General features: G+C 47.9%; 209 protein-coding genes, 1 tRNA gene, 1 pseudogene and 1 riboswitch (1 of these 212 only partly in view). Of the genes and pseudogenes, 46 read left to right on the forward strand and 165 right to left on the reverse strand.

Annotation, left to right across the window (positions count from 1 at the left end):
* Nucleotides 1-411 precede the first annotated feature (411 nt).
* Nucleotides 412-485, reverse strand: a tRNA-Arg gene (locus tag AB3N00_RS22860).
* 281 nt (nucleotides 486-766) lie between these two features.
* Between AB3N00_RS22860 and AB3N00_RS22865 the strand changes: the two genes are divergently transcribed.
* Complete coding sequence (locus tag AB3N00_RS22865; protein WP_413036654.1) at nucleotides 767-1,060, forward strand: DUF4870 domain-containing protein; 294 nt, start codon at nucleotides 767-769, stop codon at nucleotides 1,058-1,060.
* Nucleotides 1,061-1,132: 72 nt separating this feature from the next.
* Here the strand turns inward: AB3N00_RS22865 and AB3N00_RS22870 are convergent, their stop codons facing one another.
* From AB3N00_RS22870 to AB3N00_RS22880, 3 genes are all read right to left on the reverse strand, one after another.
* A complete protein-coding gene (locus tag AB3N00_RS22870; protein ID WP_281366003.1) occupies nucleotides 1,133-1,261 on the reverse strand; it encodes a hypothetical protein in 129 nt (42 codons plus the stop codon).
* A gap of 72 nt (nucleotides 1,262-1,333) precedes the next feature.
* Entirely contained in the window at nucleotides 1,334-1,687 is a 354-nt protein-coding gene (locus tag AB3N00_RS22875; protein WP_175394416.1) for a hypothetical protein, read from the reverse strand.
* A gap of 20 nt (nucleotides 1,688-1,707) precedes the next feature.
* A complete protein-coding gene (locus AB3N00_RS22880; protein ID WP_413036655.1) occupies nucleotides 1,708-2,007 on the reverse strand; it encodes a hypothetical protein in 300 nt (99 codons plus the stop codon).
* 192 nt (nucleotides 2,008-2,199) lie between these two features.
* Here AB3N00_RS22880 and asnB point away from each other — a divergent pair, with 192 nt between their 5' ends.
* The gene (gene asnB / locus AB3N00_RS22885; RefSeq protein WP_413036656.1) at nucleotides 2,200-4,044 is read left to right on the forward strand and encodes an asparagine synthase (glutamine-hydrolyzing); all 1,845 of its coding nucleotides are present in this window, start codon (nucleotides 2,200-2,202) and stop codon (nucleotides 4,042-4,044) included.
* A 168-nt stretch (nucleotides 4,045-4,212) separates the two neighbouring features.
* Here the strand turns inward: asnB and AB3N00_RS22890 are convergent, their stop codons facing one another.
* The 8 genes from AB3N00_RS22890 to AB3N00_RS22925 form a co-directional block, all read right to left on the reverse strand.
* Nucleotides 4,213-5,082, reverse strand: coding sequence for an STM4011 family radical SAM protein (locus AB3N00_RS22890; protein WP_413036657.1), 870 nt, complete (start codon nucleotides 5,080-5,082; stop codon nucleotides 4,213-4,215).
* Entirely contained in the window at nucleotides 5,079-6,473 is a 1,395-nt protein-coding gene (locus tag AB3N00_RS22895; protein ID WP_413036658.1) for an STM4012 family radical SAM protein, read from the reverse strand. The genes AB3N00_RS22890 and AB3N00_RS22895 overlap by 4 nt, the downstream gene beginning before the upstream one ends.
* A gap of 51 nt (nucleotides 6,474-6,524) precedes the next feature.
* Nucleotides 6,525-7,310, reverse strand: coding sequence for an STM4013/SEN3800 family hydrolase (locus tag AB3N00_RS22900; RefSeq protein WP_413036659.1), 786 nt, complete (start codon nucleotides 7,308-7,310; stop codon nucleotides 6,525-6,527).
* Nucleotides 7,303-8,592, reverse strand: coding sequence for an STM4014 family protein (locus AB3N00_RS22905; protein WP_413036660.1), 1,290 nt, complete (start codon nucleotides 8,590-8,592; stop codon nucleotides 7,303-7,305). Before AB3N00_RS22905 ends, AB3N00_RS22900 begins: the two co-directional genes overlap by 8 nt.
* A gap of 3 nt (nucleotides 8,593-8,595) precedes the next feature.
* Nucleotides 8,596-9,438 carry an STM4015 family protein gene (locus tag AB3N00_RS22910; RefSeq protein ID WP_413036661.1) on the reverse strand — a complete coding sequence of 281 codons (843 nt, stop codon included), beginning with the start codon at nucleotides 9,436-9,438 and terminating at the stop codon, nucleotides 8,596-8,598.
* 356 nt (nucleotides 9,439-9,794) lie between these two features.
* Nucleotides 9,795-10,418, reverse strand: coding sequence for an XTP/dITP diphosphatase (locus AB3N00_RS22915; RefSeq protein WP_413036662.1), 624 nt, complete (start codon nucleotides 10,416-10,418; stop codon nucleotides 9,795-9,797).
* A 1-nt stretch (nucleotide 10,419) separates the two neighbouring features.
* Nucleotides 10,420-11,178 carry a ribonuclease PH gene (gene rph, locus AB3N00_RS22920; RefSeq protein ID WP_095293274.1) on the reverse strand — a complete coding sequence of 253 codons (759 nt, stop codon included), beginning with the start codon at nucleotides 11,176-11,178 and terminating at the stop codon, nucleotides 10,420-10,422.
* A gap of 171 nt (nucleotides 11,179-11,349) precedes the next feature.
* Nucleotides 11,350-12,405 carry a GerMN domain-containing protein gene (locus AB3N00_RS22925; RefSeq protein ID WP_413036663.1) on the reverse strand — a complete coding sequence of 352 codons (1,056 nt, stop codon included), beginning with the start codon at nucleotides 12,403-12,405 and terminating at the stop codon, nucleotides 11,350-11,352.
* A 227-nt stretch (nucleotides 12,406-12,632) separates the two neighbouring features.
* Here AB3N00_RS22925 and AB3N00_RS22930 point away from each other — a divergent pair, with 227 nt between their 5' ends.
* Nucleotides 12,633-13,199 (forward strand): phosphatidylglycerophosphatase A, encoded by a 567-nt coding sequence (locus tag AB3N00_RS22930; protein WP_175394425.1) that lies wholly within the window; start codon nucleotides 12,633-12,635, stop codon nucleotides 13,197-13,199.
* Nucleotides 13,200-13,305: 106 nt separating this feature from the next.
* Here the strand turns inward: AB3N00_RS22930 and AB3N00_RS22935 are convergent, their stop codons facing one another.
* The 5 genes from AB3N00_RS22935 to AB3N00_RS22955 all read right to left on the reverse strand — a co-directional run bounded on the left by AB3N00_RS22935 (nucleotide 13,306) and on the right by AB3N00_RS22955 (nucleotide 17,339).
* Complete coding sequence (locus AB3N00_RS22935) at nucleotides 13,306-13,959, reverse strand: ferric reductase-like transmembrane domain-containing protein (RefSeq protein ID WP_413036664.1); 654 nt, start codon at nucleotides 13,957-13,959, stop codon at nucleotides 13,306-13,308.
* A gap of 34 nt (nucleotides 13,960-13,993) precedes the next feature.
* On the reverse strand, nucleotides 13,994-15,049 hold the full coding sequence (locus AB3N00_RS22940) for an FAD:protein FMN transferase (protein WP_413036665.1): 1,056 nt from the start codon (nucleotides 15,047-15,049) through the stop codon (nucleotides 13,994-13,996).
* Nucleotides 15,046-15,381, reverse strand: coding sequence for a hypothetical protein (locus AB3N00_RS22945; RefSeq protein WP_413036666.1), 336 nt, complete (start codon nucleotides 15,379-15,381; stop codon nucleotides 15,046-15,048). The genes AB3N00_RS22940 and AB3N00_RS22945 overlap by 4 nt, the downstream gene beginning before the upstream one ends.
* 202 nt (nucleotides 15,382-15,583) lie before the next feature.
* Nucleotides 15,584-16,573, reverse strand: a complete 990-nt coding sequence (locus AB3N00_RS22950) for an MBL fold metallo-hydrolase (RefSeq protein WP_413036667.1) — start codon at nucleotides 16,571-16,573, stop codon at nucleotides 15,584-15,586.
* A gap of 22 nt (nucleotides 16,574-16,595) precedes the next feature.
* Entirely contained in the window at nucleotides 16,596-17,339 is a 744-nt protein-coding gene (locus AB3N00_RS22955) for a class I SAM-dependent methyltransferase (RefSeq protein WP_413036668.1), read from the reverse strand.
* A 325-nt stretch (nucleotides 17,340-17,664) separates the two neighbouring features.
* Between AB3N00_RS22955 and AB3N00_RS22960 the strand changes: the two genes are divergently transcribed.
* Nucleotides 17,665-18,540, forward strand: a complete 876-nt coding sequence (locus AB3N00_RS22960) for a DUF72 domain-containing protein (RefSeq protein WP_413036669.1) — start codon at nucleotides 17,665-17,667, stop codon at nucleotides 18,538-18,540.
* Nucleotides 18,541-18,670: 130 nt separating this feature from the next.
* Here AB3N00_RS22960 and AB3N00_RS22965 read toward each other — a convergent pair whose 3' ends face one another.
* From AB3N00_RS22965 to AB3N00_RS23020, 12 genes are all read right to left on the reverse strand, one after another.
* Entirely contained in the window at nucleotides 18,671-18,928 is a 258-nt protein-coding gene (locus tag AB3N00_RS22965) for a hypothetical protein (RefSeq protein WP_413036670.1), read from the reverse strand.
* Nucleotides 18,929-18,945: 17 nt separating this feature from the next.
* Nucleotides 18,946-19,377 carry a hypothetical protein gene (locus AB3N00_RS22970; RefSeq protein WP_413036671.1) on the reverse strand — a complete coding sequence of 144 codons (432 nt, stop codon included), beginning with the start codon at nucleotides 19,375-19,377 and terminating at the stop codon, nucleotides 18,946-18,948.
* A 282-nt stretch (nucleotides 19,378-19,659) separates the two neighbouring features.
* Nucleotides 19,660-19,935: a hypothetical protein gene (locus tag AB3N00_RS22975; RefSeq protein ID WP_413036672.1), complete on the reverse strand. Its 276-nt coding sequence runs from the start codon at nucleotides 19,933-19,935 to the stop codon at nucleotides 19,660-19,662.
* Between the two features lie 247 nt (nucleotides 19,936-20,182).
* On the reverse strand, nucleotides 20,183-22,363 hold the full coding sequence (locus AB3N00_RS22980; protein ID WP_413036673.1) for a glycoside hydrolase family 88/105 protein: 2,181 nt from the start codon (nucleotides 22,361-22,363) through the stop codon (nucleotides 20,183-20,185).
* Between the two features lie 56 nt (nucleotides 22,364-22,419).
* Nucleotides 22,420-23,241: a polysaccharide deacetylase family protein gene (locus AB3N00_RS22985; protein WP_413036674.1), complete on the reverse strand. Its 822-nt coding sequence runs from the start codon at nucleotides 23,239-23,241 to the stop codon at nucleotides 22,420-22,422.
* A gap of 87 nt (nucleotides 23,242-23,328) precedes the next feature.
* Nucleotides 23,329-24,615, reverse strand: coding sequence for a Gfo/Idh/MocA family protein (locus AB3N00_RS22990; RefSeq protein ID WP_413036675.1), 1,287 nt, complete (start codon nucleotides 24,613-24,615; stop codon nucleotides 23,329-23,331).
* 15 nt (nucleotides 24,616-24,630) lie between these two features.
* On the reverse strand, nucleotides 24,631-26,253 hold the full coding sequence (locus AB3N00_RS22995) for a glycoside hydrolase 43 family protein (protein ID WP_413036676.1): 1,623 nt from the start codon (nucleotides 26,251-26,253) through the stop codon (nucleotides 24,631-24,633).
* Nucleotides 26,254-26,264: 11 nt separating this feature from the next.
* Complete coding sequence (locus AB3N00_RS23000) at nucleotides 26,265-29,615, reverse strand: glycosyl hydrolase (protein ID WP_413036677.1); 3,351 nt, start codon at nucleotides 29,613-29,615, stop codon at nucleotides 26,265-26,267.
* 329 nt (nucleotides 29,616-29,944) lie between these two features.
* Nucleotides 29,945-31,456: an extracellular solute-binding protein gene (locus AB3N00_RS23005; protein ID WP_413036678.1), complete on the reverse strand. Its 1,512-nt coding sequence runs from the start codon at nucleotides 31,454-31,456 to the stop codon at nucleotides 29,945-29,947.
* 18 nt (nucleotides 31,457-31,474) lie between these two features.
* Nucleotides 31,475-32,362: a carbohydrate ABC transporter permease gene (locus AB3N00_RS23010; RefSeq protein ID WP_095293262.1), complete on the reverse strand. Its 888-nt coding sequence runs from the start codon at nucleotides 32,360-32,362 to the stop codon at nucleotides 31,475-31,477.
* 47 nt (nucleotides 32,363-32,409) lie between these two features.
* Entirely contained in the window at nucleotides 32,410-33,339 is a 930-nt protein-coding gene (locus tag AB3N00_RS23015) for an ABC transporter permease (RefSeq protein WP_413036875.1), read from the reverse strand.
* A gap of 330 nt (nucleotides 33,340-33,669) precedes the next feature.
* Nucleotides 33,670-36,072, reverse strand: a complete 2,403-nt coding sequence (locus tag AB3N00_RS23020; protein WP_413036679.1) for an AraC family transcriptional regulator — start codon at nucleotides 36,070-36,072, stop codon at nucleotides 33,670-33,672.
* Between the two features lie 230 nt (nucleotides 36,073-36,302).
* On the opposite strand from AB3N00_RS23020, the gene AB3N00_RS23025 reads away from it, so the two are divergent.
* Nucleotides 36,303-37,658, forward strand: a complete 1,356-nt coding sequence (locus AB3N00_RS23025; protein WP_175394442.1) for a dipeptidase — start codon at nucleotides 36,303-36,305, stop codon at nucleotides 37,656-37,658.
* A gap of 601 nt (nucleotides 37,659-38,259) precedes the next feature.
* On the opposite strand, the gene AB3N00_RS23030 is transcribed toward AB3N00_RS23025, so the two are convergent.
* From AB3N00_RS23030 to AB3N00_RS23045, 4 genes are all read right to left on the reverse strand, one after another.
* A complete protein-coding gene (locus AB3N00_RS23030) occupies nucleotides 38,260-38,631 on the reverse strand; it encodes a hypothetical protein (RefSeq protein WP_413036680.1) in 372 nt (123 codons plus the stop codon).
* 108 nt (nucleotides 38,632-38,739) lie between these two features.
* Entirely contained in the window at nucleotides 38,740-39,954 is a 1,215-nt protein-coding gene (gene nagA, locus AB3N00_RS23035; RefSeq protein ID WP_413036681.1) for an N-acetylglucosamine-6-phosphate deacetylase, read from the reverse strand.
* A complete protein-coding gene (nagB, locus tag AB3N00_RS23040) occupies nucleotides 39,951-40,679 on the reverse strand; it encodes a glucosamine-6-phosphate deaminase (protein WP_413036682.1) in 729 nt (242 codons plus the stop codon). The genes nagA and nagB overlap by 4 nt, the downstream gene beginning before the upstream one ends.
* Nucleotides 40,680-40,682: 3 nt before the next feature.
* Nucleotides 40,683-41,546: a MurR/RpiR family transcriptional regulator gene (locus AB3N00_RS23045; RefSeq protein WP_413036683.1), complete on the reverse strand. Its 864-nt coding sequence runs from the start codon at nucleotides 41,544-41,546 to the stop codon at nucleotides 40,683-40,685.
* A 950-nt stretch (nucleotides 41,547-42,496) separates the two neighbouring features.
* Between AB3N00_RS23045 and AB3N00_RS23050 the strand changes: the two genes are divergently transcribed.
* Entirely contained in the window at nucleotides 42,497-42,757 is a 261-nt protein-coding gene (locus AB3N00_RS23050; RefSeq protein ID WP_413036684.1) for a hypothetical protein, read from the forward strand.
* The gene (locus AB3N00_RS23055) at nucleotides 42,754-43,143 is read left to right on the forward strand and encodes a retropepsin-like aspartic protease (protein WP_413036685.1); all 390 of its coding nucleotides are present in this window, start codon (nucleotides 42,754-42,756) and stop codon (nucleotides 43,141-43,143) included. The genes AB3N00_RS23050 and AB3N00_RS23055 overlap by 4 nt, the downstream gene beginning before the upstream one ends.
* Before the next feature lie 192 nt (nucleotides 43,144-43,335).
* Here the strand turns inward: AB3N00_RS23055 and AB3N00_RS23060 are convergent, their stop codons facing one another.
* From AB3N00_RS23060 to AB3N00_RS23085, 6 genes are all read right to left on the reverse strand, one after another.
* Entirely contained in the window at nucleotides 43,336-43,560 is a 225-nt protein-coding gene (locus tag AB3N00_RS23060) for a helix-turn-helix domain-containing protein (RefSeq protein WP_017692532.1), read from the reverse strand.
* 256 nt (nucleotides 43,561-43,816) lie between these two features.
* On the reverse strand, nucleotides 43,817-44,836 hold the full coding sequence (locus tag AB3N00_RS23065; RefSeq protein WP_413036686.1) for a YhcN/YlaJ family sporulation lipoprotein: 1,020 nt from the start codon (nucleotides 44,834-44,836) through the stop codon (nucleotides 43,817-43,819).
* 184 nt (nucleotides 44,837-45,020) lie between these two features.
* Complete coding sequence (locus AB3N00_RS23070; protein WP_413036687.1) at nucleotides 45,021-46,025, reverse strand: DUF4340 domain-containing protein; 1,005 nt, start codon at nucleotides 46,023-46,025, stop codon at nucleotides 45,021-45,023.
* Nucleotides 46,022-47,416, reverse strand: a complete 1,395-nt coding sequence (locus AB3N00_RS23075) for a GldG family protein (RefSeq protein WP_413036688.1) — start codon at nucleotides 47,414-47,416, stop codon at nucleotides 46,022-46,024. Before AB3N00_RS23075 ends, AB3N00_RS23070 begins: the two co-directional genes overlap by 4 nt.
* A gap of 4 nt (nucleotides 47,417-47,420) precedes the next feature.
* Complete coding sequence (locus AB3N00_RS23080; protein WP_413036689.1) at nucleotides 47,421-48,137, reverse strand: ABC transporter permease subunit; 717 nt, start codon at nucleotides 48,135-48,137, stop codon at nucleotides 47,421-47,423.
* Nucleotides 48,134-49,162, reverse strand: coding sequence for an ABC transporter ATP-binding protein (locus AB3N00_RS23085; protein WP_413036876.1), 1,029 nt, complete (start codon nucleotides 49,160-49,162; stop codon nucleotides 48,134-48,136). Before AB3N00_RS23085 ends, AB3N00_RS23080 begins: the two co-directional genes overlap by 4 nt.
* A 360-nt stretch (nucleotides 49,163-49,522) precedes the next feature.
* Here AB3N00_RS23085 and AB3N00_RS23090 point away from each other — a divergent pair, with 360 nt between their 5' ends.
* Nucleotides 49,523-50,596, forward strand: coding sequence for a glycosyltransferase family 4 protein (locus AB3N00_RS23090; protein WP_413036690.1), 1,074 nt, complete (start codon nucleotides 49,523-49,525; stop codon nucleotides 50,594-50,596).
* A gap of 68 nt (nucleotides 50,597-50,664) precedes the next feature.
* Here AB3N00_RS23090 and AB3N00_RS23095 read toward each other — a convergent pair whose 3' ends face one another.
* Complete coding sequence (locus tag AB3N00_RS23095) at nucleotides 50,665-51,024, reverse strand: hypothetical protein (RefSeq protein ID WP_413036691.1); 360 nt, start codon at nucleotides 51,022-51,024, stop codon at nucleotides 50,665-50,667.
* Between the two features lie 179 nt (nucleotides 51,025-51,203).
* Here AB3N00_RS23095 and AB3N00_RS23100 point away from each other — a divergent pair, with 179 nt between their 5' ends.
* Together AB3N00_RS23100 and AB3N00_RS23105 are read left to right on the forward strand one after the other, a co-directional pair.
* Nucleotides 51,204-52,442: a glycosyltransferase family 4 protein gene (locus tag AB3N00_RS23100; RefSeq protein WP_413036692.1), complete on the forward strand. Its 1,239-nt coding sequence runs from the start codon at nucleotides 51,204-51,206 to the stop codon at nucleotides 52,440-52,442.
* Nucleotides 52,439-52,609, forward strand: coding sequence for a hypothetical protein (locus AB3N00_RS23105; protein WP_413036693.1), 171 nt, complete (start codon nucleotides 52,439-52,441; stop codon nucleotides 52,607-52,609). The genes AB3N00_RS23100 and AB3N00_RS23105 overlap by 4 nt, the downstream gene beginning before the upstream one ends.
* A 230-nt stretch (nucleotides 52,610-52,839) precedes the next feature.
* Here the strand turns inward: AB3N00_RS23105 and AB3N00_RS23110 are convergent, their stop codons facing one another.
* The 20 genes from AB3N00_RS23110 to modA all read right to left on the reverse strand — a co-directional run bounded on the left by AB3N00_RS23110 (nucleotide 52,840) and on the right by modA (nucleotide 69,382).
* Nucleotides 52,840-53,556, reverse strand: a complete 717-nt coding sequence (locus AB3N00_RS23110; RefSeq protein ID WP_413036694.1) for a glycosyltransferase — start codon at nucleotides 53,554-53,556, stop codon at nucleotides 52,840-52,842.
* Nucleotides 53,557-53,719: 163 nt separating this feature from the next.
* Complete coding sequence (locus AB3N00_RS23115) at nucleotides 53,720-54,436, reverse strand: glycosyltransferase (RefSeq protein ID WP_413036695.1); 717 nt, start codon at nucleotides 54,434-54,436, stop codon at nucleotides 53,720-53,722.
* A complete protein-coding gene (locus AB3N00_RS23120) occupies nucleotides 54,433-55,374 on the reverse strand; it encodes an NAD-dependent epimerase/dehydratase family protein (protein WP_413036696.1) in 942 nt (313 codons plus the stop codon). The genes AB3N00_RS23115 and AB3N00_RS23120 overlap by 4 nt, the downstream gene beginning before the upstream one ends.
* On the reverse strand, nucleotides 55,356-56,183 hold the full coding sequence (locus AB3N00_RS23125) for a dTDP-4-dehydrorhamnose reductase family protein (protein ID WP_413036697.1): 828 nt from the start codon (nucleotides 56,181-56,183) through the stop codon (nucleotides 55,356-55,358). Before AB3N00_RS23125 ends, AB3N00_RS23120 begins: the two co-directional genes overlap by 19 nt.
* Nucleotides 56,180-57,166 carry a polysaccharide biosynthesis protein gene (locus tag AB3N00_RS23130; RefSeq protein WP_413036698.1) on the reverse strand — a complete coding sequence of 329 codons (987 nt, stop codon included), beginning with the start codon at nucleotides 57,164-57,166 and terminating at the stop codon, nucleotides 56,180-56,182. The genes AB3N00_RS23125 and AB3N00_RS23130 overlap by 4 nt, the downstream gene beginning before the upstream one ends.
* Complete coding sequence (wecB, locus tag AB3N00_RS23135; RefSeq protein ID WP_413036699.1) at nucleotides 57,159-58,250, reverse strand: non-hydrolyzing UDP-N-acetylglucosamine 2-epimerase; 1,092 nt, start codon at nucleotides 58,248-58,250, stop codon at nucleotides 57,159-57,161. Before wecB ends, AB3N00_RS23130 begins: the two co-directional genes overlap by 8 nt.
* 14 nt (nucleotides 58,251-58,264) lie before the next feature.
* A complete protein-coding gene (locus AB3N00_RS23140) occupies nucleotides 58,265-59,860 on the reverse strand; it encodes a glycosyltransferase family 4 protein (RefSeq protein ID WP_413036700.1) in 1,596 nt (531 codons plus the stop codon).
* A gap of 19 nt (nucleotides 59,861-59,879) precedes the next feature.
* Entirely contained in the window at nucleotides 59,880-61,019 is a 1,140-nt protein-coding gene (locus AB3N00_RS23145; protein ID WP_413036701.1) for a glycosyltransferase, read from the reverse strand.
* 50 nt (nucleotides 61,020-61,069) lie between these two features.
* Nucleotides 61,070-62,164, reverse strand: coding sequence for a glycosyltransferase (locus AB3N00_RS23150; RefSeq protein ID WP_413036702.1), 1,095 nt, complete (start codon nucleotides 62,162-62,164; stop codon nucleotides 61,070-61,072).
* A gap of 255 nt (nucleotides 62,165-62,419) precedes the next feature.
* A complete protein-coding gene (locus AB3N00_RS23155) occupies nucleotides 62,420-62,761 on the reverse strand; it encodes a hypothetical protein (protein WP_413036703.1) in 342 nt (113 codons plus the stop codon).
* Between the two features lies 1 nt (nucleotide 62,762).
* Entirely contained in the window at nucleotides 62,763-63,062 is a 300-nt protein-coding gene (locus tag AB3N00_RS23160) for a hypothetical protein (RefSeq protein WP_413036704.1), read from the reverse strand.
* Nucleotides 63,059-63,397: a restriction endonuclease subunit S gene (locus AB3N00_RS23165; RefSeq protein ID WP_413036705.1), complete on the reverse strand. Its 339-nt coding sequence runs from the start codon at nucleotides 63,395-63,397 to the stop codon at nucleotides 63,059-63,061. The genes AB3N00_RS23160 and AB3N00_RS23165 overlap by 4 nt, the downstream gene beginning before the upstream one ends.
* Before the next feature lie 23 nt (nucleotides 63,398-63,420).
* Nucleotides 63,421-63,708 (reverse strand): nucleoside-diphosphate sugar epimerase, encoded by a 288-nt coding sequence (locus AB3N00_RS23170; protein WP_175394977.1) that lies wholly within the window; start codon nucleotides 63,706-63,708, stop codon nucleotides 63,421-63,423.
* A 121-nt stretch (nucleotides 63,709-63,829) separates the two neighbouring features.
* A complete protein-coding gene (locus AB3N00_RS23175; protein WP_413036706.1) occupies nucleotides 63,830-64,582 on the reverse strand; it encodes an amino acid ABC transporter ATP-binding protein in 753 nt (250 codons plus the stop codon).
* The gene (locus tag AB3N00_RS23180; protein WP_413036707.1) at nucleotides 64,579-65,289 is read right to left on the reverse strand and encodes an amino acid ABC transporter permease; all 711 of its coding nucleotides are present in this window, start codon (nucleotides 65,287-65,289) and stop codon (nucleotides 64,579-64,581) included. Before AB3N00_RS23180 ends, AB3N00_RS23175 begins: the two co-directional genes overlap by 4 nt.
* A gap of 4 nt (nucleotides 65,290-65,293) precedes the next feature.
* On the reverse strand, nucleotides 65,294-66,037 hold the full coding sequence (locus AB3N00_RS23185) for an amino acid ABC transporter permease (protein ID WP_413036708.1): 744 nt from the start codon (nucleotides 66,035-66,037) through the stop codon (nucleotides 65,294-65,296).
* 24 nt (nucleotides 66,038-66,061) lie between these two features.
* On the reverse strand, nucleotides 66,062-66,901 hold the full coding sequence (locus AB3N00_RS23190; protein ID WP_413036709.1) for a transporter substrate-binding domain-containing protein: 840 nt from the start codon (nucleotides 66,899-66,901) through the stop codon (nucleotides 66,062-66,064).
* Nucleotides 66,902-67,174: 273 nt separating this feature from the next.
* Nucleotides 67,175-67,507 (reverse strand): hypothetical protein, encoded by a 333-nt coding sequence (locus tag AB3N00_RS23195; protein ID WP_413036710.1) that lies wholly within the window; start codon nucleotides 67,505-67,507, stop codon nucleotides 67,175-67,177.
* A 322-nt stretch (nucleotides 67,508-67,829) separates the two neighbouring features.
* Nucleotides 67,830-68,513 (reverse strand): molybdate ABC transporter permease subunit, encoded by a 684-nt coding sequence (modB, locus tag AB3N00_RS23200; protein WP_413036711.1) that lies wholly within the window; start codon nucleotides 68,511-68,513, stop codon nucleotides 67,830-67,832.
* A complete protein-coding gene (gene modA / locus AB3N00_RS23205) occupies nucleotides 68,510-69,382 on the reverse strand; it encodes a molybdate ABC transporter substrate-binding protein (RefSeq protein WP_413036712.1) in 873 nt (290 codons plus the stop codon). Before modA ends, modB begins: the two co-directional genes overlap by 4 nt.
* 227 nt (nucleotides 69,383-69,609) lie before the next feature.
* Here modA and AB3N00_RS23210 point away from each other — a divergent pair, with 227 nt between their 5' ends.
* Both AB3N00_RS23210 and AB3N00_RS23215 read left to right on the forward strand, forming a co-directional pair.
* A complete protein-coding gene (locus tag AB3N00_RS23210) occupies nucleotides 69,610-70,671 on the forward strand; it encodes a substrate-binding domain-containing protein (protein ID WP_413036713.1) in 1,062 nt (353 codons plus the stop codon).
* A gap of 507 nt (nucleotides 70,672-71,178) precedes the next feature.
* On the forward strand, nucleotides 71,179-72,825 hold the full coding sequence (locus AB3N00_RS23215; protein WP_413036714.1) for an RNA polymerase sigma factor: 1,647 nt from the start codon (nucleotides 71,179-71,181) through the stop codon (nucleotides 72,823-72,825).
* A gap of 382 nt (nucleotides 72,826-73,207) precedes the next feature.
* Here the strand turns inward: AB3N00_RS23215 and AB3N00_RS23220 are convergent, their stop codons facing one another.
* From AB3N00_RS23220 to AB3N00_RS23235, 4 genes are all read right to left on the reverse strand, one after another.
* Nucleotides 73,208-73,858, reverse strand: coding sequence for a hypothetical protein (locus AB3N00_RS23220; RefSeq protein WP_413036715.1), 651 nt, complete (start codon nucleotides 73,856-73,858; stop codon nucleotides 73,208-73,210).
* A gap of 503 nt (nucleotides 73,859-74,361) precedes the next feature.
* On the reverse strand, nucleotides 74,362-74,958 hold the full coding sequence (locus AB3N00_RS23225; protein ID WP_413036877.1) for a hypothetical protein: 597 nt from the start codon (nucleotides 74,956-74,958) through the stop codon (nucleotides 74,362-74,364).
* A gap of 184 nt (nucleotides 74,959-75,142) precedes the next feature.
* Complete coding sequence (locus tag AB3N00_RS23230) at nucleotides 75,143-75,352, reverse strand: hypothetical protein (RefSeq protein WP_413036716.1); 210 nt, start codon at nucleotides 75,350-75,352, stop codon at nucleotides 75,143-75,145.
* Nucleotides 75,349-75,552 carry a helix-turn-helix transcriptional regulator gene (locus AB3N00_RS23235; protein ID WP_413036717.1) on the reverse strand — a complete coding sequence of 68 codons (204 nt, stop codon included), beginning with the start codon at nucleotides 75,550-75,552 and terminating at the stop codon, nucleotides 75,349-75,351. Before AB3N00_RS23235 ends, AB3N00_RS23230 begins: the two co-directional genes overlap by 4 nt.
* Nucleotides 75,553-75,686: 134 nt before the next feature.
* Between AB3N00_RS23235 and AB3N00_RS23240 the strand changes: the two genes are divergently transcribed.
* Complete coding sequence (locus AB3N00_RS23240) at nucleotides 75,687-75,836, forward strand: hypothetical protein (protein ID WP_413036718.1); 150 nt, start codon at nucleotides 75,687-75,689, stop codon at nucleotides 75,834-75,836.
* Between the two features lie 37 nt (nucleotides 75,837-75,873).
* A complete protein-coding gene (locus AB3N00_RS23245) occupies nucleotides 75,874-76,299 on the forward strand; it encodes a hypothetical protein (protein ID WP_413036719.1) in 426 nt (141 codons plus the stop codon).
* 497 nt (nucleotides 76,300-76,796) lie between these two features.
* Here AB3N00_RS23245 and AB3N00_RS23250 read toward each other — a convergent pair whose 3' ends face one another.
* Nucleotides 76,797-78,164: an ABC transporter substrate-binding protein gene (locus AB3N00_RS23250; protein WP_413036720.1), complete on the reverse strand. Its 1,368-nt coding sequence runs from the start codon at nucleotides 78,162-78,164 to the stop codon at nucleotides 76,797-76,799.
* 205 nt (nucleotides 78,165-78,369) lie between these two features.
* Here AB3N00_RS23250 and AB3N00_RS23255 point away from each other — a divergent pair, with 205 nt between their 5' ends.
* From AB3N00_RS23255 to AB3N00_RS23275, 5 genes are all read left to right on the forward strand, one after another.
* Entirely contained in the window at nucleotides 78,370-79,083 is a 714-nt protein-coding gene (locus AB3N00_RS23255; protein ID WP_413036721.1) for a response regulator transcription factor, read from the forward strand.
* A 1-nt stretch (nucleotide 79,084) separates the two neighbouring features.
* Nucleotides 79,085-81,034: an ATP-binding protein gene (locus tag AB3N00_RS23260; protein WP_413036722.1), complete on the forward strand. Its 1,950-nt coding sequence runs from the start codon at nucleotides 79,085-79,087 to the stop codon at nucleotides 81,032-81,034.
* Entirely contained in the window at nucleotides 81,031-81,612 is a 582-nt protein-coding gene (locus tag AB3N00_RS23265) for an FMN-dependent NADH-azoreductase (RefSeq protein WP_413036723.1), read from the forward strand. Before AB3N00_RS23260 ends, AB3N00_RS23265 begins: the two co-directional genes overlap by 4 nt.
* A 339-nt stretch (nucleotides 81,613-81,951) precedes the next feature.
* Nucleotides 81,952-82,194 (forward strand): (4Fe-4S)-binding protein, encoded by a 243-nt coding sequence (locus AB3N00_RS23270; RefSeq protein WP_413036724.1) that lies wholly within the window; start codon nucleotides 81,952-81,954, stop codon nucleotides 82,192-82,194.
* A gap of 2 nt (nucleotides 82,195-82,196) precedes the next feature.
* On the forward strand, nucleotides 82,197-82,478 hold the full coding sequence (locus AB3N00_RS23275) for a GNAT family N-acetyltransferase (RefSeq protein ID WP_413036725.1): 282 nt from the start codon (nucleotides 82,197-82,199) through the stop codon (nucleotides 82,476-82,478).
* A 233-nt stretch (nucleotides 82,479-82,711) separates the two neighbouring features.
* Here AB3N00_RS23275 and AB3N00_RS23280 read toward each other — a convergent pair whose 3' ends face one another.
* The 7 genes from AB3N00_RS23280 to AB3N00_RS23310 all read right to left on the reverse strand — a co-directional run bounded on the left by AB3N00_RS23280 (nucleotide 82,712) and on the right by AB3N00_RS23310 (nucleotide 88,836).
* Complete coding sequence (locus AB3N00_RS23280; RefSeq protein ID WP_413036726.1) at nucleotides 82,712-83,215, reverse strand: DUF3600 domain-containing protein; 504 nt, start codon at nucleotides 83,213-83,215, stop codon at nucleotides 82,712-82,714.
* On the reverse strand, nucleotides 83,205-83,771 hold the full coding sequence (locus tag AB3N00_RS23285; protein ID WP_413036727.1) for a sigma-70 family RNA polymerase sigma factor: 567 nt from the start codon (nucleotides 83,769-83,771) through the stop codon (nucleotides 83,205-83,207). The genes AB3N00_RS23280 and AB3N00_RS23285 overlap by 11 nt, the downstream gene beginning before the upstream one ends.
* 391 nt (nucleotides 83,772-84,162) lie before the next feature.
* The gene (locus tag AB3N00_RS23290; RefSeq protein WP_413036728.1) at nucleotides 84,163-84,861 is read right to left on the reverse strand and encodes an ABC transporter permease; all 699 of its coding nucleotides are present in this window, start codon (nucleotides 84,859-84,861) and stop codon (nucleotides 84,163-84,165) included.
* A gap of 7 nt (nucleotides 84,862-84,868) precedes the next feature.
* The gene (locus tag AB3N00_RS23295; protein WP_413036729.1) at nucleotides 84,869-85,783 is read right to left on the reverse strand and encodes an ABC transporter ATP-binding protein; all 915 of its coding nucleotides are present in this window, start codon (nucleotides 85,781-85,783) and stop codon (nucleotides 84,869-84,871) included.
* Between the two features lie 179 nt (nucleotides 85,784-85,962).
* Nucleotides 85,963-86,901 carry a sensor histidine kinase gene (locus AB3N00_RS23300; RefSeq protein ID WP_413036730.1) on the reverse strand — a complete coding sequence of 313 codons (939 nt, stop codon included), beginning with the start codon at nucleotides 86,899-86,901 and terminating at the stop codon, nucleotides 85,963-85,965.
* A gap of 3 nt (nucleotides 86,902-86,904) precedes the next feature.
* Nucleotides 86,905-87,603 (reverse strand): response regulator transcription factor, encoded by a 699-nt coding sequence (locus AB3N00_RS23305; protein WP_413036731.1) that lies wholly within the window; start codon nucleotides 87,601-87,603, stop codon nucleotides 86,905-86,907.
* A gap of 591 nt (nucleotides 87,604-88,194) precedes the next feature.
* Nucleotides 88,195-88,836 carry a TetR/AcrR family transcriptional regulator gene (locus AB3N00_RS23310; RefSeq protein WP_413036732.1) on the reverse strand — a complete coding sequence of 214 codons (642 nt, stop codon included), beginning with the start codon at nucleotides 88,834-88,836 and terminating at the stop codon, nucleotides 88,195-88,197.
* A 230-nt stretch (nucleotides 88,837-89,066) separates the two neighbouring features.
* Between AB3N00_RS23310 and AB3N00_RS23315 the strand changes: the two genes are divergently transcribed.
* Entirely contained in the window at nucleotides 89,067-89,954 is an 888-nt protein-coding gene (locus AB3N00_RS23315; protein ID WP_413036733.1) for an NAD(P)H-binding protein, read from the forward strand.
* A gap of 359 nt (nucleotides 89,955-90,313) precedes the next feature.
* Here AB3N00_RS23315 and AB3N00_RS23320 read toward each other — a convergent pair whose 3' ends face one another.
* From AB3N00_RS23320 to AB3N00_RS23350, 7 genes are all read right to left on the reverse strand, one after another.
* On the reverse strand, nucleotides 90,314-91,330 hold the full coding sequence (locus AB3N00_RS23320; protein WP_413036734.1) for a zinc-dependent alcohol dehydrogenase family protein: 1,017 nt from the start codon (nucleotides 91,328-91,330) through the stop codon (nucleotides 90,314-90,316).
* 222 nt (nucleotides 91,331-91,552) lie between these two features.
* Entirely contained in the window at nucleotides 91,553-91,852 is a 300-nt protein-coding gene (locus AB3N00_RS23325) for an ArsR/SmtB family transcription factor (RefSeq protein WP_413036735.1), read from the reverse strand.
* A 169-nt stretch (nucleotides 91,853-92,021) separates the two neighbouring features.
* Nucleotides 92,022-92,981, reverse strand: coding sequence for an NAD(P)H-dependent flavin oxidoreductase (locus AB3N00_RS23330; protein ID WP_413036736.1), 960 nt, complete (start codon nucleotides 92,979-92,981; stop codon nucleotides 92,022-92,024).
* Between the two features lie 37 nt (nucleotides 92,982-93,018).
* Nucleotides 93,019-94,146, reverse strand: coding sequence for an NtaA/DmoA family FMN-dependent monooxygenase (locus tag AB3N00_RS23335; RefSeq protein ID WP_413036737.1), 1,128 nt, complete (start codon nucleotides 94,144-94,146; stop codon nucleotides 93,019-93,021).
* A 26-nt stretch (nucleotides 94,147-94,172) separates the two neighbouring features.
* Nucleotides 94,173-95,207 carry an LLM class flavin-dependent oxidoreductase gene (locus tag AB3N00_RS23340; protein ID WP_413036738.1) on the reverse strand — a complete coding sequence of 345 codons (1,035 nt, stop codon included), beginning with the start codon at nucleotides 95,205-95,207 and terminating at the stop codon, nucleotides 94,173-94,175.
* A 2,000-nt stretch (nucleotides 95,208-97,207) separates the two neighbouring features.
* A complete protein-coding gene (locus AB3N00_RS23345; protein ID WP_413036739.1) occupies nucleotides 97,208-97,720 on the reverse strand; it encodes an AAA family ATPase in 513 nt (170 codons plus the stop codon).
* Nucleotides 97,721-97,866: 146 nt separating this feature from the next.
* Nucleotides 97,867-98,316, reverse strand: coding sequence for a MerR family transcriptional regulator (locus AB3N00_RS23350; RefSeq protein ID WP_413036740.1), 450 nt, complete (start codon nucleotides 98,314-98,316; stop codon nucleotides 97,867-97,869).
* Nucleotides 98,317-98,489: 173 nt separating this feature from the next.
* Here AB3N00_RS23350 and AB3N00_RS23355 point away from each other — a divergent pair, with 173 nt between their 5' ends.
* Entirely contained in the window at nucleotides 98,490-99,341 is an 852-nt protein-coding gene (locus AB3N00_RS23355) for an aldo/keto reductase (protein ID WP_216535601.1), read from the forward strand.
* Between the two features lie 25 nt (nucleotides 99,342-99,366).
* On the forward strand, nucleotides 99,367-99,810 hold the full coding sequence (locus AB3N00_RS23360; protein ID WP_413036741.1) for an SDR family NAD(P)-dependent oxidoreductase: 444 nt from the start codon (nucleotides 99,367-99,369) through the stop codon (nucleotides 99,808-99,810).
* A gap of 274 nt (nucleotides 99,811-100,084) precedes the next feature.
* Here the strand turns inward: AB3N00_RS23360 and AB3N00_RS23365 are convergent, their stop codons facing one another.
* The 6 genes and pseudogenes from AB3N00_RS23365 to AB3N00_RS23390 form a co-directional block, all read right to left on the reverse strand.
* Nucleotides 100,085-100,693: a hypothetical protein gene (locus AB3N00_RS23365; protein WP_413036742.1), complete on the reverse strand. Its 609-nt coding sequence runs from the start codon at nucleotides 100,691-100,693 to the stop codon at nucleotides 100,085-100,087.
* Between the two features lie 216 nt (nucleotides 100,694-100,909).
* Nucleotides 100,910-101,839 carry a copper amine oxidase N-terminal domain-containing protein gene (locus tag AB3N00_RS23370; protein WP_413036743.1) on the reverse strand — a complete coding sequence of 310 codons (930 nt, stop codon included), beginning with the start codon at nucleotides 101,837-101,839 and terminating at the stop codon, nucleotides 100,910-100,912.
* 287 nt (nucleotides 101,840-102,126) lie between these two features.
* Complete coding sequence (locus AB3N00_RS23375) at nucleotides 102,127-102,474, reverse strand: winged helix-turn-helix transcriptional regulator (protein ID WP_413036744.1); 348 nt, start codon at nucleotides 102,472-102,474, stop codon at nucleotides 102,127-102,129.
* A 160-nt stretch (nucleotides 102,475-102,634) separates the two neighbouring features.
* Nucleotides 102,635-103,381: an SDR family NAD(P)-dependent oxidoreductase gene (locus AB3N00_RS23380; protein ID WP_413036745.1), complete on the reverse strand. Its 747-nt coding sequence runs from the start codon at nucleotides 103,379-103,381 to the stop codon at nucleotides 102,635-102,637.
* A 174-nt stretch (nucleotides 103,382-103,555) separates the two neighbouring features.
* Nucleotides 103,556-103,762, reverse strand: a pseudogene (locus AB3N00_RS23385) (HAD hydrolase-like protein); the annotation flags it as partial.
* Nucleotides 103,763-103,800: 38 nt separating this feature from the next.
* Entirely contained in the window at nucleotides 103,801-104,223 is a 423-nt protein-coding gene (locus AB3N00_RS23390) for a hypothetical protein (protein ID WP_413036746.1), read from the reverse strand.
* Between the two features lie 490 nt (nucleotides 104,224-104,713).
* Between AB3N00_RS23390 and AB3N00_RS23395 the strand changes: the two genes are divergently transcribed.
* Entirely contained in the window at nucleotides 104,714-105,118 is a 405-nt protein-coding gene (locus AB3N00_RS23395) for a VOC family protein (protein ID WP_413036747.1), read from the forward strand.
* 212 nt (nucleotides 105,119-105,330) lie between these two features.
* Here the strand turns inward: AB3N00_RS23395 and AB3N00_RS23400 are convergent, their stop codons facing one another.
* The 31 genes from AB3N00_RS23400 to AB3N00_RS23550 all read right to left on the reverse strand — a co-directional run bounded on the left by AB3N00_RS23400 (nucleotide 105,331) and on the right by AB3N00_RS23550 (nucleotide 142,330).
* Complete coding sequence (locus AB3N00_RS23400; RefSeq protein ID WP_413036748.1) at nucleotides 105,331-105,753, reverse strand: hypothetical protein; 423 nt, start codon at nucleotides 105,751-105,753, stop codon at nucleotides 105,331-105,333.
* A 311-nt stretch (nucleotides 105,754-106,064) separates the two neighbouring features.
* Complete coding sequence (locus AB3N00_RS23405) at nucleotides 106,065-106,358, reverse strand: DUF3024 domain-containing protein (RefSeq protein ID WP_413036749.1); 294 nt, start codon at nucleotides 106,356-106,358, stop codon at nucleotides 106,065-106,067.
* A gap of 79 nt (nucleotides 106,359-106,437) precedes the next feature.
* On the reverse strand, nucleotides 106,438-106,707 hold the full coding sequence (gene rpsN / locus AB3N00_RS23410) for a 30S ribosomal protein S14 (RefSeq protein WP_063566651.1): 270 nt from the start codon (nucleotides 106,705-106,707) through the stop codon (nucleotides 106,438-106,440).
* A gap of 48 nt (nucleotides 106,708-106,755) precedes the next feature.
* On the reverse strand, nucleotides 106,756-107,952 hold the full coding sequence (locus AB3N00_RS23415) for a GTP-binding protein (protein WP_413036750.1): 1,197 nt from the start codon (nucleotides 107,950-107,952) through the stop codon (nucleotides 106,756-106,758).
* 280 nt (nucleotides 107,953-108,232) lie between these two features.
* The gene (gene cntE, locus AB3N00_RS23420; RefSeq protein WP_413036751.1) at nucleotides 108,233-109,459 is read right to left on the reverse strand and encodes a staphylopine family metallophore export MFS transporter CntE; all 1,227 of its coding nucleotides are present in this window, start codon (nucleotides 109,457-109,459) and stop codon (nucleotides 108,233-108,235) included.
* 216 nt (nucleotides 109,460-109,675) lie between these two features.
* Nucleotides 109,676-110,872, reverse strand: coding sequence for a staphylopine family metallophore export MFS transporter CntE (cntE, locus tag AB3N00_RS23425; RefSeq protein WP_413036752.1), 1,197 nt, complete (start codon nucleotides 110,870-110,872; stop codon nucleotides 109,676-109,678).
* Nucleotides 110,873-110,885: 13 nt separating this feature from the next.
* Nucleotides 110,886-111,638, reverse strand: a complete 753-nt coding sequence (locus AB3N00_RS23430; protein WP_413036753.1) for an ABC transporter ATP-binding protein — start codon at nucleotides 111,636-111,638, stop codon at nucleotides 110,886-110,888.
* Nucleotides 111,625-112,449, reverse strand: a complete 825-nt coding sequence (gene cntD, locus AB3N00_RS23435) for a staphylopine uptake ABC transporter ATP-binding protein CntD (protein WP_413036754.1) — start codon at nucleotides 112,447-112,449, stop codon at nucleotides 111,625-111,627. Before cntD ends, AB3N00_RS23430 begins: the two co-directional genes overlap by 14 nt.
* Entirely contained in the window at nucleotides 112,430-113,326 is an 897-nt protein-coding gene (cntC, locus tag AB3N00_RS23440; protein WP_413036755.1) for a staphylopine uptake ABC transporter permease subunit CntC, read from the reverse strand. The genes cntD and cntC overlap by 20 nt, the downstream gene beginning before the upstream one ends.
* A complete protein-coding gene (gene opp1B / locus AB3N00_RS23445) occupies nucleotides 113,326-114,258 on the reverse strand; it encodes a nickel/cobalt ABC transporter permease (RefSeq protein WP_413036756.1) in 933 nt (310 codons plus the stop codon). The genes cntC and opp1B overlap by 1 nt, the downstream gene beginning before the upstream one ends.
* Before the next feature lie 34 nt (nucleotides 114,259-114,292).
* On the reverse strand, nucleotides 114,293-115,879 hold the full coding sequence (gene cntA / locus AB3N00_RS23450) for a staphylopine-dependent metal ABC transporter substrate-binding lipoprotein (protein WP_413036878.1): 1,587 nt from the start codon (nucleotides 115,877-115,879) through the stop codon (nucleotides 114,293-114,295).
* Nucleotides 115,880-115,908: 29 nt separating this feature from the next.
* Entirely contained in the window at nucleotides 115,909-117,222 is a 1,314-nt protein-coding gene (locus tag AB3N00_RS23455) for an opine metallophore biosynthesis dehydrogenase (RefSeq protein ID WP_413036757.1), read from the reverse strand.
* A gap of 17 nt (nucleotides 117,223-117,239) precedes the next feature.
* Nucleotides 117,240-118,046, reverse strand: a complete 807-nt coding sequence (locus AB3N00_RS23460; protein WP_413036758.1) for a nicotianamine synthase family protein — start codon at nucleotides 118,044-118,046, stop codon at nucleotides 117,240-117,242.
* Nucleotides 118,009-118,908, reverse strand: a complete 900-nt coding sequence (locus AB3N00_RS23465) for a diaminopimelate epimerase (protein ID WP_413036759.1) — start codon at nucleotides 118,906-118,908, stop codon at nucleotides 118,009-118,011. Before AB3N00_RS23465 ends, AB3N00_RS23460 begins: the two co-directional genes overlap by 38 nt.
* Nucleotides 118,909-119,200: 292 nt before the next feature.
* The gene (locus tag AB3N00_RS23470) at nucleotides 119,201-120,361 is read right to left on the reverse strand and encodes an amidohydrolase (RefSeq protein WP_413036879.1); all 1,161 of its coding nucleotides are present in this window, start codon (nucleotides 120,359-120,361) and stop codon (nucleotides 119,201-119,203) included.
* A 127-nt stretch (nucleotides 120,362-120,488) separates the two neighbouring features.
* Complete coding sequence (locus AB3N00_RS23475; protein ID WP_413036760.1) at nucleotides 120,489-121,550, reverse strand: LLM class flavin-dependent oxidoreductase; 1,062 nt, start codon at nucleotides 121,548-121,550, stop codon at nucleotides 120,489-120,491.
* A gap of 56 nt (nucleotides 121,551-121,606) precedes the next feature.
* Complete coding sequence (locus AB3N00_RS23480; RefSeq protein WP_175395055.1) at nucleotides 121,607-122,479, reverse strand: LysR family transcriptional regulator; 873 nt, start codon at nucleotides 122,477-122,479, stop codon at nucleotides 121,607-121,609.
* 69 nt (nucleotides 122,480-122,548) lie between these two features.
* Nucleotides 122,549-123,097: an NADPH-dependent FMN reductase gene (gene ssuE / locus AB3N00_RS23485; RefSeq protein ID WP_413036761.1), complete on the reverse strand. Its 549-nt coding sequence runs from the start codon at nucleotides 123,095-123,097 to the stop codon at nucleotides 122,549-122,551.
* A 25-nt stretch (nucleotides 123,098-123,122) separates the two neighbouring features.
* Nucleotides 123,123-124,040 (reverse strand): ABC transporter permease, encoded by a 918-nt coding sequence (locus tag AB3N00_RS23490; RefSeq protein WP_413036762.1) that lies wholly within the window; start codon nucleotides 124,038-124,040, stop codon nucleotides 123,123-123,125.
* 47 nt (nucleotides 124,041-124,087) lie between these two features.
* Nucleotides 124,088-125,020, reverse strand: a complete 933-nt coding sequence (locus AB3N00_RS23495; RefSeq protein WP_413036763.1) for an ABC transporter permease — start codon at nucleotides 125,018-125,020, stop codon at nucleotides 124,088-124,090.
* A 42-nt stretch (nucleotides 125,021-125,062) separates the two neighbouring features.
* Complete coding sequence (locus tag AB3N00_RS23500; RefSeq protein WP_413036764.1) at nucleotides 125,063-126,703, reverse strand: ABC transporter substrate-binding protein; 1,641 nt, start codon at nucleotides 126,701-126,703, stop codon at nucleotides 125,063-125,065.
* Between the two features lie 134 nt (nucleotides 126,704-126,837).
* On the reverse strand, nucleotides 126,838-128,175 hold the full coding sequence (locus AB3N00_RS23505; protein WP_413036765.1) for an LLM class flavin-dependent oxidoreductase: 1,338 nt from the start codon (nucleotides 128,173-128,175) through the stop codon (nucleotides 126,838-126,840).
* A gap of 295 nt (nucleotides 128,176-128,470) precedes the next feature.
* On the reverse strand, nucleotides 128,471-128,749 hold the full coding sequence (locus tag AB3N00_RS23510) for a glutaredoxin family protein (RefSeq protein ID WP_175395061.1): 279 nt from the start codon (nucleotides 128,747-128,749) through the stop codon (nucleotides 128,471-128,473).
* Between the two features lie 196 nt (nucleotides 128,750-128,945).
* On the reverse strand, nucleotides 128,946-129,890 hold the full coding sequence (locus tag AB3N00_RS23515) for an aminoglycoside phosphotransferase family protein (protein ID WP_413036766.1): 945 nt from the start codon (nucleotides 129,888-129,890) through the stop codon (nucleotides 128,946-128,948).
* A 199-nt stretch (nucleotides 129,891-130,089) separates the two neighbouring features.
* On the reverse strand, nucleotides 130,090-131,643 hold the full coding sequence (locus AB3N00_RS23520; protein WP_413036767.1) for a glycosyltransferase family 2 protein: 1,554 nt from the start codon (nucleotides 131,641-131,643) through the stop codon (nucleotides 130,090-130,092).
* A gap of 61 nt (nucleotides 131,644-131,704) precedes the next feature.
* Nucleotides 131,705-132,370 (reverse strand): GT-D fold domain-containing glycosyltransferase, encoded by a 666-nt coding sequence (locus AB3N00_RS23525; RefSeq protein WP_413036768.1) that lies wholly within the window; start codon nucleotides 132,368-132,370, stop codon nucleotides 131,705-131,707.
* Nucleotides 132,371-133,178: 808 nt separating this feature from the next.
* Nucleotides 133,179-133,910: a sugar phosphate nucleotidyltransferase gene (locus AB3N00_RS23530; RefSeq protein WP_413036769.1), complete on the reverse strand. Its 732-nt coding sequence runs from the start codon at nucleotides 133,908-133,910 to the stop codon at nucleotides 133,179-133,181.
* Nucleotides 133,907-134,680, reverse strand: coding sequence for a glycosyltransferase family 2 protein (locus AB3N00_RS23535; RefSeq protein WP_413036770.1), 774 nt, complete (start codon nucleotides 134,678-134,680; stop codon nucleotides 133,907-133,909). Before AB3N00_RS23535 ends, AB3N00_RS23530 begins: the two co-directional genes overlap by 4 nt.
* Nucleotides 134,677-135,726 carry a glycosyltransferase family A protein gene (locus tag AB3N00_RS23540; RefSeq protein ID WP_413036771.1) on the reverse strand — a complete coding sequence of 350 codons (1,050 nt, stop codon included), beginning with the start codon at nucleotides 135,724-135,726 and terminating at the stop codon, nucleotides 134,677-134,679. The genes AB3N00_RS23535 and AB3N00_RS23540 overlap by 4 nt, the downstream gene beginning before the upstream one ends.
* 165 nt (nucleotides 135,727-135,891) lie before the next feature.
* Entirely contained in the window at nucleotides 135,892-136,788 is an 897-nt protein-coding gene (locus AB3N00_RS23545; RefSeq protein ID WP_413036772.1) for a glycosyltransferase family 2 protein, read from the reverse strand.
* 316 nt (nucleotides 136,789-137,104) lie between these two features.
* Complete coding sequence (locus AB3N00_RS23550; RefSeq protein ID WP_413036773.1) at nucleotides 137,105-142,330, reverse strand: WIAG-tail domain; 5,226 nt, start codon at nucleotides 142,328-142,330, stop codon at nucleotides 137,105-137,107.
* Nucleotides 142,331-142,765: 435 nt separating this feature from the next.
* Here AB3N00_RS23550 and AB3N00_RS23555 point away from each other — a divergent pair, with 435 nt between their 5' ends.
* On the forward strand, nucleotides 142,766-143,896 hold the full coding sequence (locus AB3N00_RS23555) for a YheC/YheD family protein (protein ID WP_413036774.1): 1,131 nt from the start codon (nucleotides 142,766-142,768) through the stop codon (nucleotides 143,894-143,896).
* Nucleotides 143,897-143,981: 85 nt separating this feature from the next.
* Nucleotides 143,982-144,773: an archaetidylserine decarboxylase gene (gene asd / locus AB3N00_RS23560; protein WP_413036775.1), complete on the forward strand. Its 792-nt coding sequence runs from the start codon at nucleotides 143,982-143,984 to the stop codon at nucleotides 144,771-144,773.
* Between the two features lie 395 nt (nucleotides 144,774-145,168).
* Here the strand turns inward: asd and AB3N00_RS23565 are convergent, their stop codons facing one another.
* On the reverse strand, nucleotides 145,169-145,954 hold the full coding sequence (locus AB3N00_RS23565) for a helix-turn-helix domain-containing protein (protein ID WP_413036776.1): 786 nt from the start codon (nucleotides 145,952-145,954) through the stop codon (nucleotides 145,169-145,171).
* A 208-nt stretch (nucleotides 145,955-146,162) separates the two neighbouring features.
* Nucleotides 146,163-147,614 carry a PLP-dependent aminotransferase family protein gene (locus AB3N00_RS23570; protein ID WP_413036777.1) on the reverse strand — a complete coding sequence of 484 codons (1,452 nt, stop codon included), beginning with the start codon at nucleotides 147,612-147,614 and terminating at the stop codon, nucleotides 146,163-146,165.
* 212 nt (nucleotides 147,615-147,826) lie between these two features.
* Between AB3N00_RS23570 and AB3N00_RS23575 the strand changes: the two genes are divergently transcribed.
* The 3 genes from AB3N00_RS23575 to AB3N00_RS23585 all read left to right on the forward strand — a co-directional run bounded on the left by AB3N00_RS23575 (nucleotide 147,827) and on the right by AB3N00_RS23585 (nucleotide 150,317).
* Complete coding sequence (locus tag AB3N00_RS23575) at nucleotides 147,827-148,444, forward strand: pyridoxamine 5'-phosphate oxidase family protein (RefSeq protein WP_413036778.1); 618 nt, start codon at nucleotides 147,827-147,829, stop codon at nucleotides 148,442-148,444.
* 177 nt (nucleotides 148,445-148,621) lie between these two features.
* Nucleotides 148,622-149,920 (forward strand): aminotransferase class I/II-fold pyridoxal phosphate-dependent enzyme, encoded by a 1,299-nt coding sequence (locus AB3N00_RS23580; protein ID WP_413036880.1) that lies wholly within the window; start codon nucleotides 148,622-148,624, stop codon nucleotides 149,918-149,920.
* 271 nt (nucleotides 149,921-150,191) lie between these two features.
* Nucleotides 150,192-150,317, forward strand: a complete 126-nt coding sequence (locus AB3N00_RS23585) for a YjcZ family sporulation protein (RefSeq protein WP_212677025.1) — start codon at nucleotides 150,192-150,194, stop codon at nucleotides 150,315-150,317.
* Between the two features lie 169 nt (nucleotides 150,318-150,486).
* On the opposite strand, the gene AB3N00_RS23590 is transcribed toward AB3N00_RS23585, so the two are convergent.
* From AB3N00_RS23590 to AB3N00_RS23610, 5 genes are all read right to left on the reverse strand, one after another.
* The gene (locus AB3N00_RS23590) at nucleotides 150,487-151,704 is read right to left on the reverse strand and encodes an ABC transporter permease (protein WP_413036779.1); all 1,218 of its coding nucleotides are present in this window, start codon (nucleotides 151,702-151,704) and stop codon (nucleotides 150,487-150,489) included.
* A gap of 2 nt (nucleotides 151,705-151,706) precedes the next feature.
* The gene (locus AB3N00_RS23595) at nucleotides 151,707-152,459 is read right to left on the reverse strand and encodes an ABC transporter ATP-binding protein (protein ID WP_413036780.1); all 753 of its coding nucleotides are present in this window, start codon (nucleotides 152,457-152,459) and stop codon (nucleotides 151,707-151,709) included.
* A gap of 27 nt (nucleotides 152,460-152,486) precedes the next feature.
* A complete protein-coding gene (locus AB3N00_RS23600) occupies nucleotides 152,487-153,860 on the reverse strand; it encodes a DEAD/DEAH box helicase (RefSeq protein ID WP_413036781.1) in 1,374 nt (457 codons plus the stop codon).
* A 212-nt stretch (nucleotides 153,861-154,072) separates the two neighbouring features.
* A complete protein-coding gene (locus AB3N00_RS23605; RefSeq protein WP_413036782.1) occupies nucleotides 154,073-154,846 on the reverse strand; it encodes an SDR family NAD(P)-dependent oxidoreductase in 774 nt (257 codons plus the stop codon).
* 54 nt (nucleotides 154,847-154,900) lie between these two features.
* A complete protein-coding gene (locus AB3N00_RS23610; protein ID WP_095292039.1) occupies nucleotides 154,901-155,359 on the reverse strand; it encodes a chemotaxis protein CheX in 459 nt (152 codons plus the stop codon).
* Nucleotides 155,360-155,818: 459 nt separating this feature from the next.
* On the opposite strand from AB3N00_RS23610, the gene AB3N00_RS23615 reads away from it, so the two are divergent.
* Nucleotides 155,819-156,721 carry a LysR family transcriptional regulator gene (locus tag AB3N00_RS23615; RefSeq protein ID WP_413036783.1) on the forward strand — a complete coding sequence of 301 codons (903 nt, stop codon included), beginning with the start codon at nucleotides 155,819-155,821 and terminating at the stop codon, nucleotides 156,719-156,721.
* 32 nt (nucleotides 156,722-156,753) lie between these two features.
* Complete coding sequence (locus AB3N00_RS23620) at nucleotides 156,754-157,563, forward strand: histidinol-phosphatase (RefSeq protein WP_413036784.1); 810 nt, start codon at nucleotides 156,754-156,756, stop codon at nucleotides 157,561-157,563.
* A 263-nt stretch (nucleotides 157,564-157,826) separates the two neighbouring features.
* On the opposite strand, the gene AB3N00_RS23625 is transcribed toward AB3N00_RS23620, so the two are convergent.
* The 6 genes from AB3N00_RS23625 to AB3N00_RS23650 form a co-directional block, all read right to left on the reverse strand.
* Nucleotides 157,827-158,438 carry a GNAT family N-acetyltransferase gene (locus tag AB3N00_RS23625; RefSeq protein ID WP_413036785.1) on the reverse strand — a complete coding sequence of 204 codons (612 nt, stop codon included), beginning with the start codon at nucleotides 158,436-158,438 and terminating at the stop codon, nucleotides 157,827-157,829.
* A gap of 131 nt (nucleotides 158,439-158,569) precedes the next feature.
* The gene (locus AB3N00_RS23630) at nucleotides 158,570-159,316 is read right to left on the reverse strand and encodes a metallophosphoesterase family protein (protein ID WP_413036786.1); all 747 of its coding nucleotides are present in this window, start codon (nucleotides 159,314-159,316) and stop codon (nucleotides 158,570-158,572) included.
* A 46-nt stretch (nucleotides 159,317-159,362) separates the two neighbouring features.
* Nucleotides 159,363-160,310 carry a metallophosphoesterase gene (locus tag AB3N00_RS23635; RefSeq protein ID WP_413036787.1) on the reverse strand — a complete coding sequence of 316 codons (948 nt, stop codon included), beginning with the start codon at nucleotides 160,308-160,310 and terminating at the stop codon, nucleotides 159,363-159,365.
* Between the two features lie 174 nt (nucleotides 160,311-160,484).
* Complete coding sequence (sdhB, locus tag AB3N00_RS23640; protein WP_413036788.1) at nucleotides 160,485-161,249, reverse strand: succinate dehydrogenase iron-sulfur subunit; 765 nt, start codon at nucleotides 161,247-161,249, stop codon at nucleotides 160,485-160,487.
* A gap of 456 nt (nucleotides 161,250-161,705) precedes the next feature.
* The gene (sdhA, locus tag AB3N00_RS23645; protein WP_413036789.1) at nucleotides 161,706-163,448 is read right to left on the reverse strand and encodes a succinate dehydrogenase flavoprotein subunit; all 1,743 of its coding nucleotides are present in this window, start codon (nucleotides 163,446-163,448) and stop codon (nucleotides 161,706-161,708) included.
* A 41-nt stretch (nucleotides 163,449-163,489) separates the two neighbouring features.
* Entirely contained in the window at nucleotides 163,490-164,158 is a 669-nt protein-coding gene (locus AB3N00_RS23650; RefSeq protein ID WP_413036790.1) for a succinate dehydrogenase cytochrome b558 subunit, read from the reverse strand.
* Between the two features lie 294 nt (nucleotides 164,159-164,452).
* Here AB3N00_RS23650 and AB3N00_RS23655 point away from each other — a divergent pair, with 294 nt between their 5' ends.
* The gene (locus AB3N00_RS23655; protein ID WP_413036791.1) at nucleotides 164,453-165,376 is read left to right on the forward strand and encodes a LysR substrate-binding domain-containing protein; all 924 of its coding nucleotides are present in this window, start codon (nucleotides 164,453-164,455) and stop codon (nucleotides 165,374-165,376) included.
* A 65-nt stretch (nucleotides 165,377-165,441) separates the two neighbouring features.
* Here the strand turns inward: AB3N00_RS23655 and AB3N00_RS23660 are convergent, their stop codons facing one another.
* Both AB3N00_RS23660 and AB3N00_RS23665 read right to left on the reverse strand, forming a co-directional pair.
* Nucleotides 165,442-166,113, reverse strand: coding sequence for a potassium channel family protein (locus tag AB3N00_RS23660; RefSeq protein ID WP_413036792.1), 672 nt, complete (start codon nucleotides 166,111-166,113; stop codon nucleotides 165,442-165,444).
* 16 nt (nucleotides 166,114-166,129) lie between these two features.
* Nucleotides 166,130-167,449, reverse strand: coding sequence for a TrkH family potassium uptake protein (locus AB3N00_RS23665; protein ID WP_413036881.1), 1,320 nt, complete (start codon nucleotides 167,447-167,449; stop codon nucleotides 166,130-166,132).
* A gap of 484 nt (nucleotides 167,450-167,933) precedes the next feature.
* Between AB3N00_RS23665 and AB3N00_RS23670 the strand changes: the two genes are divergently transcribed.
* The gene (locus tag AB3N00_RS23670; RefSeq protein WP_413036793.1) at nucleotides 167,934-169,631 is read left to right on the forward strand and encodes a CPBP family intramembrane glutamic endopeptidase; all 1,698 of its coding nucleotides are present in this window, start codon (nucleotides 167,934-167,936) and stop codon (nucleotides 169,629-169,631) included.
* On the opposite strand, the gene uvrC is transcribed toward AB3N00_RS23670, so the two are convergent.
* Together uvrC and trxA are read right to left on the reverse strand one after the other, a co-directional pair.
* Entirely contained in the window at nucleotides 169,600-171,696 is a 2,097-nt protein-coding gene (gene uvrC / locus AB3N00_RS23675) for an excinuclease ABC subunit UvrC (protein ID WP_413036794.1), read from the reverse strand. The two genes, AB3N00_RS23670 and uvrC, sit on opposite strands and share 32 nt — an antisense overlap.
* Nucleotides 171,697-171,977: 281 nt before the next feature.
* Nucleotides 171,978-172,295: a thioredoxin gene (gene trxA, locus AB3N00_RS23680; RefSeq protein WP_095292059.1), complete on the reverse strand. Its 318-nt coding sequence runs from the start codon at nucleotides 172,293-172,295 to the stop codon at nucleotides 171,978-171,980.
* A gap of 266 nt (nucleotides 172,296-172,561) precedes the next feature.
* On the opposite strand from trxA, the gene AB3N00_RS23685 reads away from it, so the two are divergent.
* Nucleotides 172,562-172,717 carry a YqzM family protein gene (locus AB3N00_RS23685; protein WP_175399258.1) on the forward strand — a complete coding sequence of 52 codons (156 nt, stop codon included), beginning with the start codon at nucleotides 172,562-172,564 and terminating at the stop codon, nucleotides 172,715-172,717.
* Between the two features lie 92 nt (nucleotides 172,718-172,809).
* Here the strand turns inward: AB3N00_RS23685 and dnaI are convergent, their stop codons facing one another.
* The 11 genes from dnaI to AB3N00_RS23740 form a co-directional block, all read right to left on the reverse strand.
* Nucleotides 172,810-173,760, reverse strand: coding sequence for a primosomal protein DnaI (gene dnaI, locus AB3N00_RS23690; protein WP_175399257.1), 951 nt, complete (start codon nucleotides 173,758-173,760; stop codon nucleotides 172,810-172,812).
* 230 nt (nucleotides 173,761-173,990) lie between these two features.
* On the reverse strand, nucleotides 173,991-176,801 hold the full coding sequence (locus AB3N00_RS23695; RefSeq protein WP_413036795.1) for an alpha-mannosidase: 2,811 nt from the start codon (nucleotides 176,799-176,801) through the stop codon (nucleotides 173,991-173,993).
* A gap of 4 nt (nucleotides 176,802-176,805) precedes the next feature.
* Nucleotides 176,806-179,979, reverse strand: coding sequence for a beta-galactosidase (locus AB3N00_RS23700; RefSeq protein WP_413036796.1), 3,174 nt, complete (start codon nucleotides 179,977-179,979; stop codon nucleotides 176,806-176,808).
* A complete protein-coding gene (locus tag AB3N00_RS23705) occupies nucleotides 179,976-181,295 on the reverse strand; it encodes a glycoside hydrolase family 125 protein (RefSeq protein ID WP_413036797.1) in 1,320 nt (439 codons plus the stop codon). The genes AB3N00_RS23700 and AB3N00_RS23705 overlap by 4 nt, the downstream gene beginning before the upstream one ends.
* A gap of 261 nt (nucleotides 181,296-181,556) precedes the next feature.
* Nucleotides 181,557-184,697, reverse strand: coding sequence for an alpha-mannosidase (locus tag AB3N00_RS23710; protein WP_413036798.1), 3,141 nt, complete (start codon nucleotides 184,695-184,697; stop codon nucleotides 181,557-181,559).
* 4 nt (nucleotides 184,698-184,701) lie between these two features.
* Nucleotides 184,702-187,053, reverse strand: a complete 2,352-nt coding sequence (locus AB3N00_RS23715; RefSeq protein ID WP_413036799.1) for a glycoside hydrolase family 3 N-terminal domain-containing protein — start codon at nucleotides 187,051-187,053, stop codon at nucleotides 184,702-184,704.
* A gap of 33 nt (nucleotides 187,054-187,086) precedes the next feature.
* Nucleotides 187,087-187,941: a carbohydrate ABC transporter permease gene (locus AB3N00_RS23720; protein ID WP_217506623.1), complete on the reverse strand. Its 855-nt coding sequence runs from the start codon at nucleotides 187,939-187,941 to the stop codon at nucleotides 187,087-187,089.
* A gap of 83 nt (nucleotides 187,942-188,024) precedes the next feature.
* On the reverse strand, nucleotides 188,025-188,954 hold the full coding sequence (locus AB3N00_RS23725) for an ABC transporter permease (protein ID WP_413036800.1): 930 nt from the start codon (nucleotides 188,952-188,954) through the stop codon (nucleotides 188,025-188,027).
* Nucleotides 188,955-189,031: 77 nt separating this feature from the next.
* Nucleotides 189,032-190,504, reverse strand: coding sequence for an ABC transporter substrate-binding protein (locus AB3N00_RS23730; protein WP_413036801.1), 1,473 nt, complete (start codon nucleotides 190,502-190,504; stop codon nucleotides 189,032-189,034).
* Nucleotides 190,505-190,787: 283 nt separating this feature from the next.
* Nucleotides 190,788-192,302, reverse strand: a complete 1,515-nt coding sequence (locus AB3N00_RS23735) for a response regulator (protein WP_413036802.1) — start codon at nucleotides 192,300-192,302, stop codon at nucleotides 190,788-190,790.
* Nucleotide 192,303: 1 nt separating this feature from the next.
* Nucleotides 192,304-194,133, reverse strand: coding sequence for a sensor histidine kinase (locus AB3N00_RS23740; protein WP_413036803.1), 1,830 nt, complete (start codon nucleotides 194,131-194,133; stop codon nucleotides 192,304-192,306).
* A 211-nt stretch (nucleotides 194,134-194,344) separates the two neighbouring features.
* Here AB3N00_RS23740 and AB3N00_RS23745 point away from each other — a divergent pair, with 211 nt between their 5' ends.
* Nucleotides 194,345-197,101, forward strand: coding sequence for an endo-beta-N-acetylglucosaminidase (locus AB3N00_RS23745; protein ID WP_413036804.1), 2,757 nt, complete (start codon nucleotides 194,345-194,347; stop codon nucleotides 197,099-197,101).
* A gap of 79 nt (nucleotides 197,102-197,180) precedes the next feature.
* On the opposite strand, the gene AB3N00_RS23750 is transcribed toward AB3N00_RS23745, so the two are convergent.
* Nucleotides 197,181-198,716, reverse strand: coding sequence for a helicase DnaB (locus AB3N00_RS23750; protein WP_413036805.1), 1,536 nt, complete (start codon nucleotides 198,714-198,716; stop codon nucleotides 197,181-197,183).
* Between the two features lie 362 nt (nucleotides 198,717-199,078).
* Nucleotides 199,079-199,372: a YuiB family protein gene (locus tag AB3N00_RS23755; protein WP_413036806.1), complete on the reverse strand. Its 294-nt coding sequence runs from the start codon at nucleotides 199,370-199,372 to the stop codon at nucleotides 199,079-199,081.
* A gap of 256 nt (nucleotides 199,373-199,628) precedes the next feature.
* Between AB3N00_RS23755 and hemQ the strand changes: the two genes are divergently transcribed.
* Complete coding sequence (hemQ, locus tag AB3N00_RS23760; RefSeq protein WP_413036807.1) at nucleotides 199,629-200,375, forward strand: hydrogen peroxide-dependent heme synthase; 747 nt, start codon at nucleotides 199,629-199,631, stop codon at nucleotides 200,373-200,375.
* Between the two features lie 95 nt (nucleotides 200,376-200,470).
* Here the strand turns inward: hemQ and AB3N00_RS23765 are convergent, their stop codons facing one another.
* Nucleotides 200,471-200,725, reverse strand: a complete 255-nt coding sequence (locus tag AB3N00_RS23765; RefSeq protein WP_175399243.1) for a hypothetical protein — start codon at nucleotides 200,723-200,725, stop codon at nucleotides 200,471-200,473.
* Nucleotides 200,722-201,915: an NAD(P)/FAD-dependent oxidoreductase gene (locus AB3N00_RS23770; protein ID WP_175399242.1), complete on the reverse strand. Its 1,194-nt coding sequence runs from the start codon at nucleotides 201,913-201,915 to the stop codon at nucleotides 200,722-200,724. The genes AB3N00_RS23765 and AB3N00_RS23770 overlap by 4 nt, the downstream gene beginning before the upstream one ends.
* Nucleotides 201,916-202,468: 553 nt before the next feature.
* Between AB3N00_RS23770 and AB3N00_RS23775 the strand changes: the two genes are divergently transcribed.
* Together AB3N00_RS23775 and AB3N00_RS23780 are read left to right on the forward strand one after the other, a co-directional pair.
* Nucleotides 202,469-203,443, forward strand: coding sequence for an NAD(P)/FAD-dependent oxidoreductase (locus tag AB3N00_RS23775; protein ID WP_413036882.1), 975 nt, complete (start codon nucleotides 202,469-202,471; stop codon nucleotides 203,441-203,443).
* Between the two features lie 74 nt (nucleotides 203,444-203,517).
* Nucleotides 203,518-203,775 (forward strand): hypothetical protein, encoded by a 258-nt coding sequence (locus AB3N00_RS23780; protein ID WP_413036808.1) that lies wholly within the window; start codon nucleotides 203,518-203,520, stop codon nucleotides 203,773-203,775.
* A gap of 21 nt (nucleotides 203,776-203,796) precedes the next feature.
* Here AB3N00_RS23780 and AB3N00_RS23785 read toward each other — a convergent pair whose 3' ends face one another.
* Together AB3N00_RS23785 and AB3N00_RS23790 are read right to left on the reverse strand one after the other, a co-directional pair.
* Nucleotides 203,797-203,940, reverse strand: a complete 144-nt coding sequence (locus tag AB3N00_RS23785; protein WP_017692430.1) for a sporulation histidine kinase inhibitor Sda — start codon at nucleotides 203,938-203,940, stop codon at nucleotides 203,797-203,799.
* Nucleotides 203,941-204,293: 353 nt separating this feature from the next.
* Nucleotides 204,294-204,953 (reverse strand): YheC/YheD family protein, encoded by a 660-nt coding sequence (locus AB3N00_RS23790; protein WP_413036809.1) that lies wholly within the window; start codon nucleotides 204,951-204,953, stop codon nucleotides 204,294-204,296.
* A 237-nt stretch (nucleotides 204,954-205,190) separates the two neighbouring features.
* On the opposite strand from AB3N00_RS23790, the gene AB3N00_RS23795 reads away from it, so the two are divergent.
* Together AB3N00_RS23795 and AB3N00_RS23800 are read left to right on the forward strand one after the other, a co-directional pair.
* The gene (locus AB3N00_RS23795; RefSeq protein ID WP_095292088.1) at nucleotides 205,191-205,445 is read left to right on the forward strand and encodes a hypothetical protein; all 255 of its coding nucleotides are present in this window, start codon (nucleotides 205,191-205,193) and stop codon (nucleotides 205,443-205,445) included.
* 25 nt (nucleotides 205,446-205,470) lie between these two features.
* Complete coding sequence (locus AB3N00_RS23800; RefSeq protein ID WP_413036810.1) at nucleotides 205,471-206,997, forward strand: Ppx/GppA family phosphatase; 1,527 nt, start codon at nucleotides 205,471-205,473, stop codon at nucleotides 206,995-206,997.
* Here AB3N00_RS23800 and ppk1 read toward each other — a convergent pair.
* Nucleotides 206,957-209,038 (reverse strand): polyphosphate kinase 1, encoded by a 2,082-nt coding sequence (gene ppk1, locus AB3N00_RS23805; RefSeq protein ID WP_413036811.1) that lies wholly within the window; start codon nucleotides 209,036-209,038, stop codon nucleotides 206,957-206,959. The two genes, AB3N00_RS23800 and ppk1, sit on opposite strands and share 41 nt — an antisense overlap.
* A gap of 248 nt (nucleotides 209,039-209,286) precedes the next feature.
* On the opposite strand from ppk1, the gene AB3N00_RS23810 reads away from it, so the two are divergent.
* From AB3N00_RS23810 to AB3N00_RS23820, 3 genes are all read left to right on the forward strand, one after another.
* Entirely contained in the window at nucleotides 209,287-209,514 is a 228-nt protein-coding gene (locus tag AB3N00_RS23810) for a hypothetical protein (protein ID WP_095292093.1), read from the forward strand.
* Nucleotides 209,515-209,862: 348 nt separating this feature from the next.
* On the forward strand, nucleotides 209,863-210,912 hold the full coding sequence (locus tag AB3N00_RS23815) for an arabinogalactan endo-beta-1,4-galactanase (RefSeq protein WP_413036812.1): 1,050 nt from the start codon (nucleotides 209,863-209,865) through the stop codon (nucleotides 210,910-210,912).
* 365 nt (nucleotides 210,913-211,277) lie between these two features.
* Nucleotides 211,278-211,763, forward strand: a complete 486-nt coding sequence (locus AB3N00_RS23820; protein ID WP_413036813.1) for a hypothetical protein — start codon at nucleotides 211,278-211,280, stop codon at nucleotides 211,761-211,763.
* A gap of 92 nt (nucleotides 211,764-211,855) precedes the next feature.
* On the opposite strand, the gene AB3N00_RS23825 is transcribed toward AB3N00_RS23820, so the two are convergent.
* The 5 genes from AB3N00_RS23825 to AB3N00_RS23845 form a co-directional block, all read right to left on the reverse strand.
* Nucleotides 211,856-213,133: an MFS transporter gene (locus tag AB3N00_RS23825; RefSeq protein ID WP_413036814.1), complete on the reverse strand. Its 1,278-nt coding sequence runs from the start codon at nucleotides 213,131-213,133 to the stop codon at nucleotides 211,856-211,858.
* A gap of 328 nt (nucleotides 213,134-213,461) precedes the next feature.
* A complete protein-coding gene (gene rarD, locus AB3N00_RS23830) occupies nucleotides 213,462-214,340 on the reverse strand; it encodes an EamA family transporter RarD (RefSeq protein WP_413036883.1) in 879 nt (292 codons plus the stop codon).
* Nucleotides 214,341-214,484: 144 nt separating this feature from the next.
* Nucleotides 214,485-215,126, reverse strand: a complete 642-nt coding sequence (locus AB3N00_RS23835) for an NAD(P)-dependent oxidoreductase (protein WP_413036815.1) — start codon at nucleotides 215,124-215,126, stop codon at nucleotides 214,485-214,487.
* Nucleotides 215,127-215,351: 225 nt separating this feature from the next.
* Nucleotides 215,352-216,347 carry a Gfo/Idh/MocA family protein gene (locus tag AB3N00_RS23840; protein ID WP_413036816.1) on the reverse strand — a complete coding sequence of 332 codons (996 nt, stop codon included), beginning with the start codon at nucleotides 216,345-216,347 and terminating at the stop codon, nucleotides 215,352-215,354.
* Nucleotides 216,344-217,384, reverse strand: a complete 1,041-nt coding sequence (locus AB3N00_RS23845; protein ID WP_413036817.1) for a Gfo/Idh/MocA family protein — start codon at nucleotides 217,382-217,384, stop codon at nucleotides 216,344-216,346. The genes AB3N00_RS23840 and AB3N00_RS23845 overlap by 4 nt, the downstream gene beginning before the upstream one ends.
* 282 nt (nucleotides 217,385-217,666) lie before the next feature.
* On the opposite strand from AB3N00_RS23845, the gene AB3N00_RS23850 reads away from it, so the two are divergent.
* Entirely contained in the window at nucleotides 217,667-219,961 is a 2,295-nt protein-coding gene (locus AB3N00_RS23850; protein ID WP_413036818.1) for a helix-turn-helix domain-containing protein, read from the forward strand.
* 199 nt (nucleotides 219,962-220,160) lie between these two features.
* On the opposite strand, the gene AB3N00_RS23855 is transcribed toward AB3N00_RS23850, so the two are convergent.
* Together AB3N00_RS23855 and AB3N00_RS23860 are read right to left on the reverse strand one after the other, a co-directional pair.
* Nucleotides 220,161-221,276, reverse strand: coding sequence for an acyltransferase family protein (locus AB3N00_RS23855; RefSeq protein ID WP_413036819.1), 1,116 nt, complete (start codon nucleotides 221,274-221,276; stop codon nucleotides 220,161-220,163).
* A gap of 232 nt (nucleotides 221,277-221,508) precedes the next feature.
* A complete protein-coding gene (locus AB3N00_RS23860; RefSeq protein ID WP_095361260.1) occupies nucleotides 221,509-221,865 on the reverse strand; it encodes a HesB/IscA family protein in 357 nt (118 codons plus the stop codon).
* Between the two features lie 476 nt (nucleotides 221,866-222,341).
* Between AB3N00_RS23860 and mqnE the strand changes: the two genes are divergently transcribed.
* Entirely contained in the window at nucleotides 222,342-223,448 is a 1,107-nt protein-coding gene (gene mqnE / locus AB3N00_RS23865) for an aminofutalosine synthase MqnE (RefSeq protein ID WP_413036820.1), read from the forward strand.
* A 215-nt stretch (nucleotides 223,449-223,663) separates the two neighbouring features.
* Nucleotides 223,664-224,725 (forward strand): NAD(P)/FAD-dependent oxidoreductase, encoded by a 1,062-nt coding sequence (locus AB3N00_RS23870; RefSeq protein WP_413036821.1) that lies wholly within the window; start codon nucleotides 223,664-223,666, stop codon nucleotides 224,723-224,725.
* Here AB3N00_RS23870 and AB3N00_RS23875 read toward each other — a convergent pair.
* A complete protein-coding gene (locus AB3N00_RS23875; RefSeq protein ID WP_413036822.1) occupies nucleotides 224,722-224,976 on the reverse strand; it encodes a YuzB family protein in 255 nt (84 codons plus the stop codon). The two genes, AB3N00_RS23870 and AB3N00_RS23875, sit on opposite strands and share 4 nt — an antisense overlap.
* 80 nt (nucleotides 224,977-225,056) lie before the next feature.
* On the opposite strand from AB3N00_RS23875, the gene AB3N00_RS23880 reads away from it, so the two are divergent.
* Nucleotides 225,057-225,302 (forward strand): NifU family protein, encoded by a 246-nt coding sequence (locus tag AB3N00_RS23880; protein WP_062324083.1) that lies wholly within the window; start codon nucleotides 225,057-225,059, stop codon nucleotides 225,300-225,302.
* Between the two features lie 77 nt (nucleotides 225,303-225,379).
* Here the strand turns inward: AB3N00_RS23880 and AB3N00_RS23885 are convergent, their stop codons facing one another.
* The 6 genes from AB3N00_RS23885 to AB3N00_RS23910 form a co-directional block, all read right to left on the reverse strand.
* A complete protein-coding gene (locus AB3N00_RS23885) occupies nucleotides 225,380-226,162 on the reverse strand; it encodes an SDR family oxidoreductase (protein WP_413036823.1) in 783 nt (260 codons plus the stop codon).
* Between the two features lie 294 nt (nucleotides 226,163-226,456).
* Complete coding sequence (locus AB3N00_RS23890; protein ID WP_413036824.1) at nucleotides 226,457-227,293, reverse strand: MetQ/NlpA family ABC transporter substrate-binding protein; 837 nt, start codon at nucleotides 227,291-227,293, stop codon at nucleotides 226,457-226,459.
* A gap of 81 nt (nucleotides 227,294-227,374) precedes the next feature.
* Nucleotides 227,375-228,034 carry a methionine ABC transporter permease gene (locus AB3N00_RS23895; RefSeq protein ID WP_413036825.1) on the reverse strand — a complete coding sequence of 220 codons (660 nt, stop codon included), beginning with the start codon at nucleotides 228,032-228,034 and terminating at the stop codon, nucleotides 227,375-227,377.
* Nucleotide 228,035: 1 nt separating this feature from the next.
* The gene (locus tag AB3N00_RS23900) at nucleotides 228,036-229,070 is read right to left on the reverse strand and encodes a methionine ABC transporter ATP-binding protein (protein WP_413036826.1); all 1,035 of its coding nucleotides are present in this window, start codon (nucleotides 229,068-229,070) and stop codon (nucleotides 228,036-228,038) included.
* A 126-nt stretch (nucleotides 229,071-229,196) separates the two neighbouring features.
* Nucleotides 229,197-229,338: riboswitch (SAM riboswitch) on the reverse strand.
* Between the two features lie 128 nt (nucleotides 229,339-229,466).
* Entirely contained in the window at nucleotides 229,467-230,195 is a 729-nt protein-coding gene (locus tag AB3N00_RS23905; RefSeq protein WP_413036827.1) for a Cthe_2314 family HEPN domain-containing protein, read from the reverse strand.
* A 205-nt stretch (nucleotides 230,196-230,400) separates the two neighbouring features.
* On the reverse strand, nucleotides 230,401-230,686 hold the 3' end of the coding sequence (locus AB3N00_RS23910) for a COX15/CtaA family protein (protein WP_413036828.1). Its footprint extends 638 nt past the window's final position; 286 of the gene's 924 nt are visible here — the last part of the coding sequence; its start codon lies beyond the right edge, outside the window; the stop codon is at nucleotides 230,401-230,403.

Consider the following 230,686-nt stretch of genomic DNA (forward strand, 5'->3'; position numbering starts at 1 on the left):
AGCTTCTTTTGAACGTCCCAGGAGGGATACTCTCCTTGCAGTCGAGACTGCGATGTAGTGCTAACGAAGACAATGCTCCGACGAACCTGTTGGGGTTCTCATCCCCTGAACGTAAAAAAAAGCTTCCCAAAGGAAGCTTCTTTTGAACGTCCCAGGAGGGATACTCTCCTTGCAGTCGAGACTGCGACGTAGTGCTAACGAAGACAATGCTCCGACGAACCTGTTGGGGTTCTCATCCCCTGAACGTAAAAGAAGCTTCCCAAAGGAAGCTTCTTTTGAACGTCCCAGGAGGGATACTCTCCTTGCAGTCGAGACTGCGATGTAGTGCTAACGAAGACAATGCTTCGACGAACCTTTGGGGTTCTCATCCCCTGAACGTAAAGAAGCTTCCCAAAGGAAGCTTCTTTTGAACGTCCCAGGAGGGATTCGAACCCCCGACCGACGGCTTAGAAGGCCGTTGCTCTATCCTGCTGAGCTACTGAGACAAATATGTATAAATAAAAATTTGGCGCGATTTCTATTATACTCTGTTTTCTATATTTTTCAATACTTTTATAAAAAAATTAATAAATTGCATCCTGTTTCAATCTTTTACGTATTATTTTCATACGCTAGTCAACTATGGAATATGATCATGATTAGCAGGCAATATTGATGATGCCGGGTCCTAACGACTAAGAATGAAGCCAGAATATTCATTGTCATCTTGGCTGGGTAATCTTTTGCATACATAACTATTAATGATTCAATAAAGGAGAGAATTGTTATGAGACAGCTTTTATCCGCCTTATCCTATTTCAGTATTTTCTTCGCTCCTTTTCTGTTTCCGATCATTGTCTGGATCGTCGCACGAGACGCCTATATTGAGGGACATGCCAAACGAGCCTTGTTTTCACACGTTTTCCCGTTTCTTGCCGCCATTCCTCTGTTTTATTTCTTTATAACCGCCCAGAGCCTGGGCAGCGCCATCGGTTTTGTTATCCTGTTCTTTGTTATTTATGGATTAAGCTTTATATACAATGTGGTCAAAGGGATTCAAGTGCTTCGTGAATATGCGTAACTTCTTACACACTTTAAAAGTTTATATGCAAAAACCCGCCGTTCCTAAAAACGGCGGGTTTTTCATTCCGGGTTACTTGTTTCCCCGACGCCATGGATTTCTCTGCGTAGGACGCTTGCCGTTGATGGCAAGCATTTCCCCGGCAAACTCGGTATGATGCGCGTAAAGGTTTCCTTTGTTTTTCTTGAACTTGGAAGCCATTGCTATCACCTCCCCGGAACTTATATGTAGTATGCTCCGGGTTAACTCCGTTATCCATGCTGGAATTGATTATTAAGCCTGGCCAATTAAGTATCGTTGAAGGGTAGGACCGAGCAGACCAAACGCAAACAACTCACTTTGGAATCGTGCTTTGTCTTCTCCTGCTGTTACACCTTCACTGTTCTCAAATGCCGTTTCAGTTGCATCTTCAAAGGCCGTATGCATATTGTTGTTATACCAGTCCAGAACGGCATCCGAATGGTTACGTACAATGCGGACCACTTCCATACTTCCAGGCTGAGTTGCCGCTACATATACTAATAAAGAAGGATCTCCTGCATTCGCGGGCTGTACCTCCACTTCAGCACAAGACAATCCATCCACCTCGGTTAATCTGCGGATCTTGGCATCCTGAATTGCATACATTGTTATCGCTCCTTATCATGTCATGTACTTTGTTCAATCTCTTGTCTTGTCTCAGACGTTCCCAAACGATAAATTTCGTGATACACCTGCTGTAAGACAGCTTCATAGGCTCGGTTCACAGATTCTTCCGGTGTATCCGGCCACGGGAATACCATTCCTGGAAAAGCCTCTTCCTCTTTTTCCTGCATCAGATTAAGGAGCCCCAGTAAATGTTCCACTTCCTGAGGTGTCGCCTGAATGACCCATTCATACGCAGCTGCGTGCTGATCCTGCAAAACGGAACGCCCACCCACAGAGACATAATAGGTTGTTTTGTCCACTATCCATTCTCTCCTTCACAGGCATGCTGAGGCCGTTGTCCCTAGATATAGTTTCCGAAGAGGACAGACATTTTATGCCTGCTTTCGGCATATATTTGTTACGACTTCTGACGAAAATGACAACATTTGCTGGCTCCATGCCATGCAACACCACTCGGGATCAACGACTCGACTAAGAAAGGATGAACAACCATGTGCGGTATAACCGGCTTCATACAATGGAATCGGGATTTGACCCAGGAATCGGAGCTGCTGGTCCGTATGACGGACAGTTTGTCGAACCGGGGGCCCGACGCTTCAGGTACATGGATCTCCAATCCTTGTGCATTTGGACATCGCCGGCTCAGCGTAATGGACCCGGAGAATGGCGCTCAACCCATGCATGCGTTACAGGGAGACACCTCCTATACCGTCGTGTATAACGGAGAACTATACAATGCACCCGAATTGAAAAAAGAGCTGCTGCAGCGGGGGCACCATTTCCGTACACAATGTGATACGGAAGTTTTACTGGCCTCTTATATCGAATGGGGACCGGCGTGTGTAGACCGTTTTAATGGTATTTTTGCTTTTGCCATCTGGGACGGGGGACGTGAACAGGTCTTTATGGCACGTGACCGCCTTGGCGTCAAACCTTTATTTTATAGCAACGCCAAAGACGCTCTCGTATTTGGCTCGGAGCCCAAATCCCTTTTGCTGCACCCGGATGTAGAGGCTGCTGTTGGTCCTGAGGGCCTGGCAGAAGTGTTTATCGTAGGTCCGGCCAGAACGCCTGGACACGGAGTCTATTCTTCATTAAATGAGCTCAAACCGGCACATGCCCTTATCTTTAACCGGAGCGGCATTCGAACCTATGCGTACTGGAAGCTGGAAAGTCAGCCTCATGAGCATGACCTGGATGAGACAGCTGCCGAAGTTCGGCGTTTGTTGCAGGATACTCTTGAACGCCAGCTGGCGTCAGATGTTCCGGTCTGTTCCCTCCTATCAGGCGGGCTCGACTCCAGTGCCTTGTCCGCGCTGGCGGTAGACTATTACAACCGTACGGGTCAGGGCCACGTCAGTACGTATTCCGTCGATTATGTTGATAATGCGAAGCATTTCCAGGCTCATTCGTTCCAGCCGGGTGCTGATGGCCCCTGGATCCAACGTATGGTGGATGAGCTCAAGACCGACCATCACTGGATTGAGATCGAGAATGGTGAACTGGTTCATGCCTTGAATCAGGCGATGATTGTACGGGATTTACCAGGTATGGCAGATGTCGATTCCTCTCTCTACCTGTTCTGTAAAGAAATCAAAAAAGGGGCAACCGTCGCCATCTCGGGAGAGGCAGCAGATGAAGTATTTGGAGGATATCCCTGGTTCCACCGGGATGAAATGCTTAATTCCGGAACATTCCCCTGGTCGGTAGCGCCTGACATGCGCGCAGGGCTGTTAGCGCCGGATGTTCGGGAGTGGATCAGGCCGCTGGACTATCTTGCCGACCGGTACTCAGATGCTGTGGCAGAGACTCCTTTACTGGATGGGGAAACCGGAAAAGCAGCACAAATGCGTGTCATGTCTTACCTGAACATCACCCGGTTTATGCCTACTTTGCTGGATCGCAAGGACCGGATGAGTATGGGTGCAGGGCTTGAGGTTCGAGTACCTTACTGTGATCATCGGCTGATCCAATATGTGTTTAACATTCCCTGGGAAATGAAAATAACGGGCGGCCGTGAGAAGGGCATCTTGCGAAAAGCGTTGGAGGGTGTGCTGCCTGACGATGTCTTATATCGCAAAAAAAGTCCGTATCCCAAAACACATAATCCGCAGTATTTGGCTGCTGTTAAGCAGCAGGTATTAGAAATTCTCGATGATGCGACTTCACCGATCCTGCCCCTGATCGACAAGGATCAGATTCGCAAACTGGCTTCTTCACCTGATGCTTCCTCCAATCTTCCCTGGTTCGGGCAGCTCATGTCTGGGCCACAGCTATTCGCTTATTTGACACAAATTAACTCTTGGTTACGCACATACAAGGTTGCCATTCGTTAAAACAACGTTTTCCATTTCGATTCGACTAAAGGGGTGCCCGGTGAACAGCATTTTTATGCATTCACCGGGCACCCCTTTAAATATAAATACAGATAATCCCCATTCAATTCCATCATCATGTTCACATTATAACAACCCGCATTTAATTTCTTCGCCCTACCGAAAAGATTATCGATTCAGTACAACCGATTGAGGATTCCGTTCAAGCAAGCCATTGCCATAAATTTCTCTAAACGGAGAGTCCAGCATATGCACGTATCCGATGTAGCAGCCGCACTTTTTCATCCTGCAGGGCCGATCAGCGGATAACTTCTCCAGACCATCACGGTACAAGTGGCCAATGATCCGGCGATCCTTGTAACACCTTTTTACATGCCCCGACCCCTGCACATAAAATACTTCCGAGCCGGCCACACAGCCTTTGCCATAACTCTCGTAATCCTGCAGATTGCCTTCAAACAGCGGGTCGATTGATCGCAAATACTCAACCTCTTCTGTCGTGTAATACTTGGGTTTATCCTTGAATGCATTAATCCACATGTACACATCGTCTGGCAAAGCCTTTCTCATGGATTGGATTGCAGGGAACGCACTACGCAGTCCAACTGTGCCCACACTGAAATTAAGACCCATTGCACGTAAAGTAAGGCACTGCTTCACGAAAGAGGATTCTTTGGTCTCACGAGGGTGATATGTTGCCCAGAAGGCGGCTGTTCCGGAATTTAGTTCACGAGCCCAATCCAGCTTCACGGACAAGTTGGTCTGCACAGCGACCTTATTTACATGAGGCATGTGTGACAGTTCAACCATGGCTTCCCTGTACCATCGCCGGACCAGAGCCTCTCCATACGGATTGAAGAAAATGGACAAGTGATGTCCAGCGGTTTCCTGTGCCTTCACCCAATTCACAAATTGACGCAATTGTTGTTCATCTGTTTCCAGCGTCTCCTTGGAATCCACGGTCTTGCTAAACGGACAATAGGGACAGTCGTAATTGCAGGACGACAGCTTTCCCCGATAATACAAGGTTGCTCTCATGAGAACACAAACCCTTCCATTTGTTCACGAATCTCGGCGGATATCAACCAATCACCTATCGCATCAGAGTATCCCAGCCCCTCTTCGGTCAAACGCAGAATCTGGCGTCCATCCTTCTGCTCGATCAGTGCCATTCCCTCTGTCAGCAGTTCTGAGAGCCAAACGTAATCTGACATAACCTCACTTCCGAATCGCTGAAGATAATCTGCTAAAGTCAAGCCTTCCCGATGCAGCAGTGCCTTTAAAATAAATCTGCGTTTTTGTTCTTCTCTGCTCAGTACAATGCCGTAGTCAGCCACATCATACCGCTCGGTTGCCACATAATCCGCGATAATGCTCTGAGTAGCTTTATAGCTCACTCCGTATTTTGAAGCATAGTGCACTTCGCTGGTGTACGAACGGGCACCGCATCCAAGGCCAACCATGCCTTCTTCCTGACAGCTGTAGGGGAGAAGCTCTTTGCTTGCCGGAGAAGATGACTCCCTCGCAAATCTGCGCATGGAATACTGAACATAGCCATGACTTTTTAGCGTATCGCGTGCGGCAGTGTAGAGCTGCATGCGGATATCCGGCCCCTGACGCTGAATGTCTTCCGGCTTCACGATCGTATTCTCACGGGTATAGAGCGGATAAATGAAAATTTCCCCGGGTTCATAAGATAGAGCACGCTCGAGCGAATACAACCACGATTCCACCGTTTGTCCCGGCAAACCGTAGATTAAATCCAGGTTCAACAAAGGAAAGGTGTATCGGGTCAGCTTCTCAAGTGCGCGCTCCACTTCCTGTGGTTTCTGCGGGCGGTAAATCGCTGCAGCTTCCGCTTCAATAAAGCTCTGAATCCCCATGCTGACACGGTCCACGCTGCGTTCCTTCAACAACGCAAGCTTGGCTTCGGTCACCGTATCGGGTGATGTCTCCACCGAAATGGAAGCGTGTGTGGGATCAAGTCCCATGACATTTTCCGCAATGTCAAACAACCGATTCAACTGTATTTCATTCAGCAATGTTGGTGTCCCGCCACCTATAGCAAACTTGGAGTATGGTCTGCGCGAGGTAATGGGTGCCCACTGCTTCGCCTGACGTTCCAGTGCATCCACATAACGTTCATGCGTATCGTCACGCCTGTCCGGCAAAGTGAACAGATTACAGAATCCGCAGCGGGCAGCGCAAAACGGTATATGCATATATAAAAAATACGTATCCGTGTTCTCCCGTTCCCACAATGGCCCCAGGGGCAGCGGAGGATCCAGTTCCCGATACGCCGTCTTATGAGGATAAGAGTATAGATAAGAGCGATAGGGTGACGACAGTACTTCTCTCAGACCTGTAATCGTATTGGTTCCGGACGCTGCGGAATGACCTGTTGTTGTGTTTTGAGATTGATTATCCATCGGTTTCCTCCCTGTCTCCGGTTGTTGTCGTTAAAATAAAACCACTTCTGTCTATAAAACAAATTCACGATAAGGCACATTCCAGACGACTTCATGCGCCAGCCTGTGCCCCTGATACCCATCTTCGCCATAAGCCGTTCCATGATCGGAGAATGCAAGGCAGAACGTTGGCCGCGAACGCTGCCGCATCGCATCAAATAATGGTCCCAGGGCCTGATCCACATACCGAAGCGCAGCCCGCTGAGTCTGGACGGAGTCCTCTCCTGCCCCTTCCACGAAATAACGATTGGGACCATGGATGGCAGACACATTCAAAAAAAGAAATATCTTCTCATCCTGTGGTATCTGATCAAGCAGCTTCAATGCATGCTGGACCTGATGCTCTGTCGAGCGAGGATTCGTTACCCCGAAGTTCATTCGCCAATAACTCTGCTGAAAGTAACCAGGCAGCACTTTTGCGAGCGGATTTTTTTTCGTGAAAAATATGACCCCACCAATACAGATCGTACGATATCCTTCCTCCGCCAGACCGGATACGATATCCGGTGTATCAAACAGCCAGGTATGCGGATGAGTCTTCAATCCGGTATTTCGTGAATGAAACAGTCGGACATGAGAGGCTTTGTCTGTATTCGCAGGCGTAGGCATGAACCCGCCAAAAAAGGCATGATGTGCCGCATATGTAAAACTTCCTGGTGTATGGCGTTTCTCCCAGGAGCCCGATCCACACAGATTGGGACAATTCGGTTCCTCCAGCTTCGCTGCGTCATACCTTAACGTATCCAAGGTAATCATCAACAGATCATGAGAGCCCACAATGGTGTTCATATCAGGCATGTTCGTAAGGCTCCTTTTGCAAAATATCCATCTCCCATTCATATGTTCCAAGTCCGTCGTGCTGTACGTGGTACAACAGATCGCCGAACGGATTTACATCCAGAACATAGGCATGCGGTTTGTCCCCTCCACTGAGCATTACATCAATACCGGCAGACCATGAGTTGGGAAAAGCAGCCATAGCTCTTAGGGCAGCGGTCTGAACCAGTCCCAGCTTTTGCTCATCCAGCCCTGCTTCTACAGGCAGCATTCGCTCATTGCGTAGATGCAGATTGGTTATGGGTGTATGACTTAACCGCATAATCGCATGACCTGCATGTCCACCAGCTACAAGTTGACGTATATCAAATACGCGCGAACCATGGGAAGCTTTGACCATCCAGCGTTCAATCTGAGCACCTTCAGCACATAACCAGTCGAGCAGAGGCTCAATTTCTTCCCTGCGGGTATACCTCTGCATGCGGCCTTCATTATAGAAAACAGGCTTGCCCTCAATATGTTCCATTCCCACTGTGGTTAGAGCAATCTCCGCGCCCGTTCTCGGGTTGAACTGATAAGCAACGACACCTGATGCCGCTGAGCCACACGCAAGCTTAACAAACACTCTGTGCATGCCTGCGGCCTGAATGGCAGCGCGCAGTTCCGAATAACTCAATATCTGTCCTGATGATTGCAGGACAGGAGGGACATCCACACCATGGGCGGATAGATGCTGCTGGCACTTTCTTTTGTCAAACATGATGGCAATATCTTCGGGATCGTTCAGAAACCTGGCAGAAGGCCAGAATTCATTCACTTCTCGTCCGATTCGCCCCAGACATGTTCTCCAGCCATTAAACCACTGGGCAGGTGCATAGATGCGCCCCCAATCCTGCTGCAGATCAAGCGCCTGCTTGGCAGGAATCCGCTCTTTTCTGCCTAAATCAATGGATGGCTCGTATCCTTCTGCACCAAGCCATAGCAATCCACGCTCCACATCCCACTGCTCTCCTGGGGCATCAATTCGAACCAGGGGTGCTTCTTGCGGTGGCGGTGCATCCCCGGCTGTAAACCTTTTTTTGATTACTTCTGCCAGGGTTCCACCCTGTCTCCAGGTCTTGAGCAAGTCGGCATAGGGAAGCACCACAGCAGGCTTCAAGCCACATCGCTGCCTTGCCTGCTGCAGTCCGTTGGTTCTGCGGTTATCCGGGTTTCCAATCAACCAAAACGGTCGCTCCCCGTCCATGCCATTGACTTGAGTTTGCTGTCTGTGAACCATCTTGTCCGTAATAATGTGCGGCATTCCTTATTCCGTTAGTGACGGATAACGCCAGTCATCTTCGTCACTCTCTTGCTGATCACTGACATCCACAGAAATGCCTGAGCGTTTCCAGCGAATAAGCATTTCGTCCGTCATGTAGTGGTAGCTGAGATCAAGATGCTTCAATTTTTTGATCTTGTCGCTGGCGAGCAATGCCTCAGCCCCTTCATCCGACAATGTTCCCTGGGAAAGATCCAGTACTTCCAGCTGATCCACGATGGGAGCCTGCGCCACAGCTTTGGCAATTTCATCTTGAATTTCACTGTCTTTCAGGCCAAGATACACAAGTTTAGGGAAGCGTCCCTGTTCCAGCAAAGGAAGCACATCTTCGAGTGAACCGTCAAAGCCATAATCTTCCACACCCAGATATAGTTCAAGCTTGCGCAGTTCAGGCAATTGAGCATCGCTAATCGAAGCTAATACTTCTTGCGGCAGTCCGCCGCAGATAATAACCAGCTCTTCAAGCTTGGCATGCTGCAGAGGTTCGAGGACCAATCCACTGCTTCCTTTAACCGAAAATGACTTCAATTCAGGAAAAGCGTTCAATAGTAGCGTCAGATCGGTCTGAACAATCCAGGATACCTCACACTCTTCAAAACCCATATCTCCAATAAACAGCTTTTTCAACGAAGGGAAGCTTGGTGCCAGCTCAATGAGAGTGCCCATAAAATCGTCCGGCGAATTTTCATAAGCTTGTCCCCAGTCTCCAATGATCAGACTCTCCAGTGAACCTGCCTCTGGTTTGGCTGCCAATTCCTTGATTAAATTCTCCATACGGATATCGTTTTCATAGTCATCGTAAGACACCGTAAGTTTCACTTCCTGCATGCGTTAATCCCCTCCGCTTGAGTTCATTCTAGATTCGTTACCTTGAATGTTAACCCATACGGCACAAGGCTTGCAACTTCTTCCAACTCCGGTCCCAAGTTGATTCTCAAACGCGCAATCATAATATATGGCCACCTAGGATTAGGAACATATGTTCTAATTTAAGTTAGTAAAAAACGGGATAGCTGGTAGGTCTATCGATGGATTTGTATCCCACTCAGTCGCTATTATTCTTTTCGAAAATAAAAAAAGCGTTAATAGAAGGAGAGCATTCCGCAGAATGGCGTTTTCCTTCCATTAACACTTTAATTTTTATGCTGCAATATCCGATTCAAGACGCTCCTGTTAACTACGCTTCATCCTTCAAGTTTGGACACAAGCGCCCGCAGTGCATGACCACGATGACTAATCGCCTGCTTTTGCTCCAGCGTAAGCTCGGCCATCGTCATCTCGTATTCAGGCACATAGAAAAGAGGATCATATCCAAAACCGCCACCACCAGCAGCCTCGCTTGTAATCCAGCCTTCCGCTGTACCTTCCGCTTCAAACTTGTCCCCCGATACCGGGTCATACAGGACCAATGCACACACAAAACGTGCCGGACTGAGCAATGGCTGTTCGGTATCCTCACCGGATTTTATGGATTCCAGCGATTGAAGCAGCTTGGCATTATTCAGGGCATCCGTTGCTCCTTCGCCAGCATATCTTGCCGAGTATACACCCGGCTCTCCATCCAGCAAGTCCACACAAAGTCCGGAATCATCGGCCAGTACTGGAAGACCAAGCGCATCCCCTACGGCTTTGGCTTTCTTCCATGCATTCTCGGCAAAGGTTACTCCATCCTCCACGACATCCGGCAGTTCGGGATAGTCAAACATGCTTTTGACCTCTTTGCCAAGTGGGGCAAATGCATGGGCAAACTCCCTTACTTTCCCCTGATTCCGGGTTGCAACAATGATGATTGGGCTATCCAGACGCATCTTAGGCTTCTCCTAATCCACTAGCGCCGATCTTGAGCGCAATTGGACCGAGCACTTCTTTTTGCCGCTCGATCATTTCCAGGATTCCCTGTTCACCCAGCTCCAGCATGGCATTCAGCTCACGGCGGTCAAACGGGGCTTCTTCCCCTGTTCCCTGCAGTTCCACATATTTTCCGCCACCCGTCATCACCAGGTTCATGTCCACCTTGGCTTTGGAATCCTCATCATAGTTGAGATCCAGAACAGGCTGTTCTCCAACTACACCAACACTTACAGCTGCAATAAAATCCGTGATGGGGAATGTTTGCAGGCGATGCTGCTGGGCAATTTTGTTCACAGCCAGCGCCAGCGCCACAAACGAACCGGTAATGGACGTTGTACGTGTGCCTCCGTCCGCCTGAATAACATCACAATCCAGGGTAATGGTCCGCTCGCCAAGTGCCTGCAAGTTAACAACAGAGCGCAATGCACGGCCGATCAGACGCTGAATTTCCATGGTACGTCCAGTCAATTTCCCGCGATTGGCTTCGCGCTGATTACGGGTATGGGTTGCACGGGGCAGCATGGAGTATTCAGCGGTAACCCAGCCTTTTCCCTGACCTTTCATGAAGGGAGGAACACGTTCCTCTACCGTTGCTGTACAAATAACCTTCGTATCTCCGACTTCAATCAGTACAGAACCTTCGGCGTATTTATTTGTGTTAATTGTTAAATTCATCGGCCGCAGCTGTTCGCTGGTTCGTCCGTTAGATCTCATCATTTCTGCCTCCTACGACTTAAGCATCCTGTAATTGTCGAACTGATTCACACTTACTAATCCCTTCTATTTTACCAAAGAGTCACCTTAAAAGCATCTATCCGCCAAAGAGTGCTGTTGCAAGCATTTATCCACCAAGGACTTCTGTTAACATTCCCCGGCGTTGTCTGGATCTTAAATTGGAATTTCGTTGATATATTCAGGTTTGGAGACCGGCGCACTATAGTCCCGGTTATCATCACCCATCACCGTTTTTTGACCGTTCCACTCGATTTGGACTTTGGCATCCTTACTTGCCGTGTTCTCCGTGGTAGTCAAGACGACCGATTGCAGCAGCTCACTTGGCACGACATCTCCTTCAACGAACATATCGTCTTTGAGTGCGACCGTAACCGTTCCATCCTCAGCCGTTTTGACGGATTGCAGTTCCGTTCCACCTGTCATGACCTCTTCCAGCTCGCCGCCCTTGGCTGGCCCCTTAATCAGCTCGTTCAGCGCCGCCTGCACCCGATCCGTACCTGGTGTGACCAGACGTGTAACCGGAACGTAATATTGAATGCCTGCTGGTGAAGCTGCCGAGAAATACACGGTTACCGGACTGCTGTTGGTCGTGAATGTATCCCCCAAATCCAGATTGATGCCTACCGCCCGGTTCAGCGGTTCAGGCAGCGGTGTACTGTTGATCGGCATTTGTGTCAGCTTTTTGCCATCTACCCAGATCTGCACGTTCTCTACATCCGGTGTGCCTGTCAATGTCCATGTTACAGCTTCCAGCATTTTGCGCTCATCCTTGGCATCGTATTTGGCAAAATTACCGGAGAACTCTACAACAGCCAGTTTGTCATCCGAATGAACAGTTACATTCTGCACCACGGTGCCTTGCGGGAGAACGCCCTGGAATCCTTCCGGCAGCATACCTGAATACGCGCCACCCGTTACGAGGGTATCCAGTGCGGTCTTCGGACTGCTAACGTCCGACCCGGCTGGAAGTGTCAATGATACCGGAGCAAGCAACCCCTGCTGATCCTGCAAATAAACCGTCGTGAGTGGAAGCGTTGCGAGTGTCCCATTGCCTTCGGCTGCCTGAATCATGGCTGCTTCCTGGATGGGCGGCGGCGGATCAATCGCCTCGGATGACTGTGCATTAAACATGCCGCAGCCGGACAGTACCATAGGAATGCTCAGCAGCGCAGCTGCCGATGCCGTACGCATATATCGGATCTTACTCATGATTACGTTCCCCCTCATCATTTTTACAGTTTGTACTACCATGTATACGAGCCTTCGTCCAAAAAATAACTACTTTTTAAACAGGCTCCTGGTGTACCAAGCCGAAAACTGCTCTTGTTTCCGCCTTGAAACTAACTCAAAACAATATTGAAAGAAACGCAAAACGGTTAATTACGTATTAGGAAGCAAGAGTAGGGACATTGCTAACTTCAGAGGAGGAATCGCCCATGGAACATCCTGAGCAAGAAAAAATCCCTTACAGCCTGAACAGCCGCAAAGTAGCGGACGCAACAAGGGAATGGCTGCACAAGCGGGGCGTCACGATCCCTGAGATCGCAGAATTGGTCATGTTATTGCAGAAAAAATACTATCCGGATCTTACGATGGAAGAATGTATCGATAACGTGGAGAAGGTTCTCCGCAAACGCGAGGTGCAGAACGCTGTTCTGACAGGCATTCAGCTGGATCTGCTGGCAGAGCAGGGTCAGCTCATTTCGCCTTTGCAGGAGATGATTGAGAATGATGAAGGGCTGTATGGCGTGGATGAGATTCTCGCATTCTCCATCGTCAATGTATACGGCAGCATCGGATTCACGAATTACGGTTATGTAGACAAGCTTAAACCCGGTGTACTTGAGCGGCTGAATGATAAAAGCCTGGGACCTGTACATACGTTTCTGGACGATATCGTCGGGGCCATCGCATCAGCAGCAAGCAGCCGGATCGCGCACCGCAAACAGTCCGAGCTTGAAGAAGCATTGGGCGAGAAACCGGTCAGTGATGACGTCGTTTAACCCACGTCTGGCATTCAGAAATGAGACTTGTCTGTAAAGACAGCTCATAGAAAAGAAGCGGCCAATAGGCCGCTTCTTATTCGTATATCTCAGGTATACGTTACGACTATTTCAAACGCTCCTGTCTCCCCGCTCCAGCGAGTCCATATGCTTCGCCCCACGTCCGTTCCACGGTTGGCTTAGACTGTGAACGATTGTGCCCAATCGTGATTTGCGGTCCTTTGCGCTCACGCAGCAGCCCTCGCAGCACCGTTATGCTAAGGATGGACAATCCCGTGAACACGTACATTAGACGCATCAGCACATTCTCCGAATCGGAGCCGGTAATTATGCCGTGCACCAGCAAACCGATGAACGCTGGATAAGACAGCATGTGGAACACAAACCACCATTTGCGCCCCAATTTATTACGCAGATCACTGGACAGCAGCACGATCAGCAAACCGTAAAAGGATAAGGTCCCCAGGCCGCTGCCAACCGGATGCACTGAAGCGGTAAAGGGAATAAGCATTTCACTCCAGGTAAATGGACTGTAATGATCGATGTACAGAGTTAACGCATGTAAGATACCAAGTCCAAAGGCGAGCCAGGTTGTTCGGGTATGCCACTGGTACATGGCTGCTTTGGACTTACCTTTGGCGGCAGGCATCCCCTGTGCAATCCCCAGAAATACCCCCGTAAAGAGCAGCAGATAAGCGGCTATTCCGCTAATACGAATGATATCCCATGTCGGCAAATAATCTACAATCCATTGTGCCATAACCGGCTCCCCCATATCTGATAGACTTGTCGTTTCAGAAGTTTGCATTATAAATAAAGCTAAAGCAATGATCCGGTTCAAAGCCAGGCCACCGCTGCTTGAGTGTATCCATGTCCCCACGGAACCAGAGCTTTCCTTCCCGCGTCATCCATAACACATCATGCCGATCGTAATGCCGATTCAACCAGCCAATCGCTTCAGCACTTCCCAGGATACAGACGGTCTTCGCAATAATCTCACATTGCGAGACATGCTGCCCCACAGCGGTACACTGCACAACATCTGTGTCAGCCGGCTCCATGGTCCTCGGGTCAATCAAGTGGTGGCAGAGACGGCCGTCAGCCTGCTGCCATTGTCTGTGGGCAATGCCTGAAGTCGCCGCAGCACCAGATTCTAACTGAATGCTCCCTGTTAAATTCCGTTTTTCCAACAAAGGATCCTTTACGTAGATCGTCCATGTAGAAGAGGGAGGCGTACCCCACACTTGAATATCGCCTCCTGCATTAATCATGCCTGCAGGAACATGAAGTGTGCGCTCCAACCAATCAGCAATACGCTCGGTTGCCCAGCCTTTCACAATGCCGCCCAGATCCAGTTCCAGCCCCAAATCCATCTGAACCATCCGGCTGCCCTCTCGATGAATCCATCCAGGACAAGTATAATCGCGGTCCTCTCCGAAGATCGGCGAGGCAAGTGAGGTTGGAGTGTAGAGCAGGGATTGTGTTGTGCCTGACTTACCCTGCCCGATCTGTTCGAAGCTGACATCGTATCCCCGTTCCCGAAGTGCTCTTGAAATCCCGGGTTGAAAAATTCCTTCCGTCTGACCTATATATCCATATGCCAAATTTAATACCTCATCCATGGCAGCGGAGACAGACATCCAACCCGCCTTTCGATTCAGGCGATTCAACTCGCTATCAGGTATAAAACGACTGAAACGCTGCTCCTGTGTTTCAAACCAATTCTTCACGAGTGCAGCCGCGTGCTCCGCTTCCTCACGTCCGGCTGTTACCAGCTGAACTTCCACCTCCGTGTTCATTGCACGAAACCTGAACCTGATCGGACGCGTGGTCTCTTCTGCGCGGCTCATGATACACCTGTGCGTGACTGGTAACTGTCTCTGCTGGTTCCCGAATCAGTTTCCTGTTCAGGCTGCCCAATGTCTCTGCCATAGAGTCTGCTCTGGTTGTTCTGCTCCTCTTCCTGATTCGGGGACAAGCTCCCTGTCCATTCATCCATTACATCATCCCGGTTATCCATCTGACTGACAGGTTGACCATCGGTATCTGTCCCACTCGTTGCTGCATAAGCGACATCAAAGGCATCAGAGGTTCTTACATATTGAAAGAGTGCAGCCACAGTTAATGTTGCAATCGCTGAGGCTTGCCATTTTCTCCATTGATTTCGTTTTGTTCTGTTCATCGCGCTTCCCTGCTTTCTCTGGCGAAGTTGATGAACTTATCTTATGGGCCTTGGATTAAAAGCAGATGAAGGAAGCGTTAAGAAAGGCTAAAGCTTTCCATTTTTCAGATTATATTAGATGAAAAAGACCCTGAACAGGAGCTATATCTCCCTATTTCAGAGCCTTATTAACCGTTTTATTTTATGACGTCCTCATGCTAATTCAGTTATGCTTGTTGAAAACAAATGATCCATCTGCTTTCTGTTCCTGCACAATACGTTCTCGCCTGATTAACTCCTGAAGATGCGCCAATGTTTCACTCATGGCAAAGCGCAGCTGATGTATACCCAATCGATCACCAAACAAGGAAACACAAACGTCATATCCGTTCGCTTGATGTTCGTAAATATGCTCGGCCATCTTTTGAAGCCGCTCTTCATGGTGAGCCAGCAAATGAGACGTTCGTTCACTGAAATGGCCAAACGGATTCCGATGCCCCGGATAGGCCGTCTCGACATCCAGCGTACCAAGACGGTGCAACCCCTCTAGATAAGAAAACAATGGCTGAGCATCACTTTCAGGCTGCAAACTGATATTGGGCGAAATCTGCGGCAGAACCGCATCGCCGCATATTATTTCTCTGGATTCGGGCGCATAAAAGGATAGATGCCCCGGGGCATGTCCACCTGTCTCGATGGCTACCCATCTCTTGCCGCCCATATCCAGCCAATCCCCGTCCTCAATAAACGTCACGTCCGGCAGCGGGGTAATCTGCGAGACAAATCCCTCCAGATGTTCACGGATCTGTACGGTTTTATCTTCAGGCATCCCATGATGAAGATAGAATTCAGGCAGCATGGTATTAATGGTCGCGTCCGGGCCCCACATGTAGTCTGCCTCTTGGCGCGACCTCGCAGACATGCGCACAGGTGCACCCGACTTCTGCTGCATCCAGCCCGACAAACCGAGATGATCGGGATGATGATGAGTCAATACAATTTGACGGATATCCTGAAAAGACAAGCCGAGACTTGTCAGAGCTTCCTGCCATTCCTGTTCCGTTCCTGAGTTACGCGGTCCAGGGTCAACCACCGTTATCATTCCATCCGGTTCATAGAGCACATAACTGTTCACCCAGCGCAGCGGGAAAGACATCGTGATCTGGAGCCGATGCATGCCCTCCGGCATGGGGATTGCTTCCGTTCGTTTCATTTTCTTCTCCTCCATGCTCTTCTCACTCTGCAGGCCGATGCCCAACAAAAATCATGCGCGAGGAATCCTGCTCGTCGTATTTCTCTTCATCATAACCTCCATGAACCTGATCTACCACAAGCCCTGCCTCCTGCAGCAGATCACTCAATTGTTCACGGGTATATAGTTTGACACGCTCCTGATAAATTCGGGGTTTATCACTGGAATCAGCATCGGTAATGTGAATTTCTTTCTGCACAAACCCGTCCTCGATCTTGCGAAACTCTTCAATATGCTGTCCTTCTGCGTCACGCTTGGAATGAGGGACCAGATGGCGGGTCACATAAGCCGTGTTCATAAAATCTATGATGTAGCTGCCGCCCGGCTTCAGCATGTGACGAATGACACGCAGCACCTTGAGCTGTTCCCCATCCTCACGAAAATAACCAAATGATGTGAACAGGTTGACTACAGCGTCAAATCCGCCTTTGAGCGGCAGATCGCGCATGTCGGCGTGAACCCACTCCACACGATTCCCGGTGTCCATTTGGCGCGCTTCACGCAGAAGCACATCGGACAGATCAATTCCAGTCACCCGGAAACCTGCGTCAGCTAGTGCCAAGGAATGGCGACCCATGCCGCAGCATAGATCCAGGACTCGTGCCTTTGGCCCGAGTTTTAACCAATTAATCATTTTATGTACTTCCTCATATGCACCTTGCACATCCCGGTGCTTGTATACGAGAAGATAGTCTTCTCCAAAACTTTCTTCATACCATTCCGTCATACGTATCGCCCTCCACATGTCAATGGCCCAACGCTCTGCATCCCATTTTTCGTAAAGGCCTGATCATACCCCTAAGCTTTTAGTCATTGTATCGCCTTTGTAGTTCAAACTCAAAGATTCCGCGGTTTCTATTCATTGAACGACCTGAAATCACCCTATATAATGTTAAACATAGTCACACGGTCGCAAACCGGTTAACTATATGTAAGCCAAACTAGTGATTTACACTGTACCACTGCGATTGCATATCAATGAATCATAATATACTCACATCTGGTCGTAATCATTATAAGCGGAGACACAACAACAGCAGGAGGTGTTATTCATGATCCGGATTGGACTCACGGGATGGGGAGATCATGAAGATCTGTATCCCCATCGCACCAAAGCGAAAGACAAGCTTCATCTGTATGGACAATATTTCTCAACCGTGGAAGTCGACAGTTCCTTCTATGCCGTTCAGCCCCGGGACCGGATGGCACGCTGGGCAGCTGAAACGCCGGATGACTTTTCGTTTATTGTCAAAGCCTATCAGGGAATGACCGGACACCTTCGGGGCAAACCCTATTTCACCAGTACCTCGGACATGTACAAGGCTTTTCGGGAGTCACTGGAACCCGTGATGGAAGCCGGTAAAATGCAAGCTGCGCTGTTTCAATATCCACCGTGGTTTGATTGCAATCGCGATAACGTCAATGAACTGCGTGAAGTGAGATTGCGAATGGAAGGCATCCCGTGTGCTCTCGAGTTTCGTCATCGCAGCTGGTATGAGGATGGCATGCGTGAGCGTACGCTCGCTTTTCTGCGGGAACAGGGCTGGATTCACAGTGTCTGTGACGAGCCGCAGGCTGGCTCAGGCTCCATCCCGATTGTGCCGCAGGCGACGGATCCGGAGATGACGCTCGTGCGAATGCACGGACGCAATGTGTCTGGTTGGCACCAGAACGGTGCACCCAATTGGCGGGAGACCCGTTATTTGTATCGATACAATAAGGAAGAGCTGCAGGAATGGAAAAATTACCTGGAACAGCTGCACGAGCAGAGCAAGGATGTGCATGTGATTTTCAACAACAACTCGGGTGGCGATGCGGCAGCCAATGCGCAGATGATGATGGAGCTGCTGGATATTCCTGTAAAGCCATTCCCTGATCGTACAGCAGATGAGGAAGAGGATGGGCCTGAGCAATTGGAGCTATTTTAAAATTATTGGCATGAGATGAACGAGAAGGATGGGAGGTGAGGACTTTAAGCATAGATTCATAGATGTAGCTTAGGATCGTATGTTAGGTATCTAACTAAAGGTTTATGTCATACAAGGTCACTTACCTTATTTAATTTAGAGTACTAAGATCGCTCTTTTCTAAAATATAGGTTCTTACTACATTATTTCCATCGAAAACATAAATCCTTTCACAACTATTACATCTCCAAACATCATAATGAGGGAACGGTATAGAAATTGGATCAATTAAGTCGCCTTGATTAATAATGTCGTCCCATTCCTTATCTGTGTATACTGTCAACTCAACGTCATTCGGGGCTTTTGAATTTGATAGCGTTACACCACATTTGCATTGAAATCTAGCCATATATCATTCCTCCTGCTTTAAACATGTTCTTCGTAAGAAATGTACTCAAGTAATCGGCCAAATACGGGTACTAATTTAGTCATATACCAATTTATATCCGTTATTTTGTTGTAACTTTCTACATCAAGGACTTTTCGCTTGATATCAGGACTCATTATTATGGTACCGTTCTCTCTAATTAAAAATGTGCCCCCTATACTAGTATCTTTCCAGGTCATTGCCACCCCAATTAATTCTCCTTGGTTATCCTTTATAGCTAATATCTTATATAACTCTTCTACAGGAATACATTCGTGCTGCCAATCAAAGTCATCCACGTCCCCAACTGGTAGAAAAGTTACTTTTCCATGATCGTTATAAGACCAACCGAATTCTTCTAGTTTGCGAAGAATAGTCATTCTTGAGATTGGCTTTGATAAGGTTATCTCAATAGATGCTGAAACGGACATGCATACTCCCCTTCCAGATGCTAATTTAAATTTTCTTGAAACCAAATCAATCTTTATATTTTTCTGGTAAATACTTTTTATTGATGACCGTTTTAATTACATCCTTTAAATCATCATAATAAGAAACTAATTCAACTCGGTTTTCGCATCCGGTAAGCTCGTAAAGTTGTTCCTCAGAACTATCTCTTCCTGTTTCAATACCTCCCTGTTAACACCCCACATAATCACAGAATATCGCCCATACCACAAAGAATCATTAAAAGCACCAATCAATAATACATGCTAATCGTTCAAATAAATTTTTTTTAGATCATGATGCAACTGACTGATTAGTTGATCTTCACCTAATGAAATAGGATATATATCACCATCCTCAAACATATTCTTTACTGCCTCATCATAACTACTTGCAAATTCAATGACATAAGAATTTAGACCTTTAACAAAGGTTATTTTGTAATAAATACCATCACGTAATAACAATGGGGTGCCACTTACATAAACCTTCTCAAAATTCAACTCTTGAATTAGAGACTCAATCTTCTCCTTTAGTTCCATAAATTCACCCTTAAAATTGATTATTCAACCTTGCACCAACATTTCCAAGCCTAAGGCACAAGCTTCAATCCACTTGTTGCTCTTCCAATTAGATATATTTTATAACTTAATATCGAAAGTCTCTCAATGTGTTTTAAATATTTTTACTCAGTTGATTTTTTTTTATTAAAGAAAAGAAAAGACTATCTCAGGCAAGCTCCCCTAAAATAGTCCGCTATCACTTTATATGATGATTTGGATGATTCCTTCAGGCTTCCTGCATCGTATCTTCTTCTTCAGCAACATTCATCTGGCTCAGCTGCTGGTTCATCTTATGCGCTTCAATACCTGCCAACAGCACAATTCCAATGCCATGGGTATCGTTCAGAATCCATCCCAAATCGTCCCGATAATAGAGTGCAGTAAAGGAGTAACCTGACCCGCGGCATACGCCATATACATTGCCTTTGTAGTCAATGGACAGACGGGTCATGCCCTCCCATCCTTTGCGAACAGCTTCCAGATATGGCGCAGACGTCTCGAGCCAGCCCTCCCGAATTCCCCGTGCATAGGCGTAGATGAACATCGACGTGCACGACGTTTCCTCATACGAATCCGGGCGATTCAGCACCTGATGCCACAGCCCATTTTCACCTTGCAGCGCCAAATACCCCTGACATAGCTCCCGGTAGAAACTCAGCAGTTCCGACCGCCGGGCATGATCCTCCGGCAAAATGCTTAACAATTCGGTTAGTGAAAAAAGGACCCAGCCGTTTCCCCGCCCCCATGGAATGCCTGTCGCCCGGCCACGGACAAAATCATATACATGGGACATGATCTGGTGCTCAGGAATGTAGAGATATTTACGGAACAGCAGAAACTGGTTGACCGCATCATCCCAATACGCCGTGTTACCCGTTAATTGACCGTAACGCATCAGGAATGGTGTGCTCATGTACAGATCATCACACCACATCGTTTCATGACGCATCTCCCCGCTGCCACGAACACGATAAAATGCACCATCCTCCAGACGTTCCTGCTCATCCGTGATGTAACCGGCAATGCGATCCGCCGTATCTCTGCCCCCGCGAATGTCACCCAGTTCCATCGCAGCCAGCAATGTCGATCCGAACGAACCGCAATCGTCCAAACTGTCAATTGCCGACAATTGGTTGTTAATCCCCGCTGCGCCGTATGTTTTCCGATCCCATAGACCATAACGGTCGAACGAAGTGCTCAGGCCGATATGATCCCGGACATACTGGACAACATCGTCACGACCCAGCTCCTGTCCAATACGTAGAAGTCCAAGCAGGGTAACCCCTAACGGGTAATTCCATTTTCCGTAATGTGTATTTTCCAGATAAGGACGAACGCTGGTCTCTGGCTGATCGACATTCCAGTAAACGCCTTTCGAGCCATCATCAAAAACAGTATCCGTCACAACAATATCCGTAGGTGCCGGCGCAGAGCCTGGTGCAAATCTTCCGGTATACAGCCATACGTCCGAACTGCCGGCAACGGGATGTGGAGGTCTTAACCTCCAGCCTTCTGATCCGGAGGCCTTCGCAGAATCCAGCGTAAATCCCCAGCGACTCTCCCCACCCTTGATTTCACCTCGCGCAACCAGATCAGAAGAACCATAACGGCGTGGCAGTTCCACGCGGAAATCTCCACTTTTGCCAGCAGAGTACACTTCCTTACCGTCTACATACAAAGACAGAGCCCCCGCATGCTGCCCATCCAAAACCACAGGAGACGATCCCGGCAATGTTACATCCAGCTTGGTCCACGCGTAAGATACAGCTGCTTGGTCTGTACCATAGATTCTGGCGAAAGAACCTGCGTCCTGCTCTTCTTCTGTCCATTCTCTGCGAGGATACCAGGAAAGTCCTGTTTCTTCTTCGGTCATCCTGTCACGGGGAAGTGAAGTTACAGGTTCATCGAGTGGCTCCGAGTACAGCCAGCCTTCCTGACCTTGCCGATCCACACCCGGGGTGAGGAAGTGGAGAGGGAAGTTTTTGAAGGAAGCGGTACCATAAATGCCGCCGAACCCAACCTCTGTTTTTACAAAGCAAAGCAAAACATCATTCCAGCCGTACTTTACGGAAATGGGGATCTGGGTTCTTCGCTCGGGAAATAACTCCTGCAGCAGCTCGGATTTAAAAATCTCTTCCCCGTTCACATAGATCGTCACCGGACTGTAGCAGTTCAGGCTTGTATTCAACGCAGCCTCCTGCTGGCTCCATAATTTACCCCATACGTATACGTACTGCCCTGCACGTGCCTCAGGCCACTTGTCGTCCAGATTCAGATCGTAACGATAATCCCCAAGACGGCGGAACCCGCCCCGGTGGTATGCTCTGAACAAAAATGAATGTTTCGGATGATCGCCAATATATCGCTGGGCAACCGTAGTCAAAATATCCGGAATTGATTGATACACCTTGCCTGCAATCGCCTCGTTTTCATGAAAATAACGAATGATTGTCAGCTCCCTTCCTATACCTTGATTGGTTCGGATAATCGCAATGATTCTCCGGCTCTCACTTCAACCACCTGCTGATCTGCCGTGAACCAAACGGATCTGGCTGACGGATTATGGATGATGGACCGATCTGCAGAACATTCCAGTCGTTTGACCGCTTTCCAATAGGCAATGACTTCGATATTTGTCGCGTACCATATGTCGTCCCTGCCGCCAATCTGTTCACCAAATCGTTCAATGATGTCCCAGTTGTCGTTATCATTGAACTCATAACTGTGTCCCCATACATAGAGCAGGAGCGGCGTACCTGTTTTGGAATGCTGGATAAAACGCTCGGCATGCGCCGCCAGATCGTTCTTATGATGACAGGTCGGATGCCATTCGAGCGGACGCTCAGGCAGCGTATATCTGCCGTGGGATTCAACTGTTCGGGCATAGTCCAGGCCTAGCCACTCCAGTTTGGTGCTAAGTGAACGATCGTACCCTCCATTGGGATAAGCCATTCCCCTCACCGGATAACCGACAAGTTGCTCCAGTGCTCGGCGATCTTCCATAATTTCTTCGTTTAACAGCTCATCTGGCACATAGGGCAATGTAGGATGAGTAACTGTGTGCACAGCCACCTCATGCCCAGCGTACAGTTCAGCCACTTCCTCCCGCTCAATTCGCCCAGGTTTCCCGAGTGTACCAGAGTTTAGATTAAATGTACCTCGCAGTCCGTAACGATTAAAAAGTTCGACCAGCCTGCGGTCATGGATCACACCGTCGTCATAACTGAGCGTCAGTGCCTTCATCACGCCGCCAGGATATCGATCAAACTGAAGGCGATTCCCCATTTTGTACCTCCTCCTCACATTGTTCTTCCACCGTTTTCCTGTCACTTCTTTATTGGGTATATGAAAAGTTCGACTATTTATATAAAACTAAAACTTTACCAAATCTTCGATTCGGACAGGCAGTCCGGTTTTAATCGCCCGGTTGGCGGCAATCCCCGTTAGAATGGAACGCGCTCCATCCACATGGTTCGCTGCACGATTGAATTGGTCAGGAACCGGATCACCGAAGATGTCATTCAGCAGCACCGGATCTCCTCCACCATGACCGCCTTCGCCCTCTTCTACCTCGACCTCGTAAGGTGCGTCGAACATGGGATATACGGTAATGCTGCGGCCTTTGAGTGCCCCTTCTTTGGCCCGGTCTCCTCCGGCGTTCACGTAGGATTGCTCCACAATATTCATCTCAATCCGGCCCTTGCTGCCGTTAAAGGCGATACGGTATCCTTCCCACGGCATGTACGCGTTGAGCGAATACGTGAGGACAGCCTTGTTTTTGTAACGCACCAGTACACCGAGCGTATCTTCGATGCTGATTCCGTCACCAAACACGTTCTGGTCCCGCTGGTAACCATCCTCGTGCTCTGCATCCAGATACATGGCCTTCAATTGCTCGTTCTGATCCAGATGCAGTGCAAAATGATCGTTCTCCGCCTGCGGGTTTCCCGTAGCGCGTGCATAGTTGTGTTTCTCCCCACGCCGCTCTGCATTCTCTCTGCCGTAGAACAGCAAGTCACCGTAAGCAAACACACTTTCCGGCTGTGAACCAATCCAGAAATTGACCAGATCGAAGTGGTGGGTCGATTTGTGCACGAGCAGACCGCCGCTATTCCGTTTGTCCCGATGCCATCTGCGGAAATAATCCGCACCGTGTCGCGTATTGAGCAGCCATTCAAAGTGCACGGAGTGAATATCGCCGATCACGCCGTTCATGATCAATTCACGTGCTTTCGTGTGATGAGGAGCATACCGATAGTTGAAGGTCACGCGCACATCTCGCCCTGTACGTTTAACCGTGTCCAGAATCTCCTGGCATTTCTCCTCGTCTACCGTCATGGGTTTCTCTGTAATGACATTACAGCCAAGCTCCATTGCCTTGATAATATAATGATGATGCGTGCGGTCGACGGAGGTGACAATGACGGTATCCGGTTTGTGTTCAGCAATCATCTCATCGAAACGATCAGCCGTGTACGTTGGAAGTTCATGATAACCGCAATCCTGCGTTAATACCTTGTTGGCGTAATCCATGCGGGTTTGATTGGTGTCACAGAGGGCAAGCAGTTCGGAACGATCCTTGTATTCCTTCGCCAGTGCTGTATAGAAAAATCCTGCCCGTCCGCCTGTCCCTACAAGTACATACGTTTTTTTGCTCATATCCTGTCTCTCCTTTTATCGAAGATGATTGATTTCCTTCACATCAAAATATCGAAAAACACCCTGACCCCCACTATTCGCAGATCGTGTGTTCACAGCAAAAACGCCCATCTTCGCTCCCACCCAAAGTGCAGTTGTCGCGGTAAATAGTGACCCAATCGGCTGGAAGTCTGCACCGTCTTCACTCCAGCTAAACTGGCAGCGGGCAGGTTCCTCCAACGTAAGACGGAGATGAATGGTCCAACCGGTTTCCTGTGAACCATGGTCACTCCAATCCAAACCGGTTTCTTCCCATTCATCCGCATGCACATGGTTGTCTGGCTGCTTGGCTCCGCGGCTCAGGGACAACCTGGCAGCTCCAGATTCAGTCTGAGTCAGACATAAACACGCATATTCATCACCAAATACGAGAAGCCCCGCTTGATCACCCTCCTGCTTCGGCAAGAACGTCAGCTTGGTTGTCGCTTCAAAGGCAGAAGCGGGAAATTTCTGCATAAGCAGCTGCGGAACACCGAACAGGGATTGTATGCCTTCCGGGTAAGGGTGCATATGTAATACAAGTCCCTTGTCCGGAGCGACTTCAGCCCATTCGGGACGAGAGTTTGCCTGCCATTGCCATTGAATCCCCAGGCGCTCCATTTGGAAATCATCTGAGACATCTGGCACCGTAACAGGGTAGGTTGCACCTACATCCGGTTTCGTGTACACGTCAACAGGCTCACCGGTCCCATTTCCTTCACGGTCTATGCCAATGACAGGCCATCCGTCTTCGTTCCAGCTCATCGGCTGCAAATGAACAATTCGGCCATAAGCGTCCCGATCCTGAAAATGAATAAACCATGACTCTCCCGATTCCAGTTCCACGTATCCTCCCTGGTGAGGGCCATTAACGGTGGAAGCCCCCTGATGCATCACAATCCGGTCCTCATAAGGTCCAAACACCTGCTTCGAACGCAAAACAGTCTGCCATCCTGGCTTTACGCCCCCCGCAGGAGCAAAAATGTAATAGTACCCTTCCCGCTTATAAAACTTCGGACCCTCAATCGTGGGGTGATGTGCTGTACCGTCAAAAACAATCTGGCCTTCATCGAGCAGCCTGCTTCCATCCGGAGCCATGCGGCATACTTTTATTTTGCTTTTTATGCCGGAACGGCTGTGAGCAAAGGCATGAACCAAATAGGCTTGACCGTCATCATCCCAGAACGGACAGGGATCAATCCAACCCTTTACCTCATGAACCAGATGGAGAGGGGACCATTCACCCTCGGGATGATCAGCCGTTGTCATGAAGATGCCTTCATCCGGTGTGCTGAAGAATATCCAGTACTTCCCGTCATGGTATCGGATACTTGGTGCCCATACGCCCTTGCCATGAAGCGGCACATCATATCCAGGGAGATCCAGACGTTCAATCGCATATCGTACAAGTTTCCAGTTCACCAAATCTTTCGAATGCAGGATTGGCAGCCCCGGTATATGGGAGAAGCTCGAAGCCGTCATATAAAAGTCATCACCGACGCGAATGACGTCAGGGTCTGAATAATCCGCATGCAGAATGGGGTTGCGATACGTTCCATCTCCCTGATCCGCGACCCAGATGGGAGTCTTTCTTTCCTGTCCTGATTGGGTTGTTCTCATATGCTCCTCCTTCAAATTCGTTCTTCAACGGGACCAAGACCGATCTCATGCAAACTGTGGCTATCTGAATCAAAATAGGTACCTTCCAGCAGACCAATTAACGTATTGGTGATACGCACTTCAATCTCATTGTCCCCTGGACGAAGCCAGGAAGTTTCTCCGCTCCAGCGATAAGGAGACCAGCATCGCACGCCAAGGCTATGCCCGTTGACCAGAACCTCCGTCACATCCTGAACCCGCCATCCACTGAATTCGAGCTCAAAGGCATCGGTATCGGCATTGGGCTGATCCAGCCAAAAGCTGCGTTTATAGCTCATGTCTCCTGCAAAATACGGATACAGTGGTTGAGGCTCTGGTTCGATCCGTACAGCTGTACCTGATTCATGCACCAACGAGACCATGCCTTCATGATGAAACTCCACGCCAAACCGTCCCTGCAAATACAACGGATCTAGGATACCTTCCTCATCCTTCGTGACCTGTACCATAATCGATATTTCATTCAATCCCGTCTGCAGCAGCTCCGTGATATCACAGCCAATGTTGGTGTAATCCGTAATCTCAATGGGTTTGAATCGATCTGCCCCAATAGGCTCGCCGTTGATCTCCATGGTCCAGGTCCCGGCAATAGCTGCCCGGTCCATAAATATCATACAAACGGGCAATGCTGTCCTCAGCTCAAAAGTAGTCGTATACCGGCATTGAATGGGATAGGCAATAACTGCTTTTTTCGGGGTACCAAATACCTGGTTGAACCGAAGAGGCAGGTGATGCTGCTTCGACAATTCAGCTGCCTGATCGATAAAGGGTTTGACGGCTGCATGCTTGCTTTCGAAAATGACACCATTGTCATTCATTGCCGTGAGATGGAACTGTCCAATCCGAAGTGTGTTAGGCTGAACGGTTTCCAGCCGCCATGGCCCTTCCGTAGGCAGTATAATGAGGTCTGATGGTTTCTCCGCAGCAGCTGATGTCGATCGTTCAGCCACTCCGGCCTTACCAACCGTACCGGAAAGGGCTCCAGAGGTCTCTACCGCCTGTAAAGTCAGCCGCACAGCATGGGCTTCATATCCGGCAAACCCGAGTGAGATGCACCATTCTCCACCGCTGCTGGTCAGCGGCAAAACTTCCCGCTCTCCTGTCTCCAGGTTAAGCCGCTCTGCCAGCAGTCGTTGTTCCGCTGAGAGATCTGTACCCGTCCACAACCGCTTGGCAATGACTTTTAATTGGCCCTCCAGCTGCCGGTCCTCCTGATTGGATAGGAATACCATATATTCCCCATCCGACAACTGACGGGTTTGCATCAGCAAGGATGCACTCTCTTCTTCCATGATCCAGCAGATGGGCTCCGGCAGCACCTGATCCAGCAGCAGTGAGATCAATTCAAGTGATGAATCATCCCCGCGACCGGTACCAACCGGAAGAAAGTAGGCCTCTCCCTCCCCTTGCTGCCATATCAACTCACTGCTGGCTTGTTGTCTCGTTTCGCCAGCATGGCCCCAGTACTCTTCCTCTGGCTTCTCACCCGCACCGAAGAACTGTGCTGCTTCATCTCCTTCCGGACTTCCCTCCTGAATGGAAATGTGCGGAGGCATGCCTACTGAAATGACCGTCCCTCCTTGTTCAACAAACCGTTTAACCTGCTTCCAGGCAGCAGCCTCCAGGTTCAGCATCGGCGGAAGGATGAGCACCTCGTATCTGGCAACACCAATTTGAATGGTTCCATCGGCGAGTACGGACTCAGCCAGCAGTTCAGGATCAAGATGGTCGAAGTCACGTCTGTTTTCGAGCAGGTGCACACCGATTCGCATCCAGTCGTTCGTAAGCCTCTCCAGTCTCGCCCGCTCCGCTGCATCCTCACCGCTGTATTCAAACCCATGCAGCGGATTGCCCATCAAGCTCCAGAATGTGGTCGTCGGATCAAGTACGGCAATCCGGATATCAGCTGTCCCTGTGCTCATCAGATAACTTATTCGCCCCGTATAATCGCCAAGCTGGCGGAAATGCTTCCAATACGGATTCTGGAGAAACTGGGAGGGAGGTGCATCATGCTTCGTTAACCCGCCAATCGTATAGAAAAAAGCATGAAAATTATAAAAGTTCGTTCCCATGGCTGCCATGCGGTCAATCATCCATTTGGCATCCTGCAGCGTCATCGACCAACCGACACTATGAAAACACTCAATCAGATTACGGCTTCGTCCCAGCTGTCTGGCGAGAGAACTGACCATTTTGGGATTATCACGCATTCGTTTGCCGTACCGTTCCAGAATCCAGGACAAGGGACGCCCGATCTTCTCGTGTGCAGAGTCTCCGCCAGGCATATGGCTGAACAACTGGGTTGTCATCCGTACGCCAGGGACCTCTGCGGCATACTGAATCCCTGCACCCTCGCACCAGTCATGAACCTGTTTATGATACGACTCCCTCAGAAGCAGATGCAGCGATTGGTAGTAGTCATACCGAATCCGGGCCGAGTCCGGCACATCACCATATAAAAGGGCCGGCAGCGAATCAATAAGACTATATCCGCAGCGTTCGCGGAAATATGCCGGCAGCTGAGGAGACCAGGGAATACGTCCGAGCGGCGCAATTTCATCAGAAAACATCCCTTTGATAACGCTGTCAAAATGAGTTCCAACAGCCTCCGCATATCGGTCATGTGTCAGTTCAATAAAACGGCTCATCGCTTCCCTGTGGCATGGGTCAACAAAATTGCCGTAATATTTGAAATCTCTCATTTCCTCTTCCTGGAACAGAATAATATCCCAATCCCCTGCAGGGGCATCCCATACCAGGCGAAAAGCTGTCCGATATGTAAAAAAGCGCTTGCGATTATACGAGGTCAGACCTGTCTCCTGATATACCTGATCCGTCTGGATATTGCCGATTTTATGGCGCAAATCGATAGACTCCTCCCATAATCGCTTACCCTCTGCGTCTCTCGGAATGGCTTTGGCCACCAAAATTCGTCCCCAAGGCAGCTCATGTTCCACAACTTCTCCGCCTTGAACATGAATCTGCTGATGTACAAGCTGGCGCTGCTTGGCTTCAGGGAAATCAAGCGTGACCTCCCCTCCTGCCATGCCGCTAGGATATGGGTATTCGTCATAAAGCCATACTTGCATGCCGCAGGCCTCGGCTGCTTCCACCGCAATCCGTACCTTGTCAAACCATGCGTCAGACAGATAGGGAATCTGCAGCCCCTGACGCGGACAGATGAAAAAACCGCCTACGCCCTGTGCTGCCATTTCATTCACTTGCCGTTTGATCTGACCTTCTTCCATATCCCCATTCCAAAACCAGAAGGGATGAATCCGGTACTGCGCCGCGGGATTAACAAATGCCTCCCCGTTCCACATGTCGCTTTCCTCCCTGTAAAATAGAGTCCTCATCCACTACCAATATGGTTCATTTGTGTTTAATTGGGTTTGTTTGGCTATGATTATACCTCAAAAAGGGGTGTTAGGGAGCCTTGAATTACAAAATGTTTTATAAAATTGATATACATGGAAATGCCCGGCAGCAACTGTTGTACTTTAAGCACGGCTGCCGGGCGCTAGCATTTGTTCTACATCAGCATCTTGGATAATTCGCTTCTACTCGCACCAGGGTACAATATCGACGAACAGAAGCCTTTCGAGCTATAGATTGGAGATTGGAAATCGCTTATTGGATGGATGCAGAATGCTTACTTCAGTGCAGCGTACAGTTCATTTACTTCTTTCACATAGTCATTCCCGCCGCTGCTCTTCCACAGTGCTACCGCATCCTGAAATCCTTTCTCATCAATCTGTCCCACAATGAATTTGATACGGGCATCGTTAATGATGTTGTCCAGCTGCGGTCCTTTCTGTGCATAAACGTCGGAAATCAGCGGCTCACCCGGATTGGGAACAACAATTTCCTCGTTGGCCTTCTGAATTTCGGCCACCTTCTCACGAACCGGTGTCGGCTGAATGCGGAAGGCACGGTCTTCAGGAAGAAACATCAACATTTGGTTTAATCCTTGCAGATCACGCAGAGCAAGCTTGTCGGTGGTCGGAACGACATACTCCCCTTTTTTCTCATACTGCTTGCCTTCAAGGCCATTGGACAGCAGCGCTTGCAGTTCCGGTTCGTTCAATTGATCCAGGAAGCTGAGTACCTTTTTCAGGTCTTCTTCCGTTTTCACACCACTCTTGGAGACGGCTATCATGCCGGAGTAGCCTGAGGTTGGCATGTCACGCAGTCCCTTTGGTCCTTCCATCGCCTGAAGCACATCAACTCGCCCGGTTGCCGATGGGTCTTTCTCCAATATTTTCTGGTCCATCCGCTGTGCGTTATCCGCTACATCGATCATGACACCCGCTTGCCCGTTGACAAACGGATCAGGCAATTTGGTCGCATCCATCACGGCAAAGTCCTTGTTCACCAACCCTTCGCTGTAGATCTGACGGAAAAACTTCAGTGCTTCCATATACTCTGGAGTTTCGTGAGCCGGAATCAAATTGCCGCTGCCATCATCCCCCCATTTGTTGGGTGCGCCAAACCAGATTTGCATATTGTCCCAAGGTCCGTTAAATTTGCTCGCAACCAAACCGTACGTATCGTCCTTGCCGTTGCCGTCCGGATCATCTGTAGTGAACGCCTTCAACACATGATAAAATTCTTCAAGATTTTTGGGTTCTTCCATACCCAGATTTTCCAGCCAATCCTTCCGGATCGTGACCCCGTTACGTCCCAGCGGCCTTCCCCGATAGATACCGTAGGTTTTGCCATCAATAGAAGCATTGTTCGTAATAATTTCATTCATCTGGCTTAAATTTGGATAGTCTTTCAGATAAGGTCCCAGTTCCCAGAAAGCCCCGGTACGTGCAGCGTTAATAAAGCTTGGAGACTTGCCTAGCACGACCATCACATCCGGAAGTTTGCCTGAAGCCAGGGTGATATTGAATTTGTCCTCGTACGAGCTGCTCGGCACCCACTGCAGATTCACATCCACTTTGGTTAATTCCTCAAGCTTCTGAATGACAGGACTGTTTTCAGGCGGATTTTCGGCTTCAAAGTTTGGCAGCATTATTGTTATCTGATCGGTTCCTCCTGCAGCCGCTTCGCCCGTATCGTTGGTTTTCTTCGTGGAGCAAGCTCCCAGAACCGTGCTCAGTAACAATGTTGCAGAAAGTAGAAGTGCTGTTTTTTTGATTCCCGCTTTTTGTCCCATACGTTCTCCCCCTTGGCTTTAGCCTTTGATTGAACCTAACATGACACCTTTGGCAAAATGCTTTTGCAAAAACGGATACACCAGCAAAATCGGAATGGTACCTACAACGATGACTGCCATTTTAATGGACTGTTCCGGTGGCTGTACAAAATTCGGGTCCATATTGGCCATATCTCCAACGCTTGCCTGCGAGAGCAGAACAATCTGTCTCAGCATGACCTGCAGCGGCCATTTGTCACTGTCGGAAATGTACAGGAGTGCCGAGAAAAAGTTATTCCAATGCCCTACGGCATAAAATAACGCAAACGTGGCAATCACCGGTTTGGATAATGGCAGGACAATTCGCCAGAGTACCCCGAGATCCGAGCAGCCGTCGATGCGGGCCGCTTCCTCCAGCCCGGGCGGCATTTGCTGAAAAAAGTTTTTGACAACAATTAAATTAAATGCGCTGATTGCGCCAGGAAGCATAAGGGCCCAATATGAATCGAGCAGTCCAAGTCCGCGAATGACGAGATACGTCGGGATCATTCCACCACCGAACAGCATGGAGAAGATCACCATGTTCATCATGACGTTACGGCCCCAGAAATCGCTTCTGGATAACGGATAAGCCATCGTCAGCGTGAAGAACAGATTGACCAGCGTTCCCGCTACCGTCACAAAAACGGAAACGCCGATGCTGCGAAAGATCGTAGACGAAGAAAAAATATACTCATATGCGCTGAAGGAGAAGACTTTTGGAATGAGAAAGAAACTGCGTTCCGTAATCTCGGCTTCGGTCGCGAAAGAATTCCCTATAATATACAGGAAAGGAAGGACAGTCAGTATGCCCAGAATACCCAGCATGACGTAGTTGAAAATATCAAATACTTTGCCGGCAGGGCTGTTGTATAGACGGCTGTTCATGGGCGCTCCTCCTTATGAATGGATATAAAGTTTCTGGAAAGTCGCTTTTAATAAATCCCGGGATGACCAAATTTTTTGGCAAGTTTATTGCTGCCGAGCACCAGAATGATACCTACAACCGATTTGAATAATCCTACCGCGGTGCTGTAGCTGAATGCTCCTTGCGTAATCCCCACCGTATAGACATACGTATCGAATACGTCTGCCACATCCCGGTTGAGGGAGTTGGTCATCAGATAGATCTGTTCAAACCCCGTATCCAAAAAGTTCCCCAGTCTGAGAATAAGCAGGATAACAATGGTTGTGCGAATCGCAGGCAGCGTAATGTGCCACATCTGGCGCAATCGTCCCGCACCATCCACAATGGAAGCTTCATACTGCTCCGTATCCACACCTGCGAGGGCCGCCAGGAAAATGATCGTTCCCCACCCCATCTCTTTCCACATCATCTGAATGATAATGAGCGGACGGAACGAACCCGGACTGGATAATACATCAATGGGTTTGCCTGTAATCCAGGCGATCAGGTCATACAGCACCCCGCCCTGAGGGGTCAGGAACACGTAAGTGATACTGGCGATAATAACCATCGATACAAAATGGGGTACATAGACCAGCGTCTGAATCGTTCTTTTGAAAAGTGCGACCCTGATTTCATTCAATAATAAGGCGATAATAATCGGAGCCGGGAAAAAGAAAATTAGATCATACACCGCCAGGACCAGCGTATTACGAAGCAATCGAAAGAAATCCGGATTGGAGAAGAAGGTTGTAAAGTTCTCCATGCCCACCCATTCACTGTTCCGAATGCCGAGAAAAGGCTGATAGTCCTGAAAAGCAATGACGATTCCCCACATGGGCAAATATTTAAAGATAACAAAGTACAGAAAACCGGGAAGCACAAGCACATACAGCCATTTGTTTCGTTTAATCTGCCTCTTCCAGTTGGACTCCCGCTTCATCGGCATGGTAGCCATTTCCGCCTGAGCTGCAGCAGCGGTATTCCCATTCCATTTGGTCTTCCCGTTCATAATCTCTCCCCTCTCCCATTTATGTAAGCGTTACCAATTAACTTGATATTCAGACTATACAGCCACCCTGTTTCCGGCAACCTTCATTTTTTGCTGATGTGCAGAAGGAGGCTAGGAATCCCGCTGTGACGCCATTTCCGCTTTGATTTGGACATATTACAGAAGACGGTATTGCACATTTTTGCAGCTTTATCCTTCTTTGTTTTTCGTCATTCACACAGAAAACCGGAATCCAATGGAGCGGATCCCGGTGAAATAGTAAGGGTGTGAACGCGGTTATTTTCCAAACCACTGATCCCGATACTGGCTTGGCGTTACACCCTCCTGTTTTTTGAAGATTCGATTAAAATAGCTGTGCTGATAGCCAACGGCAGCTGCGATGTCATTGATTTTCATCGTTGTCTCACGCAGCAGCTGCTTGGCTGCCTCCATCCTTACCTTGGTCAAATAATCAATAAAGTTCATGCCAGATACCTGTTTAAAAGCTTTGCTGAGTGCATAAGGTGTCATCTGTTCCGCATCTGCGCACCCCTCAAGGGAAATTTCGCTTCTATAGTGTTCATCCATATACAACATCGTGCGTTCCACGATCTGCTTCAGCGGTTCCTGGGATCGCATTTCGATCTCCTGCACGTAAGGCAGCAGCACCTCAACCATCATCCACTGCTTCATCTGTGCAGGTTCCCGGATCGCAGACAACCGCTCGTACATATTGCAGCCCCCAAACAGCTTGTAGGGCGTTACGCCCGTCTGCAGCATCATATGCTGCACACTTCCCAGCAATTGAAGCATCATCTGCTGCACCTGGAACTCGGTACTGCCCGTCCGGGTAACCTCGCTCATAAATTGGTCCATCACCCGTTCAGCTTCCTCTGGCTTGCCCAGCCTGATCGCCTGAATCAACTCGCGTTCCAGACCCAGTGGATAAGCAGCTTCTTCCGCTCTCCGGAAACATTGCTCATCTTCCAGATCGAGAATCTGACTTCCTTCCTCTATGCTGCGATAAGCAACCGCCTGTTCCATTTCTACAAAGATGCCAGGCAATTCATGCAGGGAATCAGCCGGACGACTGATCATGATCGTGACATTCATTTTGAGTGTTCGCCCAATAACCTCTACCAGCTCCTCTCCCCAGAGCAATGCCTGTGGCTTCAGCTGTTCATCCTTCGGTGCAATAACAAGCATGGCTGAAGAGAGGTCATGAAAGTTCATGATACTAACCTGGCCAAAATAACTTTCAGCGACTTCCTCGATAATGTTCACTGCTGCAAAAGTCACCAGCCCGGTATCCTGGCTTCCAAACCGGCCCTGCAGCCGGGCGTAGCCCGTAAAGTACATCTGCAGCAGCAGAAATTGCTGCCCCTCCAGTTCGAATCCCAGATTTTTCATTCGCTTCTGAAGATCTTGCTCGTTGTAGGGATATAAATGACCTTGAACCAGCTGCAGCACAAAGCTGTCACGCAAATGCGGGAGCTGCTCCTGCAATTGGCGGTGTGCAGTGAGACTCTGGGAAGTGAGCTCATTCCACTGCTGCTCCAGCAGCTGGAATTCGTCCAGCTTCGGATTGGTCTGCGCTTCATTTTTGCCTGGTGTCAGAAGATGCAGCATTCTCGCGACCGGAGAGTAGATGCGGCGTGAAGCAAGCCAGGATAACATGAGTCCAAGCAAAAGGCTGCCTGCGCTTGCAATTACGATGATTTTGGATACCAGTTTCACTGGTGATGTGACGGATGTTAATGGTGCAGCCGAGACATAGGTCCACTCCGAATCAATTCGGCCCAATGAACCGTACGATACGGAGTATGTCTGATCCTCATATTTGAACAAAAAGGACGTGCTGTTCTCATGAAGTGCAACCTCTTCCTTGAGCTGCTGTTCAAAAGCAGCATTCTGCTGACTCCCGCCCGGATTACCGGTGACCAGTGTATTTCCTTCCTGATCCATGAGAAAGGTTAATCCTTCATCATATGGAGTAAGCGTTTTCAACAGGCTGGCGACTTTCTCATTGTCCAAGGTAATGATCAGAGCACCGAAAGGATTATTGTTTTCGCCAGGGATCTTATGTACTAGAACCAGCGCGTTGCTTGCATCGGTATGCAGCAGACTGTTCTCTGTGGAAGCTGCAGGTCCACTACTTATGCTGGATACCCAGTCTGTCCAATACACGTGATTACCCATCGATAGATAACGGTCATACGCTTGTATTTTTGCATTATCTTTTAACTCATTATATTCCCGGTTAAACAGGATCGGTTTCGGTTCCTGCAAATACAGCTGCGCAGACTTGATCAGGGGATGCGACCCTTCCAACACATATAGTGTGGTTACGATCTCCTGCGTTTCATTAAAATAATATACAAAGTCCAGCGTTCGCAGAGCATTGCCAAACCTCGGTTCAAAAGCCCAATGCGACAAGGTCATCTCCAGATAGGCCAGTTGGTCGTCCACATTGCGTGCCCGGTTCTCGATCTGGTTCTGATGCATGCGATTGAATTCATTTTCCATCCTGCCAACGACCAGTTGGTACATCACAATACCTGTAATCAGTCCGGGAATGCTGGCAATAAGCAAAATAATAATCAGACTGTTCCGGTAAAAACGCCCCTTATGACGTCCAGGCGTGAACCCGGGCAAACGCATAAGCCGATCCGTAGACCTTTCTCTTTTAGCCGTTTCCATCATCGCTCACCTGCCTGCTTGCATGTAGTCTGACTGTCATGGGACTCCCTCAACTCCCCTGCTGATTGGTTTTCATGAGAAAATATGGATGAAATCCGTTTCCTGTATTATACGCTCAATTTCCGGTGGAATGAAACGGTACGCAGCCGATCATTTTTTAACCAATGTTTTATTAAGATGGCAAAATGGATTACAATAGGATAAAGCAAAACATGAAGGAGGACTTTTTAATGAAAGAACAGACTTATTTTCAGGAACATAGAGAAAAACATCTGGCAGAATTGAACGAATGGTTGTCCATTCCAAGTATTTCGGCCATTTCGGCTCATAAAGAGGATATCAACCGTGCAGCTCAGTGGGCGGCGGATGCATTGACCCGTGCAGGCATGGAAAATGTAGAGGTTATTCAAACGGCTGGACATCCGATCGTCTATGCAGACCACCTGCATGCCCCAGGCAAACCAACAGCCCTGATCTATGGGCACTATGACGTACAGCCTGTCGATCCGCTTAACCTGTGGGATACGCCTCCATTCGAACCTACGGTTCGTGACGGAAAACTGTTTGCACGCGGTGCGACGGATGACAAAGGACAGATTTTTTTACATATCAAGGCGGTTGAAGCACTGCTCGCCGAAAACAAGGAACTTCCGATTAACGTGAAGTTCTGTATCGAAGGTGAAGAAGAAATCTCCAGTCCGAACTTACCCATCTATTTGAATGACAATACAGACAAGCTGCGTGCAGACATGGTATTGATTTCAGACACTTCCCTGCTCGAAAAAGGAAAACCGGCGATCTCCACAGGTCTGCGCGGCCTTTGCTCGCTCGAAGTGGATCTGAACACAGCCAACACGGACCTGCACTCGGGTTCTTTTGGCGGTGGTGTACCGAACGCACTGCATGCACTCGTTTCCCTGCTTGCTTCGCTGCATGATGAGCAAGGCCGCGTGAGCGTGGATGGTTTCTATGATGGCGTTCTGCCGCTGTCTGCTGAGATGAGAGAAGAGTTCGTGAAACAGGGATTCAATGAAGAACAGCTTCGCCAGGATCTCGGACTGGAGCAATTGTACGGCGAAGAAGGCTACTCGTTCGTGGAACGTGTTGGCGCCCGTCCTACACTCGAGCTGAATGGCGTATGGGGCGGCTTCCAGGGTGAAGGCACCAAAACCGTCATTCCGAAAGAAGCGCATGCCAAAATTACGTGCCGTCTTGTTGCTGATCAGGATCCACAGCAGGTGCTGGACCGCATCGAAGCTCACCTGCGTGCCCATGTTCAGCCAGGTGCAACACTGCATGTCAAACAAATCGAGAAAGCTTTTGCGTTCAATACGGATCCTACCGATCCGATCCTGCAAAAAGCGGCTGATGCATATGAGCAAGTGTATGGTGTTCGTGCCCTCTTTACCAAAGACGGCGGTTCCATTCCGATTGTAGAGAAGCTGTCCCGCGTACTCGGTGTGCCTGCCGTTATGATGGGCTTTGGTTTGCCGGATGAGAACCTGCACGCACCGAATGAGCACTTCAACCTGGAGAACTTTGATAAAGGGTTGTTGACGATTGTTCAGTTTATGAAGAGCTTGTAAAGTTGAAAGCTCATGTGAAAAATAAGTGCTGGGCAGTATGCTGAAGTGGCCGTTTCGGTTCCGAATCGTTCTTTCGATCGCTGTTATCCCCGGATTTCTTTGATTCCCTTTTTTCAAAGGGAGAAATCCCGGTGATAAACGCGAACGCTCCGCTTCTACAGAATCGATTTCGTTCCCTTCACTACTTTTGCAGCATTTCCCAAACTGATTTTACGATTGAGGCTATCTTTACATGTGGATAAAGTTTAAGTGCAATTAAAAAGAGTGTCCCGTTATGTTTATGACGGGACACTCTTTTTGTTGTTCGTTAGAGCTGTTGTAGTTGTGCATCGGCTCGTTATATTGTTTAACGAACTGAGCACGTTCTATTAGGTTAAATTACCATAGGGCAGGCGGTTTAATGAATCAGAGACGCGTTATTCCTCGCTGTGGAAGTATTTGGGATGAGCAAACATTGCATTAACGTGACTGAAGTTAACTTTTGCATTCTGCTTGCATCCTGACTATAGGGTGGCATGGATTCGTTCGGATGCATTAGGACTGGTGAAATACCAAAAGAGAGACTTCCCCCTTCGGGTAAATCTCTCTTTGTTTCAATCTCTTATGTTCTAAATGTCGTAAATCTCAGCATGTGCACAAGCTGCGTCAGATGCTTGATTTCCTGCTGGACTTTGGTGGTATCCGTACCCGCCATCGCCTGATTGGCACGCAGCGTTCTGCGGGTATTGAGCATGCCATCGATCAATTTCATGACGGTGTTGCGTCCACGATGATCGACAATCATATACTTTTTGCGTGCATCCAGCTCTACCCATACGATATTGTTGAATGAGGTAAACAGGTGTCTGCGGTACTGCTCCATATCGGTTTCATTGTAGTGCTCGCCATAAAAGGCGTAATAGCCGTGCACGTGCAGTTTTTCCGCCAGCTCTGTGAGGAAAGGATCGAATTCGAGCATAGCGTTACGTTCCATGTTTCACGCCTCCGTATGCGTGATCCGCAGATCCCGTCTTTTTTGAGACTATTTTAACATATTACTCACACAATTGCTTCTCAGGGGGAACCTTTCCCATCCGCTGGCTTAACCGCAGATCTGTCTGCCCTTCACCCATACACCCTCAATATTCAATTCCTCGTTCAGCAAAACAATATCTGCCTGTTTTCCTTGAACCAAGGAACCCGTACGATGATTGATCCCAAGCAGTCGCGCCGGCGTGAGACTGGCTGCGCGGGATGCAGCATTCAGGCTCATGCCCACCTCCTGTACCAAATAGCGGAAACCACGAATCATCGTCAGTGTGCTTCCGGCCAGTGCGCCTCCGTCCTTCAATCTGGCTACGCCTTCCTTCACAATCACGGGCAGGTCGCCGATTTTGTATTCTCCGTCCTCCAGCCCGGCAGCAGACATCGCATCTGTAATCAGTACGATCTGATCGGCAGACTGTTTGAGCTGGGCCAGGATCGAGATTGCCGCAGGGTGCACATGAATGCCATCTGCAATGACTTCAGCGCTAATTCGCGGATCACTCAGCACCGCTCCCGCAGCTCCGGGATTGCGATGATGCAGCGGAGTCATCGCATTGTACGTATGTACCGCATGATGCAGCCCGGCTTCAACCGCCCGCTCTACCTCTTCGTAAGTTGCATCCGTGTGACCGAGCGCTGCCGTAATCCGCTGCTGCCGCAGCCATGCAATGACTTCAAGTGCCCCTTCACGCTCCGGTGCCAGCGTCACTTGACGGATCAAGCCGGGATATTGTTTTTCCCATGCTTCCAGCCATGATACATTGGGCAGTACAATATGTTCCGGATTCTGCGCACCAGGCCATTTCGGACTGAAAAAAGGACCTTCCAGATGCACGCCTTCCAGCTGGGCGTATGGCATCGGCTCGGAACGATACCGATCCACTTCAGCCAGCACCTGATCCAATCTGTCCTTTGGAGCGGTCATGGACGTTGCAAGCATGGCGGTTGTTCCCTGCGTGCTGTGGAATGAAGTAATCTTGTCCAGCACTTCCTTATTCGCATCCATGAAGTCCTCTCCATTGCCGCCATGGACATGGATATCAATGAATCCGGGGACAATAACGCCCCCATCCGGTACAGGCAAGGATACCGCCTCACGATGAATCGATGCCGGCAGCCCTTCCGGTGAGCCGGCGTACACAATTTTTCCTTCGGTCCAGGCGAGCAGGCCGTCCTGCGCCAGACCGTCAGGCAGTACCATTTTACCGCGAAGAAGATAAATGGGGCTGCCGCTCTCTTTTCCCAAATGGGCTTTACTTGACTCGTTCATTTTACTAACCTCCCTGCGGCACGATCCAGCAGAACAACTACGTTCGGATGGCATTGCAGCAAAGAAGCCGGGCATTGGGTTGTAATGGGCCCCATAAAGGCTTCGCGAATAATTTCTGCCTTTTCCTCGCCACGTGCGATCAGCAGAATTTGTTTGGCCTTCAGAATCGTACCTACGCCCATCGTGATTGCCTGAGCAGGAACTTCATCGATACTTTCAAAAAAACGGGCGTTCGCCTTGCGTGTCTCTTCTTTGAGATCCACCACATGGGTGCGTCCCGTCAATTCGTTCCCCGGCTCGTTGAAGCCAATGTGACCATTATGTCCGATACCCAGCAGCTGAAGGTCTACAGGCCCACGATCATCCAGCCGCTGTTCATACATGGCACATTCCTGGTCCAGATCGGATGCCTGCCCATTCGGCACATGGGTTTTGGCCAGATCGATATCAATATGATGGAACAACTGCTCATTCATGAAGCTGCGATAACTCTCCTGATGCTCCACCGGAAGCCCGACATACTCATCCAGATTGAAGGAAGAAGCCTGTGCGAAACTCACCAGCCCCTTCTGATACAAGTTAATGAGCTGTTTATAAATGCCTACCGGAGAACTTCCCGTAGCGAGTCCCAGCACGGCCCTTGGTTTCGTTTGCAGCAAGCTGGCAATCAAGCCGGCACCTGTAACATTCAGATCTTCTTCATTTTCAAAAATACGTATGTTCATCTCTCAAGCACCTCCATTATGTTGAACTCGATAGGATTGTACATTGTGATACGATTGTTCCAACTTGGGAATAAAAAGGTCGAAATCAGCACTCACCATGCCTGTGAACAAAATATCAATGACATGCAGCAGCGCGATGCGGGAAGCCATATCTCCCCGTCTCATGCCTTCTTCAAGCGAAGACGTGAACAGCGGAATATCGGATACTGCCGCAAGTTTGTTGTTACCATAAGAAGTAAGCGAGATCGTGGCGGCTCCCGCCTGTTTGGCACAATGCAAGGCATCGATGGTCTCCGGTGTTTCCCCCGAGTAAGATACCGCCATGGCCACATCCCCCTCACTCAGTGAGGAAGCCGAAGTAATCTGCATATGTGAATCCGAGAAGGCGGTACAGCTTTTGCCGATTCGCACAAGTTTTTGGTAGAAATCCTGTGTAACAATCGACGAAGTGGCGACACCGTACAGGTCAATGCGGCGGGCGTGGCATAATAACCGAACCGCATGTTCCAATCTGCCCAAATCCAACAATCGGGTGGTATCCGCAATGGAGGCAAGATGGTTGGCTTCTATAGCCTCCACAATCTTGGACAAAGGGTTACCTGCCACGATATCCTGATAGGCTGTTTTGTCGGTTGAATGAGACAGCTCTGCGGCAAGCTTCATTTTGAAATCAGGGAAACCCTTGAAGTGGAATGATTTGCAGAAGCGGGTGACTGTAGCCGGACTGGTACCACTCTGTTGTGCGAGATAATTAATGGTCCAGCCCGGTATATCAGACGGGGATTGCAAAATGACCTCTGCAATTCGCCTTTCCTGCGATGGAAGTCCATCCAGCTCCTGCTGTAACGCATGTATGATGGCTGCCATGAGTTATCTCCTCTGAAAATAATTTTTATATTTTTATATAAATAAGAGAAAATTATTTTTATGATTTTATTTTAATCAAGCTCAATCTGCAAATCAAGAGGTTTATGCCATTATTGAAAAGAGAATTTGCTGTGAAGCTCCTTGAAGCTGACAAGACGTAAGGCTTATAGTTAATATGAAGGCAGATTATGAATCAGTGAAGGAGCACCTCCAAGTGAATCAACGACAACGTCAAAAGATCATCCCTTCCACCTGGGTCATGTGGAGGCCGGGACTATTATGCCCTGTATGCAATTGACTGGAAACGTGGCGGAAGATTAAGCTGGGAAGGCTGGGACCGCCTCGAAGATTTGCTGCAGTATCACATTCCGGTCAAGCGAAAAGCGGGAAGTCGAAAAACCGTTTCTCAACCAGCCGCCAAAATTGCCAAAAAAGCACTCTGCCTGCATCTGGATGAAACCGGGTACGAAGAATTGGAGCAGCTCTTTTATCAACCTTTTTCGAAGAGAAAATGGAGATCATTTATTTTGAAAGGATCACTTGATGTAGGAAGTTCGTTTCTTTTCAGGATATAAAAAAGCCTTCCCCTTATTCTTGTTCAAGAATAGAGAAAGACTTTGGAGTGAATTCAATTCAATTCCTTTAACTTAATCATATAAATTCAGGCTCAACTCATCTCAAAGGTTTGAAGTTCACAAGAAAAATACTTTAAATGTATTACACCTCAGATTAGTCCAAATAAAACTGTTCATCAGATATCCCAGTTTATCTTCTACAAGTGATTTTACAAAGTTTTCTTCTTAGAATCTCCTCTCGAGTTACTAAAAGAAGTAATTAACTATTTCCATTCATAAAACTCTAAATTGAACCATTACGCACCGTGCTCACTTCCTTCATCCTTGAGTAACTATGCTATAATAAAAATACTACATCCAAGCGAGGTGAAGCCGATGAAATGGGGAGAGATCACTGAATTGCATCCAGGTCGTTTTGTAGTGGTTGAAGCAATCAAGGCAAGCTCCAGCAACCGTATACGTCAGTTAGAGGATATGGCGGTGATTCAAGATTACGATAATCCGCAAGAAGCATGGAGTGGCTATAAAGAGTTGCACAAGCTCCACCCGACACGTGAGTTGTATGTATTCCATACGAGCAGAAGCGACGTTGAAGTTGTAGAGGAATTTTTCTCAGGAGTACGGCAGCGTACATGAAAATACAACTTCAGCATGGTTTACCTATCGTTTCCTTAACCTTGACCAAAAAGGATCAAACCATTGTATTACACAACGTTCTATTTGATACAGGCTGTGCGGCAACCGTTTTTGATACCGATAAACTCGCTGAATTAGGTATCCACATTGATTTTATAAATGGAAGAGCAAAGCGAATGTATGGAGTGGGGGGAACGAGCGAAATTTGCTATGAACAACGGATTCCCGACCTTAGCATTGAGCATGTTGCTTTGACAGATTTCCCAATTCAACTTGGTTCAATTCAAGAACCTTATGGCTTTGACGGTATTGTTGGCATTGATTTTATGATTAGAGCCTCCTGTAAAGTCGATTTTGAATTAATGGATATTCAATTCTCAACATAAGCCAAGTGATAACTTTTGGATGGTTGTCATTATATGGCTTATTTTTGTATAGCCAGCTCTCTATCCCGGAACAGTCGATCATCCTATTTGAATAAGCTATAGTCCAATAGCATAAAAGCCTTGCCCCATTCTTCATGATAAAGAATAGAGAAAGGCTTTCATGCTGCTTCAACTTCCTAACTGTTATTCGCGTCAGATCTTCAGTTCTCCGAGCTTAATCAGCTCTACAACTGCTTGCGAACGACCCTTAACATTGAGTTTCTGCATCACATTCGAAATATGGTTACGCACCGTTTTCTCGCTGATGAATAACTGCCCTGCGATGTCACGCGTCGTTTTGTCCTGAACCAGCAATTCGAATACTTCGCGTTCACGGTGGGTCAACAAAAATTTGCTTTTATGATCGATACCCTTCAATGTTCACCCCTCCTTGCTCGGGTTGTGTTGGTGTAACAAGGTTAAGGGGATACAGTCAACTCATCTTATGTCAGGTCAAGGGCGATGGTTCAGTTTTATGAAAAAAATGGGCAGTCATTTTGTTCGTTATAGGTAAAGGAAGAGCAGTATAGAGTTATGTAACCTGTGCATGTTGCAGAGTTCAGTTTATGAAACAAAACATGCCTCTGCCACTGATGTTCCCATCCGCGCAAAGGCACATTTGTTCAGCTATCTTCTACCGACCATTATTAGGATTCATGATGCCATCATTATTATTGTTGCGGTTCATCATGCCATCACCGAGAATACCGTCACGGCGCTGATCCATCGCATTGGTTGGGAAAATGCGCTCAACCATCGACTGGAACGTATCAATCATGCCGCTAACCGGCTTTCCGTTCCGAATATCGTCGGCATATGTCTGCACATGATCAACGAAATCCGGATTGGCGGATACATAGACATTCTCCACATTCGGAGCAAACTGCTTGATTTTTGCAGCAACTTTGCCTTTGATCTCTTCGGACGTGTTGTCATCCGAGTTGTCCTGGCGCTGCCCTGCGTTCTGTCCCTCACTCTGCATACCATAGCGGCCATCACTCATCGTGCGGTCTCTGCCCGTATTCGTCAACCCGCGCATCATGCCGATTGTTCCGGTACCCATGGTTCCATAAATGCTGCGGTCGTTCCCCATATGACTGCGGTCCGTAGCCGAACCTGTGTTCAACCCGGGAGCGATACCACTAGTCGTGTAGGGAGACATGGTTCCATCGCCTGCATGTACACGCATACCACCCATATCCTGGTTCATGCTCTCACTGCGCATGGTTCCGCTTGCGCGATTACGTATCGTACCGTTCATGGTGCTGTTCTGGTTACCTCTACCGTTCCCATTAGCTTGACTGTCCATCTTGCCATTGTGACCGTCTGTCAGGCGGACAGCAACATAAGCGTTACGGTCTGTTAACAGGACATTGGCCGACTTGATTTCTTTCATTTCGGTAATTCGCTTCGCCAGTTCATCACTGGATTTCAGGTCAGTGACATTGTGCATACGATAACTTTTGGCACGAATTCCATCCATTCCATTGGTCTCCACACCATAACGATTGAGCCCTCTAACTTCCTGGCCCGCATTATTGGTTTGCAAATTGTTGTTATCCCGGCCATCACCACAACCTGTTAATCCGGCCATTACAAAAATCGCTGTAGACAACGATAAGCTGATTGCTTTCGCCTTTTTGGCTGCTGGCATGTCTCATCCTCCAATGTGTATGGTTTAGGTCACAACGTTAGGATGCGCTTCTGGTTTCCCCGATATGCTGAAAGGATTTGGTACCCGAGCCTGCAAAAATCAACAGAAAAAAGCGATGCTTGCACTATACGTGCTGCACCGCTTTCTATAAACTTTTCCGTACTATCTATCCGGATTCCCGTTCCTACTCGGCAGATGACGTGGAATCTTCGCCTGTGGCTTCCGTTGATGTATCTGACGCCTTCAGCGTATCAGGGAAGTTCTCCGCATCCTGCAGAGTATCTGCCTGAAGGGCGTATGCCCACTGACCGTCTGGTGTGATCACATAGATCAGATCCGGTTCGGATGGAAGGGTAAGCCCCCGATAAACGTCTGTTACGGTCTCTCCATTTACAGTCTGCTCCACAGAAAGTGTAAACCGTGGCACTGTATCTTTCAGTTCAGAAGCTTTACGGACATCGTCCGCAGTGGACAGGTTTTTAATTTTGCCAATAAGAGATACAGCATCTGTGGATTCAATCGGTTCACCATTCAGCGTCCATGTCCGCTCGGTGGCACCGTCCTCCGCAGCCGACTTCAGCATCCAGGTTGCTGCTTCGCCTTCCCATTCCAGGGAGGTGACATTCGTTTCATCGAGATTAAATGGGGTCGTATCCAGCAGATCACGTCGTGTCAGCTCCATATTGCCAATCGTTTCCGACTGAACAGCAACGACAGGACCGGAATCTACCTGCACATAACGTGCGTCATCTGCAGGCAGTTGCCCACCGATTGTCAATGTGATGTCACGGCTATCCTTCAGTTTGATATCCAGACGCGTTGCATTCGAACCCAGGCCATACTTCTCGAGATCAGTCGGTGTCTCTTCCACAACCAGTTCCTGATCCGCACCGCTTAGCGCTTCAAGCCAGCTGCTGATCGTATAACCGTTAAGCGGGTATGCCTTGGGTTCCACCATGCTCCACACGCCATCTTTCAATTCCAACGCTGATGAAGAGGGAGAAGCCTCTGCTTCCGTCGTGTCTGTACTCGGTTCATGGATGATAATGGACTGTACGTCATCAGACTGAATGCCGAGCAACTTGACATTCTCTGCTTCCTCTTCGCGAAAATAATTCTGATTGGCCGCATAAACCCAGCCCACAATCAGTACCAATACGACCAAGACTGTCGGGACCCATTTTTTCATACGCGTCTGCGCCTCCACCATAAGAATACACCTATGATAACAAAGATGAGTGGGAAACCCACAATGGCTACGAAGAAAATCGTTCTGGCCTGCTTACCATCCAGGTAGGCAACTTCATAACCAGCCTGCACACGTGGACGAATCGTCACTCCGTCCTCTTTTTCACTTAAATAGTTGACGGTATTCAAAATAAAGTCACGGTTCCCGCCATTGCCAATCTCCGAATCCTGCATGAAAATGGATGACCCCAAAATCACGGCTTTGGGTTTGCCATCGGTCGTATCCGCTGCATACCCCAGTTCAACAGGACCCTGAATATCCTGATCCGGATCATTTGCAGTTTCATTTTGCAGCAAACCTTCAATATTCGTCTCGCCATAACTATCATTCGAAGAATGAATCAAAGGGGACAGGGTATACTTTTCCTGCTCCTTGCTTGTCAGGGCAATGGATAGGGATAACATCGGATATAGTTTGCTATCCGACAGTTTGTCTGTAATTGCATGCGTACCGTACTCCGGCACGACCCATAACGGTCCCATCGTGCTGGCTTGCTGGTTGTCCACCATAACGGCATGTTCATCCACAATGCCATAATCAGCCATAAGGGTGTCAATGTTTTTCCAGCTGGATTTCATATCCTCCACAAAACCAAGGGACATCATGAGTTTGCCCCCATTGCTCAAATAGGTTCGAATCGCTTTTAATTCAGCATCACTGATGTCACGCTGCGGTCCGATGATGGCAAGTATATCTGCATCTTCAGGAACTACTCCTGCCTGACTCAGCTGCAGCTCTTCTGTTGTGATATTGTTCTGTTCCAGGGACGATCGCAGTGTGGTCAGCTGATCCAGACCAAGTTCCTCATGCCCTGTCAGGAACACCATTTTCTTCATTTCGGTGGAGGACAAATTCATCAATGCCTGTGTTAACTTTTCCTCCCCTGTAAACTGGTATGACCCATCACTTCCATCCCCAACTGCTGTGAACAGACTGGCAATATCAACGACTTTGTACTGATCTCCCTGTTCCAGGACGATCGAACTGCCTGTGATGCCATACTTCGAAGCAAGCGTCGGTTCTTGGGTAAGATTAAATTGTTCCATCTTCAGCTTGCTGTTCCGCTTGGTATACTCCTGAACCATGTCAGTCACTTCGCGATTCAAGACGGTATTATTCGCATTTTCAACCGTTAATACCTTAATGCTGACATCATCCTTTACATTCTTGATCGCGGTGAGAGACTGGTCCGATAAGGTGTATTGTTTGTTTGATGTCAGATCCAGCTGGAATCCGCCAAGTGAATTCAGAAACAGCGTAAGCAAAATAAATATGCCGATGACCGCTACAGACAACACTGTACTGTTGGTATGACTTAACCATTTTTTCATCTTCTCACCTCCACCGCTTCCGTTCCACGATTTGAATGCTGAGTAGCAGGAATACACCTGACAGCGTTACATAATACAAGATATCCGGACCACTGAGCACCCCCTTCGTGAAGCTGTCAAACCGGTTCGTCAGTGCAAATGGATCAAGCCATTGCTGTAAAGCGGATCCGGTATTGCCTGCAAATGAATCAAGCATCCACAATACGAGCAAAATAATAAAACCGGCTACCGCAGATACCATCTGATGCTGGGATAACGTTGATGCAAACAATCCAATTGCCATCATGCTTCCGCCTAAGAAAAAGAGCCCCAGCGCCGACAGCCATACAGAGACCAAGTCCAAATCTCCAAAGAATGACATGATGAACGGATAGACCAGACTGCACAAGATCAGCACCAGCAGAATGGCCAGCGAAGCCAGATACTTACCAAATATCACTTCCGTCACCCGAGCCGGCGAGGTCAGCAGCAGTTCATCCGTTCCCTGCCTGAACTCCTCTGCAACCAGTCTCATGGTCAATAAAGGCACCACAAACAGTAACATGGATAAGGTATCACCCAGAACCAGACGATAATCCACGATACTTGGCTGGTAATACACGAAACTGGAGTAGAATAATAAACTTGTCATCAATACATAAACCGCGAAGGCAAAATACGACGTTGGTGACAGAAAATACGCCTGAAGTTCCTTGTTGCAAATCGCCATCATTCGTCTCATTTGGATTCCTCCTCTGTGGGGGAAACCGCCGGTTCTTCCTTCATGTCATTTACATCGGATGACTCAGCATCTGTTTCCGTTGTAGTCAGTTTCAGGAAGATCTGCTCCAGACTGAGATTTTCCTTTCTCATCTCCAGAATGGGCAATCCGGCTCCTGACAATAGGTAAAACAGCTCTTCCCGGAAATCGTCTGGCGATTCACCGGTAAGCAGCATTCTGACCGTTTCTTGCTGCTCTGTGCTGCGATTTCCGTCCGATGGTTCAATGACTTCACTCCGCACCTTCTCCCAAGGTGCCAGCAAGTTATGTAATTGCTGCTCTGTTGCCTTAACTTCAATGGATACCTTAAACTGGTCACCCATTGATGAACCGAAGTGTTGTGGTGAACCGTCGAGTACAAGTTGTCCCTGATTAATGATCAACATGCGATTACATAGCGTGCTTACTTCAGGCAAAATATGTGTGCTTAGCAGCACCGTGTGATTTTGGCCGAGCTCCCGGATCAAATCACGAATCTCAATAATCTGGTTTGGGTCCAGTCCTGATGTGGGTTCATCAAGTACGAGCAAATCTGGCTTGTGAATGATGGCTCCTGCCAGTCCAAGACGCTGTTTATATCCCTTGGATAATCCGCGCACCAATTGTTTCTCCCGTCCCTGAAGGCCCAGCCTGCTTACCATCTCACTGACCCGCAGTTTGATTTCACGTGCCGGGACATCTCTCAGATTCGCGACAAATTTCAGATAGGACTGCACCGTCATGTCCGGATATAGGGGCGGGGTCTCCGGAAGGTAACCGATCTTGGAACGAACAGTCCGGCCTTGATCATGCACCGATTGGCCATCCACCACGATCGAGCCGGCGGTGGGCTGCAGGTAGCCGGTGATCATGCGCATTGTTGTTGTTTTACCGGCACCATTGGGTCCCAGAAAACCAACAATCTCACCGCGCTCCATTGTGAAATCCAGTTGATGTACGCCGCGCCGTCCATCATACACTTTGCTGACCTGTTTCACTTCGAGCACATTATTCATCCTTTCCCGTTAAAATACCCGTGTGCCATCAAGCGATTCAGATGGTCAACACGGGAAGCTCCTTGTATCTTACGGGTTGTATTCTAAACCCAGCTTAATGACACTTAAAAAAAAGATTAAAAATTTGTGTCTAAAATGTGAACAAATTAGGTTTCACCCACACCCTGTGCATTGGGGCAACGTACCATACAATACAGGAGTCAGCATTTTGCATAATTCGATTCCACTCGCTCCAGGGTACAATATATAGACCATTTCGATCTATATATTGAAGATTGGAAGTCGCTTATTGGATTTATACAAAATGCTCAGGAGTATGAGTTCCTGCACAAAAGTCAGAGGGTGAACCGTGTGAAAGTATTATTCACGTTTTTTGTACCAAGTGGTGGCGTGGATACCTTGAACCGATTGCGGACAGCCGTTCTGCAACGTCATGGAATCGAAGCGCATGTATTATATCTCTACACAGGCTCGGGATTGCAGAACAACAGCGGCACTCCGGTCTTCACCGCATCCAGTGATGAGGAGATACGTTTTTTGGTTCACAGTCAGCGTTATGACGCCATCATTGTGACCTCGGACATTAGCATGCCTGGAAGATTGAGAGGACTCGGATATACAGGACGAATTATATTTGAAGCCCAAGGTCTCGGAACGCGGGATCAGGCTCTGGAAACGATACAGATGGCGATCCCCTACCTTCAGGCCCACTGCGATGCTGCTGTTCTGCCTCCTACCGATCACTTGCTCGATATGTTTATTCATATCTGTCCTTGGCTGCACCGGTTTGTTATCCCCAATATGCTGGACACCGATACGTTTGCTCCAGTCTCCGTGGATGCACCACCCTATCCGGTTCTGGCTTGGGTTGGACGGTTGGAACACAACAAAAATTGGCGAGAATACTTGAGCATATCCAGTGAAATCATCAAAAAAATTCCTGAAGCCAGACTGTGGCTGTTTCACGATCCCAGCTTGGCCAATCCCGAAGATGAAGTGATGTTCCGCCACTTTCTGGCTGAATACGGACTGGAAGATCGCATTGGCATTTTCATCAATGTTCCTCACTCCCAGATGCCTGCATTCTACTCCATGATTGCGGCTTCCGGAGGAATCATGCTCTCCACATCCCTTCTTGAGGGCTTTGGTTATGCAGTTGCAGAAGCCATCAGTTGTGGTTGCCCGGTACTCAGCACTGATTCGGATGGAGTACGTTCTTTTATCACACATAACAAGACCGGAAAATTCTATCCTCTGGGCGACGTCAATGCAGCAGCAACTGAAGCGGTCGAACTCATGCGTAACCAAAAGTTGCGTCAATATATCCGTACACAGGGCAGAGAGCACATGACCGTCTCGTTCTCACCAGACCGGTATGCCACATCCTTCCGGGAAATGATGACAGCCCTGCGCATCTTCTCATGAGTACCGCAAAAAGGCAGTTCAGGAACCCTTTCTGAACTGCCTTAGGTTGGTTTAAATATTTAATTTTTCTAGTCTGCCAACTTAATCATCTGATGCTCGGAGAGCACGCCAAGCGTTTGTCCATCAGCGCTTCTGCAGTACACCCGCACCGCCAGATGATAGGGTCTGCTTTTATTGCTGATGATTCGCAGTTCCCACATGCTGGATGAAACATTCAGGTTATGAATGATGTGGTTACGGCTGCTGCCGGTCGACTCTGCTCCAATATGAAAGATATGTCGATACAACTCTCCACACGTTGGACTGATCCCGCCGACATATACGTCCGCCCCGTCGTCCCCTACGAATGCAATTTCCACATCTACGTACTTAATCGGAACAGCAGTTTGAAGCATGCCCTCATGTACTTCCATTACATATGCACCCACATTGCGCCTCCTTCTGCTTTGTACGACCTGTATGTATTTTATGCAGTCGCTCATCCTATGCCAGTTGCATTCACCCATTTTTGACAGATGTACCTCCCTGCCCGGCCTTCAGCACAGCTTCTTTCATAGAATACAAGGATAGCAGAACCGCCTGTGCAGGCCGTGACAAGGAGGTACTTATGAAAGTTCTGCTCGTTACCTACTGGGAGCTTACACATATGGGAGGCATATGGACCTATGTAAAACAGCTCGCTGACAAGTTGATGGCACTTGGCGTCGAGGTCGATATTATGGGTACGAACGGCGCGAAAAATGAAGTCTATATCCGCAACCTGAATCGGACATTTTCCAAGGATAACGTTTGGCCCATGCTCCAAGCCAAGCTCAATCCAACCGTTCTGCCACAATTCACAGCCGACTCTCTTCTGGCGTACTACGAACTGAACCGATATGCATTTGAAATGGCTGCTGCCTATCTCGGTGTAGATCAATACGATATCATTCACGCACAAGACCCTGTTGCAGCTGTGGCGATGAAGCGGATTCTGAAGAATAACACCCCCATGGTAACTAGTTATCACGGGGCACTTGCACGCGAAGCCTTTTACGATGCACAAAATACCAACCCGCAGCTCACACTCCCGGCATATTTACAATCCAAACGAGGGCGTTATTTCCTCTCATTGGAGCAACGGAGCGCTGCACAATCCGAGCTGATTCTGGTCTCCAGCCACTGGATCAAGAGTACACTGACATCCCTGCAGGTTCCGGAAGAGAAATTCCGCCTTATTCCTTATGCTGTCGACCTTCCTGCCTACCGCGCCCAGGCAGCGGTCCGGTTCCGCCAGCGCCCGCCGGCAAACAAAAAAGTCATTGCCTTCACAGGCCGGCTGGAGTTCATCAAAGGCGTTCATGTACTGATTAAGGCTCTGGCCAGCCTGAAGCAGATGCGCTCCGATTGGGTCTGCTGGATTGCGGGAGAGGGGAATCTGATGGATGATCTGCGTTCCCAGGCCAATGATCTTGGCATCGGAGACGACATTGTATTTTGGGGCAAATTGGACAACATCCCTTCGTTCCTGCGCCGTGCCGACATTTATGTTCAGCCCAGCCTGCAGGATACGCAGCCCTTCTCGGTAACGGAAGCCCAGCTCGCCGGACTTCCTGTCATTGTAAGTGGCACGGCAGGCATGCCAGAGATGGTCGAGCCCGCACATACCGGCTGGGTTGTTCCGCCTCAGGATGCTGATTCCCTGAGCGCACTCTTGGGCGCCCTTTTGCAGGACGATGCCACCCGTAAACGGGTAGGTGCACAGGCCAAGGCTTGGGCGGAGCAGCATCGCTCCCTTGAGGAGATGGGCATGCGCACGTTACAGGTTTACCAAGAAGCAATTCAAAAAGGAGGTCATCGGCTATGACACTGCTGGTACCGAGTGATCTATACAATGGGTGGTTCTCCGTCCCTGTCTCGACGGCACATATTGAAGTGGACTACGCGACCATGAATGGATTAGTACAGAAGCTGCCCCAAGAGTACACTTTGCCTGACCCGGAAGCCCTGGCTATTATGAACTCCAATGATTGATGTATGTTTGGAATACACATGACATGTAGAGGGCTGAACTGGACTTACTTGTTACAATAATACGGATCATCCTGGCCCTCTTGGTACAAGAGGGTTATTTCCATTGGAGATGAAATTTAAAAATGAAAAAAGAACATGCCAACTGACCCCATAACACGGGATGACCAGATAGCATGCTCTCTGTTCTACTCTTTTTCAAGACGAAGTCGTTCGTTTCACCGTTCCAACTCTTACTGCCAATAACCGCCGACCTGAAGCAGATTAAGCAGGATCGGCCGATGTTTGGCCTGAACCAGTTCCATTTCCGCTTTCAGTGCCTCAAAGTGTCTTTTCGTTCCCATCGAATCATGAACCCGATAACACATCAGAGGCTCATTGAAATAGAACAGTTCATAGACCGGAAACAGTCTTAGCCACATTTCATAGTCATGCGTATAACGGAACTCGGTGTCAAACATGCCGAACTTATGAAATGCATCCATCTCCAGCATCACGGTGCAGCCGTTAATGGGACAACCTTCCATCAGCACCTGCAGCATCTCCAGACGGCTGCCTACTTCCGGCTGCACCGTATCCATCCATTCACTGTTTGCATTCACATAGTGGTAAGCTCCATGACAGAACGATGCCTTTACGTTGAGCATAAATTTCAGTTGTTTTTCCACACGGTCCAGCAGCATCACATCATCGGAGCTGAGCCAGACAAAATAGTCACCCGACGCCCGCTTGATTCCTTCATTCAACGCTGTAGCCGTTCCACCATTCTCTTTCCGAATATATGTGATGCGCTCCATAAACGGCTCCAGCTTCTCCACATGCTGCGTAGAGCCGTCATCTACCACGATGACCTCGATATGAGGATACGTCTGGTTCAAAGCACTGTGAACAGCCTGCTCAATATAAGCACAATTGTAAAACGGAATGACAATTGAAACTTTCGGCTCCATCCGGGCCTCCCCTTTCTCCGCCTGTCTCTGCGAAAAACTGCTCCCCTTATCATATGAGGACACGGCCTTCAGTTCGCGGGCATATGTGATAGAAAATAAATACAGAGGGCATTATGGGCATTTTACATCCCATAACCCCCTCCGTCAGAATTACTCCATCTCTTCATCCACCCATAGCTGCAATTCGCTGCAGCAAAGGTTCCCGATATCTGGACCACACCATGGAGGCCTCCTTGCCGATGGTCTCTGCATGACGCACCGACCCCATCCCGCCGTGCCAACGGTATGCCGTAAGAGGTTCATTCAGGTATGGAAAGCGATGCCCATTCAGCAGAATTCGCAGCCAGAGATCCAGATCATGAGTATAAGGCAGCAGCTCATCAAAGAGACCTACCGCACCAAACAAATCCTTGCGGATCATGACGGTACAACCATTGACGGGATTGCCATTCACGAAGCGGCGCAGCCATTCGATCTCTGACATCGGTTCTGCGCCACCATGCAGCTTGGTAACCGCGGAATGTTCATTAATGTAATGAAAGTTGGTATGTGAAGCAAGCACATTTTCCCGCTGCATGAACTCCACCTGATAACGAATTTTATCCGGATAGAGGAAATCATCCGAGCTAAGCCAGACCACGTAATCTCCGGACGCATGACGGATACCGTGATTAAGAGCTGAGGCTGTTCCGCCATTGCTTTTGCCAAGAACATAGATTTGGGGCAGGTATGGCTGGAGAAGCTCCGCATGCCTAGTGGAGCCATCGTCCACCACAATGATTTCTACGTTGGTGTACGTCTGGTTGATCGCGCTTTGGATCGCCTGCGGCACGTAAGGACAATTGTAGAATGGAATGACAACCGACACTTTGGGATTCATTCTGCCCTTCCTCCTTGCTGCCTGCGTACATCGCTCAGAATGTCCTGGAGGGATTGAGCAAACGGAATCTGGGGCTTCCATCCCAGCTTGCGCAGCAGCGATAACTCCTCCTCCTTGCCAGCCCCGTCCGGACCCGAAGAGGCACCGTCCCAGCGGACAGGTACTACCGCCTCCGTCATGGAGAGCAATGTATCGGCGATTTCACCCAAACTGCGCTCCGTCCCGGAAACAACCGGATAGACAGTCCCGGTGGCTCCATGTACAAGAAGCGTGGCATAGGCCCTGACTGCATCCCGTACATCCAGAAAATCTCGTGTATTATCCCGCCCGGATAGGCGAAAAGCTTCACGCTTGCCCTCCTGCTCACAGGCGACGATGTGCCGTGCAAGCAGGGAACAGATGCCTGTGGATGGGCCAGCACCGATCAGATTCCCCGGCTCAGCCAGCATGATCTGCTGACCAAACAGGGACATCCAGGACAAGGACACCATCTCCTCCAGCGCTTTGCTGAGACTATAAGGGTGCGGCGGCTCCGGGTTTCGGCCCGGTTCAGCCGTGTATTTCAAGCGGGAACCTACAATGACGGTCCGTGCGGACGGACAGCTCCGGAGAGCATCCAGCAAATACAGCACAGCCATCACATTGGTCTCCAGTACAAGCAGCGGATCCGACCAGGAGTCCGGGACCGAATTTTTGCCTGCGAGGTGCAGCACGTAATCCGGCTGCACCTCGTCAATCAGTTGACGTACTTGCTGTTTATCGTTAAGGTCACAGACGTGTACGGCAACGCCTTCGCCAAACGAATGAACACCTGCTCGCCGCACCACGGCTGCAGCCTTGGCACCGACGCTCTTAAAATATGACACAGCGTGCCGTCCGGTAAAACCGGAGGCACCCGTAATTAGCACTTTCTTGTCAATCAGCTCTGCTCCATCCATAATGCCAGCTCCTTCAGCATCGTAGAATAATCCGGAAGGTCTGTCTTCACATCCTCACGTGTGGAAACGAGGGTACGATCCTGCACAAGACTGTCATCAGGCACAATATTCACATCCTGCTTGTTCCAGGTCTGCTGGAAAAGAAGCAGCAGATCGTGTTTGCTGACAGGTGCCGGATGTGCCAGATGAATCAGGCCACTGACGGGTGACGCCAGATAATGATCCACCCATTTTGCCAGTTCAAGTGTAGTCACTCCATTCCAGAAAACACGTGTATACCCGCCCACTTCACCCGTGCGGGACATAAACCAGTTCATCAGACCAATGCCGCCCTTCCGGATTTCCGGTCCAATAATGGAGGTTCGGATCGTCAGGTGTCCCGGGTCATGAACTTCGCCCAGTGCCTTGGTAATGGCATAAGCAGATGTGCCATCCGTGACATCGTTCTCCGTATACGAACCACGGTCCCCGCTGAACACACAGTCCGTGCTGATATGAATCAGTCGGGCACCAATCGTATCGGCCACCCTCCGCAAACGATGCGGAAGGAAGCCGTTAATGTGATACGCGGTAATTTTATCTTCATCTGCGAAGCTGTTCAGCACACCAACCGCGTTAACGATAACATCCGGGTGCACAGCTTCCACCAGACGATCCACCATATAACTGTCGTTCACATCCAGCAGCAGCCCATTCGGGTCGGACACGTCCCGGGTGGTATAGAAGACACTGTGCACGCCTTGACGGCGGAAATAGTCGACCATAACATGGCCGGCCATTCCGTTTCCCCCAAGTATCAGGAGCTTCATGACAGAAATCCTCCGCGTTTCAAAATGTCGCGAATCTCCTCTTTCGTCATCAACTGATGTTCGGAACTGAAGCTGCTAAAAGACACTGGAGGGCAGTTGGTGTAATGTTCACGCAGTCCCGGTATGCCCAGTGTAGGGAGAATGACAAGGTACTGTTCGTCGTAAACAACGGTTGTCATGCTTTCGAATTCACTCATCAGAATTTCATGAATTTTCTCACCTGGTCGAATGCCGCGCTCCACAATGGCCACATTATCCACACCGGAATCTTCAATCAGCACTTCCGCAAGGTCCACAATTTTGCACGTAGGCATCGTCATGACAAAAATCTCACCGCCTACACTCTCCACGGAAGCCTTGAACAGCAACGTGATCGCATCTTTCAGTGTGAGGAAGAAACGGGTCATGTTCATGTCCGTGATGGACACTTGACCTTTCTGGCGGATCTGGTTTTTGAAGAGGTGCACAACACTTCCGTTGGTTCCGAGCACATTTCCACCGCGCACCGTTACAAACCGGGTGTTGCTGTGCAGCAGATTCGCATATACAATCAATTTCTCGCCGATCGCCTTGGTCATGCCATAGAAGTTCGATGGGTTGGCCGCTTTGTCGGTCGAGATATAAATGACTTTTTCAACCTGGTTTTCAATAGCAGCCTCAATCACGTTCTGGGTTCCAATCACGTTGGTTTTGAGCGCTTCGTAAGGCTGATCTTCACATACCGGTACGTGTTTGAGCGCCGCCAGATGGAAGACATAGTCCACTTGCTGGCAAGCAGCCGTTAATGCTTCCTTATCGCGAATATCACCAATGCGGAAATGAAGACGAGGGTCCTCGAACTCGCGGCTCATGGCCACCTGGCTTGATTCATTGCGGGAGTAAACGATAATTTCCTTCGGCTGCTGAGGCAGCAGTTGAGCCACAAGTTCGTACCCCCATGATCCAGTACCGCCTGTCACGAGAATGCGTTTATTTTCAAACATGTATTTTCCCTCCAAGCAGAAATTTGACCACTTTACTGGATACATCCGTTGCTTTGTAACCCTGCGGGCACTCCCAGTCATTTGCCATCTCTGTCATGACCTTCACACATCCCGCAATGCGGGCTGCGTCCAAACCGGAGACTACGTTGCTGCCGCAGTCCACCGTTTCCGGACGTTCGGTTGTTCGCCGCATGGTTACTGTAGGCACACCCATGATGCAGCATTCTTCCTGAACGGTACCGCTGTCCGTAAGGGCACAGCGTGCATGACGTTCCAGCATGACAAAATCGAAAAATCCGAACGGCTCATGGAATTCTACCAGCGGATTCATCTCCAACTGCAAATGCTCTGCGATCCGGATGGCTGTGCGGGGGTGAATGCTGCAGATCACCCGCAGGCCATGCTCCTCCGCAACCTGGTTCAGACCTTTCATAATCTCCATCAGATGAGGTGGATGATCCACATTTTCTGCCCGGTGGGCTGTGACCAAAAAGTACTGCCCGGACTTCAGCTTCAGCTTTTTCAGGATTTTGCTGGCATTCACCTGTGCGTCATAATGGCGCATCACTTCATAGATGGGATTACCCGTCAGTACAATTCGCCGGGTGGGCACACCTTCACTGACCAGATGCTTTTTGCTCTGTTCGGTGTATGGCATGTTAATGGTCGATATGGCATCGATGACCTTGCGATTTTTCTCTTCAGGTACATCCAGATCGAAGCATCGATTGCCTGCTTCCATATGAACGACGGGAATGCCCATGCGTTCAGCCAGCACAGCACACAGTGCGCTGTTGGTGTCACCGAGCAGCAGCACTTTATCCGGCTTTTCCTGAAGCAGCAGGTCTTCCATCTGTGTGAACATGGAGGATAACTGGCGGCCCAGCGTGGCCGCTCCGTCCTGAAGGACGTAGTCTGGCGCACGCAGGCCCATTTCCTTGAAAAACTGACCGCTGAGACTTTCCGTGAAGTTCTGTCCTGTGTGCACAAGAATATGCTTGGACGCGTACTGGTCCAGCTTGGAAATGATCAGGCTGAGCCGAATAATCTCCGGTCTCGTGCCCAGCACCGTCATGATCTTCATCGTAATCCCTGCCTTCATCGTGTATTGGAACCTTTCCGGCGCGCCCGGCGCCTTGACTTGGCAGGCGTACGTTTGCGAGCCGTTGGTTTCGCCCTGTACAGATGCTTTCTCTTTTTATGAGTCGCCTTCCGGATCCGCTTTTTTGCTCTTGTTTTCCGTTTGCCAATCCGGCTGGCCGTATGCTTTTGAACCACATCAGCGGGTACAGGATCGCCTATGGCAAGCGGCGGAAGTGGAGAGATCGGTAATGCCTGAATCACGGACAGGGGGAACAAAAGTGCTCTGACTGCCCCTGGATTCAAAGCAAGGACGGTGCGCAATCCACCTTCTCCCCAGGTGTACACCGGGCCATTCGGTGCCTGAATGTAAGGGAACCAACCGGGGAACCGCAGTAACCACTGTGTCACCATCGTATGCATGCCGGCCCTGTAGGTTTCGATTCCATACAAGCGTTCCGCTTCTGCCCGCCCCCGCCAGGCGATATCGGACGCCAGCTCCGAGTCGTTCAGCAATGTTGTCGCCAAGGCGGCAAGTGCATTGCTGTCCCCCGGTGGAGCGAGAAATCCGCCGCTGCCTACCGTTTCGAGCAATTCCGACAACCCACCCTGGGCAAAGGCAATAACCGGTTTGGCAAAATAAATGCCTTCCAGCGCGGTCATGCCAAAGCCTTCTTTCACCATGCTTGGAATAACCACCATATCCATTGCCGTATACGCAAGAGATACATTTTCTTCAAAAGTCGTAAAGGTGAATCTGCGGGAATATCCTGACTTTTTCACTCGTGCCACGCATTCGTCATAGTACTTTTTATCTGCTGGCGCACCAATGATCCAAAACCTGGCTCGCGAATGGGTTTCACACAGCTGCAGAGCCATGTCAACAAAAGGCTTGAGCCCTTTGGCATCATATATAAAAGAAGAGATATAGCCGATACAGACATGCGAGGACCTGAAGCCGAGCTCCTTGCGCTTGCGTTCACGCAAATGCAACCAGCGGTCCGGGGCAGGCAGTGACGGATCCCAGGTTGGAGGGAGAACCGTCAGCTTCCCGGTCATGCCCGCATGTTTGAAAGGTGCAACAGCGGTTTCGGATATGCCGATAATCCAGTCCGAATACCGGTTTATCATCTGTACAGCCTCGTCGGTATGATCATTGATTTGGATAATCTCCGTAATCTTCCAGATCACCGGAATCTGCAGAGATTTGGCTGCAACAGCAGGCATCACATTCACACAGGTATTGGTTAATACCAGCGCAGGCGAGGTTTCCCTGATCAGGGAAACCACATCCTGGTAGGCCGGTGTGTGGCGAAGCAGTTCCGCATCATTTGCAATGCCCTGGTAGGGTGTGTACACACCGTGAAGCATCGGCAGAGAGCATATTTTGACCTGTATGCCGAATCTCCGCGCAAGTCCGGCCAGCTTGCCTTCCTGCGGGGCAACAAGCACGCAGTCGAAGATTGAGCCCATTTCCCTCATAAAATGGAGCAGAAGTTTCTCCGCTCCCGTTATACTTCGGGTGTTGCACACATGGGAAAACAACATCAGTTTCGGTTTAGTCGCCATGGCTGCACGGACCGCTGCATGAACATCATGCAGGGCTCTGTGCACACCTCCTCCCGACCGGAAATTAAGGGAATATAATCGTCAGCAATTCGTTAATTCTTCTGCCATACGTGTGATCCTTCAGCGTCCGTTCCAGTCCGCGAAGGGCTATTTCACGGCGCTCCTTCTCGTGGGTAAGGTAATATTCAACTTTATCGAGCAGCTCTTGGGGAGAGGAATATGTTTCGATCTCCACACCCGGCTTATAGAACCGTGCCAGGTCATCACGCGCATCGGTCAGCTGTAATGTTGCGGAAGCCGAGATTTCAAATGTTCTTGGATTCGGGGAAGCTGGTGGTATTTTGAGATGGTTGTTATTGACGGAATCGTCTTCGTGGGAACGGTGCAGGTTAATGACAATTTTGGTGCCGTTATATACATCATTGGTTTCCTGCGGACTCATCCAGCGTCCATGTTCAATCTTCTCGCCATAGGCTTCATGGTCTGGCAGACGGTCCCACCAGATGCCATTAAATACGGTATTGTGTGACATGATCTGAGCCATGATTGGATTGAAAAAGTATACCCGGTTCCAATAAGCCGATCCGATAAAACTGACGTCCCGGTGCAGCGGGGATGGAGTCGTAATGGGAAAGTAGTGATTGGTGAAAGCTGCAAACGGCAGGTAGTGTACGGACGCACAGCCGCTCTGACGGTACAGTTCCACACAGTTTAGCTCGAGCGTGAAGATATGATCAAAATGGTGAACGCGCTCCATCGTCATATCCGTGTAGTACGGATCATCCGTCAGCCAGATTGCGGTCGGAATGCCTGCCTGGCGAATCGCATCAATATGCTCAAGCGGAATATCCATGCCATCTAGTACCAGAACCAGATCGGGCCGATTTTGCAGCGCAATTTCAGAAACCGGCTGCCTCGGATCGGACAATGTTACCTGAGCAACCATGCCCTGCAGGGTCGCCATAATTGCTTCATCCAGCGGGGAATAAGGAAACCCTTTACCCGAAGAGACGTACAGGACATGGAGCTGCCGAAAAGGCAAAGGTTCCTGTGCACAATTGACAATATAGTTGGCACGCCCGCGCAGATATCCTTCTTCCTTGCCTGCATCATAACCGGCATGCTGCCCGTTTCTGCGGGCCTGATCAGCCAGGCTGAGCACTGGCGCATGAAAATTCCTCTTTTTACGGTGTTTGATAGACATACCGCCACTCCTCTTGTTTAGGATAAAGTTCGCTGTATTACGGGTTGGCTCTATACATGTTCCAGCAGCTGGGCGATCCGGCGGGTAAACGTATGCTGGTTCAGCGTAGTCAGCAGCCCCCGCCAGGCCATGGCTTGCCGTTCTTCCTCGTGCTGCAGGTAATACTTGATTTTGCGCTCCAATTCGGCTGCTGTCGTAAACGTCTCAATGTCATAACCAGGCTGGTAAAAGCGGGGCAAGTCATCACGCGCATCTGTAATCTGCATGGTGCCACAAGCGCTAATCTCATACGTTCTTGGATTAATGGACCGACCTTCCAAGTGATGCGTATTGCGATTATCCTCACCATTCTCGCAGGTTCGATGAATATTAATGACAATCTTGGCTCCATTGTAATAATCAACGGTCGTACTTGGATCAATCCATCCCTCATGGATAAACGGACCGAGTACATCCGATCGTGTCAGCCGCTGCCACTGCCCACCGGCAATGAATACTTTTTTGTTCGCCAGAAAAGGGGCCAGCTCATCGAACAAGGCGATCCGGTTCCAGAAGCCCGTGCCGATAAAACAAATATCATACTGATGCTGCGGAGCAATGCGACGTGGCTGGAACATGCCAGGATTCACGGCGAGTGGCATATAGATGACCCTGCTCGCTCCATTCCCCTCATAAAACGGCACCGCCGCTTCTTCATGAGTGAATACCAGATCATAATGCTTGCAAATGGTCGCCGTATCTTCTGTAAAATACGGATCGTCCACAAACCACACCGCTGTCCGCATACCGAGTGCCCGTATCCCGTTCACCTGCTCCAGGTGATCTGCAGGAAAAACATGCAATCCGTTCATGACCAGCACGATATCCGGTCTGTGCTGGCTCGCATCCTGCAGCATGGTTGCCGGCGATCCAACAACACATTCGCGTACAGATTGCTGCAGTGCTATGATGACACCTTCATCGATGGCATCAAACCCTTGCGGAATATACAATACTTTCATATCCCGCACGGTCGGCTCAAACATCTGCACTCGCTCCATCATGGCCTGACAGCCGCCGAATCTGCGGCCTTCAGCATATCCGCTGCGGTAGGCTATCTTTGCTTCCGAGAGCGGTCGGTGTCGTTTTTTTGCCACATCCTTCACCCTGTCTTCCTTTCAGGAGATTCCATTCAGATTCTCCCCGAGATTGGTCTTCCCTCTAAAGGATATGCCCCGGGGTCAGATGCATCATGGACGGGTGTCCTGCAAGGCGCAAAATTGGCGTCTGCCCTCCACATCGGCCTGCACGGGCATGTCCGCTTCTGTGGCCAAACAAATAACCCGGAGGGAAATGTCCCCCCGGGCGTCCTATGTGCTGGATCCGCTTCTATTGGTTTACTGAGATGCAGTTCTATTCGGTTACTGTGCCTTGTACGCCAGCTGATGTCCGTCCTCGAATCCCTTGGCGAAACCCGCGTTGAATCCCTCGTTGTACGCCTCGTTGTATCCCTGACTGTACGCGTTGTCCGGGTTCGGATCGGTAGGGGTAGCCGGGACGACTGGTTGTACGGGCTTCGGACTCCGGTGCCGTCGTACCGTACGTTTCTTTTTTTTGAGCCACGCACTACGTCCTTTAAGCGTGCGTTTGTGCAGGACACGTTTGCCCTTAAGGGCACGCAGCTTTCTGATTTTGCGCAGACGTGCACCACGGGCAAGCAAAGCTCTTTTGGTTCTAAGCCGCAATTTCTTCTTTCTTAACATATCAACATTCCTCCTGTATGTCCCGAACGATACGTATCGCATATTCGGGGTCTTTGAGCCACGGCAAGCCAGGCTCCCCATGCTGGATTCGCGCCAGCCTGATACCCGTAACCATACGGGACATTTCTTCCTGATACCGACTCAGCAGACGAATGTTCTCGGCCAGATTGCGGGCAGATACTTCCGAATGAGCGGTTACACTGGCTACACTGTCCAGAATACGAGCCAGTGCCTTCTGGCTGTGTGCAATGGACTCAATGAGGGCCAGTTTAACTTCCTGCTCACGCTGCAGCAGACTCATTTTCCCAAATCTCCAAGATCCATGCCGCCAAACATGTCTCCGTCCATCCCGCCTTCTTCAGCACGGTTATCCACCATCACAGCTTTCAAATTGTTGCAGAGTCCTGTTTCCATCCTGGTTAACCCTTCCAGCATTTCGACCAGCTGATCATGCATTTTCAGCGGCTCTGACACCTGATCACCATGGGTTAGAAATGCATCACCGTTCAGATGATTCAGCGCCCAATTCCGAACTTTCTCGGCCTCAACCGCTTTGGCCTCCAAAATCAGCGCAATGTTCCACTGCATTTTGGCTGCAGCATCCAGCATCAAAATGAGACTTTGTTCTCTGCTCATGTCTTTTCACCCGCCTTCCGGGCTTATTCTTCCTCTTGACCCGCCATCTCCCGCATGACCTGAGTCAGCGTTTCGGCAACAGCTTCTTCCAGATCTGCAAGTCCCCCCAAGTAGGAGATAATGCTTTTGTTGATTTGTCCAGAGCTATCCAGCAGACCGTCAACGCCATCCAGCTCCGGTTCGATGTCCGGCAAATGATTAATAATGTCAGACATCCGCACAGCGATCTGGCGTTTGGCATCCAATACTCGCGCGAGCTGCTGGTGTGAGTGTGCAATATGTGTGAGTATTTCATCAACTTTGCTCTGCATGGTCCTCCTCCTTACCGTCACGGCCTGCTTCACCCATAGAAAAACCCGGCCTATCAGCATTTGCCTGCTACAGCATATGCCGGGCCGGGATCGTCAGTTACTCCAGCTTGCGCCTATATCGTCAAATGACATAACTCCAGTCGGAGGAGTATCGGCTCAGGAATTGGCGGGTTCGTTCCTGCTTGGGCCTCAAAAATATTTCCTCCGGTGTACCCTGCTCCACCACATGGCCCCCTTCCATGAAAACAACCCGATTCGCCACTTCACGTGCAAAACCCATTTCATGGGTAACGACGATCATGGTGATCCCCTCCTGGGCGATCGAGCGTATGACTGACAAGACCTCACCGACCAGCTCCGGATCCAATGCGGAGGTTGGTTCATCGAACAGAATGACTTCGGGATTCAGAGCCAGCGCACGGGCAATCCCGACACGCTGCTGCTGTCCTCCAGACAGCATACTGGGATACTCATTGATTTTGTCCAAAAGTCCTACTTGTTCAAGCACACGCAGGGCACGTGCACGGGCGTCCGCTTTGGACATCTTCTGCGCTACGATCAGTCCTTCCGTGACGTTATCCAGAACCGTTTTGTGTTTGAACAGATTATAATGCTGGAAAACCATGGCCGTTTTCCGTCTGATCTGCACCATATCATGTTTACGCGCATGTTTGCAGTCCACGCCCAGATCGCTGATCTGTACCTTGCCTTCATCTGCGCGTTCCAGAAAGTTTACGCAGCGCAGCAATGTCGTTTTGCCAGATCCGCTGGGACCAAGAATGGCGACGACATCCCCCTGCTCCACGGTCAGATCAATGCCCTTCAATACTTCCTGCTTGCCAAATGATTTGTGTATATTGCTCAGTGTAATCATGAAACCCCTCCTTTGCTATAGATGGCAACCCGGCGTTCCAGCAGAGCAGTGATCCGTTCCGCGATGACAGTGAGCCCCCAGTAGATGACGGCTGCTGCAATGAAGGCCTCCAAGAACTTCAGACTGACGGATGCAACGACATCTGCCTTGCCGAGAATGTCCATCTGTGAAACCGTGAAGGCGAGGGTTGATCCATGCAGAAACCCGACAAACATGCTGCACAGATTGGGCAGTACAGCACCGATGGCCTGAGGGAGAATGATGCGCCGCAACGCCTGTGAAGTGCTCATGCCAACAGCGTGTGCAGCCTCCATCTGTCCACGATCCACAGCGAGGATACCCGAACGGATAATCTCGGACATATACGCTCCGGCCGTCAGCGAGAAGGCAATCAACACAAACACCAGAATGGGGATGGAGGCGGATTGAAAGGCCCACCCGTACCGGGCAGCCAGTTTGTCAATAATCATCGGTATGCCGTAATAGATCAGAAACAAATGCATTAACATCGGCGTCCCCCGCAGAAAGGACACGTAGAAGGCTGCCACAGGGTGAATCCAGCCAACCTGATAGATTCGAATCAACGCAGTGGCAAGACCAATTCCGAAACCTGCAATCAAAGGGACAATCGTTATGACCAGCGTCAGCGGCAGTGCCTTCAGAATTTGAAAAAAAGACGTATAAATAAACTGGAGATCAATGGACATATGCTCACCCCGCTATTCGTTTCAGGCGTTTAGCTCTGACCGCTGGCTTGTGCGCCGTTCTCTTGCGTTCATGACGCTGCAGTCTGTGCTCAGCAAGAGCAAAGACTTTTTCAAGTACAATGACAATGACATAATAAACAACCGACAAGCTGATATACACCTCAAGCGCATGTGACGTAGCCGAGATCAGCGTCTGCCCTCTGCCCACCATATCCATGACACCGATGGAAAAAGCGAGTGATGTGTCCTTGAGCGAACCGATCAGTGTATTCGCCATATTGGGAAAAGCCACGATGAGCGCCTGAGGGACAACGATCCGCCGGAAAGACTGGAACGTGGTCATGCCTGCTGCATAAGCAGCTTCGGTCTGGCCCTTATCGACACTGCGAACAGCTCCCCGAAATATCTCTGCAAAGGAGGCAGCATCACTCAGTGCATAGGTCACGATGACAAACAGCAGCGGGTCGGTTCTGGACAGGTCAATGCCCACTGGCTTGAGCAATTCGGGTAGACCGTAATAGACCAGAAACAGCTTGATGAGAATCGGTGTGCCTCGCATGAAAGATACATACAGGGTAGCGAGCTGACTCAGAACCGGAATCCGGTAGAGCCTGGGAACCGCCAGCAGCACACCACCCACCAGTCCAAGCACAATGGACCCGCCCAGTACAATCAGCGTTATATGCAGATACCGTAGCAGTTCCGGGATGAAGTCCAGAACCAAGGATAGATCAAATGATTTTCCCATTACCGCTTGCACACCTTTCTCAGGCTACTCTTCAACCGTATAATCCGCTCCAAGCCACTCTGTACTCAGTTTGCTTAATGTTCCGTCTTCCTTGATGGATTTGAGTGCTTCATCCACTTTGGTTTTGAGCTCCTGCTCGTCCTTGTTGAGGATGAAGTACACTTTGGAGTTGGAAAGGGCCTCTCCTACCGTTTTCAATTGGGCATCAACTACCTTGTTTTGATAATCGATCGCAAATTGTGTACTGATAGTAGCATCCACCCGGCCGGTTTTGATCTGGGTATTCGTATCTTCCCCTGCTCCGGAATAGACAATTTCAATCTCGCCTCCATTCGCTGCATTCCATTTCTCAGCGAGTACAGCCGCATTGCTCGTAGCACCCACAATCAGTTTTTTCCCTTTGAGATCTTCGATGGAATTCACATCCTGGTTCTTCTCACTTACGACCACTTTATTGGGGAAAATATTATAGGCTTCATCATTAAACAGGAACTTGGCCTGTCTCTCTTCATTGACTTCCATCTGGTGAGCGATCAGATCAATTTTTTTCGTCTCCAGACTTAACAGCAGGTTTTTGAACTCCATTGTACTGAATTCAAACTCATACTCGGGCAGCCGTTTATCAATCTCGCGAATCAATTCAACATCGTATCCTGTCAACTTGCCATTCTCATCAATAAAGCAGACATTCGGAAATTGTGTACCTGTACCCACGATAATTTTCTTCACTTTATCTTGACCGGATGCAGATATGGTATCTGCTTCATTTGAAGCATTGCCTGTGCTGCATCCTGCCAGCACCGCCAACATGGTCACGAACAGCAAAGCTGTCCGGAATGGATGAATCCCCCGCTTTTTAGCCATTCCCGATCTCCTCCACAGGCTGTTACAGCCGATATGATGTGTACTCCCATGCCTCCGAATTTTAACTAACCATTCTTACTTGTATAGTCGGAATTAGGTTGAACACAGAATATCACCGCGGGTCATCCTGAGGCAATATGAAGCCTAATAGGACATCCTGATATCGTTATAGAACTTCTCTATGCTGACACTTTCCCCTCAATCCATTTAATCAAAAAAAGCCTCTCCCAACCGGTCTGGCGGAGAAAAGGCTTTTTCCATTCATGATGTTATCTATCTGCGACTGGCCCATTTAATTTTACGTGCGACTTCCAGCCGCTGGGATTGCAGGAGGCCAATTCGTTTTTCAAATTTGTCGCGTTCATCTTGGGTGTGTGCTGCATGCAGCTGGTTGCATAGCCCCGTCAATTTGCTGTTGATATAATCCAGCCGTGTCCACAATTCCTCTTCTGGTGATCCTTGCTGCTCCGCCGTCGGCTGAAATATCTTGAGCTGATGGATAAGGGACTGCTGCCATTCCTGATCCTGAATTTGGATGGCAAAATGCAAAAGATCCAGATAATCGTCGATTTGCAACGATACGCCGCAATCAGGTTTAGTATTCATAGTCGTCTCTCTCCTTATTTCAGTGCTTGGCTGGAATCAGTTACTTCTATTTTACAGGAAAAGGGCTACTTTAGGCGAGGGTTGAAAGTACGAAATTTGGATTTTTTTTTTGGTTTTTTTATGCATCGGAGTTTTCAATACACCTATAGACAGATTGGATTGGCGTTATATATTCCTGGAAGCCTTATTATGATAAAATGACTCCACAAATTGATGATTCCACACGAAATAACTGGCCGTTGTAACATAAAACCCGCTTCAAGGAACATCCTTTGGGCGGGTTATCGTCGTTCCGTTTTCTCCGTATCAGCCTTGCATATGTTCAGGCTTTGTCATGGTGTGGCTGTCTCGTTAAAAGCAGCATAATAAAGGATATGATAATGATCGAACCGGTCCAAGCCCAGGCCATGGTCTGATTGCCGGAATCCACTGCAACATAGATTGCAGTAGGTACAGTTTGGGTTTTACCAGGAATATTTCCTGCGATCATAAGCGTGGCTCCGAATTCCCCAAGTGCACGAGCGAATCCCAATATGAAAGCAGTCATTAACGCACGTCCGGCAAGCGGCAGCGAAATGTAGCGAAACACCTGCCACTCATTCGCCCCCATCGATCGGCCCGCATCCTCCAGGTCCCCATCAATACCGCTGAAACCGGATTTCATGGTCTGATATACCAACGGGAAAGCAACGACCACCGAAGCAATCACTGCAGCCCACCAGGAGAAGATGACCGGCGCCGAAAAAACGGCTTCAATCCATTGTCCCAAGACACTTTTGCGCCCCAGCAAAACGAGTAACAGAAAGCCGACTACCGTGGGTGGAAGTACGAGCGGTAGCATAAATGCGGTTTCCAGAACAACTTTGCCCCGAAATGAGCGGCGTGACATCTTCCAGGCCACAGCGATGCCGAGTACGGCTGCAACTACGCTGGACAACAAAGCTACCTGAAGGGACAGGCGCACAGGTGACCAGAATGCCGTCCAGTCGATCTCATGCACATTCATTCCGGAACAGAGAATCCGTATTTCGCAAATACATCCAGCACTTCAGGCGTTTGCAAATACGTGTAAAATTGTTCTGCTTCTGTCCGGTGTTTCGTTTCTTCAATAATACCTACCGGATAATTAGCGGGTGTATAACTGTTCTTGTCCACCTCAAATGCGATGTTCACCTGATCCGAGGTCAATGCATCCGTTTTGTACACAAATCCGGCATCTGCATTACCCGTCTCCACATACTGCAGAACCTGTCTGACATCCTTGCCCTGCACCAGCTTGCTTTCGAGCTGATCCCACAGGCTCGCATTCGTCAGTGCTTCCTTCGCGTAGGTCCCTGCGGGAACACTTTCCGGAATCCCGATCGCTACGGTTTTGATCGAATCAGCCGTCAGATCCTTCTCGTTGGATACTGTATTTTTACGATCTGCCGGAACAATCGCGACGAGTGAGTTTTGCAGCAAATTCTTCTGGTCAGCAGGTGCAATCAAGTTCTCGTCCACCAGGGCATTCATATTTTTCGTTGCCGCTGATACAAAAATATCGGCAGGTGCCCCCTGTTCAATCTGCTGTTGCAACGCCCCCGATGCCCCGAAATTAAAGTTGAGTTCAATATAAGGATGGGCCAGCTCATAGTTGGTCTCGATTTCTTTCATCGCATCGGTCAAACTGGCTGCAGCTGAGATTGTTAACTCTACCGTTTCCTGCGGCTTGGTATTCTCTGCCGAAGAACCCTCTCCTGATGTCGCTGGAGTTGAAGACACGGGCTCAACTGCCGTAGATGAATCCGCGCTATCCGTGTCAGCACCACACCCTGCTAATACAAGTGCCAGTCCGAGGGACATGCTTCCCAGTATGTATCCTATTCCTTTTCTCATTTCTGCTCCTCCAGATCTTCCAACATGTTATGTTTGGTTATAACTAGTTATAATTAATTATATTTCATTATACATAAGATCGATTAAATAGGAAGGTCTAGTTTATACTGTCCTGCAGTTAATGGTATAGTACAAGAGACTGCACCATCCCATTCAACAAATGATGAATGATGTTGATGAACGAAAACATATATGCTTTTTGCCATCCTGAAGGAGGATCTTCACATATGACAGAGGAGCAATCCTATACCACTGAAGAAATATCCAAGCTGCTCAAAATTTCCAAACTGACCGTGTATGATCTGATCAAAAAGGGAGACCTCGTCGCTTACCGCGTCGGCAAACAAATGAGAATTGATGCCACCGATCTGGAAGCGTACAAACGGCGTTCCAAGCAGCTGCAATCCCCAGGGGGCCAGCGATCCGCTCTAAGCCATCCCTCAGGAGCCGTATCTGTAACCGAAACCCGTGAATCAGGTGATGCTGCAGCTGCACATTTATCTGACAAATCGGCCCCTTTATCCAGACCGGCATCCGAAGCTTCCCACGTTGTACCAGGGGATTCTCCTATAGCCCCTGCGGCTCGACATGTGGTCATTACCGGTCAGGATGTGAGTCTGGATATTCTGATGCGCCATATGGAGAAGCAAACACGGCACATTCGCCCACTTCGCTCTTTCATGGGAAGCCTGGACGGACTAATCTCGATGTACCGCGGTGAGTCCGACCTGGTCAGCACTCATCTGCTCGATGGTGACACGGGCGAATATAATCTGCCCTACATCCGCAAAATTCTGATTGGCTGGTCCTATGTCGTCGTGAACCTGCTGTCAAGGCCGGCCGGGCTGTATGTAGGGCGCGGCAACCCACGCGGCTTACAAGGCTGGGCAGACCTGAATCAGCCTGATCTCCGCTTGGCTAACCGCGAGAAAGGTTCCGGAGCTCGTGTATTGCTTGATGAGCAGCTTCGCCTGCACGGCATCCCTTCTTCCCGTCTTGTCGGGTATAACGTGGAGGAAACCAGTCATATGGGTGTGGCCGCCAAGGTCAGTTCCGGTGAGGCTGATGTGGGAATTGGCATTGAAAAGGCTGCTCGTCTGGTCGGCCAGGTTGATTTCATTCCACTGACTCAGGAACGCTATGATCTGGTTATGTTGAAAAAGCCGGGGAATGAAGCGTGGACCGACTCGGTACTGCGCATCCTTCAGTCTCCGGAATTCAGACAGGAGCTGCAATCATTCGAAGGTTATGATGTATCCCGTACAGGCGAAATTTTGTACGAAGTATAATATGACCTAATCTATACGTTTGCCAAATACACACTTATGCTTCCAGTACGTCAACATGCACGGCCCGTTAATAAACAAAAGCAGCTGATCACGTGATCAGCTGCTTTCTTGGTTTAATTTAGCTATCGTTTCCCGTTAGTTTAATGAACCTCTATTATGCATTTGAATAATTAATCGAGACCACGCCTGGTTAACTACGGAACGAAAGAGCACACCAAGTACCCGTAGAAGAACTTCGGCTCGTGCTCCTAGTTTGTATCCTCCCATAGTTGAACGGAAAAGAAGTATCTTTATATACTAAAAGTGAGTAATCTTCATCTTGTTTAACAAAAAGTTCATAACGTCTCTTCAACCATTTAAATGACCTATTCATGAAGTTTGTAATTACATATGTATAAGTGATTCAGTAGGACGTCCAAATTTTTTTTAAAAATAATCCCAACCTTTATTTCGCCTGGCACACTATATAATTGTCAGGAATTACAGATGCAAATATGGAGGCAAAAGATGGATTCAACTGGTAAAAACGGAAAAGAAGCAGCGGAAGCGATTCGGAGCTATGTCAAACCGATTTTTGGTTTTGCGTTAAACCGGGTCAAGCAGCGGGCCGAGGCGGAGGATCTGGCTCAGGAGATTATGCTGCAGTTGTTGAAATCCTTCTCCGGGGTGCGGGACATTAGAAGCCTTGACGCTTACGTCTGGACGGTTGCCCGATACACTTGGGTAAATTGGTTGAATAAGCGTGCGCACGCTCCCCAAGTGATCGAAATCAACGGCATGTCCGAACTGTCTGCTTCCCCTTCCCGGGAGCCGCTTGACCGGCTGCTGGTAACCGAAGCTTACCACGAGCTCCGCCGAGAAGTCGCGTTTCTGTCCGACATCCATCGCCGAATCGTGGTCATGCATTACTACGACGAGCTTAAAATCGGCGATATCGCGATTGCTCTGAACATTCCTGTAGGCACGGTGAAGTGGCATTTGAGCGAGGCTAAAAAGAAGTTACGGAAAGGGATGAAACGTATGCGTACAACAGGAACTTTAAGTGTCAATCCGGTCAGCATGGGGGAAATGGGCCATTCCGGTTCGGCCGGCAGACTGGGCGAAACCAACGATTTTCTTGGACGCGCCTTGGCACAAAATATCGTTTACGCGGCTTATCACAAGGCGCGTACCGTACATCAAATCGCGGAGGAGCTCGGAATGCCGCCGTCTTTGCTGGAAGGCGAAGTCCGGCACCTGGCCGATTACAATTTTCTCATCCAAACCTCTCCCGGCAAATATCAAAGCAATACCATCGTCTGGGACCTCTTCGATTTGGCCGTAGCCGGTCATCAATTCTGGCAAGATTGTGCCGCCGAAGTGGCCGATGTTCATTTTGACGCGTTAATGGAAGTTCGCCGGCAAGTCGAGGATAGCGGAGTGTACGTTCCGGACGGCGACTATAACTTCCTGCTCTGGACCTTGCTGCCCAAGAACGTCGAGGAGCAATCTTGGCGGAGCATGCCTGCGGGCGAAAACTTCGATGCGGTCGCACCAATACGAAAGGACGGAGGTCAGTATATTGCCTATGCGGCGTTAAACCGGAGCCACAATGCCGATCCGGGTTTTGATTTGAGTAGTTACGTCACCTTCGGTCCGTCGCTCCGCTACGTCGAAGACACTCCCTTATACTTGTGGCAATTCAATACTTACTGGAGCGATCGCCAGATGGATTGGCGTTTCCTGGAATACCGGAATGTCGAGATTTGTCATGCGTTCCAACAAGGGGAACTGCCCAACAACGAAGAGAACGCCGAGCAATATTCGTTCCTGCTGGAGAAGGGGTACATCCGCAAGACGGAGGAGGGGTACAAGTTCAATGCGGTTTGGATCGACTCTCCGCAAACGTTGGATCGGTTGAACAAGGCAATGCCGGATTTGTCCGCTCTGTATGCGCCTGCTGTCGGCAAGCTCTACGACAAAATGCTCAACCTGTTCCTGCAAAATCAGCCGAAGCATTTGGAGCCGCAGCTTGCTTACATGGTGAGAGGCAACACCGGCGGAGGCCGGCTGGTCGCTTATATTTTGAAGCATTTGATCGATAACGGAAAGTTGAAACCGCCGTTGCCGCACCAGCAGAAGACGATTTCAACCTGGATGGGGCCGGTCAAGTAAATCGGTTCGGAAATGTATACGAAGAATGGCCGTTCCCGGGCGGTGGCCATTTTTACACAAAACTCTGTCTTTCCACTCTGTCTGTCCAACGAAGAGATTAGGACATCGCTATTTCACCAAAGCCCCCTCCTGAACGTATGAAAATGATTAAAAACTACCCATGACGCATGTGCGTCATGGGTAGTTTTTAATCGCAATCGTATCTGCCGGATTTCTCCTTTACCTTACGATTTTTAATCTTTCTTGTCCGCAACCAACCGTGAGAGGCCAGATGCTCCACTACTCAGCAGATCTATTCAGCAAATCTGCCCGTTAGTTGAGTAAAAGCAGCCAATCACAATGATAAGCTGCTTTCTTGTTGTTATTGAGCTAACGTTTCCCGTTAGCTTAAAGACTCCGAAATCGAAATTAGCGAATCACGGTCGCTATGCTCGGCCACTACCTCATACTGTAATGCCTTACCCTTAGTTGATCCTACTTCCGCCCAAATCAATCTCTGTAATTCATTATTTCTAATGTAAACTGCTTCGTTGGAACGAATTGTTAAGTTCTCAATCGTGTGTTTTTCTAGATCAGGTACATGAATACGACTTTTTGTAGTTCCAAATATCCGGAATTCAAATTCGGTTTCTTCTTTACGATATAGCAGACTTACACCAACGAGCGTATCATTCGGTATAAGATCTCGAACAACGTCTTTGCCGGTTCTTGAACTCTCAATAGCCATTTCATCGATTTCTTCCTGTGTCAAATTATCAAATCCATAGTAAACCTGAATATCCATAACTTCAGCATCAGCAGGAAATACCGCCTCCCATGATGAGGTTTTTGCCTTTAACTCCTCAATTCCTCCAGTCCACTTCACTGCTCCGTAATTTGTTTGCTGACTGATTTTTTTATCAGCAGCAAGATATATCCCTTTTCCCATACCAGGTTTTAATTGGCGAATAACGATATCGATAGTGTTTTCTTCTTGAGGTGAATCAATATTTAAAATCGCTAACACTTCTCCCTTTTGATTTCTCATTTCCAAAGTTTACACTCTCCTTCTAAGGTAGGAAGCATGTAGCCGGTCGAAATGATCGGCTGCCAGCTAATTGCATTATTCGATTTACGTTTCCCGTTAGCGTAACGGCGTATAAAGCGTAATATAATTTAGATACACGTCTAACGATACATTTGTACATACCACATTTTGAACCCATGCCGTTCATAAAAATCGATCCAATCCAAATTCGATGAACCTACAAGTGCGTGAGTTACACCGTGTTACTTGTAGCTCAATACATTCAATAAAGTTGTTCCACGTTATTTCTCTAAATTCCACTAAATTTCACCATCCACTTGCCTTTCTGTCCTATAGTCTACAGAAATCGAATAATAATAAAAACCTGACAATGTATAGTGATTTTTGTATATTTTCATTAAATTAACCTGCCCGTTAGTTGAACAAAAGCAGCCGATCACGTTGATCAGCTGCCTCCTTTGATTTATTGAGCTATAGTTTCCCGTTAGCTTAATCGATGCTCGTTGAAGCTATTCCAGTTTAAAAACAATCTTTGTTCCCGTCTCTTTGTCACTGAATGGCTTACTATATTCTATGAACGTTAATTCAAGTCCTGAAGTTTTATCGGGTAGTGGCGGAGATATTACATAATTGGTTGAAGCATGACCTGCGTGGCTGCCGCCATGAATCATGCGGCAATCATATTGTTCTCCAATTTGCAATTCAAAATGGCTGAGAGGCTTAGTGATGGAGGATACCTCTGACACATTCACATCCCAATCGATACTAAAAGTCACTACACTTGCGTTACTGTACTGCCTAATTGAGTTTATAGTATAAAAAAAGCTCCCTACTTCGACTGACTTTAGAACAGGTATATGTTTTCTAAAGTTTGATGGTTCAATTATTGGCTTATAATACTCTTCACTTCTAAAAGTTCCGAAAACAGCTTTCAGAAAGTCCTCGTAAAGTTCAAAAGTTTCAGCCCATTCAGAGATATATTCCAATGGCGGGAAACCAGGATTGTTGTGTGAAAGCTGCTTCCGAAGTTTCAACATCTCACAAATTTGCTCGTCAATTTTAGAAATCTGTTCGTCATAGTGCTCCGTTGGGCGTTCAAAAGGCATTCGTTTCAACTTTGATCTCCCCTTTACCTTGCTTTGTTATCGACTTCTCTCTCAGAGGTTATTCTCCACCTTCACTAAACTATCCTGCCCGTTAGTTGAACAAAAGCAGCCGATCACGTTGGTCAGCTGCTTTGTTGGTTTTATTGAGCATCGTTTCCCGCTAGTTTAACAATGGTTCACTCTTTTATTTCATTCTCCTTTTGTAGAAGACTCTTGACCAAAAGAAAATTGCATTTCCTATCAGCAAAATAGTAAACTCCCAGCCCGTTTTACCTTTCGAGATATAATTGATTGCTGACCAAAGCAACAACGCTAAAGTAAAAAATATGTAAGTGTTTTTAGCAGATTTATCATTTTGAAATTGTTCCATTTCATCAGCTCTTTGCAATTTCATTTTGAGTCCTCCTCGTAAGTAAATAATTGGTCAACGGTAATATCTAGTTGCAACGATAATTTGAATGCTAAGGTCAACGTGGGGTCATATTTATCATTTTCTATAGCATTAATAGTTTGTCTTGTAACCCCACATCTAATTGCAAGGTCTTCTTGAGATAGCTTCATCCTTTTTCTAATATCCCTAATCTTATTCTTCAAACGGTATCACCCACATTATAATGTAAAAATCTTTTTACATTTTTAAATAGAGCTTACTAAACTATCCTGCCCGTTAGTTAAATTAAAAGCAGCCCATCGAGTTGATCCGCTGGCTTTCTTTGTATTATTGATTTATGACCCGTCTCGTAGTCGATGGCAGCAAACAGCTTGGCTCCTTTATGCTCGCCATGAGTCGGGATTTTGCGTTTTTGTCCTTTCGGAAACCAGTTGCACTGCAAAGCCAAATAGAGGCCTTTACCATTTTAGTGAATATACTGTTTTAAAGTAGGAAATAATTGTTGGTATAGAAAGGGTGGGGATATGTTGAAAAAAATATATTTAATAGCCTTTGCAGTGACTATTATTTCAGGAGTGGCATTAATACCGAATTCAAAAGCAGACACTTATTCAGAAATGGAAACCGTAAATAAGACAGATGAAAATCCTGTTAACACTAATTTTTCAACAAATAACGTGAAATCCGAAGAATCAGTAAAAAACGTAGAATCCGTAGAATCAAAAATCGCAAAAGGGTATTATAGTCAACTATATACACCTCATGGCATGTTCGTGCGAGCAGATGAACAAAGTATCTTTAAGGAATCGGAGATAGCAAGAAATTTAGATCAAGTCGGACCTGATACGAATCAATTAATTTTTGAAGGCGAATTTTTTTTAAAAGTAGATGAAGAAGAATTTCTTAAAAATTATCCCAATTCGTTGCTCTTAAATAAAACCTTAAATTGATGAAAACCCGACTGATACTGATGTTCCATCGAGTTCATCAAATCTCACTTCATAAAGAAGGAGCCATTGTTTTCGACAATGGCTCCTCCTTTTTTTGATTTGGAATTAGCGTGACTCCAATGAATGTTTCGACTTTCCGGCCCTGTTGTTCCCAGATATTCACGGTAGAAATCCGGTGACAAAGGCGAACGCGATCACTCCTACGGTTCCAAACTTCTCCTCGGTCTCTCTCCCCTTAGATATTCTCAAGTTCAATCTATATAGATTTAAAAGCTCCGTTTCAGTCACATCCATATCTATTTTCTTACGTTAACCTGCCCGTTAGTTGAACAAAGCAGCCGATCAATGTGATCAGCTGCTTTCTTGGTATTATTGAGCTATCGTTCCCCGTTAGTTTAATGGATCAAATTTGTGGCTTTTATGCTACCTACCACTTAATCCATTAATCTCCCTTTACTTCCCCACTCTTTTCACACTCTCTAATAATTCTAAATATTCTATTTCTTTGACGCCTGAGCCTTTTTCAATTTATCCGCAACAGCTTGAGTGCTGGATTGAATAGCAGCAGTTGCTTTGTCTAATGTTTTCTTCCCGTTTACTACCTGTGTCAGTTCTTTAAGTAGAATCGAACGAAATCTTAATTCAAAATTTGGTGATTTGTTCATGAGAGCATAACTTGTTATCGATGAATCCAGATTAGGTTTTAATTTATAGAACGCATCCAACTTGTAACCAGAGTACTCCTTAACCATGCGAGATAGAGGAGCACCGATACTATTATTCGAGTTATTGGGCTTATAGTATTCGGCAGCGTAGTCATCTCCATTGAAATATTTGATGAAATCCCAAGCGGCATCAACATGAGCTGCGTCTGCTGGAATTGCGAATATCTCATTAATGAAAAAGTTCCCTGTTGACTCTCGATCCTTAGCCGCAGGGCCGGCAGCAATACCAAGCGTGAAAGGTTTATAATTCTTCACACCACTTTTTGCTGCTTGTAAGGACTGAAGCTGACTAATCGAGGCTACTTTCATAGCGGATCGTCCCATAATGAACGAGCTGCTTTCCAAGTAACTTTTGCCCGACAGACTGATCCATTCGTCAAGTACCCCGGACTTCGTCGCCTCGCTCGCCAGACGATAGGCATTTTTCCACGCAGTTGTATTCGCAGTAGCCTTTAGCGTATTTGGATCCATGTACGTTAACCCTTCTGTTCTGGCGATATCCATGACCAAATTGCTGGATCCAAAGGAGCTTAGGCCCCAAATTCGCGAGTTCTTATCTCCTTTAGTAGGGAATTTCTTAGCAAGATTCAATATCTCTTCCCACGTCATTCCATCACTTGGTACTTTAACATTGTACTTTTTAAATAAATCAGCATTATACAGAAGAGCGTACGAATCCGTTTTTGGGCTTAACCCATAAAGTTTGCCACCGCCTTGATCCTTCAATTCATCAAGCAAGCCAGGGTATAACGTTGTCGTGTCATATGCATCTCGCTTAATTAACGGTTCTAAATCAACCAGCTTTTTATTTTTAGACAGTTGTTGGTAATGGTACGGGGGCAGCATAACCAGATCCGGCGAATACTTTTGGATAGCCCCATTGTAATCCCTAATCGCTTCCATACCTGAAGGTGCAACGACTTCGATATTTGTATTCGGGTACTTCTTACTAAACAAATCTCCATACGTCCTGTTGAAATCGTCTTCGTTCCAGTACAATACTTTTAAAGTCCGTTTCGCATCTGCCTCGCTGTCCGCATTTGCGGAAACTTGTTTACCTGGACTAAGAACTGCTGAAATTCCAATTAACATAACACTAAGGCTAACAAGCATGGCCTTCTGTAATACATTGTGCTTCAAAAATAAAACCTCCACCCATTTGTTGTTCAAACGATTATTCGCTTGTGTTGAACTAAGTATAGAAGAGAAAGCTTATCATCTAACTACCGAACTTCTTATCATTTCCTTAAATAATGCTGACGTTATTCAATGCATGAGAAATATCGCTTATAATTATCATGCTGCTCTTCAATGTAAGAAAGATATAGGAATTAAGGGAGGATCTATGGCAGAAAGCACGATTTTGATGGTGGATGATGAAGCGGAAATCATCCAATTAATGAGTATTTATTTTAATAACGAAGGCTACAAGCTCCTGCAAGCGTCGAATGGCCTGGAAGCGCTGAAGGTTCTACAGTCCCAACCAATCGATTTAATTGTACTTGATCTAATGATGCCCAAGATGGACGGGTTGCAAGCATGTATGAAAATACGAGAAACGAATTCTATACCCATCATCATGCTCTCAGCTAAAGGCCAGGATATCGATAAAATATCAGGCCTCAGTATTGGCGCCGACGACTACGTAACCAAACCATTCAACCCGCTCGAGCTGATCGCACGCATTAAGTCACAGCTTCGAAGAATGAATCAATTCAACGCCGTCGCGGCTAACGCGAACGAAATACATATCGAAAACGTTGTCATTAATATTGCGTCCCATACAGTAACGGTCGATCAGCAGGAAATCAAATTGACTCCCCGCCAGTTCGCACTTCTTCACATGCTGGCAGTTAATAGAGGGACGGTGCTGAGTATGGATCGCATCTACGAAGAGGTCTGGAACGAGCCCTTTATGGAGTCAAAAAATAGCGTCATGGTACATATCCGAAAGCTCCGCGAAAAGATAGAATCTAACCCGCGCGAACCGCGGATCATCAAAACCGTATGGGGGATTGGATACAAAATCGAAAGCGATTTAAAAGCAAGGAGTGAGTAGGATGCAACCACAGTGGCTGTATACGATTCGTTGGAGATTAATGCTGATCATGGTTGCAAGCCTGGCGTTAACAGGCGCAGCTATTTTTTTGGGGTATGTCATGGCGGGAGCACTGCAAAAAATCGAATACGTGGCTGCCCCGATCAATTGGATCATTGAGCATGCCGGGTCTATTCGCGCGATGATCATAACCGGTTTTGTTCTGTTTCCCGTCACTTTCTTCGTTGCCAGTCTCCGTTTGGTTCGGGATTTGCGCGCGATCAACGCAGGGTTGCAGGAAATATCGGCAGGTCGGTTCGGACATGTGGTAACGGTCAAGGGCAAGGATGAGTTAAGCGTAATCGCAGAGAGCATGAATCAATTGAGCAGCGAATGGGATCATTATCTGACGGAAATTACATGTGGTTTGGAGGAGATTGCGAGCGGCCAGTTCGACCATCAAATTCCGGAAATTGCTGATAATAAATTGGGCGAGGTCGCGCTCAGCATTAACCAGATGAGTATGCAGTTGAAGCATTCCATTGCGGAGGAACGCAAGGCGGAAAAGACCAAAAACGATTTGATTACAGGTGTATCGCATGACCTGCGTACTCCACTGACCTCGATTCTCGGATTTCTCGAAGTGATCGAGAAGGATCGGTATCAGGATGAAGTGGAGATGCGTTATTTCGTCAACATCGCGTATGAGAAATCTTTGTCGCTCCGGCGATTAATCGACGAACTGTTCGAATATACGCGCATCAACAACGGTCTGCCTCTGGAACTGAGCGAGCTCGATATCGCCGGGTTAATCGGTCAGCTTGCCGAGGAATTCGTGCCGATCACGGAGAACGCAGGTATGGAAATCAGACTGAATATACAAGAAGGAGAATTCAAAACCCAAGCGGATGGAGGATTGTTGGTACGGGCGTATGAAAATATCATCGCGAATGCCATCCAGTACGGGCGGACAGGCAAATATATCGATATTGATATCGCACAGGATAAAGATATGCTGGTTGTACGGATCCAAAATTATGGCCCTCCCATTCCGGAACGGGATCTTCCTTTTATATTCGACCGTTTTTACCGGGTAGAGAACTCAAGGTCGAAACAGACCGGGGGCACTGGTCTCGGTCTGGCCATCACGAAAAGTATTATCGAGGTACACGGAGGGGGCATCACCGCGCACAGCAGCAAAAAGGCAACCTGGTTTGAGACACGGTTATCGATATTCGGACCCACTCAGACGCAAGTGGCTGCTACGAAAGAAGTTCATAACGAAATCAAGCGGATACCGACCGTGCTCCCGGAACAAGGCCTTGCACCGAAACAAAGAACATCTCCTTGGCTTCGACGCCTGTCTCACTCCAGGATAGCTGCTGTACCAATGATCTTGTTGCTCGTCTGCGCGGTGGTACTATTCAGCGTTAAGAATTCATTTACCTCCAATCTCGTGGTAAAGCTGCCTTCCATCTTCTCTGAAAATGACGATCCAACGCTGATACCAACAAGCGGAAATAACGAGATGACTTTAATCACCGGTAAAACAGACAAAGGCTATACACTGCTCATTCATAAATATCTTTTCGACGGCCAGAGCCTAATTATCCAATACTCTATGAAACATACTAACCAAATATCGGAGTCACAGTGGGCGAAACAATCGGTCAAGCCAACTTTTATGTTGGACCCTTCAACGATAAAGGCGGCTCCCGGCATCGCCACGGATCCAGGTGTAGTGTTGGCCAAAAACGGCACCATCAATTATTATTTTATCAAGACCTTGCCACCTCCAGATCAGTTCCTGTTGAAAGTCAACGTAAACCAGTTAGTCCTGTCCGATGACCCGGCTCAGCAGGATCTGCTCACCGGAGACTGGAGCTTCGAAATTCCTGTGAAGAAAAATTATGAACGAAAAGCCGACGGTCAAAGCGCACCCTTGTTGGATGATACGGTTCTCCAAGAATGACATTAAACTATACTGCCCAATCGTATGATGAGATCAACCATTTCTTTCTGGTTGATCCTTTTTGCATTAACTTTAGGGTTGCCGGTCACATGATTGAGGCTGGTGGGAACATCGATCCTTTCGATCAATTGACGGATGGTGAGAAATCAAAAGTAGCTCGTCATGAAGCGATTATTGACCAATTTGTGGCTGCCGATAAGTATGTGTACGTCTCACCTATGTGGAATTTCTCGATCCCACCGGTTCTGAAAGCATACACGGATGCAACTTCAATTCCAGGTAAGACTTTCAAATATACGAAGAATGGCCCTGTGGGTCTGTTATCCGGCAAAAAAGCATTACACATTCAAGCTTCCGGATCCGTTTATTCGGAAGATCCGCTTGCTCCGATTGAAATGGGATACAGCTATCTGAGTAAGATATTACATTTCTATGGAATTCAATCTGTTGAAACAATTTTTGTGGAAGGAACGGCATCATTAGCAAGCTGCCAAACGTTTCTAATCGTTCATTGCATCTTCAATGAAGTCAGATCCATTGTCAAAACACTTCCGGGTGCAGTTGTCGATAATGATTAACATATTTAATAGGTTTCTGCGTGTTAATTGAACAAAAGCAGCCGATCACAATGATCGGCTGCCTTCTTGTTTTATATTAAGCTAATAGATTACATTTCTGCTGTAATGCGAACTACCACTTATTCCATTAATCTCCCTTTACTTCATTATCGTTAGAAATTAGTTCATCACGTTGACTTACCAACGATTCCTCTTTATAATTCGGACATCGAGAGCCAAGACGATCCCCAATTGTCGAATGTAAAGAAAAGCATTCAAAAAGCGGACAACGTATTGATTGACACCCAAAATGGATCTTGGTATTTAAACAAACTCAAACGTGAAAGATGTGAAGAAGTTATGAGTAAGCAGAAAGTATACTACGGTAAAGATATCGAGGTCATGTTTAATTCGGAGGTATGCATTCATTCCGGTATTTGCGTAAAAGGTCTCCCTGATGTTTTTGATTTAAGCAAGCGTCCTTGGGTTAATCCCGATGCTGATACTACGGAAGCAATTGCCCGGCATATTGACACATGTCCAAGCGGAGCACTGACGTATAGACGTCTGGACGGTGAATACTTAACAGAGAAAGAGGGATAAACATGCATATTGCAGAACATGATACCGACAATAAAAGATTTCTCATTCGAGATAACAGCGGCATTGCTGCGGTGATGACCTATGTAATCTCAAGCCCGGAGCTTTACATAATTGATCACACCTTTGTCGAAAATGCTTACCGAGGACAAGGGCTTGGCGATAAACTTATCCAAGCTATGGTGGAATACACGCGGGAAAACAATATTAAGATTTTACCCTTATGCCCGTTTGCCAAGGGACGATTCGAACGTATCTCCGAATACGCGGATGTTCTCCATAAGTAATCACTAATAATATAATTTGGACAATAATAAAGAGAGAGCCTGAAAGCACGAGATTTCCTCGTCCTCCTCAGGCTCTTCTTATGTCTGTAAACCAATCCTGTATTGTCGGAAGAGAATACAGGTTTAGACTGGCCTGCTTTCATTGAGCTATCGTTACCCGTTAGTTCCATACGCATATACTGTGTAAAAAATCGGGCCCCAATCCACATCGGACGGATCCCCGCTTCATTTTATTACTCCTTGGCAGTACCGTTAATCTTCTCAAAGTACGGGGTCAACTTAAAGCCGAGTTGCTCAAACTGCTGCTGCTCTTCTTTGGTCAAATTCTCCTCATGACTGACCCCATTTTCATCTGTGATCTTCAGCTTTAATTGCATCAGCTGCTTTGTCAGTTCCATATATTCCTTGAACTCGTCCTCTGTGAGCTTGCCTTTTGCTGCCTGGAGCATCCCTTCAATCTCTTGATAGTCTTCTTGTGTACCACCGTGCTGTTCAATAATCGAAGAAGAACCAAAAATATCATCGGCCAGATAGGAAGCAGCAAATGCGGCAGACGGAATTAGGATGGCTACTGCGGCAATACCTGCGAGCATGCGTTTTTTCATAGGAGATCTCCCTCTCTTCTCATTAACATAGTGTTGGTAGGACTGCCTGACACGTCCATACAACTCGGGTGGACAGTGCATCGAATCGGCCACCTGACGAAGCTCTTCACGTAACTCCTTGTCAATGGACATAAGCGTCTCCTCCCGTCATTTCGAATCGTTTGCGGAGTTCTTTCCGCGCCAGATGATGCCTGGATTTAACTGTGCCAACGGGGATCTGCAGCATGTCTGCAATTTCTTCCAGGGTATAGTCGTGAAAATAGTGGAGTATGACAACTACACGAAGTTTGTACGATAACTGGTGGACAAGGCTGAAGAGCTCATGCTGCATTTCGGACTGCAGAACAGCTTTGTCTGTCCAGTCGAACGGTTGTTCACAAGTCATCTGGCGATTTCGTTCAAAGAGACGAATTCGCCGCCAGGTCTTTCTTTTCCAATCCTGGACAAGACGGATAGTGATCCCGTGCAACCAAAACCGGAACGGCCGGTTCGTATCGTATTTGTGATACGACCGCCACATGTGCATGTAAACTTCATTTACGATTTCCTCAATGTCCTGTTTGTTGTTGACAAGAAATGCAACCGTCCGGTAGACGTCTTGGTGAGTCGCCTGATAGACAAGCTGAAATGCCGACTCATCGCCAATTGCTGCTTTTTCAAGCCATTGGATTAACTCTTTATCATTCATGGGGGCCCCTCCTGAACGTGTTACAATTCTTAATTCGCTCCCGTGGGGAAAAAGGTTCAGTATAAGTAATAACTTTTTTTGTTAAGTAGTCCTTTGGATTAGCCTTTCTGTGTCAATATTATTCCCTGCAAATGTGTATATGGAGGAAACCATCGACAAGGATGTATATGTAGAAAATGTTCTTTAACAAAAAAACAGTCGATCTCTAGTGACCAACTGCCTCTCTACCTTTATTGATCTAACGTTTTTCGATCCCACTGCTCCGAAACGCCGCATAAGTCTGTGAGTCAATAGCAGGGTTCCGTACCAGCCTTTTCTCTATAACTCAATGTATCTCCATTAGGCAGCAAAACAGTTTTAACTTCAATCGTCATCACGCCACATTCTTTCATTACAAATCCCCAAGTTTATTTACGAACTTTACGGATAAAATAACGCTTGCCACACCCAATACACTGAAAATGACATATAGAAAGTCCGGACTCAAAGTAATCCGCAGCAGCCCGAGAAAATTAGGAAACTGCATCAGGAAAACGGCACAAATGACTGTCGGGATGACCGCCCTCTTCCAAATTCCGAACAAAAATAACGGAATTAATGAGGCAAGCGCGGCGGCGATGGAGTGTATAATCATTCGGATCGCATAGTTCGTCAGGTCAGCTGCCGTTGGCGTTCCCGGAATAACATTCATAGCCTGGTTGAGCGCAAAGGTCACAATACCGCTAAGTCCAAAGGACACCAGCGTACCGATGAAAACCGCCAACACAATAAACAGCACCTTGGCCATAACAAGTCTTTTTCGGCTGAGTGGATATCCGAATGAAAGAGCTATCGTCTTATTCTTGTATTCTTCAATAAATACATGATTGATCAGGGACGCTCCGAACAAAATAAACCCCATCTGAATGGCTATCATCAGGTCCAGAGCCGCAGCATAACTCTCTCCAAAACGAACGTTTGGCATATCGGCAAAAACAACCTTGAGAAAAAATACCGGCAATAACATGAGTATAAGCCAGTACGTAATCGCTTCACCAATCACTTTCTTACGCTCCAGCTTCCTCCATTCCAGCTCGATTAATTTCAGCATATCGGATTCATTCCTTTCCCTGAATTTGATGATAGAAATAGTCTTCCAATGTACTGTTAACTTTTTGGATCTCCTCGATTTCAATCTCATGCGCAATCAGCAGCTTTGTAATTTGACTGGTCGATACGTCCGTATCATACACTCGGATTCGCTGATCTTGGACGATTTTGATATTGGATATTCGAAGCTCATGCTCAAGTAAAAAGGCGGATTTCTGCACATTCGAGGTCAAAAGTTCAATATAGCCGGTACGCTGCCTTCGAATATCGGATAATGTGACTTCGTCGACCAATTGACCGCGTTGAATAACGCCGATTCTATCGGCCACCTGCTCAATTTCCCCTAGGATATGGCTGGACAGGACAAACGTAATCCCATATTCCTGGTTCAGCGTTCGGATCAAATCCCTCATGTTTTTAATGCCGATCGGGTCCAGCCCGTTCGTGGGTTCATCCAGCACGATCAATTCCGGCCTGGTGATGGCGGCCCTGGCAATGCCAAGACGCTGCTTCATGCCAAGCGAGAAATCCTTCACTTTTTTATCTTCGATCCCTTCCAATTGGACCAGATCCAAGGCTTGACGTATAGCTCTCTTATCGTAATAACCCAAGTATTCGCAATGAATTTGTAGATTCTCCATGGCCGTCATGTGCTCAAAAAATATTGGATATTCAATAATGCTCCCGACCCTCTTGAGGCCCTCTTTCGAGGTTTCTGAAAATTTCTTACCAAACAGCATAATCGCACCGGATGTCGGAAGAATGAGTCCCGTCAGCATTTTCATGATGGTTGTTTTACCTGCGCCATTAGGACCCAACAGACCATAAATCTCGCCCTTTCTTACATTTAGATTGACACGTGATACAATGGATTTCCCTTTTACGGTTTTGCTCAGATCCGTAGTTTGAATAATGAAATTCATGAGGACCACCACCTGTGTTCACAATTTGATTTCATTTGTTATTTATCTCCATCTTAGACCAGAGAATGGACTTATTCCTTTCCCGTTTCTTACATGTTTCTTAAGAATGAATTGAAAAGAGGGCGGCTGAAATAAAAAAGAGACGTTGAACAAAAGAACAACATCTCTTGGATGAATCGCTAGAAGGTTAATTGCTTGAATTTGCAAGTGAAAATGGTCTTTTGGTACGGCTCCGAGCTGCTTAGACTAATCCATCCGTTCATTTCTTCCGTTAGGCGCTTGGAAATACTGAGTCCCAGGCCGCTTCCCTGAAATTGCGGATTCCGTGCATCGTCCAAGGTATAGAGTCTTTCGAATACACGTTCCTGATGAATCTCTGCAATCCCTTTGCCCCGGTCCCACACGTCTACGGCCACGTACTCCCCTTCTTCACGAACCGTCAACCCGAACACACCGCCGTCGCTTCCATACCGAATGGAATTTGATATTAGATTGCTCAATATTCGATGCAGCGCATCCTTGTTACCATGAAAATAAAAGGGCAGCTCCGGAATGTCTATCTCGACCCGAAGGTTTCTGGAGACCAGCAGGTCGTAAAACTCAAGAACGCTGTTCCGGCAAACCTCGCTCAATGATATTTTGCTAAGCGGGATATCATAATCCTCCGACTCGATTTTGACAAGATCGAAAAATTGGTTAAGCAAGGTGATCAGACTGTTTACTTTTGTATTCAACCGTTGAATGACTTGCTCTTCTTCTTGCGCGGTTAACGCACTTTTATCATTCAGTTTTTCCGTGTACCCGAGAATGACCGTTAGCGGCGTCTTCAAATCATGAGACATGTTCGAGATCATTTTCTTTTGGCTGTCCTTCGTTCTTGCATAGTCCGCAAATACCTTCTGTTTGTTATCCAGCAGACGGTTAATTTGTGTGAGCAGCTGCCTAACGGCATGGTCGCCTGTGGGTACTAACACTTTCTCGGCCGTATCCTGGTCCAAAATATCGGATATTTTATTCGTAATCTCCAGGATGCTTAGATTTCGCTTCTTTTCTCTATAAAATAGCACTCCAATAATTGCAACCAATACGGCAATAATGACGGATAAAAGAAGGACCATGTACTAATCCCCCATTCTATATCCGATTCCCCAAATCGTCCGAATGTATTGCGGAGCTGACGGGTCCTCTTCGATTTTCTCCCGGAGTCTCCGGATATGTACATTAATTACGTTCTCATTCCCATAATAATCTTCTTCCCAGATAAGTTGATAGATTTGCTCCTTGGTGAACACCCTGCTCTGATGGGTTAGGAACAATTTTAAGATATGGAACTCCTTGGCAGTGAGCGGCATGCTTTTACCTTTTACCTTTACGGAGAAAGAATGCAAGTCCAGAATGAGATCCTTAAACGTAATAACGGGGGGCTCGGCAGGTTTGCTTTCCGTTTCCGCGTATAACGTTGCCCTCCGAATGGCCGCTTGAACCCTGGCTGTCAATTCGATCATGGAGAAAGGCTTGCTTATATAATCATCCGCGCCAAACCCAAGGCCCATGGCCTTGTCTAGGTCGCTGCCTTTCGCAGAAATAATCAAGACAGGAACTTTGCTGGTCTCTCGGATCTGTTTGAGCAGTTCCATGCCGTTTACCTTGGGGAGCATCAAATCGAGCAAGATCAGATCGAATTTCTCTTTTTGAAAAAGCGCGAGTGCTTCCTCGCCGTCGCGTGCCGATGCAACGCTATAATGATCCTGTTTTAGCTGGCTTTCAATCAACAGATTGATGTCGTTGTCGTCTTCAACGAGCAGAATGCGTTTTTCCATATCCTAAGACCTCCTGAGCTTGCTCTGATCCATTTCACTTCACGGTTCAATTGCGGTCCCAAAACCAATAGCCTGCTTTCGATTTTAGCACAAATTGGCATATTCTAGTGATCAATGTGGATTAAGAAATTGCAAAAAAACTCCCGCATCAAGCGGGGATGGCTTGATCGGTGAAACAAATAAATCCGCGGATTTTTAATAGCATGTATGTTGACGAATTTGCCACTGTTTTTGTTATTTCCACCATACAGCAGCGTGATCAGATTTCAGAGAATATTTCGAAGGAGGTATGTGAGTATACAGTTTCCTGTGCAGGGGAAAGTCAAAGATGTGAAGCTTTTTTTATTTTTTAGTCGAACAAAGGCAGCCGATCGCGTTGATTGGCTGCCTCCCTGATTTTATTGAACTATAGTTTCCCGTTAGCATAATGACTTACTGTGATACGGTTCAACGTGCTGTCTTCAACCGGCAAGTTTAATGGTCATCTACACGGATGACCTTCTTAGCGTTATAAGCTACAAATTTTACAACGATTACTCCGATAACGGGACGACAGCATCAATGAGAACAAGTTGGGGGAAACGAACGCGTTCACGAAATGGTTTGTAAAATGCGAATGATTTCATTTTCGATAACGGAATCGTCAACAGTATCCAGATACTCAGGACTAATCACTTGATACTGTTTCATTTTATAAAATTCCATAACGGCTTGTTTCAAGGTTAGATCATACCATTGAATACTAAAGGTCGGCTCCAAAATGCGCCGAAGCGTAGCATCATCTTGAACTAAGGACAGCGCAGCGTGCATTCTGTTAAAAATCTTTTTATCCATACCGGATTGAAAAAAAGATTGTAAATTTTTAATTCTATTTTGTTGAGCAACAGAAATATTTTCAAAAAGTCGTGGATAAAACTCCTTGAGGTCTTGCAGGAACAAATCGGATAAATAAATAACACCTATTAACGATTCCAGAAACGTTTTTTGAAATCGATCAATATATGAAACGGAATCATCATATACAACAGTGTCAGCCTGCTGCAAATACTGAATTCCATACTCTACAACCTGTTCGATGATTTCATCTTTGGATGAAAAGTGCTTGTAAAGCGTCACTTTACTAATATCCATATGTTTTGCGATATCGTCAATTTTCAGTTGGCTGAATCTGGTTCTTCTAATTACAGGTTTGATTTTATTGAGATATTGATCTGCGCTCACGGGTTTTCTCACGATTGAAGCCTCCTCTAATGCTCATCAAATCATATTATACCAAAATAGCTGTATCAATAAACAATATTTAATAAAAACATTAAATTAACTAATTTCATTAATTTAGTTTACTTAGTTAACTTATCGTCGTATAATCTCTCTTGTAATGAATATCCAATCGAGGAAGGGATAACGGTCTCAAAAGCGATATCCATTTCTCGAAATCACACGATAAAAAGGAGAAATACACAATGAAAATCACAGTTCTCGGCTCACTCGGCAATATCAACCGTAACTACCTCCCATCCCTAATCGCAGACGGCCACGATGTCACCGTCATCACAAGCTCCAAAGATCGTATCGCCGACATCGAAGCGCTCGGTGCCAAACCGGCGGTCGGCTCAAACCTTGACGTCGAATTCCTCGCTCAGGCCTTTGCAGGTAGCGACGTCGTTTACCTCATGATTTCGGGAATCAATTATGCCTCTGGCACCGACATGTGGCAGACTGCCATTGATCTTGCTGAAAATTATAAGACCGCTGTGCTAAAATCAGGCGTAAAAAATGTCGTCAACCTCAGCTCAGTCGGCGCCGACAACCCAAACGCCGGCATTCTCTACAGCTATCATTTTGCAGAAGACGCGCTAAACTCGCTTGAAGGCGTGAACGTTGTCCACATCCGGCCTGTCGGCTTTTACAGCAATCTTTTTGCCGACATGCAAAGCCTCAAAACCCAGCAAACCATCTTCAGTCCAATTTCAGTTGACATCCCACAAGGCTGGGTCAGCCCCGTTGATATCGCGGACGTCGCTTACGCCATGATTTCTCACACCCCAGCGGGTAAAAGCGCGAAGTTCATAGTTAGTGACTGGGCCACAGGCAACGACTGGCTCAACGCCCTTGCTGAGAATGGTATCGAAGCCAAATACCAACAAATCGCCGTTGAAGCTCTTGCTGAGAATATGAAAAAAATCGGCTTCCACGAAAACACTACCAACGGCTTTGCCCAAATGAACCGCGCCTGCGAGAACGCCGACGAGTTCTATGCCAGCCTCCGTGCAACCGACTACCACCTCGGTAAAGTCAAGGTCGGAGACTTTGCGAAAGTTTTTGCAGACGTGTTTAATAAATCTGTTTAAACAGTCCAGAATACTGTTTAACCTACGGATGAGAGCGCGCCTAAGTGCGCTATTTCTTTCGATAACTTGACCCGGAAAATCTTGAGATGGCAGCCTGTTCATCCTGCTCTAATCTCAGACCTCGAACAGGGTTTTACTCTGACTTGGTTTTGACATATAAAGAACAAAGCTCGCTGAAGTGATAGCGAGCTTTGTTCTTTATTGATAATTCGCACAAAAAAAATCCTTACCTGTGATAAGGTTCATATCGAATGACTTTAAACTAACCTGCCCGTTAGTTGAACAAAAGCAGCCGATCACATTGATCAGCTGCTTCCTTGGTGTTACTGAGCTATCGTTTCCCGTTAGTTTAAATACGACTACTCGGAAATACGGATTACAATTTTACCAAATGCACCACGTTGAAGATGCTTGTATGCTTCAATTGCTTGTTCGAATGGATAAACAGTATCAATTACAGGTTTAATATTTAATTGATTAAATGCCCGCTGCATATCATCGAAAGCTTTTTTGTGTCCTACGTTGATTCCATGGATTTTCACTTGTTTTGCAAGCAATGAAAACAAGTTAACTTCTGCCATCATACCGCCTAGGAATCCAATAATATAAATGTTCCCTTGTAATGCTGCTGCTTCAATCGAACGATTAATACTTTCACCACCAACAACCTCAAGAATATGATCTACCCCTTTACCGTTGGTGAGCTTAAGGACCTCTTTTTCCCAATCTGGAGTTTTAGCATAATTGATAACTTCATCTGCACCTAACGACTTAACTTGTGTTAATTTCTCATCACTACTCGAAGTTACAATTACTCTTGCCCCTAAAGCCGATGCGATTTGAACAGCATAAACAGATACACCGCCAGTTCCCAGTACAAGAACCGTTTCACCAGCTTTGATATTTCCATATTCAACTAAAGAAAACCATACGGTTAGTGCGGCAATTGGAAGAGTTGAAGCTTCTTCATCTGTCAAATTGTTAGGCGTAAATACTGCAGTATCTTCGTAAAGTAACATATACTCAGCAAGTCCGCCGTCATTCGGTCCACCGACCGAATACAAAGAGTCGTCAGGACTAGGTTTTCCTTGAATCCATTTCGTGAACATATGGGATGTGACACGATCGCCAACTTTAAATTTTGTCACTTCTGAACCGACACTTACAACTTCACCAGAAGCATCAGAAACAGGTACAAACGTTTTGTCATTCATTAGGTCTGGAATGTATACTCCATCAACAATTGCTTTGTCGCGGAAATTTAGGGAAACAGCCTTTACCTTCATTAAAATCTGTCTTGCGCCTGGCTTCGGAGTTTCAATATCCACCAGTTTAATATTCTCCAAACCAAGTCCTTGTTTTTGCCATGCTTTCATTTTAATAATTTCCTTCTTTCATTTAGATTTTTTAAATTTAATATTTACCACCTACACGATAAGAACAAGCATAGTAAGGTTAACCATCACCTCCTAAAAACACATAAACATATTGCAATATATCAATATGAATACCGAAAAAAATTTATATATTTCAAATTATCAATTTGTTTGCTTTAGGAAAAACTGAATTCTATTTTACGAATTCAGCTTCCAACATGTTCACTTTTGAAGGAACTGACCAATTTGATTGATGGCCTCTTCATTCCTTCTATAGTATGTCCATTTCCCTAAACGTGTAGCATGAACTAATCCTGCTCTTTGCAACATTGAAAGATACTGCGAGGCAGTCGATTGATTCATGTTCAATTTTTCTGTAATTTGACTTACACATACCCCAACCTCTACAAGATCAATCCCTTCTTGGGGCGAAAAATGGGTCTTTGGATCTTTTAGCCATTCTAAAATTTGAATACGTGCTTCATTGGAAAGTGCTTTAAAAATGTCGATTGGATTGGTCATGTCAATTAGTATATATTAAAGATTTGCAATATGTCAATCCAACAAACAAAAATGAAGCTTATACATATGTCCAGCTAGACAGTAATAAGACTTCATGGACATTTATTAAGCCATCCTGCCCGTTAGTTGATAACATAAAGCGTAATTCCGCTATATAGTTCCTAATATTTCAATTAAAATCTTGCATTAAAGTATCAACCACTTCTTTTACTGTTCTGATTTCTTTAATTGGAGTAATTCCAGTACCAATAGAAATATAGCCATCGTCTGTATTGCCTTCTAACATTCCGATACGCATTCCAATTGATCCACGCATCAATTTTGCTGTTTCTTCACGACTGGCACCTTGTTTATCCAGTTCGACTAGTTTATTCGCCAATTTAGTAGGTAAAGAACGATAGTATGCTGGTAAAGTACGGAACATTAATAAATCTTCTGCTGTAGCATCTACAATCATTTGTTTCACCTTTTCTGCTGCTGGATTTTCTTTTGTTGGAATAAAGACACTGCCAGCAAACACACCTTCAGCGCCTAAAGCAAATGCGGCACGCACTCCTCTAACGTCTCCAATACCACCAGCTGCCATTACAGGAATATTTATAGCATCTACAATCATTGGAACAATCGAAAATGTTCCAATAACTCGTTCTGGAACCGTACCACCTTCATCAAATCCAGTTGCTACATAAACATCTATTCCAAATTTTTCTGCAGCTTTTGCATTTTCAATAGTAGGAGTAAGGGGTCTATAAACAATTTTAATATTGTTTTCTTTTAATGGTTTAAAGATTCTTTCATCCAGTGTATCATTCACCAGAACAACAGGAACTTTCTCGTCTATAACTGTTTCTATAAGTGGCCATGTGTAAGCTAAATCACGATTCACGATCACTGGAATTCCAAATGGCTTATTCGTTAAAGATTTTGTTTTTTGTATTTCAGTTCTCATTCTTTCCGCACTTATTTCGGGTGAGCGAGTTATATCAACCTGACCGGCATTTGGACCTAGAAATCCTAATCCACCCGCATTGCTTATTGCTGCAACAAATTCGGCATTAGTAACCCAAGACATTGGTCCTTGTATAATTGGCTTTTTAATATTTAGTATTTCAGATACTCTGTTAGTCATTTTATCTGTTCTCCTCTTGTTAAACGAATTTATATTATTACTTCGTGTATTTATTTTCTGGGTAAGGTAGACCTAAATTTCCCCGTAGTGTGTCGTCCTCATATTCCTTGCGGAATATGCCTTTATCTTGCAAGATGGGAATAACTAATCGGATAAAATCCTCAAATCCCGCGGGATGATCTTGCCTAATGAGCAAGATATCCATGACGCCTTCTCGGTACCAATGTTCGATTTGTTCGGCAACATGTTCCGCAGATCCCATCAACCCTGGTTTCGGCATTCGATAACCTTGAGGCATCCATGACTCGATTTCCCTAAGCTTTTCCAAGGCTTCTTTTTCTGTTTCACCAACAATAGGATTGTGCGAAGGCATCATCAGTAGGTCATGTGGTGAACGGCCTTGATTTTGCACTCTGTGTTTAAGTTCAGCAGTGAATGCCTTGAGATACTCAAAATCATGCCCAGGTGCCATGATGACTTCGGCATGGTGCGCAGCAACATCCACGAATGCCGGGGAAGTACCCGCTTGAAAGACGACTGGTCTACCTTGTCTGGATCGACTAATATTTAAGGGTCCCTCTACTGAAAAGTAATTCCCGGTATAATGTAGCGGATGCATCTTACTCGGGTCATAAAATACCCCACGTTCCTTATCACGTATAAAGGCATCGTCTTCATACGAATCCCAAAGGCCTTCAACAATCTCCAAAAACTCTTTTTTCATGGGATAAAGATCTACTTTTCTTAAATGGGACCGACTGTAATTGGCTAATCCTCCAGGATTGGAGGTGATCGCATTCCACCCTGCTCTGCCCTTGCTAATCTTGTCGAGGGAGGCGATTTGCCTAGCAACCGTAAAGGGATCAGCATATGAAGTCGCTATCGTTGCGGTTAAACCAATGGAATGCGTTACCATACTCAGTGCAGACAAAATGGATACGCCCTCAAACATGCTTAGATAGTGCGGGATCATGCCAGGTCCGATATGACTTACGTCTGCCAAAAAGATGAGATCGAACTTTCCCTGTTCCAGTTGTCTGGCTTTCTGTACGTAATACTCAATATTTTCACTGGCATCTGCTGGAATATCGGGGTGTCTCCAACCCGTGTAATTCCAACCCACGCCATCAATAATTCCTCCTAGTTTAAGCTTTCTTTCTTCCATGGTTGTATAATCTCCTTTTCACGAGTTCACTTATCTCCCTTGTCTAAACCAAATTCCTTTGCCAATAATTTATGCCCTTTCTTCCGGCTTTCTTGATTTGGATAGAAGTCTGCAATCATGATTTCCTCCACTAAACTTGCTTTCGCAATTTGCCTAAGCTGCTCCGCAACTTGTCCAACACTTCCAATCACAAAGCGACCTTTATTACGTTCCCTAGCTAGCTCTTCATGAGGCGTGTATATGTGATTTTTGGCTTCTTCCGGTGTAGGGAAAGTAAGTCTTATCGTCCCTGTGCTCATCTGTGCCCACATTAATTCCGCTGGTCCTGCGATATATTTAGCCTCTTCTTCCGTCTCAGCTGTAATAACAATCGTCGCTAACATACTTTGGGGCTCTGTTAAATAGGACGAAGGTTTAAAATTCGAACGGTAGGCTTTTAACATAGGAATAGCCCGTTGCGGTGCCAAATGCGCTGCAAATACGAAGCCTAATCCTTTTTCCAAGGCAAAATGTAACCCACCCTCGCTAGATCCCAGCATAAACATATCTGGAACCATTGAACGATCTCCCGGAGGATGGATGTGACTAAACGGGTGATTTTCATTAAAGTCACGGGCAAAGAAGGAAAGTAGGTTATCTAATTGCTCTGAAAAATCATTAACCTCCATTAATGCCTGGGTTCTTAATAATGCCAACATGGTTCTGCCATCCGTACCTGATGCTCGGCCAATCCCGAGGTCAACACGCCCTGGATACAATCCTTCGAGAAGCGTAAAGTTCTCCATCACTTTCAAGGCACTGTGGTTCGGCAACATGATGCCACCTGAACCTACTCGAATGTTTTTGGTGTGAGCAGCCGCATGCAGGCTCAGTAAATCTGGTGAAGTACTCATCAAGTTTTTGGTGTTATGGTGTTCTGTAAACCAATATCTGTTGAACCCCCACTGTTCTGCTAGTTGAACCATTTCTGTCACGTTCTGAAGGCTTTCTGAAGCCTCAGATCCTGCATAGATATGAACAAATTCCAAAATCGAAAGTTTTAGTCCATTTGCTGTATTCACATTTGTTCCTCCTTTCTGTGTTATATTTATTATTTAGCTTGCTAATTATAGGATTAAAAAATATAGTAATTACTTAGCCTGCTAACTATATAACGTAAATAAGTTTTTATTTTTTACACTTTAGCCAAACTAAAATGATTTTGTTTTGGTTGTTGATCCAATCATAGGTGTATTCGTTTCGTTTGCAAAGAGGGCAATTCAAATGAACATAGTACATCTTTTTGTACCTATAGATTAGGAATGAAATTAATGAGGGTTTGCAATGAAGGATTTGAACAAAAGTTCATGGATGAAAAAAGTGATATGTACGCGATAGCTTTCTCAAGGCTCTCTTACCAAGCAGCTGAAGGAATTAGAGATGATGTCGTTATTCAACGTGATGTCAATCCAGAGGTTCCTCCACGAGTCGACTAATTGTTAACAGACAAGGGGATAAAGTTACTCCTGATCCTTGAAAAGATGGAGGATTTCGTTAAAGAATACGGCATGAAACCCAAAATTGATGTAGTTTAGAATAAGAAGAGATCGTCTCATATGCAGGTTCTCTGCAGATGGGTCAGCTCTCTTTTACAGTTTCAATCCTGCTCCAGTTAACTGTTTATTCTTAATCGTTTGGGCACCTCCCCACAAAACAAAAAATGCATTACCCGGTGTAGCAAAGCTATGTGCTAACCTGCCCGTTAGTTGAACAAAGGCAGCCAATCGCTTTGATCGGCTGCCTCTTTGGTTTTGTTGAACTATCATTTCCCATTTAGCGTAGAAAAGAAGGAAGTAACTCTACAAGCGATCTTGATATACTATTGGTTAGCTTATTTTCTATTTTTTTATTGAATTTGAGGGATGAATTTTATGAATAAGCAATATTGCATCATACTGATCACGGGGAATCATTTTCTCATCTAAAACTCCCCATGCTTTGGCAGTACGAGGTGTAAACATCCATTCCGTTTAGCAGATTTATCATTTTGAAATTGTTCCATTTCATCAGCTCTTTGCAATTTCATTTTGAGTCCTCCTCGCAAGTAAATAATTGGTCAATGTAATATCTAGTTGCACCGATAATGCTTTCTTGTTTTTTATTGAGCTATCGTTTCCCGTTAGTTTAATGGAAAACTGTACCTTGATTCACTTCTTAACGCTTATATACTGACGCTCTTTCCACTCGAACTCATTCCCCAACTGAAATGTGGCTAGTTCAATCACGAGGTCGAGTTCTTTTTTTGGAGCATCCAAAAATCTTTCCTGTCCGTGCGCCCAGCAGCAATACAGCTCTAAGTCCTCACCTATTCTCATATTGCTGGGTATATTTGAAAAGCTCTACTAAGCACTTTTTGCTTGTATGAAATAAAATCGGGTGAGAATATTTAATCTCGTCATTAATCTCGAAGTCACCACCTTCGGGGTTCACTTGGTAAACAAATGGATGACGGAAAGGATGTGAGGATTGCATGGTTATGGGACCGGTTATATATAATCCTGCTGCATCCTCTTCCGTATCGTAGACCTCCATAAGTTTATCGCCCTTTGGGTATTCGTAACATAATCATTAAATGTCATAACTGTTTTTTTCTTTCCGAATGAGCCTGTCGGAAGCTCATGGCTTGCACAATATAATAAAATAGTGTCACAGTATCAACCTCATCTCCGATCTAAAACTATTTTCCAAAGCTTATAATACCAACTATTCTATCTAACTGCTCCATTAACCGCCAGTTATCTTAACTAAAAAAGGAGCAGCTACCAACGGCAAACTGCTCCTTGCTATTACTCAACTAACGTTTCCCGTTAGTGGAATACCCTGAGTAATAATTTACAATTGTAATACCATCAAACTGTGCTTCTTCTTTATATTGAATCAGTACGTCCTCTATGCTACTTATCTTGTTTAATTGTACATTCAAACGGTAACTCTAACTTCTCAACCTGTTCTCCAGACCGGTTCAGTGCAATTCAGCATTCTTATCTTATAGATTTGTTCCATGCGAAACCAGACTACACATTCAATTAGTTGGTATTGAGAACCGCTGAATAATAAAGTCTGCTGCTTGCTCGGCGGTGATGTTCGAGACATCCACTTTAGTTGTATTCAGTTGTTCGTATAGAGGAATGCGCTCTAGGCTTCTTAATAATATATCTTCCGTACGAATTCCGACATCTACATCCTTAATCAGTCGTTCTTTCAATGCCTCTATACTGCATACCAAGGATATGAGATGCACTTTGCAACCTTGTGTATCAAGACGTGTAATAATCTCATCAACAATAGCTTGCTGATGCATTACCCAGCAAAAGACAATATTTTCATAAACGGTACACTTGATAAAATTATTCAAAAGGAAGCATATATTTTGCATAACCATCTCTTTGGTTTCCTCGGTCACTTGAAATGGATGCATGTCCCAGCACCAGTCCCCATCAAGAAATACACTGTTGCTCAATTTATCCTTCATAATTTGGCAAGTTGTTGTTTTTCCTACGCCCATTGTACCGCCAATCAGAAAAATGTTTTTCATACAAGCCCCTCTAAAATTCTTATTAGATTAACTATAGTCTCCCGTTAGTTCAATCTAGATTGATGTGAATCTTGTTCATTGCAAGCCAATCAAGAGTTTTAAACCGAAGATTTTCCCCAAAACGGTTGATGTGCTCAAAATATGTCTCACGCCTTCCGAACAGGGGGCGAGTAAAATACGTCAGCATGCATATGTTGAATTTTGTCCCAGTTACCGGGATTGGTCGTGTCTGGAGTGCGGTGCTCCAGAATGGCCTGATATAGGTCGGTTTTTTGTTTTAAATGGGCAACGTGCCGTTTGGCTTCTTCAAGCTGAACGAGCGCCGCTTCTTTATGCTCCATCATAAGTGCGAAGCGTTGCGGAATGGTCGAATCCCCTTCGAGACAGAGATCGATATACTTTTTAATGAATTCAATCGGCATCCCAGATTGCTTGAGGCATTTCACGCCATGCAGCCAGTTGATTGATTCGTCGTTGAACATCCGAATGTTGTTTTGATTACGCTGTACGCTTGGCACCAGGCCTTTATCCGTGTAAAAGCGCACGGCGTGCTGGGTGAGTCCCGTTATCTGGGCGGCTTCTTTGACCGTATACATGTCAAATCCTCCTTGGAAAATAAAGTTGTGAAGACGACTTGACTTCGTGTAGCACGAAGGTTCTAAGCTTATTGTAATGCAATTCAGCCGTAAGTGGAATTACCGCTGCAGTGCCCGATTCCCGGGATACGCGCCGTTTGCTATCATACATTTAAATACTAGGAGGAGTTAAAATGCAAAACGTAACATTGAACAACGGAGTGAAAATGCCGATTATCGGCTTCGGTGTCTACCAGGTTCCCGATGCTGAAGAATGCGAGAATGCGGTATATGAAGCGCTGATGGCCGGTTACCGCCTGATCGACACCGCCGCCGGTTATCTGAATGAGGAAGCGGTCGGACGCGCGATCAAGCGCAGCGGCGTACCGCGTGAGGAGCTGTTCATCACGACCAAGCTCTGGGTTCAAGATGCAGGATACGAGAGTGCCAAGCTGGCGTTTGCCAAATCCTTGAAGAAGTTACAGCTCGAATATCTCGATCTATACCTTATACACCAGCCGTTCGGCGATTACTATGGCGCTTGGCGTGCGATGGAAGACCTATACCGCGAAGGCAAGATCAAGGCGATCGGTGTCAGCAACTTCCTGCCCGACCGTCTGATGGACCTCATCGTGCATAACGAAATCGTACCTGCAGTCAACCAGGTTGAAACGCACCCGTTCTACCAGCAGATCGAGAGTACCGCTTTCATGAAAGAGCAGGGAGTGCAGCACCAGTCGTGGGCGCCGTTCGCTGAAGGAAAGGGCAACATGTTCGGCAACGAAGTGCTGGCCTCGATAGCAGAAAAACACAACAAGTCCGTCGCCCAGGTCGTGCTGCGCTGGCTTGTTCAGCGTGAAGTCGTTGTTATTCCAAAATCGGTGAGAAAAGAGAGGATCGTCGAAAACTTCGACATTTTCGATTTTGAGTTAAGCGCAGACGATATGCAACAGATTGCCACCCTCGATACACGGGAAAGTCTTTTCTTATCCTACCACGATCCGAAATTCGCCAAGATGCTGGGCACCTTGAAAGTCGATCTGTAAACCTTGATCGAACCGTAAACCGGGTATGGGATTGTATTGCTCTTCGAAATGGGCGGTCGAAGGAGCCTTTGAAGCGCTAGCTAAGGAAGTGGCTCCGTTCAATATTAAGACCACTATGGTGGAGCCCGGCGGAATCCGAACGAATTTCCTTACAAGCAACGCCGTATTCGGCGAGCGGATGGACGAATACCGGGATACGGAAGCGGGACAATTCGTTAGTCTGATGAAGGGAGAACTGCCTGGTATAGATATGAGCATGTTCAATCAAATGGTTGTCGGCGATCCGGATAAAATGGCACAGCAGATTATCCGTCGTGTCGACCAGGGAGAAGGTCCGTTACATATGGCGTTGGGCAGTGACGCCTATGAGCAAATCCGTGCAGCTCTGCTGGACAGACTGGCCGCTCTGGAAGCACAGAAAGAGCTGGCTTACTCCACTGATTCAGGTGAAGTGGTAAAACAATTTTAAAGGATACCAAAGAATTCGACATCCACGGCAACTGATATGCTCCTCTGAACAGCGGTTTATTTAGTAATCCTGTCTACTTAAAGGGGAGCATATTTAAAACTTGCCCTTATTTATGATATGGTTCACCTCGCATGACCTTAAACTAACCTGCCCGTTAGTTGAACAATAGCAGCCGATCAATTTGGCCTTCATGGGATTAGATTTTAAAAAAAGCTATCAAAAGCTATCAAGTAACAAAGATACAGCTTCCTACAAGAGGAACCGCCTTGATTCTTTAATTACCGTCCATAGTAGCAAAGAGCCATGTTCCGCTTTTCTTATCCTCCAATAACGAATAGGTCATAACTCCTTGCTCAATTTGTTCATCTTTTATATTTCTATAGAAGGTAACAATCACTTGAATACGTTTGGCGTCTTCATCATAAGTTATTTCATTTAGCTCGTTAAATTCATATTTCATACCTTCTTTATAGTTGTCATTAAACCAAGGCATATTAAATTTAATGGAATCCTCATTAAGCATATTTTCTTTGAACTTTGTTTCATCATGCTGAACAATAGCATTCATATTCAGTTGAACTTTGTCGGCTATGTCCTGCGTGAAGAAGTCTTTCACATACTCTGATAAGTCAATGGAAACACCTTCATTTAAATTTGAAAGATCAGGTTTTTCTTGACTGAACTCTTTTTTGAATAAAAAGGTTTTGCTCCCTATTTTATTGATAGATGTAATTTTTGTATCAGTTGCCTCTTGAGTAATTCCTGATCCATTACTAACCTCTTTTTGATTTTCATTATTACTCATCGTTTCTTGCCCGCATCCGGATGTAACAGCAATAGCTAGAACAGCAATAATACTAATCACCCCTTTTTGAAATCTCATTCCAAATCACCTCCATAAAAGAATGTGTATTTTATAATCAATAATGAAGAGTAATGATACAAGTAGCCCTCAGACAAATTCCCTGCGTGAATTAACATAAGACAAGGGCCTTCCGGTGTTGAGTAGTGTTATAAATAAACTATATTCATTCTCTAATGCCCCATAGTTAGGCAGTTTTTCCCTGAATTGAACTTCACACCTTCTTTAACCGACTTACTAATTATTATCTTCTGGAGTGTCAACAATAATATAGTTTTCCTTCAGATCAGTGTGAGGCACTTCAGTTTCTTTAAAAACAACATCATTCCAATTCTCCTTATTGATTAAACCATATCCAGTAGAAGTAATATGAGGCATCCAGCGAAAGTTGGCGAATGTCGTATCTTTGAAATTTGGTAAGGAACCGTTCTCTTTGGTAAAGGAGCGGTTTATGAAATAAAGATTATCCTGCGTAGCTGCCTTTTCGCTAATGAAAGCTTGCCACTTAAGGTAAGCTGTGTTCTTCGTAATTTGATAATAACGGATTACATTATTATTGACCTCAATGAATCGGTCTTTTGTATTTTTCGGAAAATAATATTGAAGACTGGCTGCTTCCATAGATGGTTCAAAGTACTCCGTGAGCTTTGAAACTCTAGGAAGATTAATCGCAGCATTTCTAGCCGTGCTCAATTCACTGCTCTTAACATCAGTAAGCAGTTTCGTGCTGGGTTTCGAAACAAATGCAGTTTGGGTCTTCTGATTCCAAGTTACTGAACCGTCCAGCGCTTCTGCAACAAAACGTAAGGGAATCATTGTTTTACCGTTATGAATAAATGGACCAGTACTTAATGAAACTAAAGTTCTATTTTTATGAGCTACTTTTTTATTCATTGTCAACTTCAAGTTAGTGTCACTCCCCTTCACTGTCACTTGCTTAGTAGTATTATTCCAGGCAAACGTTAAGCCACCTAAACTTTTGAGTGAAGTCAAGCTGAAAAATACCTGATTGTTCTTGTTGAGAATGTCATTTGAATCTAAGTAGTTATTATTCACTACAACTTGTGTTCCTTTTGGACTTTGTGCTTCTGCAGCTACCTCATTGGTTGGAAGGTTCAAAAGCGTAGAACATAGAACAGCAAAAGAAAACAATACTAATTTCTTCATTAGAATCCTCCTAAATTTGACATCCCTTATATAATAAGACGCAAAAAAAATCGTAAGGTTACCTACAATTTACTCTTACTAAACTAACCTGCCCGTTAGCTTAATGAACTAGTGCAGTGAAATGTAGTTTGAAGCTTATCTAATCGTTAATCGGATTATGTTCTTGTCCTTTACGGCAATCGGTACAAGTTCTTGTCTTTGGTTCGGGACAAGAACTTGTACCGATAAAACAAAAAAGCCGCTAAAATAGCGACTTCCAATGGGACTATGCTCTTGTCCCCCGACAGTTAATCCAGATACAAAATCTCAATCTCGCCCGAAGCGAAGGATTGCTCTGCGTAATCCCCCCCCCAATCACAAAGCGATCTCAAAATGGGTTCAAGTGATTGACCCAGTTCCGTCGTTGAATATTCCACCTTAGGCGGTACCTGATTGTACATCTTTCTGCGAATTAATCCGTCTGTTTCCAGTTCCCGAAGAGTTTGAATCAGCATCTTTTGCGATATATTATGAACGAGTCGCTTAAGCTCTCCCGTCCGTTTAGGTCCTTTTATTAAATAGTACAGAACAAGCCCCTTCCACTTTCCTCCGATAACCTCTAGTGTAACTTCCAGTTCACAGAAAAATGTTTTCATATCAATGCACCATCTCCCGACCTAAGAATATCCCCTTCATGTATCGCTTGATCCTTCAAGGCTCACTGAAGGAAAAATTGAACGTTACATGGAGGGGAGGATACAATCGCATTTAAGTTGATTTAAAAATCTTTGTCGTTTGAAAATTATTATGTCTTGGTTAAACTTGAGCTACTCCGCCATCTACGAATAATTCAACGCCATTCATATAGCTGCTTTCATTAGAGGCTAGGAACATGACAGCATTGGAGATCTCTTCAACCTGCCCCACTCTGCCGAGCGGAATATCATTTTTTGCCTGTTCCAGGATATGATCTAGTTCAGAGCCAAATAACTCATCGTACGCCGGCGTTACGATTGTTCCCGGACTAAGGATGTTTATACGAATTTCGGTCCCTCTCATATCAAGAATCCAGCTGCGGACGAGCTGTCTGATCGCTGCCTTGGATGCACCATAGATACTAAACGCTGGCATCCCCGTCGAGCCAGCAGTGGATCCCGTTAGAATAATCGAACCTCTTTTATTTGGAAACAAAGCTAATGCCTTTTGTACTGTAAAGATGGTTCCTTTCACGTTGACATCGAAAGTCTTGTAGTATTGTGCTTCTGTAATTTCTCCTAATGGAAGCAATGACCCTAGTCCGGCATTTGCAAAGAGAATGTCCAAGTGTCCCTTTTCTCGCTTAACTGTTTCGAATAATATATCTAGATCTTCCGATTTAGATATGTCACCTCGGACACCTGTAACATTCTTTCCGATCTGCTTTACTGCTTCATCCAGTTCACGTTGTCTGCGTCCCGTGATAAAAACGTAAGCCCCTTCTTTTACGAACTGTTGTGCCGACGCGAGACCGATGCCGCTTGTACCTCCGGTTACAACTGCTACCTTCCCGTCAAATTTCCCCATTCTATTAGACTCCTTTTATAATGATTTATATGGTATAGGATGCTCTGTCTGCCTCTGAACCTCCTATGAACGATAGTATGGGGGAAAAGTTACAAGAAAAACAGTACCCACTTTTTTGTGATATAGTCACCAAAAAGTGATAATTGAGGCGGCACAAGCGTTTGTTTTTACAGCCTAACAGATGGAAGTGAGCTCCATTAAGTTTGAGATTGTATATGTGCTTTTAATTTCTGCCGGACTTATTTGTCCGGTTCTGTTGACCCAACAGGTGTCAATGCCCGACTGAAGACCACCTTTGATATCCGTATTTAATGAATCTCCAATGACAAGCGCATCCTTTCTATTAAATTCTGAAATATGACTTATGACGTAATTGAAAAATTCTTTCTTCGGTTACGGAATTATACAATTGAAACAATTCATCCGAAAATGTATATCCATATTGCTAGTGGAATAGAAATCTCACTTCGATTGGACTTTAAATCTTCACCAATCCTCTTCGTACCTTCATAAATGACACCATGGTCATAATTCATGATATCAAAATAACCATTGTAATAATCCCAAACATCTGAATGATTTGAAAACTTAGCAGTAGCATCCAAAATGCGTTTGAATAATATAGTTGCTTCCGCTTCTGTAAGATTCCCTTCAACCATAAGTCTGAATTTAACATCTTTATTACCGTCAAAAGAAGATGCTGTAGCAGCTATCCCCTCGACTTTCCTAAAATAGTCCTCGGATTTACCAACTGCATCGTTAACGTTAATGCTTGTATCGTGACTACAAGATACAGTTAAATATAATGAAATTAATGAGAGGATGAATAACATTTTTCTCATCAATTTTTTACCTCTATTTCTGGGAAAAAAAGCGTTTGAAAGAGGGCTCCATTAATTACTCACCACATGATACACGTATTTGAACTATCCTGCCCGTTAGCTTAAAGCGATCAAAGTATATGTCTATTCGACATTCAGTACATGTTCTTGTCCTCTCAATATCCGGTGCCCCAGATATAATCATAGTCTCACACTTTGATGCCAACCGATATGCCTCTTCTACATTCTGATTCAGGTAACCCTCCGAATATAACAAAATATCCACTTCGGGGTTGGAAGCGTTCCTAGTCAGGATTCTCTTCTGCTATCCTCCCCCATTCATAAATAAAAGCCGGGTTTCTTCATAAAATACTACTGACATACAGTTGTCAGTAGTGTTTTTGTATAGTCGGAGTAAGTAATCGTAAAGGAGTAGGAGATAAATGCGAAGTATTTTGGTTCAAAATGATACGATACGTTGTATCACTTATTATGGGAAGGATGGTATCTCGTGAATTTTGCTTCTGTACGCATTATTACCGACGACGTAGATCGTCTCATCGAGTTCTATGAGAAAATCACGGGTGTTTCGGCCGAACGCCCCGCGCCCGTCTTTGCCGAATTCGTTATGCCATCGTGCACCCTGGCGATCGGCCACTCCCAGACGGCGCAACTGTTCGGTGATGGTTCCGCAGTGGCGGCTGACAATCACACTGTTATTATCGAGTTCCGCGTCCATGATGTCGATGCCGAATACGAGCGTTTGAAGCCGTTTATCGACGAGTGGGTAAAGGAACCTACTACGATGCCGTGGGGGAACCGTGCCGTTCTGTTTCGCGATCCCGACGGTAACCTTGTTAACCTCTTCACGCCGGTGACCGAGGAAGCAATCAAACGGTTCAGCGGTAGGCGTTGACGGACACTTTAAGTCAGTGAGGCGTATTTCGTAATTAGCAATGTTACTGAGCGCATAAAGAGACCATAGCGACGAGCTATGGTCTCTTCATTATATCTAGGTTCTTCATTAATCATCGAGTAATGGATTTATTTCGCGATCTCGCAGGTGCTGGCAACCTGTTTGTAATTGTGCTATCACTTCCGGTTAGATTAACAAATGATGACGAGCAATCAATATATCGTGTTGCAAATACTCATAAACGTATGCCAATGTGAGTTAGTTATCGTTGTCCAAGAGTAGAGCTTAAAGTAACCAGATTTAAAGTCAAACCTTGCGTTTGTATAGAAAATGGCTTCTTTCTGAAATTGATCTAAAAAATATTCACTTAATTCATCTGCCATCGGTTTTGTCTTCAAATCAATATCATGGGTCATGTTTTTTGAAAGAACATAAATTAAAATTTTTTTAGCATAATCTTTATCAACCATTCTCCAGTTACCCTCTAGCTTATCTGCATTATGGCCCATTCGCGTCAAAAATGCCTCCAATATACTTCCTTTCTCAATCTTATTTTTTAATTCTATACCGTATGTAACTTTACCTGAATTCCTCTTTGATAATAAAATCTCGAACTCGTCATCATTTTTTATCATCTTCCTGCCCGTTAGCTTACTAAAAGGACAACCCACTAATTAGTCAGCACTCACTTGAAATATCATTACATAAATTATCAATACACCTTGATATGTCCTTTAACGCCACACTTATTTGGAAATAACAGATCCTTTGCTTTAAGTCACATACCACTTTATTCATACGACACCCAAAGCAAAAGACGCCGCTGCATCTGCACGGCGCCTTTTCTTTTTACTACATCTAATAATAGAGCCTGCTACTCCATCATCAATTCAGAGTCATCTCATAGAACCAGAGGCAGGTTATTTCAGCTCTGCCTTCGGTTGATTCAACGCCAGAATATGCCCGTCTCATCCCGTTCAACTTGTTCGAGCAGATCCTCAAAGTCGGGACAAGGCTCAATAACGTCTACGGCATGCCAACTGCTGTGTTCATCCTTGGCGTATACCTTCCATTGCTGCTCTTCCCAGTTAAATCGGGCTATTGGCATCTGATCCCACGTATATCGTGTCTCCGAGGGCCTTTCTTCCGTTAAAATGAGTTCATTTTCATTCATCTCATACGTTAGCTTCACCATCGTCCGGAGTGGTGCAGGCACCTTTTCGTGGATATACCCGTTCATCACTGACTGAATTCTACAAACAGTGAAAGCGTCCAACACGGGGAATCACATCCCTTCATTTAATGAATGCTCATCTGTCTTACCAACTGGACTTGGTTACACCCGGAATCTGTCCCTGGTGGGCCAGTTCGCGGAAGACGATGCGGGATACCTTGAATTTGCGCAAATACCCTCTTGGACGTCCAGTCAGTTCACAACGATTTTTCAGTCTTGTCGGTGAAGCGTTGCGCGGCAGCTTCTGCAATGCTTCATAATCCCCTTTCTCTTTCAGCTCCCGGCGCAGCTCTGCATACTTCGCTACCGTTGCCTGACGTTGTTTTTCGCGTACTACCTTCGATTTTTTGGCCATGGTTTGGTTTACAGCTCCTTTATCAATTTGTTTTGTGAATGTTTAGTATCAAACGGCTTCTACAGGCCAGGGCAGCGGATTATCAAAACGTCCCCAGTCGGCTTGCATCTCCTCATCGCTGAGCAGGCACTGGTCCAGCTCATCTTCAATCACAGCACGTTCCATTTCGATCCCGATCATCACCAGCTCGGTCTGCCGATCTCCCCACTGGGCATCCCATTTTGCCAGAACATCCGGCTCGGTACGCAAAATCTCTTCCTTGTCTGCGTCCGGCAATGCCGCAACCCAATGTCCGGCAGGACCAAATTGAATGGAAGGACCGGCCTGACTCAGGCTTGCCGCCACATCTCCTTCGGCTGCCAGCCAAACCAGCCCTTTGGCACGAACGACCTCTTCCGGCCAGCAGCTCATGAATTCAGCCAGACGTGAGGGATGAAATGGTCTTCTGCGGCGATAAACGAAGGAGCCAATTCCGTACTCTTCCGTCTCGGGAGTATGTGATTCCTTTTCCAGCTCCTGAATCCATCCGGCAGACATGCTCACTCTTTCGAAGTCGAAAAGACCGGTATTCAGAATCTCAGCAGGATTCACTTGACCCTTCACCGTCCGAATGATTTTGGCATGGGGCTGAAGCTTACGGATGACACCTTCAAGCTTGTTCAGTTCTACGTCATCAACCAAATCACATTTGTTCAGCAGCAGGACATCACAGGTCTCAATCTGGTCAATCAGCAGGTCCACCACGTCACGGGTATCTTCATCTCCTGTGGCCTGGTTCCGATCAAGAAGGCTCTGTCCTGAGGCAAAATCATGCCAGAACCGGTTGGCATCCACCACCGTTACCAGGCAGTCCAGCTTCGCCAAGCTTGTCAGATCAATACCCGACTCTTCATCGGCATATGTAAAGGTCTGTGCCACCGGAACAGGCTCACTGATACCCGTGGATTCAATCAGGATATAGTCGAATCGGCCTTCGTTCACCAGTTTCTCAATCTCCTGCATCAGATCATCCCGCAGCGTGCAGCAGATGCAACCATTGGAAAGTTCTACGAGCTTCTCTTCTGTCCGGGACAGCGTGGCCTCTCCCTTGACCAGCGCTGCGTCGATATTTACCTCACTCATGTCGTTCACAATAACAGCGACCTTAAGACCCTGCCGATTGTGCAGTACATGATTAAGAACTGTCGTTTTGCCTGAACCAAGGTACCCGCTGAGAACCGTTACCGGAACTTGCTTTTGTGTCATTTGAATCTACTCCTTATAGTGGCAGCCAATATGGTTTCGACCTTATTGGTAATTATTACGATTAACAACAATGACTATAATCCTGTTGGCTCCTGTTGTCAAATCATTTTTATAAAAAAAGACCTACGGCCTGTTTCCGGCAGGTTCGGATCATCATGATACGCACCGGAAAAGTCAGTCCATAAGCCTTTAACTTTTTTCTTTCAGATAGGCGTTCGAATCAAGCCGCACGGGTGGTGCTTAACACCCACATAACACTTGCTCTGCACACCAATCTCCCTTAGTTCGCAGCAGCGGATCTTTTCCCATTCCCTGCTTCCATCCGCTGCCCGAAAGCCAAGACCAGAATCATGGCTGCCACCGAAAGAAACGTGCAGATCGTAAACATGGTAGAGTATGAACTGCTCTGAACAATCAGCCCCATGGCCAGCCCGCCCAGGGAGAACCCCAGATCATAGGATGACATGAAAATGCCCATAAGCACATACCTGGAGTCGGCAGGGAGAACGAAGGACAGGTAGGTGGTTAACGTCGGGTACATTAAGGCCAGGGCAAAACCACTGAACACTGCAGACAGATACACCAGTGGTCCAATGAACTCCAGCAGTGCGAGCATCTGGGTTCCCAGCGCCGCACACAGCAGCAATCCTGCCATCAGCCAGGTATTCCAGCTGCCGTCAGACGGTATTTTTTTGCGCAAAATAAATCGGCACAGAATAACAACCAGCCCCTGAATCGTTAAAAACACCCCGGCGCTCGCCATGCCGGTCGAAACCATATACAGCGGTAGAAAGGTCGCGGTTGCTCCAAATACACAGGAAACGAACAGCATAACCACACTGCTGATTAATAACGGTGTACTGCGCCAGAGGCCGCTGAATGAGCGCACCATGTCCCGCAGCGTATATGATTTATTTTGCACTGTCTGCCCAGGCAGATCCACACGATATCCGATCAGAAGTGGACATGCAGCCAAACCGATCATCAGTACAATAAACCAGATATCGCCGGCATTTTCCCAGATCTGTATAGCCAGTATCGGAATAACGAGAGATGGAACCATCGTAAAAAGCGTATACATGGACAGTCCCTGTGCCCGGTCCTTGTCCTCCAGCTTCTCCACAATGCCAGCCTGCATGGTCATGGAGAAAAACGCAGTCGCCACGCCTTGCAATGCCCGCAGCCAGAGGTACGTATCCACATCACCGATCATAAACAGCAGCAGCGTTACAGCATGCAAAATGAGTAATCCCTTCATGACCCGGAGTGGGCCATACTTCCCCAGAAGCTGTGCCGCAAATGGTCTCAGCAGCATACAAGTGAACATGTACGCCCCCATCATCAAGCCAATCTCGGCCTGATTCAGACCAGCTGCCTCACTTCTCAGAGGAAGAATAATCGTTAAAGCCGAATTGGCAGCAAAAAATAAAAAGGCCAAAACATAAAACCGGATAAACGAAAAGGATACCGGATTTAATTTGCCATATGATTTTGCAGAAGAATCCAATCTGTCGTCCCCACTTTCTCTCTCTATTGCCGGAGCACGCTTGTCGATAACGCAAGGTTAATTAACCTGTCAACCCCATTAAATCGTCATGGTTGGGATTAAAAAATCAATTTATCTTATACTGCTTTACTTGTCAATGAATTTGTAATCTTTACGATTAAGCAGCATGACGAATGGAATAAAAAAAAGCTGACGCTCATTGCATCAGCCTTCCATCTATTTCGTACCTATCAATAATCCCCTGCGGTCATACGCAAAAACAATCATGGCTGTCCCTAATATTGCACAGATGATATACATCCAGGAAAAAGATAATACATCGGCAACGGGTCCCATCATGACTCCCCCAAGTGAAACGCCCAGATCAGCCGTAGCGATGAACAAACCGATTAATATGTTGCGGTTCGACGGTGGCAGTACAAAAGACAGATAGGTTGTCAACGTTGGATATACGATAGCCTGCGCAATTCCCATAAGCCCAGCGCCTAGGTAGAAGATGATTGCACCTGCCTGGATGGAGAAACCGACGCACGCTGCAGCCAATGTCAGAAGCAGCATGGTTCCCATCATAAACGATGAGTGCCACCTTCCGTCCGAAGGAATCCGCTTTCTGAGCAGAATGCGTGCAACCACCACGACCGCAGCCTGAATCATCAGAAAGACACCGGCATTTCCGTTATTCAGTTGTGGAGCATACAAAGGAATGAACGCCGTAATGGCGCCAAATATAATGGACGAGATGAGCATAATGACACTGCATTTGAACAAAAACGGATTCCGGACCAGTTCACCGAAGGACTCCAGCATCTTGGACTTCTGTCCTGACTGATCCGGAGTTGTCTCTGTGACGTGTTCCTTCGTCTTGTCCATCCTGACACTGTAACCGAAAAGTCCAGTCACCATGGCAATGGCAATCATGAATATCGAGAAATAATCCATACCTCCTGTATTCCACAGTCCCAGAGCAAGAACAGGACCAGCAATGCCCGGAATATAGGAAAAGAGTGAATAGTATGAGATCCCCTGCGAACGATCCTTCTCAGGCAATGCATCGATAATGCCGATCTGGAGAGCCATGGAGAAAAATGCGGTAGATACGCCTTGCAGGGCACGGGCTACGAAATATCCACCCAACCCGGTGAATGTATACAAAATCAAGGCTAATCCATTGAGGATCAGGATGATCCGCAGTACCTTGATTGGTCCATGCTTCTGAATAATCTGGCCTGCCCATGGCCGGAAAAACATCGTTGTGAACATGTACGCTCCCATGACCAGGCCGATGACTGTGCTGCTTGCACCCAACGATTCACCCCGAAGAGGGATAATCACGTTGAGTATAGCGTTAGCACTAAAATAAAAGAGGGCCAATATATATAAACGCAGAAAAGGCCATGACAATGCTCCACTCACGCTGAGTTCTCCTTTAGAATGTGATTAAATGATCCAGCAACTTCCTCGCATACTCAGACTTCACGTGTTTCAACTGCTCAATGGGTACCATTTCTTCAATCTGGCCCTCTCTGAAAATAATCACCCTGTCACAAATGTAAGCAGCCGCCTGTATATCATGGGTGATAAAAACATAACTCATATGATACATTTCCTTCAGTTCTTTCAGCACATGGAGTACCTGAGTCTGGACCGATACATCCAGTGAACTGATCGCTTCGTCCAACACAATGCACTGAGGCTCTGTGGAAATCGCCCGGGCGATACAAACCCGTTGTACTTCTCCCCCGGACAGTTCATGCGGGTACCTGGATCTGTATGAGCTGTCCAGTCCGACCTGGCTGAGCAAAACATCTATTTTGAGTGAATCCGAGTTTCCTTCCGGATTCTTCTTTTGTAGTCGTAACGGTTCCATGATGGCTTCTTCGACTGTGAAAAACGGATTGATAGACGACTTGTAATCCTGGAACACAGCACTGATCCTGCCACGTCTTACTTTGCTGTCCAGCACGGATTTCCCTTCCAACAAAATCGTCCCCTGATCCGGTCGCTCCATCCCCAGCATCAATCTGCCCAAGGTTGATTTCCCGCTGCCGCTCTCACCGATGATGCCGAGACATTCCCCGCGTAAGCATTCGAAACTGACATCGTGCAGCACTGGCTTTTTGTTCCTTGCAAACAAACCGCCCTGTGAATAGGACTTATGAATATGGTCAACTTTTAGCAATGATCTGTTCCTCCTGCATCAATTGCCTGAAATGATTGCTTAACTCCCAGCGGGTGGATACCAAATACTGCGTGTATGGATGCTGTGGTTTCGTAAAGACCGAGCGGATGCTGCCCGACTCCACAATATTCCCGTCCTTCATGACCAGAACGTCATCCGCAATTTTCCGTACGACCCCCAAATCATGCGAGATAAAGATCATCGAACATCCCATCCGTTCACGCAATTGAATGAGCTGCTCAACCACTTCATATTGAGAAATTGTATCCAGAGCTGTTGTGGGTTCATCCGCGATGATCACATCGGGCTCCAGAACCAGTGCAAGAGCAATCATGATCCGCTGCAGCATGCCTCCCGACAGCTGATGAGGATATTGATTCATGATTTCCAGCGGATTTTTCAGCATCACCCGTTCCATGGCTGATTTCATGTTTTGCTCCACTTCTTTGGCATTCCAACCGTAATGGGCTTGAAGGGTCTCTCTCAGATGAACACCGATCACACAGGAGGGATCGAATGCACCCATTCCGTTCTGGAGAATCATGCACAATTTCCGTCCTCTTCTTTTCCGCATCTCCTGTTCTGTCAGCTTGTTTAGATCTTCCCCTTTGAACAGAATCTGACCCGATTGCCGGATGGACGGTTTATTCAAGCGCATGATGGACCTGCATGTGATCGACTTGCCACTTCCACTCTCACCTACAATGGCGAGACACTGACCTTGCTTTAGATGAAATGAACTGTTGTGCACAATGACCTCTTCCGTGTGTTCATCCCATATTCTCAGTTGATCAACTTCCAATATATTCATAGGAGACCTGTTCACCTCTCTTCCTTCCGCGAGGCTTGTTGCTCGACTTAGAGGTCATCAATTTGGGGTCAAGAGCAACTTGCAGCGCATCGGACAGGAAATTGAATGCCGATACAACCAGAACAATCGCCAGACCTGGCGCGAGCATCAGCTCCGGCCTGGAGAACATGACCTCTCTTGCCTCATTCAGCATCATGCCCCACTCGGCTTGCGGGGCCTGGACGCCCAGTCCGAGAAAGGACAGACCCGATATTTGCAGGATCATGGAACAGATGGCACTGCTTGAAATGACAGCAATATCCGAGAACGTGACGGGTACAATGTGTTTTTGAATAATGCGCAGGTGACTGATGCCGGACGCCCTGGCAAATTTCACATAATCCATCTCCGAATATTGCATGACCGATGTACGAATAACCCGGGCGAACCATGCCCATTTCATCACAACAAAGGCAATCAGAATATTTCCCAGGCCGGCACCCAAAATGCCAACCACCGCGAGTGTCATCACGTAACCCGGAAAAGAAAGCATGATATCACAGATCCTCATCATGATTGCATCGGTTTTCCCTTTGAAATAACCGGAGATGAACCCGATGAGAGCCCCCAGAAGAACCGAGGCGAGCAGGGCAACCAGAACCCACAGCACACTGGGACGAATGCCATAAATCAGCCGCGACAGAATACACCTGCCCAAATGATCATTGCCGAGCAGATACGACCAGGATGCAGATGCATACCTAAGCTTCATATTCACTTCTTCGGGGTCATGTGGTGCAATCCAAGGAGCAAGTACGCCAGCTATGACCATCACAACGATGACGACAAGAGACGACATGGCGAGTTTATCCTGGCTTAAATTCCGAAGTATTCTCATTAGAAATCCTTTCTGAGCTTGGGGTTCATCGCCGCATTAATGATATCGGAGAGCGTATTGAATAATACAAACGTGACCGCCAAAATAAGCACATAAGCCTGTATGATCGGAAAATCCCGGCTGAGAATGGATCTGACGCTTAACCTTCCGAGACCTGGCCAGGCAAACACGTTCTCAATAACAACGGTACTTCCAAGTACAATCGGTATGGCCATGCAGAAGATCGAAACAGAAACCTGCAGCGAGTTCCGCAAAGTATGGAGGGTTACCTTTCTCTCCGGAATTCCGCTGGCTCGTGCATACAGGACATAGTCTTCATTCAAATTGCTTAGCATGGAGCTTCTCACATTCCTGAAATAAATCCCTACATAACTTACCGTAATGACGATCACCGGAAGAATGTAACTCTGAACCGAATCCATCCCGCTGGTCGGCAGCAGATCAAGCTTGACGGAGAAATACCAGATCAGCAGGGCCGCAAGCCAGTAAGATGGAATCGCAGTCAGCAAAAAAGAGAATCCTCGTACGGACTTGTCTGTCATCTTTCCTTCCCTCATGGCACATACCACACCTAACAGGATCGAGAACAGAATAATGAACACGGACGATATGAGCGTCAATTTGAGCGTGTTCACAAATGCGGGCCAGATCAATGACCAGACGGATTTCCCGGTGACATAGGAATCACCAAAGTCCAATTGCAGGCAGGCCATCAGCCAGTTCCAATACTGAATCAGGAACGGCTGGTCCATGCCTAGCTCTGCCTTGGTTTTTGCAATCAATTCGTCCGTGATCTGCGGAACTTCCTGTGCCTGTAATACAACTACTGCAGGGTCCAGTGGCGAGAGATTGATCAGAACAAAGGTTAGAAACGAAATAATCAGCAGCAAGGGTATTGCTAGCAGAATCCGTTTGACGATATAACTCCCCATATCCAGCTCCTTTTCACACGAGATCCGATTGCTTCTATTTAAACTTCATTCGCTCGAATGGCAGTTCATATTGGGTCTGCTTAAATGCAATGCCATCCAGATTTTTCGGTGCAACTACGGTCATGCTTCCGTTCGTAATTGGAATAAACACAGCCTCATCATGGACCATGGTCATAATGTCAGCGTACAGCGATTTTCTTGTATCCTCATCGGTGGACACCATGACCTCTTCAATCTTGGCATACAATTCCTTGGCACCAGCCATCCCGCTTGTTGTATGCAGATAGGCTGAACTGGAGGCAAAAGCGGAAATCGTGCTCTGAGGATCATAAGCCAGACCCCAGGTTTGATTGAACAGCAGATCATATTCACCCGTGGATCTTCTGTTTGCGATGGAAGAAGATTCTTCCCCAATAATGGATAACTGAATACCAATGCCTTTCAGTTCATTTTGAATATATTCAGCCTGCGTTTTCTGGGTCGAGGAGTTACTGTCGTAATATAGATCCATTGCCAGCTCTTGCCCATTTTTGGTTCGTACAGCAGCACCACTCTCTAAAGTCCAGCCCGCTTCATCGAGCAGCTTCTGGGCAGAGCTCACATCATAACTACGTTCCTTTAATTCAACGTTGGCGTAATTTACATTGGAAGAGAACAGGGTCTGAGCAGGCGTCTGTGTCCCGTCAAAAATATCATTGCTGATGGTATCCCGGTCTATGGCATGCCAGATCGCTTCCCGGACCGCTTTTTCACTGACCGGATTATCCGTTTTGCTGCTGTTGGCCGCAATGATACTCGTGTTCATCGGTTCACTGCGTACCACCTGATACTCACCCGAGTCTGCCAGTTGGTTCATCGCTTCGACGTCAATGCTGTCAGCACCCCGGTCATCCGTGAATACGAAGTCGATCTCTCCTTTTTGCAATGCCAGAAAAGTGGTTTCGCCTGCCGGAAGAACTTTGGCAACAATGCTCTGGATTTCGGGTTTGCCTCCCCAATAGTTTTCATTCGCCTGGAACGTGGCATTTTCATCCACATTGTGCTCCGTAAGCATGTATGGCCCTGTTCCATGGTAACCATTGACTCCATCCTTCGTTCCACCATTGATCATATCTTTGGGTGACAGGAACACATAGGGTCTGGTCATGGACAATTCCACCAGTGTGGGATAATAGGTACTGGATAGCACCAATTCAACGGTATATTCATCAATGACGTTTGTACTCACGATTTTGGTAGACAGTTTAATCCAAGCATGTTTCTCGCGATTAGCCTGAACCGCGTCAAAATTGGCTTTCACCGCCTCAGCGTTGAAGGGTTCTCCGTCCTGGAACTTCACATTTTTTCGTAAGTGAAAGGTGTAGGTCTTTCCGTCTTCGGAGATATCCCATGATTCGGCAAGCAAGGGCTTGATTCCCTCAGCCGTGTTCTCTACCAGCGACTCATACACCATACCTTGAGCAGGCATGGAACCGGTGTATAGATGGGGATTCATATCATTAATGTCTTTGGCAGAGGCATAGATTAAACTCGTTTTCTCCTCTCCCTCTGCCGCTCCTGTCTGCTCGCTCCCCTTTTCGCCGCAACCGGCCATGACGGTCAAAACCATTGCAAATACAATACTAAAGCCAAGTCTGGATATTCCCTTTTTCACAACATGTCCTCCTGATGATTGATTTCGAGTCCCTCACAGATCATGTTCAAATCTTCAGCAAAAGTCTGAACCTGAAATGCACCCGACAATGGTAGATCTCTTTGTTCCTGTGCCACCTGCACCAATTTGTTCTCATAGGTTGCAATGAATTTATCTATGGTGGGACAACTCACCCTGAGATGCCTTGCAATGCCCTGAATGATTTTGATGCGGTAATAATCTTCTTTGGGCATCCTTGGGATCTCAAGCTGTCCCTCCCGGTTCACGAACATCTTTCGAAAAGGAACGGCCGAAAAGTCAAAATATTTTCCTTGTTCGTCCGGCTTCGAGAAAGGATCGATAAGTAATGAGGTATACCGTATGTACAGCAAATACTCCTGATGTATGTCCTGAAAATCGATAAACCCTTCGATATCATGACGCGATAAACTCTGTAAACGAACCGGATAGTTATCGTCTGTCATGAATTGAAGCAGGTTGAGAGATGGTATGTTCAACCGGTCTGTAATACCCATAATTTCTTTCCAACCTCTGAGCATATCCCGAATCAGATATTGGGTTACAGGCCCTTCCGGGTAGATCTTGTAGACATACGTTTGAATATCAGAGCCTCCAAAAATCGCATTCAAAGAAAAATCGTTCATGAATAATGGCGGATGTACATAAAGCGAGATGTTTCGTGTCTCCGCCTCAAACGGAGAAGCCATCATTTCCAACTCCGTACCGAGCTGCTCATACATTTTGCATAATCCGTATATCCGTTCTGAAGGATTCTGCGTGGAACCGATATACAGTTTTTTCTTCACCCCAGTTGTCACAACCTGATTGGAGGGCTGACGATCCATCCATCTTGTATCCCCGCAATAGGTGGAAAAACTGATCACTTCGGCCCTGCACCCTAATTCACTCACATAGTGATGAACGAGGCGATTCGAACCAAATGTGGGGGACACCAGCACCATGCATCGAACCTTTTTCAGTACATCCGGGTCTATCTGACTCAAGACCTCGATATATGCGTCCGTCGTGACAGACAGAATCAGCGTGTCCCACTCGCCTTCAATTTGACTGTACGCGGTAAAAACCCGATCCACAGTACACTGGCCTTCCACGTTCCGGTGTTTCTCATTCTGAACACTTACGCGAATTTGCTGGTCATTTTGTTTCAATGAGGCGAAGAAATCATCGGATCTGGCCGATTGCCTTCCGGCTATGCCAATGTAGGACCCTCGTTGTTTCTTGAACAGTACAGCTAGTTGAATTGATGCAGGCCCTGTCCCCATGATTAAGACTCGTTCAAAATCAATCATATCTGCCTCCTTCATCACTATCCGGCATGTGAAGCTTTCTGGTACAGTGCAATATCAAACACATCGTCCGGGCGCAAAATGTTATCCACCATTCGCCATTTCTGCTGATCGGTCGCCTGCTGAGGATAATTGAACAAGGACTTCAATCCATTGCCATATCGCATCGCGACAATCACATGTTCATTCGTCAATGAATGAAGCTGATCCAGAATGTCGTACTTCATGGCAACCGTGGAACTGAAAATAATATGGGTGGCTTCTTTCGTATATGCGAGATCCTGAACGAGTGCCTTCTGCAAATGAATGCGGAGACCAGCGCCCAATGTTTCGACCACAGCCTGGCCGAGCCCAATCGCCTCATCATCAATATCAATGCCAACCACCTGCGCTCCCGTTCTTCTGGCAATAAGCAGGGGAGTCATTGGAAATGCACCCGAGCCGATCAGCAGCACCTTGGAGTCTGAAGTGACATGAAAGCTGCCGAATTCCTTTTCAATGCACTCCTCGATATTTTTGAAATAATCTGCAATTTCCACTTCACCTTGCTGCAGCTTCATTGCCCGGTACTTCTCCATGATCGCTACACAAAGGGAGGATTGCTGCCTCAGGTTCAGTACTAGCTGTTCAAAATCGGCGCTTCTCTCAAGTTCCTTCTCTGCCCAGAATGACTCATGATGCTTATCGGTGATCCAATGGGAATAGGCGTTGATGGCATTCTCCATCTGCTCCGCATGCTGAATGGAATGATCGTAACTCTGTGCCAGTTGTTCAAAGATAGTTGAAAAATCATTCAACTGTTTGGTAAAATCCACGACCGTATTCATGTGCTTCCCCCTTGTTCAAGTCCATATGTTGAACGTCAATAAAAGCTTTACCCTCTGCCACAATGCCAACAGACCCTTCAATATGGATACTCCCCAGACCATCCTCATCAAACTGGGCCACGACCTGGATTGAACCTCCAGGCTGTTTAATTCGCGCCGTAATTTCTCTCCCTGTCTTCCAGGCCAGATAGGCGCCCAGAGAAGCCGTGCCTGAACCGCACCCTCTTTCCCATATCAGGCTATCCAGTCCAGGGACATAAATCAGCGGAGCCAACTCTTCCGATCGGGGGTTGAATAACAGAATGCCAATCAGTTTATCTCCCAGAGTTAAGCCCAGCAGACGTGCCAGGTTCTGCGCTCTTTTTTTGATCGCATCATCGAATTCATCGACTTCCACAACGATATGGATGAACTCCTCGTACCGGACAATAATCATATCCAGGTCGATTCCTTCGTATTTTATCGTCTGTCGCTCAATCTGTTTGGGAAGCGGCATGGTCACCTGGCAGTCGAACTCATTCAGCCGCTTCTTCACTTGGCAGGCAATCAATTGCTCTGTACCGGAGACCTCCAGCAGCAATTCAGTAAAATCTTGCGGACCCATCTCCTGTTCAGATGCAATATATGCCGCCAAAGCCATGCAGGCATTACCGCAAAACTCCCCTCCAGCCATATGTAAGTGTGCTGCAGCTCCGCGCCTAAGGGGAGGTACGATAAATCCGACTTGTTCGGCATACACATGATCGTAGGACATAATCCTTGAAGCGATATGTTGGTATTCCTCCGCTGGATGACTTGTTTTCACCAAAACCGTCATATTCTGTGTTGGATTAAACTTGATAAATTCGATTTCCTGTTTCATCCCAGCTACCTCTATTCTTGTTCATTCGAATTCGGATGAGCTTCACCTGACTCCATCGGGGTGCCTTTTAATAGTAATAATTACGATTAATAATCGTGAAAAATATAGCATACAAATTTGAGACCGTCAACAATATTTTTCCATTTCAATCCACCCATGTGTGCTTCCTGTACGTTGGTATTTTCGGATACTCATGTATCTTTGTTTCGTATTTTTTGCAGACAAAAAAACGATCACCGCATGAGGGTGACCGTCTTTTGTCGCCATTGATTCGGTTTTTACACATGTCGCATCATTCACCCTGTGACTGCAAGTTTTGCAGAGCCTGCTCCGCCAAAGCAGCGAGAAGATGCGCTCCCAGCGGGAGTGCCCGTTCATCCAGATCAAAAGCAGGATGATGCCACTCATGCGGTCCGGACGTGCCCAGGAAGAGGAAGAGACCCGGAACCTCCTTCTGATAAAAGGAAAAATCCTCTCCTGCCGGAGAAGGCAGCGGTCTGACGCTGTTCAGCCCTACTTCCCCCGCCACCTGTTCAGCCGCGGCAGCCAGGGCAGCATCGTTAACCACCGCAGGCGGTCCCTGAATCCAGCGAACCGTTGCCCGTGTCCCGTATGCAGCCGCCACACCAGCCACGACCTGGTTGAATCGTTCACGAATACGTGCACGGACTTTCTCGTCGAAGGTCCGGACCGTGCCATCCAATATCGCTTGATCCGGAATGACATTCCAGGCTGTACCACTGTGAATTTTGGTCACGCTGATGACGGCGCTCTCCTGTGCGCCCACATTGCGACTCACGATCGCCTGCAAGGCGGTTACAATATGCGAGGCAACCACAATCGGGTCGATCCCGGCTTCTGGCACCGCTGCGTGTGTTCCCACTCCTTCGACGTTCACCACAAAACCGTCCGCCGCTGCCAGCAGCGCTCCTTCCCGGATGCCGACTGTACCGACTTGAAGATCCGGCTTGTTATGGAGACCAAACACGGCACGGACGTCAGTCAGCGCCCCGCTTTGGATGACCTGCCTCGCCCCCGTTGCTTTTTCTTCCGAAGGCTGGAACAGCAGCCTCACTTTGCCCGGCAGCCGGGATTCACGCTGTTTCAGCAATCGTGCCGCACCAACCAAAATGGCTGTGTGTGCGTCATGACCGCAAGCATGCATCCTGCCTGCAACCTGGGAAGCGAACTCCAGCTTCGTCTCTTCCTGGATGGGCAGGGCATCAATGTCTGCTCTTAGGGCAACGACAGGACCGTCACCCTGACCAACTTCGGCAACCAGGCCCGTACGCAGTGAATATTCATCTGCAATACGTACCCCTTCCTCCTCCAGCCAACCGCGAATGGCAGTCGTTGTTTCCCTTTCCTCGCCTGACAATTCCGGATTGCGGTGCAGATGCCGCCGAATCGCAATTAACCGCTCCGCAAATTCCTCATCCGGTACAGCAGAAATGGTCTGCGTGCGACTCTCTTCTTCTTGCCCTACTTGCTGCTGGGGCTGTTTCAGCTCACTCTTCACAACATGGCCTCCTTCGATCGTCATTCATTTATGGGCAGACGACGTGCAGATCTGCGTCCTTCTAACCCATAGCAGCTTGCGCAGGTTGGGATTCAATCCCGAATTCGGCCAACCCCTGTTCTTCCAATGCCTCGCGCAGCAATTCAAAAGAGCGAATGCGTTTGGCAAAATCACGCGTGGCTGTCGTGACAATCAACTCATTCACGGCAAAATCATCCTGAAATTTCTGCAACGCCTGACCTACCGTTTCCTTCGTTCCGCGGGTTACACTTGGCTCCAGGACCTCGATGCGATATTTCTCATTCGATTGCCGTCCGAATTCTTCTGCCTGCTCAACCGAGCCAACCGTCAGCACTTTGCCATTCTCCAGATGGATCTTGACCAGCATGTGCTCACTCGCCAGCTCCTCTGCTTCTTCCTCACTCTCCGCCACAATTAATGATATGGCAAGGACGGCGTAAGGCTCGCGGCCATTCGAACGATCGAATCCCTCCCGATAGACACGGAGAGCTTCTTGGGCCACTTCAATATTGCTATTAATAAACAAGGAAAACACATAAGGGAGTCCAAGTTCGGCGGCCATGCCGGCGCTATCGACACTTGCTCCGAGTACATACAGCTCTGCAGGAATCTCGGATACAGGTGCAGCACTTAGGCCAGCGAGTGGATGGGATTCATCTGCATGTGGTTCATTATGGATAAACTGTTTCACTTGAATGATTTTCTCTTTCAGTGAAGCTGCCTCCTGAATGCCCTGCTGCAGAGCCTGCGTGGAACGAGGAAGTCCCCCTGGCGCACGCCCGATTCCAAGATCAATCCTTCCTGGTCCAAGCGCTGCAAGCACATTGAAATTCTCGGCAACTTTGTAAGGACTGTAATGCTGGAGCATGACCCCTCCGGAACCGAGACGAATCCGCCCCGTGTGAGCCAATAAGTGGGAAATGAGCACCTCCGGTGAAGAACCTGCCACATGCCCCGAATCATGATGCTCCGATACCCAGAAACGGTGAAATCCAAGCTGCTCTGCCCGCTGCACCAGTTCAATCGTATGCCGGAATGCATCCACCGGCGTCTCCCCTTCATAGATCGGGGTCTGATCCAATATGCCAAGACGAATCCCCATACGTTCTCCTCCTCCAATTATGCTGCAGAAGCTGCATTCCAAAGCCTGTTCTTGCTCTATAATTGCCGCAGCAGTTCCCCAAAGGGCTCTGCAAACGGTGAATGTTCTTCTTTTAACGTCACGACACTAATCTGCAGCGAAACCCCTGCGACTTCATGGACCTGAATGGGAAACAGTTCCTGATCCTGCACTTCCTTCTGCACGGTCAGTCCGGGTAAAAAGGCAATGCCTGCTCCCTGCAGAACCAGTTTCTTCGCCGTTTCGGAGTGATCCACATGATATGTAATATCCGGCGGGTGATCTAGAGAGTCGAACGCCCGGTGAATACGCAGCCAGTCCAGAGATCCGCACTCAAAAAAGACCAGCCGCTCATTGCGAATTGCCTCCATACTGACATGTCCTCGTTCAATAAAGGGATGCCCCTTGTATACATACAGCTGGATTGGATCCTCATAAAAAGCGATCGTGCGGATAGCCGGATGCATGACCTTGCGCACAAAGGCGAGATCAATCTCCTGAGCAAGCAGCTTGGCAATCAGCTGGTCTGTGGTTGCCGTTGTCAGCTTGATGCTGACCTCCGGGTAAGCTTCCTTGATTTTGGGCAGGAAGTCCGGAATGACATAGTTGGATACCGAAACGGTACTGCCGAGACGCAGCGCATCCGGTGTTGTACGGCGCTGCTGAATCTTCTGCCTGCCCTTTTGGATAACCTGCAGCACCTGCTGGGCGTATGGGAGGAATTTCCTCCCCTCATCCGTGAGCACGATCTGCTTGCCAAGCCGATCAAACAGCTTGCAGCCGAGCTCACGTTCCAGCGATTGAATGCGAGCCGTGACAGATGGTTGGGACAAAAAGAGTACTTCGGCAGCCTTATTGAAGCTTCCGTAATGATTGATATATACAAATGCTTCAATGTTCTCAATATTCATAAGCGCCTCCGAATCCAGGTCCACAGACGTTTGACCTTATATCAATTTAACCAATCAACTTACTCGGTTTTAAGTTATCGTAATACCATTCTTTTCCAGTGTCAATATCAATTCATCCAGCGAACGGTCCAACCGGGTCGTAATGTCTGTTGAGAGTGCATATTTTCCGTATTCCAAACGTTCTACACCTTGATCAACCGCGTAAACACCGCCCAGGATATGTCTTCCTCCAAGTGCTGCGAGTACAGGTTTCAATGCATAGTCGATAGCCAGCAGATGGGCAATGGAGCCGCCAATGACGAGCGGGAGTGACACTTTACCGCGAAGCCCCTCCTGCGGAATCAGATCCAGGAATAGCTTGAGCACACCGGAATAGGATGCTTTATACACCGGCGTAGCCACGATGACCGCATCTGCTGCCTCAACCACAGCGAGCGCATCGCGAACAAAGGAGCTGTCGAAACGGGCCTGCACGAGATCTTCCGCAGGCAGGTCAGCTACATGAATGACTTCAACGGTAATCCCTGCTTCGACCAATTTATGTTCACTGTAATCGGTAAGGCCGGTCAAACGCGAACGTTTGGAAGGTGCTCCGGCAATAATAACAACATGAGACATGAATATCTCCTCCTTGGAATAGCGGTCAAGCCGCTCCTTTTACTCTTGGATCAAGCCGGTCACGAATATCGTCTCCAATCAGATTCACTGCAAGTACAAACATGGTAATGGCAAGTCCGGGGAAGGTACAGATCCACCAAGCTACGGTCAGATAACCTCGCCCCTGCGAGAGCAATGCACCCCAGTCCGGAATTTCCTTCAACACGCCAAGTCCAAGAAAACTGAGCCCGGAACCGGTCAGAATGGATGTTCCAACCCCCAATGTTGCCATCACCAGCAGGGGAGACAAGGAATGAGGCAGGACATGCCGCCAGAAAATTCGCCCACTCGAGCCGCCAAGTGATCGTGTCGCTGTAATAAACGGAAGGCTTTTGACAGACATCACCTGCCCGCGCATGACCCGTGCATATCCCGGAATGGAGGCTACGGCAACGGCTAGTGCAATATTAAGCAGTCCGGGCCCCAGTGCTGCAGCTACGGACAAGGCCAGAAGCACTCCCGGGACAGCCATCAGAATATCAACGGTTCGCATAATGGCTGTGTCCACTATACCGCCTGTGTACCCAGAGATAATGCCCAAGGCACTGCCCACCAGGCCACCGACAAGTACCGAAGCGAATCCAATCAGCAGCGAATCCCTGCTGCCATGCACCACGACGCTGAAGATATCCCTTCCGAAATAATCGGTACCAAACCAATGCGCAGCAGAAGGTGCCTGCAGGATGGCATCCGTCATCATCTGAGTTGGATCATAAGGAGCAATCCAGCCCGGTACAATGGCACAGGTGAGGGTGAATAACACGACCAGCAGCGCTGCATAAAAGAATAATCGGGAAACCGCAAACGAGATGCGGTAACGTCCGGAACGGCGATTCCAGAGGCGTAAACGCCCTGTGCTGCCGGTCCATGCTTTTTTGTCACCCACCAATGGTTTCATGCTCATGAGAATCCTCCTTCCTCATCCGCAAGTGTTCAGACGGTTCCTTGCAATCATGTGCGGACTGCACGTCTGACTCTTGGATCGATGTACGCATACGATATATCCACCAGCAAATTCAGGACAACATAGATGATCGCTGTAAAAAAGACAACGCCCTGTACTACAGGCAGGTCTTTGGCCATCAAGGCATCCGCAATAATCCGGCCGATCCCCTGTCTGGAGAAGACGGTCTCCACCACGACCGTTCCCGCAAGCAGATCTCCAATCAACATGCCAATGACGGTTACGGCAGGAATCAATGCATTGCGGAGTGCATGAACGTACATGATCGTGCGCTCCGTGAGCCCTTTGGCACGCAATGCCACGATAAAGGGTTCATTAATGACTTCGAGCATACTGTTGCGCACCATCCGTACGATGAAACCTGCACCGACCAGCCCCAGTGTGGCTGCCGGAAGCACCAATGAACCAAAGCCGTCCGAACCCATGGCCGGGAACCAGCCGAGCTGTACCGAGAACAGCAGGATCAACAGAATGCCGGTCCAGAATGTTGGCATGGAGATGCCAACTAGTCCAACAAGCCGGGCAATAAAATCAATTACGCCATTCCGATGGATGGCCGACAGGACGCCTAGCGTGATGCCAATGGTAATCGCAATGATGGAGCTCAGTGCTGTCAATGCCAGCGTGGCCGGGAAATGCTCCAGAATTTTCGGAAGCACCGGGTCGGAATTGATCATGGATTTGCCAAAATCCCCGCGCAGCATGTCTCCGAAATAGTTCGCAAACTGAATGTAAAACGGCTGATCCAGACCAAGCTGAGCCCGCAGGTTCTCGATCATCTCCGGCGTAGCCGAGGACGGATCCAGCATGAGCAGGACCGGATCACCCGGCAGAAGATACATGATGCAGTACACCAGCACCGAAGCTCCGAAAATTACAAATAGTGATGTTGCAAGCCGAGTCAGTATCGTTTGAACCATACCGGGTCGTCTCCTTCCTGAATGCGTGATGGGCTGTTCATGTTATGGCTGGATTCGTACGTCGTTGAACAATGGGTAACCAAGCGAATCGAATTTGATGCCCTGCACGGATTTCGATGCTGCTACCGTATAAGGGAATACATAGATCGGTAAAATGACCGCCTGATCAATCAGATATTGCTGAATCTCGTTATAGATCTCCACGCGTTTCTCCGGATCTGTTTCCACAGCCCCCTGCTCCAGCAATTGATCGATCTTCGGATCGGACAATCCGGACAATGTCGGACGTTCACCTTCCGCGCTTGTATGATAGAAGGCGTACAAGGCATTCGGATCGGAATTGACCTGGCTGTTGCCATACAGATCATAGTCCCAATTCTGATAAATGACGGTGGCAATGTCTTTCGTAATTTCAACTTCGACGGCGATGCCGACCTGTTTTAGCTGCTGCTGAATGATTGCCGCAATATCATTGCGCTTCTCCCGGTTTGGAGAACCATCCACATAACGCAGCGTCAGCTTCTGGCCATCTTTTTCACGTATGCCATCCGTGCCCTTGATCCAGCCCTGCTCATCCAGCAGCTGATTGGCTTTGTTGATGTCCGGATTGATGCTTCCTTCCAGCGAGGCATCGTAACCAAGAATTCCAGGAGACAATGCAGACCATGCGCGTTCGTAGTTGCCCAGATACAATGTTTTGACAATGGATTCCACATCTACGGCCGATTGCACCGCCTGTCTGACTTTCACATCGTCCCAAGGTGCCTTGCGCAGATTGAAAAAGAGCGTATATGGCAGTCCTACCGTATTGGCCTGCAGCAATTGCTGGTTCGGGTCATTCTTCAGGGCCGCAACATTTTGCGGTGGAACGGTCTCTGCAGCGAGTACCTGACCGCTTTGTACGCTTCCGATACGTGTCGCTTCCTCTGGAACAATTTTGAACGTAATTGTATCCAGATGAGGTGCAGCTTTATTTTCGACTGTCTCTGGGGCCCAGTTATAATCCTTGTTTTTGGCGACGACGATATCCGCATTTTCATCCCATTTCACGAAGGTATACGGTCCGGTGCCTACCGGGTTTTTGCCCAATTGATCGCCGTACTTCTTGGCAGCTGCAGGTGACACGATACCCAGCAGAGCCTGGCTTAAGTTACCCAGGAAGGCCTGTGAAGGGGATTCCAGATTCACCTTGATGGTGTGTTCATCAATGACCTCGGAAGAACGATAGGGTCTGATCAGCGCAAGGGAATTGGCAGCTTTGGTGGCCGGATCGATGACCCGATCCAGATTGTATTTCACGGCTTCAGCGTTAAACGGCGTGCCGTCGTGGAACTTCACGTCCTCACGCAGCTTGAACGTATAACTCTTGCCGTCCTCCGATACGCTCCATTCCGTGGCGAGCCACGGTTTGATGGAACCGTCAGGCAGCTGCACCACCAGATTGTCATAGATGGTCCGGATGGCACGTACCGTCACGGCAAGCCCGCTCCGATGAGGGTCCAGCGTATCCGGTGATGTGGCGAGAGCGAAGGTAAGATTCCCGCCCTCCGCTTGGCTGGCCTGTTCACCACCAGATGCTTGAGCCGCACTGCTGGAGCTGCCGCCCGCTCCGCAACCGGACAATACCATTACCAATACTGATGCCAATGCCATACCTTTCATCCACGCGATAGACCTGTTCATATCGTTTCCCCCTCTGTGTATACAGGTGTCATTTTTATTTTGATATAACCTATGAGATAAGTCGGTTTTAATGTGCAAGAAAGCTATATTAAAGTGTTATAACCAGATGTTCATTTCCCCGACAGTCATGATTGTTATGCCTGCTGTACTTGCTCCCGGGCTGCCGTATAACGATTCACCGGAATCTGCACACCGAGATTGCCACGGAGTGTGTCATGCTCATACTCTGTACGGTAAATGCCCCGCTCCTGCAGAATCGGTACGACCAGTTCCACGAAATCGGACAAGCCACTTGGCAATTCCGAATGAATAATGAACCCATCGGCGGCTTCTGCTTCAAACCATTCCTGGATCTTGTCAGCTACCTGTATCGGTGTGCCGAGGAATTTACTCTTCGGTGTGGCCGCTCGCAATGCCACTTCGCGCAGTGTCAATCCCAGCTCTTTGGCGTCCTTCTTGATTTTGTCCGTGCCGCTGCGGAAGCTGTTGCTGCCAATGCCGTTCAGTTCAGGGAACGGTTCATCCAGCGGATATTGGGAGAAATCATGATGCTCGAAGAAACGCCCCAGATAATCCAGTGCTTTGTCGATCGTAACGAGACTGGCAATCTCCTCGTATTTACGCTCGGCTTCTTCTTCCGTCCGTCCTACAATCGGGCTGATGCCTGGCAAAATGACGATATCCTGAGAGGAACGTCCATAGGAAGCGGCACGCGTTTTGACATCCTTGTAAAAGGCTTGTGCATCTTCGATCGTATCATGTCCGGTAAACACCGCATCGGCTTCCTTCGCAGCAAGGGTCTTGCCATCGTCAGAGGAACCTGCCTGGAAAATAACCGGCTGACCTTGTCGTGAACGGGCGATGTTCAGTGGTCCCTGTACCGAGAAGAACTCTCCTTCGTGGTTGAGTGTGTGCAGTTTGGATGGATCGAAGAAGACACCGCTCTCCTTGTCTCTGACAAACGCATCATCTTCCCACGAATCCCACAGGCCTTTGGTCACCTGCAAATATTCGGTTGCAATTCGATATCGTTCCGGATGGGTTGGATGGTTGCTTCTACTGTAGTTTTTGGCTGATCCTTCAAGCGGGGAGGTAACCACGTTCCAGCCTGCACGACCGTCGCTGATCAGATCAAGCGAACCAAACTGTCTGGCAACAGTGAACGGATCGCTATAGGAAGTGGAGAGGGTTCCAACCAGACCGATCCGCGATGTAACTGCGGCCAAGGCGGACAATAGACTGATCGGTTCGAACCGATTCAGGAAGTGGGGAATGGACTTTTCGGTGATATACAGACCGTCGGCAATAAAAACTAGATCGAACTTGCCTTCTTCCGCTTTCAAAGTCTGGCGTTTGTAGAACTCAAAATTCACACTCGCATCCGCCTGAATCTCCGGGTGTCTCCATGTGGTCATGCTGCCTCCGACACCGTGAACAATGGCTCCAAATTTCAAACTGCGTTTTGCCGTCATATACATTCCGCCTTCCCTGGTATTGGATTAGGTTGATACAACAATGCCCAAGTCACGAGGTTCACATCCCCAAAACTCAAAAGTTAACTATTCCTATGAGTTTGGTCAGTTTTATAATTTCACAAATCTTATCACTGCCCTGTGAAAGGGTCAACCGTGTGACTAATAGAACTTTTCTATATGGAAATAAGAGTTCTGAAAAAGAATTATTCCGTCCGCTCCCGCCTGTAGTCCACTGCCAGTGCAGTTTTCCGCAGCCGGAAGCAACGAAATTCATCTATCGTGCAAGTACCGATCAGACAGCTGCCGCTTCTCCCGGCTGCGCGAGAAGCGCGGCAAGCTTCTCCAGATCTGGTTCCAGCAAAGCCTCAAACTTGCCTTCCCCTCCCACTTCAATGACAGGAACATGGCGAATGCCATATTTCGCTTCAAGCACATCCCTGAGCACGTCATTGCCTTCTACTTCAATGTTCACAAAAGGCTGATTCCGTGACGTCAAAAACGCTTTGACCTCTCCGCAGAAATGACAGCCTGTTTTGCTCCATAGCACTACTTTTTTGGATGATGAAGACATCGACAACCCTCCTGATTGAATTCAAGGTTAAGATCGAGGCAAGTCCTCAGACCTTTAATTCCTACCTGATAAATAAGAATTATGGCTATAAATGTACTCCTCGTGCCTTCAAGCGTCAATGGAGCTGCTAATAGAATAAACCTATAACAACATAGAAAGATTAAATTTAATTTTTTCAGAACGGCGGATGTAGCTATTAATTTTTGCTTGCCTCCTTGACCATGTGAAAGACTTTTTGGGCCATCTCAACATAAAAATGAACCTGATCCGGACTTTGATCGATAGCCCATCTGAGATTATCGAAGGTCTTGAGCAGCAGTACATGTCTCAGCAGATCCAGCTCCTTTTCATTCAGCCCGTAACTATCCAAAAAAGCGTTCAATTGTTCAGGTTCAGGACCCTCCCCGTGGATCTGGCAACGTATCATATGTATGATATCGCCATAAGGCACAACCGTGACTTCTGCATTTCCCCAATCCAGCAGCGTAACTTGCCCTGTCTGCGAAACCATCGTGTTCTTCAATGAGATGTCACCATGGCACAGGCCGAAACGGAACTCTTCCATTTTCAATTTCTCAAACCATTGTCGAACCATTCTTGATTCCGTTTTCGTGATTACGCCAAACTCAATCAGGGGGTCATGCTCCGTTAAGCTATGGATATTGTACTGCACATAACCCTGCCAGCTGCCGTCTGATCCCGGATGTGGAGGGGAATAAAATCTGCCCTGGACTGGGTCCATCTGTTCTCCAAAACCATCCACTGGAATGGAATGAATGCATTTCGCATATTCACCAAGTTTTCTCCAGATATGGGTCGTGTCTACGGTTGTGTCCAATCCGTTATCTCCTTCGACAAATGTTTGAATCATATATGCCGTTTCGTCCGCGATTCCGACGGATAACGTCTCTGGACCAGGAATACCCGCTGCCGCAGCTTGCTCAATGCACCATTTTTCCTTCACAAAAGTGGGATAATTGTGTTTGTCGTTCATGCGTACAACCACTTTATGATGTTCCGTCTCAACGAGGCAAACCTGATTGACGAAACCTTTTCCAATGATCTGATGTGATGATGTCACTGGCTCGTGCAGAAAATCATGGGCAATTCGTTCGGCTAGTAATACAACTTCATTCTTCATCATGCACCATCCCTAGTTCGCATCCTAAGTTAGCTCTGCGATGATTCAATTGGTCATAGTGTAAGATGAAATCGCTTACGTTTCAATCGTCTTGGATAAATATCCTTATATGTAAAGCCCGGATGCGAAATGAAATGGTGCAATACGCTGCACCTTACATCTCGCATCATGCCGATCCGGTTCACAGCAAGCCTCCACATTACAAATCTTCGTTCAAGAGCTGCGGCGGGGCGATAATCGGCAAGCCTTCTTCAATCGCAAGCAGTTGTTCCGGTGATACGGTCAGCACATGTCCTGAATGAACGCCCCACCGTTCTGCTGCGTAGACCGTCACGAACCTCCTTCGTTTGCCTCCGCTGATCTGATACCGGATCTCCGGCGCATCAGCTGCAGCAACGATACAACCTTCCGACCAGCCGTTGGCCGAATCGTGAATCGATGAGATATGCACATGTCGGACGTCAATCGGCCACCCCTGAATTTCGCCTGCGGATACTACAGCATCTCCGGCAGGAATGCCGAGCAGATCCGGTTTGGCTACCTGAACAGGAGATATTCCGCGCGGTACGGGAATATTCAACTTGCGTTTCAATCCTCCGATCAGACGATATACATCGCCTTTGACATCTGATACGAAGCTGCCTTCCGGATAAAAATCGCTGCTGCGTCTTGGCTTCATCGCCCCGTCGTGACTCCCCTGGGTGGCAATTCGCTGCCGCGGGTCGGTCTTGCCCGAATCTATGGAATCGGGCGGTACAGTCGAATTCGCCTGTGCCATATGTTGGGCGATCTGCAATGTTTTTGCGACCAGCGTGTGAGGGTCTCCCCATTTTCGGGAATGGAACTGTTCGTTCCCCTTGTTGACTGTGGCAAAATCCTGTTCACCCAGCGCCTTCATGCTGACACTTCCATAGTGATGAATAAATGCATCGCCTGCAACCGCAAGCTTGTATCCTGCCAGCTTCACCCGAATCATCCAGTCATCATCTTCAAAGTTGCCTACCGCATATCCTTCATCCAGGTAGCCCACCCGTTCCAGCAGCTCTCGCGAGAACAGCCAGCAAAATCCGACGAGCCGTTCGGTCATCCGATGCTTATCAGGGTCAGGCCGATTGTGTCTCCTGGCAAAAGACCACATATCCTCTACCTCAGAATACGGAACGTCAATTTGCTGATCGCCGCCAATATAGTTGGTGACCGGACCAACCAGACCGATCTCGGGATCACTGTCAAGGCATGCCATCATGTTGTCAAGCCAGCCTGGTGTGACCAGTGTATCGTTATTCAGGACCACGATATGTCTGCCTCTTGCCATCATCAGACCCTGGTTGACACCTCCGGCGAATCCGCGATTGACGTCCAGTGCAGCCACCCTCACCATGCCGCCTTTGCGCAGCATCGCTTCCGCTGTACCGTCCTTGGAGGCATTATCCACGACGATAATTTCGTAGGGCGCGGGCGTATGTTTCTCGACACTGGATACACAGTTGAGGACATACTCCCGTTGATTATAGGTCGGAATAATGATGCTAACCCCTTCAAATACCAGTCCAAATGAACTTTGCCCCTGCCGTACTCCTTCATCGTATCCCCTGCTGTAACCTTGTTTGTACAGTTTGGCAGCTCTGGCCCCCCGCTTGCCTTTCCCTCTGCGTCCCGACTTCCGCACAGTGCTCTTTCCAGCGGAATGCAGAACAACTTCGGCGGGTCCAGAAACATGCCTTTGTCTGGGTAAGTTACCTGGTTTGCTCATGTTGCTTCCTCCATTTCCCCTCATCCGGATGTATTACGTAAACCACCCGCCACACTGTCCATTAGAGATGAAGCTCTCCTGTAACCAATTTGTCAGCCAAATGCCCGAAATCCAGAGCGACCCTGCCAAGTTCCCCAGCAATTCGTCGACACAGAACGACGGCCGGAATTCCTGCGGCTACCAAAGCAATGTCGAAGGCATGCGCTGCCGCTTCCTGCATCACTCTGGGAATGTCCATGAAACCGGTGACAGAACCAATGATCCCTGTCACCTGGATCCCACGGCTGAGAAGCAGTGCACCCAGCTCGCTTGCCTGGCTGCCGATCAGCAGCACGCGGCGGCCATGAAGTACAGGCAGCAATAGCCCCGACTGATGCAGACTGTAGTTGATCGTGGAACTGGTTAGCTTCAACCGGGACCAGTCAATCCCGAAGTGGCGCATGACCGGGAATAGCAGGCCCTGAAACGTGGGCGCTCGCGAGATGGGCACCCCGACCCAATCCGCCCCCTGGATCGCTTCGGCTAGCGCAGCCCGAATCTCGGGAACGGAGCGCTGCACCCCTGCGTAAGGCAGGAACGGAGCGAGCTCCTGCACCTGCTCGCCGGGGAGCACCGTGTCGGCTGCCAGCGTCAACAGTTCGCCATCCCCGAGGCGAACGACCGACAGGGGGCGCTGTGCATCCAGCGCTCCCCGGATCTGGTCAGCCACCTCGTGGGGGCTGGCCAAACGGGTGAGGCTGGACGCGTACTGGCGAAAACCCGCCGCAATCAGATCTGCCGCCGCTACGGCAGGCAGAATGTGGTCCGGCGGGATGTGCTGCGCCACCAGCGCCTCCCCGCCCGCGAATACGCCGTCGCGGTAGCCCTCGGCGTAGCCGCCGGGTGCGCCTGCCGACTCCGCAGGCGGTAGTGCCCCTGCGCTGCCCGCATGTGCGGCGGCAGCGCCACCCTGCCCCGCGGGGGCGACACCACCAGCGTGCGGGTGGCGTGTCGCCTGGATCGGGGCAGGGCCAGCACCGCGGGCAGGCATCGCCTGCGGCGTGCTGGCTTGCGGTGCTGACCCGGGCGCACGGCGCGCAGCCGGGCGCAGCGTGCTGCGGCGGTGGGCAGCGCTGCCGCGCCCGGCGGCTGCACGGCGGCGGCGGCCGTGCGCCGATGCAAGCCCTCGCCTAGCGGCGCTGCGGCGGCGTGCCGCGGCCTTCCTGCCGGCAGGCTTGCGCGGCACGCCAGCACGGGTACGCGCCTGGGCCCGTGCAGCACGATTGGCTGGCTTGGCGGCTGCACGCTTGGTTCCGGTGGTTCCCGTAATCATCAGAACGCCTTGGCCTTGAAACGCTGCCGGGTGAGTACCCCGGGGCTTATCTGTCACCTTGGCTTCCGTGTGCCCGGTCCGATTCGCTACTCTCATGGCATTCCCTCCCTTGGCATGCACGAGGAGCGCCGCTGCACAAAGCGCCGGAGCCTCCTTCCAGCTCCGGCGCAGGTTATTCGGGTCCCATGGGGCACCTCACAGCGGCAGCATCAGGCGCATGATGTTATGGCAGTTGTCCCTTCATGCGGACTGCAGCTTCCTGCAGCGATTCGAAGGTCCCCGCATCGCTCCAGTATTTTTGCAAAATGTCGTACTCCAAGCCTCCAGCAGAGGCATAAATATTATTGACATCCGTAATTTCAAGTTCTCCGCGTGCAGATGGCGCAATGCCGCCAATCAGGTCGAATACATGGTCATCGTACATATAAATTCCGGTCACACAGTAGGAGGTTTTCGGCTGGCTTGGTTTCTCCTCAATGTACGATATGCGTTCCGGATGCTTCGCATCAAATACGGGCACACCGTAACGCCTAGCATCATCCACTTCTTTCAGCAGCACACGTGCCGTCCCCGCAGGCTGCTGCACATAGCGATCAACGTAAGGTTTCAAATGATCACTGAACAGATTATCACCCAGCAGCACCACAAACTTTTCCCCAGGAAGAATAAAAGACTTTGCCAAATCCAGTGCTTCGGCAATGCCTCCTGCCTGCTCCTGAATCCGGTATGTCAACCGGACACCAAGATCGGCTCCGCCACCCAGATATTCCGTGTACAGCCCTGCCGAATGTTTGCCCATCACAATCAGAATATCTTCAATCCCCGCCTGACGGAGTCTGTCGATGCCATACACAATCATCGGATGTTTACCGACCGGAAGCAGATGTTTGTTAATCAGCCGCGTCAGAGGATAGAGCCTTGTTCCCGTTCCGCCAGCAAGAATTACACCTTTCATTCCACATTCCCTCCCTCATCGGATGTCTCAATATATTCAAGAGGATCGACATGCCATTTATGGATAAAAATCGAGCGATTGCGTTCAAGCAACTGCTTCCAGGCAGCCGGATCCGTCTTCTGGAAACTCGCGCTGCCTTGATGATGCACAAGCACATCCCTGCATACAAGCAGCCGATATCCTTGCATGCGAGCCCGGTAACAGTAATCATCATCCTCATAATGTCCCGGGGAATAAGCCTCGTCAAGCAAGCCGATGGACGTCATGACATCCCGCCGAAACAACATGCACAGTCCAACGATGCGGCTGACTTCCTTCCACCTGTTCGGATCAGAAACATTGTTGGCTTCCGCCATTTTCTGAAATTCTTCCATGCTCCCGAACTCCAGATCAACTTGCTGAATACCGCTTGCGTAATTGGTGACAGGACCCGTGATACCAATGTTTGCTTCACTGTACAGTCCAGTACGAAGATTTTCCAACCACCGCGGAGTCACGGTGACATCGTTGTTCAGCAGCAGCAGCTCATCACCGCATGCGGCACGAAGCCCAGCGTTACAGGCTGCAGGGAAACCGCGATTCTCCGGCAATCGGACAAAACGAACTCGCTCCCTGGCACAATAGGCAGCCGTACCATCGACGGAACCGTTATCCACAACCACAATTTCATACGGTGTACGGGCTCCGGTATGCTCCCGGATGGCATCAATGCACGCCTTCAGCAGGTCCAGTCCGTTATACGTCGGAATAATGATACTTGTCAGTGTCATCGGACGTTCCTCCTGTAAGCCACTTCGGTTCGGGATAATGTCCGCGAATTCGCCTCATGCCCTGCCCCTGCCATCCAGGTTGCGATGGCCTCCAGATGGTCCCCGATGATCAATCCGGCGACTTCATTACCGCTGCCTGTATTGGTTGTACGCAGGCGATTGGAACGAATCACATCCACCTGGCAGGGTGCCGTTACGTTCAGACCGTGCCGGATCGCCATGGCTTGCGCCTTCGGCGGTACAGCAAGTGATTCAGGTTTAACGGTCTGGATCATTTTGCGAGACAGGGCATGCGGGACGGCCGTCAGGGAATTCGATCCCAGGTCCGGCCTGCCCAACGTACGGTTAAGATAGGCTTTAATTCGGCTCACATCATCCTGCCGTGCAAACGGTGGCAGCAGTGAGGACAGATTGTTCAAGGCCACATCGCTCCCCCGGTCAACTGCATACAGGAAAGGTGCGAGCTGTTCTGCCGGAAGCACCATGTCCCCGTCCACAAAGAGGATCGCTTCCGCTTCGGTCATTTTGGCTCCAAGTGCACGGCCTACATCATGTCCTGCCCGATCCGGCTCATACACAAGGGTTATACTGGACTCGGCCAGCACCAGATTCAGGCTGTCATCTGTTGTTCCGTTCAATACAACAATGATGTCCTTCAGCGGCAAACGTTTTAACTGTGCCATTACTTTGCCGAGCGTCCGTTCTTCATTGCACGCACAGACAACGGCAGCAGCCGAATGATGAAGGGGCACCGGGACGATATCCACCGGATATCCTGCAGCATGTACGTAACCTTGCATATATGCTTTCCCTGCCTGCATGGCAGCTTCATAGCTTCCGGTATTTCCCGAGATGGACTGCCAGTGTTCACGCCAGGAATGATGTGCATGCTCGGCAGTCATCGCTCTATTTTCAGGCGCATCAAGTCCGGCTTGATGTCCTGACTTCCAGATTGCATTCAGGTTTAGCCCTGGTGCTTTGGCTGCCGAACCATTCGGCCGTCTTTTCCCTGGCTTTTTCCGCCTTGACGCCAGCTTTCTTTTCATCGTCCGACGATGGCGGACAACCCTCCCACGTTCCTTCATTTTCTCACCTCCAGCATTTTGCATCATTCGATCCTGACGCTCCCGGGCACGAGGCTGGAATGAATTAACCCTCTATATCTCTTATCCTGCTGCCTGGAAGTCGCTTATTGGATGGACGCAAAATGCTCACCTCGTCAGGCAGCGAACACGCTGCAGATCGGAATATCCTCCGCGTGGACCGAGCTTGTCGGTTATCCACCTGATCGCTGTCAGATGATCATTCAGCACCACTTGGCTCAGCGGATCCGGCCCGCTTCGCCGTTTTACGCGAACCGCATTCATTTTACCTACAGGCACATGATGAACGGCACGTACCTCTAATCCACTTGAGACTGCTTTGGCAAGCGCAAGCGGAGGGACCTCAAGCGAAGGGATACCGACAACATCAAGTGCCCTGCGGCTTAATGCATGCGGAATGGCTGTCATTGAAGCTCCTTTTAGGTCCGGTCTGGCCAGGATGCTGTTCAGGACATGCTTGGCCTCCACGACCGGATGCACGGGGATCCGTGTAACAGGACCGTCATAATCGTTAAGCGCTACATCCGTCCCTTTCAATATAGCCTGCACATAGGGAGCGAGCTGTTCTGCGGGAATCGGTATATCTGCATCCGTGAATAGCAGAATCCTCCCGCGCGCTGCCGCTGCACCCATTCGTCTTCCGGTATCATGGCCCAGCGCCTCGGTATACAATAGCACTCTTGCCCCTGCCGCCTGTGCCGCTGCTGCTGTGCCATCCGTTGATCCGTTAACAACAGCAATTACTTCGGAATCCCTGCAGACTCGAAGCGCCTGACGGATGACTCTGCCAATCGTCTTTTCTTCATTCATCGCCGGAATAATGACCGAAAGAGTAGGGATGTGTGGATTCGTCTCCTCCAGTGGTGTAGGAATGACGTACCTACGAGCCTTAATACTATTTTTTCTCACCGGCTTTACACGCCGTTTGTTCAACGGTTTCCTCTTTCGGGACACGGGTTTGGCGGCTAAATGAACGATACTGCGACGATGTTGCAATGCTGTCACCTCCCTCCCGAAAAAATACTCAACATGCCAAGGGAGTACACGTTATTCTATGTATTCATGGAGTAGTGGAAACGGCGTTTGTCCTTGAATTCCTCAAGCTTCTGTCAGGAAAAATAATTCTTCACTCTTGTCTTTCAGGCATCATTCCTCAGTAATGCTTATACGCTACCCTGCTTCCACCTTATAGAAGGGTCGGGCTTATACAGAAACAAAAGCGGTATCCCGGGACCATACCGGGAACCGCTTTTGTGTATAGTCATGAAATCATTTTGTGTTTCTTGTTTCCACAATGTTATTTTCTTCTGGCTTTCCTTAATTAAATGGAGGGTCCCGCCGCAATCCAGGACAACAAGCCATATGTGTGCTTGCACCCCGCAGTCCGGTAAACTTCCAATACCGCTTCATCTTCACTCTGGGACAGCAATGACACCTGGAATCCCCGGTCATTACTCATCCCTACAATCACGTAGTGTTCCGATGCAAATGATTGCTCAAATGCTACGGTCACCTCAACGCATTCTTCATTTTCAGGCAGAATAAAAGCCTCCATGCCGAACTGCTGAACAACAGGCTGACGGCTGACACTGCGAACAGGCTGGAATGACAGGTGTTCAGGTCCCACTGCTCCATGCTGCAGCTGGCTGCTTCCAACAACGCCATCGCTCAGATGCTCCTGCTTAACCGATTGCTCACTCAGCTTGAGCTCCGCAATTTCACTGATCTCATGCGAAAGTTCAGGTAATGGCTGCTGTATCTGTGGTTGGACCGTACCAGCTGTCATCAATGATTCTCCAAGCTGGTTAACTTGCGATGGCTGACCTGGTTGCTGCCCCAAATCCTGACCCGACGTCTGGAGAGTCTGTGTTTCGTTCAGATCGGCGCTTGGGGGCTGCACGACATTTGCCGGCTGTACTGGTGCTGCAGCCTCACTACCTGCTTCAAGCAATGCCTCTTTCCTTTTGATCGCTGCCAGCTGTTCCAGCGTTTCTCCACTGAACTGACGAATCGCATTCCAGATCTCTACACTCAAATGGGCAGGACCAACAATTCCCGCATTCAAGTGATTGGAGGTAATGCTTTGGTCACCCAGTTTGCTGCCGGTTACACTGCCGTCAGCTAGTTTGGCGCTCGTTACGGATCCATTCTGCAGGTGAATTCCGCTTACCAATTCCTCTTCCAGATGGACTGTGCGAATACTGCGTTCCTGAATATGATCAGCAAGGATCGTTCCATCCTGAATGTGCCCGGAATGTACACTTTTGTCTGCCAAGTGGATTGCCGATACCGTACCTTCAAGCAATTTATTGCCGTTTACACTGCCATCAGCCAGTTTCGCACTCGTTATGGAACCATTGTGCAGGTGAATCGCACTTACCGATTCCGCTTTCAGGTGAGAGATCCCGATGCTGCGATCTTGAATATGGTCAGCATGAATGGCTTTCTCTTGGATATGACGGGATTGAACACTTCCATTTGCGATATGAACATCTGACACCGCATTTTCAAGCAATTTGCTGCCGTTTACGCTGCCATCGGCTAATTTAACACTCGTTACAGATCCATTTTGGAGATGAACCGCACTTATTGCTTCCTCTTCCAGATGAGACGTGCTGATACTGTTCTCCTGAATATGGTCAGCAAGGATCGCTCCTTCCTGGATATGCCGGCTTTGCACACTTTCCGGTGCAATATGAATTCCCGATATGGTATCTTCGAGCAGCTTGCTGCCGTTTATGCTGCCATCGGCCAGTTTGGCACTCGTTACGGACCCATTTTGCAGATGGACTGCACTTACCGATTCCTCTTCCAGATGGACTGTGCCAATGCTTCGCTCCTGAATATGATCAGCATGGATGGCATTTGCCTGAATATGCTCGGATTGCACACTTTCCGCGGCGATATGAATCCCGGATACCGTACCTTCGAGCAGCTTGCTGCCAATTATACTGCCATCGGCCAGTTTGGCACTCGTTACAGCCCCATTCTGCAAATGGATTGCACTTACCGACTCTTCTTCCAGATGTGCAGTGCCAATGCTGCGCTCTTGAATATGATTAGGAAGGATGGCTCCCTCCTGAATATGACGGGATTGCACACTATCCTCTGCAATGTGGATATCCGATACCGCACCTTCAAGCAGCTTGCTTCCATTAACGCTGTCGTCAGCCAATTTGGCACTTGTTACAGACCCATTTTGCAGATGAATTGCACTTACCGCTTCCTCTTCCAGATGAGGTGTGCCGATGCTCCGCTCCTGAATATGGTCAGCAAGGATCGCTCCTTCTTGAATATGGCGGGACTGCACACTTTCGGATGCAATATGAATTCCCGATACCGCATCTTCGAGCAACTTACTTCCATTTACGCTGCCATCAGCCAATTTGGCACTTGTTACGGACCCATTTTGCAGATGAATTGCACTTACCGCTTCCTCTTCCAAATGGAATGTGCCGATGCTCCGCTCCTGAATATGATCAGCATGGACGGCACCTTCCTGAATATGCCCGGAATGCACACTTGCGGATGCAATATGGCCCCCTGATACCGAACCTTCGAGCAATTTGCTGCTGTCTATACTACCGTCCGCCAGCTTGGCACTCGTTACAGATCCATTTTGCAAATGGAACTCACTTACTGACTCCTCTTCCAGATGAGTTGTGCCAATGCTGCTCTCTTGAATATGATCAGCACGGATGGCTCCCTCCTGTATATGACGGGACTGCACACTTTCGTCTGCAATGTGGATCGCATCCACCGTTCCTGCGGCTAATTTGCTGCCATCTACACTGCCACTCGCCAATTTGGAACGTGTTACGGATCCTTCCTGCAATATAATCGTACTTACCGCTTCTTCTTCCAGGTGAGACGTTCCGATGCTGCGTTCTTGGATGTGGTGGGGCAGAATCTCACCATCTTGAATATGACGGGAATGTACAGCGCCCTGCTGCAGGTGGACAGCACTTGTCGACTCTGCCTGAAGATGCAAACCACTGATCAAGCCTGGTTGAAGATGAGCTGCTGTGATGGATAACGGTGCCAGATGGTCTGTTTCGACAGATCCCGGAGCCAGGTGATGGGATGTAATGACCTGTTCGGCAATATGCTCCTCATGAATAATGTCTGGCTTCAGATGCTGTGAATTCACAACGTGATCACCCAGATGCTCAGACTTCACACTGCCTTCAGCCAGATGCTCGGATTGCACAACGGATGGCTGAAGGTGCTCACTGCTTATGGCAGCCTTTTGCAGCTCTGTCCCTGATACGGAGTCTGCTGTCAAATGGTCCGCAGTGACGGATCCATGCCGCAGTTTGTTGCCTGTAATACTGCCATCGGCGAATAATTCCGGTGAACGTATTTCCTCCGACAAATGTTCCAGGGATACGGCATGCTGCTTCAGGTGATAGCCGCGTATGGTTCCTGCCGGAATATGTTTGGCGTTAATGCTTTCAGCCATGATCTTGGACGAAGTCACGCTGCCGTCGGCCAGTTTGGCTGAAGTGACAGCAAAATCCGCCAGTTTGTCGGTAGCAACACTTTCTGGTGAGAGCTTAGGAGAGGTAACCGAATGATCTGTCAGATGAGGCGGAAAAATGGACCCTCCAGCCAGCTGGGCCGAAGTTATACTACCGGGAGCTAATTTGTCCGTTGTGACCGCTGCCCTTGCAATGGCTTCTGTTTCAACACTGCCCGGTTGAAGGTGAGGGACACCCACAGCATGTTCTGTCAGATGTTCCGATTTCACGGCATAAGGTCTCAGGGCCTCGGACCCCACGCTGCCTGGAGCCAGATGTGTACCCGTGACACCACCACCCGCAAGATGCGAGGATGCAACACTTCCCGGAGCAAGCGCTCTGCTGCTAACCGATGCCGTTCCAAGTTTTTCTGCTGTCACACTTCCGTCTGCGAGCTTGACGTCTGTCACTGCAGCATCCTGTAACTCAAACGTCCCCACCGCCGCCTCAGCCAGATGCCGCTCGGATACAACGCCATCTGCGAGTGCTTCTCCGGATACACTACCGGTGGACAGGTGAGTTGCTTCGATGCTTCCACTTGCAATGTGAATGGAGTGAATCGCTGCATTGTCTACATGTACCGGTGTAATTCCCCGATTGACAATATGTTCCGCACGAATGGAACCTTTGGCAAGATGTTTGCCCTGCACAGCTTCATCTGCAATTTTGGAAGCAATGACACTTTGGTCTGAAATCTTGGAAGCCGTAATCGACTGTTCCAGCAGTTTCGCTGTTCCAACCGACTGGTCTGCTAGCTTACTGCTGGTTACGGCTCCCTCCGCCAAATGCTCACTGCCCACTTCGCCTTTGCCGAGCTGCTCTTTCCCCACAGCCTGAGCGCGAATCTGGTTCGAACCGATGGAACCGTCCAGCAAGTGTTTTCCACTGAGTGAACCCTCAGCTAAATGTCTGGTTTGTATGGATCCATCCTCAATCTGATCACTACCAATACTGCCCAAAGACAGTTGTGAACGACCGACAGCCCCTTCTGCCAGATGCTCCTGTTGAACTGCACCTGCCTGAATATGATGAGACTCAATGGATTGTTCATGGATTTTGCTGCCCGTGACAGCACCTTCACGAATTTTGGATGTAGTCACCGCATCGTCGGCCAATTTGGACGTATGCACAGCGCCTCCCGTGAGATGCCGTGTATCCACGCCGCTAATCGCGATTTTGTCTCCGGTTACGGCATGGTTCTTGATCAAATCTTCCGTGACCAGCATGCGGCTGAGATGTCTTGTGCCGATGGAACCGTCGGCAATTTTAGCTGAATCGATTACCTGGTTGCCCAGCTTCTGCGAGGTAATGCTGCCGTCTTTGATTTTCTCGCCGGCAATGGAAGCATTGCGTAATTTATGACCGGACACAGAGCCATCAATGAGATGCTCGTCGGATACAGACGCTTCTGCCAGTTTGGCGGAAACAATGGCCCCATCTGCAATGTGAATGCTGGTCACTGCATAATCCTGTAATGCTTCACTGCCGACCGCACCTGGTTTCAGCTTGGATTCATCCACAGAGAACGGAGCCAATTTGCTCTCCGTCACCGCAAAATCACTCAGATCATCTGTATAGATGTAGTGTCCGGTATGACCCGGCATCTGGTTCTGGTTCAAGATCTCCAACCGGTCCCTGCCTGTGGTCTCCTGCTTGTTGATGCTCTGCTCTTCCAGAGCAAGAGAAGCCACGCTGCTGACCTGAATCTGCTTTTCCGAGCCATCGTCCGTCCGGGCTTCCTTGCTATCCGATTCTACGAGTTCGGGTTCGACTGTTTCAGCTGTGATATCCAGATCTTCCAGCTCGTTCATGGAAGCAGGGAGTTCCATTGATTCGTATAGGGATTCTTCCGATGCCTGATTAGCTTTCAAATCCGTTTTATTGGTATTTAAGCGCTCTTCCCTATTCTGGGTGGAACCTGGGTTCAATGTGCCTGCACGGCGTTCAGTCAGTTCCAGTTCTTTAAACTTGGGGCTCACATGCCGCAGTTTCGGCGTAGGAACCTTCTTGTTGCCTTTTTTACTCATGCAGCTTGCTCCTTCCTCTAACGTTCGTCTCCGGCATCATATGCTTCGGTATGGGCATCTGCCACTTCAAATCACGACTTTTGCCGATAACGTTGGATGGATGCTCAAGTCAAAATGCGAACAAGGTACCTGTCCATGGGAAATAGGCTGTACTCGGCTATAGATGAAAGGCGGCTGTCCACGCCCCCGATCCAGCAATGTCATACGATACTGTATAAGCATTTGGTACAAATCCGTAAAATAACTCCCTATCTGCACCGAAGTGGAATCTCTTCCTGGATTCAATGAAGGCGGAAAGTAAACAAGAATACGCTGGTGCATGAAGATGCATCATGATTCCGGTCTGCGTTATCGTGATGTCCAATCATGCGTTGACAGGCCGGCATCTCATGAATGGACGATCCATGTCGCGATAATATTGAAGGAGGAACGGTCATGCCCCCAGAAACGATCGGCATCATGTTCGATTCACGCATGTACCGGGGGATACCGGCCGGAAGGACCGGTCAGGAATCACTCGCGAATTATGAGCAGGCTGCGGCCTTTTATGGATTAATTCCTTGCTTTTTGCGGCTTGAAGATGTGGATCCGGATACGAAGACCTGTCTGGCTTATGTCAAAAAGGAAGGTGTCTATGTTCGTCAAAAAATGCTCTTGCCTTCCGTCATTCATAACCGGGCTCTGCAGCTTCGCCGGACTGAACAGCATCAGGTGACCAAACTGCTCTTGCAGGGCATTCAGGTATATAATGTTCGGAATCGGTATCGCAAGGATCATATTCATGACATGCTTCATCAGGACCCTGTATTGAAGAAACATCTGCCTCATGCAGCCAAAGCTACTCTGGAGTCTCTGGTTTATATGATGGAACATTATAATGATCTGATCATCAAACCGTGCAGCGGCAGTATTGGACACGGCATCATGCGCTTATATAAACGGGATGGGGACTGGAGATTGACATGCCAGACCAAGGCTTCCCGCAAAGGATGGGCAACATTCCGGCTAAGCAGGGGACAACTGCCCTCGGCCACCTTGAGACGTATTTTTCGCCATGCGTATCTCATCGAGGAGCGGATTCCGCTGGTCCGTTACGAAGGAAGACCCGTGGATCTGCGTGTATCTGTACAGCGGGGAATGGACGGTCTATGGGGCATCACGGGCATGTTCGCCAAGGCAGCACCTGCCCATACCTTTGTCACCAATATTGCCCAGGGAGGCAAGGTCATGACCATGGCAGAAGCGTTTGATGAAGACGAACTTGGCCTCAGCATTCCGGAGATTGAAGCCAGAATCAGTTCTGTCGGGCTGCGAATCGCACGTACGCTGGCTTCCAGCCTACCGCACCTTGCCGACCTTGGTCTTGATCTTGGCATCGCCAGAAACGGACAGATTTATTTTATAGAATGCAATGGACGGGACCAGCGGTACGGTTTTCGCAAGGCGGGAATGCCTGAACATTGGAAAGCCAGCTACCGCGAGCCAATGGCATATGGACGCCTGTTGATGGAACAAAATTCACAGATTCCACGCCAGCCGCAAACCTACCGTAGGTACCCGTATTGATTTCGCTGGCATTCTGTGTCAATATTATGCAGAACGGCCGGTCCTGCCGGCCTTGAAGTTCGCACTAACCCTAAGGGGGATATTCATGGCAAAAACGCTGTTGCGGTTAATGACCGAGCTTTCTTCTCGCAAATGGATCTCCCGGACTGTGGGAGCCTTCTCCAAGAGCCGGGGAAGCAAGGCATTTATCCCATATTTTGTCCGGACCTACAACATCCCTGTACAGGAAGCTGAGAAAGACTGGAAGGAATATCGTTCACTGAATGATTTCTTCACCCGCAAATTAAAGCCGGGCATGCGCCCGCTGGATCTTTCAGAACATGCACTCATCAGCCCCGTAGATGCCAAAATCACGGCAGCCGGGCCTGTATCTGCAGGCACACTCCTGAATGTTAAGGGACAAAATTATACACTTGCTGAACTATTAAACCATTCTCCACATCTGGAGAAGTACAAGCACGGTTATGGGTTCGTCCTGTACCTCAGCCCTCGTGATTACCACCGGATTCATGCACCGGTCAGCGGACGCAGAATTGAGAGCGAGCATATCAAGGGCAAGGTTTACCCTGTAAATGATTTTGGTCTGACTCACATGAAGTCAGTGCTAAGTCGAAACGAGCGTCTCATTACGTATATTGGTCATGCTTATGGAGAAGTGGCTGTCGTCAAAGTCGGTGCCATGAATGTAAGCAGTATTCAGTACGCGGATACAGCTGCAAGCAGCTGGGCACAAGGCGATGATCTGGCTTATTTTGAATTCGGTTCCACCGTGGTACTGCTGACACAGAGCGGTACTTTCGAGCCTGAACCCAACCTGCAGCCTGGTGATACGGTCAAAATGGGCACACTGCTTGGCCGCTTGAAGCCAATTCACTGATTATCCAGAAACCAATAAGTAAAATGGCGCAAGACCAATAAAGAGGATGACGCAAGCACCTGATTCAGGTGTCTTTGTGTCATCCTCTTTATGATTGAAACATATCATTTTATAGTACTGCGGTTGAGATTCCATATATACATTCAATACGAAACATCGCTCCGTATGTATAGATCCTCTGACTTTTCTTTAAAACCATACGTTTTGCAATTCCTCCGCCGGTTTTAAGCGACGCAGACGGTTCCGGAAAATATTGCACCCCTTCGTAGAGCATCCCCGGTTGCGGATCCGCCGTTTTCCGTTCATCACAAGCTCCCCCTTTCGTTTCGTCTGGAATGCTACTTACTTACCCTTGGCCTTCAGACTTGAAACGTTGCTCTGATCTCCGGCTGGACCTAACGAATTTCGGAAGGACTCTTACCGGTATACTGCTTGAACTGACGACTGAAGAAAAAGATATCCCGGTATCCGAGAGCATCCGCAACCTCGGTTACGTTCATGCCCGTATGGACCAGCAGATGCTCTGCACGCTCAATACGCATGCGGATGATATAGGATTGAACCGAAGATCCGATCAATTCCTTGAACTTGATGGAGAAGTATCGGGGTGACAATCCCGCACGTGCTGCCAGATCCTCCACCCGATGGGTAATCCCCGGATGCTGGCGTACATAATTCGCAACTTCCTGAATCACATCCGAGAGCTGGTTGCTGACCTTTTTCTCCACAGGTGCTTCCGTATCTGCACGCAGCAAATGAATCATCAGCTGTTTCAAAATCAGCCGGCTCTCTTCATCCCGCCCATATACATCAGACAGGAACAGTCTTACATAGCGAGCCAGCAAGTGCTCGAATTCCACCGTTTCCATCAGCTCACGATAGGACTGGGGAATATCACTAACGGGTATATCTACATCAAAATGAATATACGTAAGTACCAACGGTTTTTGTTTGTTATGTGTTGCAGTAGGATGATCGCCTGGCCTGAACAGAAAACAACTACCCTTGCCAACTTCATACGACCGGTCATTCAGCACAACGGTCCCTTCACCACTCCATACATAAAATAAATCATAGTTCTGCATCGGTTTTTCCCGCTTCTGCCACTTCCATCCCGGTTCGCAGACAATTTTGGCGACGGCGGGCAAAATAACAAAAGATGACGGCGATGCCTGCAGCATGTCGCCACTCCCCCTTGAAAGTTAATCTCTCCGCATGTTGCATCATTGGATTCCAATCGCTTATGGATAAACAGGCATGCGAACACAACTCATTCGATCAGCCTATTTCTAAATAGGATAGCGCTTCTTGGACTTGATGCAATATGCACTTGTATGTGATTTCTGCTCCAGCCGGAGCGAAATATCTTCATCTATTATACAGCGGATTTCAGCGAAACGAAAATGTACTCTTCTCCCATGCCAGCCGCAGCCTTCGGATCCCCTCCGTGATCTCTTCTTTCTCCAAATGTGCAAAACCGAAACAGGCAGCCGGATGACCGGGGATGAGTTGATAACGAACGGCATCCCGAAACCGTACGCCTTCTTCCTGCGCCACCGTTTTGAAGCTAAGGTAACTGTCCGGGCAGCCGTTCCAGGTGGCATAGATGTGAAGTCCTGCATCTCCGGGCTGCATGGTGAATGCCTCCGGTAATTGACGCTGCATCTCCTGCACAAAAAATGCATGCCGTTCACCATATAAACGGGTTAGTCGTCTCAAATGCCGCAGATATGCTCCTCTGCTCATGAATTTTGCCAGTGCCCGCTGTTCCAATAGTGCAGGAGGTACAGGTTCATATAGAGCTTTCGCTGCAAGCAGCGGCTGCACCAGACTTGGCGGCAGAACGGCATAGCCTAGCCTGAAGGAAGCAATCATCGTCTGCGTGAACGAACCGACGTAGATTACCCGTTGTTCACGATCCAACACTTTGAGTGGTTCAATCGGTCTGCCGCCCCAGCGAAATTCGCTGTCATAATCATCTTCAATAATGACGGCATTGCGCTTGGAGGCCCAGGCAAGCAATGCCAGGCGTCTGTCGAGCCCCAGCACGGCACCGGTCGGGAACTGCCGGGTTGGGGTGACGAATAACGTTTGGGCTTCCCAGTCTTGAGGGATGATGCCCTCAGAATCCACATTTGCCAGAACGATGCGGCCCCCACAGGAGCTCACCGCATGAGCAATCCCCGGATATCCGGGATTTTCCAATATGGCTGATGCCCCTTCCCGGATAAGCAGCTGAGCGAGCAATGTAATGCCTTGCATCGAACCGCTGAACAGTACGATCTGAGATGCATCTGCCTGAATTCCCCGTGTCCATCTTAGATGTGAAGCAATGGCCTCACGCAGTTCGGGGTCCCCTGCTGCACCGCTTTGTTCCCGCCAATCGCTCCGATGCACGGCCGCAAGCGCACTTTTCCATTCGGTTTCGGGAAAATGGTCTGCAGGCATGCGATGGACATGAAAATCGATGACGTCTTGATTCTGGTCATGAACAGACTCAGCCACTTTTTGAGTATCCAGTCTGCTCACGCGTTCTCCCCATGGAGACAGATGAATGACAGCTTCCTGTTCTGCTTGTTTCTCCGTGGTAAATGAACCCGTAACAAAGGTGCCCCTTCCCCGATGTGCCTCGACGTAACCATCCGCAAGCAGCATGTCATATACCTGTGCGACAGAGCCGCGTGACATCTCATACTGGCGTGCGAGCTCACGCGTGGAGGGGAGCCTTGTCCCTCCAATGAGTGTTCCCGCATGAATGGCATCGCGTAAGGCATGGTACAAAGCTGTGTATTTATAGCGATGCTGATGCTCGTAAGAATCCATGGGCAGCCACAGTTCCAAGGCGCTCGCTCCTTTTTTATATTTTCGGATAACGCTAAAATTCCTTTTGCTCCAATCTACTTGGATTGGTCATCCGTTCATTTTGCAAATTGGACTATAAAAATGAATGTAAATTGGATCTATTTTTATGTCAATGTATGTTTTATCGTTAGGTCAACGGTACAACTTTCATTCAAAAGCCATCACCAATCATTACCAAGGGGGAAACACATATGAGACGCAAAGAATTTACAGTAGACGAAGAGAAGGAAATTACTGCGTTTCTGGATCAGTGCTCCTTCGGATTCCTGGGAACCGTCAGTCCGGATGGACATCCACGGGTAACGCCGCTCAATTTTGTATATATGGATGGATGCTTCTATTTCCATGGCAGTCTTGCCGGGGAGAAGATGAAACAGATCAAGCATGATTCCTCGGTCAGCTTTACGGTGGCCGAAGAGTTTTCCCTGATTCCCTCCTATTTCAGTGACCCCGAACTGGCTTGTCCCGCAACCTCCTTTTTCAAAAGTGTCATGGCTTCCGGACAGGCAGAGCCTGTTCAGGATCTGGAAATCAAGGGCAGGGTGCTGCAGCGGTTCATGGAGAAGCTTCAGCCGCAAGGCGGATATGTACCCATTGATGCTGCCGACTCCCGATACACAGGTAGATTAAAAGCTGTTGCTGTCGTTCGAATCGTGCCGGAACATCTCAGTGCCAAGTTCAAATTTGGACAGAACCTCTCCACCGAACGTTTCGAGCATATCAGCGGACAGCTGGAACAGCGCAATGAGGGAAGAGATGCGGAAACAGCCGAAATGATGCGGAAATACTGTCCTTTTCATCAGAAATAGGCTTTGATTCTCCATGTCATGTCATTGGGAAATGTGCTCTAATTCCACCTGCAAACCTCCTGCAACAACGCGGTGAAGTGATATAACTGTCATATTGCGTAATTTCCGTGACGGGGGGATGTCAAGGTGATATAATGTTAGGCAGTTGAATCCCAAAGACCTGGAAGGATGAAAAGAATGAATCCACTGGCTGAACAGTTGAACGAAAGTATTCAGGCAGGCAGCAGTCACGTCTACTCCATGCTGTCGCAGCTCGGTAAAGAAATCTATTTCCCAAAAGAAGGTATCCTGAGTCAGTCTGCTGAAGCAGCAAGTCTGGCCAAGACCTATAATGCTACAATTGGTATTGCTCTGGAGGGCGGTGTGCCGATGCATCTTCCGGTTATTCAGGAAAAGCTCTCTGCATTCCAACCGAAGGACCTCTACCCTTATGCTCCACCTGCGGGCAAGCCTGAACTGCGGACGGTATGGAGAGACAAAATGCTGAAAGAGACCCCTTCGCTTGAGGGGAAAACCTTTGGAAACCCGATTGTAACCAATGCATTAACCCATGGGCTCAGTATCGTAGCCGACCTTTTCGTTGATGAAGGGGACGCTGTTATATATCCGGATAAAAACTGGGAAAATTACGAGCTGACTTTCGGAATTCGCCGTCATGGCCAGCTGGTTCATTATCCCTTGTTCGATGACCAACTGAATTTTAATAGTGCCGGACTGCTTGAAGCACTCCTTGCACAAAAGGGCAAAGGCAAAGCCATCGTATTGCTGAACTTCCCGAATAACCCAACAGGCTACACGCCTGGAGGTGAAGAAGCCAATGCGATCGTGGATACGATTCGTCAGGCTGCGGAAGCAGGTGTAGACGTGGTTGCCGTAACAGACGATGCTTACTTTGGTTTGTTCTTCGAGGATTCCATTCACGAATCACTGTTTGGCAAACTGGCCAACATCCATCCACGCGTGCTGACGGTCAAAGTGGATGGTGCGACCAAGGAAGAATTCGTATGGGGCTTCCGCGTTGGTTTCATCACTTACGCTCATGAAGATGCTGCGGTTTTGCATGCACTGGAACAGAAAACACTCGGCATTATTCGGGCAACCATCTCCAGTGGTCCGCATCCTTCGCAGACATTTGTCCTGGATGCACTGAAAGCACCGGAGTTTGAAGCACAGAAACAGGAGAAGTTCGAAATCATGAAAGGCCGTGCGAACAAGGTGAAAGCCATCCTCGATAGCGGCAAATACGGAGAAGTATGGGATTATTATCCGTTTAACTCCGGTTACTTCATGTGTTTGAAGCTAAAAGAGGTTGATGCAGAAACACTTCGTTCCCACTTGCTGCAGAAGTACGGTGTAGGCACCATTGCGCTGGGTGAAGCTGATCTGCGCATTGCCTTCTCCTGTATTGAAGAGTCCGGATTGGAAGATCTGTTTGATACCATCTACCGTGGGATTCTGGATCTGCAAACGAACTGATTATGAGCAGCAATATCGCTCTTTAAAAAAGGAATAAATCAGGACATTCCAGGCTACTGTGCGTGTCCTGCAACTATAAACAGCCCTCTATATAACGGTGATGTACACCTTCTATAGAGGGCTGTTTGGTGTTTCTTTTTCAATATCAAAAACCCCACCACCTCATTTTTCTAAATGATCCCGGGCAGTGGCCCAATCAGCGGAAACCCAAGGTACATAATATACGATGTACGCAAGGGCGTGCCAAACACCACTCGAAAGGGGAATGACCATGTCTGGAGTTGAAGATACAAGAGGCGGTTATGGATGCGGCGGTTTCGGAGGATTTACAAACACAGGTGCTATTCTCGTTCTGTTCATTTTGCTGGTAATCATCACCAAATCGTTCCTCTGCTAGTTCCATCCCTCTCCATGCGGCAGTGCCACGTGGTCTGACCGCAGCACAAAGACGGTTATTCTGGGACTCAGCCCGAATAACCGTCTTTTGGTATCTTATATAGAAGAAACGTCCTCTTTGCTGCAGTACACCTGATCCAGTCACATGATTGCATCAAATAAGGTCAAGCTCATTCGTCCTCTTCTTCCTTCAACCATTTGTTTCCCTGTGAACGTCTCATCAAATAGATCACCAGCACACCGAGTACCAGTGCTATTCCTGTAATGCTCAAACCACCCATTCCTGCAGCCCACATTGGAAGCCACATCAGTAGAGAAGCGATCGCATGCAGATTGAAGATGAATCCGAGCACTTGAGAACGGCGGCTCTCTGCAGAAATTGGATAAATCATGATCCAAAAGGATTCACCATGGCTGCGGCGCAATGCTCCGAGCTGCACACCAACCAGCAGTAGGAAGAACAGATAGACACCCACGCCAAAGTAACTTCCCGCTGTCCACCAACTGAGGAGCATGCCCAGTACAATCAGGCGCAGTACGATGGAAAACACTTCGGTCCGAATGAATGTTTTGGTAATGAGATAGCGATAGGCTTTACCTGCATTCCAGGGCAGCCCACTCCCCCACTTACTAAGCCAGCGGCGCGCACTTACTTTCTGACCGGATGACGGTACATCCACGAACCAGCCTAATGTCCGCATGACACGACCGGCTTGGCCCTGCTCTACCTGAATCAGACGTTCCCAGGAAATCCGGTGCTTCATCGGGATACGCAGTGCAACCACGTAGACAACCGCAAGCAACAGCAGGAACCATACGCTGCGCTGCGGAGGCTGCCACAGCCATGCCGCAATCGCCAGTATAGCCAGTGCCCAGCGCAGCAAACGATAGCCTCTGGCTGCCCCGATCTGCACCATTCGAAGCTCTTGCCAGGCGCCGTAGCTCGCCAGACCTTTCCACAGGAGCAGAAGCAGGATAAACCAGCCAAATGGCCGTGCATCCTGGTCTGCCCGAACATAGAGAGGCCACAGCGTAACAAATACGAGCAGCATACCCAGACTTTTGTAGATAATCCCCCGGGCAAAACTGTTCTTCAGATACTCCTGCATCCGGTATTCCTGGGGTCTCAGAAATACGATATCGGCAGGATGCAGATATGTACGATAACTGCTGAACAGGACTAGCGGTGCCAGCAGCAGCAATGCAATCCAGCGAATTGGAAATCCTGCCGGAATGTTTTGTACAAATGAGGTATACCAGGCAGAGAATGCAATGACGAGAAATAGAAAGACCATGGCCACGCCGCTCTGTATGACATAGCCCAGATAAGGAAGAATTCCGTTCCAGAATCCCGTGCGTCTTTGCTTCCATAACAGCTTGAGATCCATGCTTAATCCCTGCCCTGCACAAGAGAATAGAACATGTGCTCCAGCGTCGCATCCGATTCCCCGAACTGGGCACGCAGCTCAGTCAATGTTCCTTGAGCAATTACCTCTCCGCGATGCAAAACAATAAAGCGGTCGCAGTAATTTTCAATTGTGGACAGAATGTGCGAGCTTAACAAAATCGATGATCCGGATGCCTTCATTTCCAGCATGAAATCAAGCAAGGAACGAATCCCCAGCGGGTCCAGGCCCAAGAACGGTTCATCGATAATGTACAGCGGCGGCCCTGCGACAAAGGCACACATGATCATGACCTTTTGCCGCATCCCTTTGGACAGGTGAGTCGACAGACTTGTACTTTTCTCCCTCATGCGGAACAAGTCCAGCAACTTCTCTGTGCGCTGTTTAAAATCCGCTTCGGATACGCCATAAGCTCTGGCCGTGAATTCCAGATGCTCCATCACAGTCATCTCGTCATACAACTCGGGTGACTCCGGCACAAAGGCCATCGCCGATTGATATATCTGCGCGTCCTCGTCCCGTTTCTTGCCCATCACCCGAACGTCCCCTTGCTGGGGAGTCATCAAGCCTAAAATATGTTTCATGGTGGTACTCTTGCCTGCACCGTTCAATCCGATCAGTCCGACCATCTCTCCGCGTCCAACTTCAAGATTGATACCGTGGAGAACCGGCCGTTTGGCACTGTATCCTCCGCTTAGCCCACTGATTTTTAACACGGGCGATTGTCCGTTATCCATCAATCCCTGCACCTCTTTCGTCAGGTTTTATTCTTCGGAACGCGGTGTGTTTCCCTTGCTCCATTTGGGTGCTCCCTTGTTTTTGCGATCCTGATCGCGCTCCGTTCTGCCTCCGCCGCCTGCAGGCTTTCCGCCTGTGCCGCGCTGATTCGACACTGCAGCTCTTGCACCGCCGTTACGGCCTGCCTGGCCTGGCTTGCGATCACGGGACTGTCCCGGTTTTCTCGAAAAAGAATGACCCTCAGGCCGCGTATCCGGACGTGGATCAGCCTCCAGCACTTTACCTCCGAACAATACGCGTTCCGTCAGTTCGATGCCAAGTTCGCGTGCAAATTTGCGCATGATGAAGATTTGCGTTTCATCCACGATGGACAGCACAATACCACTGCGTCCCATTCGTCCGGTACGTCCCGCACGATGAACATAGTGCTCCGAGTCAAAAGCCGGGTCATAATTGATGACCATGGGCAAACCTTCAATATCCAGTCCTCTTGCCGCGACTTCGCTGGCAATCAGCAGTTTGATTTTGCCATTGCGAAAAGCAGCGAGAACGTTGCTCCGGGTTACCTTGTCTGCGTCTCCATACAACCCGGCTGCAGAAAGACCCAAATGGTTCATTTTGGCCTCAACCTCGCCGATATCTTCTGTAGCATTAACAAAGACGATGGCCCGATCAGGATTATACTGTCTAACCAGACGACGCAGCATATCGATTTTGTTGCGGGTTTCTTCCACAAAGTAATAATGCTCCAGTCCCGCAGCTGTTGCCCGGTCCGGTTCGATTCCGATCTGAACAGGTTCCTTCATCTCACGCTTGGCAAGTCCGGAGGTATGCTCATCAATGGTTGCTGACAGGAAGATCAGCTGACGGTCACGAAGAGCACTGCGCAGCACAAAATCCACATCACTCACGCCACCCAGTTGGAATACCTGGTCTGCCTCATCAATGACAATCGTGGAAACATTATGCATTTTCAGCTTTTTCAGCGTAATCAATTCCTTCAGTCGTCCCGGCGTACCCACAACCAGTTCAGGGTGTTCCCGCAATTTCTCGATCTGGCGTTTGACGGCTGCTCCACCAATGAGACCAAGAACGCCAATGCTGCGTCCCTCTCCATACCGCTGTGCTTCGCGTACAATCTGCATCGCCAGTTCTTGCGTAGGCGCTATAATGAGCTTTTGTGTACCTTTCACATCACTTTTGATGGATTGCAGCAATGGCAGAAGATAAGCAAGGGTTTTACCTGTTCCTGTCTGGGATTTGGCAACCACATCGCGGCCTTCCAAAATAATGGGTATGGTCTGTGCCTGCACCGGAGAAGGTTCGTTGATCCCGTGTGCAGCGAGGAGCTCTTCCAGATCCTGTGCCACACCTATTGAAGCAAATGTTTGATTCGTCATGTATGTCCATCCTTTAAATTTATTCTTACGATGCTATTTCCTGCTTGTACCTCTGTAGCATAAGCCTGTCATCACATTATCTTTCATTATATGCGAAAAAAGGCTGTGGACCAAATCTTATTCGGCAAGATGCAGCTTGGTCGCAAAAAAAGAAAAGCCCCTCGGCGGAGCTTTTCTCTTATTCCCTATATGATGCCTCGATTGCTGCATTTCTACTTCTGATTCATGACTCCATGCGTCAGCCGGTCTGCCAGTCTCGGAAACAGCTGATACAGCCATATGCCAGCCGAAGCGAGTCTTGGCAGATTCACTTCTTCCTTGCGTCTTTTCATCGCCCGGATCATATGCCCTGCAACCTGTTCCGGCTTCAGCATCATCCAGCGCACATTATTCACGTAATTCCCGGAAGGATCTGCGTGATGAAAAAACGGCGTATCAATTGGACCCGGGTTAATAGTCGTAACCGTCACTCCGGTCTTGCGCAGCTCCTGACGCAAGGCATTGCTGAAACCAAGTACGGCATGTTTCGTCGCTGTGTAGGAAGCCGATTTTGCAGTCCCGATCTTGCCAGCCATGGAAGCCACATTCACAATCTGCCCAACGCCACGTTTCAGCATGTGTGGTAACACAGCCTTCGTGCAGCGAACAATTCCCATGTAATTGACGTCCATCATTTCATCGAATTCCTGCACCGTCATTTCCGTCATTGCGGCGAATTTGCCGTACCCTGCATTATTCAGCAGAATATCCACTCGTCCATACTTATCCAGCATCATGTTAACAGCTGTCTGTACCTGATCATCATTGGTAACATCCAGTGTAAGCAGCTCATGCGGCCCTTTTAGCGAAGCACCTATTTCTTCGAGCTTGTCCCGAGAACGGGCAGCGAGAATGGGAATAGCCCCTTCTTCAATCAACATCTGAGCACAGAGCGCACCAATTCCGCTCGACGCACCTGTGATGAATACAACCTGATCTTTCAACATACAAGAAGTCCTCCCGTATTGAACACATTCGCCTGTTCAGGCTATGGCTCTATTCTACGAGATCATTACCTGAATATCCATCTCGCCGATTCCGTCCATCAGCAATGGGATACTCAGTGCCTTCGTCGCATTAAATTCAGTCAAATGTTCGGACTTCAACACTTGCGGAGGTGTAATGTCCACAACGACACCCTGGTTGGACAGAATCGTGCTGGCATTACCGCTAATCATGTTGCCCAGTTCCGAGATGGCGCTTTTACTCATTTCATCCATTTCGGTAATCACAAAACCGCCCATCATGGCAGAGACAATTCGCAGTGCAACTTGTTCCTGAATTCCGAAAACAATGTTTCCGCTCAGTTGGCCGGTCATTCCGATCACGATCCAGACATGGTCTGCTATGTACTCTACGTTCTTCACGCCAAGGCTCCCGGTGGAAGGCGAAACCTGGATGAGTTGTTCGAATACATTTCGTGCGGATTCCAGGAAAGGATTAATCACTTCCGCTTTCACTGTCTAATGTCCCCCTTACACTGGGTTATTGGTCACATACCAAAAGTCCCATATTCTATAATTTTATTATACTTTATCACGTACAAGAATTCATCATGAATTCGGTAAGGCATGTGTACTATAATTTATCGTCATAAGCGGGGCAAATGTTTATAGCTGTTTTTGACGAAACTGCAGACTTCTGCACTTCTTTTGTAGGATGACTTTTGATTCAGATCTAGGCTCATTTGGATTTAGGACTTTTTTACTGATTTTTAATGAGTTATTTTTTTAAAAAAATTTGATTTTAAGTTTCATATCTGCTCTTTGGTCCTTCTAAAACTCCCTGCTTCACCTTGATTGCCCTGTTGTCTTGAATCACCTATAATTTAAGGTAACGGAAAAAAACATAGTTACGGGATTCCATTTCATACAGGAACACTCCGACAAGACATCATATCCGCCGCAAGGAGGCCATACATGAATATCAGCCAACTGGAGACGCTGATTACGATCTCGAAAACGATGAGTTTCCGCAAAGCGGGAGAACTTCTGAACCTAACCCAGCCTGCCGTCTCGGCCCAGATCAAAAGTCTGGAGGATGAATTCAATACCGTTCTTGTTGATCGCAATCAGCCCGTCACATTAACCGATCGTGGACAGGTGTTTTTGGAACATGCCGAGCGCATGCTAGACATTGTGGACGAGCTGAAACAGAAGTTGTCAGATCTCGATGAAACGCCTCAAGGACATATCGTACTGGGTACAACCACCTCCATTGCGATTCAGATTTTACCGCGGGTGCTATCCTATTTTCAGGATCAGTTCCCTTTGATCAAAACCAGTATCCAGTCCCTGCCTTCCTCGCAGATCTATACCCAGGTCGAGAATGGTTTGATTGACATTGGTATCGGTTATCTGACGGAGCGCAACCCAAACCTGAATACCTCCGTGCTCTATTACGACACGTTCGAACTTGTTGTATCTCCTTCCCATCCACTCGCGAAGCAAAAGCATGCCGCTGTGGACGTGCTGCGAAGTACCCCTCTGATTATGTTGTCGCCAGATACGGTAGGGCGGCGCTTTACAGAAGGCATTTTCAAAAAACATGGCATTGAGCCTAATATCGTAATGGAATTATCCAGCAGTGAGGAAGTCAAGCGGATGGTTGAGATTAATCTTGGAGCGGCAGTGATATCCAAGCAATCGGTTGCTCATGAGCTGCGTCAAGGCACACTTCGGATGATTCCGCTAAGTGAACTTGAGGTCAGCCACCCTGTGGGGGTCATTTACAAATCCAGTCGTTATCTTAATTCGGCCATGCATCAGTTCCTGAGTGATCTCAAAGGCATGCCGGAAACCCAGTTTATCAGTTCGGAATGACAAAATAAGGCATGAGAAAGGAAGGGTAATTCATGAAATTCGATCTTCATACTCACCATTTCCGCTGTGGTCATGCAGATGGCAACATTCGGGACTACATCGAAGCAGGTATTCAGGCAGGCCTGCAAGTCATTGGCATCTCCGATCACACTCCTTATTTCGGCAGTGAGGAAGAGCAGGCATTTCCACGCATTGCGATGGCCAAGTCCGAATTGCGGAATTATGTTGAAGAAGTGCTTGCACTGAAAGAAGAATATGCAGGGAAAATTGATGTGCTGCTTGGCATTGAATCCGATTATTTCCCGATCCATGCCGAGTTGTATCGCAGTACACTGGGACAGCATCCTTTTGACTATATTATTGGCTCGGTTCACCATACGGAAGATGTCAGCATTTTCAACAAAACCCGGTGGAAGGGACTGAGTGAAGCGCGGAAAATTGAAGTGAAGGAACGCTATTATTCCCTGATTTCACAGTCCGCACGGAGTGGGATGTTCCAGATTCTTGGACACATTGATGCGATGAAAGGCAATTATCCTGCATTCTCCGACATTGTTGCCGATCATGCCATTGATGAAGCGCTGCAGGTTATTGCAGAGGCAGGCGTGGCTATCGAGATCAATACGTCGGGGAAAACCAAGCTTAGCGGCGGCTGGTACCCCTCTGATGCCATTTTGGAGCGAGCCAACCATTACGGCGTGAAAGTGACCTTCGGATCAGATGCCCACAAACCATCACGTGTAGCGGACGAGCTGGAAGAAGTCCGGACACGCCTGAAAGAGATCGGCTTTAAGGAATGGGTCTACTTCAAACAGAAACAGATGCAGATAGTTCCCTTGTAATAGATCGAATGACAAGCTTGAAACCCTACTGCCTGGCGTGATGATGCATGCAGTAGGGTTTTTCTCATGGACAAAAAAAATGAACCCGCTCGCGGCGGGTCCCAACAGCATATCTATTTATCAAAAAGGGGGTCATGAGATAAGTTTACCCGCTGTCTGTTAGAGTTCAATTGCAGCTATATTTCAATTGTGTAACAAATGATTGAGGATTGTTTCAACTGGTTTTGTTATCTTATTCTATGTTACTTCCGTTTCTCGGATACCTAGGTTTGCAGGCTTTTTCCCTCTCGTGATCGAACGTGCTCTTCACGGTATAGCGCATAGACCTTGACGTCCAGCAGTGTATCGGGTGTTTGACCATCCTCCTGGTTTAAACCAAATGAGGGAAGGGTTCGTTCGTAGGACATCCCACTTTTGCGAAGCACCCGTTCGGATGGTACATTAGCTTCATAGCAGCGTGCCTCCACTTTCCTGAGATTTAGCTCCGTAAAACCAAAATGCAGCAATCGCTGTACAGCCTCGGTTGCCACACCCATCCCCCAGCAGGACTTGTTCAGAATATAACCAATCTGGGCTGTACCACTCTGCTCATTCCAGTGCTGAAAAGAAGTGATGCCGATGAGCGGCTCCCTGCCTTTCCAACAGATACCGTAGTGCAGCGAATCCAGCTTTGCACTGCTGCACCGGATCTGATTCAATAACCGCCGGGCACGAATTGGCGTCGGCTGTCCTCCCCTATTTACATATTGAATGACCTGGGGATCGGAAAACAGTTCCGATAATGTGTTGAAATCACTCTGACGTAAAGATCGAAGGACCAGACGCTCGGTCCATAACACAGGAAGTCCTTGGGCGAGCATTTTTCGGGTCAGCATGGCAATCGCTCCTTTTGTCTATCGGGTTCTGGTCCGGTAAGACAAGCAAGCTCTGGGATGATCCGGCTCCATTAATGATGGATAACACTCCGGGGCTTTCAAATTTTAGTATGTCGATTCACTGCCTTTATTTATTCCTCTGTAGAACTCTCCTGCAGTCCACGGTAGATACCTGTACGTATCTCCCGGATGTAGAAATCCAATGAAGGTACCTTCGCTTGCTGTGCGGCCAGCACCTCACGTTCGATATCATAGGGAACCCGTACAAATTGAAGGTTAAACGCCTTGTTTCGATCACTGCTATTCTCTCCCTCAATGATGCAGTAAGAGGCTTGGGTCATATCGAGTGGATTGCCTACACTGCCGGTATTAAACAACATTTTGCCATTAAAATGTTGCAAGTAGGCGTTATGTACATCTCCATATCCCACGATATCCGCCTCACCAAGATCTGGATCATCCGCTGGAGGATCAAACATGGCTATTCTTTTTTCAATTTCGTCCCACGGCTGTACGCGGTGATACACACTCTGCGGCGAGGCGTGCACCAGACGAATGGTCCGACCACTAAGTTCAAATTGGTGGCTAAAAGGGAGATTCCCCAAATATGCCAGCCGCTCTTCTCCCAGTCGGTCAGCCTGCCAGGTGAAATTCTCATTATCCTGATTGACCGCAACCAGCTCATCCCAATTGCCCCGGATCACATGCTCGCACGTTTCTCTCACCCGATCCACCACCTGTACCGGATCTGGACCTTTGCCCACGAGGTCGCCCAGACAAAAGATACGCCCCAGCCCGCGACTCCGGATATCTCTAAGTACAGCTTCCCAAGCTGTCATGTTGCCATGAATATCGGATACAATCGCAATTCGTTCCATCTGGCCAACCTCCTCGTGTAATACTTAAATTCATCTTGCACAATCTCTATGTTCGTATGCCCTGTAATTCAAAAACGGTTAATTCCGGCCTACACAAAAAACGAATCGGCAGCTGGGTCATGCCAAAGCCCCGATTCACATAAACCGGCATACGCGCCTTGCCTGCATAATATAACCCCTGAATATACTTGTGTGAACCTCGCGGCGTCGTGACTGCTCCAATCCAGGGGAAACGAACCTGCCCTCCATGGCTATGACCTGACAGCTGTAACCCGAATCCGAACGGTGCTGCCAAATCGGCAAAATCCGGTTCATGCATCAGCAATAATTTCCACACATCCGCATCCAGGCCTTCTATGGCTTCCAAAGGATTCGGCTGGCCTGTAAGGGCATCATCCAGACCTGTCACAGCGATATGTTCATTCCCTTGTTTGATGACAGCGTGACTGTTGCGAAGCAACGTGAAGCCGGCTTGCTTGAACATGGTTTCCACTTCATTCTGTTGACGGCCCCGGTAATCATGATTCCCCAATACGGCAAACTTGCCATACTTCGCCTGCATGGATGCCAGCACTGGGATGCATTCTCGCATTGGTTCGGCTTCTCGTTCCACCATATCCCCGGTAAAACAAATCAGATCCGGCCGCTGCTCCTGTATGGTCCCAGCCAGCTTCTCCATCTCTTTCAACCCGGTATGAAACCCAAGATGGGCATCACTGAACTGGACAATGCGCAGCCCATCAAATGCCTGCGGAAATCCCGGCAGTTTCAATTGCACTTGCTTGACTTCCAGACGATGTGGCTCCCAGAGCCAAGCATATCCGCCTGTGAATAGGGCTGCTCCCGCCGTCATTACGACCATTCGCAGCAAAAAACTGCGCCGGGAGGGATCATGATCCTTCTCCTCACCGGGAAAAATGGACTCTCTATCAGGTTCATGGTTTGAGCGCCGGGGCGGTGGCCAGGAGCTGCCCTTACGCGGTGTCTCTGCCATGTCTTCCCCTCCTTCTCCGCTCTACATGCATCTCTACAGTATACCATATTCTGCATAACGAGCCCGGTTCCTTCGCTGTTTGAGAAAAAGAAGCCGTGATCCAAGGCAGCAAGCTGCCTTGGATCACGACTTCTTCTAAATTTGGAGATTCCACATCTGCAAGGGGTATGACGATTACACGCCCAACCAGCGTTTGAACATATGCTTGGTTGTTTGTTTATTCATTTCCGCAATGGAAGTTGTCAACGGAATTCCTTTTGGACAAGAGCGCACACAGTTCTGCGAGTTACCGCAGCCCTCGATTCCTCCATCTTCCATGAGGGCTTCCAGACGATCCTCGGCGTTCATCTCTCCTGTTGGGTGAGCATTGAACAGGCGGACTTGGGAAAGTGCTGCCGGGCCGATAAAGTCTGTTTTCTCATTGACGTTAGGGCAAGCTTCCAGACACACACCACATGTCATGCATTTGGACAGCTCATATGCCCACTGGCGCTTCTTCTCCGGCATCCGGGGACCTGGTCCAAGGTCATAGGTACCATCGATCGGAATCCAGGCTTTTACCCGTTTCAGGGCATTAAACATCCGGTTACGATCGATGACCAGGTCACGAACAACCGGGAAGGTTTTCATCGGTTCGATACGAACCGGCTGTTCGAGCTTGTCGATCAGGGCAGCACACGCTTGACGCGGCTTACCGTTGATCACCATGGAGCATGCTCCACACACTTCTTCGAGACAGTTCGATTCCCAGCAGACCGGGGCAATGGACTTGCCCTCTTTGTTCACAGGGTTTCGCTGAATCTCCATCAGGGCACTAATAACGTTCATGCCGGGACGATACGGAAGTTCAAACTCTTCGTTGTACGAAGACGACTCCGGACTGTCCTGACGGGTGATGATAAACTTGACGGTTTTGTTGGCTGTAGCTGGTTCCGCCATATCGCTGTCCCCTCCTTTGGTGACGATGATTGATTGCTATCGTTACAAGACCACAATGGTTCACACATGGTCACTCCGCTGGCAGAAGATTCTTCCGATCGCTGTTATCCCCAGATTTTTTGATCCACCTTTTACAAGGTAAAATCCGGGGATAAAGGCGAACGCTTCGCTTCTCCAGAATTCTTCTGCCTACTCCGTTAGGGTGTTCCTTTTAATCATGTAAATATAAAATTAATCATCTTGTGATTCGTAATCTTGACGCTTCGTCAGCGGAATGTCCTTCCGACCGCTGTTGCTCCCCATTTTACTGAATGAATTATTAATCGGATAAAAATGGGGTATCAAAGGCGGGCGCTTCGCTTCTTCAGGACATTTCCGCTTCCTCCGCTGCGTCGTGCTAATAAGTCACTTTACTTAAAATAGCAATAATTCATTCTGGATTGCGGTTGTCTTTACTCAGTCCTTGGAATAGTCCCGGATCCGTGGTGGGATCAAGGAAACATCTACAGGCTCGTACGAGATTTGTGGACCTTCCTTCGACCAGCTGGCGATGGTCGTTTTCAGGAACTCTTCATCGTTACGCTCCGTGAATTCCGGTTTGTAGTGTGCTCCGCGGCTTTCGTTGCGCAGCAATGCGCCAAGCGTCATGGCTTCAGCCAGTTCGAGCATGTTCCACAGCTGACGGGTAAACGCCGCACCCGGGTTGTTCCAGCCGGATGTATCGTACATGTTGATTTTGCCGTAACGCTCTTTCAATTCCTTGATTTTGCCGATCGTGGCTTCAAGTTTATCGTTGTAGCGTACAACGGTCATATTCGCCGTCATCCACTCGCCAAGCTCTTTATGAATGACATAGGCATTTTCGTTGCCCTGCATTTTTAGAATACCTTCGTATTTATCCGTTTGGCGTTTGGTGTACCCTTCAAAGACAGAAGAACTAATATCTGCGGACGATTTTTTGAGTCCTTTGATATATTCAACTGCTTTTGGACCAGCTACCATACCACCATAAATGGCCGAAACCAGAGAGTTTGCACCCAGACGGTTCGCACCATGGTATTGATATTCACATTCACCCGCAGCGAACAGCCCTGGGATGTTGGTCATCTGATTGTAATCCACCCACATGCCGCCCATGGAATAGTGGACTGCCGGGAAGATTTTCATTGGGATTTTACGCGGGTCATCGCCCATGAACTTCTCATAAATTTCAATGATACCGCCGAGCTTCACATCCAGCTCCTTCGGATCCTTGTGAGACAGATCGAGGTAAACCATGTTTTCGCCGTTGACCCCAAGTCCCATATCTACGCAGACACTGAAGATTTCACGTGTCGCGATATCACGCGGAACGAGGTTACCATAGGATGGATACTTCTCTTCGAGGAAGTACCAAGGCTTGCCGTCTTTGTATGTCCAGATCCGGCCACCTTCACCACGAGCCGATTCGGACATCAGGCGAAGCTTGTCATCACCCGGAATGGCTGTCGGGTGAATCTGGATGAATTCCCCGTTTGCATAGTTAACGCCTTGCTGGTACACCGCACTTGCTGCCGTACCCGTGTTGATAACAGAGTTTGTTGTTTTACCAAAGATGATACCAGGGCCGCCGCTTGCAAGAATAACGGCTTCTGCCGGGAACGTCTGTACCTTCATCGTTTTCAGATCCTGTGCTACGATCCCGCGACAGATGCCTTCATCATCAATAACAGCCTGCAGGAACTCCCAGTTCTCATATTTCGTGACCAGACCGGCTGCTTCCCAGCGACGAACCTGTTCGTCTAATGCATAGAGCAATTGTTGTCCTGTCGTTGCTCCGGCAAATGCCGTACGGTGATGCTTGGTTCCCCCGAAACGGCGGAAATCAAGCAAACCTTCCGGTGTCCGGTTGAACATCACGCCCATCCGGTCCATCAGGTGGATAATGCCAGGTGCAGCTTCACACATCGCTTTAACCGGTGGCTGGTTCGCAAGGAAGTCACCGCCGTATACAGTATCGTCAAAGTGAACCCATGGGGAGTCGCCCTCACCCTTGGTATTTACCGCACCGTTAATGCCGCCTTGAGCACATACGGAGTGGGATCTTTTGACGGGAACCAATGAAAATAAATGAACATGGACTCCGGCCTCAGCCGATTTGATCGCCGCCATCAAGCCCGCGAGACCTCCGCCCACAATAATTACATTAGATGATGCCATTGCTGTTCACTCCCTTATAAGTCAGCATTTATCACAAATGCTTATATCAGAACTGTCTTAATCACATCAATCATCGTTGTAGCTGTCTGGAAATCAATGCTCCGGAAAGCAAACAATGACGCGATAAACATAATCGCCACAATACCGAAAAGGCTCATGCACACATAAGAGGATACACGCTGTGCACGCGGACCGACGGTAATCCCCCAACTAACCAGGAACGACCACAAGCCGTTGGCAAAGTGATAGGAGGCCGCAACCACACTGATCAGATATAAAATAAACGTTACCGGGTTCATCACGACGTCATGAATGACACCGCCAAGTTCTTCGTGCGTTACATTACCCAATGCAACCTGAACGCGAGTTTCCCACACGTGCCAGATCACGAAAACAAACGTAATGACACCACTGATCCGCTGTAATGTGTAGCGCCAGTTGCGTTCATTGCCGTATCGTCCCACATTAGGCTTGGCCTGGTAGGCAATGTACAGACCGTATACACCGTGATAGAACAACGGCAACCAGATGAGAAGCGTTTCCAAAACAATAACAAGAGGCAAACTGTTCAGGAATGCAACAGCACCGTCAAAAGCTTCTTTGCCGCCTTCAACTGCCGAGAAGTTCGTCACCAGATGCTCTACAAAAAACAGACTGAGCGGGATGACGCCAAGCAAGGAGTGCAGCTTTCTGGAGTAAAACCCTTTCATAAAATGTCGTTCCCCTTTCGCTAAATATAACGTTTTCATAAAATCGTTCGCTTATCATGACACAAACCTTTCCCAAGGAAAGGTTCGACAAATTGTTCCGTTTTCATCAGGTGTGAACAACTTGTGTCACAATTCATGTTACTCCTTTTTTTCTTATAATGGAATTGCAATATAATTATTAAATGTTATAACCTATAGGTATAAGAGCTGAAACATCGGATAAGCAGGCATATCGCATTGAAAACGATTTATCAAGGACAACCATCACAACCCATGGAAAAGAGGTCAGTGAATATGTTCGAGGAGTTAAATGCATTTGCGGCAGTCGTGGAGCAGTCGAGTCTGAATCGTGCATCCAAATTGCTGAATCTGTCACAGCCTGCCCTGTCACGCAAGATCGCCAAATTGGAGGATGAACTCGGGGTAGCTCTCTTTCATCGCCGCGGCAAACGTCTTGAATTGACCAGTGTCGGCCAGCTTGCCTACACGTTCGCTGTGGAACAAAAGCAGCAGCAGCAGAAGTTTCTGACCATGCTTGCCCAGTACAAGGATGAGGAGCAAAGCGCTATAACACTTGGAGCGAGCCTGACCACACTTCAGACCACATTGCCACCTTTGGTCAATGCCTTTATGGAAAAACACCCTAACGCAGAGATCAAGCTGGTGACTGGTAAAACGCATGAGATCGTCTCCTTTGTACGGGACAAAAAGGCGGATGTCGGCATTGTTGCCTCTTCCATTAACGAAGCGGGGCTGAACTGTGTGCCGCTCTTTGATGATCATTTGGTACTGGTTGTGCCGCTTACGCATCCCTTGTCCGGCAAAGAGGCCGGGATGGAACATTTGCAAGATCTGCCCATGATCACCTTTTCCAAAGGTACCTGGTATCGCAAGCTGACAGACGATCTGTTCCAGCGCTGTGCCGTCATGCCGGATATTCGCATGGAGATTGATTCATTCGAAGCCATCGTGCGACTTCTGCCTACATGCAAGGCTGCTGCCCTGCTGCCCAAATCTTATCTGAGGCCTCAACTACTTGCGGACAATGATCTGGTCTCCGTGTACCTGCCCCAGCTGCAGCAGACCCGCCGAACAACCTGCATGATTTATGGGGAAAAGGAAGACCTCAGCGAAACGTCCAGACAGTGGGTCAAGGAAACTGCAGCGCTCTTTACAGCAAAGGCGCCGCTGCCCTCCAGGAGGACTGCGACGCCTTAATTTGATCTATGATTGAGCCACCTGACGCACTCCATTTTTGTCTTTGTCTAAATGCCGGAATTGGATCACCCCTCTTGGCTGATCACTTCTTGCTCGAACCGGTCGATATCATCATTCATTCCGATAATGACCATAATGTCGCCCATCTGAAGAGAGTCCAGTGCCGTCGGAGCGATAATGACTCCGGTCTCCTTCTGCAGCGCCACAATACTGCAGCCGAAGCGTACACGCGCATTCAGCGTGGACAAGGTTTTATTGTGCAGACAGGCCGGAACCTTCATCTCCACGATGCTGTAATCATTGGATAGTTCAATGTAGTCCAGCAGATTCGGGGTGACGAGCTGATGGGCAACCCGAATGCCCATGTCCCGTTCCGGATAAACGACGCGATCGATGCCAAGCTTATCGAGGGCTCGCCCGTGCAAGACGGATATCGCCTTGGCAACAACCGTTTTTACGCCGAGCTCTTTTAACAGGATTGCGGTGAGGACACTCGTCTGGATATCGTCCCCGATGGCCACAATGCCGCAGTCGAAATTACGGATCCCCAGCGAGCGCAGCACTTCCTCATCTGTGGCATCCGCTACGACAGCATGAGTGACCAATTCACTCATGTCTTCAACGACCTCTTCATTTTTATCGATGCCAAGCACCTCATAGCCAAGTTCCATTAATTCCTGTGCCAGACTCGAACCGAAACGCCCCAGTCCAATCACCGCAAACTGCTGTCTTTTCATTGTTCTTCACGAACCCCTATCCAATAATCATTTTTCCTTCAGGATACTTATACAGTTCTTTACCCTTTTTCTGTCCAAGTGCATACGCTAATGTAATGGGTCCAAGCCGCCCCGCGAACATCATGAAACAGATCATGAGCTTTCCGAACGCGGTCAGCTTCAATGTCAGTCCCATAGATAAACCAACGGTAGAAAAAGCCGATGTTGTCTCAAATAAAATCATAAGAAAACCGCTGTCTTCCGTCATCGTGAGCACCATGGTAACCATGATGATCAGCAACAGCGCAAGGAGCGTGATCGTCAATGCCTTGAAAATACGTTCCTGGGCAAGCCGATATCTGAAAAATACGATATCTTCCCTGCCGCGCATCATCGCGATGACAGCTCCGATCATGATCATAAATGTCGTCGTTTTGATCCCGCCTCCGGTGGAACCTGGAGAAGCCCCGATAAACATTAACATAATGATGAAAAATTGCGTTGCCTGCCTGAGACCGGCAATATCAATCGTATTGGCCCCTGCAGTACGTGGCGTAATTGATTGAAAGAATGATCCGAGCAGTTTCCCGCCCCAGTTCAGCCCCCCCAATGTCCGGGGATTACTAAACTCAAACACAAAGATAACCAACGCACCGAATACGATCAGCAAACCCGTCGTTAGCAGTACAACCTTGGAGTGCAGCGACAGCTTGCGCGTTTTGTGATAATCCACCAGATCGGACAACACGATAAAACCAATGCCCCCAGCAACAATCAGAAACATGGCCGTAAAATTCACAAGCGGATCATACACATACCCGGTCAGACTGCGGAAATCACCAAACATATCAAAACCTGCATTATTAAACATGGAGATCGCATGCCAGTATCCATAATAGATTGCCTGTCCGAAAGACATATCGAATGACCAGCGGATAGCAAACAACGTGCCGCATACAGCCTCCAAAATGAGAGAATACGCTACAACCTTACGGATCAGCCGCACAATGCCCTCCATCGTGTTCTGGTTCATCGCTTCCTGCAAAATCAATCGCTCCCGCAGGGAAATCCGCCGCTTGAATGCAATTGCCACCAGCGTGGACATGGTCATGAAGCCAAGACCGCCGATCTGAATCAGGATAGCAATGATCACCTGACCCAGCACCGAGAAATGCGTACCCGTATCCACCACAACCAAGCCTGTGACACAGACCGCGGACGTGGCCGTAAATAATGCATCAATAAAGGGAAGACTGACCCCGCTGCGGCTGGAAACCGGAAGCATGAGGAGCAATGTTCCCAGCAAGATTATTCCGGCAAAACCCAATACCAGAATTCGCGGAGGCGATAGCTGCATCCATTGAACATTTAGTTTCACTTGTCGATCATCCACCTCTGCCAAAAAGAAAATGACTCCACGATGTGGAGCCTTTCTCCGAATCACTTATCCATGCGACATTACGTCAGCGCTCTGAACTTAGGATAAGCTCCATTTCGGAGCGTAAACATGTATGATTTGAGTCATAGCCACATATGCATTAAGGTTGGAATCCTTTTATTCGTTCCCCTGCAAGGCTAAAGACATGCGGAATATTGCACATTTGCTTCAAAATTATAAGCGCTATGACTCTTACAGACAAAACGATTTTTGTGTAAATAGCATCGAATTCCGCTAAAAAGGGAAAAACTCAGATATATCGATGGATGGATCAGATTCTTTCGATCATTTTCATTCATTTTCAAGGATTTGCACGTCTTTTCGTTTCATCATTGGCATTCAGGGTTGGGCCTGTGATATCTTTACTTTAATATCCAAATTAATAAAGGAGGAACACCATTACATGAACCCCTTAGGGCAGCCTTTGGTACTCAAAGCTAATTTCAAGCGTTTAGGGTTGCTGGCGGCGATTGGCCTGATTTTGTTTTTTGTCTTTCAGATCTTTCCTGCTACTTCATCACAAACCACAGATATCCAGTCTACGTCCTTTATAAGCAAGGAACAGGCAGCACAATCTGCACGATCCTTTGCAGCTTCCATAGCCGACTACACACTTCCTTCGGATAACGGAAAGACACTGGTCACCTATCAAACCCATTCCGATATCTACGGATACATGGCCAAAACCAAACAGCTTGACACGTATAATCAAAAATGGGAAGCTACCTATCCCTACGATGTGTTCCGCGTTCGTTTGCCCGATGAGGACAACGGCGGTTATTTGAATGTGGACGTACATATGAGAACAGGAAAAGTCGTCGGTTTCAAACGGGAGGTTCCTTCCTCCCTGTATGCCTCAGCTGAAGTTGAGCAGGATAAGAGCAAACGTAATGCGACGATTCAGCTTGCCGAAGGCAATATTTCATTGGACGAAAAAGAGCAGCTTGCTTCTGGAATTCTTGGCGAATTCGGCTATGAAGTTCCTAAACTTCAATTGGAGACTCGCGAAGGTGAAGGCGGCCTGACCTACACGGATGCTGAGAAGCAGATTGGCGATTCCAAGCTGGAACTGAATTTTACCTTTGAAAACGGAGCGGTTCGCTCCTTTGAATCCGTCTTTTCGGTCCCTGACGCCCATATCGATTATGTCCAAAAACAAACCCGTCAGGCCAACTGGATGACCTATGGAGGCTATGCATTCCTGACGTTTGTACTCGGTGTGCTGGCGATTATCTACAGCATTCTCACCCGGGCCCACACGTCATTTAAACGCGGAATTATCCTGTCACTGGTATACTTCGCTGCATCCGTGATCGGTACTTTAAACATGATTCCATTGTTCGAGGCACAGGGCCTGTCCAGTTTCATGCTCGCTTTCCTGATGATCATGCAGACAGGGATCACATTGGTCATGAGTGCAACCATCTACCTCTCACTCGTTGCAGGTGATGGCATGTGGCGCAAAATTGGAATGAATCCTTGGCCGCGTGCGATAGAGCCTGGATACGGCAAATATGTCCTTCATAGTATGTATGCGGGTTACCTATGGGCGTTTATTCTGCTAGGGGTTCAATCGATCCTATTCTTCATTCTGGAACGAAGCATTGGAAGCTGGTCTACCACCTCGGCAGATCAATCGACGTACAATATGTCATACGCCTGGATCTTTCCCATCATGGCCTGGATGGCCGGAATTGGAGAGGAAGCGGTATACCGTCTGTTCGGAATTCGCATGATGCAGAAAATTGTGCGTAACACCTTCATCGCCTGTCTGATCCCAACGCTGATCTGGGCACTCGGACATACCCTGTATCCAATCTATCCGGTCATTACACGTCCTATTGAGTTGATGGTCATCGGATTGCTGTTCAGTCTGGTCATGCTGCGTCACGGCTTTATTGCTGTTGTCTTCAGCCATGTCATCTTCGACAGCCTGCTGATGGGACTCAGCCTGATCTTCATGGGTGATCTGCTGAATGTCTCTGCAGGGATCTTCTGGATTGTGCTTCCAGCCATCGTTGGATATGTCATCTACAAAATGAATCCACAAAAAAAAGAGAAGTCGTATGTTACGACTCCTCATCCCGAAGTGCTGCAATAATTTGTTTGGCAAGCTTATCACCAATTGATAGAGGCCGGAAGTCTTCGACGCTGGCCTCTTTTATTTTGCGCAAAGAGCCAAAATGCTTCAGGAGCAATTTGCGGCGCTTCTCGCCGATGCCTGGAATGGAATCGAGCCGCGAAGTAACCATGGACTTTCCGCGCTGCTCCCGGTGGAACGAGATTGCAAAGCGGTGAACCTCTTCCTGAATACGCTGCAGCAGATAAAACTCCTGGCTGTCCCGCGGCAGTGAGATGACTTCCGGCGGATTGCCGATCATCAGCTGAGACGTTTTGTGTTTGGCATCTTTTACGAGACCACATACCGGAATAAACAGTCCCAATTCATTCTCCAATATGTCCACAGCCGCCGAAATCTGCCCTTTCCCGCCGTCCACAACGATCAGGTCCGGCTGGGTCAGGTTTTCCTTCAGCACCCGCTCGTACCGTCTGCGAATGACTTCTCTCATCGTTTCATAATCGTCAGGTCCTTCAACCGAGCGGACCTTATATTTACGGTATTCCTTCTTATCCGGTTTGCCATCGGTAAATACAATCATCGCCGATACCGGGTTGGTTCCCTGAATGTTCGAGTTATCAAATGCTTCGATCCGGCGCAGCTGATCCAGCCCGATCCATCGTCCGAGACCTTCGGATGCTTTGGATGTGCGTTCTTCGTTTCGCTCAATCAGGCGGAACTTCTCTTCCAGTGCCACACGCGCGTTATCAACAGCCATCGTAATCATTTGACGTTTCAATCCACGCTGCGGAATGTGAACCTTGATCTCCAGCCACTCCTGTAGAGCGGCTGCCGCCTGGAAGGGATCTTCCAGTCCCGGTCGATTTGTCTCCTCTACAGCACTTTCCTGTTGATCAGAAAGATCTTGAGTCATATCGGTTTGTATTTCTCCTTCAGTTCCTTCAGGAGCCTGAATTTCCCCATAAGAAGCACGGGACTCGGCAACCAATGGTTCATCAGCAGAACCATCATCTGGTGCTGATGACAAACGGTCCGATTCCGATGTCACAGCAGCTGGCACATCAGCAATGGCAGCATCAGCTGTATCCACTTCTTCCCCAGCAGCCAGTTCTTTAGGAACTTCCGGCAGTAATATCTCCTGCGGCAATGCCGGGTTATCGCTATAATACTGTGTCACGTAGGACATGAAGTCACTGTACGCTTCGCCATAAAACGGGAATGTCGAGACATGGCGCTCGATCATTTTACCCTGACGCATATATAGAATCTGGACACACATCCAGCCTTTATCAATGGCGAAACCAAACACATCACGGTCTCTGGCATCCGCCATCGTAATTTTCTGTTTTTCCATCATGGCGTCTATCGCTATGACCTGGTCCCTCAGTTCCTTGGCACGTTCAAAATAAAGATCCTCTGCCGCTTCCTGCATCTTGCGCTGCAGATCTTTCTTGATTTCTTCGTGTCCACCACTCAGGAATGAACCGATCTCTTGCGAAATCTGATCGTACTGCTCCTTGCCAACTTCTTTAACACAGGGAGCAAGACATTGCCCCATATGATAATACAGGCAAACTTCCTTTGGCATCACGCCGCATTTGCGCAGCGGATACATGCGGTCGAGCAGCTTTTTGGTTTGATGTGCCGCGTATGAATTCGGATAAGGTCCGAAGTACTTGGCTTTATCTTTTAGCACGCGCCGGGTCACCTCGAGCCGGGGATGCTTTTCATTCGTAATTTTAAGATAGGGAAAGGTTTTGTCGTCCTTGAGCAAGACGTTATAACGCGGCATGTGTTTTTTGATCAGGTTACACTCCAGTATGAGTGCTTCCATATTGCTGCCGGTCACAATGTATTCGAAATCACGGATTTCGGATACCAGACGCTGTGTCTTTCCGTTATGACTGCCGATAAAATAAGAGCGTACGCGGTTTTTCAGCACTTTGGCCTTACCTACATAGATAATGGTCCCTTCGCTGTTTTTCATCAAATAACAGCCAGGCATGTCGGGCAGCAGCGCCAGCTTGTGACGAATCTGCTCCAGTGCCTGCTCCTGCTCTTGCAGAACATTTACGAATTCATCCATAATTCGGTGGGTCCTCCCTTCCGAAAAAAGTATAATCAACGGTTACACTCAGCCATTCCGATTACAGTACCGTCCTTCGATCGCCGTTATCCCCGGATTTCTTTGATCCCATTTGCATGGGGAAATCCGGTGATAAATGCGAGCGCTTCGCTTCTTCGAATCGGTTCTGTACTCTACATTATAAATGTAATAATGCTTACTTTTATATTGTCCTATAAAAAGATATTCGACGCAAAACGCCCCCGGCGCATAACCGGAGGCGTATCTGTTAGCCTAGTGAATTATTGGTGTTTCTCAATGATTCCTTTGAGTGCTTCTTTCGAGTTCAAACCAACCACTTTATCAACGGGTTGACCGTCTTTGAAGAAGATCAATGTCGGAATGCTCATTACGCCGAAGCGGGAAGCGGATTCCGGATTTTCGTCAACATTGACTTTGGCAATTTTCACTGCATCGCCAACTTCGGTGGACAGCTCTTCCAGGATTGGAGCGAGCATTTTGCAAGGACCGCACCAAGGCGCCCAGAAATCAACAAGAACCGTTCCTTCTCCTTCGACTTCAGCGTTAAAGGATTGATCGGATACGTTAACAATAGCCATGAAATTGTCCTCCTTATATATACTTACGGTTTATTTTAACCTGTAACGTCGTGAACGACACTTCCAGTATAACACAGGTCATCTAATCTTGTGAAATACATGCGTCAATGTTCATCTCTCCACCATCAAATCTTCACAATTGGCAAACTTGACACGATTGCTGCAAAATCTTTACAAACGCTTTCTTTTCCAAGTATACTAAAATTACTCCAGGCTTCAGCTCCCTGGAAGGGCGAGCTGTCGATCCTCATAAGGAGGCAATAACCATGGACGCAAATGTGCGGATCAACGACCCGCGTGAACATGTGAACGAGGAGCCCCGTAACGATCTGTTTGATCTCATTGCGGGTGTTGCCGGCATGGGTGGCCTGATGACCGTGATCTTTTTCGGTATGGTCATCTTCAAATTCCTGACCGAATAGGATTCAGGCCCGCGCAGGACCAAAAAAGCCCGGTTTCCGCGATTTCCGCGAAAAACCAGGCTTTTTTGTGGACGATTTGTCAATAATAAAAATTAGCGCTTCCCACGCTGATTCTCGCCTCGAACGGAGACCACGTCGACAAATGGCCGAATGCGGTCCATCAAACGCTGACCCTTGTTCGTCTCCTCGCCATCCCTGCTCGTAAAGCTGAGATGCTTCTCAAGCCCATCCAGATTATAGTTGGACGTATAGAACGTCGGTTTGCGATTCATGCGGTAGTTTAAAATCGAGCCCATCACATGATCCCGAACCCAAGGATTCAAATTCTCTGCGCCAATATCATCGAAGATAAGCAGGTCACAGCTTTTGAGAATATCTGTCGTTTCCTTCAGCTTCTGTCCTTCAGTGATCATGGATTTCAAATCTTCCACAAAGTCAGGCATATAGATAATGACACCCGTATAGCCGGCGACGGCCAATTCGTGCAGCAGATAACACATTAGAAACGTCTTGCCTGTTCCAAATGATCCTTCAAGAAACAGCCCTTGCGGAGACAACCCATTTTCCTTGGTCTCGTTAATATAGCGCAGTACCTGATTCACCGCCGGAGCACGCATCCGATCCTTGCCCATAATTTCCACATCGTTATATCCAGCACTAAGTGCACGCTCGTCCACATAGAAGCTGCGAATTCTCTTCTTGATCACATGCTCATTTTGCCTTGCAATGTGCTTGGAACACGGAGCTTTTTTATCTATAATTTCGGGTTTCCCGTTAAAATGCTCTACTTCCAGTTTGCAAAAGTGACCCTGGAAATCGTTAGGACAGTTGTCCAGGCCCGGACAATTCGCACAGTTCTTTGAATCTCGGGCATACTGATACAGCTTGCTCAGATCGGTCATGAGTTGTGCATCTTTCAATTCCGGATGACCTGCGCGGAATTCGCGTACGTACGGATCTTCCATCAATTCCGCCGCTATTCGCCGCGACTGCTCACGAAAGGAAGGATTCAGCTGCTGAAGCAGTCCTCCCAAGGATTCCATGGCTTCAAGCCCCCTTAATGTATTCGATATAGAATGAACCACCTGAATTTTACCAATGACCATTAATGATGGCAGAGTATCCTTCGATCGATTGCAATTCTATTGTTCATTCTATAGAAACTTGAGGCATAACTCAACATGTTCCGGCTGGAAAAAACGATCTTCCTTCATGAAGCAGCGCATCGCGAAATGACATGATGACCATGACAGCCTCCTTCCAGGGCTGAGGCTTAACGGTGCAGACCTAAGGTAACAATCTCGCAAGGGCCTGCCTGGATAGACCATTCTTTACCGCCAAATGGTCCGGCAGAATGATCGGTAGAAGCCAGTTTCTCGCCCTTTTCCTCCAAAATGTTGCTCTTGTATACCTCGCCATATTGCTGTGTATTCCATTCGGCAGTTGAAAGTTGCAGCAGCGTTGTGCTTGGCACCATGTTGTACCAGCGCATCATCAGATCTCCTGATTCCTCATTCACTTTCAGTGAGGAGAATGCCATACCTTCTCCTTGCCACGCAAATGGCGTATGAGCTGATGACAGCGTGCCTGAATGAACATCGGTTTGGACCAAAGTCCACGGCACCTGGAACTGGTAAGCCTCGATGTATGCGCCTGACGATGCGCCATTTCCATCATGCGGAATGATCTCAATCTGGAACGAATGCTCTCCCAGACATTGTGCTTCCGGTGTTGGGAACAATCCCCAGTCTCCGAGTTCCCCCACAGCGCGCAGCAGCGTTACGGCAATCGTATTGCGTCCATCCTGAAGGACTTCATATTCATTCAGACCCAGATTGGCAACGACTAACCCAGCCTGTTCTTCTCTCACATCCACAAAACTTTGCTGATGCTGCGTATTGCTTGGATTTTGCCACTCTGGTGCGGGTACATTATCACGAGCAGCAATTTCGAACATGGAATCCACATGATGAACAGCAGTCTTCAGGTCTGTCGGGAACAGAGCGCGCACACGATGATCCTTCGCCTGATTGTTGAACGTGGTTTCCAAACGTACCCCTTTTCCGCTGCGGCTTAACGACAAGACTGTGCGAATGCGAAGCGTAACGGTTTGTTTGGAGCGCTGTGCCTTGCGATGTGGATAATAGATCAGTTCCCGCTGTTCACGATCCAGCATCTCATCCGCTGACACCGGAATTTCCCAATGATGGACGATTTCGAAGGCAGCCCGGTACGGGGTATCTTCAAGGATCTGAATTTCAGCTTGCAGCTCACTCGTCGTCAGGGCCACTTCGTTCTCCGGCTGCTTGAACATGTACTCGTTACCAATGTCGCCAACATTCTCATACACGCCAAGATCCTTGTAAGTCCGGCCTGTTCGTTTATCCGTCAGTGTAAAGGAACCATTGTCTGCGATCGTTACGGCAACATATTCATTTTCCATGCCCCGATCTCCACGCAACAATGTTGAGCCAATCGGATTGAGGTCTCCCTTAACATCCTCGACTTGCAGCACGTCACTTCGAACCCAGGCATATGATTTCAAGCCAAGTGCAGGCACATTTTCGGCTTCAAATGTAATTCTGACCCGGCGGCAGCTGTATGGCTGACGGAATCGGTCATCCGGCAAATCATAACCGAACTGCAACCCCAGATCTTCTACTGTACACGGAACATGTGCCCCTTTTTCATCAACCAGAATGCGACCAGACAGGTCAAGCTTGTTCATTTGGGCAGCCATATCTTCCAGTGAAAGTCCATCACGGAAATATAAGCGAGCCGCATCCAATTCTATCTGAACAACACCGCTGCGCTCCCAACCTGTCGTATTGAAAGTGATCAGTGGACGCGCATCCTCGCCATAACTTGCAAAGATCGAGGTATCCACCGAGGCAGCAATCTGGCTTGTGCTCTCTTCAATCATTGCTTCAGCGACGTGACGGCTCTTCTCAAATCGCGTGACCATCTCGCGATGAACCTCATCCACACTGCAGCCACAGATGCTGTCATGCGGGTGATTTTGCATCAGCGTTTTCCAGGCATACGTCAGCTGATCATGCGGATAAGCATGCCCCAGCATATACGCGTAGGATGCCAGTGGCTCAGCCACTTTTTCCAGCATGGCTTGGCCCAGCTGGTTCATCTGTTTCAGATAAACCCGGGCCGAGGCGGTGTTCACCAAGGTACCCCAGCCATCGGTACGCTGGCTGCGCAGCTCTCCTTTGACCGTAGACAACTCATGCTCAGCCGATTCTTTCAGTGCAGTCAGGTAATCCGGAAAATTGGAGTGTACGAACTCGATGTCGGGATGTAACTGCTCAGCCATCCGAATCGCTTCCGGCAGATCTCGTTGTATGGGCTGATGGTCGCAACCGTTCATATAGAGCAACTCATTGGTCGAGGCATATTTCTCGGCGTCTGCCAGCTTGGTTTCCCAAAACTTGCGTGCTGATGCCTCATCTACCGGAATTTCGTTACCGTTGGAATACCAATTGGCAAACAATACACCAAGCACTTTCGATCCATCCGGCCCTTCCCACATCAGCTCCGAGAAGCTGGATTCATATCCCGCATCCGAAACTGTATTATTGAAGCCTGTAGGTTTCACACCTCGCCCAAAAAAGACGTTATCAATGCCGGATTGCAGCATCAACTGCGGGGTCTGTCCGACCAGACCAAAGGTATCCGGAAAGTAACCGATCTTCGAAGGTGTACCGTAACGCTTCGCATCCTTATGTCCAACCTGCATATTGCGGACATTGGCTTCGCCACTTGTCAAAAATGCATCCTGCAAAATATACCATGGCCCAATCACAATCCGCCCATTGCGGATATGCTTCTCCAGCCGCTCCTTCTGCTCCGGACGAACCTGAAGATAATCATCGATGATGATCGTTTGTCCATCCAAATAAAAGCTTTTGTAGTCTGATCCCTGATCAAGCTGATCTAACAGTGAATCCACCAGTTGAACCAGCCGCATATGGTGCTTCTCATATGGCAAATACCATTCCCGGTCCCAGTGTGTATGTGAAATGATATGGGCTCTTTTGGTTTTGGTAGCAGCTTTATTCTGTTGTTCGGTCATTGCGTTATCCCACCTCTCCAGCTTGTTGTACAATCTCAACCTCATCCGGACGATACACGGTCTGCAGATTTCCTGAAGCATCTGTGGTGAAGAGCACAGAACGATTTCTCTCCAATCGGAACGCATATGAAATACCTGTACGGCTGTCTCTGACGTTTACCTCATGAGTCAGGGCAGACTCCGATACAAATACATACAAATGTCCTTTTGGAAAACTCAGTTTCCGTCCATAGATTCCTGCAATGTCTCCGCCGGATTTCCATTCCAGCTCCTGTTTGACACCCGCAATTCCAGTCGCATAACGATATAATTCCGCAAGCGGTTCATCCCGTCCGTTTAACTCCAGCGGCAGTGGGGTCCATATTAACTTCCCTTTTCCCCATGGCAGAACGGTTACTTCATCTGGTGTAACATTATCCCCATGAAGCAAAGACTCCTTCGCCACTTCGGCAATACGGCGCCGTCCATAGGTCACGCGGTGATTCACTCCATTAATGTTCAGCAGCTCTTCACGCTGCACGTTACCCAGACTGCGTTTACCCACGATATGATCTGCCCGGTCACTTGCCTTCCAGTATGCGTCCAGCCCCAGTGGTCCAGTGATGAGCAGGGTTGCGCCTTCCTTCTCCGTGAACGCGAGCAGTTGGCTTAGTGCGTTATCATCCATATTGTGTGGACTCGGTACGATAATCAGTTTCGGCGGCTGCTGCTCCAGCGCCTCCAGATGATATTCCGATACGGCACGGAACGGCAGTTTCAGATCATAGGTCATCACACGAGTAAGCTTGGTTGTTGCATCATAGGCCAGGGAACGGTTGGAGAAGTCATTGGAGTATGGGAATACCACCGCAATTTCCTCCAGTTCACGATCTTCGAAGAGGTCACGAATCGGATTCATGAACCGGCCAAAATCGTAAGACACATCGGCCTCGGGCTTTTCTGTACCATCTGCACGCAGCGCCCCGATATGAGACTCATTGGCATTATCCATGTAGAAGTTGGTATTCCAGATCCATTGCACAGCTCCCGCACCGCCAGTTGAAAATGCATAGGCATATTTGCGTTCCAGAATGCCGCGCAGTTCTTCTTCCGTGCGTTTGGCCCGGCCATCCGGGGTTTCCACATACATGATGCCCGTTTCCTGGATGAGATTTGGTTTGTGTGGTGTTTTGGTGAAAATGCCGTCCCAGACCAGATCATCGTTCAACCACCAGGAATGCACGGTTGTATAGTCCACTTCGCGTTCATAGAAGAATGGTGAAGGACGCTGTGCACCAAGGGCTTCGTCCTGCCCCACAGTAACCAAATGATCTGGAACCAGATCCTTGATTGTTGCTACGAGCTCTCTTGCCCAAACATTGTGCATCTCCATAGAAAAGAGACAATAATCGAGCCAGCGCGTTCCTTTTTTGGCCTTGTGCATGTCCTGTACATCAAAATTAATCTCTTCCGGCTCCGGGATGACCGCAGCCGCAAAGTTCGGAAGCTGCTTCGGTGACATATTCCATGCCTCCTGCAGTGCTTCAATCGTTTTGTGCCGCTGCTGAAGCCAATCGATAAAAGCCTGCTGTTCATGCGAATCCCTGGCCGAGCGCGGGCCAGCTGAGAAGATGCGCACCGGGTCGAACATGGATGGCTCGTTGATCAGATCCCAATCCACATGCGTGGTATGCGTATGCCGACTGACGATGCTGCGGATGAAACGCTTCTGTGCTTCGACACTTTGCGGGTCCAAATATGGATTTGTTCCTTCCCACGTCTCGGGTGTAAAGGAGAAGAAGGTGAACGTCACCTGCAGGCCGTGGCGTTTCGCCGTTAACAGGAATGCATCAATGGCACGCAGCACATCCTCTGCCATGTGGCCATCCACCTGCATCATATTGCGATAGGCCGTCCAAATTCCGGTCCGAATCCAGTTAATCCCGGCTTTCGCCATCTGTGCCATGTCCCGATCCCATACGTCGGCATTCGGTAGAAACAGAAATTTCCGGGCAACATCGGAAGTCATGTACGTCATGCCCACAACAGGTAGGGGGCGTCCATCTTTTACGAAATAATCTCTGCTGCGGGTAATGACTTCCCCTTCTGCCAGCAAGGCGGCATCCTGGCCCCAGAAACCTTGGCGCAAGATCCGGACTTCCCCGTCAGGTGCTTGCGCACGGCACACGATCCGGTACAGCCCACTCTCTACTGAAACCGGGAGTGGGAGGCGTGCAAACTGCTGCTCTCCGGAAAGTTCCATCTCCAGCCGATGGCTCCATACCTTCTCAGCCGTGCCACTTGTGCGATCCTCCCGTTCAACGGTCAGGTCAAATGTCCACAGCTCGGACGCTGTGCGTCTGTGTCCTGCACGCTGTAGAATCTGGCCCTGAAGGGTAAGCACAGCCCGTTCACCTGGTTCGTAAGAGGCATAGTTCGGTTTCAGGGACAGTTCGGTTACCCCTTTGGCACAGAATTGTGCCCACTTCACAATCTCGGCAGCACCGTTCTCCTCCCAGAACGAAGCAGTCAGCGACAGATGCACAAACATCCAGCGTGAACCGGCAAACGTACTGCGGGAATTTTCCCACAGGACGACCGGAGCAGCGATGCTGCGTCCATCCTTGCTCACTCCGCAAAGCAGCGGATAAATCTGCGTGCTCATTGGCCCGGCCGAACCCATCTGGTGAGGAAGGTCACTGGATTTGGTGGTATGCGGGACCAGATTCCACGTATCTGCAATCTCGAACAGTCTCTCTTTGCCAGCAAGAAGCGGGATCTGTACAGAGGAAGTGTAGGTTTGTACGTTCGCTGAAGATACGTTCAGTGCCTCATGAATATAAAGTTCCTGGTGATACGCGGTCTGCTCTGACTCCACAACCCAAGCTCCGTCCTCATCTCGGACAGGACGCTTGAAGGGAGCTCCACCAACACTGATCAGGCTTCCTCCCTGATGCAGATAAGCTGCAATTTCCGTCCAGGCGGCTTTGGGGAAATAGGGGGCATGCAGATTCACCAGACAGCCCTTGCCAGCAGTTGCTTTCAACACCTCAGCCAGTTCGCCTGCACCTGCAACGACAACCTCTTCTGCACCTTGCCATCCATCCAGAGCCTGACGGGATGGCAGTTGGCCTTCCACCGGAAAATCCGGATCGCAGAAGATAATCAGCTTTTGGTCATTCACATGTGCACGGCTCATAACAGGCCATCCTTCATGGATTTATAGACCAACTGGGAGAACAGGCTGTTGGACCATGCAAACCATTTTCTTGTAAAAATCGTCGGATCATCAGCGTGAAAGCCTTCATGCATATAACCTGTATCCGCATCCGTTGCTTCGAGCATGCGAATGATCTCCAGCTTCTCCTCGGCAGACTGTGCCGTCAGTCCCTGCATGGATAAACCCATATGCCAGATATAATCCGGCGGTGTATGCGGGCTGCCGATCCCCTTCGCAACCTTGCCCTCATAATAGAACGGATTCTCTTTGCTCAGGGCAAAACGGCGGGTATTTTGGTAGATCGGGTCATCCGCTGTTACGTAACCCAGGTACGGAATGGACATCAGTCCCGGTGTACCGGCATCGTCCATGAGACAGTAGTTGCCGAAACCATCTGTCTCGTACGCATAGATGGGACCGAATTCCGGATGACGATAAATACCGTACAGCTGGATGCCGTGATCCACGTCCTGCTCCAGATCCTTAAGCTCCTGCAGCAGCGCCATATCCCGGAACACCCACTCGGCAAACTCCTGCATCTGGCGCAAAGCTACAACGGCAAACATGTTGCCCGGGATGTTGTAGTGAAAATCGCACGCATCGTCGCTGGAACGGAAGCCGGACCAGATCATGCCCGTATAGTTGACTGGCATGCCCTTCCCGTGATTACGGAGTGAATCTGTCGGAATGCCGTTATTCCGCGTGAAGCGATATGGGGATTGTTCCATGTGATGCTGTTCCACTTTGAACAGGTCTACGATTTTTCGCATCGCTGCCTTGAAGCTGGAATCAAAAATGTCGGTCAGCTCGGTTTCCTTCCAATATAAATAGGCCAGCCGTACAACAAAGCAGAGCGAATCAATCTCGAATTTGCGTTCCCACACCCAAGGCGACATGTCGGTCTCGTCCGTGGTGTTCCAATGCCAGTCATTGGCTGTCTCATTGAAGGCATTGGCATACGGATCAATATGAACATACTGGATATGGCGCTTGATCAGCCCGCCGATGATCCGCTGCAGGTCCTCATCTTCCTTCGCAAACGGAATGTAGTGTACAACCTGTTCCACAGAATCACGCAGCCAGGAAGCCGGAATATCCCCGGTGATAACAAAAGTCGTGCCATCCTCCATCAGCTTCGTTGTCGTTTCAATTGTATTGGGAAAACAGTTCTTGAAAAGCTGAAGCAGCTTCGGTCTGTGAGCCAGCTTCTGTTCCGCTTCTTCGATCACTGCCTGAATGGATTGCGGCAATGCAACGGGCGGCATGGGTATTTTGGGTAATCTGAATTGTTCCATGGATGAGTGCAACTCCTTAAACGTATTGAATAGTGTAGCTATATAAGATGAACCCATTAACTTTACACTTAGCCACTACGATTGCAGTACCATCTTCCGATCGCTGTTATCCCCGGATTTTTTGGATTCCCTACTCCAAAGGGGAAAATCCCGTGATAAACGCGACCGCTCTGCTTCTCCAGACTGGTTCTGCACTCTTCGTTAACGTGTAAATATCATTTTCAGTACATCTTACATAGCTCAAAGATATTTCAAAAAGGTTTACCGCAGCAGCACGGTTTTGATTTCGTAAGGTTTAAAAGATAATGTAATCTGACCATCAGTACTGGTCAGTGGCTCCCCCGGTTCTTCCAACGCGTTGGCGAGATAGGCCTGCTCAAAGGCATGCGGCCATTGCAAGGTTACACGTTCACGTTTGCCTGAAGATTCATAGAAACGAAGCACCGTACCGTGTCCATCCTCTGCCAGTTTGACCGTATCCAGAATGACGTGCTTGCTATCAAAGTGAATCCAGGCTCCTGTGGCCGGACGAGAGTGAGCGGCAGCGGGTACATCTTTCCCCGTACCCTGCTGCTCCTGCTCCGCCTGCTGTACCGTCACCTCATGATTCAGCTCGGCAGCCTGACGTACCGTATGTGCACTTCGCCAATCTCCTTCGTGCGGATACAACGAGTAGGTAAATTCATGTTCTCCCAGATCGGCCGTCCGGTCAGGCCACTTTGGTGCACGCAGCAGGGACAAACGAATGGTGCTTCCCTGTACGTCATATCCGTATTTGCAATCGTTGAGCAGACTCACGCCGTATCCATACTCCGATACATCCACGAATCGATGTCCACAGACTTCATATTGGGCTTGTTCCCAGCTTGTGTTGCGATGCGTTGGCCGTTCCAATGCACCAAACGGAATTTCGTAAGTCGCCTTGGAGGTCACCACATCGATTGGAAAACCAACTTTCAGGAGCTTGTGATTTTCGTTCCAGCTCACCTGTGTCTGGAAGTCAATCCGCCGTGAATCATGGTAGAAGACGATATCTTGCGTAATCACCGATTGATGGAGCTTCCAGCGGAACCGCAATACATCCTTCGTTGTACCGGCCAGCACCAGCTTTTTCTCCAAGAGTTCCACTTCGCCAGCAATCTGTTCTTCATAACGGCTGTCAATATCCCATGCATCCCAGAGCGTTGGACGGTCATGGAAAAAGTGAAATTGATTGCCCCGTTCACCCGTCTTCAGCATCTCTCGATCTCCAGTCTTATCCCACAGGCGAGTGATCTCTCCACGTTCGTTAAACTGAACATGATAAAATGCGGTATCCCAGGTACCGTTGAAGGTCGGTTGCCCGGCAAGGTTCATCACTTCGCGTACATTCGTTTCCCTTGTATTTTCCGGTACCAGCCAAATCGTCTTATATCCAAACGCCGGGATGTCCGTCACGAGAATTGAAATGGTTCCATCCTCCCGATCCATCCGCAGACGCTGACCCTCTTCATCGATTACGTAACGATCAAATCCATCGTGCAAGGGGAGCTGAACGACCGAACTGCGTTTCCAGCCCAGACTGTTAAACACAACATAGGCCACTGAACCCTCTGGACCTTGCGTGTTAATGCCCTTCGTCAATGCTGCAACACCTTGATCCAATCCAGCTCTACCCAGTTCAAATACTTGTACATACTCCTCATTCGAAGTCACGTATGATTCCGTAATTGCCGAACCAGGAATAATATCGTGGAATTGATTCAGCAAAATCAGCTTCCAGCCATCATGCAGCGCCGAACGTACTTTGGCTTCTGCCTGCTCCTCCATGTCCGGTAGAGCGAGTGTATTCCACAGCTCGGCTTCACGATACAGGACCTCTGCTTTGCGGTTGTTTCGCTTGTTGCGTGCATGAGTCGTATACGTACCCCGGTGCAGTTCCAGGTACAGATCACCGTGCCATTCAGTAAGTGCAGGCTGCCCTGCTTCAATTCCTGTAAAAAAAGCTGCGGCTGTGCTATAGCGACTCGCAGGCTGTCCTACCATCAATTCTGCCCGGTCCACGTACTCCAGCATCTCGCGTGTTACCCCACCGCCGCCATCTCCGTGCCCATACAGGAGCATATGCTCGGGATGTGCCGCTTTCTCGCGATAGGACTGCCAGTGATCATGAATATCCTTCGGTAATGTGTGTTCATTGACACCATGGTTGAGGTAGGACAGGATCGGTGTACCATCAATGCCAACCCAGTGAAAGAGATCGTACGGGAATATATTCGTATCGTTCCATCCCAGCTTCGTCGTCATGAAATAGTCCACATTCCCATGCTTCAAAATCTGAGGCAGGGAGGCACAGTAACCGAATGTATCCGGCAGCCATTCAATCTGAGATGTCTTGCCGAATTCCTCCATATAAAAACGCTGACCATATAACATTTGGCGAATCAGAGACTCCCCGCTTGGAATGTTCAGATCCGGCTCCACCCACATGCCGCCTACCAGCTCCCAGCGCCCTTCGGCAATCCGCTGCTTCACCCGGGCATACAATTCGGGATCATGCTCCTTCAAAAAGGCATACAGCAAGGGCTGGCTCTGGGAATAAACATATTCCGGATATTCATTCATGAGTGCATCCACGGTCGAAAAGGTGCGACTCGTTTTGCGTACGGTCTCGCGTACAGGCCATAACCAGGCAATATCGATATGAGACTGCCCCACCATATGTTCGAGCCCTTCCGCGTTGCCACCAATCTCGCGGACCTGATGCCTCAGGCTCTCCTCAATATGGCGAATGCCCTCTCCCTGCTGGATCTCTTCATCTGTCATGCCAACAAATTGGTCCATCGCACGATAGAGGGCTTCCAGCAGACGAACCTTCCGGAAGTCACTTTCCGGCAGCAGCACGGCCGAATCACGCACAATGATAACCGTATACATCAGGCTCCGAACCGCTTCGTTCGGTCTTACCAGCAAGCTGGCAATCGATGTGATCGGCGGCTGAATAACCGCCTGCTGATTCAATGGATCCACCGGTTCAGGTACCGGATCGAACAGCTCAATTTCAAGCTTGGGATTCGTGCCGATACTGGACGGGTTCAGCGTAACGTACGTATGATTGCGGTCCAGACCCTGATAAGAATGCCCATTCACCCGCAGCAAACCTTCGCCTCCCGATTCAAATACAAGCCCGAATGGAGCCTGGTTCCAGGAAGCAGGGACCTCCAGATGCGTCCGAAAGAAGTAGGTGGTTCCCTGCGTGCTTGGAAAACGATCCAGGCCTTCTCCCTCCGGATAAGGCCCTTGATGCTCATATTTTCCCGGCACGTCATAATAAGCGCGGGTAATCTCCCAGCTGCAGAGCTCCACTTGCTCCAGCCACTGATGTTCGGACAGTTCGCGGATAAATCGTCTGATGCGTTCCACTGTTTTACGCCTCCTTTACCGTCAGCTCGGCCATTTGCGTATCGTTCACATTGCCGCCGATATGAATATGGAATTGACCCGGTTCAACGACGGGCTTCAATTGCCGTCCGATATATTGCAGCTGCTCTGCCCCAATACGGAATTCAATCGTTTGTGTCTCACCAGGCTCCAGGTTTACTTTCGTAAATCCCTTCAGTTCCTTGGCAGGTCGAGTCACTTGGCTAACCACGTCCGTGACATACATCTGCACTACTTCCGCCCCCTTACAAGAGCCCGTGTTAGTTACATTGACTGATACTGTAACTGATTCGCCAGCTGTCATGGATGCCCTGCTAAGCTTCGGCTCGCTATAATCGAAAGTGGTATAGCTTAGCCCGTATCCGAACGGATAACGAGGCTCCAGATCCTCTTCGAGGTAACGCTTGCCCCGGGAACGTTTGCCGTTATAGTAAATCGGTAACTGGCCGACATGTTTCGGAATGGAAATCGTCAATTTGCCTGATGGATTCACGTCTCCGAATAGAATGTCTGCAATGGCATGCCCGCCCTCTTGACCCGGGTACCATGCCTCCAGAATGGCATCGGCATGTTCATCCACCCAAGGTTCAGTAATTGGACGACCATTGATGTAGACTACGATCAGCTTTTTGCCGAGCTTGTGAATTTCCTGAATGAGTTCCAGCTGTACTCCCGCAAGCCCTAACGTCATACGGTCAATACCTTCGCCGCACTCCATATCATTCCAAGAATCATCAGACACATTGGATGCTCCGGTCTTCAGATCGATCGTTCCTTCCCCGAAATCACGGGCACTGGAGCCGCCAACCACCATGATGACGGTATCTGCATTGCCGGCAATCTCAATGGCATGCTCGAAGCCTTCTCTGGAATCGCCTTTGATTCGGCAGCCTGGCGCGTAGAGTACCTGTTCCGGTTGACTGGACGGATTAGCGCCAGACGTTCCATCCACATGTACAGCTTCGTTCCCCGCCAGCTTGCAGCGGATCCCATCCAGTACCGTTGCCACTTTGGATTTGGGTTGCGGTGACGTGTAATCACCAAGCTGATTGTAGGCATGATCCGCATTCGGGCCGATTACGGCAATTCGGCCTGCCCCTGTTGTGGATAGCGGGAGCGCGGATTTCTCATTTTTGAGCAGGACAACTCCTTCTGCAGCCAATTGGCGTGCCAGCTGGATATGCTGCTCACTGCCAATCACTTCTGCTGCCCGGTCGGCATCCACATAAGGCTGTTCAAACAATCCCAGTTTGAATTTTAATGCCAGTACACGGCAAACAGCCCGGTCCAAAACCTGCACATCAAGCTTGCCCTCCGAAACAGCCTGCACCAGATACTGTCCAAACATCTCACCGGACATCTCCATATCGATGCCTGCCTGAATGGCCTGGACAGATGCATCCAGTCCATCTGCTGCGACATCATGCCCGCCTGCCAGCATGTTGATTGCGCCGCAGTCCGTAATGACCAGACCGTCAAAGCCCCAGTCTTTGCGTAAAACATGGTCCAGCAATTCCGTATTCACCGTACAAGGCGTGCCATCAATTTCGTTATAAGCCGGCATAATGGACGCTGCACCGGCTTCCACCGCTTTGCGGAATGGATACAGATCCACTTCCATTAACTCGCGCCAGCCCATGTGTACAGGACCCGCATTGCGTCCACCTTCCGAGCTGCCGTAACCGACAAAATGCTTCAGTGTCGCAGCTACCGCATCCTCCCGGTCAAGGCTTTCTCCCTGAAGTCCCTCCACTGAGGCAACCGCCAGTTCCCCAATGAGATACGGATCTTCGCCGAAACATTCCTCGGTACGCCCCCAACGTGGATCACGTACGACATCCAATACCGGAGAATACGTAACCGCACCGCCTTGGGCACGCGTCTCTCGTGCTACCGCCTGGCACATCTCCCGGTACAGATCCACGTTCCAAGTGCTGCCGAGCAGCAGAGGTACGGGATACACCGTTCCGTCAATCGCCATATGACCGTGAGAGCATTCCTCCCCAATCAGGATGGGAATACCTAATCTGGAATGCTCGACAGCATGGCGTTGAATCAGGTTTACGGCTTCTGCACCTTCTCTCGCAGATAGACCATTTTCAAGCGTAACTCCTGTCCAGGGATCCGCCCGAAGCGCACCATAGAGAGAGCCGACCCCACCGTTTTCCACTTGCTCCTTAAATGACTCACTCAGCGTGATGTTCCCCTGGTCGTTTGTATATGTCTGCCAGCCAAAAGGCTGGATGAGCTGGCCCACCTTCTCTTCCGTAGTCATCAGGCCAAGCAGGTGCTGCACCCGCTCTTCTACGGGCTTGCTTTTGTCCTTGTATGTCATCATCCTGTAACTCTCCAATCCTATAGAGTGTTCCGGTTACTCTTTGACCGCTCCCACCGTCAGACCTTGTACGAAATAACGCTGGAAGAACGGATACGCGAATATAATCGGCAGCGTTGCCAACACGACCATCGCCATTCGGGATGTATCCTGCGGAATGGACTGCATGGCTGCCAGACTCATGGAACTGTTTGCGGAGTTTTGCTGGATAAACTGGATGCTCGACTCAATCCGCATCAGCATGGATTGCAGGGGTACCAGATTGGGATTATCAATGTATAAGAGTGCGTTGAACCAGTCGTTCCAATAACCGAGCGTACTGAACAACCCGATGGTTGCCAGCCCCGGCAGGGACAGTGGAATTACAATTTTCATAAAGGTATAAAACTCTCCGGCGCCATCAATTCTCGCGGATTCAATGACCGCATCCGGCACACTGGTGGAGTAGAACGTACGCAGAATCATAATATAGAAGGCATTCATTGCCAGCGGCAGAATCAGTGCCCATACCGTATCTTTCAATCCAAGCAGCTGGGATACGACCATATAGGTCGGAATCATCCCGCCGTTGAACAACATGGTCAGGATCGCAAACACGGAGAAAAATCTCCGGTATCTGAAACTCTTGCGGGAAATGGCATATGCATACAGGGACATGAGAATCAAACTGATGATCGTCCCGAGCACCGTGACCAGAATAGTAACCCCATACGCACGCAGCAGCGTGTCTCCGCTCTGCCAGACAAACTGATATGCTGCAAGACTCCATTCGGCCGGAATCAGGCGGTACCCGTCACGGGCCAATGCCTTTTCGTCCGTAAACGAGATGATGACGACAAATATAAAAGGAAATACACAGATCAGAGCGAATAAACCGGCCATGATGTTCATAATGATGTTCCAGCCGCTGGATACATGATGGAAGTCGCGTTTTTTTACGAGTTGAGCCACAGTGGTTCACTCCTTTCCTTGTCCTAGAATAAGCTGCTATCTTTATCGATCTTGCGTACCACATAGTTGGAAATGATAACAAGTACAAAGCCCACAACCGATTGATACAATCCGGCAGCGGTACTCATGCCAATCTCACCGCTCGTTTTCAATCCACGATATACATACGTGTCAATGACATTCGTAACGGAATAGAGCGTACCTGAATCCCTCGGCACTTGATAGAAGAGACCAAAGTCGGCATAGAAGATCCGGCCCACAGCCAGCAGCGTCATAATGGTGATGATTGGCGAGAGCAGAGGAATCGTAATGTTGCGAATCTGCTGCCATTTGCTTGCACCATCAATCATTGCGGCTTCATAGAGGGAACGGTCAATGCCCAGAATGGAGGCCAGATAGACGATACTGTTGTAGCCAATCGTTTTCCAGAGTGCGACAAAGATCAGAATGTACGGCCAATACTTGGCTTCCGAATACCACTGAATAGGTTCCACTCCAAACCAACCGATGATCTGATTCAACATCCCCCGGTCCATGCTCAGGAAACTGAATACAAAGTAACCTACAATGACCCAGGAGAGGAAATAAGGGAGGAACATCCCTGTTTGATATATTTTGGCGAGCCGTTTATTAATGAGCTCCGAGAGCAGAATTGCCAAACCTACGGCAAACACCAGCCCCAGGAAAATGATGGCGATGTTATATAGAAGCGTATTTCGGGTAATGAGCAGCGCGTCATTGGTGCTGAACAGGAATTTGAAGTTGTCCCAGCCCACCCACTCACTCTTTGCAAGACTGGCCCAGAATCCTTCACGGCTGAACCGGTATTCCTTAAATGCCGCTACAGTACCTACCAGAGGCAGATAAGAGAAGAAGAAGAACCAGATGGCGCCTGGCAGCACCATGAACAGCATGACTCGGTTTCTTATCAGATTTTTCAAAAATGCAGTCATTGGGATATCCTCCTTCAGGCTTGAATGAAAAAAGAATCGGACGCTACATGCAGCCGCCCGATCCTACAAATGTAACCTTACTTATTTTCCGCTCTCCAGGCATCAAGCTGGCTTTGGGCTTCAGCCATTACCTTCTCAAGACCGGCTTGATTGAACTTCTCAATGACCTGATCCAAGTTGGTCGCAGGGTCCAGCGTACCGGTCATCAATGCGGCCCAGTATTGTTCTTTCACGTTTTGTACAGCTGTCAATTCAGCAGAAACGTTGCTTGCATCAAAGTTGAAGCTGAGGATTGGGGAGTTTACGCCTTCAGCATTAAACTTCTTGAACTCATCCCATTTGTTATCCGGATCGTTGCTGTTCAGATAGAGCAGCATGTTGTTACCAAGGGAATACGATGGCATGTCGTAGTTCTTCGATTCAGCCAGGTTTTCCATATGTGTGTCATCCACTTTTTTGTAGTGCGTGCCTTCGATACCGGAATCCACCATGTTGCGCAGCACTGGGTCGGTATTGAGCAGATTCAGGAATTCCATTGCTTTTTCCGGATACTCCGAGTTGGCAGAGATCGCCATAATGGAGCCTTGTACAGATGTGTTTGTGATGATCGCATCACTTGCCGGTGTGGAAACGACAGGGTATCCGTAACTTGCAGACCATTGATTGTCAGCCAGCGGTTGAGTCTGTGCGCGATCCAGGAACCAGTTGCCTGATGTAGTCAGGTCATTGGTCGAACCCGTTGTTGCCGCCTCTGCAGATACATAGCCAGCTTTGTAATATTTGTTCATCGTTGTGAGCGCTTCCTTCATTTCAGGAGTCTCCAGGATGTTCACGAGCTTGTAATCCGTAGTGTCCAGTTTGATCGCCATTGGCAGATTCTGAATGACATAGTCATATGGGACATAAGGAACATAGTTTTTATCCATTGCAAATGGTGTCACACTTGGCTCATTTTCCTTGATTGTTTTGAGCAAAGGTTCGAGACTATCCAATGTACGAATATTGGAGATGTCCAGATTGTATTTGTCGAGCAGCGTTTTGTTGAAACGCCATACTTCTTGCTGTGGCAGTTCCTTGTTGGCAGGAATGCCGTAGTTATGACCATCCACTTTGGAACCACTGAGGAATGCCGGATCGATCGTATCCATCAGCTCTTTGCCATATTCGGGAAGCAGTTCATCCAGCTCCAAGAACGCGCCTTTTCTGGCATTCTGTACATAATCAAATCCGCCCGAGGAGGTGAACAAAATGTCCATTGGCTCGCCTGAAGCCACATTCACCTGCATCTTCTGAGGGTAGTCACCCCAATCGACCATTTTCATGGTTACGGTTGCATTAATTTTTTCCTTGGTATACTTGCTGACCTCTTCCATGACCTTGTTAACATCTTTTTGCGGAGTACCGATGGTGTACCAGATCAATTCGACGGAATCATCTCCAGCCCCGCCGGATTCCGAAGCACTCTCGCTTCCGCCGCAGGCACTCAGTACAAGTGTAACGGCCATCAATAATGCCAGGACGAGAGAAAAACTCTTTCTTTGTTTACGCATGATTTAGATCCTCCCTTTTCGTTTTCCCTTAAGCACTAACAAACTAACTGCTATAACCTTATCGAATGAAAGCATTTTCAAAAAGAAGATAAACTTAAGTTTTCGAGGTACAAATTAAAGAGATATTCTCCCTGACTCTTGTTTTTGTCCCTGATTTATTAAATCGCTTACATGAAAGAGACATACCGGGTAACATCTGGCATCAAACACTACGCTTGACACTGCTGTTCCCGATATGTCTCTTAATCGTTGAGTCCGCAGTTCGGATCTTTCCGTCACCGAATTAACCAATAACCTTGAAATCGGTGGGAGAAATGCCTACATATTTGCGGAATTGTTTATAAAAATAGCCTGTCTCCCAATACCCCACATTTCTTGCAATCTCATGTACTTTCAGATTGGAACTTCGCAGCTGCTCCTTGGCACGCTCAATTCGGTATTTATTGATATACTCGGCAAAGGTTTCTCCGGTCTCCTTGTGAAATAATTGTCCAAGATACACTGGATGCAGATGATAATGTGCGCCAAGCAGTTTAAGGGAAAGCTCTTCTGCGTAGTGTTTGTCGATATGCTGAAGCACCTGGTTGACGATTGGATTTTTCAGATCCTGAAGCAGGGATTTAATCGTTTCGCTCCCCACTTGCTGTAGGGCCTGCACCAGTTCGGCAAAAGTGCTGCTATCCAGCACCCGCCTTAACCCTTTTTGGTAGATGACAGACTCATCCGTATGTTTGATGCTCTCGAGTTCCATTTTGAAGCGAACAACCAATTCGAGGGCCGTATTCTTCAGTTCCACAGGGGTCATTCCGTCACGATACTGTTCAAAATCGATTTGAATTCGCTCAGCCAACTGTTCGGTATTGCGGGATAACATCAGCTTGGCATATTCCTTCCAGTCGATGGAGAAACGACTCCCTGCACTGCTCCCCGTTTCAAGTATCGCATGATCAATGACTTTAAGTTCTGGATAGATCATCACATACTGCAGAGCCCGCTTGGCTTCTCTGTAACTGGCTGGTGCCTGATGAATCCCTTTTGTCATGCTCCCCACACCAATATAAGCCGACGGATGTGCCTCAGAGATCTGGCCGCATAAACCTGTAACGCAATCCATGAACAGCTGTCTATCGGTCTGTTGGTCGTCCACACTCGCGATCATGACAATATCTCCATCCAAATCGTGAAAAGTGCTCACATACGGCTTGTCTTCCAGTAAATACTGGACCTGTTGAAATATGCCCGGCTCATCTCCCTTCGTACGAAGAATGGCGATGCCATAGCATGGACCGTCCAGTGTGAGATTCATGAACAGCGAACGTTCCTCGAATTCCGCCGTTGCAATCTGTCCCGTCAGCCATCGATGAAGGATGTTGTCCTTCAAAATTTGAATGCCGTAGGCATCATAACTTGTTTTTGCCGGAACTTGATCCAGCTTGGAAGCCGTATTTCGCAATGTCGATTCAAGTTCCTCCACATTAATCGGTTTGAGCAGATAATTTTCGATCCCCAGCTGCATGGCTTCCTTCAAGTATTCAAACTCATTGAAGCCGCTGAGAATAATCACTTTGAGGTCAGGCTGGACACGTCTTGCTTCACGAATCAGATCAAGCCCGTTCATAAGAGGCATGGAAATATCCGTAATCAGAATATCTACAGGCTGGTTAGAGATGGCATTTAGTGCCGCCTGACCATTACCGGCATGATTTACAATTTCCATTCCAAACGAAGACCAATCCACAATCTCGTATAACCCTTCAATAATAAACGGCTCATCGTCCACAATAAACACTTTGTACATGCTAAACACCTGTCCCTTCCGTATGAGGATAACGTACCCTGATCAGGGTTCCTTCTCCGAGCGTGCTCTCCATCGTTATTCCGAATTCCGGCCCATACAGGTACCGTAATCGACTGTGTACACTGCGCAGTCCAAACATTTGCCCTGACTCCTCTGGACGTTCCAGTTCTTGTAGAATCTCGGTCAACCTGTCAGGAGCTATGCCTTTGCCGTTATCTCTGACTTCCACCTGCAGCACGTCACCCAACTCTTCCACCACAATGGATAGCTGATTATCCGAGCGTTCTGTCTGGATCCCATGCACAACATAGTTTTCAATGATCGGCTGCAGGGAGAGCTTGACCACAGGATGTTGATTATGGATAGGGTCCAGTTGGATGGTGTATGTGAAAATGTCCTTATAGCGGATTCGAAAGAGTTCCAGATATAGACGGCAGGCTTCCATCTCATCCTTCAAAGTATAGTTCTTTTTCTGCTGAACAAGGCTCTTGAACAGCACGGATAAACTGTAGATCATCTCACCAACGTCCCTTGCGCCCTGGGAGATAGCCCTCATTCGAATCACCTCAAGGGTGTTATAGAGAAAGTGAGGATTGATTCTGGCCTGAAGGGCAACCAGTTCCGTCTCCTTTTGTTTGATCTCGGCTTTGTACACCCGCTCAATATACAGGTTCAGTTCATCGAGCATGTCGTTAAAGCTATGCGAGATCTGGCCAAGCTCATCATCGCGGGCATCATCGATACGCGCACTGAGGTTGCCATACTTCACCTTCTGGGTAAACCGGATGATACGCCGGGTCCGTTTGGCAAAATTAATGATAAAAAACGCAGGAACCAGCACGGCAAACAGGATACACACGGTGCTGATCGAAATAATCGTATTGCGAATACCCGCATAGGTTTCAGCCATCTCTTCCACAGGAACCGTGGCTACAATGACATATCCCTGATCTGCCGAAACAAACTTGTTCACGTACATGTTTTTTTCCTTTTTCATGGAATCCATGTCCGTCTGATCAAAGAGCGAATCGGCGACTTCAACATAAGGATACTTTTTCCCGTAATAATTGCTGCTGGAGTCAAATAATACGGTGCCTTTTGCTGACAACACCACAATTTCGCCCTTAAAATTGCTCTCATAACTATCAAGCGCATTACCAATGCCTGCAGAGTCAAAAAAAACGAGGAACTGGCCCAGATTACGAAGGGTCTGTGTATTGTTTATTGGAACACGAATAGCGTAAAGGTCTGGACTCCATTCATTTATCTCTTTGCGAATCCAGTAGTTCGGTGCACTGATATTGGGCGTCTCCATGGCCATGACGTCAGGAATATAGGAATGGGCAGCATTCGTGTCCAGCTTCTTGAATTGCTTATTGGGGCTGAACATGGACATGTCCTGACGCTCTGCACTATATAACATCAACTGATGAATGTCCGCGTTTCGATCCATGATGTTCTGAAAATGTTTCAATACATCTGCGGAGTAGTCATCTTGATTGGCGTAATATCCATTCGTCAGATGCTGAACGTAATCTGCATAGGTATGGTTCATCAAATATGAAATATTGGCCGAGAGTGCCTCATTCTGATGCATGTCTCTCACCATATTTTGTACAGACTCATATTGTTGATGAATGTAGCGGTCCACGCTTTCCATCGCTGCTTTCTGGATGGCCAGCTCCCGACGAATCGTGGAGTCGGACACAGATAGAAAAATGATATAAGACAACGTAATAATTGTCACAATGGATATCATCGAGAAAATAAACAGCATTTTCATAAACATATTATTTTTGAAGAAATTATTGTAAACGCTAACAATTTTCAAATCGCAAGTTCCCCCCGATGCGGATGTCCTGTCTGAATTATATCATTTGCCTTCTGACATTAACTTCTCACCTCGAACTTTTCTTTAGTTTATACCTGCCTTTCTTTAATTTCGCCCTATTTGAAAATGCTTTCATGCACTATCGTTAACCATAAGTTTATATTTGTGTAAACGAATACCTTACATTCAGTCCACTTGAAGGAGGAACAGCATGACACGCAAACTCAAACCGAAAGGCATCTTTCCCAAGGTAACCGCACTGGCCATCACGTCAGCCCTGCTAGGACAATTGGTCGCCTCATCTGTTTATGCGGGGGATACACTTCCGTACACAGGTGACAGTGCCAAAGGCGCTAATCAGCCCTATCAGCATGGCTACACCTCTGCCCAAATCCTGAATTGGACACCGGAAAGTGATATCTATGGAGAACTGCTTCGTGCACATGTACCATTGCAGCCGCGTAATGATGCCTTTGCTGCCACGCAGGCCTACCCCGAACTAAGCCCGGACACCCAACTGTTTACGATGAGTGGTGATTACGGTAACGCATTCTTCGACAGCACCCCTTATACCAACGAATTTAGCCAGTATCTATTCAATTATTGGCAATATACAGACTATTACAGCTACTGGCACGGTATGGCTTCTGCCGGAGTTCCGGAAGAGCTATATGACCCGAACAAGGAGTGGACAGAGCGATATTTCGAATTCGGCATTCTGAACATTCCGAATCCGGCCTACACCAACGCCGCGCACAAAAACGGCGTCCGTTCCATTGCCAACATCTTCTTCTCCGACAATGACCGCGGTCCTCAAACGTACAAGCAGATGCTCGTCCAGGATGAAGAAGGTAATTTCCCGGTCGCTGTCAAATTGGCGGAGATGGCCAAGTACTATAATTACGATGGGTACTTCTTCAATCAGGAAGAGGTAGCCAAAGGGGTTGCTCCCGAAGACATTCCATCCTACAAAAAATTTATGCAATATCTGCGAGATCAGGGCCTCTATGTCCAGTGGTATGACTCTACCATTAATACGACAGGTGAGATTGAATATCAAAATGAATTCAATGAACTCAACAGCCCATTTGTACAGGATACGGCCCTGGGCAGAGTTTCGGATTCCATTTTCCTCAACTATGTCTGGAACCATGAGATGCTCCGCGATTCACGCGATCATGCCGTCAGTCTTGGACTGGATCCGCTGGAAACAGTCTTCGCCGGAGTCGAAGGCGGTCATGACCGGTTTGGACGATGGAAGCAGCTCTATGACTTGCGCAACAATCTGGATGAGAACGGTCAGCCCATGAACAGCATTGCGACGCTCGGAGCGGACTTTACCCACAATGCCCTTGACGAAGAGATGGGTGATGGCAGCACCAATCACAGGGCCGAAGACAAGTATCAATGGATGACCTTTGTACGCGATCGTGCCTGGTGGTCAGGACCAAATCAGGACCCAACCAATGCTCGCCGCAATGCGTCGGTTGATCTGTCGGATGTATATGCTTCCGGCGCGAACTGGGACGGTATAGCGGCTTACCTTACGGAACGTTCCGTCATTAACGGTTCGAATTTTGCTACCAGCTTCAATACAGGACATGGTCTGCAATACTATGAAAATGGAACGGTGTCCAATGCTTCCGAATGGTCCAACATCAACATCCAGGATATTCCGGTTACCTGGCAGTGGTGGATGGATAGCAAAGGTGACAAACTTAGTGTTGATTTCGATTATGGTCCCACATATGAGAAGGGTGCCCGTTATCAATACGATTCCATCGGTGCCTTCAACGGCGGTAGTTCTCTTGTCGTTAACGGTGATCTGAACGCGGAGAACTTCCTACGTCTGTACAAAACGGATCTATCAGTTAATGCTCAGTCCAAACTGGAGCTCACGTACAACAAACCATCGAGCAGCGATAAATCCAGCCTGCAGGTTGGGTTAATCTTTGAAGACGATCCATCACAAATGGTCCGGGTCGATGTGCCGAATTCAGGCAAGCATACGAAAGGCTGGAAAACAGCTTCACTGGATTTGAGTGCCTATGCAGGCAAACAAATCGCGGCTTTCGGATTGGTATTTGACCCCAATGGTACAACGGTTGAAGATTATCAGATGAACATTGGTGAAATCCGCATCTTCGATGGATCTGCTGCCAAACCAGATGCCCCTTCGGGTTTCCACATTGCCAAGTCACTGACCAACACGAATGAACTCGTTGTCGAGTGGGACATCGAAGACTATTCGAAGGTGAAGCAGTACAATGTCTACGAAAATGGGTCTTATGTTGGCGGGATCTATGATTCCACCTACTATATTAAATCCCTGAAAAAACGCTCCGGCGAACTGTCCATCCGTGCTGTAGGCGCAGACGGCAGTGAGAGTGAGCCCGCTACCCTGTCCTATAATTTGGATGCAGCCGTTCAGGACATTCAAGTGAAATTCAACAAACAGGGTGACGCCACTGTCAGCTGGAAATATCCAAAGAAAACCAAAGGTAAGGAAGCAATCGAGCTCACCCTTCAAACCGAATATACGACTGAACCTTTCACGAAGACCGTACAGGTCAAGAAAGGAAAATCTTCTGCCGTCCTGACGGGACTGCCAACGAATGGTGAACATTATGTGCTCAACATTGCCATCGGCAAACAAAAACCGGTCACGTTTACCGGACAACTGGCTGATCATCAGATTACACCATACGCGAAGGAAAAGGTTACGGTAAATGATGGAAAATACACGCTTGCCCTGCCTGATCTGGAGGATTGGTATAAGATCTATGTTTACGAAAATGAGGTACCGCGGGAATTCGGAGTGACTTACGTTACACAAAAGTTCCCTTATATTATTCGGGGTAGAACGAAGTTGAGTGAAATGACCTTCACACCTGCCTCAAGCAGCAGCTCGCTGAAGCTCATGATTGAAGATTACGCAGGAAATAAGGCCACAACCATTTTGAGATAGGAAAGCAGTTCAGGCAACAAAAAGGCGAGCCTCCTTTTAATAAGGGGACTCGCCTTTAGTCTTTAATGTAATAAAACAACTATGAAGTTCCTTTTTGTTTGCTCGCCTGCATCTGCTGGGCAAATCTCATCATCTCTTCGAACTCTTCCTCGGATACTCCATCGCTCTCAGCTACAACGTCCTGCACAATTGGAATTTCGGGCTTGGCTTTGGTTCCTTTGCCGTATGTACGGGCACGGGTTCCGGCTGCACCAGCAGCCTGCTTGCCTTTTACCTTGGCCTGATCACGAATATATTGGACTGCCTTCTCATATGAATTGACCTGCTTCAGCAGCATGTTGGAAGCGATCGCTTCCACGAAGTTGCGGTTGATCCGCTGTTCTCCACCCGATACAAGCAGCTGCATCAAGTAATGAATAAGTACATTAATGACTTCACCAGGCAGCTTGTAGCTCAGATCAATTTTCTCAAAAATATCAACCAGATTATCCGGCACGGCACCCGGGAAAAAGGTCTGTAACAGTCGGGTATACGGCTCGTTACGGAGCATCATGTTGTATTGATGAATATCGCATTTGGTTGCAAACTGTGGTGGCACCTCAACATAGTATTCCATCTGCACCACATGCTCCACAGGCGGCTCCCCGGAATCGTTCTGCTGTTCAGGCTCGTCCATATGCTGCCTCAGTGCTACCACCTTGGCAGCCTGTACTGTCTGCTGCTCCTGCCGTTTCTTCGTCTGCCGGAACTGCAGGCTTGCTTTATGCTGAAGATCGTCTAAAATGAGCTGCCCTTGCGGACTGAAGATATCATCCTCATCCAGCAAACGGCACACATCCTGTACGCTAAGACTGAACTTGTTCACAACATAATTTACAATGCCCAGTTGTTCGTGATCGAACCTCAACTTCTCTACATGACGACGATTTACCGACTCGCGCGGAAAACGCAAAATAATGTCGGCATAGTTCAAAGTGAACTCTTCCGCCGCAACACTTGTCCCACTCCGCTGAGCAGATGTGGATACTTCAGAGAGCGCCTGCTCCAACTCATAATCAATGACATGTGTATTGAGTTCAAATATATCGTAAAAAGGAACAGAAATATTCTCTTTGTTGGCTGCCGGATAAGGTGCGTCCCCATTCTCGACTGCGGAAAATCCGGAGCGCAGGGAGAGAACAGCAAATTTGCCGATCTTGTCACGAAGCAGCAGTGTCAAATGCTGTGTCCGGAAGAATTCTGCCGGAGACAACGGAGGCTGCAGTTCATATTCGTAGATATAATCATCATTTTCCGGGATATAAAGACGTGATGTCTGAAGCAATCCGACCGCTTCCAGCTTGGAAGCCTGCTCCACCAAATACTTGCGGCCCTTCTCGCTTGGCTCCAGACCAAGCGTCATGAACAGCTTTCGTTGCTGTTCAAGGGGAGAGTAACCGACCTGTTCTCCGGGAAGATGCTGAAACAACAGCCGATACAAGCCAACTGCAAAAGCACCCACCATAGGCTGATATGCTCCGGTAAGCATACGGTCGTCCAGAGCACTAAGTCCAAACTCCCTGTATACGCAGTAGCGATGATGTTCAGTATAATGCAGCAAATTCTTCATGCGCATGGCTTGATCTCCTCTTCCCAAAAGTGTGTTTATCTATTCTATCATAAATGCCTGATCTTCAAATGTTCAAAAACAGGTAAAAAGATGGCCCGTTCTCGCTCCGTTTCGTCCTAGGTCGACAGCATTCACGTTTTCGCAGAGTTGCTAGAATACTATAAAAGCTCCAGCCGTATAAAACAAGTGAAACTATTTAAAAAATGTTATCCACATGTATATGCAGCATAGCGATTCGTTTATGCCCACTTTAGTCAATATGACAAAAAGCCCTCCCTTTGCCCGCGTAAGCGGTTACGAGAAAGGCAAGACCTTTTGTGCTCATTGTGTCTTTTGTAATCCATGAGACGGTGTGCAGCTCCAACCTGTTAAAACATTTTATACCCGCCCAGTCGCAGCTTGCGAATGGTCCAACCGCTGATGATCGCTCCTGCCAATCCAGCCACTCCTGTAAGATAATCAACAATATGGAAAGAACCCAGATGTGACGTCAGGGAAACCGTGTGATCCCACAAGGAATACACCACGACAGGCAAAATGACAATGATGAACAGGTACGACGGAAACCAGGTGGTCTTCATCAACATATTCAGAATGAAACCGATCCCAAACATCATAACGAAAAATAACACCATCAATACCAGCACAGGTATAAACTGCATCGGGTGACGTTCACCTCTTCTTATGAACTCAGCGCATGTTAAGTTGCATGCATACTGTGGTTTCTTCTCTGGCTAGTAGTTAGTGTACCGCAAAAAATGTGGCGAAGCAACGAACTTTCTGGATAATTTCCCCTATATTCATGTTCTCTTCATTTGCCCTTGTGCTCGATGTTGGGATACAATGTAAACGATATAGTTTTTCTAAACCATCCCTAACCGGGATTTGGAAATATAACCTGCAGGAGGAACAAAACCAATGAACGAAGCTGCATCAACACTGGAGGGCTGGTATGCCCTGCATGACTTCCGCTCGATTAACTGGGCCGCTTGGAAAGCAGCCGATGATGAGGAACGCGCTGTAGCACTGGACGAGCTTCAGGAGTTCTGGAAAGAATGGAAGGATGTCGAGGATTCCTCGAAAGGAAGCACCGTGGTTTACACTGTAGTTGGCCAGAAAGCCGACATCGTCATGATGCACCTGCGTGAAACACTTGAGGATCTCAAGGCAGTCGAGAACGCGTTCAACAAAACGATGTTTGCGCAATATACCACCAAATCGTATTCCTACGTTAGCGTCGTGGAGCTGAGCAACTATCTTGGCAAAGAAGGCGAAGACCCGATGCAAAACCCGGAAATTGTGGCACGTCTCAAGCCGGTATTGCCGCAGCGTCAGTATATCTGCTTCTACCCGATGAACAAAAAGCGCGAATTGGCCGACAACTGGTACATGCTGTCCATGGACGAGCGCCGTTCCATGATGCGCAGCCACGGCATGATTGGCCGCAGCTACGCCGGCAAAGTAAAACAGATCATTACCGGATCCATTGGTTTCGACGATTGGGAATGGGGCGTAACACTGTTTGCAGACGATGCACTCCAGTTCAAAAAACTCGTATACGAAATGCGGTTTGATGAAGTGAGCGCACGTTATGGCGAATTCGGCTCTTTCTATGTAGGAAGTCTGCTGAACGAGAGTTCACTTGAAGACATGCTTAAACTGTAAAACTAACACAAAGCACCGATGACGACTCCAATAGGGAGCCAGTTATCGGTGCTTTTTTATGGCATTCATTTTACCAAGATATGCTCGAAAACGTATTAATCCCGGTCCTCTTCTTCCATCGCCTTGAGAGATTCCAGAAACTCAGCGGTGGCCCGATCCCGGTCCCGTCCCTTTTCCTTAAGCCGTTCAATCGCAGGCAGGATGAGGATGTCCACTTCCTTTTGCACAATATAAGCCAGGTCATACTGATTCTGTTCCTCAAGGTAACCGCCTACCTGCATCAGGCCGTTGTAGCGATCCAGTTCGTCACGCGTAAGCAGACCCCGAACCTGAACACTGCAATGTCTCATCCAAAAAACCGCCCTTTCTTCAGTACGAGCGGAATGCCTCCAATGATGAACAAATACCGGAGATCCACCAGTTTTTTCAGCTGAGCTGCTTTCCAGCCTTTATACTTCTTGCCACCAACCACGGCAATGGCCTCACCTTTACCAAGCGAAGCAACGGTTCCCTTACTTGTAAACACAAAAGGCTGTGGCTGTTTTTTGCGAATGGCAGCAACCACGTTTTTCGCACAATTGACACCCTGCTGCATCGCAATCTGGGCTGTTGGCGGATAAGGACGCCCTTCTCCGTTGAATACGAGTGAATTGTCACCAATGACGTAGACGTGCTCATGTCCCGGAGCACGCAAATATTCGTCCACTTTTACCCGGCCGCGCATAACTTCTAGGCCGGCCTGTTCAAGCAGCGCATTACCGCGGATCCCGCCGGTCCATACCACCGTGGCTGCATCGATTTTTTCCCCTTCACCCACAATGACGCCATCCGGCAGGCACTGCTTGATCGGAACACCGATTTTGAAGGTAACGCCTTTTTTCTTCAACACATTCATCGCATGCTCTACCAATTCCGGATCGAAGCCAGGCAGGGCTGAAGGTGCCGCCTCTACATTGTAGATATGCACATTTTTGGGGTTCACGTCGAATTCCTTGCACAGCTGAGGAATGCGATCAGCAAGCTCCGCTACAAACTCAACTCCGCTGAATCCGGCTCCACCCACGACAAAACGAATGCGGTTACGTTTATTATCGTTTTTGTACATGGCAAACTGGTATTCGATATGCTCCCGAATGAGCCTTACCGAGTTAATGCTGCGAATCGTCATGGCATGATCAAGCATGCCTGGAATACCAAAGGTCTCCGGTTCACCGCCAAGACCAATAATCAGGTAATCGTAGGATAACGTACCGTCTTCCAGAATGACCTTGCGATCCTGCAGACGGATTTCCTTCACGGACGACTTAACCAGATCAATCTTGAATTCATCAATCAGCTTGGAGATCGGCACCCTCGCATGTTCGATCGTATCCGTGCCGGCTGCTGGCATATGTAGATGTGTTGTAATATAGTGATAATCATGCCGGTTCACCAATGTGACGTCGGCTTCGTTATAGTTTAATTCCTTCTGCAGCCGCTGGGCTGTCAAAATCCCGCCATAACCCGCGCCGAGAATGACGATTTTGGGAATGCTGCTCATGTCTTAACCCCTTCCGGTTTCACTCACGTATCTTCTTTTACAACATTTTGCATCATTCGATTCTATACCTTCAACTGCACATACTACAAAATATGGATGAAGTCTTATCCATTATGACGACAAATGTTAACTTCGCGAATTTATTTGAATTTTTTGCATGTACATGTCCATTTAAAATTGTGAAATTATACACAAGATTCAACAAAACGCGGGTCTTGTCTTCGAATTACAAATTGGCTCTTATTTAGACAAAAAAACACATAGTACAGGTCAAGAATATCTGTATTTCTGGTAAATATCAAGGTTTTTTTTGTTATTTTTCATAGCCTTTCATTTCCAATTTCATCCTATTCTCACCTGATCTTCATCAATTGTTCCCAGATTCATCGGGTTGCCAACTTTGCAACCCAGTTTACACCGTTTATAATGAGAAAGACAGTTCAGCAACAAACGCTGGAGACACGATGTATCCGGCTACATTATTTCTGTTAACTACCTATTAAAATAAGAAAGGTGTTGTTGATTCTTGACTGCACAAACTGCCGGTCATGACATGACCGATTTGCTTATTATTGGTGGCGGCCCTGCGGGTCTGTTCGCCGCATTCTACGGAGGGATGCGTCAGGCATCCGTTACTCTAGTAGAAAGTATGCCTCAACTTGGCGGACAACTGGCTGCCCTTTATCCGGAAAAATACATTTATGACGTTGCGGGTTTTCCCAAAGTAACGGCTCAGGAATTGGTAAACAACCTGATTGAACAAATGAGTCACTTTAACCCGAATATTCGTCTTGAAGAAAAAGTAGTATCCGTTGAAAAACTGGACGAGCGTCATTTCGTCGTCAAAACCGATGTGAACGAATATCATGCCAAAGCAGTAATCATCACTGCAGGCGTTGGCGCATTCGAACCACGTCGCCTGGAGCTTGAAGGTGCAGCCAAGTTCGAGAAATCCAACCTGCATTACTTCATCAGTGATCTGAACGCCTTTGCCGGCAAAAAAGTGCTGATCAGTGGTGGCGGTGACTCTGCTGTAGACTGGGCACTTATGCTGGAGCCGATCGCAGAACAGGTAACCCTGATTCATCGCCGTGACAAATTCCGTGCACATGAGCACAGTGTGGAGAACTTGATGAATTCCAAGGTTAACGTGGTTACACCCACCGAGATTACGGAACTCCATGGGGATGATACCATTACCAAAGTCACGCTGTCACACGTCAAAACGAAAGAAACAAAAGAAATTGACGTTGATGCCGTTATCGTCAACTTTGGATTCGTATCGTCGCTCGGACCGATTGCCGAATGGGGCATCGAAATTGACAGCAACTCCATCGTCGTTGACTCGCGTATGGAAACATCCATTCCAGGCATCTTTGCTGCCGGGGATATCACCACTTACCCGGGCAAACTGAAGCTGATCGCTGTTGGATTTGGCGAAGCACCAACCGCAGTTAACAATGCGAAAGTTTACTTCGATCCGGATGCCAAGCTGTCCCCAGGACACAGCAGTAACATGAAACGCTAGTTCTTTCCTGAATCACATAAAAGACACAAAAAAGGGTATCTTACTCCTGAAGTTTAAAATCAGGAGGGATACCCTTGTCTTATATATGCCCGCTGTGTAACGGTCTGGTTGTACCGGAGCAGGCTTGTCCCCACTGCCTTCAGGGACTGTCAGAATGCGGCAAATTGGACGACTACACCGGACCGTACAGCCCCTATTCGTTGCAGACTTCCTCTTCCATGGCAGAAGAAGACGGAAACGAAAACGGTTGCATTCATATGATGTACTGTCACCACTGTCAGACAAGCACCCTCTGGGCCATCGCACAATGGGACATGTCCGGAAACCTTTAGCATTGCCTGCAATGAGGATCTCTAGTGAAGAATGGCAGATACGTCGGTACCCAGTTTGCGCTTATGGATTTCTGCCAATAGCAGCGCGATGAAATCTCTCTCGAGATTAAGCTCAATCGCCTTATGGTAGGAATCCAACAACATCTCATCGGATAACATAGCCATTTCCCGCCACAACCTTTCCTTTTTTTTCCTCAAAACTACTATATCAGAGATTTATAAAGAGAACAAGCGTTCTGTTATCCACAAGGTTTTGTGGAAATCCTGTGCATAGGTTGTTGATAAATGGTAAAAATGTTGATTAAGCAACGTGGATTATGTGGACAGTACTTATACACAGGATCGTAACGTTTCTATTAGAACGAATGTCAAAATATTTTTTTTAGCTACAACTCATAGTTTTAAGATGTTTGCGAGTAAATTACCCGTTTTCTTTTCATTTCAAACGTTTTACAAATGATTTTCTCTATATATTTATCGGTTTAGTTTTGGATTTTTTTATATTTATTCACTATTTTCTACTGGGGTCTGGTGTTCACTTCCAAAATCCATATCTTGCCGGAGTGATCCAATCCGTAATCGAAACCGAGCGATCCCACACCCGGAAATTGTCTTTCCATTATCTGAGTACACGTCAGTGTCAATGAACGCATCTCCCGGCGTTTGTGTCTGCCCGATATATGTGGGAGTGAAAGACCAAGTGCCCTTCTTCCTGGCAGCATCGTGCCTCCCTTGCTCAGGTTGGTTACACATAGTCCGGGACGAGCCAAACGTCCTACCAGTGAACGGAAAACCCAGCCACGTTCGGTTTTGACCACTTTAACCCTGTAATCCACAGGTCTGCCCTGAATGGTCGCCAGATGGATTCCCTGTTGGATCATGTATCTTCGTCTGACTTTGACACGTACGAGAGAACGATACATTTGGCCGTAATTGGGAAATGAACGTGTAACTTTCATATGCGTATAGCGGTATATGCCTCCGCTCGTAGATACTCTGATGACGCCGTAGCCCCCGCCACCCACAACGGGTTTGATGTACACCATTCCATAACGGCTAAGCATGTGCAGCAGATTCCTCGAATTAAATGCCATCGTCTGTGGGATATGAACAGCTGCTACCGGATATTTCATCAGTGCCGCCGTCTTCAGCCATTTGCTTGCAAGCTGTCTCGACATGAGTTGATCTCCTTTCCTGAACAATGGTCCTTCCATATACATACTCAACAGGAGTCGTCTTCTCTTGGATGTCTGTCCAAGGCGGTTGCCCCTTTTCCGTTAGAAACGTCCATAGGCTTGTTTAATGAAAGGTACACACGCCCGGGTTTGCTTTTCAAACGCATCAATCTGTCGTATGCTACTAAGGAATGTAATGGAAAGGCTTAAATATGAGGATCTAAGGAGCGTTCAGAAAACATGGAAGCATTTTTCAAATCACTGTATGGCGTAGCCTATTTTGCAATGTCCATTGTGCTGGTCGCCGTCACGGTACTTCTTTTCGTTACAGGTATTCGACTGTTTATGAAGAAACGCAATCGCGGTTTTGCCGTAAGCTGTATTTTGTTTGCCTGTTTCATTGTCTTCATCATTGTGGTAATGCTGACCACGCCCTTCTCCTCCACCCCTCCAGGTTCACCGGAAGCCATGGCTGCCTTGCTGCAACTTGGGTAGAATACCTGTCTAGAAGGAGATGCATATGAACTCAAAAGGAACTCTCGGCATTATCGATATTGGCTCCAACTCCATTCGTCTGGTCATTTATGAACTGGATCAGGAAGGAGCTTACCGGATCATTCATGAAGATAAATATGCTGCCCGACTCAGCAATGTCGTTGAAGAGGATGGACAGATCCTGCGTCATTCGCTGGACCAAGCCATAACTGTCTTGCAGCAATTCAAGGCTACTTGTGAAGCATTTCAAACCAAACGTATCCAAGCTGCGGCAACCGCAGCCATTCGCAATGCCAGCAACGCTGCGCAAATCATTGACTGGCTCGAGGAGGAGACCGGACTTGAGATTGAGTGTGCCTCAGGAGATCAGGAAGCGTATTATGGCTTTCTCGGGGTTATTCAGTCCATCGATCTGCAGGACGGCTATGTTGTGGATATCGGGGGCGGCAGTACCGAAGTTACGATATTCCGGGATCGCAAAAGACTCCACAGCATTTCACTCCCCATTGGCGCCGTGAATTCCCATGCCCGATATGGCGGGGAAGATACCTGGTCTGAAGCAAATGTTGCTGCCCTATGTAATGATGTCACTCAGGCTCTGCGCAATCAGGACTGGGTCCGTCAGCATCCGGGTCTTCCGCTCATTGGGCTCGGTGGTACCATGCGTACACTCGCCAAAATTGAACAGAAAAGAACACAATACTCGTTACCGGTAACCCATCACTATGAGATCCGTGCCTCAGCCATGGAGAACTTGTCCAAGTCTCTGCCTTATCTCACATCAGCCCAACGCAAAAAAGTTCCGGGTCTGGCGAAAGACCGTGCTGACATTATTGTGCCGGGCGTACTGATTCTGAGAACGGTCTTTGAGATCATTCAGGGGGATCGTTATGTTGTAAGCGGAGCGGGACTACGAGACGGAATTCTGCGTGATCTGATGATTCCATATCGGCCAGCCGCGCCTAGTGCACTGGAGGACAGCATCCGTAACTTCATTCATTTTGGCCCGCCGGTCCCAGAGAAAAAGCTGAAACGAATTCATCAGGATGCTGTCGTGTTGCATGAGGCATTGGAAGGGAAAACACTCAACCCGGCAGATGCCCGAATTCTGTATACAGCCTGCATGCTGCATGGAGCGGGAAAACAGATTAATTATTTCCGTTACCCTCAGCACTCCGCTTATTGGATCATGAATGCGGGCATTTACGGACTCTCACACCGGGAAACCGTGCTAACCGCCATCGCAGCCGATTATCATCCAAAAAAAAGAACGCCCCAGCTGCTAAACAAGCACCGGGACATTCTTAAGGATTCGGATGAGCGGCACGCTCATCGATTGGGCTCCATCTTGCGCATAGCCGAAGCCATCCATCGATCAGAGCGGATCTCTGCTATACAAGCGAGCAAAGAAAACGGCTCGCTGCAGATAAAACTCATCTGTTCAGCCGAGCCGTTATTGGAACTGAACGGCCTGGAAGAGGCCGCCAAGGATCTGGAAGAAGCCTGGGACGTTAAGTTAACATACTCCACTCTGCAGGCTTCCAAGGAATAATGCCCATCGCCTCCGTCTGACTTCTCAGCGGGGGCTTATCATTTTCCACAAATACATAATTGCCGCCAGGCATCAGTTCCCTTGCTTTTACATTGTCATTCAGGGACAAATTCAGAATTTCGACAAGCATTTTTTTGAGTGTCGGGTCAAATACCGGGCACATCAGTTCAATTCTTCGCTTCAAATTCCGGGTCATCCAGTCTGCACTGGAGATATACACGTCCGGGTTCCCGTTATTTTCAAAGTAAAACAGACGAGAGTGCTCCAGAAAACGATCCACAATACTGATCACTCGGATATTTTCACTGAGCCCCTCCACACCCGGTCGCAAGCAGCATACTCCACGCACGATCAGATCGATCTGTACACCAGCCTGGGATGCAACATATAATTCATCGATCATATCCTGATGAGACAACGAATTGATTTTGGCAATGATCCGGGCTCGTTTTCCCTTAAGGGCATGTTCCGTTTCCCTCCGTATGAGTGAAAACAGTTCATCCTTCATGCCATCCGGAGCAACGCGGAAAGCCTGCATCGCCTTCGGTCCGGAATACCCGGTTATCTCATTAAAGAGTTCCGACGCATCCTCACCAATAATCGGATTGGAGGTGAACAGTCCTACGTCTGTATATACCTTGGCCGTACTTTCATTGTAGTTGCCTGTTCCAACGTGTACGTAACGTCTTAGCCCGTTCTGTTCCCTGCGCACGACAAGAATGATCTTCGCATGGGTTTTCAATCCAACCAAACCGTATACGACATGACAACCCGCCTTTTCCAGCTTGCGCGCCCATGCAATATTGCGTTCTTCATCAAAGCGTGCCTTCAGTTCCACCACAACGGTTACCTGCTTGCCACTTTCCGCTGCGTGAGCCAGTGCCGGAATGAGACGCGAATCCCCGTTCACCCGGTATAGCGTCATTTTAATGGCCATAACCCGCGGATCTTCCGAAGCTTCCAATACAAAATCAGTGACAGGTTCAAACGACTCATAGGGATGATGAACAAGTACATCCTGTTTCCGCAGCAGTTCAAAATGACTCTCCCGCGGTAAAAATTCCGGAGGATACACCGGTTTCACCGGGCTATATTTCAAATGGGTAAAGCCTTCGATACTATCCACGAATCCAGCCAGGAAACTCAAATCCAATGGACCATCGATTTCATATACCGGATCCTGAATCTCGAATTCTTCCTGCAATTCATGCAGGGCATCCGAACGGAAATCCTTGCAAACTTCAAGCCGAACAGGAGCTCCCCGGCGCCGGCGGCGCAGTTCCTTTTCAATCGCTTCGAGCAAATCTTCCGCTTCTTCTTCATTAATGAAAAGATCTGCATTGCGGGTCAATCGGAATTCCTGAACAGCCAGCGGAATATATCCGCTAAACAGGGTATGTGTATGATGTTTGATCAGATCTTCAATCAGAATGAACGTTTTCTTCTTGCTATTCGCTCGAAGGGGTACCGGAATAACACGCGGCAGATTGGATGGCACCTGAACAATTGCAAAAAATGGCTCATCTTCCTGCTCTTCTTCTTTTTGAAGCATCACGGCAAGATAAACCGATTTATTATGCACCAGTGGAAATGGGCGGCTCTGATCCACTGCCATAGGTGTTAACACCGGAAAAATAATATCATGAAAGTATTGATCCATCGCCCGCTGCTGTGTTCCATTAAGTTCGTTATACTCCTGCAGAACAACACCCTTTTTGGCGAGTAAACGGATCAGTTCCCGGTAGGTTTTATATTGCTCGGCGACCATGGTCCCGGTTCGTTTAATCAATCTGCGGTACAAACCGGATGGCGTATATCCCGAAAAATCCTTTTGGGTAAATCCGGCCTTGATCTTCTCTTTTGTCTCCGCTACCCTTACACTCATGAACTCGTCCAAATTACTGGCCACTATTCCGAGAAATCTCAATCGTTCGAGCAGAGGTGTGGTTGGATCCTGAGCCTCTTGTAGTACACGACGATTAAATTCAACCCAGCTTAAATCACGGTTAACATAGTTGCCTGTTTTGATATCTCTATGCATGTATGGCCTCCGAATGTGTTGCATATCAATCCTTGTTTAATGGTTCTACTATAATTGTACTATCCGTGATTGGATTCAAGCGTCATCGCAGTGTAAATGCAGTGTAAAATTTATGTAAATGATACCTCATGACGATAACTTTTTCCATCCCTTTACAAAGAGCAATAGACAGAGTAAAGTGATGTACAGTGTAATTTAGCCCGGTTGCTGTTCTCATTACAAATATGTTGTTGTTAAAGGAGTATATAATGAAATCAAATAAACCTAGAACGTTACAAAAAAATATAGAGTTTTTCACAGCTGCACTGTCCCAATGTGTCGTAACGGCATGGCAGGAAGACCCGGCTGGCGTATATTGCGAGGTGGGCCGCGGTATTGTGGAACGGATTAGCGAAGATAGCGTGCGCATTCGCAACGAGAACGGAACGAAGAGTCATTATGCACGGGATATGACGATGTTCCAGACCGAAAAATAATTTTCGTTAATATGAAAAAAAGACTAGCTTTCCGAAACAAGGTGTTGTATACTCTTGCCACAAGGAAAGGAGGTGCGTCAACATTTCTAATCATTTGTTGAACGTGTCCCTTACCCGATCCACTAGCTCAAATTAACTGAGTCTGGTGGAGGCGCGGGATACGGATCAAGGTTTCAAAAAGCGCCACGGGTAGAAAAGCCGTCTTCGGACGGCTTTTTTTATTTGTCTTTTTTAAGTGAGTAGTTTGAAAAACAACCAAAATATTGGAAATCAACCCTGTAGTTTCACGACTCCTCCCACCTATAATTAGATTGCAACTCATTCTAATATTCAGGGAGGAATATTTTAATGCTTAAATTTGTAAGGGGTTACAAAATATCGATTACACTTGTTCTTGTGTTGTTGTTCACCTCCATTATGCTGCCTGCGGGTCAGCATGTCAGTGCAGCACCCAGCTTCGCCAAGGGGGCTGATATAAGCTGGGTACCAGGCATGGAAGCGCAAGGGTACAAATGGAAAGACAAAAATGGGGTACAGCGTGACATTATTGATATTTTGAAAAACGATTATCAGATCAACTCGGTTCGTATCCGGGTGTTTGTTAATCCTTCCAATGATTATGGCAACGGGTACATGAATAAGGATCGCGCCGCTGCTTTGGCACAGCGGGCCAAAAACGCGGGCATGAGTGTCATGTTGACTCTGCACTACAGTGATTCCTGGGCAGACCCTGGCCAACAGACCAAACCGGCAGCCTGGAAAAACTACACCTTCCAACAGCTGATGGATGCCGTATGGAATCATACACGCGATGTGATGACAGCCATGCAGAGTAAAGGGGTTACGCCTGACTGGGTACAGATCGGGAACGAAACAAGCAACGGCATGTTATGGGAGGACGGTAAGGCGTCCACGAACATGAAAAATTACGCATGGCTGGTGAACACGGGTCATAATGCTGTCAAGTCCATGAGCACAGGAACCAAAACGATTGTCCATCTTGCAGGCGGTGACGACAATGCCCTTTATGTATGGAATATCGGCGGACTGATCAACAACGGTGCCAATTTCGATATGATTGCCATGTCCCTCTATCCTTCGGCTTCCGGCTGGAATACAGCTGTCACTAATACGGTGAATAATGCCAAGGACTTGATCAACCGCTACGGCAAAGAGATTATCGTCTCAGAAATTGGCATGGACAACAACCAGCCCGCAGCTGGCAAAAGTTTCGTTACCGCGATGAAAAACCAATTCCGCAACCTGCCAAACGGCAAAGGAAAAGGCGTATTCTATTGGGAGCCGCAGGCTACACCAGGTTATAACGGCGGTTACGGCAAGGGCGCTTGGCAGTCGAATATGATGCCGACGGTGGTAATGGAAGGATTCATTGACTAGGCACGGTGGGTGGAAGTGAGTTTGGAGCAGTGGTAGACGTTCCGGGGCGGATCGTTCTTCCAATCGCTGGTTGTCCCCGGATTTGTTTGAATTCCGCCTTTATTAGGGGGAAATCCGGAAACAAACGCGAACGCTTCGCTTCTACAGAATCACTTCCTTCCCCTCCACTACATGCTGCTCCTGATACGGCCCACTTCCAAAGCGTGGCCTAATCAATTTGGTATGGTCGAGTAAGGCGGAAAGCGCTGATCCTGATGGGGCAGCGCTTTTTTTGCAATGCCTGGGCTGACGCAGATGGTCTTTTGTCTTGCATACGAATATAATAAACTACAAGAAAACATATCGTTTCTAGAGGAGGATCAAGGATGAGTTTTTTAAAAGGACTGGGTCAGTTCGCCGGGGAAGTTACCGGAAAAGTACTGGGCGGCAGCGTGAGAGTTGTCGGTGAGATCGCAGGTAGTCCCTTTATCAAGGAAATTGGGAACGGCGTAGAGAAAGCTACGATTAACACAGGGAAGACGATAGGGCAAATGGCCAGCGGTACATATGACCTTGCCAGCGGTGCTATTCGAAAAGATGATGCTGCGGTCGAGACAGGGCTTGCTGATTGGGGAGATGCTGTGACCAACACGGCAAAAGGCGTCGCTGTTTCAGCCAAATATGTGTATAACGGTGGCAAAGACGTTGTCCTAGGCATGAAAGAAGAAGATATGGAACGAGTTAAGTTTGGCGCCAAACATCTTCTGGCTGCTGCTGCAGTGACTACGCTCGCCGTGGGTGTCATTGATGCAGTTGATGGTGCTGATAGTATGAATGCGGCGGGCATTACAGAGCCCACAGATGTGATCTAACCCGCCGTAAACTTGATGATCTATGAAGAAAACTGCATTAAACCTTTTTAGAGCAGCTTGTACTACACTTTCTCAAGGTTCATTTTATCGGCTTAACTGATTATGCCGTCCTGAGCAGCTTTGTCCCGGAAAGCCCGGTAATTCAGCAAACCTACGAAAATTGCCAATATGGTCAATCCGGCCGCAAACAGGTAGAGGTTCACAATTCCGATGTACTCGGCAAGCCACGCCATGCCTAGCAATGAAATGCAAAATACCAGATGCATGAGAGATGCCTGAGCGGATAACACCTTCGGCAGTAAACGATTGATTACGCTGCTCTGAATCAGTGTGCGCCGATTAATCATGGATAGCTCGGCAAAAGGTCCCATCACCATAACGAATATAAGTGCAATGAAAGGTTGTGTGTTGATTGCGTAAAAAGCGGTCAGTATTCCATAACCGGCCATGCCGATCATCATCACCACGAAATAACGGTTGCCAATGATCCGTGCCAGTGCGAGCACCAGCAGCCCGCCACCTATGGTACCAGCGAAATAAGCGGCATTAATGAATCCCCACCATTCCTCGCCTTGTCCAAGGGCAACTTGTACGAAAGCCAAAGTAAAGGCTCCTACCCAGATTGAACCGCCAAGCATGTCGATCATATCCATAACGGTAAGCACCCGCAGACGGGGCGTTTTCCATATCATTTTCCATCCCTCGGTTAACGTATGCCATTTGGATGTTCCCGCTGCTGTTATTTTCTCCGAAGATGTGTCCAATCTACTTCCTTCAAGTTCTGGATTCATTGGTTCCCTGATACCCAGCGTAAACACTGCGGCCAAGCCATAAATCATAGCCGTCAGCAACAACGTGGGACTAGCTCCCAGAAATGCAACCACGACGCCACTTAGTCCCCAGCCTGCGAATTGTACAATCTGATCGCTGACACTCATAAGTCCGTTGGCTTTGAGCAAACCTTGCTCATGTGTCACCAGACGGGGAATAAGTGCATTGCGAGCCGGCGTTGTCCAGCCATCGAGAAAAGACATCACAAATACAAGTGAAAATACCAACACAAGGGATGCCGCTTCCCCATTAAGCTGCATATAAACAGCCAGGCATATGAACAGCAAAAACTGCCCTGCCTGTGAAAGCAAAAGAAGGTTGGATAATTTGAAACGCTGGATCAGCAAAGGTGCAATCAAACTGCTCAGCATTTGAGCCCCGCTCCGCATCAGCGGCAAAAGTGCGGCTGACACGAGAGAGTTGGTACGATCGAGGACGAGCACCGTAAGTGCCATAATGTAAAGTACGTCAGCAGCATTCGCAGCTGTTTGGGTCGTCCACAGGAAATAAAAAGGACGGGTTAAATAGGATGACTTCATAAACAATCTTTCTCCGTTTCATCGCAGGGTACAAAACTAAAACAACAACTAACAAGTACTTATTAAATGAAAACAAGCATTACCAAACTCTAGCAAAATGGACATTTGCCCTGAATGGCACCTTATGACGTGATTAAGCGAAGTCCAAAGGTCTCTCCTATTACTAATCAGTTAACAATTATAGTTTGCTGGTTAACGAAAAGAGTGTCAATATGTACACTAATCCCAGTCCGGCTTGTGCTGTTCAATGGGCTGAATAAGGAAACGGCCCTCCCATCCAGATGGATGGAAAGGGCCGTCAAGAAGGTTTCGGTGATTGCATCTAATGTCAACTTGCCTTTGCAAGTTTCGTGGCACGAACCGATGCTATCGCGTATACGATAAGCGCAGTCCAGATGAGCGCAAAACCGACGAGCAGAACTGGCGATACGGTTTCCTTGAATACAAATATGCTCAATATCAGCATAATGGTCGGCCCAATGTATTGTACGAAACCGAGTGTAGACAATGACATCCGGGCGGCTGCCCGTGCAAAGAATAGTAACGGCAGCGCTGTCACGACACCAGATAGAAGCAGTTCCACAAACATGTGCGCAGGCAAGGACCATGCCGTCGTCTTTCCAGCTGCAGCCAAATAAATCCAGTAACCTAACGCGACCGGCAGAACTACTGCTGTCTCTGACAGTAGACCTACAGAAGCGTCTTGCTTGATCTTCTTCTTCGCCAAGCCATATAGGCCAAATGACGCGGCCAGCGAAATCGCAACCCAAGGGAAGCGTCCATAGTCAATGGCAATGATGATCACTGCTACACCAGCGATGGCAATGGCGAGCCATTGACCGCGATTCGGCTTCTCACTGAGGAATACAACTGCGAGCAGTACGTTTAGCAGCGGGTTCAGATAATAGCCCAAGCTTGTCTCAACAACATGACCACTGTTAACGGCCCAGATGAAGATCAGCCAATTAATGGCAATCAGAAGTCCGCTGGCGGCAAGCGGCAGCAGGAGCGAACGGCTGGTCAGAATACGCCTCATATCGCCCCAGCGGCGCTGGATGGCAACGAGAATTCCCATAAAGACGAACGACCAGACAACCCGATGAGACAGAATTTCGCCTGCTGGCACTTCGTTAAACAGCTTCCAATAAAGCGGGAGAACCCCCCACATGATATACGCGATAATAGCGTTAATCAATCCGTTGTTCATCATTCGTATTCCCTCTCTTTTAACTCTGATATCTCAACGGATTATACGCCTCGATCCTCGCCCAAGTAAAGAAATTAATAAAAACGAAACGGACAAAGATCTATTCAGATCAGCGTCCGTTTCGTTGTTCAATGTACCTTCATATTATTTAGCTTCGCCTACAACCGTAAAGCGTTCGTTTTTATGCTGCGCATTTTCAATCTCATCCACAAGAGCAATGGCATAGTCTGCATAGCTGATGTAACTTTTGCCCTCACTGTTCACAATGATGTGATCTTTACCCGTTTGATATTTACCGGTGCGTGCACCTTCGGGATTGAAGAAACTCGCAGGGCTGAGGAATGTCCACTGAATGCCTGAGGATGCTTGCAAATCCTGCAGGTTTTTCCCCTGGTTCGTTGCTGTTGGTTTGTATGCGTCAGGGAATCCCGGGGAGTCCACTACACGCAAGGATCGTGTCTCATCGGTGAACAAGCTGCCCGCTCCACCTACAACGATCAGGCGAGTTTGGGGTGCATCTTTCAGGATGTTGATCAGGGCCTGTCCCACTTCCACATGTAAATGTTCTTTGCCGGCTGGTGCGCCAAATGCATTAACGATGACGTCGAAGGCTTGAGCATCCTGCGAAGTAAGATCAAATACATCTTTCTCCAATACGTTTAAGCTTTTATCTTCCACTTTGGATGCGTTGCGAACAATTGCTGTTACTTCATGACCTCTATCTGCCGCTTCTTTCAGGATCAGATTGCCGGCTTTGCCTGTTGCACCAATGATTCCAATTTTCATTATAATCTCTCCTTTGGTTGTGGTGTTTTGGAACACTTTATATTGTAACTATATTAGTTACAACTAGTTTTGTCAACTATCCCTCTCTGCCAAAAAAGCAGAACCTCCGATCGATACAATAAAAAAGACCCTGATCGGTTAGCCATTACAGACGAATCCTATCATTACGGGTCTATATTAAGGGTTACCACATTATATTATTGTCCTTAACGAATTTCATGTTCCTCAACTTTCCTTGAGCATCACCCTGCCTTCTTTCCGGATCGACTCATATGCGGAAAGAGCGATCAAAGTCGCCTGTAAACCATCCTCCCCGGAGATAGGAACACTTCTTCCAGCTGCAAGTGAGTCCACGAAATCCTGCAGCATGTAATAATTCATACGCTCACCCCAGTAGCTCCACTTTGCTTTTTCCTCGAGATCGCTGTATACCTCGTTCTTCTGTGCAAAAGCATCCATATGGATGACGCCGTCCGTACCGATAATATCCAGCTTCACATCTCCCCAAAAAGGATATTTCCGGTTTCTCGACCAGCTTGTATCAATGAATGAGATCAATCCCTGATCATATTCAATATGTACCATGCCCGAATCTTCCACCGCCAGATCATGAAACAAGTGCCCTTGCTCTGCATATACAGCGATTGGATCGCGATTAAGCAACCACCGGAGCAGATCAGCTACATGCACCGTATGATCCAGAATTGCCCCTCCGCCGGATTGGGATGGATCCACAAACCAGCCTTCTGGTGCTGTGCCCCGGTTGTATCCCTTAATCGCAATCACTTGCCCAATGTCCCCTCGCTCAAGCGCTCTTTTCGTCTCCAATACGGCAGGCAAATACCGGCAGGGAAATGCAGTCATCAGTTGTACCCCGTATTTGGAGCAGATCTCGATCATGATCCTCATTTCATCCATGTCTATTCCAAGTGGTTTTTCACACAAAATATGCTTGCCCGCACGGGCACTTTCCATGACCATGCTCGCATGCTTCGCATTCTCTGAACATATAATCACAGCATCAATCTCAGGGAGCTGCAGCATGATGCGGTAATCCTCGTAATACGAGATACGGTCTTGATCAAGAAGAGTCTTGACCCGCTCCATGTTATCATCAGCGATGGCGATGACTTCCACATTCTCGATCGCGGCGAGCTCCCGATAATAACTGAACGCATGGGGATGAGCGAAGCTGATCATGCCAATACGCAATTGTTTCATGCGAGTGCTCCACCCTTCTTCTCAAAACTCTTCATATTGACAGGGTCCCCGCTGTAGGCAGAATGGAGTGCAGCACGCGCAATTTTGGATGCAATACAAGCATCCTGAACAGTGACCTGGGGCTGCGACCCGAACTGGATACATTGGATAAAATGAGACAATTCACGATCATAGGCCGTTTCAAACTCAGGGCTTTTCCTTACAACGATAGGTGTATGTGTCCCACTGTCATCCGAGCCTGTCGCTGACATTCCTCCTGCTGCTCCATTTTGCCGGATAACCACTGATTTGGCCTCCTCGGAATTCGCATGCAGGATTCCCTGATCCCCCGCGAATTCCATCGCTGTCTGGAACGGCCCGGGATACCCCCACATCCCTTCCAGATTGGCGATAGCTCCTTGTTCGAATCTTAAGGTCACCCATGCGTAGTCCAGATGAGCAAGGGTTCTTCGCTGGGCATACACGGATTGAACCTCTCCAAGCACACTGCGCATATAATCGATGTCATGAATCATCAGATCCATTATGACACCACCGCTGCGCTTGTCATCGTTATACCAGTTCTTCATCAGCCCTGGATGGGGTCCGATACGTCTGGCATGGGCAACTCCAGGTTTTCCTATAACACCTGCAGCGATCTGGCGGGCGACATCCGCATAGGCAGGGAAAAAGCGGCCCACATGTGCAATAAACAAATGCACCTTGTTCGAACGACAAACGACATCCATCATTTCGGCTTCTTTGGACGTTGCACTGACCGGTTTCTCACAGATCACATGCACACCCGCTTCAGCGGCCATGACTGTGTACGTACAGTGCAAGGACGTAGGGAGGCAGATGCTTACAACATCCGGACGCCCCCCGCTCAACAGATCCTCGAAACGGCTGTACGCCTTTGTTCCGCATACTGCGGCCAGCCTGTCTGCCTCATCCTTCTCCACATCACAGACACCAACCAGTTCAATCTCTTTCAACTTGGCATAACTTTTGGCATGTACAGCTCCCATCGTTCCGCATCCCAGTACAGCAGCTCTCACAGCTTAACCCTCCTTCATTCAAACTTTGTTCCAGTCTTGCTTCAAGTTGAATGTTACAGCTCTGCATCGGCAATGGGTATAATCCGTTTTTGGGATCTTGTCCGATCCTTATGATATTTACATCATTCGTGATCTTTCCTGAAAAAACAGCCGTTTTCGCAAAAAAGGTATAGCCCCTTTTTACACCACGTTCATACTCTGCATTCTGAGGCTTAATAGTTCACGCGTAGAATGGGCCAAATAACTTGTTCTCTGTAGAAAAATAAAATGAGGGGTTGGCCTATGAACTGGATATTGAACAAAAAACGAACCCTGTTTTTTAAACTATTTGTCAGCTTTTTGGCAATCATTTCATTGTTCTGCCTATTCTATATTCTGATTTATTATGTATTCAAAACGAGTCTGCAGGAGGAAATTGTCCAAAACAGCCACAATGAAACGAAGAATACAGCGGAACGATTCTCCAATCATATGGAACAAATTCAGATCATGCTGTTCCATATGTACAACAATCAGGATCTGGTTGCCTTCAACAGGCAATTGCAAAGAGTGGGATTGGAACAGGCAGACTATCTGAAGGCCAAAAATGTGATGATGGACATTCGGGGATATGTATACAATTCATTGTTTTTGCTGGAAGATGTGATCGTGCATTTCCCTAAGGAGCACTTTGCGTTCGGCAAATCAGGCAGTAGCAGTTCGGATTACATGTTCAACACATCGTATCAAAGCGTTACCTACCCATTGGAGCATTGGGAGATACTCGCAGATCAGCCTCATACGTTCCTGATCTCGCCTGCAGCCTCCTTTCATATGAACGCAGGGTCTCCCGAGAGCAGACGGCTTCTGCCGTACACGTTTAAGAAACCCGGCACGGCTTATCAGATCATTGCAATGGTGAATATCGAGAAAGCAGTGGAGTCCTTTTTTGGCACCACAGACGGTCACACCTTGACCATTACGGATGACCAGAGCAATATTCTCTACCACTCGGGTTCAACAGCTGAGGGAGAAGCCATACCTGTTTTTCAGAATGGAGAAACTGCGCTCAAAGAGAATGGAAGATATTATTTCAAGGCAGAGGCCGCGGATGGGCTCACCTATATTACCTCTCTGGCAGATACTCGCATTACAGATCAGTTACAGCGAATGACCAGTTACATGGTTCTTATATTTGCATTCTCACTCCTGGCTGCAACGCTGGTATCCCTTTATTTAAGCCGCCGCCTGCATACGCCGGTCAAGCACATGTTATCCTCCCTGCTGGACCGTACATCACGAAATGAAGCCGATGATGTCAGAGCGGGAGATAGTATTTGGGAATATGATCTGATTCAGAGCAGGATCGGGGAATTGAAGAAAGAAAAGGACACGATTGTGGACAAGCTTAACCGCCAGAACGCGATTCTAACCAACTACTCCTATATGAATCAACTGAAGAACATTAATACAGACCTTAGCGAGTGGAACGATTTCCTGGCGGATGGAGGAAGTTATCAGATTGTGTATTACGACATCCGTTTCCGGATATCGGAAAATGGCAGTATGCCCCTTGATCGAGAGGGTGCAGTGCGTCATTTGCTGGATTATATTCATTTGCAAACCAAGGAGATAATTCATGCCAATCATACATTCCAAATGGAGAAAAACGAGATCGTCTCCATATTAAAGGGAGCTTCTGCTATCCAACTTCAGGCCCTGCTGGAGCAGCTTAAAGCAAGTCTGGATGAAGAAAACCATTTTTACGTTGTAACCATCTGTACCCTTCCGGCTACGGACCAACCGACCAAATTCAGTGAAACCTATCAGCAATTACGTGATCTGGCTTCAGAGGCCCGCTTGCTGGAGGAAACACAGCTGATCAGTGAGGCGCGTCCCCTGCCCGATCTGGATCAACCTCTGGTAAAACGGGGGCGTGAGTTCGATCAGGCACTCCAGGCGCTGGAGGAAGATACCTGCATGGAATGGATACGTCAGGCGTTCGCCCAATTCGTCAAAAAAGAGGCAAGTGTGCTTCAATTCAAGCAATTGGCTCTCGCCATAACAAGTCACATTAATGAATTTATGGATCAGCATCTGCCCTGTAAAGGCGCTGCCACGTCTCTGAGCGATTGGGAATATATGCTTCAAGATTGTCATTCACAGGAAGACTATGAGTCTGTTTTTAAGCACATCATTTACTCTGCCCTTGCCGTCCTGCGGGACAACAAACTTTCGCCATCAGAAGAACCAACCATCGCCATGTTTTACGAGATCATCAACTCTCATTACATGGAGGATATATCACTTGAGTACCTGTCCGAGAAACTGAATCTGTCGACGACGTATCTCTCCGTGTATATCAAAGATAAAACCGGCATCAATTTTAGCGAGCATCTGCAAAAAATCCGCATGGGCAAAGCATGTGAACTGCTGGCTACGACGAACTGGACCATCAACGAAATCAGCGTCCGTGTGGGATACCAGAACATCACTTCCTTTAATCGCATTTTTAAAAAGACAACCGGCATCTCCCCTGGAATTTATCGAAAACAGCATCTTATGGAAGTTCATCACCAGCAGAAGCATGTGGATTGAGCATTTTGAGCAAGTAACAGGAATCAGTAACGGCTTGAATGTCCGAGACCATCTGACTGTGAAGGCACATGAAAAAGCGCAGTTCCAACGGTTAACACCCGCCGGAACTACGCTTTATTTACTCTTATTTCTAAAGTCTTAGCAATCCTTATCCGGTACCCCAGCTTCTTCTCTTGTCCGATATTCAGATTATTAACCCTCAAACCTTTATTTGAGTTTCAGCCCAGGTCCCATTCTGCTTGCCTGTTTCTTTTGTTCTTGTAAACTTAGTTCCAATCTTACCCACGAAGTAACTTCCAATTTTCAATTTATGAAGCAAGTACGTGAGTAAGATGGATGCACTAATACTTATAACAAAGGTCAACGGAATATTGATAAATGGGTTTAGCCCAACAAACATTTCACTGAAATTCTGTACGAACATCAAGTGCAATAAATAGATACCAAAGGAATACCTGCTTACTAGATCAATAATCCAAGGGATCTGTTTTATTTTTGAAGTAAGATAAAACATAACAAAAATCATACTTATAGTATAAAACAAAATGTCCACTCGTTTTGAGTTTGCTTCTGGTAACAGTTCTCCAAATCGTAAGAACATTATGACAAGGAACGTGACTATAGGGGAGAAAATGAGCCATTTTATATTTCGATTTAGAAATTCTTTGAAGACAACATGGTTTCTTCCACAATAGTACGCTACTGAGAAATAAAATAACCAACCAGGGAACGGAACCCAGTACAAGCGGGTCCATATATATTCCGCACTAGGAATAAAATTAAGAGGGGGAACAAAGTTGAAAAAGCCGAGGTAGATTAAATTAACCATCAAACACAGAGGTATCATGAGCTTGGGCGATGTCTTTTGCAAATACTTAGTAAAAATAATATGTAAGACATAGAATTGAAATATAACAATAATGAAGTAAGCTATATAATCAGCTACAACAATGTTTCTAAGAGTTTTCACGATTAAGGCAGCGGGCGTTAGTTCTCCTGATCTGATTAAACTATAGAAGGCATAGACTACTGCCATCGTTATGTATGGAATCAGGATGTACCTAACACGCTTCCACAAGAATTTTTCGGGAATGTGATTAGGATAGGACTTTGCCAAAAGAAACTCGGATATAAAAACAAAAGTGGGTGTCCCAAACAAAAGAGCAAGCTTTAAAACCTCTAGAAAAATAACTGACTGAGTGGAAAGAGTCCCTTCATAATTTGTGAAGGTCATATTAATACAGTGAATAGCAACAACAGTAAGACAGGCAAGACATCTAAGCCAGATAACTTCTGAGACCAGTTCTTTTTTCAATGCGACATACTCCTTTTGCTTCGTTTTGATACAAATTGTATCATCCAAGGAGTGATCTCGTAAATGTTAAATTTCTCGCAGCACCTCCCTTAATATTTACTTATTACTCTAACTGTAATAAAAAGACTCTATAACGTAATTAGTTCGAGACTAATACGTTATAGAGCCCTTGATCTTAAAACCTCATCATTTTATTTCTATAGGTTAAAAATCGCGTGAAACTGTTGCAGTCTTAGCAATCCTTATCCGGTACCCCAGCTTCTTCTCTCGTCCGGAAGGAAGATCCGCAGCCGCATGTTGCAACGGCATTCGGGTTATGGATGGTGAAGCCGCCGGACATGCCGGATTCTTCAAAGTCAATTTCCAGACCATTCAGATATTTCAGGTTCTCCTTCTCGACTACAACCTTCATATCGTGAATATCCATATAAATATCCTCATCGGATTCTTTATCATCAAAGCCCATGGCGTACGAAAATCCGGTGCAACCACCCGGTGCTACGCCCAGACGCAGGAACATATCAGGTGTCTCTTGCTGTGAAAGCATCTCTTTCAAACGCTCGGCAGCTGTTTCGCTGATGTTAATCATGCCAGGTCACTCTCCTTTTCGTTAACTCTTCCTTAAATTATACTCCACCACGTCAAGAGGCTCAAGACATGTTTACCCTATTTCCGTGTTCTCCTTTCCTCCTTTTTCTTCCCAGTGTATTGAACCCCCGGGACACGAGGTTTATAATGAATAGGTGATCGCTCTGAAATGTCGATATTTTGTCATGACTTATTCAGATGTTGCTCATATATGGAGTTGTAATTTTTTTCACATTTCGAGACTGCAGCGCAGTCCCCAATGCATATAGAGTCATATGACTCACTTTTAGATTTTACATCCATGATGCGAAAACCTTAAAAGAAAAATTCAGCTTTACACATGCAGCATACGCTGCACCGGGTAATTAAGAGTTAGTTCCTAATAAGGAGGCGGCAGATGACCGCATCTTTTTTATGTAGTTCTGTAAGCAAGTCCTACATTCAACTCAGGTCCGGTTAAGAACAGGAGGAAACAAAATGTCTACATTGGTAACACCGTTCACAGACAAAAGAATGGCCGAAATCGTTGAGAAAGTGCAGAACGGCGTAAGGCTGAGCGTAGAAGATGGCGTCTATCTGTATCAAACAGATGATCTGCTGACTCTGGGCCAGCTGGCCAATGAGGCCAACCTGCGCAAGAACGGCAAGAAAGTGTATTTTATCGAAAACATGAGCCTGTATTTTACGAACGTATGTGAAGCACACTGTGCTTTTTGTAATTTCCGCAAAGACCAGGGTGAAGAAGGCTCCTATACGTTATCCGGAGAAGAAATGATCGACTACGTGGAACAGCATATTCATCCAGGCGTGCGTGAGTTCCATATTGTAGGCGGACATAACAATCATGTTCCTTTTCAATATTATGTCGATTCCCTGCGTGCTTTAAACGAAAAATATCCGGATGTTACGCTGAAAGCCTACACGGCAGCAGAAATTGATTTCTTCACCCGGATCAGCGGTCTGAGCATTAAGGAAGTGCTGCAGGAGCTGCAAAAAGCAGGCCTGAAATCACTGACTGGTGGCGGCGCCGAGATTTTGTCGGACGAATACCGCAAAAAAATGCGTGTCGACAAAGCAAACGTGGATCGCTATCTTGAGGTACACCGTACGGCCCATAATCTGGGCATGCGTACACATACGACAATGCTGTACGGATCGATTGAATCGTACGAAGATCGTGTTAATCACATGGCGCAAATTCGTGAGCTGCAGGATGAAACCAACGGTTTCATGGTATTTATCCCGCTCTCCATGCAGCCTAAGAGCAAAAATGCCAGCATAATGCGCCGCAACTCGGCATACGAGGATCTTAAAACCATTGCGATTAGCCGCCTCATGCTGGATAATATCGACCACATTAAAGCATACTTCATCAATATCGGTCCACAGCTGACCCAAGTTGCTCTTGGATTCGGCGCTTCGGATGCCCATGGCACCATCGTTCGCGAACGGATTAGTCATGCCGCAGGTGCATTAACGCCTGAAGGCCTCACTCGCAAAGAGCTCATTTGGCTCATTAAGGGCGCTGGACGCATTCCTGTGGAACGCGATACCTTCTACAACGAAATTCAAGTATACGAATAAACCTGCTGCATCGCCTCGATCGCTTCTTTCATTCCACAAGGAGAGCCGCTATTCGAATCGATGCACCCTATTTGTATAATACCTCTAATTTTAAAGTCCTGAATTTTCGATATAATAATTAAAATAAATCATAAGGAGCAGCTATGTGAAAACATAGCTGCTCCACAGGTTACAGCCCCGCTCACACGGGACTGATGCAGAAAGGAAGCCGAGTCATGAAAAATTTCGTCATTCTCGGAGGCGGCTATGGTGGCCTCACGATTATCAAGGAACTTCTGGAAGGCAAAATACCATCAGATACACAAATCGTGTTGGTGGATCGCAGCCCTTTTCAGGGATTGAAGACTGAATATTACGCACTCGCAGCAGGGACTGTATCTGACTATGACCTGCGTATCCAATTTCCAGTACATGAAAAGGTCACTCACCGTTACGGTGAAGTCACTTCGATTAATTTGGAACAGCGTCAGATTGAATTTGAAGGCCAGGATCCTCTGGAATATGACAAGCTCGTTATTGGACTTGGCTGTACAGACCGGTTCCACAATACACCTGGAGCGGAAGAATACAGCTGTACGATTCAGAGTTTTAGCAAAACACGGGAAACCTACCTCCGTCTGAACGAAGTGAAAGCTTACGGAAACGTGCATATTGTTGGCGGTGGATTGAGCGGTGTCGAAATGGCAGCCGAACTGAGAGAGAGCAGACCGGATCTGAACATTAGTATCCTGGATCGTGGCGAGCGTGTATTATCTGCATTCCCGCAGCGTTTGTCCGCTTACGTGCATGAGTGGTTCAATGAACATCAGGTAGAGACACGTGGACATGTTGCAATTTCCCGCCTTGAGGATCACGCCATTTTCAACCGGGATGAAGAGATCTTGACTGATGCGGTCGTATGGACTGCCGGCATTCAGCCTGTAAAAGTTGTACAGGATCTGGATGTGACCAAAGACCCGCAGGGCCGTGTTGTACTGAACGAGTATTATCAAATTCCCGAATATACGGATGTTTATGTAGTAGGTGACTGTGCGAGTGTACCTTATGCACCAAGCGGTCAGGCTGCAGAAGTGCAGGGTGAACAGATCGCTCATATTCAGCATGCCCTCTGGAAAGGCGAAAAGCCCAATCCGCAGCCGCTCAAGCTCCGTGGCACGCTCGGCGCACTCGGCAAGAAGGCTGGATTTGGGCTGATGGGCAAAACGTCCATGATGGGACGTGTGCCTCGTATTCTGAAAAGCGGCGTGCTCTGGATGTCCAAGCGTCATCTCGGTTAGTCGAGATCCAGCTCGTTCCAGGCATCGGCTTCGGCAATTTTGGCCAGGATTGCGTTATATAAATCCTCCACTTTGTCTGTGATGACAAGTTCACCATTGACTAGTGCAAAAGGAGTCATGTAACATTGGCCGCAGTTGCTGAGGCAGCCGTATTCAATCACATCATAGTCTGGATTCTCTTCGAGTTGATCCATGACTTCATCTGTGCCAAAATGCATATTGTTGGCACAAAATTCAATAATCGGTCTCATGTAGGTTCACCTGCTTTGTTTGACCATTTTAATTTACGGCCAATTGTAATATAATATATAGAGGAAAGGAGTTGAAAAATATGAGCGAAAACGCACAAAGCACCATGTATGATGAGGTATCTGACGTGCTTGACAAACTTCGTCCGTTCCTGCAACGCGATGGCGGTGACGTGGAACTGGTCGACGTGGAGGACGGCATCGTTAAGCTGAAACTGGTCGGTGCCTGCGGCAGCTGCCCAAGCTCCACCATTACCTTAAAAGCCGGGATTGAACGCGCCCTTCTTGAAGAAGTTGACGGTGTCGAAGAAGTCGTACAAGTATTCTAATCAATCCTTCACGAAATAAACCTCAAGAGCCTTTCCCTTCACATGAAGCGGAGGGCTCTTTTTTGTGCATATCCCGTCTATTGTCCATCTTCACGCTGAATCGTAGGACGAATGGGATCGAGCCCGCCCGATACATCCATAATGTTGCCTGTTATAAAATCCGAATGATCCAGACACAAATACGTAATCACCCGTGCAATATCTTCACCACTACCGGGACGACCCCGCGGCGTCTCCTGATCGGTTATGCCTGCCATTTCATCAATGGTTTTTTCCTTGTTGGCACCCCGGATATCACCCGGGCAAACCATATTTACCGTTATGCCGTAAGGAGCCTCCTCAACGGCGAGTGTCTTCGTAAAAGAAACCAGACCTACCTTCGCAGCAGCATACACTGCACGATGAGGCCATGACCGTGCCTCTCCCGCGTGACTGAAGCCAAAATGAATAATCCGGCCCCACTTTTTGCGTCTCATCTCTGGCAGCACACGATGATCCAGGAGCATGGGTCCGAGCAGGTTGCCCTGCACCAGCATCTGTACCTCTGCTTCGGTATACTCTGCAAACAAACGCCGTTCACGAACAAAGGGTCCCGCATTGTTCACCAGAATATCGATACTCCCCAGCCCGGTTTCAACCTGTTCTACAAGCTTGGCGATGTCTTCTGTTTTGGAAATGTCAGCTTGAACGGCAATGCAGCGCACCCCTTTGGCTGTGATCTGAGCCTGAAGCGATTCGGCTTCGATTCGGCTATGCACGTAATTCAAGGCAATGTGGCATCCCTGATCTGCCAGACTAAGGGCTGTCATTTTCCCAAGGCCTTTGGCACTTCCCGTTATGAGGGCAATCTTTCCCTTCACGTCCATCCCCCTCTTCAAAGAGCAGTCACTCATCCAGTATAAAATATTTATCCGCCCCTCACAACTTGCATATCCATATAGGGAATAAAACCCTTTGTATCCAAAAATATCTTGATAGGAATTGCGCACTTATGTTACTGTCATTTAGTCCTTACACCTTTTAGGTTTCATCAAACTACATCCCCCTCGAAAGGATCTCGAAATGAAAAATAAAAACCGAGCAATTCTCATAGAGAGATGCTCGGTTTTTCTCGTATACTATTCAAATCCATTTAAAGTAAGTTTATGGGTAACTTAGAACGCAGGTTCAACTGCACCTTGGTAACGTTCCTTGATGAACGTTTTAACCGCTTCGGAATTCAGGGCTGCCGCCAGCTTCTTGATCGCATCTGCATCCTTGTTGTCTTCACGGGCAACGAGAATGTTGGCATATGGATTACCTTGCAGATCTTCAATAAGCAAAGAATCTTTTTCCGGGTTCAAATTGGCTTCAAGCGCGTAGTTAGCGTTGATGAATACCAGATCTGCTTCATCCAGTTGACGTGGCATCATGGCTGCATCCAACTCGATAATCTCCAGGTTTTTCGGATTGGCTGTAATATCCTGAATCGTGGATGCGATATTAGTGTTATCTTTCAGGTTAATGATCCCTTCCTTTGCAAGCAGCAACAATGCACGCCCACCGTTGGATGGGTCATTGGGAATCGCTACTTTAGCGCCGTCTTGCAGTTCATCCAAAGATTTGATCTTTTTGGAGTACCCAGCAAAAGGTTCAACATGGACAGGTGCTACAGTAACGAGGTTAAAACCACGTTCTTTGTTTTCTGTATCCAGATAAGGCTGGTGTTGAAAGAAATTGGCATCCAATTGTTTGTCTGCCAGCTGCTGGTTCGGCTGAACATAGTCATTGAACGTTACAATCTGCAAACGAATGCCTTGAGCTTCCAGCTCAGGTTTGATACTTTCCAGAATTTCAGCGTGCGGTGTTGGTGAAGCTCCGACTTTCAGTTCCACGGTACGCGGTGCACCTGCTTCATTATCTGCGCCACTGTCTGAATCCTTGTTGTTTCCGCATGCAGCAAGTACCGCAATCAGCATCAAGCTGAGCAGTGCAAAAGACCATTTTTTCATGTGTAAAACCCCTTCTCCAATAAATTTGTTGCATCTTTGCATTCGTCCAGCATGGATTGAATGCAAAATGCTATATATGTGTTATTTCCGGGTGAACAATTTAACCAGTCGATCGCCGAACATTTGCAGAACTTGCACCAGAATGACCATGAATACGACTGAAATAATCATAATTTCATATTGGTAACGGAAGTAACCATAGTTAATGGCAAGTGTACCGAGTCCACCACCGCCGACCATGCCGGCCATCGCCGTATAAGATACCAGTGTTACAATCGTAATTGTTATCCCTGCAAGCAGACCAGGCAGCGCCTCAGGCAGCAGTACGCGCCTTACAATCTGTCCGGTTGATGCTCCCATCGCCTGAGCGGCCTCAATAACTCCACGATCCACTTCACGCAGTGTAGTCTCAACCAACCTTGCGAAATAAGGAGCAGCTGCAATAACAAGTGGTGGGATGACTCCGAGTACGCCTGTGGCTGTACCAACCAGTGAACGTGTAAACGGAATGAGGGCAACGATCAAAATAATAAACGGTACCGACCGCAGAATATTAACAACGATGGATAACACGGTATAGAAGATACGTGACTGAACGGAAGCCGATCTCGCCGTCATAAATAGCAGGACACCCAGTGGCAATCCTATGATGATGGTAAACAAACCGGACGCACCCAGAATTTGCAATGTTTCAATGGAGGCCTTGCCGATCTCTTCCCAGCGTACAGATGAAAAATCCATGTTAACGAAGCACCTCCACATCAAGCCCTTGCTCATTCAATTCATGCACTGTTCGACGAATCGCATCCGCATCGCCTTCAAACCGAACGGTTAACTGTCCATACGGAACCTGCTTGATCCTCGAGATCGTTCCTTGCAGAATGGCAAAGTCCACTCCGGTCTGGCGAACGGTTCTGGACAGAATGGCTTCAAACGTTTTTTCACCCAAAAATGAGATTTTGACCAACTGTGAGCGTCCATCCTGCTGATCCGTTCCACCGGCATGTGCCAGGGCTGCCTCTTCCAATAGAAGCTCGGACTCGTGATCACGCTGCATGAAGTCACGCGTAATGGCATGCTGCGGCTTAAGGAAGACTTCCGTTACAGGGCCTTGTTCCACGATTCCTCCCTGATGGATGACAGCAACTTGATCACAGATGCTTTGAATGACATGCATTTCATGGGTGATCAGAACAATGGTCAGATCATATTTCTTGTTAATATCCATCAGCAGTTTCAAAATCGAAGCCGTTGTCTGCGGATCAAGCGCAGATGTCGCTTCGTCACAGAGAAGAACTGCCGGGTCACTGGCAAGTGCACGGGCGATACCTACTCTCTGTTTCTGCCCCCCTGACAGCTGAGCCGGATATTTGCTGCTGTGGTGTTCCAGACCAACGAGAGCGAGCAGCTCCTTCACTTTACGGTCAATCTCAGCCTTAGGCGTATTAACCAGCTTCAATGGGAAAGCAACATTGTCATATACCGTAGCTGAAGATAACAGATTAAAGTGCTGAAAAATCATGCCAATCTTGCGGCGCTGCTGCTGCAGCTCCGTCTTGCTGAGACCTGTAAGGTTCACACCATCTACCCATACCTCACCCGCTGTTGGTCTTTCAAGCAGATTGATACATCGGATCAATGTACTTTTCCCTGCACCGGAGTGTCCAATAACTCCGAATATTTCACCCTTGCCGACGTTCAGATCCAGATCGGCTAGTGCTGTCGTTTGTTTTGCACCTCTGCCGTACGTCTTGGTTAATCCCTTTAATTCAATCAATATGACTTCTCCTTCCCACCGCCTACATGTATCTTTACCCGAATGAAAGGAAAACTCCCCTCTGGCGCATAAAAAAGAGCCCCTTTTGCAGAAACAAAAAGGGCTCTTCACATGAAAGAATGTACCTTCTCATCTGCCAAAATCGTGCCTTGCACCATTTTGTAGGAATTAGCACCTAACATCTATAAAGTATGACTCGGTTGTCATGTCATTATAAATCGGTTGCCGGGCTTCATCGGGCCTGTCCCTCCGCCGCTCTCGATAAGAAATATGAAATTTATAAGTTCAGTGGTAAAATTTTAAATGGCTACACATATTAATTCCATGTAACGTTTAATTAGAAACTCAGTATAATCCAAGTATTCCGCTTTGTCAAAGGTAAATATTACACGTGATTTACTTTGCCAGTTCGGACACTCCTTGCTCGCGCCACATCTTATTGATGTAACCATAAGCCTCTTTCAGCGTTTCGCAAACCATATCAACGCCCTGGCGCAATTCATCCAGATGCTGATCCAGATCCTCCAGCTTTACCTTGCCCTGCAATGTCTGGTGAAGCTGCCAGAGGTCATCCTGCATCTCGGAGTTCATGTAGTGAATCTCCATGTTCCGTCGTTTGCGAAGCTTGCTCATTGGCTCCCGATAGGCATCCTTGATATTGATTAATCGAACAGCAAGGTCTCCATGCATTTTGGCATAGCCAAACTGTCTTAAGACGGTAAAGTACGAAAAATGGGATTTCACTTTGGACGTGTTTAACTGAAATAATTCATTCAATACCGTGCCTGTCTTATCCAGAATCGCAAAACACCGGATAAACCCATCCTTATAAAAATATACATAGCGGGCGTATTCCGCCTTTTCCTCGATGGTCATATCATCGGTGGAACCCGCCTTCACCTTCTTCCGAAAGTGGGAAGCAGCAAAACAGCTCTGCTCCAGCTCATCCAATGAGGAGATCAAACCCTGTGTCCAGACATACAGTTTTCGATAATCGTGAGTCGGATCCTGATTCAGGTCCAGCTGTCGTTGTAAAAGTCCGAGCGTCTCGACCATCGACTCGATCGCTTCTTCCAATACGCCTTCATTCTGGCGCGGCAATTCACCCAGCAACGTTCGCAGCATATACAGCCTCCTCTTTCCACTCTGCTGATCAATAAGATGATTTATAATATTAAACCTAATCGGAATCAGAGTAAACGTGTGATCGCTGCTTGTTTTAGGGTGCCCTGCCCCGCCTTACATCAAACAAAGTCCACCTGTCCAATGATGTACATCACTGGATGGTGGACTTTGCAGTTTTTAGGTTATGAACCAAAGATCAAATGACTTAGAAGCGATCAGCTGGCCGATGAAGCTTGTACACCAAGAAACTCATATAGGTTAATATACCGAACAATACGGCAATATCGAGCATGTGAGCCAGAGCCACAAACATATACACTTCCGGACGGCTTATGGTCAGCATCATGCCAAACCCAATCAGCACTTGAAGCAGAATGAGCACAACCGACACAACGCCCAAGGCCCGAAGTTCCTTGTTATCCGGATGTTTGCGATACGCATAATGACCCAGGATCGCAATCACAACAACAAGAGAAGCTGCTGCTACACGG

Origin of the sequence: Paenibacillus xylanilyticus, from assembly GCF_047246825.1 — a bacterium.
Taxonomy (GTDB): domain Bacteria; phylum Bacillota; class Bacilli; order Paenibacillales; family Paenibacillaceae; genus Paenibacillus; species Paenibacillus xylanilyticus_B.

What these genes read in the sequence shown, in the direction of transcription:
- AB3N00_RS23365 (WP_413036742.1), bottom strand. Translation starts at nt 100,693, where the DNA reads ATGAGATTTCAAAAAGGGGTGATTAGTATTATTGCTGTTCTAGCTATT.
- AB3N00_RS23755 (WP_413036806.1), bottom strand. Translation starts at nt 199,372, where the DNA reads ATGCAGTTTATACCTGTGCTGGTATTGATGGTGTTATTTTTCGTTATG.
- AB3N00_RS23005 (WP_413036678.1), bottom strand. Translation starts at nt 31,456, where the DNA reads ATGGGACAAAAAGCGGGAATCAAAAAAACAGCACTTCTACTTTCTGCA.
- AB3N00_RS23825 (WP_413036814.1), bottom strand. Translation starts at nt 213,133, where the DNA reads ATGAAGTCATCCTATTTAACCCGTCCTTTTTATTTCCTGTGGACGACC.
- AB3N00_RS23875 (WP_413036822.1), bottom strand. Translation starts at nt 224,976, where the DNA reads ATGAGACCGATTATTGAATTTTGTGCCAACAATATGCATTTTGGCACA.
- AB3N00_RS23580 (WP_413036880.1), top strand. Translation starts at nt 148,622, where the DNA reads ATGAATCCACTGGCTGAACAGTTGAACGAAAGTATTCAGGCAGGCAGC.
- asd (WP_413036775.1), top strand. Translation starts at nt 143,982, where the DNA reads ATGGCAAAAACGCTGTTGCGGTTAATGACCGAGCTTTCTTCTCGCAAA.
- AB3N00_RS23790 (WP_413036809.1), bottom strand. Translation starts at nt 204,953, where the DNA reads ATGTCGAGACAGCTTGCAAGCAAATGGCTGAAGACGGCGGCACTGATG.
- AB3N00_RS23575 (WP_413036778.1), top strand. Translation starts at nt 147,827, where the DNA reads ATGAGACGCAAAGAATTTACAGTAGACGAAGAGAAGGAAATTACTGCG.
- AB3N00_RS23890 (WP_413036824.1), bottom strand. Translation starts at nt 227,293, where the DNA reads ATGAAAAAATGGTCTTTTGCACTGCTCAGCTTGATGCTGATTGCGGTA.
- AB3N00_RS23155 (WP_413036703.1), bottom strand. Translation starts at nt 62,761, where the DNA reads ATGTTAAGAAAGAAGAAATTGCGGCTTAGAACCAAAAGAGCTTTGCTT.
- AB3N00_RS23700 (WP_413036796.1), bottom strand. Translation starts at nt 179,979, where the DNA reads ATGAGCCGTGCACATGTGAATGACCAAAAGCTGATTATCTTCTGCGAT.
- AB3N00_RS23685 (WP_175399258.1), top strand. Translation starts at nt 172,562, where the DNA reads ATGGACGCAAATGTGCGGATCAACGACCCGCGTGAACATGTGAACGAG.
- ppk1 (WP_413036811.1), bottom strand. Translation starts at nt 209,038, where the DNA reads ATGCATAGAGATATCAAAACAGGCAACTATGTTAACCGTGATTTAAGC.
- AB3N00_RS23190 (WP_413036709.1), bottom strand. Translation starts at nt 66,901, where the DNA reads ATGGCTAAAAAGCGGGGGATTCATCCATTCCGGACAGCTTTGCTGTTC.
- AB3N00_RS23810 (WP_095292093.1), top strand. Translation starts at nt 209,287, where the DNA reads ATGAAATCAAATAAACCTAGAACGTTACAAAAAAATATAGAGTTTTTC.
- wecB (WP_413036699.1), bottom strand. Translation starts at nt 58,250, where the DNA reads ATGAAGATCATGACGGTGCTGGGCACGAGACCGGAGATTATTCGGCTC.
- AB3N00_RS23265 (WP_413036723.1), top strand. Translation starts at nt 81,031, where the DNA reads ATGACATTAAACTATACTGCCCAATCGTATGATGAGATCAACCATTTC.
- AB3N00_RS23540 (WP_413036771.1), bottom strand. Translation starts at nt 135,726, where the DNA reads ATGAAAAGAAAGCTGGCGTCAAGGCGGAAAAAGCCAGGGAAAAGACGG.
- AB3N00_RS23550 (WP_413036773.1), bottom strand. Translation starts at nt 142,330, where the DNA reads ATGAGTAAAAAAGGCAACAAGAAGGTTCCTACGCCGAAACTGCGGCAT.
- AB3N00_RS23020 (WP_413036679.1), bottom strand. Translation starts at nt 36,072, where the DNA reads ATGGAAACGGCTAAAAGAGAAAGGTCTACGGATCGGCTTATGCGTTTG.
- opp1B (WP_413036756.1), bottom strand. Translation starts at nt 114,258, where the DNA reads ATGGGGAGTTATATCGTCAAACGGATTCTGCTAGCAATACCCTTGCTG.
- AB3N00_RS23725 (WP_413036800.1), bottom strand. Translation starts at nt 188,954, where the DNA reads ATGACTGCATTTTTGAAAAATCTGATAAGAAACCGAGTCATGCTGTTC.
- AB3N00_RS23745 (WP_413036804.1), top strand. Translation starts at nt 194,345, where the DNA reads ATGACACGCAAACTCAAACCGAAAGGCATCTTTCCCAAGGTAACCGCA.
- AB3N00_RS23860 (WP_095361260.1), bottom strand. Translation starts at nt 221,865, where the DNA reads ATGATTAACATCAGCGAAACAGCTGCCGAGCGTTTGAAAGAGATGCTT.
- AB3N00_RS23815 (WP_413036812.1), top strand. Translation starts at nt 209,863, where the DNA reads ATGCTTAAATTTGTAAGGGGTTACAAAATATCGATTACACTTGTTCTT.
- AB3N00_RS23285 (WP_413036727.1), bottom strand. Translation starts at nt 83,771, where the DNA reads ATGAATGATAAAGAGTTAATCCAATGGCTTGAAAAAGCAGCAATTGGC.
- AB3N00_RS22940 (WP_413036665.1), bottom strand. Translation starts at nt 15,049, where the DNA reads ATGAGCCGCGCAGAAGAGACCACGCGTCCGATCAGGTTCAGGTTTCGT.
- AB3N00_RS23255 (WP_413036721.1), top strand. Translation starts at nt 78,370, where the DNA reads ATGGCAGAAAGCACGATTTTGATGGTGGATGATGAAGCGGAAATCATC.
- AB3N00_RS23050 (WP_413036684.1), top strand. Translation starts at nt 42,497, where the DNA reads ATGAAATGGGGAGAGATCACTGAATTGCATCCAGGTCGTTTTGTAGTG.
- AB3N00_RS23375 (WP_413036744.1), bottom strand. Translation starts at nt 102,474, where the DNA reads ATGAAAACATTTTTCTGTGAACTGGAAGTTACACTAGAGGTTATCGGA.
- AB3N00_RS23505 (WP_413036765.1), bottom strand. Translation starts at nt 128,175, where the DNA reads ATGACGGCAAAACGCAGTTTGAAATTTGGAGCCATTGTTCACGGTGTC.
- AB3N00_RS22915 (WP_413036662.1), bottom strand. Translation starts at nt 10,418, where the DNA reads ATGCGTCTGGATAGCCCAATCATCATTGTTGCAACCCGGAATCAGGGG.
- modA (WP_413036712.1), bottom strand. Translation starts at nt 69,382, where the DNA reads ATGAGAAAAGGAATAGGATACATACTGGGAAGCATGTCCCTCGGACTG.
- AB3N00_RS23185 (WP_413036708.1), bottom strand. Translation starts at nt 66,037, where the DNA reads ATGGGAAAATCATTTGATCTATCCTTGGTTCTGGACTTCATCCCGGAA.
- AB3N00_RS23295 (WP_413036729.1), bottom strand. Translation starts at nt 85,783, where the DNA reads ATGAATTTCATTATTCAAACTACGGATCTGAGCAAAACCGTAAAAGGG.
- AB3N00_RS23225 (WP_413036877.1), bottom strand. Translation starts at nt 74,958, where the DNA reads ATGCCTTTTGAACGCCCAACGGAGCACTATGACGAACAGATTTCTAAA.
- AB3N00_RS23130 (WP_413036698.1), bottom strand. Translation starts at nt 57,166, where the DNA reads ATGTTTGAAAATAAACGCATTCTCGTGACAGGCGGTACTGGATCATGG.
- AB3N00_RS23175 (WP_413036706.1), bottom strand. Translation starts at nt 64,582, where the DNA reads ATGATTACACTGAGCAATATACACAAATCATTTGGCAAGCAGGAAGTA.
- AB3N00_RS23870 (WP_413036821.1), top strand. Translation starts at nt 223,664, where the DNA reads ATGAAAAATTTCGTCATTCTCGGAGGCGGCTATGGTGGCCTCACGATT.
- AB3N00_RS23260 (WP_413036722.1), top strand. Translation starts at nt 79,085, where the DNA reads ATGCAACCACAGTGGCTGTATACGATTCGTTGGAGATTAATGCTGATC.
- AB3N00_RS23820 (WP_413036813.1), top strand. Translation starts at nt 211,278, where the DNA reads ATGAGTTTTTTAAAAGGACTGGGTCAGTTCGCCGGGGAAGTTACCGGA.
- AB3N00_RS23300 (WP_413036730.1), bottom strand. Translation starts at nt 86,901, where the DNA reads ATGGTCCTTCTTTTATCCGTCATTATTGCCGTATTGGTTGCAATTATT.
- AB3N00_RS23115 (WP_413036695.1), bottom strand. Translation starts at nt 54,436, where the DNA reads ATGAATCCCAAAGTGTCGGTTGTCATTCCATTCTACAATTGTCCTTAC.
- AB3N00_RS23465 (WP_413036759.1), bottom strand. Translation starts at nt 118,908, where the DNA reads ATGAAACAGGAAATCGAATTTATCAAGTTTAATCCAACACAGAATATG.
- asnB (WP_413036656.1), top strand. Translation starts at nt 2,200, where the DNA reads ATGTGCGGTATAACCGGCTTCATACAATGGAATCGGGATTTGACCCAG.
- AB3N00_RS23895 (WP_413036825.1), bottom strand. Translation starts at nt 228,034, where the DNA reads ATGGATTTTTCATCTGTACGCTGGGAAGAGATCGGCAAGGCCTCCATT.
- AB3N00_RS23735 (WP_413036802.1), bottom strand. Translation starts at nt 192,302, where the DNA reads ATGTACAAAGTGTTTATTGTGGACGATGAGCCGTTTATTATTGAAGGG.
- AB3N00_RS23625 (WP_413036785.1), bottom strand. Translation starts at nt 158,438, where the DNA reads ATGCTGACCCGAAAAATGCTCGCCCAAGGACTTCCTGTGTTATGGACC.
- nagA (WP_413036681.1), bottom strand. Translation starts at nt 39,954, where the DNA reads ATGAACGAGTCAAGTAAAGCCCATTTGGGAAAAGAGAGCGGCAGCCCC.
- AB3N00_RS23010 (WP_095293262.1), bottom strand. Translation starts at nt 32,362, where the DNA reads ATGAACAGCCGTCTATACAACAGCCCTGCCGGCAAAGTATTTGATATT.
- AB3N00_RS23770 (WP_175399242.1), bottom strand. Translation starts at nt 201,915, where the DNA reads ATGAGCAGCATTCCCAAAATCGTCATTCTCGGCGCGGGTTATGGCGGG.
- AB3N00_RS22875 (WP_175394416.1), bottom strand. Translation starts at nt 1,687, where the DNA reads ATGTATGCAATTCAGGATGCCAAGATCCGCAGATTAACCGAGGTGGAT.
- AB3N00_RS22975 (WP_413036672.1), bottom strand. Translation starts at nt 19,935, where the DNA reads ATGGAACTAAAGGAGAAGATTGAGTCTCTAATTCAAGAGTTGAATTTT.
- AB3N00_RS22945 (WP_413036666.1), bottom strand. Translation starts at nt 15,381, where the DNA reads ATGAACAGAACAAAACGAAATCAATGGAGAAAATGGCAAGCCTCAGCG.
- trxA (WP_095292059.1), bottom strand. Translation starts at nt 172,295, where the DNA reads ATGGCTATTGTTAACGTATCCGATCAATCCTTTAACGCTGAAGTCGAA.
- AB3N00_RS23275 (WP_413036725.1), top strand. Translation starts at nt 82,197, where the DNA reads ATGCATATTGCAGAACATGATACCGACAATAAAAGATTTCTCATTCGA.
- AB3N00_RS23730 (WP_413036801.1), bottom strand. Translation starts at nt 190,504, where the DNA reads ATGCGTAAACAAAGAAAGAGTTTTTCTCTCGTCCTGGCATTATTGATG.
- AB3N00_RS23280 (WP_413036726.1), bottom strand. Translation starts at nt 83,215, where the DNA reads ATGTCCATTGACAAGGAGTTACGTGAAGAGCTTCGTCAGGTGGCCGAT.
- AB3N00_RS23905 (WP_413036827.1), bottom strand. Translation starts at nt 230,195, where the DNA reads ATGCTGCGAACGTTGCTGGGTGAATTGCCGCGCCAGAATGAAGGCGTA.
- AB3N00_RS23500 (WP_413036764.1), bottom strand. Translation starts at nt 126,703, where the DNA reads ATGAACAGGTCTATCGCGTGGATGAAAGGTATGGCATTGGCATCAGTA.
- modB (WP_413036711.1), bottom strand. Translation starts at nt 68,513, where the DNA reads ATGAATGTGCATGAGATCGACTGGACGGCATTCTGGTCACCTGTGCGC.
- AB3N00_RS23215 (WP_413036714.1), top strand. Translation starts at nt 71,179, where the DNA reads ATGGATTCAACTGGTAAAAACGGAAAAGAAGCAGCGGAAGCGATTCGG.
- AB3N00_RS23585 (WP_212677025.1), top strand. Translation starts at nt 150,192, where the DNA reads ATGTCTGGAGTTGAAGATACAAGAGGCGGTTATGGATGCGGCGGTTTC.
- AB3N00_RS23490 (WP_413036762.1), bottom strand. Translation starts at nt 124,040, where the DNA reads ATGAGCATGAAACCATTGGTGGGTGACAAAAAAGCATGGACCGGCAGC.
- AB3N00_RS23100 (WP_413036692.1), top strand. Translation starts at nt 51,204, where the DNA reads ATGAAAGTTCTGCTCGTTACCTACTGGGAGCTTACACATATGGGAGGC.
- AB3N00_RS23635 (WP_413036787.1), bottom strand. Translation starts at nt 160,310, where the DNA reads ATGGCAGAGACACCGCGTAAGGGCAGCTCCTGGCCACCGCCCCGGCGC.
- AB3N00_RS23000 (WP_413036677.1), bottom strand. Translation starts at nt 29,615, where the DNA reads ATGTGGAACGGGGAGGCATTTGTTAATCCCGCGGCGCAGTACCGGATT.
- AB3N00_RS23695 (WP_413036795.1), bottom strand. Translation starts at nt 176,801, where the DNA reads ATGACCGAACAACAGAATAAAGCTGCTACCAAAACCAAAAGAGCCCAT.
- AB3N00_RS23390 (WP_413036746.1), bottom strand. Translation starts at nt 104,223, where the DNA reads ATGAGAAAAATGTTATTCATCCTCTCATTAATTTCATTATATTTAACT.
- AB3N00_RS23605 (WP_413036782.1), bottom strand. Translation starts at nt 154,846, where the DNA reads ATGTTGAAAGATCAGGTTGTATTCATCACAGGTGCGTCGAGCGGAATT.
- AB3N00_RS23515 (WP_413036766.1), bottom strand. Translation starts at nt 129,890, where the DNA reads ATGAAGAATGAAGTTGTATTACTAGCCGAACGAATTGCCCATGATTTT.
- AB3N00_RS23650 (WP_413036790.1), bottom strand. Translation starts at nt 164,158, where the DNA reads ATGAAAGGGTTTTACTCCAGAAAGCTGCACTCCTTGCTTGGCGTCATC.
- AB3N00_RS23350 (WP_413036740.1), bottom strand. Translation starts at nt 98,316, where the DNA reads ATGTATACGGTCAAAGAAGCCGCCCAGATAACGGGACTCACCCAGCAC.
- AB3N00_RS22925 (WP_413036663.1), bottom strand. Translation starts at nt 12,405, where the DNA reads ATGAGTAAGATCCGATATATGCGTACGGCATCGGCAGCTGCGCTGCTG.
- ssuE (WP_413036761.1), bottom strand. Translation starts at nt 123,097, where the DNA reads ATGTCTCATGTTGTTATTATTGCCGGAGCACCTTCCAAACGTTCGCGT.
- AB3N00_RS22990 (WP_413036675.1), bottom strand. Translation starts at nt 24,615, where the DNA reads ATGAGCAAAAAAACGTATGTACTTGTAGGGACAGGCGGACGGGCAGGA.
- AB3N00_RS23080 (WP_413036689.1), bottom strand. Translation starts at nt 48,137, where the DNA reads ATGAGACGAATGATGGCGATTTGCAACAAGGAACTTCAGGCGTATTTT.
- AB3N00_RS23030 (WP_413036680.1), bottom strand. Translation starts at nt 38,631, where the DNA reads ATGGAACGTAACGCTATGCTCGAATTCGATCCTTTCCTCACAGAGCTG.
- AB3N00_RS23765 (WP_175399243.1), bottom strand. Translation starts at nt 200,725, where the DNA reads ATGAGACATTGCAGTGTTCAGGTTCGGGGTCTGCTTACGCGTGACGAA.
- nagB (WP_413036682.1), bottom strand. Translation starts at nt 40,679, where the DNA reads ATGAACATACGTATTTTTGAAAATGAAGAAGATCTGAATGTTACAGGT.
- rph (WP_095293274.1), bottom strand. Translation starts at nt 11,178, where the DNA reads ATGATGAGATCTAACGGACGAACCAGCGAACAGCTGCGGCCGATGAAT.
- AB3N00_RS22950 (WP_413036667.1), bottom strand. Translation starts at nt 16,573, where the DNA reads ATGAAACGAACGGAAGCAATCCCCATGCCGGAGGGCATGCATCGGCTC.
- rarD (WP_413036883.1), bottom strand. Translation starts at nt 214,340, where the DNA reads ATGAACAACGGATTGATTAACGCTATTATCGCGTATATCATGTGGGGG.
- AB3N00_RS23660 (WP_413036792.1), bottom strand. Translation starts at nt 166,113, where the DNA reads ATGAAAAGACAGCAGTTTGCGGTGATTGGACTGGGGCGTTTCGGTTCG.
- AB3N00_RS23475 (WP_413036760.1), bottom strand. Translation starts at nt 121,550, where the DNA reads ATGGGGATTCGTCTTGGCATATTGGATCAGACCCCGATCTATGAAGGG.
- AB3N00_RS23510 (WP_175395061.1), bottom strand. Translation starts at nt 128,749, where the DNA reads ATGTCTTCATCATCCAAAAAAGTAGTGCTATGGAGCAAAACAGGCTGT.
- AB3N00_RS23360 (WP_413036741.1), top strand. Translation starts at nt 99,367, where the DNA reads ATGGGATTGTATTGCTCTTCGAAATGGGCGGTCGAAGGAGCCTTTGAA.
- AB3N00_RS23620 (WP_413036784.1), top strand. Translation starts at nt 156,754, where the DNA reads ATGAAATTCGATCTTCATACTCACCATTTCCGCTGTGGTCATGCAGAT.
- AB3N00_RS23415 (WP_413036750.1), bottom strand. Translation starts at nt 107,952, where the DNA reads ATGACACAAAAGCAAGTTCCGGTAACGGTTCTCAGCGGGTACCTTGGT.
- AB3N00_RS23105 (WP_413036693.1), top strand. Translation starts at nt 52,439, where the DNA reads ATGACACTGCTGGTACCGAGTGATCTATACAATGGGTGGTTCTCCGTC.
- AB3N00_RS22895 (WP_413036658.1), bottom strand. Translation starts at nt 6,473, where the DNA reads ATGGATAATCAATCTCAAAACACAACAACAGGTCATTCCGCAGCGTCC.
- AB3N00_RS22910 (WP_413036661.1), bottom strand. Translation starts at nt 9,438, where the DNA reads ATGCAGGAAGTGAAACTTACGGTGTCTTACGATGACTATGAAAACGAT.
- AB3N00_RS22960 (WP_413036669.1), top strand. Translation starts at nt 17,665, where the DNA reads ATGATCCGGATTGGACTCACGGGATGGGGAGATCATGAAGATCTGTAT.
- AB3N00_RS23785 (WP_017692430.1), bottom strand. Translation starts at nt 203,940, where the DNA reads ATGGCTATGTTATCCGATGAGATGTTGTTGGATTCCTACCATAAGGCG.
- AB3N00_RS23530 (WP_413036769.1), bottom strand. Translation starts at nt 133,910, where the DNA reads ATGAAAGGTGTAATTCTTGCTGGCGGAACGGGAACAAGGCTCTATCCT.
- AB3N00_RS23535 (WP_413036770.1), bottom strand. Translation starts at nt 134,680, where the DNA reads ATGACACTGACAAGTATCATTATTCCGACGTATAACGGACTGGACCTG.
- AB3N00_RS22865 (WP_413036654.1), top strand. Translation starts at nt 767, where the DNA reads ATGAGACAGCTTTTATCCGCCTTATCCTATTTCAGTATTTTCTTCGCT.
- AB3N00_RS23520 (WP_413036767.1), bottom strand. Translation starts at nt 131,643, where the DNA reads ATGAGCAAACCAGGTAACTTACCCAGACAAAGGCATGTTTCTGGACCC.
- AB3N00_RS23290 (WP_413036728.1), bottom strand. Translation starts at nt 84,861, where the DNA reads ATGCTGAAATTAATCGAGCTGGAATGGAGGAAGCTGGAGCGTAAGAAA.
- AB3N00_RS23750 (WP_413036805.1), bottom strand. Translation starts at nt 198,716, where the DNA reads ATGCGCATGAAGAATTTGCTGCATTATACTGAACATCATCGCTACTGC.
- AB3N00_RS23195 (WP_413036710.1), bottom strand. Translation starts at nt 67,507, where the DNA reads ATGAATACTAAACCTGATTGCGGCGTATCGTTGCAAATCGACGATTAT.
- sdhA (WP_413036789.1), bottom strand. Translation starts at nt 163,448, where the DNA reads ATGGCATCATCTAATGTAATTATTGTGGGCGGAGGTCTCGCGGGCTTG.
- AB3N00_RS23380 (WP_413036745.1), bottom strand. Translation starts at nt 103,381, where the DNA reads ATGGGGAAATTTGACGGGAAGGTAGCAGTTGTAACCGGAGGTACAAGC.
- AB3N00_RS23210 (WP_413036713.1), top strand. Translation starts at nt 69,610, where the DNA reads ATGACAGAGGAGCAATCCTATACCACTGAAGAAATATCCAAGCTGCTC.
- AB3N00_RS23110 (WP_413036694.1), bottom strand. Translation starts at nt 53,556, where the DNA reads ATGGAGCCGAAAGTTTCAATTGTCATTCCGTTTTACAATTGTGCTTAT.
- AB3N00_RS23320 (WP_413036734.1), bottom strand. Translation starts at nt 91,330, where the DNA reads ATGAAAGCATGGCAAAAACAAGGACTTGGTTTGGAGAATATTAAACTG.
- AB3N00_RS23325 (WP_413036735.1), bottom strand. Translation starts at nt 91,852, where the DNA reads ATGACCAATCCAATCGACATTTTTAAAGCACTTTCCAATGAAGCACGT.
- AB3N00_RS23165 (WP_413036705.1), bottom strand. Translation starts at nt 63,397, where the DNA reads ATGAGCAGAGAACAAAGTCTCATTTTGATGCTGGATGCTGCAGCCAAA.
- cntD (WP_413036754.1), bottom strand. Translation starts at nt 112,449, where the DNA reads ATGAATATATTGGAAGTTGATCAACTGAGAATATGGGATGAACACACG.
- AB3N00_RS23460 (WP_413036758.1), bottom strand. Translation starts at nt 118,046, where the DNA reads ATGAATACGGTCGTGGATTTTACCAAACAGTTGAATGATTTTTCAACT.
- AB3N00_RS23840 (WP_413036816.1), bottom strand. Translation starts at nt 216,347, where the DNA reads ATGAAACAATTGCGTATTGGCATGATCAGCTTCGCTCATCCCCATGCG.
- AB3N00_RS23835 (WP_413036815.1), bottom strand. Translation starts at nt 215,126, where the DNA reads ATGAAAATTGGAATCATTGGTGCAACAGGCAAAGCCGGCAATCTGATC.
- AB3N00_RS23715 (WP_413036799.1), bottom strand. Translation starts at nt 187,053, where the DNA reads ATGATGACATACAAGGACAAAAGCAAGCCCGTAGAAGAGCGGGTGCAG.
- AB3N00_RS23345 (WP_413036739.1), bottom strand. Translation starts at nt 97,720, where the DNA reads ATGAAAAACATTTTTCTGATTGGCGGTACAATGGGCGTAGGAAAAACA.
- AB3N00_RS23795 (WP_095292088.1), top strand. Translation starts at nt 205,191, where the DNA reads ATGGAAGCATTTTTCAAATCACTGTATGGCGTAGCCTATTTTGCAATG.
- AB3N00_RS23655 (WP_413036791.1), top strand. Translation starts at nt 164,453, where the DNA reads ATGTTCGAGGAGTTAAATGCATTTGCGGCAGTCGTGGAGCAGTCGAGT.
- AB3N00_RS23670 (WP_413036793.1), top strand. Translation starts at nt 167,934, where the DNA reads ATGAACCCCTTAGGGCAGCCTTTGGTACTCAAAGCTAATTTCAAGCGT.
- AB3N00_RS22935 (WP_413036664.1), bottom strand. Translation starts at nt 13,959, where the DNA reads ATGGCACAATGGATTGTAGATTATTTGCCGACATGGGATATCATTCGT.
- AB3N00_RS23400 (WP_413036748.1), bottom strand. Translation starts at nt 105,753, where the DNA reads ATGATAAAAAATGATGACGAGTTCGAGATTTTATTATCAAAGAGGAAT.
- AB3N00_RS22930 (WP_175394425.1), top strand. Translation starts at nt 12,633, where the DNA reads ATGGAACATCCTGAGCAAGAAAAAATCCCTTACAGCCTGAACAGCCGC.
- AB3N00_RS23245 (WP_413036719.1), top strand. Translation starts at nt 75,874, where the DNA reads ATGTTGAAAAAAATATATTTAATAGCCTTTGCAGTGACTATTATTTCA.
- AB3N00_RS23850 (WP_413036818.1), top strand. Translation starts at nt 217,667, where the DNA reads ATGAACTGGATATTGAACAAAAAACGAACCCTGTTTTTTAAACTATTT.
- AB3N00_RS23170 (WP_175394977.1), bottom strand. Translation starts at nt 63,708, where the DNA reads ATGCAGAGCAAAGTTGATGAAATACTCACACATATTGCACACTCACAC.
- AB3N00_RS23270 (WP_413036724.1), top strand. Translation starts at nt 81,952, where the DNA reads ATGAGTAAGCAGAAAGTATACTACGGTAAAGATATCGAGGTCATGTTT.
- AB3N00_RS22900 (WP_413036659.1), bottom strand. Translation starts at nt 7,310, where the DNA reads ATGCCTGATATGAACACCATTGTGGGCTCTCATGATCTGTTGATGATT.
- AB3N00_RS23015 (WP_413036875.1), bottom strand. Translation starts at nt 33,339, where the DNA reads ATGGCTACCATGCCGATGAAGCGGGAGTCCAACTGGAAGAGGCAGATT.
- AB3N00_RS23495 (WP_413036763.1), bottom strand. Translation starts at nt 125,020, where the DNA reads ATGGTTCAAACGATACTGACTCGGCTTGCAACATCACTATTTGTAATT.
- AB3N00_RS23555 (WP_413036774.1), top strand. Translation starts at nt 142,766, where the DNA reads ATGCCCCCAGAAACGATCGGCATCATGTTCGATTCACGCATGTACCGG.
- AB3N00_RS23315 (WP_413036733.1), top strand. Translation starts at nt 89,067, where the DNA reads ATGAAAATCACAGTTCTCGGCTCACTCGGCAATATCAACCGTAACTAC.
- AB3N00_RS23405 (WP_413036749.1), bottom strand. Translation starts at nt 106,358, where the DNA reads ATGAACGGGTATATCCACGAAAAGGTGCCTGCACCACTCCGGACGATG.
- AB3N00_RS23355 (WP_216535601.1), top strand. Translation starts at nt 98,490, where the DNA reads ATGCAAAACGTAACATTGAACAACGGAGTGAAAATGCCGATTATCGGC.
- AB3N00_RS23370 (WP_413036743.1), bottom strand. Translation starts at nt 101,839, where the DNA reads ATGAAGAAATTAGTATTGTTTTCTTTTGCTGTTCTATGTTCTACGCTT.
- AB3N00_RS23145 (WP_413036701.1), bottom strand. Translation starts at nt 61,019, where the DNA reads ATGTCTATCAAACACCGTAAAAAGAGGAATTTTCATGCGCCAGTGCTC.
- AB3N00_RS23800 (WP_413036810.1), top strand. Translation starts at nt 205,471, where the DNA reads ATGAACTCAAAAGGAACTCTCGGCATTATCGATATTGGCTCCAACTCC.
- AB3N00_RS23180 (WP_413036707.1), bottom strand. Translation starts at nt 65,289, where the DNA reads ATGTCCATTGATCTCCAGTTTATTTATACGTCTTTTTTTCAAATTCTG.
- AB3N00_RS23120 (WP_413036696.1), bottom strand. Translation starts at nt 55,374, where the DNA reads ATGGATGGAGCAGAGCTGATTGACAAGAAAGTGCTAATTACGGGTGCC.
- AB3N00_RS23070 (WP_413036687.1), bottom strand. Translation starts at nt 46,025, where the DNA reads ATGAAAAAATGGGTCCCGACAGTCTTGGTCGTATTGGTACTGATTGTG.
- AB3N00_RS23880 (WP_062324083.1), top strand. Translation starts at nt 225,057, where the DNA reads ATGAGCGAAAACGCACAAAGCACCATGTATGATGAGGTATCTGACGTG.
- AB3N00_RS23045 (WP_413036683.1), bottom strand. Translation starts at nt 41,546, where the DNA reads ATGGCAGCCATCATACATGCGTTACAGCAGGAGCTGGATGGACTTCCA.
- AB3N00_RS23590 (WP_413036779.1), bottom strand. Translation starts at nt 151,704, where the DNA reads ATGGATCTCAAGCTGTTATGGAAGCAAAGACGCACGGGATTCTGGAAC.
- AB3N00_RS23330 (WP_413036736.1), bottom strand. Translation starts at nt 92,981, where the DNA reads ATGACTAACAGAGTATCTGAAATACTAAATATTAAAAAGCCAATTATA.
- AB3N00_RS22995 (WP_413036676.1), bottom strand. Translation starts at nt 26,253, where the DNA reads ATGAGAACAACCCAATCAGGACAGGAAAGAAAGACTCCCATCTGGGTC.
- mqnE (WP_413036820.1), top strand. Translation starts at nt 222,342, where the DNA reads ATGTCTACATTGGTAACACCGTTCACAGACAAAAGAATGGCCGAAATC.
- cntC (WP_413036755.1), bottom strand. Translation starts at nt 113,326, where the DNA reads ATGAGAATACTTCGGAATTTAAGCCAGGATAAACTCGCCATGTCGTCT.
- AB3N00_RS23055 (WP_413036685.1), top strand. Translation starts at nt 42,754, where the DNA reads ATGAAAATACAACTTCAGCATGGTTTACCTATCGTTTCCTTAACCTTG.
- AB3N00_RS23305 (WP_413036731.1), bottom strand. Translation starts at nt 87,603, where the DNA reads ATGGAAAAACGCATTCTGCTCGTTGAAGACGACAACGACATCAATCTG.
- AB3N00_RS23705 (WP_413036797.1), bottom strand. Translation starts at nt 181,295, where the DNA reads ATGGAACAATTCAGATTACCCAAAATACCCATGCCGCCCGTTGCATTG.
- AB3N00_RS23160 (WP_413036704.1), bottom strand. Translation starts at nt 63,062, where the DNA reads ATGAGTCTGCTGCAGCGTGAGCAGGAAGTTAAACTGGCCCTCATTGAG.
- AB3N00_RS23775 (WP_413036882.1), top strand. Translation starts at nt 202,469, where the DNA reads ATGACCGATTTGCTTATTATTGGTGGCGGCCCTGCGGGTCTGTTCGCC.
- AB3N00_RS23240 (WP_413036718.1), top strand. Translation starts at nt 75,687, where the DNA reads ATGACCCGTCTCGTAGTCGATGGCAGCAAACAGCTTGGCTCCTTTATG.
- AB3N00_RS23075 (WP_413036688.1), bottom strand. Translation starts at nt 47,416, where the DNA reads ATGAAAAAATGGTTAAGTCATACCAACAGTACAGTGTTGTCTGTAGCG.
- AB3N00_RS23720 (WP_217506623.1), bottom strand. Translation starts at nt 187,941, where the DNA reads ATGAACATCATGGCCGGTTTATTCGCTCTGATCTGTGTATTTCCTTTT.
- AB3N00_RS23230 (WP_413036716.1), bottom strand. Translation starts at nt 75,352, where the DNA reads ATGAAATTGCAAAGAGCTGATGAAATGGAACAATTTCAAAATGATAAA.
- AB3N00_RS23600 (WP_413036781.1), bottom strand. Translation starts at nt 153,860, where the DNA reads ATGACGAATCAAACATTTGCTTCAATAGGTGTGGCACAGGATCTGGAA.
- AB3N00_RS22905 (WP_413036660.1), bottom strand. Translation starts at nt 8,592, where the DNA reads ATGCCGCACATTATTACGGACAAGATGGTTCACAGACAGCAAACTCAA.
- AB3N00_RS23665 (WP_413036881.1), bottom strand. Translation starts at nt 167,449, where the DNA reads ATGCAGCTATCGCCTCCGCGAATTCTGGTATTGGGTTTTGCCGGAATA.
- AB3N00_RS23595 (WP_413036780.1), bottom strand. Translation starts at nt 152,459, where the DNA reads ATGGATAACGGACAATCGCCCGTGTTAAAAATCAGTGGGCTAAGCGGA.
- AB3N00_RS23615 (WP_413036783.1), top strand. Translation starts at nt 155,819, where the DNA reads ATGAATATCAGCCAACTGGAGACGCTGATTACGATCTCGAAAACGATG.
- AB3N00_RS22870 (WP_281366003.1), bottom strand. Translation starts at nt 1,261, where the DNA reads ATGGCTTCCAAGTTCAAGAAAAACAAAGGAAACCTTTACGCGCATCAT.
- AB3N00_RS23065 (WP_413036686.1), bottom strand. Translation starts at nt 44,836, where the DNA reads ATGCCAGCAGCCAAAAAGGCGAAAGCAATCAGCTTATCGTTGTCTACA.
- AB3N00_RS23335 (WP_413036737.1), bottom strand. Translation starts at nt 94,146, where the DNA reads ATGGAAGAAAGAAAGCTTAAACTAGGAGGAATTATTGATGGCGTGGGT.
- AB3N00_RS22985 (WP_413036674.1), bottom strand. Translation starts at nt 23,241, where the DNA reads ATGGGGAATCGCCTTCAGTTTGATCGATATCCTGGCGGCGTGATGAAG.
- AB3N00_RS22970 (WP_413036671.1), bottom strand. Translation starts at nt 19,377, where the DNA reads ATGTCCGTTTCAGCATCTATTGAGATAACCTTATCAAAGCCAATCTCA.
- AB3N00_RS22965 (WP_413036670.1), bottom strand. Translation starts at nt 18,928, where the DNA reads ATGGCTAGATTTCAATGCAAATGTGGTGTAACGCTATCAAATTCAAAA.
- AB3N00_RS23630 (WP_413036786.1), bottom strand. Translation starts at nt 159,316, where the DNA reads ATGGAACGAATTGCGATTGTATCCGATATTCATGGCAACATGACAGCT.
- AB3N00_RS23480 (WP_175395055.1), bottom strand. Translation starts at nt 122,479, where the DNA reads ATGAATATTGAGAACATTGAAGCATTTGTATATATCAATCATTACGGA.
- AB3N00_RS23565 (WP_413036776.1), bottom strand. Translation starts at nt 145,954, where the DNA reads ATGCTGCAGGCATCGCCGTCATCTTTTGTTATTTTGCCCGCCGTCGCC.
- AB3N00_RS22955 (WP_413036668.1), bottom strand. Translation starts at nt 17,339, where the DNA reads ATGACGGAATGGTATGAAGAAAGTTTTGGAGAAGACTATCTTCTCGTA.
- uvrC (WP_413036794.1), bottom strand. Translation starts at nt 171,696, where the DNA reads ATGGATGAATTCGTAAATGTTCTGCAAGAGCAGGAGCAGGCACTGGAG.
- AB3N00_RS23455 (WP_413036757.1), bottom strand. Translation starts at nt 117,222, where the DNA reads ATGATTGATTTTGAACGAGTCTTAATCATGGGGACAGGGCCTGCATCA.
- AB3N00_RS22890 (WP_413036657.1), bottom strand. Translation starts at nt 5,082, where the DNA reads ATGAGAGCAACCTTGTATTATCGGGGAAAGCTGTCGTCCTGCAATTAC.
- AB3N00_RS23025 (WP_175394442.1), top strand. Translation starts at nt 36,303, where the DNA reads ATGAAAGAACAGACTTATTTTCAGGAACATAGAGAAAAACATCTGGCA.
- dnaI (WP_175399257.1), bottom strand. Translation starts at nt 173,760, where the DNA reads ATGGAATCCTTGGGAGGACTGCTTCAGCAGCTGAATCCTTCCTTTCGT.
- hemQ (WP_413036807.1), top strand. Translation starts at nt 199,629, where the DNA reads ATGAACGAAGCTGCATCAACACTGGAGGGCTGGTATGCCCTGCATGAC.
- rpsN (WP_063566651.1), bottom strand. Translation starts at nt 106,707, where the DNA reads ATGGCCAAAAAATCGAAGGTAGTACGCGAAAAACAACGTCAGGCAACG.
- sdhB (WP_413036788.1), bottom strand. Translation starts at nt 161,249, where the DNA reads ATGGCGGAACCAGCTACAGCCAACAAAACCGTCAAGTTTATCATCACC.
- AB3N00_RS23125 (WP_413036697.1), bottom strand. Translation starts at nt 56,183, where the DNA reads ATGAAGCTCCTGATACTTGGGGGAAACGGAATGGCCGGCCATGTTATG.